This window comes from Natrinema pellirubrum DSM 15624 (assembly GCF_000230735.2).
Lineage (GTDB): Archaea > Halobacteriota > Halobacteria > Halobacteriales > Natrialbaceae > Natrinema > Natrinema pellirubrum.
The window spans coordinates 1174316-1403484 of record NC_019962.1 but is presented as its reverse complement, the minus strand read 5'-3'; the positions used below and the strand labels follow the sequence as shown (position 1 = coordinate 1403484).

Sequence of the window (229169 nt, the reverse complement as noted above, 5' to 3'; positions counted from 1 at the left end):
GGCGTGCCCTGGGTACCGCTGCTCGCGATCGGCTCGAACCTCGCGCTGCTAGCGAGCGTCGAACTGACGAGTTTGGCGCTGGGGACGCTGGCCGTCGTCGTCGGGATCGTCCTCTGGTTCGGCGTCATCGACTGACCGCGACGGCGTCGCACCGCGACCCCGACCGCGACGTCACGTGCCTTCCGTTCCCCCGAGCAACGTCGTGAAAGTGGGCCGACTCTTTAAGTACGACCTCGCCGTACCGTAAACCAATGAGCGAAGCTGATCGCGATGAGATGGACGTTCGTCGGGCGGTCGTGTTGGACTACCTCGCACACGGGCTGTCGGACGACGGCCGACCGCAGTACGCCAAGTCTCCGGCAGGGTACGCCGTCGGAATCGAGGACTTTCAGCTCTATCAGGTCGCCTTCGACGAGGACGAACGGCTCACGATCGGCAGCGAGGTCGTCGTCGAACCGGCCGCCGAGCGCGACATCGTCACCGAGTGTCACCGGGTCGAGTACGAGGACCTCTCCTCGGGCGCGCAGTCGGAACTCGAGTACGTCGTCCAGGATCTGGTCGAGGAGAACGAACAGCGGTTCGTCGACTTCTACAACGACGCCCAGCCGATCACGCTGCGACTCCACCAGCTGAACCTGCTGCCGGGGATCGGGAAGAAACTCCGCAACGGCATCTTGGACGAGCGAAAGCGCAAACCCTTCGAGAGCTTCGAGGAACTGTCCGAGCGCGTCTCGGGGCTGCACGATCCCGACGAGATCCTCGTCGAGCGTATCCTCGAGGAACTGCGTGACGACGATCTCAAATACCAGACGTTCGTGGGACGACGCGAACAGGAGCAAAACCAGTAAGCCGGTAGCGTTGGTTCTGTGGATCGTCACCGCCTCGAGCAGCCGCGAGCGGACAAGCGACCTCGCTTCTGCAACCGACTGTGACTGCGAGCAACGGCGTCCATAACAGTGATCCGACCGCGGGGCACTCGTAGGAGTATGGACGACGACCACGACAGTCGGATCGAGACTAGATCCATCCACGCCGGTCAGGAGCCCGATTCCGAGACGGGCGCACTGATGACGCCGATTCACGCGAACTCCACGTACAAGCAGGACGCCCCGGGGGATCACCGCGGCTACGAGTACTCCCGTACCGGGAACCCCACGCGTACCGATCTCGAGGAAAACCTCGCGAGCCTCGAGAACGCCGAATACGGCCGGGCCTTCGCCAGCGGGATGGCCGCGATCAACACCGTCCTGAACCTGCTCGAGGCCGGCGACCACGTCGTCACCGGCAACGACGTCTACGGCGGCACCCACCGCATCTTCACGCAGGTCTACGAGGACTACGACCTCGAGTTTTCCTTCGTCGATATGACCGACCTCGACGAGATCGAGGCGGCGTTCCGAGAGGAGACGGCACTGCTCTGGCTCGAGACGCCGACGAACCCGCTCATGTCGATCGTCGACATCGAGGGGGCGGCCGAGATCGCCCACGATCACGACGCGCTGTGTGCGATCGACAACACGTTCGCGACGCCGTACCTCCAGCGGCCGCTCGATCTCGGTGCCGACATCGTCTCCCACTCCCTGACGAAGTACCTCGGCGGCCACTCCGACGTCGTCGGCGGAGCCCTCCTGACCAACGACGGGGCACTCGACGAGCGACTCGGCTTCTACCAGAACTCCGTCGGCGCGACGCCCGGCCCCTTCGAGTCCTTTCTCGTCCTCCGGGGCACCAAGACCCTGCCCGTCCGGATGGATCGACACTGCGAAAACGCCCGCGCGATCGCCGAGTGGCTCGCCGACCACCCCGACGTCGAGCGGGTCTACTATCCCGGCCTCGAGTCCCACCCCGGCCACGAGATCGCCGCCGAGCAGATGGACGACTTCGGCGGCATGCTGAGCTTCGAACTCGACGCGAGTCTCGAGCAAGCGAGCGAGGTCGTCTCGAACACCGAGATCTTCACGCTCGCGGAGAGCCTCGGCGGCGTCGAGAGCCTGATCGAACAGCCAGCGCCGATGACCCACGCCGCCATTCCACGGGAGGAGCGGCTCGCGGCCGGCCTCTCGGACAGCCTGATCCGCGTCTCCGTGGGAATCGAACACGTCGATGACCTGATCGCCGACCTCGAGCAGGCAATCGACGCCGCACTCGCTTGAGTAGCTACTCCCCGGTCCGGGCCCGTCGTGCGAGTTGCGAGCGGAAGATCGGTTCGAACCCCTCGAGATAGGCGCGTACGTCGAACGATTCGCCGTCGCCGCAGGCGTCGATTGCGGTTTCGAACTCGCGCTCCCACCGTTCGACGAAGGTGGTCTCGATGCCGGACTCGCGGATCCGCTCGATCACGTCCGCGACGGCCACGTCGGTCGGTTCGTTCCGGAGCGCCCGAAGCTCCGCGGGTGAGACGAGTCCGGACTCGAGGGCCCGAACGGCGACGCCGGAGCTGTAATCACCCTCGACGAGTTCCCGCTCCCAGGTGGCGAGCCAGTTGCCGATTCGTGCCATCCGCTGGCCGTGATCGACGACGGTCCGGAGCGTCGAGAGGTCGCGCGGATCGAACGCGCTCGCGTTCGCGATGTCGATATCGGCGAACGGAAAGAGCATCATGTTGTAGACGTCGTAGGTCAGGAGTTCGCGCTCGCTCGCGAGGCCGGGTTGGCGGGCCAGCAGCGCCGAGTAGTCGACCGACTGGAGCGCCTGTCGAACGTCGAACCGAAACAGAGCCTCGAACTCGGCGGCGCGCGGACCCGCCCGAAACTGCTCGCAGAGCGCGTCCCAGAGCTCCCGCTGGAACCGGACGTACTCGCCGTCGACGCCCGCTCGCGTCGGATCGGCCGCGCGGGCGTCGAACGGTACGATGCGGAGTTCCTCGAGGGTCGCGCGGTCGCCGTGGCGTTCGGCGATGTCGTCGATGACCGTGATGAACATCGTCGCGAGGACCTTCGCATCGTGGACGCGCTGTTCGGCCCCATCGTCGACACAGGACAGTCGGAACGCCGGTTCGACCGCGTCGAACCACAGCCACGTCGACCGGTCACGGTCGCCGATCCGCTCGTCGTAAGCGTCGGCCAGCGGCTGTACCGTCTCCGAAAGGGTCCGCTGTGATGCGTTCGAGAACGGGTCCGATTCGACCTCGAGGGGCGAACCTCTCGATTCGAGTGCCATTATCGATAGTTTTGTCTCCCGAGAAAAAGTATTTTATTGCAAATCATTATAGTATCTTTTTGAGTGACGGACGCCGTGGCGGTCAGAGGCGAACGATCTTTCGTGGTCGGCGTCGACGGCTCGAGCATGGCGACTGATGAACGCGACGCGGGCGTCCACGTGCTGCCGCTGACGGTGGAGTACGGCGGTCGAGAGATAACCATCACGCCGACGCTCGTCGAGACCGAGCGCGGCCCGATCCTGATCGACGCCGGCCCGGAGGGGGCCCGCGAGGGGATTCGAACGCACCTGCGGTCGCTCGGCTACGAACTGACGGACGTGTGGCTGATTCTGATTACGCACCACGACGGCGATCACGCCGGCGGCCTCGCGGCCTTGCTCGAAGACGTCGATGCAGTCGTCGCGACCCATCGGGCGGAAGCGCCGTACGTGCGCGGCGAGCGCGAACCGATCAAGGGCGACGGCGACCGGTATCCGCCGGCTGCTGTCGACATCGAACTAGCAGCTGGCGTTCGGTTCCCGACGCTGGCCGGGCCGATGGAGGTCGTGGCGACACCGGGACACGCACCTGGCCACGTCTCGCTATACCTCCCCGAGGGGAACCTGCTGATCGCCGGCGACGCGCTCGTCGCGGACGGTGACGAGCCGCTATCCGGGCCAAAACCCCACTTCACGCCGGAGATGGAGCAGGCGACCGAATCGGTCGGGCGACTGGCCGATCGCGAGATCGATCACGTGGTGTGCTTTCACGGCGGTTACGTGGATCGGGGGTCCGAGCGGATTCGAGAGATCCACGAGGAGCTGCGAGCGTAAGGCGACCGCGCCGGACCCGAATCGGGTCGTTACACGGGGCTCGAGGGACCGAAGCGGAATTCTCATCGGTGTCGGTCGCGTAGGGACGGCCAATGCGACTCGAACTCCGCGTCTGCCAGCACTGTCTCGACGGCGATCACGGCAACGAGAAGCGGACGGCCCTGCTCAACGATATGGTAAACTGCGCCGAACAGATCAAGAAACACAAGGAGGTCATCGACCTCGACGAAGTCCACATCCGCAGAGTCAAAGACGACGAACCGGGCAAACCCGCGGCGCTGCCGGTCGTCTCGGCGACGCTCCAGAACGATCAGGTCGTGTTGAACGACACGCAACTCGTCGCGGAGGGCCAAGACGGGAACATGCTGCTCTATGCGAACCCCGACGACGTGTTGACCGTCCTCGCGGGGAACCTAGACGAGATCAGCAAGGCCGTCACCGAGGACGTGACCGTCGACCTCTCGCCGATCGGCGCGGAGATCGTCTCGGAGGCCGATCTCGGTGCGAACCGCGAGCAGGAGCAGTAAGCGGTCGAACCCGGCACTGCCGCTCCGCTGTCATCCGTTTTCACGCCGTTTTCGCCGACGTCGGCTCGAGCGTTGCCGGTCCCCGTCTCGGACGGAGCAATCGACGGTGCCGTGGCTCACGACTGACAAAAACAGCCGAAAATCGGCCAGTGACTGGTTATATTCGGCCGACGTTTTCGACTTCGACGCTTTCGACGCCGTCGACGTCGCCGAAGTTCTCCTCGACGGTCTCCGTGCCGCCCGAACCGTCAGGGACGATCACGGTGGGGTAGAGCGCGACGAGCCCGAACGCGACATCGTCGCGTTCGACGCCGTTGATCTTCGCACCCTCGGGGAGGGCACTCTCGAGGCGCTCCTGAAGCGCGTCCAGATCGATTTCGGGGCTGTCCGGCATGACCTTGATTTTGGCGGCTACCTTACCCATTGTTACGGACCCATGAACCCGCAGTCGGGGCACTCGTAGAGGTTGCTCTGCTTGCGACACTTGGCACAGCGGTAGATCTGCTCGCCGCAGTCGGGGCATTTGAACGCGGCGGCGTTCGTGCCCGCGATGTTGAGCCCACAGGAGACGCAGGAACGCGTCTCTCGGTCGTCGGTCGTACTCATATCCATTCTTTCCCGCCCGCCGTTTTTAACGGTTGTCTTTCCACGTTCCCCAATGACTGGCAATCGGTACCATTACCCACAAATCGGGTTGGAACGGCGTCCGACCCCCGCCGTAGCGTTTTCCGATCCTGAAAATACGCTGGCGGCTATTTTATGTCCCCGTGTGATGGTTGGGATGAGGTTCGGTTACTCGACGCCCGACCGAACCTCTGCCTCTGACATTCTGTTCGGACTCGCCTCCGAGAGCGTGCCGACCGCCGGCCCGAACGACGAACATTCAAACCCGTGCCGGCCCTACGTCGACTGAATGCGCCTCGACGACTACATCGAGGAGTTAGAGCCCGACGAGGAGGCCGAGCGTCGCCGCCTCGCGAAGGAGAAATCCTACGCGATCACGGACCACTTGGAGGAGTTCGAACGGCAGTTCGACGACGCCTTGAGCGGCGATACGCTCGTCGGCTCGACCGCGCCCTCGATCTTCGTCGGGCGGTCGAACTACCCCGATATCCCCGTCGGGCTGCTCTCGCCCGTCGGCAACGAAAGCGACGCCGAAGAGTACGTCACCGATGGCGACTGGTATCGACAGGGGTACGCGATCGACGACGTCCTCCAGCGCCGGACCGGCCTCCTGAACTCCAACAAACGGGCCAACGTCGACTCGCCGTCGATCGCGAGCCGGCTGACCCCCTCGGTCCACGACACGTGGGACGGCTTCGTCGGCGTCCAGCGCGAGGTCGCCATCGCCGATCGCCCGGTCGACTTAGAGATCGGGCTGGACGACACGCCCGACCTCGGACTGGACGCGGGAACGGACGTTGCGACGCCCCGGGGCCCTCGAGCCAACGCCCGGAACGCGGACCTCACCGAGAACCCCCACGTCCCGCGGCCGGTCAAGAAGACCTTAGAGGACGACGACTGGCAGGCCGAGGGCGCGATGACCTATCTCTATCGCCGTGGCTTCGACGTCTACGAGATCAATTCGATCCTCTCCGCGGGTGCGCTCGGACAGACGAAACAGCGCCGGCTCGTCCCGACGCGGTGGTCGATCACGGCCGTCGACGACACCGTCGGGAAGTTCCTGCGCGGGTCCATTCGGAACGCGCCCAGCATCGACGAGGTGCAGGTCTGGGCCAACGAATACGTCGGTAACCGCTACTGGATCGTCCTGGCGCCGGGCAACTGGGAGTTCGAACTCGTCGAAATGAAAGCGCCGGGCAGCATCTGGAACCCAAACCCCGAAGACGACCTCTGGATGGCCAGCGCCTCGGAGGGCTATGAGGGCCGCTCGAGCTACGTCGAGGAGACCGCCGGTGCCTACTACGCGGCCCGGCTGGGCGTGTTGGAGTATCTCGAGTCGATCGGCCGGCAGGCGAAGTGTCTCGTCCTGCGGGAGGTAAGCGATGACTACTGGGCTCCCGTCGGCGTCTGGCAGGTCCGCGAGAGCGTCCGCAACGCCTTCGAGGGCCAGTACGGCGAGGCCGAAACCTTCCACGACGCGGTCTCGGAGGTCGCGACGCAGTTGCCGGTGCCGCTCGCCCGACTGCGCCGCAAGTCCGAACTCGCGGCCGGACTGCAGGCGAACCTGAGCGCCTTCTCGAGTCGAACCTGAGCGCCGACCGGCCGGTTTTCGACCGGCGGTCGATCACGGGACGGTTTTCGGATCAGTGTGAGCGAACGCACACGATTCCATCGTTCGATCCGCCGCCCCAAAAGTGACTGTGAGCGCGATATATAGCCGCTGCTGAATGTGGTCGCTGGTACCACTGTGCATGCTCTGTAGTAATGAATCGTTCAGCTTTTATGCCCCAAATGCATAACTCGGCCGATGACATTCGACTTCACACCGACGACGATCGACGACATAGCGCCCGAACGGCGGCCGTCGTTCGCGCTCGCGCTCGTTCCGGTCTTCGCAGTCGTCGCCTTCCTCGGGGTCGGATCGGCCGTCCTCGGGCTCGATCCGCACGTCCCGCTGCTGTGGAGTATCGTCTTCGTCGGCGCGTTCGGCATCTATCTCGGCTACGACTGGCCCGAACTCTCCGACGGCGTCGCAAACGGCCTCCTGATGGGGATCCAGGCGCTTTTGATCATCTTTACGATCTACGCGCTGATCGCCACCTGGGTCGAGGCGGGAACGATCCCGGCGATGATGTACTACGGCCTCGAACTGCTCACGCCATCGGTCTTCCTGCCCGTCGCGGCGATACTGGCAGCTGTCGTGGCGTTCTCGATCGGCTCCTCGTGGACCACGGTCGGGACGCTCGGGGTCGCGTTCGTGGGAATCGGCGCGGGGCTGGGCGTTCCCGCACCGATGACCGTCGGCGCGGTCATTTCGGGTGCCTACGCCGGCGACAAGCAGTCGCCGCTGTCGGACACGACCAACCTCGCGGCCGGCGTGACGAACACGCCGCTGTACGACCACATCCGTCGCATGCGAACGGGAACGGCCGTCGCCTTTGGCCTCTCCGTGGCCGGGTTCGCCGTTCTCGGACTGCAGGCCGCCGGCGAGATTCCGACCGACCGCGTCGTCGAGATCCAGACCGCGATCGCGGGCGCGTACGACCTCTCGGTCCTCGTCTTCCTGCCGCTCGTGGTCACCTTCGGACTGGCCCTCTATGGCTACCCCGCGCTCCCGACGCTCGTCGCCGGCGTCTTCGCCGGCGTCATCACCTCGATCGCGGTGCAGGGCACTGGCTTCGTCGCCGCCTGGGAAGTCTTCATGAGCGGAACCGCTCCCGAAACCGGGACCGACCTCGTGAACGACCTCCTCGCGACCGGCGGGCTCACCGGCTCGGCCTGGACGATCACCGTCGTCGTCGCCGCGCTCTCGCTCGGCGGCCTCCTCGAGCGGACCGGCGTCCTGGCGGTGCTGGCCCATCGCCTCTCGCAGGGCGTCCGCAGTTCCGGGAGCCTGATCGCCGGCACCGGCGCGTCGGCGATCCTCGTCAACGTGCTGACCGCACAACAGTACATGAGCATCGTCCTGCCGGGGCTGACGCTGCGGAACCTCTACGAAGAGTTCGACCTCGACAGCGAGGAACTCTCGCGGGCCGTCGAGGCCGCCGGGACGCCGACCGGTGCCTTGCTCCCCTGGCACGCCGGCGGCGTCTTCATGGCCTCCGCGACCGGCGTCCCCACCCTCGAGTACGCGCCGTTTTACCTGTTCGGGCTGTTGTCGCCGCTCGTGCTGTTCGTGATGGCGTTTTCCGGTCTGGGCGTGCCGACGACGAGTCGGCGCGAGCAGCCCAACTACGCCGACTGAGCGCGTTTATCGCTCCGTCTCGACGATCGGGGAGTCCCGTTCGATCTCGGTTCCCGACTCGGTCGAGACCGGCTCGAGACGGCGGTTCGCGACCCGCAACGCGGCGACGAACGCCCCGAGGATCACCGGGCCGGCGAACAGGCCGACGATGCCAAAGAGCGAAACCCCGCCGATGACGCCGAGCAAGGCCAGGGCCGGATGGAGCCCGGACCGGCGATCGACGAGGATCGATCGGAGGTAGTAGTCGGCGACGGCCAGCACGACGAGCCCATAGCCGAGCAGGACGGCCCCGCTCGCCGGCCCGTCCGCGGTCGCGTGGGCGATCGTAACCGGTCCCCAGACGAGCCAGACACCGACCGTCGGCAGGAACGACGCGAACAACAGGACCACCGCCAAGACGGTCGCGGAGGGCACGCCGAGCAGAGCCAATCCGATCCCGCCGAGCGTTCCCTGCACCACCGCCACGAGAACGTGACTGCGAAGCACTGCCCACGTGACCGTGTGGACCTCAGCGAACAACTCGTCGAGGACGGCCGCCTCGAGCGGGACCGTCCGGCGCAGCCAGGCGAGCAATGCGGGCCCGTCGACGAGCAGATAGTACAGCAAAAACACGAACGCGACCGTTCCGATCGCGACGTCGACGGCCGTCGAGAGGAGCCAGACCGACTGTTCGAGCGTAACGTCTACGACATTAGACCCCATCTCCTGGACCCGTGCCTGCAGTGCCGATTCGACGACTGCCACCGACTCCGCTTCGATACCGAGTTCGGTACGTGCCACCTCGCTCCCGTACGCGGTGATCCCCTCGATCGAGACGTTCTCGAGCGTCGAGGCAGTCGTTCGAACGACGATGAGCGAGACGAGCGCGAGCGGCACGAGGCCGGCGACGATCACGAAGGCGGTCAGTGCGAGCGCGGCGAGACGCTCGCCGAGCCGCGGTGCTAGCCGTTCGTACGCGGGTCGGAGGACGACCGCGAGCAGGCAGGCACCGAGGACGTACTCGAGCAGCGGGCGGACCAACAGGGCGGCGACGCCGGCGAGGACGGAGACGAGGAGGGCGAAAAACGACGTCCGGGCGTCCATACGCAATCCTCACGGCTGGCGGCCATAAGTGTTGGTATTCTATACTGTTAGCCGCGGCGAAAGGATCGTTAGATCGGGAGCGGGAGTGCCTCGAGGACGTGCAGGACCGGGGCCGGATCGAACAGCGGCTCGTGAATCACCAACCAGTCCAGTAAGACGAGCCCGCCGCCGTGGGCGACCACGGAGGGGAGAATCGAGTCTGAGGTGTAGTCGACGGCACCGAACAGGACGTCGGTCGGCCCCGACAGCAGGAACTCGATCGGCGGCTTCGACGTGTGGTGAAGCATGTAGACGACGGGGCTGATAAACACCGCGCCGAAGCCCAGTTCCCTGACCCCGACACACAACAGCCCCCGATAGTAGGTCTCGGCGGCCAGTGCGAGGACGAACAGCTTGATCGCGTGGGGGACGAACGCGGCCGGCGCGGCCGACGTCTCCCAGATCGGGTAGTACGCGCGGATCGTCGGCAACGTCGAGCCGACGAGATAGAACGGCAACACGAACAGTCCGAGCAGGGCCGCGTTCCTGACCGCTGTCCGGTCGACCCGCCACCCGACGTGTCGTCCGTGGGACAGCCCCAGTGCGAGCGGCCCGCCGATCAGGAGGATGCCGTCCACGAGGAGTCGATCGTCCAGCCTGTCGGGGACGAACCGCATCCACAGGGCCGTCAGGAGCGCTCCGAGCAGTAACGACTTCTGTACCCAGGAGAGGCTCAACCGCTGGCGAAGCCAGCGCACAGCGCGTCGATCCGACTCGGATCCCACGGTGTTACTCGTCGGCGGTCGGAATCGGGCCGGTCCCGATCACGTCCCGGACGTGGCCCTCGAACTCCCGTTTGCGCTGGAAGTACGTTTCGTCGACCGACTCGAGGATCGTCGATAGCTCGCGGGGACCGTCCGGCGTCCGAAGGACCGACTCGCCCTCCATTCGCTCCACCTCGCTTTTCTCCTTGGGCCAGGTCAGCCGCGAACTCACGCGGGCAAGCGGTGCGCCCTCGACGGGCGTGTGTGATCCGAGTTCGACGGCTGGCTCCGCGTCCTCGTCGTCGTCGCTCATGGCCAGTCGTTTGCGAGCGCAGTGATTCAAGCTTTCGCTTCCACGGATCACGGGAGCGGGTACACGGCCGTAATGGGTGGTCGACAGAACGCGGTGCGATCGGGATGGCCACCTGGCGACCCGGCTGGATACCCACCCCGTACAATACCCGCCGATCCGTCGACGACCCTCGATCCCTCTATGATCCGAAAGGTGTCTGACGTATCGTTTTGTGGGAGGACATCGAACGGGCTCGTATGACTAGCCTGACGGAGGTCTACGACGGGACCGCATCGGGGGTGACGAGTCGCCGGCTGTACGCCGGCACGACGCTCGTGATCCTCGGTGCGATCCTGGCCGTCGTGGCCGTCCTTGCGGCCACGACCGACCTCGTCGGCGGATACGCGGCTGCTCTCTCGAGCGGGATGGCGGCCCAGTACGCGACCGTCCGCGCCGCGGGGGTGTTGGCCGGCCTCGCCGTCCCGACGGCCCTCGTCGGCGTCTTCATCGTATTGCCGGCCAGCCGTCGCGTCCAGGCCGCGGCCGCGATCAGCGTGAGCCTCTGCCTGCTCGGGGTCGCGCTCTTCTGGTACGCCTACCCCCACCACTGGCGCAACTACGGCCAGCAACTGACCTTCGAGGTCTCGGTGGTCTACCTGCTCGGACTCCTCCCCGCGATCTGGTGTCTGTTCGCCGCCGTCGCTACGTTCAAACGGCGCAACGATCCCGGCGGGAACCTCGAGATGAACGTCACCCGCCACAACAGGACCGTCCTCGAGGTCGAGGAGAGCAACGATGACGGCGGTCTGGGCGGGATCGGCTTCCTCGGCGGGACCCCCGACGGTGACGTCGAGACACAGACCAACGCGGATGCCGACGCGGACGGCACGTCGCTGTCCTACGAGGAGGCCCCGGCCGATGGCCGGACCACGACCCGATCGGCGACTGCATCGCGATCGACCGGCGCCACCGGGCGAACCGTCGGCGCTGCGACCAGCGACGGCGGCTCGGCGGCTTCGGACATCTCCTCGCCGCTCGAGGGCGGCGACGCCGAGATCGTCGAATCCGAGTCCGCGGGCCCGACCGAGCCGACGGACCGCTACTGCGGGAACTGCGAACACTTCGAGTACGTCCGCTCCTCGGAGGGGATGGTCCCCTACTGTGCCCGCCACGAGACGGCCATGGACGACATGGACGCCTGCGAGGAGTGGACGCCGAACCGGTAGCTCGCTCCCGGCCGCATCGCTCGAGAACGGAAGCTATACTCGCCGCGGATCGATACCATCGATGGCATGTCGTGGCCCCTCCTGTTCGTCGCCGGTTGTTTCGAGATCGCGTGGGCGATCGGACTCGCGTACTCCGACGGCCTCTCGCGGCCAGTGCCCACGCTCGTGACCGGGGTCGCGATGCTCGTCAGCGTCGTCTTCCTCGCGCGGGCCGTCGAAGAGCTTCCAGTCGGGACGGCCTATGCGGTCTGGACGGGTATCGGGGCCGTCGGGACCGCATCGCTCGGAATCGTCCTCTTCGACGAGCCCGCGACGCTCGCCAGAATCGGGTTCATCGGCCTGATCGTCGTCGGGATCGTCGGGCTCCATCTCGTCAGCGGCGGGCCGTGACAGTGGGATAGCGAACCCGTTACAGCCCGAGCCCCTGCCGACCCAGCTCGAATCCCCACTGTGGAACCCGAAAGACGACCAGCGCGACCAGTGCGAGTTCGGCGACGGTGACGATCACCATCATGAGGTCGGCGCGCTTGCTGCTGACTGCGACCCCGATGGGCAGCCCGAACTCCTTCTTCCAGAGCGGATAAAACAACGCGATCCCGCGCTTGCTCCCCGCTACGTCGAGGACGTAATGGGTCAGGACGCCGACCCAGACGTACTCGAGGTTCCCGAAGACGTACGGAAAGGCCAGAAAGCCAAGGAGGATCGGCAGGTTGTGCAGCGTCTTCCGGTGTTTGCCGAAGGCGGTGTCGACGTCCGGAAAGAGCGCCCCCAGCGTCACCGGCACGCCGATCATCGCGATGGTTCTGAACGTCTCCAGACTCCCCGATGGCTCGAGCAGATACCCCAGCCCGATGCTCAACAGCACGGCGTTCAACACGTGTCCCTTCTTGTTCATTCACCCGACTCTGGGGAACCGACCCGGGAATAGCTTTCTCTCGAGACTGTCAGGTTTGCGAACCGATCTCGCGTCGGCGCGGGGCCGTCGGAGGCGACTCGCGGGCCGATCACCGCGCCTCGAGTTCGGCGAGCAGGTCCTCGAGGGCTTGATCGACGGTCTTCGCGCGGATTTCGGCCCGGTCGCCGTCGAAGACGTACCGGGAGACGGTGGTGTAGGAGTCCCCGCTGTCCCACGGGGCGGCGTGGGCGACGCCGATGTAGACGGTGCCGACCGGGTTCGCCTCGGTCCCGCCGGTGGGACCGGCGACGCCGGTCGTCGCGACGCCCCAGGTGACATCGGTCACGTCCCGGATCCCCTGTGCCATCTCGCGGGCGACGGGTTCCGAGACCGCGCCGTGGTCGTCGAGCGACTCGCGACTGACGCCGAGATGGCGGCGCTTGGCGTCGTAGGCGTAGGTCGTCAACCCCGAATCGAAGTAGTCGCTCGCGCCCGGCACGGCCGTGATCGCGGCGCCGATCAGCCCGCCGGTACAGGACTCGGCGACTGCGAGCAGCTCCTCGCGGTCGCGAAGCGCGTCGCCGACGGCCATCGGCAGCTCGCGGTCGATGTCGTCGTTCATATGCGGGTCGACGGACGCGGTCGTTGTCAAAGCGAGGGTCCGGGTCGTCACCTCGCGAGTACCGCCGGAAACGGAAAGACAAACGGTGGCCGTCGCCCCAGTGGGCCGCATGGACTACGAAACGCCGCTTTTCTTCCACGTGATGGAGTACGCGGACGCGGCGGACCGCGACGTGGTCGACATGGTCAGCGGCAACCCCGACTGGGAGCCCCCGGAGGCGCTCCGGGACGGCCTGCGCGAGTACGCCGACTTCGATCCCGACCGGTTCCAGTATCCAGCCAGCGAGGGGCTGTCCGAACTGCGCGAGGAGATCGCCGCCCGGCGCGGCGTCGACGCCGCCCAGATCGTCGTCACCAACGGCGCGGGCGAGGCCAACTACCTCGCGATGGCGCGGGCCCTCGAGCGCGACGCCGGGGACGAAATCCTGCTGACCGATCCCGTCTACTCCTACTATCCGGGCAAGACGACGATGCTCGGGGGCACCCAGCGGTACGTCGCGGCCGGCGCGGAGGGACAACTCGATCCCGCGGCAGTCCGCGCGGCCGCGAGCGACGAGACGGCCGCGATCGTCGTAAACACGCCGAACAATCCCACCGGCGCGGTCTACCCCGCCGAGACGATGCGGGAACTCGTCGCCGTCGCCGAGGACCACGACGCCGTTCTCATCAGCGACGAGGTCTACGACCACTACGACCTCTCCGGCCAGTTCGCGAGCGCGCTCGAGACGGAATCGACTCACCGGATCGTCACGAACGCCGTCTCGAAATCGATGGCCGTCACCGGTCTGCGGGTCGGCTACGTGATCTTCCCGCCGGAACTGGTCGCGGACGCCAAGAGCCGCCACATGCTGGTCAACGTCGCCACGACCCGCCCCGGCCAGTACGCGGCCCTGAAGGCCTTCCGCGAGACGGGCCCCGACTACTACGAGCGCAATCGTGAATTGCTCCGCGAGCGCGTCGACACCTTCACCGACGCGCTCGAGGCCGCCGGTGCCGAGTATACGACGCCACAGGGCTCGTTTTACGTGATGGCACGCTTCGACGGCTACCCCGGGACGCTCGCAAACGTCGAGCGCCTGATCGACGAGGCCGGCGTCGCGGGGATGCCCGGCGAGGCGTTCGGGGACTCCCGATCCGAGTGGCTGCGCTTTGCCCTCGTGACCCCGCGCGTCGAGGAGGCAGCCCGGCGGTTGGCGGCGTACTTCGACTGACCGTGCCGACCGTTCGGCGGCGACGATAGTCCGGCCGAAATACCAATACGTCGGGCGGCCAACCGACCACGTAATGCTGCTCGAGGCCGTCGTCGCCGTGTTCGTCCTGACTCAGGTGGCCTACTTCGTCGGCAACTGTGCGCTGGTGACGCTGCTCGTTCGCCGCTCCGACGCCCTGATCGACGACGGCACCGTAGAGCGGGTCGTCGCCGAGGCGGCCGAACGCGACCGTGAGCGGCCGCTGGCACGGCCCGATGGCGGACGGAACGCGGGGGTCGACGTCCCGTCGACGGACGAAGAGCGCCCCTCGAGCGGACCGCCGACCGCAGCCAGTTCGGGCTGTCGGCTCCCCCAGTCGGCGGTCCGTCAGCTCCGCGTTCTCGTCCCGATCTACCGCGAGTCGCCGGCCGTTCTCACGGAGACGCTGGATAACATCGCCACCCAGCGGTATCCGACCGCGGCCGTCTCCGTCTACGTCATCCACGAGCCCGACGATCCGACCGTCTCGGCGGTCCGCGAGGCGGTCACGGCTCGCGAGGACGACCTCGCCGTCGAGTTCGTCGCCGTCGACCGGGCGGCGCTCGCGGCCGACCGCGCGCCCGGCGACTGGACGTTCAGCGGGACCGGCGTCCCACGGACGAAAGCGGCCGCCCTGACCTACGCCTTCACGACGCTGTCGTTTTCGGCCGACGACGTCGTGACGGTCTTCGACTCGGACACGCAGGTGCCCCTCGATACGTTCGAACTCGCCGCCGCCGGCCTCACCGAGTGCGATATCGTGCAGGCAAAACAGACCGCGCGAAACGTCGACGACGGCTTCCTCCCGCTGCTCGAGTCGATGGGGATCGCAGCGTGGTCGGACCTCATCTACGCGAACTCGGCCGACGGCCCCTACCAGCTGCTGGGGAAGGCCTACTTCGTCCCGGCCGGCGTCCTCTACGACCTCGATCGATGGCAACTCGACGCAGTGACCGAGGACATGGCGCTTGGCGTCGCCGCCCACGAACGGGGCTGTACGCTCGGGATCATCGATCGCTACGTGCAGGACCTCTGTCCGGCCGACCTCGAGGCCTGGATCCGGCAGAAACGCCGCTGGGTCCGCGGCCCGTATCGGCACCTGCTGACGCCGGGCTGGTCCGGGCTCGAGCGCGCCCGGTTCTGGGCGGGTACCGTGTTGACCCAGCTGCTGGCGGTGACGAACGTCCTTGGCCTGCCGGTCGGGCTCGCTGTCCTCTGGCTGACCCTCACCGGCTCGGCCGGCGTCGTCCCCGGGTCGCTGCTCCCGCTCGTCGCGTTCAACGGCGTCGTCTGGTGTTACTACAGCTGGCGGTCCTACCGCGCGGCCTGGGAGGCGATCGCCTTCGACAGCCGGTGGGAACAGGTCCGGTACTCGCTGGTCTCGAACCCGATCACGCAGGCGCTGTACGCGACGCTGTGGGCCGTCCCGATCTGTCTGGCGCTCGCCGACGCCGTCCGTGGCGTCGTCCCGACGTTCGACGTGACGCCCAAGGACTGATCGAGGGCGGCACGATCGTCCGCGGGAGACCGACGAATACTCCTGTCGGGACCGGGAACGGCGGCGTATGAGCGGCATCGACGTCGAACCGGTCGACGAGGAGGAGCGGGGGAAAAGCGACGACGGCGACCACACTATCGAGGTAACGCCGACCGACTCCGTCGGCGACGAGGAGCCAGCCGAGCGCGAGACCGTCGACGTCGAGCCGTCCGACGAGCCGATCGACGGCCCCGACTACGTCCTCTACGGCGGGAAAGGCGGCGTCGGGAAGACGACCATGGCGGCCGCGACGGCGCTGGACAGCGCCCGCGGCGGCACGTCGACGCTGGTCGTCTCGACGGACCCGGCCCACTCGCTGTCCGACACGTTCGAGACAGAGATTCCGGCCGAGCCCGGCCGAATCCGGGACGATATCCCACTCTACGCGGCCGAGATCGATCCCGAAACCGCCCTCGAGGAGGGAGAGACGCCCTTCAGCACGGGCGAGGGTTCGGACGAGACGGACCCCTTCGCTGGCGGCGAGGCGGGCGGCTCGCCCTTCCCCGGCGGCGAGGGGGACGCGGGCGGGCCGCTCGGTGGCCTCGGCGACATGCTCGGCGGCGAGTCGCCGATGGATGCCCTCTTCGGCGGCGCGATGCCCGGTGCCGACGAGGCCGCCGCCATGCAGCTCCTGCTCGAGTACATGGACGACCCGCGGTTCGAGCGCGTGGTGGTCGATACGGCACCGACCGGCCACACCCTCCGGCTCCTGCAGCTCCCCGAGATCATGGACACGATGATGGGCCGCATCATGAAACTCCGCCAGCGCCTCGGCGGGATGCTCGAGGGCGTCAAGGGGATGTTCGGCGGCGACGCGCCCGACGACGGCGACGACCTCGAGGACCTCGAAGTCCTGCGAGAGCGCATCGAGCGCCTGCGGGCGGCCCTGCGCGACCCCACGCGGACGGACTTCCGGATCGTCATGGTCCCCGAGGAGATGAGCGTCTTCGAGTCCAAGCGCCTGCGGGCGCAACTCGAGGAGTTCGGGATTCCGGTCGGTACCGTCGTCGTCAACCGCGTGATGGAACCCCTGTCGAACGTCACCGACGACGTCCACGGCGAGTTCCTCCAGCCGAACCTCGAGGACTGTGAGTTCTGTCAACGGCGCTGGGACGTCCAGCAGAGTGCCCTCGCGGAGGCACAGGAACTGTTCCGCGGCACCGACGTTCGACGCGTGCCGCTGTTCGCCGATGAGGTCCGGGGCGAGGGCATGCTCGAGGTCGTCGCCGCCTGTCTGCGGTAGTCGCCAGCCCCCGCCGAACCGGTACCCGATCGGCCGCCTGTTCGCGACCGCTACTCCGCGTCCTCGTTCCCGCCGTCCCATTCGCCGCCGACCCGGTCGACGCCCATCATGGACTCGCCGGGGTGTTCGGTGAAGACGACCTTCATGTTCGACTCGGGAACGTCGAACGTCTCGCCGACGTACGCCATCGTCTCGAGCCCGAACGCGCGCTTTCGCTCGAACGACCGACCGCGACGGATCTCGGCGTCGAGAAAGAGCAGCGGGCCGTCGACGGCGCGCCCGAGGTGGAGGTCGGCCGCCCCGCGCTCGCGGATCGAGACGGCGACGTGCCCCGCCGTCGTCGCCATCTCGTCGGTGTACAGCTCCGTCACCCGGTCGGCGAGAGCGGTCTTTTCCTCGTCCGAGAGCGACAGTGCCGTGTCGAACTGCAACAGCGGCATACCTCGAGTCGACCGGCCACGGGCTTGGGCGTTCCGGCGGGGAGCCGAACGGCATCGGTATTCTATGGCGTCATCCTGCTGTTCAGCGGTGGGTGGGCTCCCGATCGCGTGGGGGATCGAGATCCGAACGCTCCCGACGGAGTTCGCGGACGCGTTTCAGGGAGCGGTACAGGAGGACACCGATTACGACCGCGAGCGCCGGCGGCGCGAGCGGGCCGACGACTGACCCGGAAGCCGCGCATCGCGCGGCTGGAGGGGAAAGAAGAGTGCTTTTCATCAAAGTTTTGCCGAGGGCGCGCCTCCGGCGCGCCCGCAGCGCAAAAGTTTGTTAGTCGTCCGCGGCCAGCTGCTGGCCGCCGATGTCGGGCCGGCTGACGTCGCGGTCGGTCTCCTCGCCCTCGATGTCGTAGGGGTACTCGCCGGTCACACAGCCTAGACAGAGGTCGATGCGCTCTTTCCCGAGGACGTCGGCGACGGCGTCGGTCGAGAGGTAGGCAAGACTGTCGGCGGCGATCTCGTCGCGGATCTCGCCGACGGACTTGTCCGCGGCGATGAGTTCCTCGCGGGTGGCCATGTCGATCCCCATGTAACAGGGGGCGACGATCGCGGGCGCGCCGATCCGGACGTGGACCGCCTCGGCCCCGCAGTCCTTGAGGAGTTGAACGAGCTGGGTCGAGGTCGTCCCGCGGACGATCGAGTCGTCAATGACCGTGACGGTCTTGCCCTCGATCGTCGACTTGATCGGGTTGAGCTTGAGCCGCACCGCACGCTCGCGCTCGTCCTGGGTCGGCATAATGAACGTCCGGCCGACGTAACGGTTCTTCATCAGTCCCTCGGCGAACTCGACGCCGTCGTCGTCGGCGTCGCGGGCCTCGCCGTCGGCGGTCGTCTCGCCTGCCGCGTCCGCGTAGCCGGAGGCGAACGCGCGCCCGGAGTCGGGGACCGGCATCACGACGTCGGTCTCGACGCCGCTTTCCTCCCAGAGCTTGCGCCCGAGGTTCCGGCGGGCCTCGTAGACCAGCGTGTCGTCGATGACGCTGTCGGGACGGGCGAAGTAAACGTGTTCGAAGAAACAGTGGGCGGTGTTCTCGTTCTCGACGAGCTGGTAGGAGTCGAAGCCTTCGCCGTCCTCCTGGAGAACGACCAGCTCGCCCGGCCGAACGTCGCGGACGAGTTCCCCGTCGAGTGTGTCGATCGCTGCCGACTCCGAGGCGAGGATGTAGCCGTCCTCGAGTTTCCCGATACAGAGCGGGCGATTGCCCTGCGGGTCGCGTACGCCCAGCACGGTATCGTCGTGGGTGATCGTCAGTGAGTACGAGCCGTGGATCCGGCCCATCGTGTGCTTGACCGCGCGGACGAGGTCCTCCTCGAGCAGGTTGCGCGCGAGGTCGTGGGCGATGACCTCGGTGTCGCCGTCGCTGGTGAAGGCATGACCCGCGGCGGCGAGTTCGTCGCGGATCTCGTCGGCGTTGACGAGGTTGCCGTTGTGTGAGAGGCCGAGCGAGCCGCTCTTGAACGAGACGGAGAACGGTTGGGCACACGAGGAGTCGACCGAGCCGGCCGTCGGATACCGGACGTGGCCGATCCCCGCAGCGCCGGTCAGTTCGTCGAGATCGCCCTCGCCGAAGGCGTCACCCACGAGCCCCATTTCGACGTGGCTGTGCTGCTGGAACCCGTCGTGGGTGACGATACCGGCGGACTCCTGACCGCGGTGCTGGAGCGCGTACAGCGCGTAGTACAACGGTCGTGCCGCGTCCCGACCGTCGAGTGAGACGCCGACGACGCCGCACTTTTCGGTCATTCCTGTTCGCCGGGGAGTCTCGCCCCGCCCATCAGTCATGGGTGTTCGTAGGGCACCGAGACGATAAAAATCCCCGTGTTTGTGGTGCTTCGGCTCCCCATCGACCAGAATTATATGCGCGTTTGTGTATATCTCGTCGAAGACTGCGTGACGGCCTGTCACGTCACGGCGGGAACGGTCGACTGACCTCGGGTCCCGCGCTCGGTGATGACGTGCCGGATTGCCTGCCCAGTCGGGAGGGTCTCGTGGCGGGTCGAACCCCAAGTGCGTGCGTACCCGGTATCGGAGCCGCCCGGATCCGGCCGTTGGGGGTCTGTCGTGTCCGGCACATAACAGTTCGCCGACGGCAACGGCCGGTGGTCCGAACGCTTTATCGTTGAGAAACGTGTGACGGATCAACCAACGTGTTCAGTTGAGGATGACTGCAAGCTCTAATACGACGTTCGACGGCGGGGCCGAAACCGGTGACCGGCGGGCCGAGTACGATTTCGTCTCCGACGACGTCGCGCAACCGGCGCTGGTCGACGAGATCCGCGACCGCGTCGCGGGGGACGTTCGCTTCGACACCTACACGCGACAGTTGTACGCCACCGACGCGAGCGCGTACGAGCTAACGCCGATCGGTGTCGTCTATCCGAAATCGACCGACGACGTCGCCGCGACCGTCGCCTACTGTGCCGAGCGGGGGATTCCCGTCCTTCCACGGGGCGGCGGGACGAGCCTCGCGGGACAGGCCGTCAACGAAGCCGTCGTCCTCGATTTCACCCGCCACATGGACGGCGTGGTCTCGATCGATCCCGAGGACCGCCGGGCGCGCGTCGAGGCAGGGACGGTCCTGGGCGAACTCAACGACGTGCTGGCCCCCCACGGCCTGAAGTTCGCACCCGACCCCGCGGCCGGCGACCGCAGCGCGATCGGCGGCGCGATCGGCAACAACTCGACGGGCGCACACTCGCTTGTCTACGGCAAGACAGACGCCTACGTCGAGGAGTGTGAGGCGGTGCTTGCCGACGGCACGGTCGCCACGCTCGGCGAGGTCGCCGTCGATGACCTTCGTGAGTCCGCCGATCCCGACGGTTCCGTCCTCGAGCGGATTCACGCCGAAGTCGTCCGGATCATCGACGAGGAAGGCGAGGCGGTCCGGGAGCGGTTCCCCGACCTGAAACGCAACGTCTCGGGGTACAACCTCGATGTCCTCGTCGAGGAGGCCGAGACGGGGACTGTCAACCTCGCGCGGCTGCTGGCCGGCAGCGAGGGGACGCTGGCGGTCGTCACCGAGGCCGAGGTCGCACTCGAGCCGGTGCCCGAGACCAAGGCCGTCTCCCTGCTGTTCTACGAGAGCGTCCTCGATGCGGTCACCGACGTCCAGCACGTCCTCGACCACGAGCCCGCGGCGGTCGAACTCATCGACGACGTGTTGCTGGGGCTGGCCCGCGACACGACGGAGTTCGAGGACGCGGCGTCGCTGGTCCCCGACGCGGCGAACGCGGCGTTGCTGGTCGAGTTCTACGCCGAGGACGACGACCACGGCCGCGAGCAGACGGCCGGCTTGCTCGCCGACAGAGTGCCCGGCAGCGACACCGAGGCAACTCCGCCCGAGGACCGGCCGGCGATCGACGAGACGATCGCGTTCGACGGCCTCGAGGCCCACGACGAGGGCGAACGCGAGACCTTCTGGACGCTGCGCAAGGCCGGCCTGCCGATCCTGCTCTCGCGAACCTCCGACGAGAAACACATCAGCTTCATCGAGGACTGTGCGATCCCGCCGGAACACCTGCCCGAGTTCGTCGAACGGTTCCAGTCGCTGCTGACCGAGAAGGGGCGGGACAACGATGCGGCCTTCTACGCCCACGCCGGCCCGGGCGTCCTCCACGTCCGGCCGCTGGTCGATACGAAGGCCGACCGCGACTGCGAGGAGATGGTCGCGATCGCCGACGCGGTCACCGATATGGTCGTCGAGTTCGGCGGCAGCGTCTCCGGCGAACACGGCGACGGCCGCGCGCGCACCCAGTGGAACCACAAGCTCTACGGCGACGACCTCTGGCAGGCCTTCCGCGACCTGAAGACCGCGTTCGACCCCGACTGGCTGCTCAACCCCGGCAACGTCTGTGGCGACCACGACATGACCGACCACCTCCGGTACGACGACGACTACGAGTACGACGCCGGGCTCGAGCCGTCGCTGCACTGGGACAACGAGAACGGGATGCAGGGGATGGTCGAACTCTGTCACGGCTGTGGGGGCTGTCGCGGGAGCCAGGAGACGACCGGCGGCGTGATGTGTCCGACCTACCGGGCCGCCGACGAGGAGATCACGGCCACTCGCGGCCGGGCGAACCTCCTCCGGCAGGCGATGAGCGGCGACCTGCCGGACGACCCGACCGACGACGAGTTCGCCGAGGAGGTACTCGACCTCTGTATCGGCTGTAAGGGCTGCAAACGGGACTGTCCGAGCGGCGTCGACATGGCCAAACTCAAGACGGAGGTCATGCACGAGCGCCACCAGGAGGAGGGCTCGAGCCTCCGCGACAAGCTGTTCGCTAACTTCGATTCGCTCGCGGCCGTCGGCAGCGCGCTCGCGCCGGTGTCGAACCTCGTGCAGTCCCTGCCTGGCTCGGGCACGATCGCCGAGAAGACGGTCGGGATCGCGAGCGAGCGCTCGCTGCCCGAGTTCCAGCGGGAGACGTTACAGGACTGGTTCGAGAAGCGAGGCGGCGCAGCCGCCTCGAAAAAGCGAGCGGCAGCGGCGCGAGCAAAGCGAGGCGGGGCGCGCGTTTCCGAAGCCGATGCCGAGCGCAAAGCGGTCCTGTTCGCCGACACCTACACGAACTACAGCCACCCCGAGGTCGGCAAGGCGGCGGTCCGCGTCCTCGAGGCCGCAGGCGTCCACGTCGACGTGGCCGACCGGACAGACAGCGGTCGACCGGCGCTGTCGAAGGGCTTTATCGATATCGCTCGCGATGCGATCGAGGCGAACGTGGCCGCACTCGAGCCCCGGATCCGCGAGGGGTGGGACGTCGTCGTCGCCGAGCCCTCCGACGCGGTCATGTTCCAGTCCGACGCGCTGGACCTGCGCTCGGGGACGGCCGTCGAGCGGTTCGCCGCCAACTCCTACGGCCTCTGTGAGTACCTCGACACCTTCCGGCTCGACGAGAACGTCGACTGGGCCGCGCCCGACGAGTCGATCGTCTACCACGGCCACTGTCACCAGAAAGCCGAGAAGAAAGACCACCACGCGGTGGGGGTCCTCCGGCGGGCCGGCTACGCGGTCGACCCGCTCGACTCGGGCTGTTGTGGCATGGCCGGGACGTTTGGCTACGAGGCCGAACACTACTCGCTGAGCCAGTCGATCGGCGACATCCTCGTCGGCCAGATAGAGGACAGCGGTGCCGACGTCGTCGCCGCGCCGGGCACCTCCTGTCGGACCCAACTCGGCGACAGCGAGGTCGAGCCGGTCCCGGCCGACAGCTCGCTCGCCGGCGGCTCGCTGGACGGTGAGTCGCCGCCGACGCCGATCGAACTGCTCGCACACGCCGCGTCGCGGTAACGCGGGCTCGGCGCTCCCCGCGCCGACGCGTTCGTCCCGGTTCTACGGCGGGCTCGAGTCCGCGAGGCGCAGTGTTCAAGACGGTCGCCCCGAGTCACCACCGTATGCGACTCGAGGAGTACTGGGGCGTCGGCCCGAAGACGCGCGAGCGGTTGGTCGACGAACTAGGGAACGAAGCGGCGGTTCGGGCGATCGAGAACGGCGACGTTCGGGCGCTCGCCGACGCCGGGCTCGCCCGCGGTCGGGCGACGCGGATCCTCCGGCGGGCGACCGGCGGCGCCGGCATGGACATCCTATCGACCAGCGACGCGCGGTCGGCCTACAAGGAACTGCTGGATCTCGCGGTCGACCACGCCGTCACGCAGCGGGCCGCGGACCGCATCCGGGTACTGACCCCGCTCGCCACCCGCGAGGCGATGGACTCTCGCCTCGACGACGTGATCGCGGCTCGCGACGCGTGGGCCGCCCTCGAGGAGGAAGAGCGTGAGGCGGTCCTGGCGGCCTACGAGCGCTACGACGAGCGCGAGGGCAGCGAGTACGCCGCCGTCGAGGCCGCGCTGGCGCTGCTCGAGGCCGGCGTCGATTCGGGCCCCTTCGCCGCGATCGCCGACCTCGAACGCGACCGGCTCGCCGACGCCGCCGACGCGCTGGCGGCGCTCGACGGGAGTCGGGTCCGCGAGGGGGCCGACGACGAACTCGATCGGCTCCGGGAGACGCTAGGGGCGATCGAGGACATGGACGCGAACGCCCTCGAGCTGATCGAGGAGTTGCGCTCGGAGGGCGTCCGCGACGTGGAGGGCTTTCGCCAGTCCTTCGAGGACCACCTGCTGACCGAGACCGGCGTGACGATCGACCGCGTTCGGGCGGCGATGGCGACCGACGCCACCGACGCGACGGACTTCGTCGGTACCACGTTGCGAACCCTTCGAACCGATCTGACCGAAGCGGTCGACGAGCGCGAACAGGCCGTCGCGAGCGACCTCGAGGACACCCTCGACAACGCCCGCGAGGCCGTCGACCGGGCCGTCGACGCGGTCGACGACATCGCCTTGCACCTGTCGCTGGCCCGCTTCGCGCTCGAGTACGACTGTACGCGTCCCGTCTTCGTAGAGAACGAATCGGCTGCCGTCTCCGTCGTCAACGCGCGCAACCTCACGCTCGCGGCGCGGGACGACGAGTCGGTCCAGCCGGTGACCTACGGGCTCGGTGATCACGGCGTCTCGAGCGTCCCCGAGGGCGTCGGTTCGGTCCCCGGCCAGCAGCGGGTCGCGGTCCTCACCGGGGCCAACAGCGGCGGGAAGACCACGCTGCTCGAGACACTGTGTCAGATCGTCCTGCTGGCGACGATGGGATTGCCCGTCCCGGCCGACCGGGCCGAGGTGACGCCCGTCGACTCGCTGGTCTTTCACCGCCGCCACGCGAGTTTCAACGCCGGCGTCCTCGAGTCGACGCTCAAGTCGATCGTCCCGCCGCTCTCGACGGGCGGGCGCACGCTGATGCTGGTCGACGAGTTCGAGGCGATTACCGAACCGGGCAGCGCGGCGGACCTGCTACACGGGCTGGTCACGCTCTCGGTCGACCGCGAGGCGCTGGGCGTCTTCGTCACCCACCTCGCGGACGATCTGGAGCCGCTACCGACCGAGGCCCGCGTCGACGGCATCTTCGCGGAGGGGCTGAACCCCGACCTCGAGTTGCTCGTCGACTACCAGCCCCGCTTCGATACGGTGGGTCGGTCGACGCCGGAGTTCATCGTCTCGCGGCTGGTCGCCAACGCGGACGACCGCGGCGAGCGGGCCGGCTTCGAGACGCTCGCGGAAGCGGTCGGCAACGATGTCGTCCAGCGGACGCTCGCGGACGCCCGCTGGACGACCGGCGAGTGAATCGGTTCAAACCCGTTCTCAGTCTCCGTCTCCGCTCCCCTCGTCTTCCCGTCCGTTCCCCTTACCGTCCCATCTGTTCCCCTCGTCACGCTCGTTCTCGCCGGTTCTGACCCCGTCAGCGCCGCGATTCCCGTCGGCTTCCTCGGGCCCGTCCGCGCCGCCGAGCCACCGGTCGAGGGGCGGATCGTAGCCACCAGCCGGCTCGTCGGCCGGCGCGTCGCCGTAGGTGTAGCACCGGCCGGCCCACTCCTCGTGGACACGGGCCTCGAGGTAGGTCTGTGCGGCCCGCCGGGAGAGGACGCCCATCTCGATGACGTCGGCCAGCGCGGTCTTGGTCGCGCGAAACCAGACCCTGACCGCGCGGTCGTCGGCCGGCTCCGTCGCGACGATCGCGCCCCGCCCGCCGTCGCGGCCGTCGCCCCACTCGAGCCAGCAGACCCGGTAGGGATCGACCGCGTAGCCGGCGTCGGGATCGACCAGATACAGCGCCTCGTGGACGCGCGGGTCGAGGTGATCGGTCAGGATCCGGTCGCGGCTGATCGAGTCCGCGAGCAACGCGCCGTCGATCGCGCCGTCGGCAAGCGGCGTCCGCGGGGTGATCGCTTCGGCGAGGGCGAGGTCCTCGCCGCCCCAGTGGCTGTATCGCAGTCCGTAGAGCCGGTCCGGCCGCCGGTAGGCGACCAGCGCTCTATGTCCCATGTGCGTGCCTCGCTGGTGGACTCGGGGCGGTTCGCTCACGGCTCGTACGACATCGGGTAGAGCGGGTCACGGCGACCCTCGCCGCTTGTCCGTACTTGAACCCTCGCCGAGCCACCCTCGAGTCACGTGGAGACGCTGTTCGTCCCGGCGTCCACTCGCCGCGGCGCGTTACCGCCGACTTCCGCCGGCTGGACCACCGCACCGACGACGAACTGCCGGTCGGGCCGACACACGGGATCGAATCGCTCGCGTCGCTCTCGGCGGTTCTAGGCGGCGATCCGCCGCTCCGCCCGCGTCGCGATCGCTTCGTTCATCGCGACGAAGGCCCGTTCGAGACGTGCCTCGTCGAACGCCAGACCGGCGAGCGCGCCCCGGACCGTCTCCCGCTGGAGCAGCCGGGTTCGCCGGCCGTTTTCGATCGGCTCGAGGTGGAACTCGTGGTAGCGATCGAACGCGAACGGCACGACGAGCCGGTCGTGCCAGGCGAGCCGTCGCGGCGGCTCGGCGGCGACGACCGTCGGCCCGATGGGCCGAGGGCGGTACGCGAACGCGTCGCTCCGTTCGGAACCGCCCGTCGCGTCGACGGCGACGCCCTCGATCGTTCGCGTGAGCGGGTCCCACTCCGGGTAGGTGTCGAACGCTATGAGCGCATCCCAGACGACATCGGGTGGCGCGTCGATCTCGACGAACGCCTCGATCTGGTTCATGGGAACGAATACCACTCGAAGACGGATGGCACTGCCGGTCATCGCGGGCGCGCCGCGATGGGGATGGGCCGAGGTCCGGGGCCCGCGAGCGCTCGAGGTCGGACTCGGGGTCGACGCCGTGGTCGCCGGCGCGTCCCGGCTACGCGCTGTCGTTGAACCGGCGGTTCGTCGAGAGCGGTGCATCGCCGGGCTCGCCCCGGACGAAGTGGCCCGCCGGATTGATCTCGCCGTCCCGTTCCATCGAGAGGAGTTCGACGAACCAGGCCTCGTGTTCGATCTCCTCTTGCAGGATGCGCGAGGCCATGTCGTAGGTCCGGGGATCTTTCCCGTGGGTCATGTCACAGACCTCCGACCACGTCCGGATCGCACAGCGTTCCGCCTCGAGCAGTACCTCGAGGATGCTCTCGGCGTCGAGTGACTCGGTGTCGAAGCTCCCGTCGCCAGCCATCGGTGTCGGAACCTCGGCGTCGGGACAGGACGCTCGATCGGCGAAGTCCCGAATGTCGTTCGGCAGTGCGCCGCCGAGTTCGTACACCCGCGGCGCGACCAGTTCGAAGTGGGCCCGGTCCTCGAGGCGGGCGTCCTCGGTGATCTCCTTGTAGTCCTCGTGACCGGCGAGATGCATTCGCAGATTGGTGTAGTAGTAATAGGTCGTGAACTCAGCACCGATCGCATCGATCAGTTTCTCGCGCAGTTCCTCGGGCTCGAGTCCGCGTTCGCGAAGCACTGCCATCCCGACGCGCTCACTCGTGTCACCCGCGTCGACGTCGCCTGCCGCGTGTGGTTTCTCGTCCGACATCCACCGGTCCACTCCCATAACTCGGTGCATGAAACTTTGCTTGCAATTGCCGAGAACCGTCTATTGCTCCCTCGGTGGTTCAACGGTCGGACCACAATATCCTTAGTCGTCAGCACCCCAGAGTCGTGTATGGACAGGTCGGACCGCGGACTCCCGCGTCGCGAGTTCGTCAAACGCGCCGTCGCCGTCGGCGGTGCCGCTGGGCTTGCCGCGTGCCTCCAGCGCGAGGAGCCCGAAGACGTCCCACAGGCCGCCCTCGCACCCGAGGAACTCCCGAGCCGCCAGCACGCCTGGAACGAGTTCCTCTCGACGGACGACCACGGCAACGACGTGCCGCCCCGCCACCACCTCCTGTTGGCCCTCGAGTACGTCGGCGACGGCCCCGCAGACGCCGCCGACGAGCGCGACCAGCTCGAGGCCGCGTTCCAAACGCTCGAGCGGGCCTACAAACGGGGCAACGAGGGGCTCGCCTTTACCGTCGGCTACGGGCCCGCGTACTTCGATCGGTTCGAGAGCGATCTCGAGGGGGTCGAACTGCCCGATCCTGAGCCCCTGACCGCGCTGGAAGACCCCGCCCTCGACGAGTACGACGCGCTGGTACATCTGGCCAGCGACTACGGCCACGTCACCTTGAGCGCCGAAGAGGCGCTGAAGGGCGAACTCGAGGACCTGAACGGCCTCGCGGTCGAGGGCACGCTTGAGGGTGTCTTCGAGGGCGCCGAGCGCCGGACGGGGTTCATCGGCCGTGGGCTCCCGGCCGAGAAACAGTCGGGCGTCGCCGGCATCCCCGACGGCGAACCGGTCCCCGAGGACGCGCCGATGTTCATGGGCTTCAAGTCCGGCTTCCGGCGCACGCAGGCCAGCGAGGATCGCGTAACGATCGACGAGGGGCCGTTCGCCGGCGGGACCACGATCCACCTCTCGAAGCTCAACCTGCACCTAAACCAGTGGTACGAGCAAGACAGCCGCGAGCAACGCGTCGCCAAGATGTTCTCGCCGACTCACGCAGAGGAAGGGCTCGTGGAGGGAGCCGGCCACAATCTCGGCGACTCGAGTCGGGTGACCGAGGTCGCCGACGCGGCCGACGAGGCTGCCCGGCGGAAGGGGACCGTCGGCCACGCACAGAAGACCGCTCGCGCCCGCGAAGGCGGCGAACCGATCGTCCTCCGGCGGGACTTCGACTCGACCGACGACGATCGGGCTGGCCTTCACTTCCTCTCGTTGCAGCGCTCGATCGACGACTTCGTGACGACCCGGACGGCCATGACAGGTGGCGACCTCACCGATGGCTCGGTCGGCCAGCGAACGAACAACGGCATCCTCCAGTACATCACCGTCGCGAACCGGGCGAACTACCTCGTGCCGCCTCGAGAGCAGCGGGCCTTGCCCGAGCCCGCGCCGACACGCGACTGAGCGTCCGCGAACGCGGCTAGCCGCGGACGGTCGCCGCTATCTCGCTCGCCGTGATTGTCCGCGCAGCTTCGATTTCAGCAGCGATGGCTATTCGACCGGGATACACCACCGGGTCGGGCTTTATCCGCACCCTCGGTGTCCGATTGCTATGGCGTCATCACGACGACGATTCCTCGAACTGGGGGCAGCGGCATCGATCGGCGGGCTGGCCAGCGCGTCCGGCGTCGGCGCGACCCAATCCGACGGCGACGGCGACGAGGGCGACGACCCCGAAGTGACCGTTACCGCCAGACAGGAGTCGGGCGACGCCGTCTACTGGGTGTTGCCCGGCGAACGGCGACTGAGTCCGTCGGTGTTCGGGACTGCGGAAAACCCCCGACGCGGGACCGACCTCCTCGAGGCGCGGATCGAACAGGCGCGACAGCTTCCCGACCCGCTCGGCGAGGCAGTGCCGGGGCTGCTCGAGGACCTCCCCTTCCTCGTCGCCGCACCCGACGAGGCCCGCGAACCGATCGAAGACGACGACTCGATCGCCCAGCAGCGACTGACCGAGCCGACGCTGTACAGCGACGAGGCCGAGGTGACCGACGGCTCGTTCGAGATCACCTACGAAGATCACCAGCCGTACGACCTCCCCGGCGCGCCGGGCGAGACGACGGACACGGTCGCCCTCGAGGCGCAGTTCACCGATCCGGGGGGCAACGAGTACAGGATCGACCACGATCACGTCATCCAGCCGCCGATCCCCGGCTACGAGACCGGCGGCGGCGTGTTGACCGACGGGTCGCTGCACGGCATCACGGGGACCGGCTCGCCGCTGTTCCCGCAGGTCTACACCTACGGCGCGTCCTGGGGCGTCGGCCACCTCGAGGTCAACGGCGAGCGGGCCACCGAGGAGGGGATGCGCGTCGTCCACTTCATGACGACCGCGACGGTGCGTGACGAACGGTATCGGATGGTCCTCGACGAGGAGATGCCGCTCGCGCCCGCGGAGACGATCGCCGGACAGATCCACCACACTCACGGCGTCGTCTTGCCGATCAGGCCGACACCCGACGGCCCCGTCTATGATCCGGTCCCGACCGCGTTCGAACTCCCGAACGGCGAGACTCAGCCGTTCATTCACGCGATGTGGGAACAAGACGAGATCCTCGAGGGGCCGTTCGCGGACTGGGAGTTCCCCGGCGACGGCGGCGAGGCGCCGGCAGATGGGGACGACGGCACCGATACACAGACCGACATCCGCCTCGTCGGTGAGACGTCCGGCTGGCAGGGAGCCGCACCCGACACCATCGCGGGGACCGAAAACCCGACCCTGTCGCTCGAGGCGGGGACCGAGTACACCCTCGTCTGGGAGAACGGCGACGGTCTCCAGCACAATTTCGCGATCGAAGACGAGTCGGGGGCGGACGTACTCGAGACGGACCTGCTCGGGGAAGAAGGGGCGACTCAGTCGGTTACATTCACCGCCAGCGACGAGATGGCCGAGTACTACTGTCAGGTCCACCCGAGTTCCATGCGGGGGGCGCTTGAGGTGCAGTAGCGGACGGTTGCGAGCGTCGGAGCGACGCTCGCCGTTCGATTCAGGTGTTCGGAACGTGCGTCCGGCCCGCGCTAGCCGCCAGTTCATCGAACAGCGCCGCGGCGTCGCCGGCCATCGGATATGCGTCGTGGTAGGGATCGATCTCCCGGTCGGTTCCCGAGACGACCTGCACGGCGTCCGCGAGTCGTTCGTAGTTATCGCCGACGATGTCTCGAACCAGCACCGGCATCCCCGCCCGCTCGCAGAGTTCGGTTGCGGCCGCACGGCCCGCCCAGACGGTCTCGGCCTCGCAATCCGCGAAAAAGAGCGCGAACGGAGGCTCGCCGAATTGAGCCTCGAGAAAGGCCTGTGCGACCGGCTCCGACCACGCGACGACGCCGACGGACTCGAGCTGCCGCACGGCGGTCGAGGCGGCCGAACAGAACGGACAGTCGCCGTCGTAGAGCAGGACGCCGGTGAACTGCGGCTGGGCCATATCGGCCCCTTCGTCGCAGGGGCCGAAAACGTTCGGCGGGCAGTCGCCGGGTCGGTCGGATCCGGACGGACCGCCGTCGCCCCTCGGTTAGCCGAGTTTCGATCGTCCCGGCGGCCTGTCGTGGTCGGCCCGATGGCGAAGCAATTCGTCATACTGTTCGACCACGATGACGCAGTCGGCGCGGGGCTGGGCCACGCAAGTCAACACGAAGTTCTCGGCTTCGTCCTCGGGATAGTACCGCTTCGCGTCGCTATGGTCGACTTCGCCCTCGAGCAGTCGCGCGCCACAGGTGATACACCACCCCTGCTGGCAGTCCGCGGAGAGCCACAGTCCCGCCCGGCGGGCCGCCGCGAGGATCGCCTCGTCTTCGCGGACCGCGATGGTCCGGGACTCGCCGGCGGCCTCGAGGTCGGCGTCGTCGGGCACGCGGAGTTCGACCTCCCACGTCGTGGACGCTGTCACGGGTACACCTACGGCCGGCAGCGAAAAAGGGCTGGGTCGGCGGTCCCAAGCCCGCCGATCCGCGCTCGACGTGGGGTTCCGCCTTCCCTAGGGTCTTTGTCCTCGGGATCGATCCGAAACTCGATGCGAGCCGCAGCTTTCACCGACCTGAGCGGACCCGAGGGAGTGAGGACGATCGAGCGCGACGAGCCCGAGCCCGGCCCGGGCGAAGCCACCGTCGACGTCGCGGCCTGCGCGATCAATCGCCACGACCTCTGGATCCTCGAGGGGGACTCGGCGATGGTCGATGCCGACGATCTGCCCTTCGTCACGGGGCTGGACGTCGCGGGCGTCGTCAGCGAGGTCGGCGACGGCGTTCGAGGTGTCGAGCCCGGCGACCGAGTCGTTCTCTGTCCGAACGAGACCTGCGGCGAGTGTCGGTTCTGCCGCGAGGGGCCGGAAAACACCTGCGAGCGGTTCTCGCTCTATCACGGCGGGCTGGCCGAGACGGCGTGCGTCGAGGGCGACCGGCTTATCCCACTGCCCGACGGCGTGGACGCGGCGACCGCCGCCGCGATCCCGACGGCCTACATGACCGCCTTCCACATGCTCCGCCGGGCCGAGGTCGGCCCCGGCGACCTCGTGTTCGTCCCCGGCGCGACCGGCGGCGTCGGCGTCGCGGCGGTCCAGCTGTCGGCCGTGTTCGGTGCCGAAACCATCGGCACGTCGACGTCGGCGTCGAAGCTCGAGCGAGTCCGTGAACTCGGTCTCGATCACGGCATCGAATCGGCCGAGATCGACGAGATCCGCGAGGCGGTCGCGGAAATCGGCGAGCCCGACGCGGTGATTAACCACCTCGGCGGCGAGTTCACGCGGCTCGGCCAGTCGGTCATGCGACGCGGCGGGACGATGGCGATCTGTGGCCGCACGGCGGGCGGCGAGTCGACGATCGATATCGCGAGCCTCTTTCTGGGTCACAAACGCATCGTCGGCTCCACGATGGGGACCCAGGACGACCTCCGGCGGCTCGTCGAGCTGACTGCCGACGGAGATCTCGAGCCCGAGATCGACGAGACGTACGCGCTCGAGGACACCGACGCGGCCTTCGCGGCGATGCAAGACCGCGAGAGCGTCGGCAAGATCGTCGTCGAGCCGTAATTCGCGACCCCGACGACCGCCGCGTTTCTGCCGCCCTACTTGTCCACCGCCCGGGCGGGAATGAAAGGGGCTCGCGCTCTGGACGAACCCGGGCGACGCAAGCACCGCAGGGAGTGAGCGAAGCGAACGACCGAGGCGCACAGCGAGTCCTGAGAGTCCAGAGCGCGAGGGGCTTTCAGGATCGTCGCGTCGGTGCATATCAAATAGAACCACCGGTCGCAGGCGCACACAACGAGGCAAGAAGACGCCGGCCCGACCTATTTTGCGCCGGTCACCGTCGCTTCCGTATGACGAACATCGCCATCACCGGCGCGGCGGGCAACGTCGGCCGGGAGGCAATCGCCGCGTTCTCCGACGGCGATCACGACCTCGCGTTGTTTACCCACAGCGAGACCGACGACCTCGAGTCCGAACCGATCGAGATCGCCGATTACGACGCGTTCAGCGACGCGCTCGCGGGTCAGGACGTCCTGATTCACCTCGCGGCCAACCCCTCCCCGCGGGCCGAGTGGGACGAGGTACGCGAACCGAACGTCGACGGCGTCTACAACGCCTTCGAGGCCGCGGCGGAGAACGATCTCGAGCGAGTGGTCTTCGCGAGTTCGAACCACGCGGTCAACATGCGAAACGTCGTCTCGGCGGTCCGCCCGGAGTCGACGGTCGGAAAGCCCGAGATCGTCCGGCCGTCGGATCCGACCGATCCCGACACCTACTACGGCGTCACGAAGGTCTTCGGCGAGGCGATGGGGTCGTACTACGCGACGCGCCACGGGTTCGACGTAGTGAACCTCCGGATCGGCTGGCTGCTCACCCGCGAGGAACTCCGCGCGGAGTGCCGTGACCGCGACGGGGCCGGCGAGCGCTACGCCCGCGCGATGTGGCTCAGCCCCGGCGACTGTCGACGGCTGCTCACTGCGGCTGCGACGGCGACGCTCGAGGGGGCTCCCCTGATCGCCCACGGCATCTCCGACAACTCCGAGCGGTTCCTCTCGCTGTCCGAGACCATGCAGGCGCTGTCGTACCGACCGCAGGACGACGCCGAGGTGGTGCTGACCGGCGACTAGCACAGCCACGGCAACGAACCCGACGAATCGAAAGACCGAACACCGGTACGTTCGTACGAACCCATATGTCAGTCAAGGTGTCCGAGTCGACGGGATACGGACCCAACACCCAGATGTCCCTGTTCGGCTATATCATGGCCGCGGTACTCGTGATCGTCTTGCTTCCACTGATCCCGGTCCTGGTCCCGGTCTGGATCCTCTGGAAAGTGTTCGTCGCCGAGGAGGAGTTCGGCCACAGCTTCGAGGACTGGCGGCGCGACACCGGCCGTACCCCAGATGACCGTGCGGCCGCCGCCGAGGCGGAACTCGCGGCGGCCGAAACGGAAGCCACCGAGGCCGACGATGCCGAGTCCGAGGACGAAACCGAACAGGCGGCTGCGGAGTCCTGACGCCGCGACATCGTTCTTCTGCTTGAGGACGACCTAGTCGTCGGCGCTGGCGGCCGCAACCAGATCCGACGGCGGACCGCCGGGAAGTTCGTCGCGGTCGTGGGGTTTCTCGAAGTCCAGATCGGGTCCGCGGGCGACGATCCGGTGGGGGTTGACGTCCGGGTGGGTCGTGTAGTAGTGTTCTTTGATGTGGTCCATGTTCACCGTCTCGCCGACCCCCGGCGTCTGGTAGAGATCCCGGAGATAGGGCCAGAGGTTGTCGTACTCGCGGATGTACTGGACGTTACACATGAAGTGCGTGTGATAGACGTTGTCGAACCGGACGAGCGTCGTGAACATCGCGATATCGGCCTCGGTCAGCCGGTCGCCCGCGAGGTACCGCTGCTCCTCCAGCACCTCGTCCCAGTGATCGAGCGCCGCGAACAGGTCGTCGACCGCCTCGTCGTAGGGCCCCTGCTTGGTCGCGAAGCCGGCCCGGTAGACGCCGTTGTTGATCGGCTCGTAGATCTCGTCGATGATCCGGTCGACCTCGTCGCGGTAGCCTTCGGGGTAGAGGTCTACGTCCCGCCGAGCGTAGTCGTCGAACTCGGTGTCGAGCATCCGCATGATTTCTTCGGACTCGTTGTTGACGATGGTCCCCTCTTCGGTGTCCCAGAGGACCGGCACCGTCACGCGACAGGTCGCGTCCGGATCCGCTTTCACGTATAGCTCGCGCAGGTAGTCGGCGTCGTGGACGTGATCGCGCGTACACCCCTCCTTCTCGGGGGTGAACTGCCAGCCGTCCTCGCCCCGATAGGGATCGACGACCGACACCGAGATCGCGTCCTCGAGGCCCTTCAGCGCCCGCGTCACGAGCGTCCGGTGGGCCCACGGGCAGGCGGCGGAAACGTAGAGGTGATACCGGCCGGCCGCCGGCTGGAATCGGGCGTCGGGGTCGTCGCGGATTTCGTCGCGGAACGGCGTCGTCTGGCGCTCGAACGAGCCGTCGTCGTCAGTCGACTCGTACGCGTCGGTTCGCCACTCGCCGTCGACGAGCATGTTCATACACACGTTCAGGGCTGCGACCCACATATATACTCGCTAACACTCGTGTCACCCGGTTCCGGTCTCGTCGATCGGCGACGCCGCGGCCTCAGAGAATGGCGCTACCGACCCAGTAGGCCGTTCCGAACGCGACGAGCGCGGCTCCCTCGAGGCGAGTCAGCTGCCGACCCGTCGCGAGGACGACCGTTGCGAACGCGGTCACGGCGGCGAGCCATCCGAGCGCGAGAAAGACCGCCGGATCGACGGCCAGCGGGCGAGCCGCGGCGGCCAGCCCCAGTACACCGAGGACGTTGAAGACGCTCGAGCCGACGACGTTGCCCGCGGCGATTCCGGTATCACCCTGGCGGGCGGCGACGACGGATGTCACCAGCTCCGGCAGCGACGTACCGGCCGCGACGATCGTCGCGCCGACGACCCACTCGGAGATCCCCACCGAGAGAGCCAGCCCGACCGCGGCGTCGACCAGGACGCGCCCACCGACGATCACGATCGCGAGTCCCGCCACGGTACGGCCGGCCTCGAGCCCGAGCCGGACGTCCCGCCCAGTGCCATCGGCCGCGGCGGGTGCCGTCCCGCCGTCGGTCGCCTCGCTCGAGTCCCCCGTCGGTTCGGCCGCCTCGTCCCCGTTCTTGATCGCGATCACGAGCGCCGCCAGATAGCCCGCCAGCAGCGCGAGGAGGACCGCTCCCTCGAGCCGCGAGACGAGGGTGTTCGCCAAGACGGCGACCGCGACGACCGTCGAGGCGGCCATCGCCAGTACGTCCCGGCGAAGCAGCGGCTCGGAAACGCGAAACGGTGCGATGACGGCGACGAGCCCGAGGATCACGCCCAGATTGAACACGTTCGAGCCGACGACGTTGCCGACCGCGACGTCGCCCCGGCCCTCGAGGGCGGCCCCCGTCGAGACGACGATCTCCGGGGCTGACGTGCCGAAGGCGACCACCGTGAGTCCAACGACGAGCGCCGAGATCCCGGCTGCGCCGGCGATCCGCGAGGCACCGGTCACGAGGAAGCGAGCGCCGAACCAGAGAGCGAGAACGCCGACTATCAGCGAAGCGACGTCTCCGACGGGGAGCATCGTATCGGACGCTTTTGGAGGGGGCAAGCAAAAACGGCAGGGACGACCGGGACGCTCGAGCGGGCGGAGCGCGAAAGGAGTATTTAAACGGGTCGCGTGACCACTCGAGGTATGGCAGACGACGGGGGCCGGCACCGCCAGAGCCGGCTGTTCACTGACGACGACGGCGGGTTCGACGCCGAGCGCGCACGCGAGGAGTCACTGCCCGTCGAGGACGGCGAGGTGATCGATACCGACGAGTTGGCCGATCACCAGACCTACCTCGAGGGCCGCGGGATCTACGACGAGCGCAACCGGGTCAACGACCTCACCGGCAAGGAGTGGAAGTACGCCACCAAGTCGGTGATCGCCGAGGGCTATCCGCCGGCCCTCCAGCACGACCTGCGGGGCGAACACGGCGGCCAGAAGCCCCCGCGGCTCTGTGCGGAGTTGATCGGCCGGTTCAGCAAGGCCGGCGACACCGTCCTCGATCCCTTCGCCGGCGTCGGCGGCACCTTACTGGGCGCAAGCGTCTGCGAACACGAGGGGACCGGCCTGCGGGAGGCCATCGGCTTCGAGCGCACGCGCCGATGGGTCGAGATCTACGAGACGGCCCTCGTCCGGGAAAACGAGGAGCGACGCGAGCGCGGCGACCCGCCGCTGGCCGAGCAGGACATGCGCCACGGCGACTGTGCGGACCTGATCGAGGAGGTCCCCGACGACTCGATCGACCTCCTGTTGACCGACGTCCCCTACTGGCACATGGACGAACTCGAGCAGACGCGCAACGAGCGCCGGACCCGTGAGAGCAGTCTGGGTTCGTTCGGCGGTCGGGACGCCGACGGTGTGGACGACGAGAGCGACGACGAGCCGGGCGCCGAGTCCCGCCGAGAGTGGGAGACGGACGGCGAGTGGGAGACGAAAGCCGACTGGCTTGACGATATGGCCACGAAGTTCGACCGCTTTACTGACGCGGTCGCACCGGACGGCCACGTCGTCGTCTTCATCGGCGACATGTACCGCGACCAGTCCTACGAGTTCCTCTCCGCCGAACTCGCGCAGGCGATCGAAGCCGCCGCACCGCTGACGCTGGCGGCGACCCTGATCTGGTACGATCCGACGAAGGACCTCCACGTCTATGGCTACCCGTTCTCGTTCGTCCCGTCGATGGTCCACCAGAACGTCCTCGTCTTCCGACCCGCCGACGATTCGGACGCCAACTGACCGTCGTCAGTCGATCGTCTGACGCAGTTTTATTGGGTTCGAAGCCGTCGGAACGAACAGGCGCGCTGGCGGCCTCCCCACCCCTCCCCCATCCGTCCGTCCGCGCGCCTGCTACCGTTCCTCTCCCCCCCCCTTTCGATCCGATCGCTACCGCGAGGTTCAGGCACCGGCAGGCAACAGCGATGACCGAACGTCGGCCGCGTGGTCGGTCTCGGTGATGACCGCGACCTCGTCGCCGACCGCGAGTTCCGTCCCGGGCAACGGGATGGTCAGCGATTCGCGGGCGCGCCCATGGGCGTAGATCCGCGCGGACTCGGGCAGATCGAGTTCGCTCATTCGCTTGCCGACCGCGGGCGATCCCTCTCGGATCTCGAGAACGGTCAGTTGGAGGTTCGCCGCGAGGTCGGCGACGACGTTGAAGTCGCCGCCCAAAAGCGCCGTCTTCGCACCCGCCGCACCCAGCCGCTCGGGGTAGATGATCTCGTCGACCTCCTCGGCGTACTTCTCGTAGATGTCCTCACGGTAGTCCTCGTCGATCCGCAGGATAGTCCGACAGCCGTGGTGGGTCCCGACCATACAGGCCGCGAAGTTGGCGTTGAGATCGGGCGTGAACGCACCGATCGCATCGGCGGTCCCGATATCGGCGTCGACGAGGACGTCCTCGTCGGCACCGTCGCCGTGGACCGTCTCGAGCCCGTCGTCGCTGGCGCGCTCGATCCGGTCCATGTCGTTGTCGACGACGACGACGTCGTGGCCTTCCTCCGCGAGGATGCGCGCGGTCCGGGAGCCGACTCGGCCGTACCCCACGATGACAAACCTCATGTGAACGGGATACACGCTCCGGGGTGAAATACGTTCGTCCGACATCGCTGCCCAAGGCGGCGCGATGCCGCGGCGCTCGCGGCGGCCGTGGGCCGGCGGGTTCGAGTGACTATGCACGAACGTGGCCACATTCCGCGTCGATCCGGACAAGAACGCTTAACTAACCCCTGTTGTTATGCTCGAGCATCCAATATGGGGGCACTCGACTCGCTCGCAGCGTACTTCCGATTCGGCGACCACGAGACCGACCTCGAGACGGAATCGATCGCGGGGCTGACGACGTTCCTGGCGATGTCGTACATCATCGTCGTCAACCCGGTCATCCTCGGCGAGGCGATCTCGCTCGAGGGCTACAGTTCGGGCGAGGTCACGCAGATGATCACCGTCGCGACGATCCTTTCGTCGGTGGTCGCCATGCTAGTGATGGCGTTCTGGGCGAACCGGCCGTTCGGCCTCGCGCCCGGGATGGGACTGAACGCCTTCTTCGCGTACACGGTCGTCCTCGGGCTCGGCGTCCCGTGGCAGGTCGCGCTCGCGGCCGTCTTCGTCGAGGGGATCGTCTTCATCCTCCTGACCGCGGTCGGCGCGCGCCGCTATATCATCGAGCTGTTCCCCGAACCGGTCAAGTTCGCCGTCGGGGCCGGGATCGGCGTCTACCTGCTCTTTCTCGGCCTGCAGGAGATGCAACTCGTCGTCGACAACCCGGACACGCTCGTTTCGTTGGGGAACGTCGCGACCAGCGCCGTCGCGGCACTGTCGGTCGCCGGGCTCGCGCTGATGCTCGTCTTACACGCTCGCGGTATCAGAGGGTCGATCGTCATCGGGATCATCGCCACGGCCGTCGCCGGCTGGCTACTGACGGCCGTCGACGTCGTCTCGCCGGGGACGCTGACGCCGCCCGGGAGTTACGAACGAATGACGAACGAGGGGCTGCTGAGCCTGATCGCGAACGTCCAGTACGACTTCACGCCGCTGGTCGCCGGCTTCATCGACGGGCTCGGCATGATCTCCGACGATCCGCTCGTCTTCGTGATCGTCGTGTTTACGTTCTTCTTCGTCGATTTCTTCGACACGGCCGGGACGCTCATCGGCGTCTCCCAGATCGGCGGCTTCCTCGACGAGAACGGCGATCTCCCCGAAATCGAGCGGCCGCTGATGGCCGACGCGATCGGGACCACGGTCGGTGCGATGATCGGGACCTCGACGGTGACGACCTACATCGAGTCCTCGACCGGTGTCGAAGAGGGTGGCCGGACCGGCTTCACCGCGCTCGTGGTTGGGGGCCTGTTTTTCCTGTCGCTGCTGCTCGTGCCGCTGATCAGCGCGATCCCACAGTACGCCTCCTATCTGGCGCTGGTCGTCGTCGGGATCATCATGCTGCAAGGCGTCACCGACATCGACTGGCAACATCCCGCGTGGGCGATCTCGGGCGGACTGACGATCACGGTCATGCCCATGACCGCGTCGATCTCGAACGGGCTCGCTGCCGGGATCATGAGCTACCCGCTCGTCAAAGGCGCGATGGGCGAGGCCGACGACGTCTCGACCGGGCAGTGGGTACTCGCGATCGCCTTCGTCGCCTACTTCGCCGTCTACTTCGCCGTCGACGCCGAGATGCTCTCGTTCTGACGGTCCCGTCCCCGTTTGCCATCCGTGTTTCGCCCGCGAGCCGCCGTTTCGCCGCTCCGAGGTTCCGGCAACCGCTCGGTCGACCGGTGGGCTGATACGGCCTCCGGGCCACTAGTCGACCATGGCAGACATCACGATGTACGAACTCCCCGGCTGTCCGTACTGCGCGAAGGTCCGCTCGAAACTCGACGAACTCGACCTCGAGTACGACACCATCGAAGTGCCCCGCTCCCACGGCGAGCGAACGGAAGTCGAGAAGGTCAGCGGCCAGACCGGCGTCCCGGTCATCGTCGACGAGGCCAACGGGATCGACGGGATGAACGAAAGCGACGACATCGTCGAGTACCTCGAAGAGACCTACGGCAGCGGCGCGGCCTGAAACCAACGGGAGCCGATTTTCTCGAGTTCCGGTCGTCTCTCCCCCTCCGACAGCCGGTTGTTCGTCGACGTAGCTACTGCGTTCAGAACTGCCGTACAGACACTAACTGACGGAAAACAGCGGTCGAGAGGGGGAGGCGGCCGACTCAGGCCGCTTCCTCGTAGTCGGCACGTTCCCGGATGACGTCGCGGAGTTCGTCGGCGTCCCGGAGGTCGTCGAGTTCGTCGCGTTCGACCAAAGCGGTGCCGTCGACGTTGTCCTGTTTCGCCCGGTCGACGACGTAGACCGAGCGGGTGCGGGTCACGTGACCGATCGAACTCATGATTCGGGCGCGTTTCTCCGCGGCCTTGGTGAACTCGGAGTGGCCGGTCAGGACGACGTCGCTGTCGTCTTCGTCCTCGCTGACCGCGGTAAACGGCGAGCGGGCGGTCGGGTGGACGCTGTAGCCGGCCCGGGTGAAGACGGCGACGACCTGTTCGTCGTCCGGATCCGCCTCGGGGTCGTCCGGGGTCGCTTCACTCTCGTGGACGTCGTCGGCCCCCTCGAGGACGTCGACGGGGCTGGTCAGCGGCGCGTCGAAGAGGTCCTGGAGTTCCAGCGCGACCTCGACGGAGGCGTTCATGCCGTCCTCGTACTTCGAGACGGTCCGTCGGGAGACGCCGAGTTCGCTGGCGAGTTGTCCGAGGCTCCAGTCGCGGTCCTCGCGTTCGTCGGCCAACAGGTCACCGTCGATGTTGACGTAGAGGCCGCCCGGGGCGGCGTAGATCAGCGGCGGTACTTCCTCGATGAAGAGGTTGTACGCCGTGTCGGGGCTGAGGACCGGGACGCCGTGTCGGAAGTAGGTGACGTCGGGTTTCAGGTCCTCGTCGCGACTCCGCAGGCCGATAACCAGCGGCGTCGCACGGAGGTAGGTCCCCAGCCGCCGCATCTCGTGGCCGGTCGCTTCGTTGAACGCGTCGATGTTCGCGAGGATCTTGACCAACAGCAGATCCTCGCCGCGGCGCGCGGCGATATCGAAGCTCTTCGGCCGGATCGCACACCGGTCGCTTACCACGAATCCCGCGTCCTCTAACATCGCGGTCACGTTGCCGACCATTGCGGAGCGGGACATAGGGGGTTGTAAGCGATTCCTCCTATAAGACGTTTTCCCCGATATGTCCGTGTGCCGTGTCGCGATTCGGACCCGTACCGGGAATATACTTATATAGTTGGTTCGACCCACGGCCGGTGCCGATCCCCGACGACAACGCCGTCCCGAAAGGGGTTACCCGCTGCCCGGCCAAGGGCCGCCGATGACCGTCGTCGGGATCGACGATACCGACTCGCGCGAGCGCGGGATGTGTACGACCTACCTCGCCGCGACGATCGCGGATCGACTGCAACGGGACCACGGAGCGGCGCTTGCCCGCATCCTCCTCGTCCGGCTCAACCCCGCCGTCGAGTACAAGACGCGGGGCAACGCCGCACTGGCGATCCACACCGACTGCGATCCCGACACGGCGGCCGCCGTCGCCCGCGACCGCCTCGAGGCGCTGTCCGAAACCGCCGACGAACGCACGAATCCCGGCCTGGTCGTCGCGGATCACGACCCCGGCGACGTGGCCGACACGGTGAGCCGATTCTCGCGGGCTGCGATCCGCGATCACCTCGCGATCGACGACGCCGTAGCGCTCGTCGACGACTGCGGCTATCGGTCGTGGCACGCCGGCGACGGCCGGGGCCGGATCGGCGCGCTGGCCGCCGTCGGCGCGTGGGCGGCCCTCGAGGAGTGGACCTACGAGTACATCACCTACCGCGAGCCGGATCGCTGGGGAACGCCCCGCGACGTCGATCACGACAGCGTCTTCGCGGCGGCCGACTGGGGCTATCCCGCTGTCTGGGACACCGTCGATCGCGGCGAGGACGAGACCGTCTGCGTCCCGCATACGCCGGGCCCGATCCTGCACGGGATCCGCGGGGACGATCCGGACGCGGTCCGGGCGGTCGCCGACCGCATCGCGGCCGAACCGGCGGCCTCGAGCCAACTGTTCGTGACCAATCAGGGGACCGACGTCCACCTCCGGGACGGTTCGATCCCCGAAGTGCGGGACGGGCGGGCCTACCGGCTCCCGGGCCGGGTCGCCAGCGAGCCCGAAACTCGCCGCGGCGGCCACGTCTTCGTCGACCTCGAGCCGCCCGAGGTCGGCGAGAGCGCAGCGACCGAGCGGCTGACCTGTGCCGCCTTCGAACCGACGAAGCGGTTCCGCGATCGCGTCCGGGCGCTCCGGGTCGGCGATCGCATCACGGCCTGCGGCGAAGTGGCGGACGGGACGCTCAAACTCGAGAAGCTGGCGGTCCGCGACCTCGTCCGCACCGAGCGGGTGACGCCGACCTGCCCCGACTGCGACCGGCGGATGAAAAGCGCCGGCCGGAATCAGGGGTACCGCTGCCGGGACTGCGGGACGAGCCGGGACGAGAAGGCGACTCGACGCCTCGAGCGGGACCTCGAGCGCGGCTGGTACGAGGTGCCGCCGTGTGCGCGTCGCCACGTCGCGAAACCGCTGGTTCGGGGCGGGTTCGACGCGCCGACGCACCCGGAGCGATAAGAGAGATCAGCGGACGCTGATGCCGCGGCGGGTGAGAAACTCGTGGACGTCTCGGATCTCGACGGGACTGCCGATGATCCGACGGCGCTCTTCGCCGGCCGGCGCGATCGTGACGGTGAACGCCTCGTCGAGCTGCGGCTCGAGGGACTCGAGGGTCTCCGCGGGAAGCACGATCTGGGTGCTGTCACGCAGCTGCGACGCGTTCGACATACTCGAGGATCGCCCGCAGTTCGTTTAGGTGTACCGGAATTTCGTTGTGAATGGTAATTGTACTGGGTAGTAGTAGCGGGGATTATCGGCCGATGCGGACCCCGGCCGGCGACGGCGATTCGGGACGCTCAGATACCGCGACGGCGAGATCGCGCTCCGTTCCGATCGTGTCTCAGTCAGTCCCGTAGACCGTTACCGTCCGCGTGTCGCTCGTGTGGGGCGATCGCACCGACACCGGGAACGTATCGTCGTTCGCGACCGGGTATGTGTCGTACCCCAGTCGGACCCTCGCGATCGAGCCGGGCGTGAGTCCGACGCTTCTGGAATCGACCACTTCCGGCGAATGGCCGACCACGAGTTCGACGTCGCCCGACCCCGCGGCCCCGCCGACGTTTTCGACGGTCGCGGTCACCGCGAGGAACTCGCCGCCCGTGACCGGCGCGTTCGTTCCGGTAATCGACACGGCGAACTGCGCCGCGTCGCCGCCGTCGCCCCCGTCGCGCCCGTAGACGAGGACCGACTGCGAAGCGCTGTCGTCGCCCGTCCGCACGCGGACGGGGAACTCGTCGTCGTTCGCGACGGGGTAGGTGTCGTAGCCCATCGTGACCGTCGTCGTCTCACCAGCCCCGACGGCGACCGATCGGCTATCGACGGTCGTCGGATCGTGTCCCACCACGAGTTCGACCTCGCGACTCGCCGGCCCCTCGCCCGTGTTCGCGAGCGTGGCCGTCACCTCGAGGAACTCGCCGCCGGTCACCGGCGCGTTCGTCTCGAGGCCGGTCACCGCGAGGTGGCCGTGTTCGGCCGCGTCATCGGTCCCGATGACGGTGACGTCGGTCTCCGCGGCGGCGTGGCGCGTCTCGACGCGGGCCGGGAACGTCTGGGTGTTGCGGACCGTCGCAGTGGTGAACTCGAGGGAAACGGGCTCGGACTCGCCCGCGAACACCTCGACGGTCTCGCTGTCGACGTGGGTCGGATCGTGACCGACGATCAGATCGACGGTCGCCTCGACGAACCCGTGATAGGTCGAGTGCCCCTCGACCGCGACCTCGGCGTCCACGACGAGGTCCTCGCCGGCGTGAACCGGCGTGTTCGTCCCGGTGATCGAGACATCACGCAGCGCCTCGACCGACGGGCCGTCGGTCTGGGCTGCCCGCGTCCGGCCGTCGCGACAGATGGCCCACGCGGCCATCGGATAGCCGCCGATGAACCAGATCGCATCGCCCCCGGTCGTAGCGTAGGTGGCCGTCGCCGTCGACCCCGACAGATCGGCCCGCTCGAGATAGGTTGCGTTGCGCCCTTCCTGCCAGACGAGCCAGTGGAGAACGCCGTGGTCGTCGGCGGCCGTCGCGGTGACCTCGATCGACTCGTTCGGCGTAATGGTCGTGTCGGGTCCCGGTTCGCAGGTCAGTTCGACGGTCGGTGCCGACGGTGCGTCGTCGGTGACGGTAACCTGCCACGCGAGGCTCGCCCCGTCGACGGTCACCGACACCTCGTAGACGCCGGGCTCCTCGAATCGGCCGTGAGCCGCCGGATGCCCCGTCCGATACGTGTAACTCCAGAAGGGGGCCGCTCCCGCGAGGTCGGCCGCTCCCGGCCCCTCGACCGTCCACTCGGCCGTCGCCGGATCGTCGCCCGGCGTTGCCGCCGCTTCGAACACGACGTCTTCGCCGGGCCGGACGCTCGTTGCGTCGTCGACTGGACACCCCCGCTCGAGTGCCCGCTGTGCCCGCCCGGTCCCGAGCGTCGCGAGCGCTCCCACGGTTCCCACCGCCGTGACGTACTCCCGCCTGTGCATACGCTGACATACCGCTCGGGGAACGGTATAGCTAATCGAAGCTCTCGGGAACGAACCGGCGCGAGGAAACGAACGTCCGGGTTTCCGGCTCGTTTCGGGCGGGAGTCGAACGCGGAGTCTCGAAAGGGTTTTTCGGCCCGACCGGCTGTGTACGACCAAATGGGGCTCGAGGACGAGATCGAGGAGATCGAAGAAGAAATCGCCAACACGCCCTACAACAAGTCCACGGAGGCCCACATCGGCCGGTTGAAGTCCAAGCTCGCCGAGAAAAAGGAGAAACTCGAGAACCAGCAGTCCGGCAGCGGCGGTGGCGGCGGCTACTCCGTCGAGAAACACGGCGACGCGACCGTCGCGCTGGTCGGCTTCCCGAGCGTCGGCAAGTCCTCGCTGCTGAACTCGATGACCAACGCCGAGAGCGAGACCGGCTCCTACGAGTTCACGACGCTGGACGTCAACCCCGGGATGCTCAGCCACCGCGGCGCGAACATCCAGATGCTGGACGTGCCCGGACTGATCGAGGGCGCGGCCGCGGGCAAGGGCGACGGCCAGCAGGTACTCGCGGTCGTGCGCAACGCCGACCTGATCGTCTTCATGCTCTCGGTGTTCGAGATCGAACAGTACGACCGCCTCCAGAAGGAACTCCACGACATCAACATCCGCGTCGACCAGCAGCCCCCGCGGGTCACGGTCCGTCCGAAGATCAAAGACGGCATCAAGATCACCTCGAGTACCGACCAGGACCTAGACGAGGAGACGATCAAACACGTCCTCCGCGAACACGGCTACGTCAACGCCGACGTCAACCTGCAAGAGAACGTCACCATCGACCGGCTGGTCGACGGCCTGATGGAAAATCGCGAGTACATCCCCTCGATCACCTGCGTCAACAAGGTCGACCTCATCGACCCCGACTACAAGGAAACCGTCGACGAGCAGTTGCGCGAGCGCGGCCTCGACCCCGAGGAGGTAACCTTCATCAGCGCCGAAGAGGAGAAAGGCCTCGAGGCGCTCAAGGACCGCCTCTGGGAGAACCTCGGGCTCATTCGGGTTTATATGGACAAACCCGGCCGCGGGATCGACTGGGAGGAGCCGCTGGTCGTCGAGGAGGGCGCGACCGTCGGCGAGGCCGTCGCGAAACTCGGCGGCGAAATGGAAGAGCGGTTCCGCTTTGCGCGGGTGACCGGTCCCAGCGCGGCCCACGACCAACAGCAGGTCGGGACGGACCACGTCCTCGAGGACGAGGACGTACTGAAACTGATTCTGCGACGGTAGCGCGTAGACGGGTTCGGCCGAGCGGACGACACCCTGCCGGAGACTATCAGTACGTCGCTTCCGAATCGCACGACTGCGTTTCGATTCGTGTGTGAATCGTTTCAGTGCGTACTATCGTCGGCTATACTGCCGTTTACTAGCCCGCCTCAGTGAGTTTCGGATGGTCTCGGGTTTCTGACCTGAACGGGTTCGAAACGGAACGCTCAAAAATATCCGGCAGCCCCACTAGTAGGTAGATATGGTTGCTATAGAGTGGCTCTCACAGTTGATCGATTCGGGGATACTCTCGCTCGTCCCGCCGCTACTGGCGATCGCCCTTGCGATCGCGACCCGCCGACCGATGCTGGCGTTGTTTCTGGGAATCTGGTCGGGTGCGATCATCCATACCGGCGGCCACGGCATCGCACAGACCTTCGACTGGATCGTGGCCGCGATCATCGTCGACGACGGCTTCCACGTCCAGATTCTGGTCTTCACGCTGCTGCTGGGCTCCGGCGTCGCTCTCATCTGGCGACTCGGTGGCGCGATCGCCGTCCGAAACTGGGCCACGAACCGCCTCGAGACCCAACAGACCGTCGGACTGACCACGTGGGGGCTTGGCATCGCCATGTTCTTCGACGACTACGCCAACACCGCCATCGTCGGCAGTACCATGCGGGAAATCTCCGATCAGTTGCGGATCTCCCGCGAAAAGCTCGCCTACATCGTCGACTCGACGGCCGCGCCCGTCGCAACGCTTGGCATCTCGAGCTGGGTCGCGTTCCAGTTGTCGCTGATCGGCAGTGCCTACGAGGAGATGGGTGTCGCGGGTGAGGCCCCGACGGCGTTCGCGACCTTCGTACGCTCGATTCCGTACAACACCTACGCACTGTTGGCGATCGTCATGGTCGGGATCGTCGTTTACACCGGCCGGGACTACGGCGAGATGCTCGACGCCGAACACCGCGCCCGGACGACGGGAGCCGTCAACCGCGAGGACGCACAACCGCTCCAGAAGGTCGAGGAAGACCTCGGCGAGCCGATCGACGAGCGGCCGATGTTGCGGACCTTCTTCGCGCCCGTCGTCGTCCTGGTCGCGGTCACGCTCGCGGGCGCGTTCTGGACGGGATATCAGTCCTGGCAGTCGAGTCAAGCCGAGGCGGGAGCGCCGACTGCGTTCGGTGCAGCCGTCAACGACGCGGGATTCACGCAGGTACTGATCGACGTCGTCGGGGCGGGCAGCTTCGCGACGGCGCTGATATGGGGTTCCTTCGCCATGGTCGTGACCGCGATCGCGATCGGCCTCGCCTACGGCCTGTTCGACATCGGCGAGGGCGTCGAGACCGTCATCGACGGGTTCGGAATCATGCTGACGGCGGTGACCATCCTCGTCCTCGCGTGGACGATCAGCAGCGTCGCGGAGACGCTCGGGACGGGAGAGTACGTGGCGACCGCCGCCGAACCGTACCTCTCGGAAGCGTTGCTCCCCGTCCTCATCCTCTTCGTCGCCGCGTTCGTCGCGTTTACCATGGGGTCGTCGTGGGCGACGATGGGACTCGTCACCCCGATCGCGGTCCGGGTCGCCTACGAGTTCGGAAGCGGGTTCGAACTCGTGCCGGTCGCCGTCGGTGCCGTCTTCTCCGGTGCGATCTTCGGTGATCACGCCTCGCCGATCTCAGACACCACGGTCCTCTCGGCGACGTTTAGCGGTGCGGACCTGATCGATCACGTTCGCACGCAACTACCCTACGCCCTGACCGTCTTCCTCGTGGTCGTCGGCTGCTACCTGCTCAACGGCTATCTCGGCGTCCCGCCGATCGTCTTCCTCCCGCTCGGCGTCGTCGCCCTCGTCGGTCTCGTCATCGGCCTCTCGGAACTCGACGCCGGCCGGAAGGGGCTCGAGCCGGTCGCGACGGAGCCGGTCGTCTCCGGGCCCGAGCCAGAGGGAGAAATCGACGCGGACTCGACGGGTGGAGACGAGTAGCCCGCCGCCTCCGCCACGTTTTTGCCGTCTGCTGGCCTGTCTTCGCGTATGGACGGAACGCTCGATCACACGATGATTCGCGTCGCCGATCTGGAGGCGTCTCTCGACTGGTACCAGTCTCACCTCGACTATGAGGAGAAAGACCGCTACGAGGGCGACGGCTTCACCATCGTCTACCTCGGGCCCGAAGACATGCACGAGGACGGCGCGATGCTCGAGATCACTCACAACGAGGGCGAGGAGCCCGACGTGGGCGACGCCTGGGGGCACATCGCGGTCCGCGTTCCCGAGGGTGAACTCGAGGACTACTACCAGCAGCTCATGGACGAGGGCGTCGCGGACTATCGGGACCCCGAGTCCTGTGGCGGGCGCTACGCGTTCGTGAAAGACCCCGACGGTCATGAGATCGAGATCGTCCAGCGCGAGACCGGCGCGCTGTGGTCGCTCGACCACACCATGATCCGCGTCGAGGACGCCGATGAGGCGCTTGGCTTCTGGACCCGGAAGTTCGGCTACGACGAGGTCGGCCGCTGGGAGGCCGACACCTTCGCGAACTACTTCGTCGAGCCCGAAAACGCCGCCGACGAGGCGATGTCCGTCGAACTCACCTACAACTACGACGGCCGCACGTACGACATGGGCGACGCCTGGGGCCACCTCTGTGTCCGCCTCGACGACCTTCACGACGACTGGGACCAGCTCATGACCCGGGAGGCAACAGATTACCGCGATCCCGAGAGCTGCGACGACATGTACGCGTTCACGAAAGACCAGGACGGCCACGAGATCGAACTCATCGAGCGGGATCTCGAGGCCGACTCGCTGTTCCCGTTCTGAGATCGCGCCGCGTCGGCCGACCGGCCGATCGTGGCTCCAGTCATCAACCGGACTGGAACCGTTCCCGACCGATATATGTTTAGTAACATACTTTTGTGGCGTTGATGTATCGGGCAGTGACATGTGTCCCCACTCCCGCAGAGCCCTCCTCGGAATCGGTACTACACTGGTCGTATCGGCGGCCGGCTGTCTCTCTGACACCGGTAGCGAAGACGACGAACCACCCGCCGATTCCACCGACGACGGCCCGCTTTCGTCGCTGTTCGCCACCGTCCCCGGCGATGCGGTCGACGAGTCGATGTCGCTGTCGGCAATCGACGACTCCCGGCTCCGCGAGGTCGGTGCGATGGAACTCGTCGGTCCGTTCGACCTCGCCAGAGGAACCCTGCTCGAGGACGTGTTCGCCGACGGGATGTCCGTTACCCGTCGCGTCACCGCCCTTCACTTCGAGCAGGAATCGTTCGTCATGGCGTTCAGACTCGAGGACGTCTCGTTCGATCCGGAACAGGATCTCGCAGTCACACTCGAGGACGGCATCACGACGCGTCGGCGCGACGACGGGCCGGACTACGAACTCGTCACCCTCGAATCGGGTGCCGTAATCGGGGTGGCGGACGAGATCGGCGTCGTCGCCGACGCGGAGTCGACGGTCGAGGCCGCCTTCGACGCCCGAAACGGCGACGCGCCGGGCGTTCGAGAGGCGGTGTCCAGCTTCGACGACGCGCTCGCGGTGTTTCCCGACGCCGACGTCCGGACCGTCGTCACGGACGCCGACGAGTGGTCGCGGACCTACGAGGAGCTGGCGGCCGAGGACGGCGAGTACCTCCTGCTCACCGCGAGGGTACGCGATCCCGACACGCTCGAGATCGGTCACGCGCTATCCGTGACCGACGAGTCGGTGATCACAGACGCCTTGATCGAGCAGTTCGAGCAGAGCATCGTCGATGCGGACGAGACCGTTGACACCGCAGTCGAGGGATCGCTCCTGAAAGCGACCGAAACGATCGACCTCGAGAGCAGGCGACGCGCCGCGGCACACGAAAGCCCGGGCGGCCTGCGGCCGGACGAGTTAGCGGCCGGCGAGGAGTTCGTCGAGATCGAGGTCACGACCGGCGATCCGACGCCGGTCTCGGAACTCGTACTCGAGGTCGACGGGGAACCCTACGACGAGGCGATCTGGGCCGACGGGGACGAGGAGATTGCGGCCGGCGATACGATACGCATCCGGACCGCGGACGCCGAACCGAACGTCTCGATCGCGCTTCGCCACGAGACCGAGTACGGCACTACTGCCGAGACGAAGCTGTACAGCGAGTTCGCGTTCGCGTTCGACTACGATCTCGACGCGAGGACGGTGACGGTCCGGTACGAGGACGAGTACCCGCTCGACGGCGACGGCGTCGTCGTCGCCGTTCGCGAGAACGACGATCTACTGTCGGGCGACACCGACCCCCTCAAGCGGACCCGCCCGTGGACCGGCACCGAACCGTCGACCGGTGCCACGGCGACCCTCGAGGGGGTCGACCCCGGAACCGTCGCACTGGTCGGCTGGGAGGGCGATACGTTCCGCGAGGCGCTGGCGTGGGAACGGATCCGACCGCCGGGAGAAGCCACCGTCGACTACGACTACGAGACGCGAACGGCGACCGTCGAACTCGCCCTCGAGGACGGGCGGACGTGGCCGGCATCGGAGTATCGACTGCTCGTCGATGGCGAGCCGGCGGCTACCCAGTGGACCGACGCGGGGGAGACGGTGTCCGACGGTGACCGGCTCGAACTCGAGGACGTGTCGGTCGGTACGTCGATCGAGGTCGTCTGGGGCGAGGACGCGCTGCGGATCGGCAGTGCCACCGCGCGGCCGGACGTCTCGTTCGATCTCGCGGTCGAGGAACGGACGGTGACGCTGGTCCACGACGGCGGCCCCGCGCTCCCGGCCTCCGAACTCGTCGCGACGGTCCACGTCGACGACGAGGAAACGGACGTCGCACTTGGCGAGCGGGTCGACGGCGCGTTCGCGCCGGGGGATACCGTGGCACTGCTCGACCTCGAGCGGGACGATCCGCCGCTGAAAGTCCGAGTGCAGTACGACGGGCACCACATCGAAGACGCCTACGACGGCGAACTCTAGAGGACAGGGATCGGGACGACGACGACCGGCCGGTCCGCGTCCGCAAGCAGCCCCCGCGCGGTCGAACCGAGGTCGCGCGTCGCTTCGGGATCGCCGCTGTGGGCCCCGACGACGAGTTCGTCGGCCGCCGAGGCTGTAGCCGCGTCGCGGAGTTCCGCGACTGGGTCTCCGGTCCGGACCTCGGTCTCGACCTCACCCACCGTCGCGAGCCGAACAGGGGCGACGTTCAACGCCTCCTCGCAGTCCCGGCGCGCCGTCGGGTCGTCGGCTGGCGCGACGGCGACCACGGTGACGGCGTCGTCGCCGCTTGCCCGTTCCTCGAGGTAGTCACAGATCGCTGCGGTAGTGTGGATCGAGTCGGTCCCGACGAGATACTGCATAGCCGACAGTAAGGCAGCAGCCGACACAAACCTATGGAATCGGGACCGTCGAACGCGTCGGTCGGTCGGATTTTCCGACTCGGAAAACGCTCTCGGATCACTAATAGGAACGGGGCAGTAGCGGGAAACGGGGGACGTGATAGGCAATCCCCGCACGCCTGCGTGGTCCCCCGCTTCCCCGCATCCGATCATCCCACGGCCGCGACGCCTGCCCCACACGTCCCCGCGATTCCCCCCTCGCGCGGGGACGTGCGGCGTCGGCCGTTCCCCTGAGCGATGGTCCCTGCCGCTTCGGCCCGATCGATCCGCCCGAATCCTCAGTGTCGCCCGTACAGCGAATACGTGATCGCGACCAGTCCGAGCAGTCGGCTCACGTTCTCGAGCAACGCGATGACGACCTGATCGGGATCGACCAGCGTCGTCACGAAGACGTTGAGCAGGAACGGAAACACCGTCAACAGCGAGAGACCGATGGACAGATAGAGCATCGACTGTGCGTCGTTGCGCCGGTACCCCCGGTAGGCCTGATACGCGATGACCGCGCCAAACAGCGCGACGAGGAAGAGACTCGCGACGGTCAACAGCTCGAACAGCGTCGCCTCATCGATCCGGACGACGTTCCGACTCATCGCATCCCCTCCCACATCCGGGTGAACTTGTCGGCGACGTCTTCCTCGCGATACGTCAACTCGAGTTCGAACGATCCCTCCTCCAAGGACAGTTCGAGGTGGTCGAGGTTCGCACTATAGACGCTGTAGTGGTTGCCGTCGGATGCGAGTTCGGTCTCCTCGGTGACGAGGCGACACTCCTCGAGGCGATCGAGTCGTCGATAGATCGTCGGGAGGGAGGCATCACACCGTTCGCTCAGGGTACTAGCAGACATGGGTTCGACGCTCGTGTGGGTGAGGATTTCCCGTGCGTACTCGTCGTCGAGAACCGAAAGCAGGGTCGACAGGTCAGTTTCCTCACTCACTGGTATGGCAGTTCCTTCCGCCATGGCTATCAAAAGCGGTCCGGTTTTTCTGGCTGAGAAAACACCCCGCCGTGGAGACGTCAGAGGGTTCGGAGAACGAAACGTGGGTGAGTAACATGGCTGTAGCGTGATGAGCATTGATAAGCGATGCGGCGTTCCCGTTCGAGGATGTCAGTCGTTTTCTATATCGCCACCAATATTTTTCCAAGCTAGAGAATTTTTTAATAGATCGGAGCCGTATCTTCTATTGAGATAGAAGAATGAGTATGCTAAATTATATAACTATAACATTTTTGTTATACATGAGTACTCTCCCAGCACTATACAGCGCCTATACGGTGTACGACAAGCGGCGGAAACCGGCAATCCAATGGTTTATTCTCTTCATGGTTCTGGCGGCCGCCTGGGCATTTCTTTACGCGACGATGAATCTAGTCCCAGCCGCTGGCCTTACGTATGCGATCGCGAACGTCTTCTGGACAGTCGTTACTGCAACAGGTGGCGCGTTCTTCCTGTTCGCGTATGAGTTTGCCTACAAACAACCGCTATCGAACAGAGTTGCCGTCCTCTTTTTTCTGCCCGCGATCGTATTCTTCACCCTTAGTTGGACCAATCCGGGTGATATCGTCTACACTGCCGAGTACACTGTTGGTACCGACGGCGTGCTTCAAGTCGGGTTCCCACAAGGAATCCTGTTCGTCAGTATCGTTCAGGGATACGGCTATCTGATGACGATCGCCAGTACTGCGCTTTTCTTCGCAGAAGCCATCCACTCGGACGGAAAGCATCGCAGACGAGCGGTGACACTCGCGATATTCTTCATCGGCGTACTGGTCGCCACGACACTCACAATCGTCGATTATCTTCCCCCATACTACGATGGAACCGCGCTACTGTACGGGTTCGCGGGAATCTACTTCGCTCACTCCGTGAACCGGCATGGGTTTCTGGAGTTCTCACCCGTCGCTCGAAACCAAGCGTTCAATGCCATCAACGAAGCGGTTTTCATTCTTAACGCCGAAGACGAAATCATCGACGGGAACAGTACCGCTGCTGAAACGTTCGATGTGAACTTGGACTCCCGGGAACGTATCGAGGACGTCTTGCCGACCCGTTCTTCGACAGGCGAAATCGAAGGGACGTTCTCTCGGACGGAGCGTGGCGAACTCAAGTACTATACGACGCAGACGCAACCGTTTGCGTACGGCCGTGGGTTAGCCGGGAAATTAATCGTCGTCGGAGAGATAACGAAACTCAAACAGCGGGAGAAGGAACTCGAGCGGATAAAAGACGTTCTAATCAGGTTCTTTCGACACGATATCCGGACGTCGATGCAGATTATTCTCGGCCAATCGGAAAGTCTCCAAAAGGACCTTCCCGATGGGGGCGACGATAATTTGACAGATATTGTGGATACCTCGGAAGACATCGTGAATAAAGCCCACAAAATTAGGCTTATCGATAGTGTGATCGGTGAGGACCGGAACGTGGTTGCTAGCCTCCCGGAAATGGTCGAAGACGGTATAACGAAGGCCGAAATTCCCTCGGATACCGTTCTCGAGGTGTCAATTCACGATGTCGACGTACAGTGTCATTCGAAATTCGCTTTCGCCGTTCAGGAACTAATCGAGAACGCGGTCGAACACCGTGGCCAGCCCGATCAAGCTACCGTGGTGCTTCGGAGCGAAATAGAGGACGACGCTGTAACGTTATTCGTCGAAGACGACGGCCAGGGCATCCCCGAAACCGAACTCGAGGTACTGAGAGAGGAAGGAGAGACCCAAATGAGTCATCTTAGCGGGATCGGACTCTGGATCGTGAAGTATCTGACCGAAAAGGCGGGCGGTGTCTTCGAGTGTAGAAATCGGCACAGCGGCGGTGCACAGATCCGTATTACGCTTCCCGTTCCTGCGGAGTCCGAGGACGAGCCAGCCCGGACCGTTTCGGATAGGTAAGTGTTCACATGTTCTTCGAACGGAGCCATTCGACGGCGTTTTGATTCCATTCCCTCAGGAAATTTTAACTCAGCATGGTGCCTCGGTACGAGTACTGTGGATACACGGACCGTTCATACCCCCTTCCTGTTGAATCTCTGGCTTTGCATCGGCGCTGTGCTTATGGTATGCATAACCGCAATCACGCTCGATATCCCACTTTCAGCAATCGGTGTTGGGATACTCCTCCCTGCACTGGGTGTATACGTCATTTACGTCGAGGACCGGCGCAACATCAGTCCGGAAGACCGCATCAATAACGCGTACAGGACGGCGCTCGTCGAACGCTTCGATACGCCACTGCTCTATACGAGCCTCGCCAGTATCGTCATCTATCAGGCCATCACGCTCTTCTTTGCGATCGGCCTCGCATCGACGTCACGGACAGGACTCGCACTACTCATCGCACAATTACCGCTTGTATTCATCTATACGTACGACGACTCGAAGCGCTATCCCGTCATTGATTCTGCATACGTCGCAGTGGTCTGGGCAGTGCTGATTTTCCTCCCGATATTTCTCAGTACGACACTGCGTGTTACGATGCCAACGGTGGCGGTGTTCATGGCCTGGTTCGCCATCATCTTTGCAGGTGTCGAGTCACGGAACGTAAACGACATCACCGGAGACGACGAAGTGAACCGCGCGACTGTCGCCGCTATTCTCGGCCCGCGCCGGACGAAATACCTCGTGGTGTCATTGAAAACAGCCGGACTCGGTACGATCTACGGGCTGGGCGGAGTGCTTCCGGCACTCCTCACGGTAGTATACCTGCTCTATCTCTCTCTCTGTTCCGTGAACTGACACGGAACATCACCCCGCCACCGGAGTACCGAACCGGAGAGCCGTCGAACGGGATGTAGTGCGTACTACGTCGGATAGAAACCGCGTTCTCAACTACGCAGGTAGGCTTGGCTGCCGGCTATATCTAGAACTGCATGAGAGATGCAGTGAGAAACTCGGGCCAAACATCGTCGACAACACTCGAGGATCAACTCGAGTCAGGTCTGTCCACCGGGTAGACGTCCCGATAGATACTCCGAGTCGGAAGGCATGTCCGGCCCCAAGGCGGTGACGGATCCGGGTCCTGGTTGCGTTCGCCGCTTGCTGTACTCGCTTCGGCGTGTCGCGGGTTGTCGGTCGCCGAGTCGACGCACACGAACGCACACGAATTGTGTATAGCAATATCTAATTTATCCACTACACAGCGGATCAGCACCGCCTGCTCTCGCCGCCGGCCCACTCGAGCCAGTCGAACAATCGCTTCCGCAATCGGTCCTCGGCCACCCGCGAGAAGCGATGGCCTTCGCCGGCGAACCGCTCGAGGAGGACGTCGGTCTCGAGTCGCCGAGCGGCCGCGAAACTGTCGGCGGGATCGACGACGTCGTCGGCACCGCCGTGGAAGATCGCGACCGGGACCGAGAGCGATTCGACGACATCGTCGAAGGGGTAGCGATCCAGCGCCTCGAGGAACCGACGGTCGATCCGTTCGCCGGTCTCGAACTGTACCCCCCCCCGTCGCGGTCGATGGTCGACCGATACTCGTCGAACGTATCGGTAGTCGTCACGGGCGCACGCGTCGCGACCGCCCGCACCCGGTCGTCCGTTGCGGCGGCGTGGAAAGCCATTTTCCCGCCGAAACTCGAGCCAAAGAGGACGTACGAATCGGGGTCGAAGTACTCGGTCACGGCACGGAGATCGGCCAGTCGAGCCTCGAGGGTGGCGTCGACGAACGTACCGTCGGACTCGCCACAGCCCCGGCAGTCGAACCGGACGGCGTTGTACCCCTCCCTGACGGCCCGCCGACACCGGCCCTCGTAGCTGCCGGACTTGTCGCTGCGGAGGCCGTGACAGAACACGATCCAGTCGTCCGAGTCGGTTTCGTGATGCACCGCGGCGACCTCGGGGGCCGACCCCGTCGCGGCCGCCGTTTCGATCGGGATCCTGTGTGATTCCGGCATCGTCCCGGACGACGGGCGGCAGCGTCTTGATCCCGGCGCTCCCCGAGAAAGAGCGGGTGCCGACTCGAGCGCTCGAACCCCGGCCGGCGAATCGTTTATCGCTCCCGACGTGGTTGGTCCGACTATGACCCGCACGACCTACCGGTGTCCGTGTGGTGCCCGCCTCGAGTTCAAGCAGGACCTGCGGAAGGAACGTGGAACACCGACGCCCGAGTGGAAGTGCAAGGACTGTGGAACGCCGGTACCGGGGATGACGGCCGAGAAGATCCGCCACCAGCATCCGTCCTGACTCGTTGGGTCGATCAGGTGACGGTAAATCATATGCCACGATATCGAACACCAGTAGTCCTCCGAGTACACCGACGACTCGCGAGGACAGGACGGTGTCTAGAGGGTGCCGTCGGGAAGTGAAACGGGTGCCGCGGCCTGTTTGACGGACTCGTAGCGCTGTTCGGCCCAGGAGAGCGCGGCATGAAGACGACGATATCCTCGTCGAAAACCTCGTTCTCGGCGATACGGTCACGGCCGACGCACTGGAGACGCTGGAAGCCAGTGACGACTGGACCCAAGCCCTCGAGAACGGGAACGTCGCGACGGTCGATACGGCCGATGCGGCCGCCCATCGCGACCTCGAGTCGGGAGTCACCAGGGTGTTCGTCTCCGCAACGCTGGAGAACGGTACCGATACCCTCCTCATCGCCGAAATCGACGGGACCGAGCTGGAATCCGTCTACAGTCTGGACGCACAGTCCGACGGGTTCACCACGCAGGGATCGGGGATCGACTGCTGGGTGAACTGTATCACGTGGGGCTCCTTCTGTGCGACCCCGTGTCAGGTGTGTGTCGCCGATCCGACTCGAATCAGCTGTGCCCCGTGTGCGGTCTGTATCGGTGGCACCGCGGCCGGCTGTGCGGCGAAGTGTGGTATCGAAGAGTTCTGGTAACCGTCCAACCGGGACGACGAACCCGCCAGACTCGGCAGCGAGACGCCGATCTATTTTTCGCGCGACTGCACAACGACCGGTCGTTCAGTTGCATCGTCGGTCGCGGGGCTCGAGACCGTGACTCACGGAATCGTATACTCCTCGAACGCCCTCACCGCCCGCCGGTAGGAAACCGCCGAGACCGCGATCGCGAGTGCGACCGTTCCGACGAGCGACAGCAGGCGAACGGTCGGTATCGAAACCCCGAGTCCCGTCGCCAGCGGCTCGTTCACAGGCGAGAGATACCCCGTAAGCGCCGGAAGGCAGACGAGCCCGACGAGTGTCATCACGACAGCAAGCTTGAGAAACGACCGTCGACCGGTCTCCGAGTAGACGGTCGTATCGACGAACGGGATCGGGACCGGGCGAAAGTCGCGATAGGACGCGTCCATACCGATCGCTGCGGCGACGGTGACGCCACAGAGACAGAGGGGAACGCTCGCGAGGGCGGTCAGGATCGCCTCGAGGGGACCGAGAGGGCTTCCCACCCCGGCAACGGCGGTTATCGCTACCGTCACCGGTGCGCCGACCGCGGTTCCCGCAAGGACGGTCCCGCGGACGAACTGGCGGCTCGAGGCGGCGGTAAGCGTCAGCGGGAGCGCGGGATACTCGACGCTGAGGAGTTCGATTCCGAACGCGAGGCCAGTCCCGACGGCGAGGACGAACGCGAGGAGCATCGGTGTAGCCGCCAGTATCTCACCGGCGGCGAGAAGCGGGAGGTAGACGATCGGAAGGACCAGCAGCATGTATCCCGCGGTCAACAGGCCCCGGGGGACGCGCCGTTCCTGAAGCCATCGCTTTCGGGCGACGGTGAGGACGGGCCGAGAAACCCGGCCGCCGAACAGCCACCTCGCGCGTCCGGGTCCGAGCAGGGACCGCGAGCGGTGGATCGTTCCGGATCCGACCGGATCGGTATGCCAGACCCGGTCGGCGAGCCTGATCGCTGCGACTGTACAGAGCGGGAGGCTGACGCCGAACAGACAGATCGCGCCGACGGGACGAGGGCCGATCGGCTCGGCCCTCGTCAGTCCGAGCAGGCCGAGATCAGCGATCCAGGTGATCGGAACGACCGGAAGCCACGAGGCGAGGCGGTCCCAGCCGACGGCATCGCTGGCCAGTAGGAACCACGCGATCACGAGGGCCGCGAATCCCGTCGCGTACAGGAGCGTTCTGTACCGGCGGAGTCGGGGCGACCGGAGGGCGGCGAGTTCCCGTCCGAGGCTCAGCGTTACACCGATCAGTGCCGCGAGCGCGACGCCGCCGGAAACGGCGAGCAAGACGGTAAACGGCCCCGACAGGGATTGGTGTCCGAACGCGAGTCCGACCGCGAAGCAGACGGCGGGTAGAGACAGCGGAACGGCAATCCCGCCGACGATCGTGGCGACGACACCGAGCGCGACCGTCCGGGGCGGAACGCTCGTGAGAAGCAACTCGGGTTCGATGCGTTCCATTACCGTCGACGTTCGTCGAGCGAACACCCAGACCAACGTGAGAAACCCCGAGACGGTGGCGATATATATCGTCTCGAGGGGGAGAGCGGCGGTTCCGCGCCGCAACGATCGGCCGACCTCGTACGCACCGGCACCGAGGAGCGTGGAAACCAAGACGAACGTGACGGCGAGGACCGTTCGCCACGCCGGCGATCGACCGAGTCGTCGCCGGGTACGCCGTCGCTCGACTCGCGCGATTCGGAGAGGCTGACGGATCCGTGCGGTGATGGGGCGGGTCATTCACTTCCGGATAGTGGAAAATTATGGCACGCGACACTTAATTCTGCATGTCGAGTCGTTCGTCTCGGCCGTACGAGTACGTGGAAATCGGGACCCCGACGGCTACGGACGGGAAAGAACGGCGAGTCACGGATCGGACGCGTCGTCAGTGATCACGGGCGAAGTGACACTTCGAGCGGCCCGCCTCGAGTTGGTGCTGCTCAGGGTCGGTAGCCGCACATTTCGGCTCGGCCATCGGACAGCGGGTCCGGAAGACACACCCGCTCGGTGGATCGGTCGGGTTCGGCGGCGCGTCCGCGATCGAGGCCCCCATGGAACCGCCGGGTTCGAGCGACGGAATCGCTTCGAGCAGTGCCGTCGTGTACGGATGTGTCGGCCGATCGAACACCCTGTCGGCGGGGCCGACCTCCATCAGTTCCCCGAGATACATCACTGCCACGCGGTCCGCGACGTGTTCGACGACGGTCAGGTCGTGAGAGATGAACAGATAGGCGAGACCGAGATCGGCTTGAAGGTCCGCGAGGACGTTGAGGAGGCGGGCTTGAACGGAGGCGTCGAGCGCGGAGACCGGCTCGTCGAGGACGACGAGCGAGGGATCGAGTGCGATCGCACGCGCGATCGCGACGCGCTGGATCTGTCCGCCCGAGAGTTCGTGCGGGTAGCTCGTCGCCTGGTGTTCCGAGAGCCCGACGCGATCGAGCAACTCGCGGACGCGGTCCTTGCGACGAGGTCGGTCCCAGCCGACACTCCGTAGCGGTTCACCGATCGTTTGCTCGACCGTCAGTCGGGGGTTGAGACTCGAGTGCGGGTCCTGAAAGACGACGCCGACGTCGGTGAGGGTATCGGCATCGCGGTCGGCGACGCTGCCGACTGGCGTCCCGTCGATTCGGACCGTCCCGGCCGTCGGCCTCTCGAGGCCGGTAATCAGCGATGCAAGCGTGGACTTGCCACAGCCGCTCTCGCCGACGAGTGCGAGCGTTTCTCCGGCCCGGATCTCGAGGTCGACCCCGTCGACGGCCCGGAGCGTGTCGTCGGCTCCGAGGAGGCGTTCGATCAGCCCGCTCGCGAGCGAGTAGTGTCTGGAAACACCCTCGAGTTCGACGATCGGGGACGGTCGGTCCGAGTCGCCCGGGGCCGATTCGGCGGCCGCGGTCGATTCGGACCTGGCATCGGGAGCGCCCCTGCTCGAGGACGGGGTATCCGACTCGGACCAGTTCGACTCGACGCAGGTGACGCTTCCGCGGCCGTCAGCGAGAGCAACGGTCGGGACCTCCCCGTCCCGACAGGCGGCAGTCGCGTACTCACACCGGGGGGCAAACGGACAGCCTGCCCGATCGGCGGTCGGTTCGGGAACCGATCCGTCGATCGCCGGGAGTCGGCTCTCCCGGTCGACGCGCTGGGGGAGACACTCGAGCAGCGCCTTCGTGTACGGGTGGCGAGGGTCCTCGAGGATGCGTTCGGTCGGGCCGGTTTCCATCACCTCGCCGGCGTACATCACGACGACGCGGTCGCAGATTTCGGCGACGACGCCCAGATCGTGCGTGATCAGCAGGATCGCCGTCCCGCGCTCGGCGTTGTACTGACGGAATCGCTCGAGGAGTTGTGCCTGCGTGGTCGCATCGAGCGCGGTCGTCGGTTCGTCGGCGATCACCAGGTCCGGGTCGGATGCGAGCGCGATCGCGACGCCGGCCCGCTGGCGTTGTCCGCCGGAGAGTTCGTGGGGGTATGCGTCAACCCGGTCGGCCGGGCTGGCGATTCCGACCTGTTCCATGAGGTCGATCGCCCGTTCGCGGTACTCGCGCCACTCCGACCGGCTGCTAAACGGCGGGAGATGGAGGTACTCGAGCAGGCGCTGGGGACCGGGTTCCTCGTGGACCTTGATCGATTCGGCGATCTGCTCGCCGACGTCGAAAACGGGGTTCAGCGTCTCAGTCGGGTCCTGAAACACCATCGAGACGGTGTCTCCCCGGAGCCGGCGGAGCTGTCGGTCGGTCGCATCGGTCACTGCCACGTCGTCGAGGTGGATCGATCCCCGGACGATCTCGCCCGGGTCCTGGAGGCCGACGATCGAGCGTGCGGTCACGGATTTGCCGCTCCCGCTCTCGCCGACGAGGCCGACGATTTCGCCCTGGTCGACGGTCATCGAGACGCCCTCAACTGCGCGGACGAGGCCATTGCGGGTCTGAAACTGCGTGTGGAGGTTATCGATCGAAAGCAACGTGGAATCCGTCGATTGTCCAGTCATGTCGTGATCACGTCGGTTTCTCGAGGGGTGTATCGTGGTTCGGATCGAGGACGTCACGGAGCCCGTCACCGAGCAGGTTGAATCCAAGGACGGTGAGCATGATCGCCGCGCCCGGAGCGTTCGCGAGCCACCACGCCCCCCGGAGGTGGTGGCGGCCGGTCGAAAGCATCGTTCCCCATTCGGGCGTCGGTGGCTGTGCGCCGAGGCCGATAAACGAAAGACCGGCCGTTCCCAGTATCACCGTTCCGAGGTTCATTGTCGCGAGAACGATGATCGGGCCGATGGTGTTCGGGAGGAGATGGCGGATGGCGATGCGATGCCGGGAGACGCCCATCAGCCGGGCCGCCTGGACGAACTCGCGTTCTTTCGTCGAGAGGACACTGCTGCGGACGAGACGGGCGTAGGATGCCCAGCCGACGACCGCGAGTGCGAGCATCACGTTTCGGAGGCTGGGGCCGAGAATGCCGGCGACCACGAGTGCGAGTACCAGCCCCGGGAACGCGAGTTGGACGTCGACGAGTCGCATCAGGAGTTCGTCGATCAGGCCGCCGGCATAGCCCGCGAGCAGGCCGATCGCCGTCCCGAGGACGAGCCTTATCGCGGTGACGGCGACGGCGATACCGAGCGAGAGCCGGGCACCGTATAGGAGTCGCGAGAAGACGTCCCGTCCGAGTTGATCGGTCCCCATCGGATGGGCCAGTGTCGGTGGCTGTAATCGATTCGCGAGTTCCTGACTCGACGGGTCGGTGGGTGCGACGACGGGACCGAACACGGCGGCGATCGTCAGGGTGGCGACGATCACCAGCCCGACAACGTTGAGCGGGTTCGCGAAAAACGCCGCGGTCGCCCGGGACGTCCGAACCGCACGGTACCGTCGTCGAAGGCCCGCCACGAGGGCCTCGAAACAGCCGATCACGCCGTCTCACCCCCGAGCCGGACGCGGGGATCGAGATAGCGGTACGTGAGATCGACGACCAGGTTCGTTACGACGAAGACGACCGCGGTAACGAGGGTGACCCCCTGTACGACCGGGTAGTTGCGTTCGAACACCGCATCGACGAGCAACGTACCAAGCCCCGGCCGCTGGAAGATTATCTCGACGACGACTGCGCCGTTCAGCAATGTCCCCAACTGGAGGCCGAGAACCGTTACGACCGGGACGAGCGCGTTTCGCAGCGCGTGTTTGTAGACGACGATCCGCTCACGGAGTCCCGTCGAGCGGGCGGTATCGACGTACGCTTCGTCGAGGACCTCGAGCATGGAACTTCGGACGAGTCGCGTGACGACGGCAGCCATGCCGGTACCCAGTGTGATCGCTGGCAACACGAGGTGGCCGACGCTGCCGGCACCGGCGACCGGGAAGACGCCGAGCGTCAGCGGGAACAGCAGGATCAGCAGGTACGCGAGCCAGAAGTTCGGCATCGAAACGCCGAGTAGCGCGCCCAGTTGGCTTGCATAGTCGATCGAGGAGCCTTGGTGGACGGCGCTGGCGACGCCAGCGGGGATCGAAATCGCGAGCGCGACGACCATTGCGGCAAGGGCCAACTCGAGTGTCACCGGTAGCGCCTCCACGATCAGCGTCGAGACCGGCGTGTCGCTGTAGTACGACGTGCCGAGATCGCCCCGGCAGACGTCCAGCAGCCAGTTCAGGTACTGGACCGGGACCGGCTCGTTCAGGCCGTTTTCCGCCCGAAACGCCTCGATTTCGGCCGCAGAGGGCTGGCGGCCGAGCTGCTGGGAGAGAATGATCTCGGCCGGCTCGCCGGGCGTGAGAAATATCAGCCCGTACGTGACAAGCGAGACACCGACCGTAACGGCAAGCGACGTCGTGAGTCGGGACGCGAGGTAATCGTAGGTAGTCATCGTGAGGTCGTTCGCGTCAGGTCGCTCCACTCGGCGAACTTCTCGATCGGATGGAGTTCGAGACCGTCGAGCGCGGCGTCGGCGGCGACGACGTACTCCTGGTAGAACAGCGGGACGACGACGGCCGCCGCCATGATTTTCCGCTGTGCCTCGATGTAGGCGTCGCGTTTCGCGGCCGGGTCACGCGCCTGATAGCCGGTCTCGATGAGGTCATCGACCTTGCCGCCGAGGTTGTACAGCCCGGTCCCGTCGGCCTCGTAGCGGTTCTTGTTGTCGACACCCATCGTGTGGAAGTTCTCCCACATGAGATAGTCCGCGCCGGGGCTGTTCGATCCCGTACTCCCGACCAGAAGGTGGAACTCGCCGCGGTCCGTCAGGTCGTTTATTGCTGCGCGCTCGCGGACTTCGAGACTGACATCGACGCCGATTTCCTTGAACGACGACTGGAGAACTTGTCCGATCGTCCTCCCGTCGTCCATATCGGTGTCCACGAGACAGGTCAGTTCCGAGCCGTCGTAGGCCGACTGATCGACGAGGTCACGCGCGGTGTCCCGATCGCGTTCGTAGGTCGGCAGTTCGTCCTCGTCGACCCAGTCGATGACCGTCGATATCGGGCCGCGGGCCGGCTCGCCGACCCCCTCGAGTACCGTCTCGACGAGTTCCGTCTGGGAGACCGCGTAGTTGAGCGCGCGCCGCAGGGCCAGGTCGTCGGTCGGGTCGCGATAGATGTTGAGCCAGACCGAAACCGCCCCCGCGGACTGCTGGGATTCGACGCGAACGTCGTCGCGATCGCGAAACGATGAGAGGCGACTTTTGGCCGGCATATAGATCAGATCGACCTCGCCGCTCTCGAGGAGATCGGTCCGCGTCGTCTCGTCTTCGGCCGCCCGGAACGTGAGTTCCGTCGGGGCCGGTTTGCCGCCCCAGTAGTCCGCGAACCGTTCGACGCGGACGTACTGCCCGCGCCGGATTTCCTCGAGGGTAAACGGTCCGGTACCGATGATCTCGCCCGCCTGCCGATCGGCTGCGGGCGGCTGGATGTCGATCATGTTGTGGGCGATCGTGCCGGGGAAGCCGGGGAACGGGTCCGTCGTCTCGAACGCGACGGTGTATTCGTCGCGTTTCGTGACGCTGCCCGGTTCGAGGTGGAGCCACCCGTAGACGAAGTCGCCGCGCTCGGAGAGGATGTTCTCCTCGAAGGTGTAGACGACGTCGTCGGCAGTCAGTTCCGCACCGTTGTGAAAGCGGACGCCCTTGCGGAGTTCGAACTCCCAGGTGGTGTCGTCGGTGGCGGTCCAGTCGGTCGCGAGCCACGGTTTCGGTTGCATATCGTCAGTGCCCCAGACCAGCGGCTCGATGACGCGTGTCCAATAGGGAGCCATGCCGCCCCAGTTGTCGTATCGACTGGTGTCGGTCGGATCCGCCGCCAGCCCGATCGTAAATGCGGTCTCGTCGGCCGTGTCGCCGGTTGCACACCCGGCAAGAGAGGCGAGTCCCCCACCGGCGATGCCGGCGAGTACCCGTCGACGTGACTCGTCCATCAGTGTCCCCTCACCGAACCTCGGGTTCGGGAGTTGTCGTTCGGGCGACGCCGTCGACACCGCCTCCCGCCGCGGAACGACCGGGCCGTCGCCGGTGTCGATACGTCACGGCCACCGTGGCCATCACTCCGCATCGATGTTTCGTTTCCAACCATTGTGAAACCTGAATTTCAGTACTGAAACTATACTTGTAAATATTCTGCTTCGATTTCGGTCCGACCGCCGAGCGAACCGAGACCTCGAGTGCGTCGCTACACCGCAGCGAGCGCCGCTCGAGAGACGCGGTGCTGACCATACTGTCCTGGGCCCGTGTCGACCAGTAGCAACGCTCGCGAGACCAGAACGGTGCTAGACGTCGGGGAGTGAAACGGGTTCTGCGACCTGTTTGACGGACTCGTAGCGCTGTTCGGCCCAAGTGAGGGCGGCGGGCGTGTCGGTACCGATGGGCAGCCGAAACGAGCGCCACGCCGACGATCGACCGAGCCGTCGTCGGGCGCGCCGCCGCTCAATTCGTACGATTCGGAGTGACTGACGCATTCGTACGGTGATCGACCGCGTCATTCAGTATCGACTATCGAAAAATTGTCAGCCGGTATACTCGGTTCTGAATGTCGAGCCGGCCGCCAAGAACGAGCGGGTAGGTCCCCGACGGTTTCGGATGGGCCGGATTCCGTCGCCGGCCCTCGCTCGCGTGTGATCGCAGTTTTTTCGACCAGTGTGGATTCGAAACACAGATTTAGGGCCGTGGAACAGGAACACACGAACCGATGACCACTGGCGTCACCCTCGAGAGTCGTGCCGACCGGCAGGATCGGACTGGGCGACGGCGATCCGGGGCGACAGACGCGGGCGTCGGGCGGGTGATCGCGCCGTGACCGGCGTCGCGATCACCGATGCGGTCGACACCTACATCCAGCGCAAGGCGGTGGGCGATCCCGATGGCTCCGGCGCGGGTGCTTACGCCTCCAACGCCGAGTCGATCCTGCGGCGGTGGGCCGAGTGGCTCGAGACCGACCACGGGATCCGATCGATCGACGCCCTTGCAGTCGATCACATGCGCGCCTACGCCGCGGAGCTTCGCCGCCGGACGGAACGGGGCCAGTACACCGCCTCGACCGCCGGCACCTACTACGCCGTGGTTCGGGCGTTCCTCTCGTGGTGCGTTCGTGGCGGCATCCTCGAGACCAATCCCGCCGCGACCGACCGGGCCGAGGCAGCGCTGCCGACCGCCGACGCCCGGCCCACAAGCGACTCGTGGACGGCCGACCAGCGTCGCGAACTCGAGCGCCACGTCCGCGAGCGAGCGCTCGAGTCGGGGACCCGGTCGACGAGCGAGCGCCGAACCCGCCTGCGCGAGTACGCGATGGTGGCGGTCCTCGCCCACTCGACGGTCCGGGGCTCGGAGCTGTTCCGGGTCCCCGACGACGACCGCCGTGTTGGCGCGACGTGGGACGACGTGGACTTCTACACGGGGACGATCCGCGTGTTGGGCAAGTCCCAGCGCCTCGAGGACGTCCCGCTCCCGGCCCGAGCGCGGACGCCGCTGCGTCGGTATCGGATCGTACTGGACCCGCCCGCGAACGACTGGCCGCTGTTTCCGACCGGCCACGCCCCGTCGATCGCCCGCCGCGTGCGGACGGTCCTCGCCGAGCGTGGCCACGACGAAGCAGAGATCGAGTCGCTGCTCGAGACCTCGACGGCCCGGGAACTCGCCCGCGAGCGTGCGATCGCGCCGCCGGCGATCACCACCGAGGGGGCGCGGTCGGTTCTACGCCGGCTCTGTGAGGCGGCTGGGCTCGAGGTCGACGGCGACTACTTGACGCCACGCGGGGTCCGCGGGGACCGGATCGACGACGACTACCGACAGGAGGCGACGGCCTCGAAGCCGACGCTACGGGCCTCGGTGTTAGAGCAATCGATCGCCGTCCCACCGGAGGAGCCGCTGGTCGTCGATGCCGAGCCGGTCGAGGGCGAGGAGTCTAGCGATTCCGGCTGAGAAAGCGGTCGTCGAACGATCAGACGACGAGCAGCCAGAGGACCACCGTCAGGACGAGCGTCAGTAGGAGGACGGTCGTTCCGATGCTCGTTCGGAGGTGGATCGTCGACGGCCGGCCGCCGTCCGTCGGCTGCCGTTCCTCGACGTCGACCAGCGGGAGCCGCCGTGCGGCCGCGTTGACCGCGAGGACGGGATTGTTTCCGATCCAGTAGCAGCGCTTGACGCCGCCGACGACGACTCGGTCGACGGCAGCGTAGATCTCGGTCACCGCGAGCATCGTCCATCGGCTGACGTGATAGGTTATGGGGTAGACGATCATCGCCGGATCCCCGAGGTCGAGTTTCGAGAGGGGCTTGCGGACGACGACGAACGTGATCGCGGCGACGGCAGTCAGAACGCCCGCCGTCTGGAGGTGGCTCGTGCTGTAGGGATGCATGTGGCCTTCGCCGTCGTTCGGATAGGCGAACGTGAACTCACCGCCGCCGTGGGCGTGCAGCGTCGGCGCGAGGTCGGCCAGCCCCTCCCACCAGACCCCGAAGAGGACGCAGGCTGCGCCGAGGCCGAGCATCGCGACGGTCTGGCCGGGCTTGGCGTCGGGAACCGAGACGTCGCTCTCTCCGTGGAAGAAGACGTAGTACCCGAGCTTGATAAAGGATAGTAGCGTGCCGATCGCACCGAGCCAGAGCAGCCAGTACAGCGGCTCGGAGGCCTCGATTCCGTAATAGTGGGGATCGGCTGCGTCGAAGAGCATCCCCTTGCTAACGTACCCGTTGAAGCCGGGAATCGCGGTGATCGAGAGCGCGCCGAGGCCGAACCCGATCGCGGTCAGGGGCATCTCACGCCAGAGCCCGCCCAGCTCGTACAGGTCCTCCTCGCCGGTCCGATAGATGACGACGCCGACGGCCATGAACAGCAAGCTCTTGAACAGGATATTATTGAAGAGGTGACTCATCGCGCCAGCGACGGCGATTTCGCTCTCGATCATCCAGGCACCCATGCCGATCCCGGCGACGATGTAGCCGAGTTGGGCTTGGATGTGATAGGAGAGCAGCGCCCGCATGTCGTGTTGGAGTAGCGCGAAGGTCGCGCCGTAGACGGACATCAGGCCACCCATGTACGCGATGTAGATACCGAGGTCGCTCTCGGCACCGATCGGGAACGCCCGGTAGAGGACGAACGCGCTGGTCTTGGTCGTGTAGACCGAGAGGAACACCGAGGCGGCGATATGGGGCCGCGGGTAGGTGTCGGGCAGCCACGTGTGAACGCCGATGAAGGCGACGTTGACGCCCATTCCGAGTACCGCGAGCAGGGCCGGGATTCCGTCCGCGATCCCGGTCCCGTCGTAGATGAAGGTGCCCGTCTGGACGTAGTGGGCGGCGACTGCCAACATCACGAGGACGCCGCCGGTGCCGTGGAAGAGGGCATACCGGAAGCCGGCCCGGACCGCGTCGCCGCCGTAGTGCCAGACCACGAGCGTGCTGGTCACGGCCATCAGTTCCCACATGAACAACAAGACGAGCCAGTCGCCGGCGAAGGCCGCGCCGACCGACGAGGCCACGTAGACGAGCGCGAACGCGACCAGCGTCTTACTGGCCTCGCTCGAGTAGGCATAGATGACGCTACAGACCCCGAGGAAGCCCAGCCCGAGCCCGACCATTCGGGAGAAGTCGTCGATGTAGTAAGGGACGACCTCGAACCCGAGGAAGGTCCCGGCCAGGTGTTGGCCTTCCGGCGCGATCAGCGAGATCGCGAGGACGGCTGCCAGACTGAGCGCGCCGACGGTGAAGCCGGCGATCCGGGGCAGGACGAGGACGAGCAGTGCCGCCGCGAAGATCAACAGCGGCGGGTACGCAAGCGACAGGAGTTCGAGTTCCATCAGTTGTTCACCTCCGTCATGAGTTCGTCAAAGGGGACGGTCCCCAGTTCCTCGAAGGGCATTCCGAAGACCTCCTCGACGATCCGCGTCGCCAGCTCGAGGAAGACCGCGTAGTCGGGACCGACTCCGAGGACGATCGCGCCCGTCGCGATGACAGCGATGGGCGCGAGCATGAGCCACGTGCTTTCGGTAAACGGCGAGCGGCGCTGCCAGACGTCGGCCGGCGGCCCGCCGGTGAGGTGGTCGTCGTGGTTGCCGTGGTGGTCGACGGCACTGACTTGCCCGCCCACGGGGACGTCGGCATCGCTCGGGTACTCGTCGACGGCGTACTCGTAGTCGCCGTCGTCGGCTGCGGCGGCGTGTTCCGTCTCGGTCGCGTCCGCGTCGCCGGCAGGCGCATCGGCCTCGCCGTCGGTCGGCCGACCGCCGTCGGCGGCGACGTCGTCCCCCTCGGTGCGGTAGGACTGAACCAGCCCGCCGGCCGGGAACTCGAGCAGCGGCTTGGCGTCGTGGCTGTCCTCGCTCTCGAAGAAGGCGGTGTAGACGACCGGCCAGAAGTAGCCGACGTTAAGCACCGCCGAGAGCAACAGTGCGCCGGCAAAGAGCCAGTAGCTCCCGCCGACGTCCGCGCTGCCGATCAACATGTAGAACTTGCTGACGAAGCCGGCGACCGGCGGGAGCCCGGCCATGCCGGCCGCGCCGATCGTGAACGCCGCCATCGTCAGCGGCATCCGTTTGCCGATCCCTGCCATTTCACTGATGTAGTCCGTGTGGGTCTCGACGTGGATCGCCCCAGCACAGAAGAACAGCGTCAGCTTCGCGAACGCGTGGGCGGGAATATGGAACAGGGCCCCAACCACGGTATAGGGGTGCAGCAAGGAGAGTCCGAGGACGATATACGAGAGTTGGGCCGTCGTCGAGTAGGCCAGCCGGCGCTTGAGGTGGTCCTTCCGCATCGCGATGATGCTGGCCGCAGTCAGCGTGAACGCGGCGACGATGGCGACGGGGATGTTGAGCCCGATTTCGCCGATTCCCGGGACATCGAGCGGGAGATCGTAAATGAGTCCCGGCCCGTAGACCTCGAGGATGACTCGAGCGATGCCGAACGCGCCGGACTTGACGACCGCGACGGCGTGGAGCAGCCCGGAGACGGGCGTCGGCGCGACCATCGCATCCGCGAGCCAGGAGTGAAGCGGCATCAGCGCAGCCTTAACGCCGAAGCCGGCGATCAGGAGGAAGAAAGCGGCCTGTGCGTAGACCGGCTCAGCCTGTGCCGCCGCAGCCAGCGCCTCCATCCCGCCGGCCTCGAAGGCCAGCGTCGGCTCGCCGACGAGACTCGTCAGCCAGTAGATCATGACGGTGCCGGCGAGCAGGAAGACCCCGCCACCGAAGAACGTGTAGGTGAGGTACTTCCGGCCGGCGATGCGGGCCTCGCTGTCCTCGTTGTGGGCGACCAGCGGGTAGGTCACCAGCGACAGGAGTTCGTAAAAGACGAAGATCGTCACCAGGTTCGCGGCGAAGGCGATCCCGACCGCTGCCGAGAGGCTGGCGGCGAAGGAAGCGAAAAAGCGCGTCTGGGAGTGTTCGTCGAGCCCGCGCATGTAGCCCGCCGCGTAAAAGGAGGTAAAGATCCAGAGGAAACTCGCCAGTAGGGCGAAGAAGATCCCCAGCGGGTCGGCTCGCAGGGCGAAGTCCAGCCCTGCGAGGAACTCGACACCAGTCGAGTCGGCGAGGCTCCACCGGAAGACGGTCCCGTCCATGACCGCGGGGAGCATGCTCGCGACGATGGCGAACTTCGCGAGGGCGGCTAGGACGGACCACCCTTCGCGGAGGTTCGGCCGGCGATGCGACGCAACGATCAGGACGATCGCGACCACCGAGACGAGGACGGCCGCAAGCGGGCGGATGTCTGCGACCATCAGTTGAACACCTCCGTGAGGAACGGCTCGAGCAGGTCGGCGATCGTGCCGCCGGCGAAGCCGAGCGCGACGGCGACGACGGCGGCGATCACGACGACGGCGACCATGCCGATCGAGACGGGATCAGCCGCCCCCGCGCCGCGGATCGCGGCCGCGGCGTCGGTGTCGGCCGTTCCGCCGTCGGTCGCGGCCGCGGCGTCGGTGTCGGCCGTTCCGCCGTCGGTCGCGGCCGCGGCGTCGGTGTCGGCCGTTCCGCCGTCGGTCGCGGCCGGCCCCGGACGACTCGCGTCGGCGGGTGCCGACGGCGTGAAGTACATCTTCTCGAGCAGGCGAGCGGCGTAGGCGAGGGTGAGCATGGTGCTGAGGAAGATCACGGCTGCGACTGGCCAGAGCTGTGATTCGACGGCGCCCAAGGCGATGTACCACTTGCCGACGAAGCCGACGCCCGGCGGGACGCCGACTAGCGCCAGCAGGAGGACGGCCATGGAGCCGGCGACGAACGGCCGGCGTTTAGCGAGGCCGGCGTATTCGTCGACAGTGCGTGCGCCGTAGCTCGTCGCGACGAGTGCGGCAGCAAGGAAGAGGCCGGCTTTCAACACGCCGTGTCCGACGAGGTGGATGGCGGCACCGATCAGCGCGGTTTCGGACTCGCCGGCGATGACGACGCCGTAGGCGGCGAGTACCAGTCCGAACTGCGAGACCGACGAGTAGGCGAGCATCCGCTTGACCTCGGTCTGGATCACCGCCAGCACGGTGCCGGCGAGGACGCTCACGCAACCGATCGTCAGGACGATCGGAGCCACGTTCGGCGTGCCCGCGAGGTACTCGACCCCGAGGACGGTGACGATGATGCGGCCGAACGCGTACGCGGAGGCCGTCGAGACGAGCGCCGCGATCAGCGGCGTCACGCCGTCGGGGGCCCGCTGGTAGGCGCTTGGCTGCCACGTGTGCAGCGGCCACTGGGCGACCTTGACGGCGAAGCCGACGATCATGAACGCGATCCCGGCCCGGATCAGGGTGGTGTTGGCCTCGGGGATGGCGCCGGCGAGTTCGACCATGTTGAGCGTCCCCGTTGCCATGAAGACGAACGCAACCCCGATCAGGTACATCGAGGCGGCGACGGTCCCCAGGATCAGGTACTTCAGGGCCGCGACCGCCGCCTCGGGGCCGTCACCGCTGGCGACCAGGGCGTAGGTCGCGATGCTCGTGATCTCGAGGAAGACGAACAGGTTGAACACGTCGCCAGTCAGCGAGATGCCGAGCAGGCCGGCGGTCAACAGCAGGTAGGCGGTGTAAAACGTGTTCCCGCGCGGGCCGCCCCGGCGCGTGTACGCGAGGACGCCGGTCGCGACCGCAGTCACGAGCAGGACGATCAGCATCGAGAACTCGTCGGCGACGAGTTCGATCCCGTAGGTACGGGGGTAGCCGCCGAGCCGGTGGCTCACGTCTCCGTTGGTGTAGACGGCGTTCGCGAGGACGACGGCCCCGACGAACAGGCCGCTGGTCGTTGCTGCGGCGACCGACCAGCCGGTCCGGTCGAACCACAGCCCGAGCGCGATCGGCAGCGTCGCCGCCAGAATGGGAGCGGCGATCAGCAGCGGCGGCAGCAGGTCGATGCTACTCATCGGCACGCACCTCCCGGAGGGTGTCCTCGCGGAGCGTCCCGTACTCCGAATAGATGCGGATGATCAGCGCCAGCCCGACGGCGGTCAGCGCGATGCCGACGACGATGGCGGTCAGGACGATGACCTGCGGTAGCGGGCTCGCGACCATGACCTCGCCCGGCGTGCCCTCGTGGGGGACGATCGGTGCCGAGGCCCCGTCGACATCGATGTAGGCCATCGCGACGAAAAACAGGAAGATGGCCGTCTGAAACAGGTTCACCCCGATCAGCTTCTTCACGAGGTTCTCGCTGGCGATCACCATGTAGATCCCCAGTCCGAGCAGGACGAACGTCAGGACGTAGAGGTAGTGACTCGTCAGCAGCTCAATCATCGTCGCTCACCTCCGGCTCGGCCGCGTCCGGCGCGTCGTCGACGTCGACGCCGCTGACGCCACCGGTGCCGCTGGGCCGGTCGGGCGTAAAGCCCGCGGCCATCGTGAAGAAGAGGCTGATGATGACCCCCGAGACGATCAGCGAGATGCCGCCGATCTCGACGGCCTCGAGCCCCCACTTGGGCTTGATATGGAAGACCTCCTTGAGCTTGTAGAACTCGAGGAACTCCCCGCCGAGCGCGATCATCCCCAGCCCGATCGCGCCGAAGATGACGACGCCGCCGGTGACGAGACCCGTAATGAAGGAATTTCTGAGCCACTGCCGGGTCGGTTCGATCCCGAAGGCGAAAGCGAGCATGAGGACGGTGACGCCGACGACAGTCCCCCCTTGGAAGCCGCCGCCGGGGGCGTCGCCCCCGTGGAAGGTCATGAACAGCCCGTAGGTGAGCGTAAACGGTGCAATGATCTTGACGGCGGTCATGATCACCTGACTCTCGGTGTAGGTATCGTCGTAGTCGGACATTCAGGCGAACACCTCGCGTTTCAAGACGAGCAGCGTCGAGACGCCGGCGGCGAAGACGACGACCGCCTCGCCGAAGGTGTCGAACCCACGATACGCCGCGAGGACGGCGGTGACGGCGTTCTCGACGCCAGTCTGGTGGTACGTCTCCGTGATGTAGTGTTGGGTCACTTCGGGGTTCGACCAGACCGGCGTCTCCGTGCTGCCGACCGCGTACATCTCCGGCAGGACCGCGGTACACAGCAGGAGGACGAACGCGCCGACGACGACGACCGCCGGGACGTGGATCCGCTCTCTGAGCCGGTCGGTCGTGGGTCGGGTCGTGCGCGCGATCGTCAGTAAGAGCAACAGCGTCGTGACGCCGGCACCGATCGCGGCCTCGGTCATCGCCACGTCGGGGGCAAGCAGGAACGTATAGATGATCGCCATCCCGAGGCTGTAGGCCCCGAAGACGATAATCGTGGACAACACGTCGCGAAACAGCGCCGTCGCCACCGCCGTCGCGAGGACGAACGCGACGAGCGAGTAGACGAAGAGGCTCATCGATTCTCACCCTCCGTTTCGGCGGTCGCATCGTCCGTTTCGCCTTCCTCCGCGAGGATCGGTTCGACGCCGGTCTCGGCTGCCGATCGTGCGATCGCGTGGGCGGCCGTCGGGTTCGTGATGAACACGAAAAACAGCAACAAGACGGTATAGACCGCCGCGTGCTGCCAGCCGAAGGCCAGGGCGACGCCGGCCAGGGCAAAGCCCGCCCCGAGCGTGTCCGTCTGGGAGGCGGTGTGGGCCCGCGCGTAGATGTCCGGCAGTCGGAGGACGCCGATCGTCGAGACGAGCGTGAAGAACACGCCCAGTCCCAGCAGGACGACGATCGCCCAGAACCGGACCGTCTCGAGGGTTACCTGCAGCGGGGTCGGTTCGATCACAGCACACCACCCCGTTCGACGGTGAACTTCGAGATGGCGACCGACATCAGGAAGTTCAGCAGGGCGTAGATCAGCGCCACGTCGAGAAACCACCGCTGATCGAGTCCCGCCGCCAGCAGGGCGAGGATGACGACCGTGTTCGTCCCGAGGACGTTGACTGCAAGCAGTCGGTCCTGCGTGGTCGGCCCGACGACCGCCCGGTAGAACATCGCGATAGCCAACACGACGAACAGGCCGGCCGCGGCGAGGAAGACGTCCTCGAGCGGGACCGGCGTCACAACTCGTCACCTCCGACGATCTCGGCGTCGTCGCGTTCGCGCGGCGAGGGGATCGCGGCCGACTCGCGGCCGTAGAAGACGAATCTGATCCCTCGCTCCAGGCCGCCGTCGAAGAGATCCTCGCGGGCGGCGGGGATCAGCGTGTGGACCAGCAGCCGCTGGTCGGTGGCCCGGACGGTCAGCGTGCCCGGGGTGAGGGTGATGCTGTTGGCCAGCGCAGTCAGGGGTAGCCCGCTTCTGACTCGTGAGTCGACCTGCGTCAGCGTCGGCTCGATGGGCATCGACGGCCGGAGTATCACGGCCGAGACCGCGATGTTCGCCTTGACGATCTCCCAGAGCAGGTAAGGGATATAGAGGGCAAAGCGGACGACCCGGATCGGCGACTGGACACGGTCCAGCGGCACCGAAAACGTCACTCGCGCAAGGGAGATGGCGACGATGCCCGCGACCGCCGCGCCGGTAACCAGATCGAACCAGTAGGTGGGATCGCCCAGGACGAGATAGAAGCCATAGGAGACCATAAACGTCGCGAACAGTCGGTCGAAGTCCTCGCTTCCCGTGAGTCGGCCGCGGCGGGTCGAGCGCTCGACCGGTGCCTCGTCGTAGGCCAGTCCGATCCGGTCGAGTTCCCGCTCGAGGGGCTGGAGGATGCGGGCGGTGACGCCGGGCTCGTATTCGGGATCGAGGACGACTCGGTCGAGGTCGTTCTCGGCGGCGTAGGCGTCGAAGATCTCCGCGTAGTCGCGGGGACCGAAGAGGTACTCGTCGGCGCCCAGCGTCGCCGTCTCGATCGTCACGTCGGCCTCGCCGGCGTCTTCCTGAACCCAGTTGCGTGCCCGCGACAGCAGGTCGTCGGCGTCCTCGTGCTGGCGCGCGCTCTCGGGGACGTCGTCGTCGTAGGGAAGGGCAACGACCAGGTGACACTCGAGCGAGTCGGCACGCTCGAGGCCCGACTGGACGGCGTAACCGACCGTCTGTCGGACGGTCACCGTGTCCGACAGCGGGACGAGCAGGCGTTCAACCGCCACGGCCGTTCCCTCCGGGTGACCGTCGTTGGATATGCATGACTCTCGTTGGTCGAGTCAAGCGTCAGCCGTAGGAAAACGATTTCGTTATTCCCCAGCAGTCGCCCGATCCGTCGAATTCATTCGGATCGTTCGTGACGGTCTGAGTTCCGTTCCGTCGCACGGTCGACGGCGGAGAAATACGGTGCCGGCGGCGGACGATCGGTAGTTTTACAATCGGAGTTTCAGTAGGGAAAACTGACTTGCATGACGACGACCGACACCGTCCACGATCGTATCGGGACCGCACGTGACGACCTCACAACCGGACAACTGCTCGCCGTCTTCGCGTTCGTCGCGGCAGCGACGTTTGCCTTGCTGTTCCTGCAGGAGCCGCTGGCTCACGACGCGATGCACAACTTCCGGCACGCGGCCGGCGTCATCTGCCACTGATGCTCGTCGACTACCTCAAGCGGGGCGTCCTCGCCGGGGCGATCGCGGGGATCGCCTACGGAGCCTACGTGGCGCTAGTCGCGAATCCCCTCGTCGGCTATATGGAGACGCGCGCCGAGGGCGGCGACCACGCCCACGCCGGTGAACACGCACACGAGGCCGGCGAACACGCCCATGCCGCCGGCGAAGGCGCTCACGCGGTCAGCGAGGCGACGACCGCGGCCGTCAGCATCGGCAGCGGCGTCCTCTGGGGAATCCTGCTCGGCGGTGCCTTCGCGCTCGCCTTCTACTTCCTCGAGCCGGCGCTGCCCGGCCGCGGGCGGGTCAAGGCCTACGTGCTGGCCGCGGCCGGCTTCCTGACCGTCTCGGTCGCCCCGTGGCTGGTGTTGCCGCCAACGACGCCCGGGGCCGAACTGGCGTTCGACCCGACACTTCGCAGCGCGATCTACGCGGGAATGATGGCCGTCGGGGCCGTCGTCGCCGCGGCGTCGGTCTATGGCTACGGCCGTCTGTCGCCCGAGAACCGGCCGCTTGGGGTCGGTGTGGCCGCAGTCCCGATCGTCGTACTCGTCGTCGTTACGACGGTCGCGGCACCGACGATCGTCGAGACCGGTGCGCTGTCGGCCGACCTGGTGACCGCGTTCCGTGGACTGACCGTCCTGAGTCAGGCCGCGCTCTGGGCGCTGGTGGCCGCCTGCTTCGGCTGGCTCCAGACGCGGGCCGGCGCGCAGCCGGCAGCCGAGCGCCACGACGACCTGCTGACGAGCCCATGAACGACCGGACCGAGCAACACACCGAGCGGCTCGACGCCCACGTCTTCGTCTGTACGAACGACCGCGAGGGCGAACACGCGAGCTGTGGTGCGGTCGGTGCCGACGAGACCGCCGCAGCGGTCAAGGCGTGGCTGCGCGAGCGCGACGCCTTCTGGACCGCCGTCTCGGTCAGCGAGACCTCGTGTCTCGGCCTCTGTAGCGAGGACGGGACCGCGATCACGATCCAGCCGCGAAACCGCTGGTACTCCGACGTCTCCCCCGAGGACGTCCCCACGTTGCTCGAATCGGTCTTCGGGCCGGACGCCGAACGAGTCGGCGAGGCCTGAGCCGGTCCGCCAGCCGGATTTCGCGGAACGACGCGACTATCCTGCGGTAACACCGAAACTACGGCAGCCGCTCGAGTCGGGAACCGAAGACGGCCGGGCACGCAACCGTTTTATCCGTGGTTTGTGATGGCACGCCTAATGCTCACGTGGCCAGAAGAAACCATCTACGAGGGGATTGCGACGGTCGCGGCCGAGCGGCCGGAACAGCGGGCCGTCGTCTTCGAGGGCAAGACGTGGACGTACGACGACCTGCTTGCTGAGAGCCGTAGTCTCGCGGCTGGCCTCGCCGAACTGGGCGTCTCGGACGGCGATGTCGTCGCTGTCTGGCTCGGCAACCGCCCCGAATGGATCGCCTGCCAACTGGCGACCTCGATGCTCGGCGCGGCGACCGTCGCGGTCAACACCCGCTACCGGAGCCACGAACTCGAGTACATGCTCGCCGACTCGAGTGCGTCGGTGCTGGTCACCGAGGACGCCCTGCTCGGACGGGACTACCACGAGATGCTCGAAGCGACGGTTCCCGAGATCGCCGCGGGACCGCCCGAGGCGTTCGATCCCGATTCGTTTCCGGCCCTCGAGGCGGTCGTCAGCCTCGAGTCGTCGGCCGAACTGCCGGCGCTGCGTGACTACGACGACGTGGTGGCGACGGGACGAGCGCGGGGGAGCGACGACGTAGAGCCCGCATCCGATCCCGAAGCCCCGGCGGCGATCTTCTACACGAGCGGGACGACGAGCGATCCAAAGGGCTGTCTCCAGTCGAGCCGATCGCTGTTGAACCACTCCGCACACGTCGCGGATCACCTCGGCGTGGACGGGGACGACGTCGGCGTCGCGACGCTGCCGTTCTGCGGGATCTGGGGCTACAACACGCTGTTCAGCGTCCTCGCGACCGGCGGCATGCTCGTCGCACAGACGCACTTCGATCCCGACGAGACGATCCGGCTGGTCGACGAGTACGACGCCACCTACCTCACCGGGCTGGGCGTGATGTTCGAGCGCATGCTCGAGGCCGACGCCTTCGACGCCACGCGGGTCGAGACCATCGACAAGGGCGTCGTGGGGTTCATCAGCAAGGGATTCGACGAGGCCCTGTTCGAGCGGATCGAGTCGACGTTCGGCTTCCCGGTCGTCCAGCCCTACGGCCTCTCTGAGGCCAACAGCCAGCTCTTCGTCGGCGACCCGGCCGACCCCGCCGAGCGGCGCAAACGGGTCGGCGGCCCGCCGATCCATCCGGCGATCGACGCGGAAATCGTCGACCCCGAAACGCGCGCGGAACTGCCGGCCGGCGAGGAGGGCGAACTCGCGATCCGGGGCTACCCGCTGGCCGACGGCTACCTCGACAAGCCCGAGGCGACCGCCGAAGCCTTCGACGAGGAAGGGTGGTTCTACACCGGCGACCTCGCCGAGATCGACGCGGACGGCTACGTCTACTACCGCTCGAGACTCGACGACGCCCTGCGGGTCCGGGGCTTTCTCGTCGCGCCTCGCGAGATCGGGGCCGCCGTCGAGGACCACCCCGCCGTTCGCGCCTGCGAGGTCGTTGGCGCGCCCCATCCGCGCCACGGCGAGGTGCCGGTCGCGTTCGTCGTCTCCGCCGACGGCGACGTTCCCACCGACGACCTCGAGGCGTTCCTCGACGACCGCGTCGCCGACTACAAGGTGCCCGAGGCGGTCGAGGTCGTCGACGAGTTCCCGACGACCGAGGGACCGAACGGGGAGAAGGTCCAGAAGACCGTCCTCCGGGACCGGGTCCGCGACCGGTTCGAGGACTGACGTCGCGTTCTCACCGCCAGGGGCAGGGACGCCGCCTCGAGCGATCGGATCGCCGTCTCGAGCGATCGGATCGCCGTCCGAACCCCGACCCCGCTGTCGGAAAGCGGATCGACGCGTCGGTGAGGAATAGCTGCGGCCGTTACGGTCGGCGAATGTGCCTCCGAGCCACGGTATCACATAACGTTTTTCTTCCGACCGAGAGACCATCCCCCAATGGCCCGACTCCTCAGCGACGCGGTGGCACTGACGGAACGCCAGCAGTTGGTTCGGTCCAACATCCGGGAGATCTGCGCGGACTTCGACCGCGAGTACTGGCGTCGGCGGGCCGACGAGGGGGCATACCCCAAGGAGTTCGTCGACGCGCTGGCGGATCACGGGTGGATGGGAATCCTGCTCCCTGCGGAGTACGGGGGTGCCGGGATGGGCACTCGAGAGACGGTCGTCATGATGGAAGAAATCGCTGCCAACGGGGGCGGGTTCAGCGCCGCGCAGGCGGTCCACGGCGGCGTCTACAACTCCGTACCGATCGTCGAGTACGCCAGCGAGGAGATCAAAGACGATCTCCTCCCCGACGTCGCCGCCGGCGAGACGTCGATCCAGGCGTTCGGCCTCACCGAGCCCAACGCCGGCTCGGACTCGACGGCGATCGAGACGCGCGCACAAAAGGAGGGCGACGAGTACGTCATCAACGGCCAGAAGATCTGGACCTCCCGCGTCGACGTCTCCGACTACATCGTCCTCGTCGCGCGGACGACGCCCCGCGCTGACGTCGACAAGCGCACCCGCGGCATCTCGATGTTCCTCGTCGACCTCGCGGACGCCCACGAACAGGGCGCGCTCGAGATGGAGCCGATCCCCAAGTCCGCCAGCGACTTCGTCCACTCGTTCGAACTCTGGTTCGACGACCTGCGCGTTCCGGAGTCGAACCTGATCGGCGTCGAGGGCGACGGGTTCTATCAGGTGCTTGATGGCCTCAACGAGGAGCGGCTCGTCATCGCCGCCGAGTGCATCGGGCTGGGCCGGCTGGCGCTCGAGCGGGCCGTCGAGTACGCCACCGACCGGGAGGTCTTCGACCGCCCGATCGGGACGAATCAGGCGATCCAGCACCCGCTGGCGGAGGCCTACGCGCGCCTGCAGGCGGCCAAACAGCTGACCTACAACGCGGCCGACCGGGCGGCCTCGGACGAGGACGTGGACCTGGGCGCATACGCGAACGCGGCGAAGTTCCTCGCGGCCGACGCGGCCTACGAGGCGGCCGACGCGGCGGTCCAGACCCACGGCGGGTTCGGCATCGCGACGGAGTACGACGTCGAGCGCTACTTCCGCGAGGCCCGACTGACCCGGCTGGTGCCGATCACCCAGCAGCTCGCCCTGAACTACATCGGTGAGAACGTGCTGGGACTGTCGCGCTCGTACTGACCGACGATTGCTCTCCATCCAAGACAATGACCGACGACAGCGACACCGACGACGCGGACGAACAGACCGACAAACGCCTCGTCGAAGGCTGGCACGGCCGCTACTACGAGGACTTCGCAGTCGGCGACGTCTACAAGCACCCCTTCGGCCGGACCGTCACCGAGACGGACAACGTCTGGCTGACCAACGTGACGATGAATTGCAACCCGATGCACTTCAATGAGGCCTACGCCGCGGAGACGGAGTTCGGCGAGCGTCTCGTCAACGGACTCGTCGTCATTGCGACGGCCGTCGGGATGAGCGTCATCGATGTCTCGGTCAACGCCACCGCGAATCTGGGCTACGACGACGTTCGCCACCACAATCCCGTCTTTCACGGCGACACCATCTTCGCCGAGAGCGAGGTTCGATCGAAGCGCGAACTCGAGTCCCGCGACCACGTCGGCATCGTCGAGACCGAACTCCGGGCGTACAACCAGCACGACGACCTTGTCCTGAGCTTGGAGCGCACCCCGATGGTGCTGAAACGCGAGTACGCCGAGCCTTCCGCCGCGGAGCCGCCGGGCTGGCCCGAGGGGATCGGCACGCAGCCGGAGGACTGCTGATGCTCGCGCTCGAGGATATCACGGTCGTCAGTTTAGAGAGCGGGATCAGCGCGCCGCTGTGTACCCGGCTGCTGGGGGACTTCGGCGCGGAGGTGATCAAGGTCGAGCGCCCGGGCGTCGGCGACGTCAACCGCCACTGGGACACGGCCGTCTACGGCGACTCGTCGGCCCACGTCTGGGTCGACCGGAACAAGCTCAGTGTCGAGTTGAACCTGAAAGCCGACGCGGGCCGCGCGGTCTTCCGCGAGCTGGCCGCCGAGGCCGACGTGATCGTCCAGAACTACTCGCCAGGCGTGGTCGAGCGACTCGGCGTCGGCTACGAGGACGTGACCGAGTACAACGACGACGTGATCTATCTCAACATCTCGGGCTACGGCCGCGACGGCCCCTACGAGGACCGCAAGGCCTACGATATGGTCATGCAGGGCGAGACCGGCCTCATTCCGATGAACGGCTCGCCCGACGCTCCGGCCAAGATCCCGCTGAGCATCTGTGACATCAACGCCGCGACCTACGGCACCATCTCGACGCTGCTCGCGCTCTTTCACCGCGAGCGCACCGGCGAGGGCCAGGAACTCGACGTCACGATGTTCGGCGGCATCCTCTCATGGCTCGGCTACTTCCCCCACAAGTACTGGCACACCGACGAGATTCCCGAGCGGATCGGGATGCGCCACCACCTGCTGACCCCCTACGGTCCCCACGAGACGGCCGACGACCAGTCCGTCAATTTCGCCATCCTGAGCGAGGCCCACTGGGAACTGCTCTGTACGGACGTCCTCGAGCGCCCCGACCTGCTCGAGGACGAGCGCTTCGAAACGAACGAGAAGCGCGTCGAAAACCGCGGGATGCTCGAGCCGCTGATCGAGGACCTGATCGCCGACTACCCCCGCGATTACTGGGCCGAACGGCTGGCCGAGGCGGGCATCCCGTGGGGCGACGTCAACGAACTCGACGATGTCCTCGATCATCCACAGGCCGACCACCTCGATCTCGTCAAGGAGTTCGAGACCGAGGACGGCCCCGTCCCCTACGTCGACACCCCGATCGACTCGAGCGAACTCGAGTTCGCGGCCGAACCGATGCCCGACCTGGGCGAGGATACCGAGGACGTCCTCGCGGCGCTTGGCTACTCGAGCGCGGAGATCGAGGAGTTGCGCGACGCGGACGTGATCTGAAACCTACGCCTTTTCGACGAGTCCCTCGAGGCTCGCGGTCAGGACGACCTCGCCGTCCTCGTTTTCGCAGACGACCTCCCCCTCGAGGTCGTAGCGGTCGTCCCGTTCCGTGACGGCCGTGATCGTCAGCGTACAGGCGATCGTCTCGCCGGTGTAGACCGGCCGGACGAACTCGAAGGTCATCGTCCTGGCCAGCACCTCGAGGTCGCCGCCGATCTTGGTCGGTAGCGTCGCGGTCAGCAGGCCGTGGACCAGCAGTCGGCCGTCCGCGTCGGGCTCGGTGTGGCGGGGTTGGGTGTCCTGTGAGAGGTCGGCGAACCGGCGGACGTCGTCGGTCGTAAACGCCCGTTCGAAGGAATGGCGGTCGCCTTCGGTCGGCTCGTGCATACGACTGTCCCGTGTGGCCACGATACTAAAACTGCCTGTGGACGCGGCGGTGCGTGCGAGACTCCGTCGCGGCGTCGCGTCGGGCTGGCCTCGGGTCGGCGACCGGTCAAAAAGTCGACCGGCGGGGCCACGATTATGCCGCTGCCCGAGAGACGAACACGACATGACGGACGCAGACGCGGGCGGGGTCGCGACCGACCTCGCGACGTTCGTGAGTTCGCTCGCCGCCGCCGACGTTCCCGAGGACGCGCTTCGACTCACCGAACGGGCGATCCTCGACACCGTCGGCGTGACCCTCGCGGGCGCGGACGCCGAGGCCGGCAGTATCGCCGCGGTCACGGCAAGCGACGGCCACGGCGAGACGACGGTTCTCGGTCGCGACGACCGACTGCCGCTGTCCGACGCCGTCTTCGTGAACGCGACCGCCGGCCACGCGCTCGACTTCGACGACGTCGCGCTGGCCGCGATGGACGGCCACCCCAGCGTACCGATGGTCGCCCCGCTGCTAGCGGTCGGGGAGCGCGAGGGCGCGAGCGGCCGGGACCTGCTGACGGCCTTCGTCGCCGGCTTCGAGACCCAACACTCCCTCTCGAGCCCCATCAGTCCCGGCCACTACGAGGGCGGCTGGCACGCCACCTCGACGATCGGTCTCTTCGGCGCCGCCGCGGCGGTGGCGAACCTGCTCGACCTCTCGGCCGCGCGGACCGCACACGCGCTCTCGATCGCTGCCTCGATGCCGGCCGGCCTCAAGCGCAACTTCGGCTCGACGACCAAGCCGGTCCACGCGGGCCAGGCCGCTCGCTCCGGGACGACCGCTGCCCTGCTCGCCGCCGAGGGCGCGACCGCGGATTCGACGGCGATCGACGGCGAGCGCGGCTTCTTCGACCTCTATCGCGGCGACGGCGAGCCCGACCTCGGGGCCCTGCCCGCCCTCGGCGACCGCTGGTCGATCCTCGAGGACGGCATCGACGTCAAGAAGTATCCCTGCTGTTACTACACCCACGCCGCGATCGACGCCGCGATCGGGCTTGCCGACGAGTACGACCTCGAGCCCGACGCGATCGACGACGTGACCGTGACGGCCTCGCAGGGCGCGGCCGACGCGCTGGCCCACGACGATCCGGAGACGGGACTCGAGGCCAAGTTCTCGATGCCGTACCTGATCGGGCGCGCGATCGCCCGCCGGGATGTCGGACTCGCCGCCTTCGATCGGGACTCCATCGACGAACCCGCGGTCCAGACCGTCCGTGAGCGGGTCACGCTGACCGTCGGCGACGGGCTGGCCTACGACTCCAACGCCGCCCGGGTCGCGGTAACGACCCGCAGCGGCGAGACGTACGAACGCACCCGAGAGCGGCCGCCGGGCACCCACGACGACCCGCTCTCGATCGACGAACTGTGCGAGAAGTTCCGGATGTGTGCCGACCGCGCGCCGACTGCGGTCGCCACCGACGACGCGCTGGCAGCGCTGGACGATTTGCGATCCGTCGCGGACGTGAGCGAAGTCCTCGAGTCGCTCTGATTGCGGACGGCCCCTCGAGCGACCGGGCGCGCCGCTTCGGGACGTTTACCTGTTGGCCGCCCCCACGTCCCGGCAATGACGCTGTACTCGCGGGTCCGCCCCCTCGCGTTCAAACTGCCGGCCGAGACGGCCCACGACCTGGGCAAACGGACGCTCCGGGCGGCTCAGTCGACGCGACCGACGCGGGCGGCGCTCTCGTATGCGTATCGGTACGACGATCCAGCTCTCGAGGTCGACCGCTTCGATACCACGTTCCCGAACCCGGTCGGGGTCGCGGCCGGCTTCGACAAGAACGCCGAAGTGACCCACGCGCTCGAGGCGCTCGGCTTCGGCTTCGTCGAGATCGGCACCGTCACGCCCTACCCGCAGGCGGGCAACGATCGGCCCCGCCTCTTCCGGCTGCGCGAGGACGAGGGGATGATCAACCGGATGGGCTTCAACGGGCAGGGGATGGAACGGGTCAAGTCGCGGCTCGAGGCAGACGGCACGCCCGGGATTCCGCTCGGCGTGAACATCGGCAAAATGAACTCCTCGAGCGAAGCCGAAGCCATCGAGGACTATCGCCGGGTTTTCGACCGGCTCTCGCCCTTTGCCGACTACGTCGTCGTCAACGTCTCCTGTCCGAACACGCCCGAGGAGTTCGACGAGGGGTCGCCCGAGCATCTGCGGGCGATCTTCGAGACCCTCGAGGCCGAGAACGATCGCGACGTGCCGATACTGGTGAAGATCGGCCCCGACGACCCCGAAGAGTCGATCTTCGATCTCGTCGACATCGTTCAGGAGTTCGGCCTCGACGGCATCGTCGCGACCAACACCTCGACGAGCCGCGAGGGACTCACGTCGCCCGAGCAGGAGGAGTGGGGCGGGCTCAGCGGCAAGCCGATCGCGGACCGCTCGACGGCCGTCATTCGGTCGCTCGCCGAGTACACCGACGGCGACCTGCCGATCGTCGGCGTCGGCGGCGTCGATTCCGCCGAAAGCGCCTACGCGAAGATCCGGGCCGGTGCCTCGCTGGTCCAGTTGTATACCGGGTTCGTCTATCAGGGCCCCTCGACCGCAAAGCGGATCAACCGCGGACTGGCCGCGTTGCTCGAGCGTGATGGGTTCGCCTCGGTCGAGGACGCGGTCGGTGCGGACCTCGAGTAAGGTGAGTCAGTCGGCGGGTTCGGGGTCGTCGATCGCGTCGTCGAGCCCGTGGAGTTCGGCCGGTCCGACGGCTTCGTCGGCCCGCGCTTCGTCGATTTCTCGGCGGTCGGAGTCCTCCCGTTGTGTCTCGACGACCGGCTCGGCGTCGCCGTCGGTCACGGAGAGATACAGCGACCGGAGCTGTTCCGTCTTGTCCGTACCGTCCGTTTCGTCGCCTGCGTCCGTCTGAGAGTCTGAATCGGTCATCGCGGGGTCCCTGTCGGCATCGGAAGGCCGAAACGGGAATATAAACAGGTTGCTACTTTCAGGCACTGAGAATTGTCACGGGAAACGGCCAATTCGACTTCGACGATCGTCGAGGGACAGAGGACGCCGTCTCACTCAGGTATCGACGTCGACACGGGTGCCGTACCCCGACTCACCGACGACGTCGCCGTCCTCGGCGACGATCTCGCCGCGGACGACCGTCGCGACCGCTTTCCCGGTGAAGGACTCGCCGATAAACGGTGTGACGCAGTTTTTCGAGTGGAGTTCGTCGGCGTCCTCGAGCGTCCAGTCCCGGTCGGGATCGACGATCGTGAAGTCGGCGTCGGTGCCGACCTGCAGCGACCCCTTCTGTGGGTACATGCCCCAGATCTGAGCGGGCCGGGTCGAGTGGCGGCGGACCCACTCCTCCATCGTGAGCCGCCCCTGATCGACGAACGTGAGCATGACCGGTACCTCGGTCTCGAGGCCGACGAAGCCCGAGATCGCCTCCCATGTATTTCCGAACGGGTCGTCGACCTTCTTCTCCTCGGGGGTGTGGGGCGCGTGGTCGGTGGCGATGGAGTCGATCGCGCCGTCGTCGATCCCGACCTGCCAGAGTTTCTCGCGTTCCGCGGCGTTTCGGATCGGCGGTTGGATGCGGGCGGGGTTGCCCTTCTCGCGCATGACCTCCTCGGTGAACCAGAGGTAGTGCGGCGTCGTCTCGGCGGTGACGTCGACGCCGCGCTCTTTCCCGCGGGCGACGGCCTCGGCCGCCGAACCAGAGGAGACGTGGAACATGTGGATCTTCGCGCCGGTCTCCTCGGCGAAGGTGATCATGCGTTCGACGGCTTCCTGCTCGGCGATGACGGGACGGGAGTGGGAGTGATCGATGGGGTCGTTTCGCCCCTCCGACTTGAACCGCTCCGTGTAGTGGTCGATGATCTCGCCGTTCTCCTCGTGAAAGCCCAGTCGCTTGCCCGTTTCGCGGATCTTCTCCATGGCCTCTATGATCTCGCCGTCGTTCGGCGGCGGGACGTCACCCACCGTCGAGCCGAGGAAGATCTTGAACCCGAGCGGGCCGGTCTCGGCGATCTCCGGGATGAGATCGAGGTTCTCCGACGTGACGACGGCGTAGCTCTGGAAGTCGACGTGAGCCGACGCCTCGCCGCGTTCGAACTTCAACTCGAGGTGGTCCGGACGATCGATGACCGGGTCCGTGTTGGGCATGCCGACGACGGTCGTCACGCCGCCGGCGGCCGCGGCCCGCGTCGCGGACTCCCAGTCTTCCTTGTACTCGAGGCCGGGCTCGCGGTTGTGGATGTGGCCGTCGACGATACCCGGCACGAGGACGTTCCCCTCGCCGTCGAGGACGCGGTCGGCGCCGGGGAGCCGGTCGCTCCGCCCGACGGCGACGATCTCCCCGTCCTCGACGGCGACGCCCGCATCGGGCGTCCGCCCCGCGGGCGTGACGACGGTACAGTTGCGCACGACGAGATCGACGGTCATTGCCCGGCAGTTGCCGAGGGCGGCGCATATAGCTTCCCCAAACGGGTCACGACCCGACCGCGGCGACCGGCGTCCCGAGCGGCGTCGGAATCGCGGTCGGCGACTCAGTCGTCCGACTCGAGGTCAAGATACTCCCGATAGGTCGTTTCGACCGACCGCGGGACCCGATACTCCCGGCGTTCCGCGATCGCCGTCGCGACGAAGAGGACGGCGAGCAGTCCTGCCGCGATCGGTTTCGAATCGGTCGGATCGAGCCGGTCCCACGTGCGGTGCAGCCAGAAGATATCGGTAAGCGCCGATGTCTGGTGGAGTTCGCGGAGCCGCTCGGCTGCGATCGGGCTGATCCAGTGGAAGTCGGGGAGCATCGCCCATCCGCCACCGAACAGGACGATCGTTCGCGGATACCGGTCGGTCGGAACGAGAAAGGTGACGACCAGCGTCGTCATCGCCGCCCCGAACGCGAAGTGGCCGATGGCGATCGACATCGATCCGACGTGTTCGGCGACGAGACTTATAGCTTGCTGCGATGGTGCCGGGGCCGGCCGACCCGTCGACGAGGACGAGCGTAAGCACCGCCTACGCGCACGCAACCGCGAGATCAGCGGGGGTACGAGCGCGATACTAAACAGCGAGGATCCGGTGGCTTCAGTGGATGGACTCCCCAGCGATCCGCGACAGCACGGTACTCGTGACCGGCGGTGCCGGCTTCATCGGCAGCCACCTCGTCGACGCCCTGGTGCCACACAACGAGGTACGGGTCCTCGACGATTTCTCGACCGGCAATCCGGCCCACCTGCCCGACGACGCGACGGTGATCGTGGGCGACGTGGGGGATCCGATCGCCCTGCAGGAGGCCGCTCGCGGCGTCGACGTCATCTTCCATCACGCCGCGGTCGTCAGCGTCACCCAGAGCGTCGACAACCCTCGACAGAGCAATCAGACGAACCTCGAGGCCGGACTGTTGGTCCTCGAGCAGGCCCGTCAGGAAGACGCGCGAGTCGTCGTCGCCTCGAGCGCCGCGGTGTACGGTCACCCGGCGGAGCTGCCCGTCTCGGAGACGGCACCGACGGATCCGACCTCGCCCTACGGCGTCCAGAAACTCGCGCTCGACGAGTACGCCCGCCTCTACGCGGAGCTGTACGACCTCCCGACCGTCGCCCTGCGGTACTTCAACGTCTACGGACCCCGCCAGCAGGGCCCCTACAGCGGCGTCATTTCGACGTTCCTCGAGCAGGCCCGCGCAGACGAGCCGATTACGATCGAGGGCGACGGCCAGCAGAGCCGCGATTTCGTCCACGTCAGCGACGTCGTTCGTGCGAACCTGCGAGCGGCTGTAACCGACGCGGTCGGCGAGGCCTACAATATCGGCACGGGCGAGCGGACGACGATCCGGGAACTCGCCGAGACCGTTCGGGACGCCACCGGTTCGTCCTCGTCGATCGTCCACCGCGAGCCCCGTCCCGGCGACATCAGACACAGCGGTGCCGACACCACGAAAACAGCCCGCGAACTCGGGTTCGAGGCGCGAGTCGGCCTCGAGTCGGGGATCCGATCGCTGGTCGAACGCGATACGGGTGTCCCGACTCGCGGAGATACCGAGACGGCGGTCGAACTACCCGGCGAGTGACCCGGTGTTCGATAGTTCTCCCTGGCGATTCCATCGACGGGCCGCTCGCGGGAGACCGCGGCCGTCCGAACTGACCGATGTGGCGTCGTCTTGCCGGCGATCTCGAGTGACTACCGACCGTGTTCGTTCCACGGAGAGTCACGCCAGTATCGGATTACCGTCTGAATCCGGAGCGAATCCGGGCTAACCGATCGAAACGTCCGGGCCGGTTTATTCCTCCCGTCGAGCAACGAGTGGCCATATCATGACTAGGGAGTGTCAACCGAAACCCGGCACCGACAGGACTGACGCCCGCCAGCCACCGGGAGAAGCCGATCACCGATGAGACGTCCGACCGGAACCGGTCGAACGCACGGACCGTTCGGTCGGCATGAGAGACACCGACGCGACTAACAGCATATGGGTTATAAAAAACGACTTGTGAGACGGTCACGAGGGTATCGGACATGAACCATCGAACGACAGCATCTCAGGGGGCATGACTATCCGACGACGGGCGTCCGCGGTCGTCGATGCGTTCGAATCGTCGACCAACGGGGCGGTTGCGATGACGGTCGGGTTCGGGTTCCGACCCGAGGTTTCGCGAGCCGCTGAACCGCTCCAACTAGAGGGAAACGCACACCTTGCGGCTCTCGTCGGGATGGTTGCACTCGCACTGCTTGGTGGCGTACTCGTCGCTCGGAACCGATACGACGGTCCAGAGGCCGGTCACGAGACGGAGCCCGATCGAGAGGAGTTCGTCACCGACCGGGAGCGAGTCCGACAGTTGCTCCGGGACAATGGAGGTCGAATGAAGCAATCGAACATCGTCGACTCCGTCGACTGGTCGAAAGCGAAGGTCAGTCGGCTGCTCGCCGATCTCGAGGAGGACGGCCAGATCACGAAACTGCGCCTCGGTCGGGAGAACCTCGTTTGTCTTCCCGGACACGAACCGACCGCATCGAAATCGCCCGAACAGGCCGGCGATGACTAGCGCGGCCACCGTTCCTATCAGCAACCGTTGATTTCGGAAGCAGAACGAGAGACTGAATTCGCCACTGTTGGGCCGTAGTTTCCGATTTCTCAGCGTAATGGTTCTGCCGGTTTATCCGCCGAAGCCACGACGTGACGGATGCCATTACGGCAACCATGAACGCACGCAAACAGGTACTGGTCGTATTCACCGCGCTGATGGTAGTTTGTTCCGGCGGGGCGATGGTCACAGCAGCTTCGGGCTCTGGGGCCGTCGATTCGGGTGACACTGCCAGCGACGGCGAATACGACTCGGCGAACGAGACGAACGTCGACGAATCAACGACAGACGACACAGTTGCCGACGAAGACGACATGGCGGTCGATGACGACGATGGAGAGATGGCGGACAACGAAACCGGCCTCGAGGAAGACGCGGCCGGCCAACAGTCCGCGTACGTGACGTTCGAAGACCAGGAGACCGACGGGCAGACGGTCGTGGTCGAGAACGTCACGCTCGCGAGCGGCGGCTTCGTGACGATCCACGACAGCAGCCTGCTGGTCGGAAACGTCTTCGAGAGCGTTATCGGCACCTCCGCGTATCTCGAGGCGGGGACCCACGAACAGGTCGAAGTCACCCTCGACGAACCGCTCGAGGAGGACGAGACCCTGATCGCGATGCCGCATCGCGATACGAACGACAACGAGGAATACGATTTCGTCGAGAGTGAGGGTGCGGCCGACGGGCCGTACCTCACGGCCGCCGACGAGCCGGTGACCGACGACGCAGTGGTGTCGGTCGGTGCGGCCGACGAGGAACCCGTTGCGGAGGAGCCGGCCGAAGAGGACAACGAAACGATCGTTGACGAGGAACCGGTCGAGGAGGACAACGAAACAGTCGTTGACGAGGAACCGGCCGAAGAGGACAACGAAACGGTCGTTGACGAAGAACCGGCCGAAGAGGATAACGAAACAGTCGTTGACGAAGAACCGGCCGAAGAGGATAACGAAACAGTCGTTGACGAGGAACCAGTCGAAGAGGACAACGAAACGGTCGTTGACGAGGAACCGGCTGACGAAGACGAGGATGTCGTCGACGACGAACCGGCGATGGATGACGGGCTAACGATCAACGTCGTGATCGAACAGCTCACTGTCATCGTCAGCGAGAACGGTGACGACCTCGCGATGGACGGCGAGACGGACGCCGGATACGAAGACGAGCAGGCCGACGACGGGGCGACCGTCGACGGAAACGAGACGGCCACTGACGACGGCGCAGTCGACAGCGACGACGGGATGGCCGACGATGAAACTGAAACGGGCGACGAGACGATGGCGGACGCCGCCGGACTGCTCGGTAACGGCGATCTGTCCTTCGAGCAGGTGACGGTCACCGTCGACGTCGAGAACATCGAGATCCAGAGCGCTTCCGACGCCCCCTCGAACGATGACGGAACCGGCGAGGATCTCGACACCGAGACCAACGACACCGAAACCGACACCGACGACGCTGCAGATGGTGTCGATAACGGTGACGACGGGGCCGTCGAGGACGATGGTGACCAGATCCAGGTGACCATCGAAGAGGCCACCGTATACGTCAACCTCGAGGGCATGGACGAACAGCCCGTCGAGGACGAACCGGTTGAGGACGAGGAACCGGTCGAAGAGGAACCGACTGAAGACAACGAAACCGACGACGACCTCGAGCCGATCGAGGACGAACCGGTCGATAACGAAACCGAGGACAACGAAACTGACGACGGCCTCGAGCCGATCGAGGACGAGCCGACTGAGGACAACGAAACCGAGGACAACGAAACTGACGACGGCCTCGAGCCGATCGAAGACGAGCCGACTGAGGACAACGAAACCGAGGACAACGAAACCGACGACGGCCTCGAGCCGATCGAGGACGAGCCGACCGACAACGAAACCGAAGAGGAGCCGATAGACAACGAGACGGAATCGGCGGAGTCCTTCGAGGTCAGCAACCTCGATGCACCCACGAGCGCCGAAGTCGGTGAGACGATTACCGTGACGGCGACGATCGAGAACCCGAGCGACGAGGAACGCACCGAGACGGCACAGTTCCGTCTCGACGGTGACCTCGTCGACGAACAGAACGTCACGCTCGAGGGCGACGAGAGCGACGACGTCGAGTTCGAGGTCGACACGAGCGACGACGTCGAGTTCGAGGTCGACACGAGCGACCTCGCGGCCGGCGATTACATCCACATGATCCTGGCCGACCAGACCGGTGAAGTCGCGACCCTCGAACTGACCGAGGCGACCGACGACACCGAGACTGACGACACCGAACTCGAGGACGGCGACGACGGCCTCGAGAACGACACCGCCGACAACGAAACTGCGGACAACGGGACCGACGACGGTCTCGAGAACGACACCGACGAAGAACCCGCACTCGTCGGCGCGTAAGGAGAGTTCCCCAACGGACAGCGCGCTTTCTCATTTTGAACCGACGGCTCGAGTGACCGGCCGGTCAGGGCGGTCGCCTGTGACAGTTCTCGACCCGGAGAGCGGCGTCAATCGTCCTCAAGCAAGCAGTTGATAGAGACTGCTCGCGCCGACGACGAGCAACACTAGCACGCTCGAGAGGATCGGATCGAGGGCCGAAACCACCGGAAGGCCGAGCCCGACCAGCGCGATGATCGCGAGCCCGAGGAGACAACAGCCGAGGTGTAACTGCAGGACTCGAGAGTGGTCGTCGGCGTGACCGTCGACGTACTGCAGGACCTCGGCGAAGTGCCGGCCGGGCTGGATCGTCTTCGCGTCGGAGTCATACTCGATCACGTCGTCTTCCTCGAGTTGGGGGAGATGCGTCTGTTGGAGGGAGACGTAGACGCTCTTGTAGAGGTTGTTCGGGACCGGGGTCGTGTCGGATTCGGTCGCGGCGATTTCGGTCGCGACATCGGAGACATCGATCTGTCCGCCGTCCTCGGCGAGCAACTGGACGATCGCTCGTCGCCTGTCGTTGCCGAGGATGTGAAACACTTCGCTCTCCGCCAACGGGTCAGCTCGGTTCGTTTGAACTGACATCGATCAGGGAGAAGGGGAGCCGATTCTCGAGGGGCGATCCACCACCAGTGACCATATCCCGCTAGTTCTGACACCAGCGACTTTAACTTTTGCAGGTTACGGGGGTCGCCGGCCAGAGCCGCGAGCCGGCGAGGATCGGGAGCCGGGGTAGGGGGCGGGTACAGCAGCGGGTCGTCTCGGACGGCGCTGTCGGTCAGCGGGTCGTCTCGGAGAAGAGCAACCGCCCCTCGAAACGTTGTGAATCGATTCACGAACCGCTCGTCGCGACCGTCGAAGCGGCCGGTGGAGCGACGAATCGCGGCCACGTACCGTCGCAGCGGCGTCACCGTCGTCTCGACGCCCGACCGAGGTCAGTCGCCGGGGAGGTGGCCGCCGGACTGCATCTCGCGATAGGTGGTACAGGACGGACAGCCGTGGACGACGTCGCCGTTATCGCCGAAGACGCGAGCGAACTGCTGTGTGACGTGTGTCCCGCAGTTTCGACAGCGAGCGCCGGCTGTCGACGATTCCATGGGCTTCCAGTCGTGTTTGTGGGCGTTCATGGGTGGTGGGGGGTGTACTCGGACGGGCGTGGGACCGTCGTGCGGAACCGAGTTCGGGCCGTCCCGAGAGCAACGGTAACACCGCCGATGTCCAGCGATACCCGTCCGGGCATCGTCGTATCGAGGGGGGCAAACGAGAATAAAGGACGCCGACCGTTCACCGATGACGCGACCCCCGAACGCGGGAAATAGCCGATTGCTGCCCGACAAAACGGCTGTAGCGGCTCAAATTCGCCGTTCCGGAACGGTCCGACCGACCGATCTCAACCCGAATTCAGTCGTCTTGGCGCTGTGTCGGCTTTCAAACGAGAGATTGTGCCGGCCGGTCGCCGCTCGAAACAAGTCGTTTCCAGGCCGAAATACGATCTTACGTTGTCGAAGGACGTGCCAAACGCGCATAAGGTACATCGTTATAAAATACCACTATGGCTTACCGATCCTCGTGCCGGAATGTATCGGTGGACCCCCCGACAGTGGCTGCCCCCCTGTGACCTCTCTCGAATCGCCACCTCTCACGAAGAGCGAACGGACCAGATCCATCCCATTCGGTGACTCCCACTATGTCAACACAAGCAAGTGACACGCGAACGGAATCGACGACCAACCCTGCGACCCAGCTGGACGTCCTCGGGGACGACTGTGCCCGGACGATCCTCGTCGCGACCAGCGAGGGGCCGAAGACGGCCAAGGAACTGACCGAGCGGACCGACAGCTCGTCGGCGACCGTCTATCGCCGGATCAACAACCTCCTCGAGAGCGACCTCATCGCGGAGTGTGTGCGGTTCGAGGACGACGGCTCCCATACCACCGCCTACGAGGCGACCGTCGACAGCCTTCGGGTTCGGATCGACGCCGACGGGATCGAGGTCGCGGTTTCGGAACCGAACGAACCGGACCTGTCGGACCGAGAGTGACGCCGCGGCCGCGATCGGGACCGACCGACTCGAGCAAGCGTGGGTGCGAGCGGTCGGTCGAACACACTATTAGGAGCGTTTGATATTCAGATGACACTATCGTTTCTGCCGGTAATACGGGGTGAAATCGGAGAACGATGGCTGTATGATACGGATAACAAATATCCGTTCACTGGAACGGTCAGTGTGATTGAGCAATGCACGATCTGACCGGCTTCCAGCGCGACCTGCTGTACGTGATCGCAGGTGCCGACCGTCCGTCGGGCCAGACCGTCAAGGACGAAGTCGAGAAGTACTACAGTTCGGAGATCAATCACGGACGACTGTATCCGAACCTGGACACGCTCGTCAACAAAGAACTGGTCGAGAAGGGACAGCTCGACAGACGAACGAACTATTATGCGATCACCGATGCCGGTCGAGAGCAGATCCAAGAGCGTCGGGAGTGGGAATCGCAGTACGTCGATTTCTGAGCGGCCGCCAATCCGATCGTCGGTCCGCGGCCGTCGCCCGTCGTTCGTGGTGGCCGACCGCCGTGTACCTGACACCGACTGCACATGGACAGGTCGATCGCTCGAGGACGACCAGTAGCGGCCTCGAGCCGCGTTGTACGGCATACATTTTCTTCGATAATACGGTCATAACAAAGAACGACAGCGTATACCGATCGGAGGAGCATGGCATCCGGATCGTCCGAACGGAGACCGAACGCGCCGACAGCGGTGGACCGATGAGTCATCGAACGAGTACCTGGACGCGGTTCGGGTTCGTTCGCCGCTACCCGTTCGATCTCGCCGCCGTCTCGATCGGCGCGGTCGTCGCGTACCTGCTCGTAACGGGCGAAAGCGGGAACGGGGGCCTTCGACTACTGGCGACGCTGCCGCTCGCCCTGTTTCTGCCGGGCTACGGGCTGGGGTCGGTTCTGTTCCCGGCTGACAAGCGCGAGGACCGCGAGACGGCGGCGACGACCGCCGACGCCCGTCCCCGCGGGATCGATGCCATAGAACGGCTCGGGCTGGCGTTCGTCCTGTCGCTGACGATCGCGCCGCTTGTCGTGCTGGTGTTGGCGGTCACGTCGTGGGGGTTGACCACGACCTCCGTGGCGGCGGGACTGGCCGGCATCGCCGTCTGCCTGGCCCAACTCGGCGTGGTTCGACGGCTTCGGACGCCGGCACCACAGCGGTTTACCGTGTCGCCGCTGGCCGGCCTCAAGCGGCTCCGTCGGAACGGCCGGGCGGCGGCGACGGTGTCGACGGTGGTGTTGGTCGTGGCGATCGGAACGGCCGTCGGCGCGTTGCTCGTCGGTTTCCTGTTTCCCGTTTCGGGCGGCGGCTTCACCGAACTCGCGCTGTACAACGAAACTGCGGACGGGGAGATCGTAGCGGATCTCCCGAGCGAGGTCGAGGCGGGCGAGTCGGTCCCGGTCGTCGTCGAGATCGAGAACCGGGAAGGCGAGGACCGGACGTACACGGCGGTCGTCCAACAACAGGTCCTCGAGGACGGTGAGGTCGTCGAGCGGACGGAGCTACGACGGATCGAGACGACCGTCCCGGCGGGGGAGACGGAAAGCGGCGAGCGAGCGATCGCGCCGACGGCAGACGCCGGTGAGACGGTTCGGATCAGCGTGTTGCTCTACGAGGACGAACCGCCGTCGACGCCGACGAACGACAACGCGGCCGAGAGTACGCACTTCTGGGTGACGGTCACCGGCGGGTAACTCGGCCCTCGATCGAGCCCGTCTCAACCCACTGTTGCTACCGTGAGATCGGAGCTGAAGCCGTGCCCGGGGACGCGATCACTCACGACGGGCGGAACTGTTCGCGTCGGACGGCTCGTCGACCAAACCCGTCGCCACTGAATCACTGTCCACCCGATTACACGACGACATCGTGATCGGTGTGAATCGTGTCAGTGGCGACGGGAGCCGAGAGGAGTCTCCGGTGAGGAGCGATCGCGTTCGGGCTGCGACTGGAGACACGGCGGCCGAATTACCGGCCTGCCAACCCGAGCGAACGGCGGAGATCGGACCGGTGTGACACGTGCTGTGCCGCTGCGAGCGCGAGAACGACGAGACAGAGCCCCGCCGCGACGACCGGCGCGACGGCCGTCGTCAACGGGCCGACGGCGAGTGCCGACAGGACGATGCCGATCGCACCGACGGCCGTCACAGCCCCGTAGCAATACTGCCACGCCCGCTCGTCCTCGAGGTGGCGATCCAGATACGGGTCGAACCGCTCCTCGCTCGGCAGCAGTTCGATCCGGTGGCCGTCGGGATCCCAGTCGACGATACCGTGGTCCTCGAGCATGGGGAGGTGGGTCTGATACAGCGAGATGTAGACCCGGCGGCGCTGGGTCCGGGTGACGTCGTCGGGGTCGGTGTCGTTCTCCCAGGCGGCGACCTGTTCGACGAGCGGTGCGAGGTCGCAGGCGCCGCCGGTGCGTTTGAGATACTGGACTGCGTGTCGTCTGCGCGCGTTGCTGAAGACGTCGAACAGTTCGGCCTGCGTGAGGTTGCTCTCAGCCATGTGTGCCCTCGTCGTGTCCCAGTGGGTCCCGTTCCGATCCGACGGGTGTATTCGGATAGCTCACAGCCTCGAGTGACAGCGATTGACACTTTACTATCACCGGGCTACCCGTCCGAAAGCGAATTATACCAGTTAGCGTCCGTGACAGACGCTGATACCGACGTTTCGTCGATTCAGCGGAGGCCGGGCCCTCGATCACGGTCACGACGGCAGCCCCAGCGAGCGACGGAAGCGACCGACAGCGACGCTGTAGTTCCCGGCTACGGGCCGCTCAAGGCGGGGATAACAAAGCCTCGTTACCGGGTGTGTCAGCACGACTGCCCACGCGGGTATCGATTCACTATGGAACGACTACACGACCGACGACGAACGGCGGTTCGAACGCGGATCGCGCGTGACCGCGCTCGCACAAGCGAGCGCCGGCCCGCGCCTGACCGCACTCGAGGTGGACGATGAGCGAGACGGTACGCGAGGTCGTCCGCGGCGACGGCTGTACGATCGACGACGACGCGACGGTCGGCTACGGCGAGTTCGACGAGCCGACCCGGCTCGGCGACGACGCGACGATCAGGGCCGGCTCGATCGTCTACGGCGACGTGCGGATCGGCGACGGGTTCGCGACGGGCCACGACGTGCTGGTCCGCGAGGGGACGACGATCGGCGACGACGTCCTCGTCGGGACCAAGACGGTCATCGACGGCGAGACGACGATCGGCTCCCACGTCAGCCTCCAGACGAACGTCTACGTCCCGACCGAGACGACGATCGGCTCCAACGTCTTCGTCGGGCCGGGTGCCGTCCTCACGAACGACGAGTACCCGGTCCGGACCGACGACGGCCTCGAGGGGCCGACGATCGAGGACGGCGCGTCGGTCGGCGCGAACGCGACCGTCCTGCCCGGCGTGACGATCGGCGAGAACGCCTTCGTCGCGGCCGGGGCCGTCGTCACGGAGGACGTACCGGCCGGGCGACTAGCCGTCGGGTCGCCGGCGACGACGCAACCGCTGCCGGAGCCGCTCGAGGGGGAGAACCGGCTCGCATGACCGACACCGAAACGAACGCCGAGCCCGACGGGGGCGTCGAGGACGCGACCGGGTCGGACGAGACCGCGGCAACCGAGGTCGACCCCGGTGCCGGCCCCGTTCCGATCGCCGATCCGGAACTGAGTGAGGCGGCCCTCGAGCGGGTCGAGTCGCTCCTCGCGGACGGCCGCCTCGCCGACGGGCCGGAAGTCAGGGCCTTCGAGGACGAGTTCGCCGCCTACTGTGGAACCGATGCCGGAGTCGCGACCTCGAACGGCACGACCGCGCTGCACGCCGCCCTCGAGGCGATCGGGCTCGAAGACGGCGACGCGGTGATCACCTCGCCGTTTTCCTTCGTCGCGAGTGCAAACGCCGTCCGGCTGGCCGGCGGCAAACCGGTCTTCGCCGACATCGATCCCGAGACGTACACGCTGGATCCGGCCGACGTACGGCGTGTCCTCCGCGAGCGCGACGACGTCGTCGGCCTCCTGCCGGTCCACCTCTACGGGCTGCCCGCCGACATGGCGGCTCTCTGTGAGATCGCCGACGACCACGACCTGTTCGTCCTCGAGGACGCCTGTCAGGCCCACGGCGCGGCCGTCGACGGCACCCGGGTCGGCGGCTTCGGAGACGCCGCCTGCTTCTCGTTTTATCCCACCAAGAACATGACCACCGCCGAAGGCGGGATGATCGTCACCGACCGCGACGACGTCGCCGAGCGCGCCGCGAGCTACGTCAACCACGGGCGCGATGTCGGTGGGACTGGCGGCTACGACCACGTCGAACTGGGCCACAACTACCGGATGACCAGCCTCGAGGCGGCGATCGGCCGCGCGCAGCTCGACCGGCTCGCCGAACACAATCGAGCGCGCCGCGAGAACGCCGCCGTCTACGACGAAGCGCTGGCCGAGATGCCGGTCGAAACGCCGACGGAGCCGGCCGGCTACCGGCACGTCTACCATCAGTACACCGTCCGGACCGACGACCGGGACGCCCTTGCGGCGACCCTCGAGGAGCGCGACGTCGGAACGGGGATCTACTACGAGACGCCGATCCACCGCCAGCCGGCTTACGAGACGGTGAGTTCGGCCGCGGCCGAGTTCCCGGTGGCCGAGCGGGCGGCCGACGAGGTGCTGTCCCTGCCCGTCCATCCGACCCTCTCGGAGCGCGACAGGCGGATCGTCGTCGAAGCAGTCCGCGACCATTTCACGACCCAATGAGTACAGACGATCGAGCGAACGCGACGACCGAGGAACAGCTCCGCGCCGGCGTCGTCGGCGTCGGCTCCATGGGCGAGAACCACGCACGGGTCTACCGCGAACTCCCGGGCGTCGAACTGGTCGGCATCACCGATCACGACGACGAGGTCGCCCGCCGCGTCGCCGCCGAGTACGGAACGGAGGCGATCGACCTCGAGACGCTTTGCGAGCGCTGTGACGCCGTGACGGTGGCGGTGCCGACCCACGCGCATTACGAGACGGTTTCGACGTGTCTCGAGGCGGGGGTCGACGTCCTCGTCGAGAAGCCGATCGCCGAGACCGTCGAACAGGGCCAGCGCCTCGCCGAGCAGGCTCGCGAGGCCGGGCGGGTCCTCCAGGTGGGCCATATCGAGCGGTTCAACCCGGCGGTTCGGACGCTTTCGGACCTGATCGACGACCTCGACGTGATCAGCGTCGAGGCCGAGCGGCTCGGGCCGCCGATCGACCGGACGGCGACGGACAACGTCGTCTTCGATCTGATGGTCCACGACGTCGACATCGTCGGCGCGCTGCTTGGCGAACGGCCCCGATCGGTCGCCGCGATGGGGACCGAGAACGGCCGCTACGCCACCGCGACGCTCGAGTACGGCGACGCCATCGCCACCGTGACCGCGAGCCGCGTCACCCAGAAGAAAGTGCGGAAACTGACCGTCACCGCCCGCGAGTGTCTCGTCGAGGTCGACTACCTCGAGCAGTCGGTGTTGATCCATCGCGACTCCTACCCCGAGTACCTCGCCGACGACGGCCAGCCCCGCTATCGCCACGAGAGCGTCGTCGAACGCCCCCACGTCGACAACGGCGAGCCGCTCCGGTACGAACTCGAGTCCTTCCTCGACGCCGTCCGGACCGGCTCGGTGCCGGAAGTCACCGCCGACGACGGGATCGCGGCCCTCGAGACGGTCCAGTTGATCGACCGGCTCGCTGCGGGACCGTCCGACGAATCCGACGACGAACTCCCCCAGGACCGGGAGGTGGAAGCCTGATGGTCGCGGACTCGAGCGACGAACGCGACGAGGGTACCGGGGCGACCGTCGAGGGGCTCTACGGTTCGCAGCTGTCCCCGGACCGCCAGCGCGAACGGTTGACGGACGGCGAGGTTCCCGTCGCCGTCTACGGGCTGGGCAAAATGGGGCTGCCGCTGGCGGCGGTCTACGCCGAGACGACGGGAAACGTCACTGGCGTCGACGTCGATCCCGCCGTCGTCGAGACGGTCGCCGACGGCGAGAGCCACGTCGTCGGCGAGCCCGGCCTCGACGAGCTGGTGGCCGAGCAGGTCGCGGCAGGTCGGCTCGCGGCGACGACCGACGGCCCGGCGGCCGCCGCCGCGGCGCGGATCCACGTGATCATCGTGCCGACGCTGCTGGACGCGGAGAACGAGCCCGACCTGACGACCGTCGAGTCGGTCGCCGACGACATCGCGGCCGGACTGGCCCCCGGCGATCTCGTGATCGCCGAGTCGACGCTGCCGCCGGGGACCTGTCGCGACGTCCTCCGGCCCCATCTCGCGAACGAAAGCGGCCTCGAGCCCGACGAGTTCGGGCTGGCCTTCTGTCCGGAGCGGACGTCCTCGGGGACCGCCCTGCGGGACATCCGCGGCCAGTACCCGAAAGTCGTCGGCGGGGTCGATTCGGAGAGTACCCGGGCCGCGGCCGTCGTCTACGACGAACTCTCGGAGAACGCGGTTCACCCTGTCTCGGACGCCACCACCGCGGAGGCGGTCAAGGTCTTCGAGGGGATCTACCGCGACGTCAACATCGGGCTGGCCAACGAACTCGGCCGGCTCGCGGACGAACTCGAGATCTCGGTGCGCGAGGCGATCGATACCGCCAACGACCTGCCGATGTGCCAGCTCCACGACCCCGGCCCGGGCGTCGGCGGCCACTGCATCCCCTACTACCCGCATTTCCTGCTCGGCCGGACCGACGAGTCCATGGCCGTGACGGAGACGGCCCGCCGGGTCAACGACGGGATGCCCGCGACCGTCGTCGAGCGCCTCGAGCGGGAACTCGCCCGCGACGGCACCGACCTCGCGGACGCGTCGGTCGTCGTTCTCGGGATCACGTATCGGGCCGGTGTCGAGGAGACCCGCGCCTCGCCCGCGCTGGGAGTCATCGACGTGCTGGACGAGTTCGGGGCCGACGTTGCGGGCGTCGACCCGCTCGTCGATCCGGTCGACTACGGCGCGCGGCCCGTCGAGATCGACGACCTACGTGGCGAGGGGTTCGACGCCGCGGTGGTCGTCACGCCCCACGCAGCGTTCGACCGCATCGCGTGGGACGCCCTCGAGCCGATGGTCGTCGTCGACGGCCGGGACGCGGTCGACCTCTCGGGGACGCACCATCGGGAGTACGACCTCGCGGGCTCGAGCGACGGGCGGCCGCCTCGAGGTCGGCGACGTGAGGGCGGTGGAACGGACGGCGGCGACGCCGAGACGACGCCGGCGACGACCGACGGAGGCGCCGATGTATAAGGGCAAGCGGATCGGCGTCGTCGTCACGGCCTACGACGAGGCGGCCTTCGTCGGGCGAGTCATCGAAACCGTCCCCGACTTCGTCGATCGGATCTACGCCATCGACGACGCCTCGCCGGACGAGAGTTGGAGCGTGATTCAGCGGGTCGCCGAGCGGCTCAACGAGCGGGCGGCGAGTGAGGGTGCCGATCCGGCCGTCGCCGTGGCCGACGGGGGCGACGATCGCCGGGTCGTCCCGATCCGCCACGAGGCAAACCGCGGCTACGGGGCGGCCGTCAAGACCGGCTACCGGCGGGCCGCCGCGGACGGGATGGACGTCGTCGCCGTGATGAACGGCGACGGCCAGATGGACCCCGCGATCCTCGATCGGATCGTCGACCCGGTCGCCACGGGCGAGGCCGACTACGCGAAGGGCAACCGGCTGCGCAGCCCCGCGGACCGCGCGGAGATGTCGAGGTTCCGCCTGTTCGGCAACGCCGTCCTCACCGGCCTCTCGAAGTTCGCGTCGGGCTACTGGTCGATCGGCGACCCGCAGAACGGCTACACCGCCATCTCGCGGGAGACGATCGAGGAACTCGACCTCGAGGCGATCACCGACCGGTACGGGTTTCTCAACCACATCCTGACTCACCTCAACGTCGCCGATCGCCGAGTCGCGGACGTCCCCATGTCGGCCGTCTACGGCGACGAGGAGAGCAGCATCCGCTACGTGCCGTTCGTCCGGTTCGTCTCCCTGCTGTTGCTGCGTAGTTTCTGCTGGCGGCTGAAGACCAAGTACGTCGCCCGGTCGTTCAACCCGGCCGTCGTCCACTACGCCGTCGGCTCGCTGGGCCTGGCCGGCGGGCTGGTCGGACTGGCCGGATCGGCCGCCCGAGCGACTCGCGAGGGGGACGGGTTCACCGCCGGAATCGCGTCGTTCGTCGCCACCATGCTCGGCCTCGTCTCGCTCGGCTCCGCGATCAAACTCGACGCCGCGGCGAGCGAGGACCTCGAGCGCCCGTGTGCCGACCGCGAGGGCGATTCGGAGCCTGTCAGCCGCGAGAATCGAGCGCCGGCACGGCAGGACCCGTAGCGACGCGGCGCCGTGGGAGAAAGGGGGAGTGATAGGGATTCGAGAGCAACAGCAGCGGCTCGAGCGGCGTCGTCGACGCCGGGAGAGCAGGACTACTCGATGGAGTAGGTGACGATCTCCTGGCTCTCACAGGCGGGACAACGGCTCGTCTCGGCCGAGACGTTGGTTCCACAGTTTCGACACTCGTGGAGGACGGTGACCGACCCGTCTTCCCCGCTCTCCGTAGCGGGTTCGGGGGTGTCAGTCCCCGACTCCGCGTCGGAGAACAGGTCACCGAGGAGGGTGGAGAGGCTCATAGAACGGGGTGGTGATCGCTCCTATTCCAGAGCGAGTCATAAGTGTTTCGCGACTGTCGGTACGACATTATTATTGCTGAACGAGTGTCCGGGACCTCACAGGGAGTGCGACCGAGGGCGCAGCGCCCGCTTTGCCTCGCCCTCAAGCCGGGCGATCGAGCCCCGGGATTCCGCGACCGCAACCAGCAGGTCGGTCAGGTTCACCAGGCTGCCGACGTACTCCCGCCGCCGGCGCTCCCAGCGGTCGCTTGCCCCGTCGTCGGCGATGATCTCGAGCGAGCGGTCCCGGACCGCGTCGTAGGCGTCGAACTGTTCGGCTAGCCCGGCCCGCTCGAGTGCCCGGAACTCGCCGTACTCGTGGTCGTCAGTGCCCCGATACCGGAACGCCGGGGTCCCAAGCAGCGCGGCCTCGGTGGCCATCGTCCCGGTATCGGCCACCAGCAGCTCGGCCTCGGCCATCGCGTCGTGGATCAGTGCGGGGTGAAGATCGTACGGTCGCGCTGGGAGGTCCCGCAGGTCCAGGTCGTCGCCCTCGTCGGAGACGAAGACCGTCGCCGCCTCGCCCAGCCGCTCGATCAGCTCGCGGCGCTGTTCGGGCCTGAACCCCTCGAGGTCGGTGTCGTGGAGCGCGTCGAGCGCGTTGAACCGGACGATGACGTAGGGCTCGTCGGGGTCGACGTCGAGGTACTCCCGGACGTCGCCGGCCGGCTCGAACACCTCCGGGTGGAGATAGGCACATTCCTTGAAGCCGTCGAACGTGTAGTGAGCGTCGCCGAGGTCGCGGCGGGTCACGGCGGGCGAGATGATGCAGTCGGCAAAGGGCCGAGAGACGGTGTGGTTGAAGTCGCCGGGCTCGTCGTCGAGGACGAGGACGACCGGCGCTCGCGAGAACGTGCCAGCGTAGGCCGCGTAGGGCCCCCGGCCGAAGACCACGTCCGGGTCGAACCGCAGGGCTTCAGTTCCGATCGTCAGGAACTGTCCGCCCAGTTCGCGGACGAACCCGAGCCGCGAGTAGCCGTCCGTCTCGTGGCGGCCGTAGACCCGATAGGGAATCCCGAAGTAGTCGAGTAGGTCGGTCGTACAGGCGTACTCCCGGGTGAGGACGAGGACGTCGTGGCCCGCCCGCTCGAGGCGGTCGACCGCGTGTCGATACAGGTGAACGTGTGCCGGCGTGTTCGCCAGGACGAGGATCCGCATCGCCGGGGGCTAGGGGCCTTCGAGGCTTTGTAATCGCATTACTACAGCCGTCAGTGCGACGAAATTTCCCGCTGCAGCCGTCACGTCCCGTTGTACGTGAAGGAAAACGGCCTCGAGCGCCGCGGCTAACAAAGCGGCTCCGGGCCGTCGTCCCCCGCAGTCGAGATGGAGGTCCTCACGCTCACGACGTACGCCGACGCCCCGTTCATGACCCAGCAACAGGCCGCACTCGAGGAACGCGGCGTCTCCTTCACGACGCTGTCGGTGGCCGGGGAGGTCGCCGCCGACACCGATCGACGGCCCGTCGACTACGTTCGGACCGTTCCGCGGGTCGTCCGGGAGGCGGCGGCCGGCTACGACCTGATCCACGCCCACTACGGGCTGACGGCACCGCTGGCGCTCGCGGGACTTGGCACCCCGGTCGTCCTCTCGCTGTGGGGGTCGGACGTCCACGGCCCCGTCGCCCCCATCAGCAAGGCGGCCGCGCCGTTCTGTGACGCGGTCGTCGTCATGTCCGAGCGCATGCGCGAGGCGCTCGGACGGGAGTGTACGGTGATCCCCGACGGGGTCGACCTCGAGCGGTTCCGGCCCGAGCCACGGGAGCAGGCCAAACAACGGGTGGGGTGGGACGACGAGGGCCGCGACGTTCTCTTTCCGTACCCGCCCGCTCGCGGGGTCAAGAACCACCCGCGGGCCGAGCGGATCGTCTCCGTCGTGGACAACCTCCGCGAGGAGCCGGTGCGGCTCCGGACCGTCCACGGCGTCGACCACGACGCCGTCGCCGACTACATGAACACCGCCGACGCGCTGCTTTTGACCTCCGACAGCGAGGGCTCGCCCAACTCGGTCAAGGAGGCGCTGGCCTGTAACCTGCCCGTCGTCGCCACGGACGTCGGCGACGTCCCCGAACGGCTGGCCGGCGTTGACCCCTCCGTCGTCGCAACGAGCGACGAGGAACTCGTCGAGGGCCTGCTCGCGGTCCTCGAGCGCGACGAGCGATCGAACGGTCGCGCGGCCGCCCGCGAGGTCAGCATCGATCGAACCGCGGACCGGCTGCTCGCGGTCTACGAGCGGGTCGCGGGCACGGTGATCGATACCGAGACCGACGGCGAGCGGCGGCGCGTCGTGGGGACGGGCCGGCTCGAGTGACGGCGACGCCGCTTCTCGCTACGGAGTCGGGTGGTCGACCGAAGCTCCGAGAAACCGACGAGAAGGGTCCTTTTCAGCGGTCTCCGCGACCGGTCCGGCGACTACTGCACCGCCGCCCGATACCATTCCATGGCTTCGGGGACGTGGGCCTCGAGGGGCTGATACTCGTACCCTAACTCCTCGTTGGCCTTTCTTGAGGTGTAGAACAGCCGTTGGGTCGCCATCTCGGCCATGTCGCGATCGAAGGGGAACACCCGGCGGTCGGCGACGGCGTCGACGACCTCGGCGACGGGGCCGGCGGCGCGGATCGCGGTCGCGGGGACGCGGATCCGCGCGGGAGAGCCGTCGACGGTCTCGGCGATCCGGGAAACGGCGCGGTCGTAGGTGAGGTTCTCGCCGCCGAGGATGTAGTGGTCGCCGCTCTCGCCGCGCTCTACCGCTGCCAGCAGCCCGTCGACGACGTCGGCGACGCCGACGATACTCAGCCCGCCGGGGAGGTGGGCCGGCATCGTCGGCTCGACGCCCATCGCGAGCAACTGTGCCGTAAACGCCTCGTCGCCGGGACCGAAGATCGAGGTCGGATGGACGGTGACGGCGTCGCCGCCGTTGGCGGCGTAGTCGTCGACCAACTCCTCGGCGGCGGCCTTCGAAGCCTGGTAGGCCCCGACCGGCTCGGCCACGTCGGTCTCGTCGGCGAACGCGTCGTCGCCCGCAGGGCGGCGCGTGCCGGCCGTGCTGGTGAACACGACGCGACCCACGTCACCATCGCGACAGGCCGCGAGGAGCCGCTCGGTGCCGTCGCGGTTGACCGCCCAGATCGTCGCCGGGCCGGCGCTCCAGAGTCCGATCCCCGCGAGGTGAAAGACCACGTCCGCGCCGTCGACGAGTTCTCGCAGCGTTTCCCCGTCGGAGAGATCGCCGACGTGCCAGTCGACGCCTGCGAGGTCGCCCCGCTCCGACGTCGGCCGGCAGAGGCCACGAACGATCCAGCCATCCGCCAGCAGCTGCTCGCAGAGGTGCGAGCCGAGAAACCCCGTCGCGCCGGTGACCGCCGCAGTGGGGGCGTCGGCGGACACGGTTATCGACCCCCCTCGAGCTGTGGCGGGACGGCGTCGCCGGCTACTGCCGCGTAGAGTCGGTACGCGGTCGTGACGGCCGGGTGGGGGTCGTCCGACGGCGGGAGGGCACCGTCGCTGATCCGGCCTCGCAGGCGATCGACGTCGACGCCCGCCCCGTCGACGGTGACCGGGTCGTCGGTGCGACGGGTGGCCGAAAGCACCGGATCGGCCTCGAGCGAGCGGCCGAGCAAGGAGGTAGCAACGGCGTCGACGGCCGGTGCCGAGCCGGCAAACAGCGCGTTCGCGGCGATCGGGTCGCCGCCGTAGGCGATCGTCGCGTCGAGGACGGCGAGGGCCGGCTCGACCGACCGGGTGACCGCAACCGGTGCCCGGTCCGCACCCGCGTCGCAGTCGACCAGCGCGGCGAGGGTTCGCATCGCGCCCGCGACCGGTCCGTCGGCGGTCGGCCGCAGCGACGGGACGACGACGACCGCGTCCTCGGCGAGTCGGGTCGGGACCGAGAGCGCGACCGGTTCGTCCTCGACCCCGCTGAGGCCGCCGGTTCGGGGCTCGTCCGCGAGGTCGACGAGGGTCGCGTCGAACTGCTCGAGCAGGCCCGGATAGCCCAGGTACTCGGCGGTCCGATCGAAGTCGATCCGGTCGTCGGTCGCGCCCGCGACGGTGATCTCGGCGTCGGTCCGGTCCTCGAGACGGGCGACGATCGCGCCGACGACGGCGGGGTCAGTCACCATCCCCGAGGAGGGATGAAACGGGTAGTGGGCGTCGGGAACGATCGTGATCCGCTCGGCGTCGCTCAGTTCCTCGAGCGCGGGCCCGAGGACGTCCCGGACCGGCGACTCGAGGGCGGCCAGCCGGGCGTCGACATCGGGGCCCCAGCCGCCGCGGCGATCGGTGTCGTCGGTTTGGGCCACACGGACCGTCTCGGTTCTCATCGCGTCACCTCCGGAGTCCCGCGGTCGTCCGCGGGACCGCCCGTCTCGCTGTCCGCGTCGTCAGCCGTACCGTCCGTCTCGTCCGCTTCCGCGGCGAGTTCGTAGGCCCGTTCGGCCAGCGCGAGTGTTCGGCGGCCAACCTCGCCGTCGACGGGCGGGCGCTCCCCCTCGCGGATCGCCTCACAGAAGTCCGCCAGCGCATCGTAGTGGGCCTGCAGGTAGAACGTCGGCCCGAAGACGTCGGGTTCGTCGCTCGTGAATCGGCTCGCGACGTTCGAGAGCGCCGACTTGGCCGCGTCGGCGTAGAAGTTCGCCGGCAGGTAGTCGTCGTTGCTGATCGTCCCCGTCACGCCCTCGAGTCGCAGTCGGGTGTTGACCTCGGGGAGTTGCTCCCACTGGTAGGAGCCACAGTGGAGCGTGATCGTCGTCCCCGTCTCGGGAGCGGCCATGAGGACCGTCGCCGCGTCCTCGACGTCGGTCTCGAGGCTTCGTCCCATCGACGCGTCCCGCACCTCGAGGTCGCCGAACAGCCACTCGAGGACGTCGAAACAGTGGACGCCAAGTTCGAACAGCGAACCGCCGCCGGCCGCGTCGGCGTCGAGCGGCCAGGACGCGGGGGCGTCCTCGGCGGGCGGCCGGCCGAGCGGGCCGTCGTTGAGCCGGGTGATCGAGGCGTAGGGGACGTGACCGACGCTGCCCTCGTCGTAGGCCGCTTTGACCCCCTGCATGTCCGGCTGGTAGCGCAGCGTGTGGTCGACGCCGACGGCGATGTCGGCCTCGCGTGCCGTCTCGAGGAGCCGGTCCGCTTCGTCAGTCGAGCGGGCCAGCGGTTTCTCGACGAAGACGTCAACGCCGGCCTCGGCGGCCCGCTCGACGGCGTCGGCGTGGAGGAAAGGGGGGAGGGCGACGACCGCCGCATCGACGTCCTCGGCCGAGAGCAGCGTCGTATAGTCGTCGTAAGTCCGCGAGACGCCAGCCCGTTCCGCCCGCTCGCGGTTCCCCGGGACGGCGTCGGCGGCCGCGACGACCTCGACCGACGGCATCGCCGCCGCCGATTTCAGGTGTACCATGCCGATGTTGCCGACGCCGAGGATACCAAGCGAGAGCGCGCTCGAGTCCGTCCAGCGATTCAAAAGCGGTGGAGTCATCTGCCCGAACAGGGGGCCGCGGCGGGCTTTGTTATCGCCGTCGTACGTCTCGTCGAGCTTTCGTGTAGCGCTCCCTTTCAGCCGTCACTGCCAGCTCGCCGTTGCCCGTTCGCTAAACCCCGATTCGGGCGCGACCCGGCCGGCGACGTCGGCTATCGTCTCGACCCGGAGGTCCGTCGCGGCCCGCTGGCGGTCGAGATACGACAGGATCGCCCGCATGCGCCGGTCGTCGCGCTCGTCGGTCAGGTTGTTCGGGTGCAGCCACATGTGAAAGAGCCCGTCGGTGCGGGCGGCCTCGTCGATGCCGCGACGGGCCAGTTCGACCATCGGGTCAGCCCAGATCGATTCGGCGACGGTGCGGGCGGCCCCCTCGAACCCGAACAGGAACAGCGAGGCGGGAACGTTGACCAGCCCGTACTCGTCGACGACCGGTTCCACGAGCATCGATCGATCCCGGACCGTCGAGTCGAACAAGCCACGAACGCCGTCCCGGGTCGGGGACCGCCCGCGATAGGCCGTAATCCCCTGCTCGGCCAGGACGTCGCGGTGGCCGACGTCGTTGCGCGGATAAACCAGGGTGTCGATCGACCGGTTCCACTCGGCCGCGATCTCGCGACTGCGCTCGAGTTCGGCCACCGCGAGTTCCCGGTCGGTTTCGGGGCGACCGAACAACACGTGCGAAAAGGTGTGGCTCGCGAACTCGTGGTCGGCGTCGGCCGCGAGGACGTCGGCAACGAGGTCGGGGCCGTATCGCAGGTCCTCGCGGTCGGCCCACTCGTCCCGTTCGCGGGCGAACCACCCCTCCGGGGCCGGATGATCGTCGTGAACCCCGTCACAGTTATCCAGCATGAGATGGCCGACGACGGCCCAGGTCGCCGGCACTTCGAACTCCTCGAGTAACTCGAGCATGACCGACCAGCCGCGACGGCCGGCCTCGACCCGTTCGGCCGGCGGCGTCACGAGATCGTGAAACCCCCAGCCGAGTTCCGCATCGAGCGAGATTACGACGCTGCCCACGGATCCCACCACGGTTGGACGCGTTTCATATCTGGACGGTTCCGACGGGATGACTTTGTTATGGATCTCTTGCCGGCGACGGAACCGGGACCGGCGTCGTCGCCCGTCGACGAGCCCGCAACGGCGAGACGAGCCGCGGTCGCCACCGGGTTAACCGAACCGAACAGGGACCGGGTCGACGCGACACTGCCTGAACACGCTCTATAACAAAACGCTCATCGAGCGATTCCCGGGATAGCAGGCGTCGCAGACACTTCAAAACCCAATCATGAGCGGATCTATACCCCCTTCCGAGCGAGCGTTCGTACTCGGACTCGACGGCGTCCCGTGGCGACTCATCGAGCGATGGAGCGACGAGGGCGAACTCCCGAACTTCGCCCGGATGCGCGAGGAGGGCGCCGCCGGCCCACTCGAGAGTACCCAGCCGCCGACGACGCCGCTTGCGTGGCCGTCGATCGCGACCGGCGTCTGGCCGGACAAACACGGGATCTATGGTTTTCAGAACCTCTCGTCGGAGTACAGCCACGAAATGTACACGAGCCGGGACCTGGCACAGCCGGCCCTGTGGGACCAGCTCGGCCCGGCCCACGTCGGCAACGTCCCGATGACGTATCCGGCCCGCGAGATCGACGGCTCGATGGTGACCGGGATGATGACGCCCGCGACGGACCGGGAGTTTACACACCCGCCCGAACTGAGCGCGGAGATCGAGTCGCGGATCCCCGATTACGAGATCAGCCTCGATTACCCCGAGTACGCCAACCGCCCCGACGAGTTCGAGGTCGCCGTCGATGAGATGCTCTCGAACCGGCGCGAACTCCTCGAGTTACAACTCGAACGGGCCGGCGACGACTGGCAGCTGTTTTTCTTCGTCTTTACCGCACCGGACCGCTTCCAGCATCTCGTCTGGGAGATGGATCGGCTGCTGGCACACTACAAGCAGTTAGACGAAATTCTCGGGGAAATGATGGCCTACACCGACGATCACGACGCCGATCTCTACGTCGTCTCCGACCACGGCTTCGGCCCGATCGAGGAACTCGTCTACGCCAACCGGATCCTCGAGCAGGAGGGGTATCTGGCCAGGCGCGAGGACGACGGGACCCGCGGTGCGCTCGCCAGTCTCGGTATCTCACGAGACACCATCACGGGGGCGCTCAGCCGCGTCGGGATCACCGAGGAGACGCTGGTCCAGTCGCTGCCCCGGCGGCTGGTCGACTCCGTCGCCGAGCAGATCCCCGGCGATCACGCCCTCTACGACGTCGACTTCGATCGGACCGTCGCGTTCGTCCACGACACCGGCAACTGCTATATCAACGACACCGATCGCTTCGACGGCGGCGTCGTCTCGCCGGCGGAGGTCCCCGAGGTGAAAGCCGACGTCAGGGCCGCCCTCGAGTCGGTAACCGACGAGACGGGGGAGCCGCTGCTCGAGGTCCGTGACGGGGACGAACTGTTCCCGACCGACGACGACTCGCCGGATCTGGTGGTCGGTGGACGCGGCGTCTACGAGTCCCGCAGCGGGATGGCCGACGAGGTGCGGGGCGACACCGGGACCTACGACGCGAGTCACCGCAGCGAGGGGATCGTCCTCTGTCGGGGGCCGTCGATCGACCCCGGCGCAACCCTGCGCGGGGCTCGAGTCGTCGACGTCGCGCCGACCCTGCTACACGGGATCGGTGAGCCGGTCCCGAAGAACGCGGACGGGCGAGTCCTGTTCGACGCCTTCGCGGAGACGAGTACGCCGGCGACGAGCCGGGTCGAACGGACGGCGGTCACCGAGATCGATACTGGCGACGACGTCGACGAGGACTTCGACGACGTCGAAGACCGGCTGAAGGGATTGGGTTACATGGAGTAATTCCGGTCGCGAACCGCAGGCACGACTCGAGGAGACGGTCGGCCGTTATGAGTCCCGCGGCAGCGACACGGTGACCGTGTTTCCCCCCTCGGCGCGTTCGAAGGCGATGTGGCCGTCCGAGAGGTCGACGACCCAGTGAACGAGCCACAGCCCCAGCCCCGAGGTGTGATAGACGTCGTCCATCTTCCAGTCGCCGGTCAGGACGCGAAACTCCACCTCCGGAATCGGCGGGCAGTCGTCACGGATCACGATATCGACCCCGTCCGACCGGGTACGGACGGTCACCGACAGCTCCGTCGTTCCGTCGGAGCCGTGGCGAACGGCGTTCTCGAGCAGTTCCATCACTGCCAGTTCGACCTCGTGTAGAGCGCGGGCGGTCGCCGCGTCCGGCAGGTTCGTCTCGATCGTCGCGTCGGGGTACGAGTCGTGGATCCGGTCGACCGCGTCGGTGACGACCGGGACGAGGTCGATGGGTTCCGGGACCGACCGCTCGGTCAGCAACTCGATGATCTCGCGCTGTTTGTCCGCGCTCTCTAAGAGTTCCTGTCCCTGCGTTCGGATGATCTCCGCGCGCCCGCGGGAAGGTTCCGATGCCTCGCTGGCGATGCACTCGGCGTTGCCGAGGATGACGGACATGTCGTTGCGGAGGTTGTGTCGCAGGAGGTTGTCCATGACCGCGAGTTGACGTTCGCGCCGTCGTCGGTCGGTGATATCCCGGGAGAAGCCGACGATCCGCTCGACATCGCCGTCCTCGAGGATCGGCTCCGAGCGGACCCAGACCCAGCGGCCGTAGTCGGCCGCGGGGTTGACCCGGTACTCGATATCGACCGATTCGCCGCTCGCTGCCCGTTTCATAGCCTCCTTGACACAGGGAGCGTCGTCGGGGTGGACGACGTCGAGAAACGCCTGTGGGTCGGCCTCGAGGGTCGAGATCGGCTGACCGAAGACGGCCTCGTACGCGGGGTTGACGAACAGGACCTCTTCCCAGTCCCCGTCGAACATCCAGAGAACGTCGCCGACCGTCCCGGCGATCGTCCGCAAGCGGCTCTCCGCGTCGCGGCGTTCCTGCTCCGCAGCCACCTGCTCGGAGATGTCGCGCGAACTCACGACACAGCCCTCGAGCGCGTCGTCCGGGGGTTCGTGAACCGACTCTCGAGCCACACCCACCCGCCGTCCGCGGCCGCGTGTCGGTAGCGAACCGTCGCCGACGACCCCGTCGCTTCGATCACGGCCTCGAACTGCTCGAGAACGGTTGTTCTGTCGTCGGGATGAACGTACTCGATGGCACGCTCACCGACGAGTTGACTCGGCTCGTAGCCGACGATCTCGGTACTGGCTTCGTTGACGTAGACGTACGTGCCAGCCGCGTCGACGACCACGAGCTTTTCCCGGGCATGCTCGAGCAATACGGACGAGAAATCACCCATCTCCATACGACTGTTCTATACGGATTAGTGTTAGAACCCGAAAAGAGTATGGGCAGTGTTTGCACGCAGTCACTTCGAGGCCGATGACCGGATGAGACGGACACACGTCGTCGTCGGGACTCCAGCATCGAGACGCGAGCGGTAGCAGGATCCTATCGTCGGTACGTGAGCGCTACGGGGCAGTAGGGAGCCTCATCCGTGGGGAAACACATATATAATTAATAGTGTCGGCATCGGTGACCGTTGGTAGGCACGCACCCGTAGTCGGCCGTCGTCAGCGCAGTCGGCGGGTCGAACGCGTGTGTCTCGAGTGAGACGATGAGACGGCAGAAGCTACTGATCGCGATCGCAACGGCGGTGGTCGGCGCGATAACGTTCATCGGATCCGATCGATTCGCATCGATCGCTCGTCGGGCCGACGGATCGGAGCCGGCCGATACCGAGACGACTGTCCCACGAGACGCCTCGAGCGGGTCGGAACGTCGGTTCGGTCGGCGCGTGTCCGCCTCCCTCGAGCCCGTATTCCGGCAGCCGTGACGAGATCGGGGTTTCGGCTCCTGGCCGGCGGGTTTCGGTTCCGTCGGCCGCGTCCCATCATCGACCGGGACTCTCCGGTATGCGACTATTTACTAACACCGTGTCTGTGCTGAGACGTAATCGGTCAAACAGACAATGAATAGAGGTCAGACTCGGAGCGGCCCGCTCCCCGTCGGGACCCGCCGACGGCCCGCTGACGGACTCGAGACGCGCCCGCGAGCCGACGATCGCCCGTCCGCCGGCCGCGAGCGGACCGCGGAGGTGAACGGCGAATGAAGGTGGTGTCGGTCGTCGGTGCCAGACCGCAGTTCGTCAAGGCTGCGGCCGTCTCGCGACGGCTTCGGGACGCCCACGACGAACGCCTCGTCCACACCGGCCAGCACTACGATCCCGAACTCTCCGCGGTGTTTTTCGACGAACTCGCCCTTCCCGAACCGGCGTACCACCTCGGCGTCGGGTCGGCCCCCCACGCGACGCAGACCGCGGAGATGATGACGGCACTCGAGCAAGTCGTCGAGGACGAATCGCCCGACGTCGTCCTCGTCTACGGGGACACGAACTCGACGCTGGCGGGCGCGCTCGTGGCGGCCAAGTCGTCGGCGACGCTCGCACACGTCGAGGCTGGACTGCGCTCACATGACCGATCGATGCCCGAGGAGGTCAACCGACGACTGACCGACCACGCCGCCGACCTCCTGTTCGCGCCCGGCCCGGACGCAAAGCGGACCCTCGAGCGGGAGGGGATCACCGAGGGCGTCTCGGTTCCGGGGGACGTGATGTACGACACGCTGCTGGCGATCCGCGATCGCCTCGAGACGCTTGGCGGCGACGAGCCGTCGGTTCCCGACGAGTACGTCCTCGCGACGGTCCACCGGGCGAAAAACACCGACGACCCCGACCGGCTCGAATCGATCGTCGACGGGCTGGGGCGACTCGAGCGGCCGGTCGTCTTCCCGGCTCATCCCCGAACGGTCGACGCGCTCCACGACTTCGGCCTCTGGGAGCGACTGACCGCGGACGTCCGCGTCGTCGATCCCGTCGGCTACGCCCGGTTCATCGGGCTGGTCGAGGGCGCGACCTGCGTCGCGACCGACTCGGGCGGCGTCCAGAAGGAGGCGTTCTATCTGGACACGCCGTGTGTCACCCTCCGGGACCGGACGGAGTGGACGGCGACGGTCGACGCCGGCTGGAACGACCTCGTCGGGGCGAACGCCGACCGGATCGTCGACGCCGTCCGGGCCGCCGAGAACCCGCCCGCCAAGCCCGACCTCTACGGGAACGGCAACGCAGCGGCGCGAATCGTCACGACGCTCGAGCGACACGTCGACGATGGCTGAGACACCCACTCGAGGGCGGGCCGAGACGGAGGTAGCGACCGACGACCGCCCGTCGGACGCGACGGTCGACCGGGTCGCCGACCTCCCGCGGGCGCGGGTCGATCCCCCCGGCGACGCCTCGTTCGCCCTCTGTCTGACCCACGATGTCGACCGACCGTTCAAGGGGATCCGGTCGCTGTATTATGCCCTCCAGGAGCGACCGACACATCACCTCCGGACCGCCGTCGCCGGGGACAACCCCTACTGGCAGTTCGAGGAGATCATGGCCCTCGAGGACGAGTTAGGGGTACGCTCGGCGTTTTACTTCCTGAACGAACAGCACCTGCTTGCCGACCGGCCGGTCCGGGAGTGGTTCGCGCCGGCCAACTGGGTCCAACACCTCGGCCGCTACGACGTGACCGGCGACGGGATCGCCGGCGTCATCCGTGATCTCGATTCGGGCGGCTGGGAGGTCGGCCTCCATGGCTCCTATCACTCCGCGGACGAACCCAAGCGGCTGCGCGAGGAGAAAGCGACCCTCGAGGACGTTCTCGATGGTCCCATCGCCGGCGGTCGCCAGCACTACCTGCGGCTGTCGGTCCCCGAGACGTGGCGCTACCACCGGGCGATCGGCCTCGAGTACGACGCGAGCCTCGGCTCGAGTACCGAGTGTGGGTTTCACGCGGGTTACGACCCGATCCGGCCGTTCGGCGACGACTTCCTCGTCTTTCCGTTGACGATCATGGAGCAGGCGCTTCCGGATCCCGGCAGTCGACCCAGCGCGGCGCGTCAAACCTGCGAGCGGCTGTTGACGGAGGCGGCGGAAAACGGGGCTGTCATGACCGTTCTCTGGCATCCACGCTATTTCAGCGACCGGGAGTTTCCCGGCTACCGGACGCTGTATCGCTGGCTGATCGAGCGAGCGCGGGAGTTGGAGGCCTGGATCGGCCCACCGCGGGCGCTACAGGCGGCGCTCGAGGGCGACTCCGACGGATCGCATCGCGCCGAAACCGACCCCGCCGAATTTCAATTCACACAGGTAAAATCATGAGTTCTCGACTCCCGACAGGCGCTGCGGCGGTCGTCGTCACCGTGCTACTGCTCGTCGGCAGCGTCGGCGGCGTCGCCGGCCAGTCCGGCTCGCCGATCGCACAGGCGGACACGCAGCAGGCCGACGGCTACGTCGTCGAACAGGGCTCGTTCTGTCAGCCGATCGAGCCGCTGTCCTCTGGCGAATCGGTCGAATCGTTCTACGAGTATCGCAGCCACGAGACCCATCCGGAAGGAACTGACCGCTTCTACAGCTCCTACGGGACGACCCACCTCCAGCGGGACAACACGTCCGCCCTGTTCCTCCACGAGGGGCCGGAGGGGCTGAGTCTCGTGACCGTCCACGGCCGCCTCGACACCGAGACCCCTGGCGGGCTGGTCACCTACGAGATCGCCGGCCTGCCCGCCGAGAGCGAGTGGGTCGTCCGGGACGACAACTACACGGGCGACACGAGAATGGACGAGTTCGACCGCGGCGACGGCTGGACGTCCGCCTCCTGGATCTTCCGGGACGGACGCACCGACGGCGGCGCGATCCGGGGCGGCCTCGACGGCCAGTTCGCCGTGACTATCCGGCCGGGCTTCAACGAGGACTCGGCGTTCGCCGACCGGCGCAGCGAACTGTATGACCCCGACTTCGACGGCGACGGCGAGATCGAACAGTGGGACGTCCTCTCCGGCGCGGCCGGCGACGGCAACCGGCGGACGGAACTGCCCTCCCTCGAGGAGCCGGTGACGATCCGGACCGGCACCTGCGACGATCCGTCGGTCACGTACGAGCGAACCGACGGTGGAATCACTGCGAGGGTGACCGACGCCGCGCCCGAGGATCGCGTCTTCCTGCAGCCGACCCGCGGGACCGACGACGGCGTCCGGTTCGACGGCGTCGAGCTGACCGGACTCTCCGGCGAGGCGTCGATCGGCTTCGAGAGCCGGTTCTCCGAACTCTCCGGGAGCGGCCCCGACGGCGTCGAGGCGCTGTCGTATCTAACCATCACGAACGAGTCGGGCGCTGCCAACGCGTCGGGGACCGTCTCCTTCACGGTCCAGAAAGACCGACTCGAGGAGCTGGGTCTCGAGCCCGAAGAAGTCGTCCTCTACGAGCAGACGGGCGACGGCTGGACCGAGGCCGACACCGAGGTTCTCTCGGAATCCGACGGTGCGTATCGGCTCGAGGCGGACGTAACCGCACCTTCGGCTGTCGCGGTCGCGCCGGCACCCGGCAGTGGGTCGGATTCGCTCGGCCTGCTCGGACTCGGGGCGGGCCTCGCCGCGGGGGCAGTCATCGGCCTTGGCTGGCTGGCGACGACCAGACTGCGCGACCGATAGCGACGGCATCCACGGCCGCGAAAGACCGGTTTCCAAGACGGTGTACGCACTGCTCGCGATGTCGTCGCGCGATCAGGGGAGCATGACGTTCAGCGGCTATATCCTCTCGCTGGAGTCCTGCGTGCCACCGTCCGTCACGTCAGAAATCGAGCCGAAGGTTGTACTGCATACAGCGTACACCGCGGGAAGGGACACGTCATTCCAGAGTTAGCCGGGTCAGGGTGAATCAGCATAACAGTACCCTTTTGCCATCCCTTTTGCAAGTTCGACTAATGACGGAGCAGGGCTCGTCGGAGACTGAAGACCGAAAAGACGATCATATCCGGATCGTACAGGAGCGAGACGTCGAAACCACGGGAACGGGCTTCGAAGACGTACACCTCGTCCACGACGCGCTGCCGGAACTCGATTACGACGCGATTGACCCCGCCATCGAATTTCTGGGACACGAGTTGTCGGCCCCGATCTTCATCGAGAGCATGACTGGCGGGCACCGCAACACCACGGCCATCAATCGGGCACTGGCCCGTGCTGCCAGCGAGACGGGCATCGCTATGGGGCTTGGAAGCCAGCGGGCTGGCCTCGAACTCGACGACGACGGCGTCCTCGAGTCGTATACCGTCGTCCGCGACGTCGCGCCCGACGCGTTCATCTACGGGAATCTCGGTGCCGCACAGCTTCGCGAGTACGACATCGAAACCGTCGAGCGCGCAGTAGCGATGATCGAGGCGGACGCGCTCGCGGTCCACCTGAACTTCCTCCAAGAAGCCGTCCAACCCGAAGGCGACGTCGACGGGCGGGACTGTCTGGCTGCGATCGAACGCGTCGCCGCGGATCTCTCGGTTCCGATCATCGTCAAAGAGACCGGCAACGGGATTTCCGGGGAGACTGCCCGAAAGCTGTCCGCAGCAGGTGTACACGCGATCGATGTCGCCGGCAAAGGCGGCACGACGTGGTCCGGGATCGAAGCCTACCGTGCGGCTACCGCGAACGAACCACGCCAGCAACGGATCGGGACTCTGTTCCGTGACTGGGGCATCCCGACCGCTGCAAGTACGCTCGAGTGTGTCGCCGAACACGACTGCGTGATCGCGAGTGGCGGTGTGCGGACGGGGTTAGACGTGGCCAAAGCGATCGCGGTAGGTGCCCGTGCCGGCGGGTTGGCGAAACCGTTCCTGAAACCGGCCACGAACGGCCCGGACGCCGTTATCGAACGCATCGAGGACCTGATCGCCGAGTTACGGACGGCGATGTTCGTGACCGGTTCGGGGTCGATCGACGCGCTTCAACGAACGGAATACGTGTTACAGGGCGAAACGCGAGAATACGTCGAACAACGAACCAGTAGCGAGAAGCAATTGGATTCGTGACCACGAGCAAACGATGCAACGACCATCGATGAAATCCCGGGATACCGTATTGGCTCGGGAAACACCATGAGTATCGGAACGCTCCTGCTCGCACTGGTAGTCGGTAGTCTGGTCGGATACTACACCGCTTTGCACCGGATTCAGGAGATCGGTGATGCCATTATCTTCAGCGGTCTCGCCGTCTTGCTCGTTTCGATCGGGACACAACTCGGCGGTGACGAACAGATTCTACAGGATTTGAATACGATCGGCGGCTCCGCCCTCGTGCTGTGTCTGGGCAGTATCATCGGAAGTGTCGCCTGTGTCTACCTCCTCATCACGGCCACGTCGATCGGCGATCCGGAATCCGCCTCGGCCGATGGGACCGTCACTCGGCCGGACACACCGTCGGAACTAGACGCTGGTGGCTTCGATTGGAAGGTCACGGGCCTCATCGTCGTCTCGCTTACCGCCGGGCTCGGGCTCTCTGCCGTCGGGCTTCCGGAACACGTCATCACACGTATCGTCTCGATCTCCGATTACGCGCTACTGGCGCTGCTGTTCGGCGTCGGTATTACAGTTGGCGGCGATACCGAGGCCGTGAGTCATATCGTCCGGATTGGCTGGGGCGTCCTCCTGATTCCGGTGGCCGTGGCCGTCGGGAGCATTCTCGGTGGCGTGTTGCTCGGGGCGGTTATCGGCATGCCAGTCACCCACGCCGCAGCGGTCGCAGCAGGGTTCGGATGGTACAGTTACGCGGGTGTCGTCGTCTTCGATCTCGGCGGGGTCGAACTGGGGACGATCGCGTTTCTCGCGAATCTCTTTCGGGAGATCGTTACCTTCCTGGTGCTGCCAGCCGTCGCCAAGTATCTCGGTGGGGTAACGAGTATCGCACCAGGTGGCGCAACGACGATGGACGTCACGCTCCCGTTGATTCAGCGTGTTTCGGGTGAGCGGTTCGTGATTCCAGCGCTCATCAACGGGCTCGTCCTGTCGGTCGCTGCGACCGTTCTCGTCCCGACCATTCTGGGCATCTAGACGCCGTTACATCGAGGGTCAGTCGCTGCCGACGCCGACGGGTGCGTTCGGATCGTCGGTCGCCGGCTGGTCGAACTGGCGGACGGCATCGATGTCGTCGACGCGACCGCGGGCCGTCGCGACGTCGACGAGCAGGTCCGTGAGGTTGACCGTCTCGGCCAGGTAATCGTGGCGACGCCGTTGCCACGCCTCGTCGACGCCCTCGTCGCGAAGGACCGCCGTTGCCCGATCGCGGAGGGCGTCGAAACGGGCGACGTTGTGGATCAGCCCTCGGTTCTCGAGCGCGACGAAGTTGCCCATGTCGGCGTCGCCGACGAAGGAGTTCGATCGGACCGCCGGCGTACCGAGCAGGGCGGCCTCGGTGACCATCGTCTGGGTGTCGGCGACCAGCAGCGTCGCCTCGGCGAGCGCGTCGTGCATCAGGGCGGGATGGAGGTCGAACGACCGTGCCGGCAGGCCCGTAAGGTCGATGTCTTTCCCCTCGTCGGAGACCAGGACCGTCGCGTCGTCGCTCAGTCGCTCGACGAGGCGGCGACACTGCTCGCTCGAGATGCCGTCCTTGCCGACATCGTGCTGGGAGCCGAAGGCGTTGAGCCGGAGGAGGACGTACGGCTCCGTCTCGCCGACGCCGAGTCGGTCGCGGACCGAGGGGTTCGGTTCGTAGACCTCGGGATGGAGGTACGCACACTCCTTGAGCCCCGGGAACACGTAGTGATCTTCCCCGAGGTCCTTGCGGAAGGTGTTCGGCGTGAGGATCGCCCGTGCGAACGGCGTCGAGACAGTGTGGTCGAACGACGCCGGCTCGGAGTCGATGAGCAACACCGTCGGCGTCCGGAGCAGGGCCCCCGTGTGGGCCGCGTAGCCCCCCATCCCGAAGACGAGGTCGGGATCGAACCGTCTGGCGTGGCGGATCGCCCGGAGGTAATGGGCCGGCAGCCGACTCAGCAGCGACCCCTTCGACGTATCACAGTAGCCGTAGACCTCGTAGGGCAAGTCGTACCACTCGAGCAGGTCGAGTGTACAGGTGTAGTCGCGCGCGAGGACGAGGACGTTGTGGCCCTGCTCACGCAACGTCGCGACGGCGTGTTTGTACAGGTGTACGTGTGCTGGCGTATTCGTAAAGAACAGGTATCTCATGTCACGGACCACCCGGATCCATATCCGTACGTGGGACCGTCACTGCAATTGTTATCTCGCTCATACCAGTTTCACCGGGAGAGTTCACCGAACCGATCGATCGCCGGCACGGCCGATCGAAGGGGTAGCCGCCGTATAATAATGGCCTGCCGGCGGGAGGGCGGAGACAGATGCAGTCCGAGTACATTCCGCGGATCGGCGTCCGGCGACTCTCGAGTACCGTCTCCTCCCGGTCCGCCGACCCGGAGGGCGATTCGACGGGGGAAAACAGGTCGGGGACGGCCGCTCGAGCGCTCGAGCGATACGGGCCCGTCCTCGACTCGACGCTCGCGTACGCCCGGGAGCGGGACTACGTCGGACCCGATTACGGCGACGGGATGAGCAGCCAGCTCCTGCAGGCGCTGCCGGTCGAGAACAAGTGGCTCAATCTCGCCGTCCAGGAGACCGTCAAACGGACGCCGGTCGACGTCAGGCCGCTGTTTCGCGTCGAACTCCGACGCAATTTCAAGGGCGGCGGCCTGTTCGCGATGGCGAACCTGAATTATCACGACCTCGGAACCGAGTGGGACCCGGCGAGCGAGCCGGGGTTCGACCCGCTCGCGGAGGCCGAACGGCTCGCCGACTGGCTCGTCGCCGAACGGTGTGAGGGGTACAGCGGGTTCTGCGGGGGCCATCGCCACGAACTCCAACATCTTCACACGAAAGGCGAGCCGAGCGATCCCGACATCGTCTCGACCGCCTACGCGGTGAAGGCGCTGTTGCGCGCCGCCCAGCTCGACGAGCAGTATGCGGAGATCGCCCGGACCGCACGCGATTTCCTCGTCGAGGACCTGAACTACCGGGAGGTCCCCGAGGGCGCGAAGATCGACTACCACATGAACCACCCGGACGACTCCTACACTCTCAACTCTGCGGCGCTTGGCGCGGGCATGCTCGTCGACCTCTACGAGTACTTCGGCGACGAGGAGTACCGCGAGCGGGCAACGAAGATCCTCGATCACGTCGTCGCCAACCAGACCGACCGCGGCGGATGGCCCTACCGGCTGCCGGCCTCTGCCTCCCACCTCTCGATGGACAGCCACCACAACGGCTTCATCATCGAGTGTCTCCAGCGCTATCGCGACGTCATCGACGCGGACCGGTACGCCGACGCGCTGGAGACCGCCCTCGAGTTCTATCGGACCGAGCTGTTCGACGTAGACGGCGCGCCCAACTTCGACGAGGAGAACGCCTATCCCCGCGACATCCACGCCAGCACGCAGGGGATCCTGGTGTTCACCCGCGAGGGCGAACTGGACGTCGCCGAGCGGATCCTCCGGTGGGTCCTCGCGAACCTCCAGCCCGAACAGGGCCGGTTCTACTACCGAAAGTACCGCCATCACACGAAACGGGTGACGCTGATGCGCTGGTGTCAGGGGTGGATGTCCTACGCGCTCTCGGAGTTCCTGCTCGCGGCTCGTGACCAACCTGCTTCTCCGGCGGTGACCCGCTGACTGATTGTCGCCGACTCGTTCCGATTCCGCAGTCGCTACACCGCCGAGCGTATCGATAGGGTCGACCCACGCCGAGAACGTCAGCGACAACGACTCTCATCGAACAGGTACTGTGAGCATAACAAGGTCTGTTCTCCGAACACCGGGCAGGTATGGACGTCACGAGAATCGGACTCGAGGAGTGGCGGGCAGCGCTGCCGGCGGACGGCTACGAAGTGTTTCACGACCCGGACGCGCTCTCCGTCCTCGACGATCACACGGATGCGGAATTGCAACTGTACGGGGCCTACAAGGGCCAGCAGGCGGTCGGCTTGCTTCCGGTGTTCGTCGGGAGTCGGTCGATCGGCCGAACGGTCCTGTCACCGCCAGTCTCGTTCAGTGTGCCTCGACTCGGTCCGGTCGTCAACCCGAACAGCCCGAAACGTCGCAAGCGAGAACGGATCAACCGGACCCTTGCTGAGGAAGTAATCGAAACCCTCGATATTGACGCGCGAACGACGCTGTTCCGGATGAGTTGTCCCGTCGAATACGGGGATCCGCGACCGTACGAGTGGCGAGACTTCTCGCTGACACCGCGGTTCACGTACGTCCTCGACCTTGAGGCGAAATCCCTCGAGAACGTACTGAGCAGCTTCAGCAAGAGCCTCCGGCGGGAGATGCGCAAGCGCGACGACCTCGATCTCACGATCGAACGAGAGGGAATCGACGCGGCCCTCCGCGTCTACGAGGACGTCGTCGAACAGTATCGCGAACACGACGACCCAGCCCCCCTTTCACGGTCGTTTCTCCGGGATCTCCTCTCGGCACTCGACGGCGAGCGGTGGCGGGTCTACGTGGCCCGGACTCCCGACGGCGAGTACCAGAGTGGCGTTCTAGCGCTTTATTCCCCCGACTTAGCCTACTTCTGGCAAGGCGGGGTCACCGCCTCGTACGACGGGATCAGCGTCAACAGTTTGCTCCACCACGCCATCATCGAGGACGTCCTCACTGACCCGGAACTCGAGTCGGTGACCGGTTACGACCTGGTCGGTGCGAACACCGAACGCCTCTGTGAGTACAAGGCCAAGTTCAACGCCGACCTACGACAGTACTACGTCGTCGAGTCCGGAGGGCTGGAGATGTCGCTCGCGAAGTCGGCTTACCAGACGTTCGCAAGCATCAAGTGATGGCCCGATAACGGGCGTAGAATCATCCTTCGACGGCCGAAGCCTCTGGCTGATCGACGCGTCTGGTTCGGTCGCGGCCGCATTTAGTAGGTCTGTAACAAAGTCTATATTCCCGAAGCTACGGGTATGGCAAGCCGACCGGACGTGTTGTTCCTGGTACTCGACTCGCTTCGAACGGACCGCGTCTCCGCCTACGGCCACGAACGGGAGACGACCCCTGCGCTCTCGACGCTCTCGACGTACGCGACGAGATACCAAAACGCGTTCACGCAGGCACCCTGGACGCTTCCCTCGCACACGTCGATGTTTACGGGAGCGTTCCCGTCCGAACACGGCGTCACTAACGGCTTCTCCGATGGGATGAGTCGACTCCCTGAGTCGCGGACGACGCTCGCCGAACACCTCTCGGACGAGGGATATCGGACCGCCGGCTTCTCGAACAACCCGTGGGTCGGGCAGCTTTCGGGCCTCGATCGCGGCTTCGACGAGTTCGTCGAGTGGGACCTCGAGATCTCAGCGTCGGACGACCCCGGAGTTCACACGTCTCGCGAGGAGATTTATTCCAGGCTCCATCCGGCCCTGGGCAAAGCGGCCCGGCAACCGTTGTTCCTGCTGAAACGCCGCTTCTTCACCGACAGCCTCGTCGATCGGGCAAAGCGCTGGCTCGCCCGCCGGGCCAATTCCCCGGAGCCGACGTTTACTTTCCTGAACCTCATGGAAGCCCACAGCCCGTACTTCCCTCCCGAACGGGCCTTCGAAGCGCTCGACCTCGAGTCGCCGTCGGCCCTCGAGCCCCGTGTTCTCAACACGAAACTGCTCACGTACGTGATGGGGAAGTCCGACCTCGCACCGGGGACCCGCGAGCGGGTCATGGAGTACTACGACGCGAGCGTGCGCTATCAGGATGAGAAAGTCGAAGCGCTTCTCGGGCAGTTGCAGGAGACAGATCTGTTAGACGACACGCTCGTGATCGTCTGTTCGGACCACGGAAAGACCCTTGGGGACTACCCGCGGGAGGAACGGCCACCCCACTACGTTCGCGACATCAACCTCAACGTCCCGCTGTGGATCAAACGCCCCGGCCAGCGCAAGGGCGAGACCGTCAACGACATGTTCGAACTCGCCTCGCTGTTCGATGTCGTCCGCGACGGTGACCCGCCGGTTGGGAGCTACACGACTGACGTCGCCGTCGCCGAGGATTTCGTACCCCACGCGGGTCGTAAGAAGCCCGACGAGATCACTCGCTGGCGGGTCGCCGCCGACGAGAGCCACAAGTACGTCCGAAACGACGCCGGCGAGGAGTACCTCTACGACCGGACCGCCGACAGCCGCCGGTCACGGCCCGACCAGGACCGCTGTGACGCGTACGCCGAGCGGCTGTCCGAGCGCGTCCGCGAGTTCGGATCGACAGCCGACGAGTCGCCGAGCGACCGCGAGATCGACTCGAGCGTCGAGGCCCAGCTGAAGGATCTGGGCTACATGTAACGTACCAGCGTCGGGCGACCAGTACGAAAACTCTCGAGACACGATCATCGGTGAGTGCCAGGCAGGGTAACTCGAGGGCTCGCCTCCGACCCCGCTCCCGGCCCTTCGCCACCGGAACCAGGATCGGAACGTAGTCACGACGGGACCGGTCCGGGTCGGCGGTTGGCTATCGCAACGTCCGGCCGTCCGCTCCGGCGAGTGTTCCGAGGATCCGTCGCCAGTCGTCGCGAGCGTTCGCGTACGAGAACTCCGCTCGCACGGCGGTCGCGTTCGCACCGAGCCGAGCCCGCAGCCGGTCATCGACGGAGAGCCGACGGAGGGAGTCGGCAAACGCCGAGGGGGTCCGGTCGGGAACGACGAGCGCGGTCTCACCGTGATCGGCGATGTCGGGCACGGAACCGACCGCGGGAACGACGCTCGGGATCCCAGTGGCCATCGCCTCAATTAGCGTCAGCGGGAGTGCATCTCGAGCAGAGGTCAACACGAAGATTTCGGACTCGTAGTAGTACCGGCGTGGATCGTCGACCCAACCGGGCCGATCGATCGCATCGTCCAGACCGTGCGACGCGATCGCCCGTTCGACCGCGTCGCGTTCGGCCCCCGAGCCGACCATCGCCGCACGGAACTCGACGCCCTTCGCCGACAGTTCCCCCAGCGCCTCGACGAACAGCAACGGATCTTTTTCCTCGCTGAACCGGCCGATCCAGAGGAAGTCGTAGGTCGGTTCGGCCGGGTCGGTCGGCGGAACGTACCGGTCCGTATCGATCGCGTTCGAGAGGACGGACACCCGTGCCTCGTCGACGCCGAACTCGAGGAGTGCCTTCCTATGGGCCGACCCGGGAACGGACACCGAGTCGAACCGCTTGATCGCGGCTCGAGGAACCGCTCCGTACCAGGCCGTCGCATGTATGTCGATATCGGCTCCAATGATTCCGAGGTGGGCTGGCGCGCCCGTGAACGGTCGCAACGCCAGCGCGAAGCAGCCATAGGGGAACAACGAGATCGAAACGACGGCGTCGTAGTCGTTGCGGACCCCCTCAAGGAACGCAACGAAGAACATGAGACAGATCCCGATAAGCCGGTGTCCGAACGTCGGGACGGTCCGATACCTGATCGAATCGGTCGACTCCGAGGGGGTGAGACAGACCATAGTCGTCCGCTCGGCGACATCGGCCAAGGGACCGTAATGGCGTTCGATCTTCGAGGGGTTCTGATGTTCGGAGACGATCAACACGGAGTCCATTACTGCCTCGGAACCGTTTCGGTCTGCGGGGGTCTTCGTTTCAGCCACGTTTCTTCAACCATCGGCCGGCAGCCGGTTTGTTAATACGAGTCTATAGACGGACGTGACAGTTCAGTTCGGCAGCGAATCGTCCGTAGACAGGATCAGTCCGTCGGGCTCGAGGGCGAACCGCAGGTAGCCACACGGCTGATACGTCTGCCCTCGGTCGCCGCGTTCGGCCGTTCTCTCGGTGGTCTCGTCCGAATCCTCGAGATCGAACTGACCGGCGATCCCATCGGTGGGTAGGTGCGGTATAACAATGGCCGGACGACGAGACCGATGGATCGAGCTATCGGTCTCAGGTGAGTGTTCAATGGCTACTAAGTTCCCGAAAACCGTCGTTATCGGACTGGACGCGCTGTCGTTCGACTATCTCGATCGGTTCGACCTCCCACACGTGCAGTCGCTTCGCTCGCGGGGCGTCGAGGCCGAACTCGACTCGACGTTCCCGCCGTGGACCGGGAGCGCTTGGCCGTCGATCTATACCGGCGTCGACCCGTCCCACCACGGGGTTTACTCGTTTTTCGACTTTCGTGGGACGTATCCCGACGACGCCGACGTCGTCTCCCACGACAGCGTTCGCTCGCCCGCGATCTGGGACTATCTCGCCGCTCGCGACGTCCCCGCTGCCGTGTTGAATGTCCCTGTCACGTATCCAGCCGGCAAGATCCGGGGATCGCTGGTGCCTGGTTATCTCGCTCCCGAGTCCGCCGACGGATCGCCGACGGGTATCCGAGACGACCTTTCGAGGGACCTCGGGGAACGGTACCGGATTTACGCGGAAAGCGAAGCGAGCGACCGAGCCGCGACCGTCGACGATTTCGTCTCCATGATCGATCACCGCCGTCGGGCGGCGCAAGCGTTCCTCGAGTCGACCGATTGGGAGTTCGCGTTCCTCCAGGTTCAGAAGACTGACACGGTGTTTCACGAGTTCGATCGAGAATCGGCGTTTCGACGGGTCTACGAGGCCGCCGACGAGTTCGTCGGGACCGTCCTCGAGGCGGTGCCGGATGGGACCAACGTGATCCTCTGTTCGGATCACGGGATCGGTCGAACGGACGGCTACAACGTCTATGTCAACGAGATCCTTCGTCGAAACGGGTTTGTCGAGACCTGTGCCGACGGGCGAACGCCGACCCTAGGCGAGAGCAAGGGGAAACTGAGTGAAACGGCCGAACCGGGTGCCGACGGGGAGTCGCTATCGACGCGGCTCGTATCGACCGCCGAGTCGACGCTTCACGCCGTCGGTCTGACGCCGGGCGACGCCTACCGACTCGCCCAGCGGACCGGTGCTGACGGGCTCGTCAAGCGACTGCTACCTGATGGAACCCGGGAGATGCTCGGAGAAGACGTCGACTGGCGAGCCTCGAAAGCGTACTGCCGGAGCGGACCCGAACTCGGAGTCAGGATCAACCTCGAGGGGCGGGACGAGGACGGTGTGGTTCCTCCGGACGAGTACGAGGCGGTCCGGACTGAAGTGATCCAGACCCTCGAGTCGGTTCGGACGCCGGACGGGCAGCCTGCCTTTGAGTGGGTTGAGCCGCGTGAGACGGTCTATGACGGCCCCTACGCGGATGAAGCCTGTGACGTTCTCTTCATGCCACGGGAGATGAACAACCTCGTCGCGACGAGCCTCCTCGGTTCCGCGTTCGTCCCGATCGACAAGCACAACCACAAGCGAACGGGCGTGTTCGTCGCCGCGGGACCGGGGATCTCGGAACCGGCTCCTTCGGGGACCGGACCGCTTTCGGTGACCGACGTTGCCCCGATCGCGATGAGCCTGCTCGGTGAACCGGTTCCGGAGCGGATGCACGGCAAGGCCCCCCCGAACCTCGTCACGGACGAGCCGCGGGCCGCAGCGTACGACAGAATTCCGACCGTGGACGACCGATCCCCGACGGCCGTCGACCGGCCCGAAGACGACGCGGTCGTCGACCGCCTCGAGAACCTCGGCTACCGCTAATGGTCGACGAACACGACGTGTCGAAGCTCCTCTCGAGCGCGGTCCTCATCGGTGCTGGACAGGTGTTTTACTCGGTATCGCAACTCCTCGAGCGGATCGTCGTCGCACGGCTGTTGACGACTGACGCTTACGGGGAGGTCAGCATCGGACTGGCGATCCTGACCTTCGTGACGACGGTCGGGCTGCTCGGCATGCGAGGGGGGGTTCCCCGGTACATGTCCCGGTTCGACGACGAGGAGAACGAACGGGGCGTCTGGCTGACCGGCGTCGTCATCGCCGGTGTCGCGTCCCTCGTTCTGACCGCTGTGCTGCTCGGGAGTGCGGGGATCCTGTCGGACCTCCTGTTCGAGCGGGCCGGCTCGAACGGACTAGTCACCTTGTTCGTGGCGTGTATCCCCTTCACCGTCGGCCTCGAACTCGCAGTAGCGGGGATCCGCGGGCGGGAGAACACGCTCTACCGGACGTACGCACGGGACCTGCTCTACCCGACCAGTCGGCTGCTCTTCCTCGCCGGATTCCTGCTCGCGGGCCTTGGTGTTCATGCCGCCGCCATGGCTTACCTCCTCGGTGCGATCGTCTCGTGTGCGCTCGCGTGTTACCTCCTCGATCGACTCGTCCCCCTCGTCGGGTCGGCCCGATTGCGCCTCCGCGAGTTGCTGGTGTTTTCCGTGCCCCTAGTCTTCGCGACGGTACTCTCGAATATGCTCACCCGAACTGACACGCTGATGCTGGGGTACTTCCGGCCGTCACGCGAGGTCGGGCTCTACAGCGCTGCCTATCCCCTCGCCAGCGGGATGTTGCTCGTCCTCTCTTCGTTCGGATTTATGTACCTCCCGCTAGCGTCGCGGCTCGATTCGGAGAACGAACGCGCCGAGGTCGGCTCAATCTACGAGCTGACAACGAAGTGGGTCTACATCCTCACGTTCCCGCTCTTTCTCACGTTCGTTGTCTTTTCAAGCGACGTCCTGACGATCGTCTTCGGCCAGCGCTACGCCACGGCCGGGAACGCGCTGTCGATCCTCGCGATCGGGTTCTTCACGAGCGCAATGTTCGGACGCAATCGCGAGACGCTCTCGGCCCTCGGGTACACCACCGCTATCATGGGCGCGAACGGGCTCGCGTTCTTGATCAATGTCGCCCTGAACCTCGTTCTCATCCCGCGGTACGGTTACATGGGTGCCGCCATGACCTCGATGTTCTCGTTCGTCGTCCTCAACCTGACGGTCTACGCCATACTGAAGTTGAAATACGACATCACGCCGTTCTCGAAGTGGTCGAGGCGGACATTTGTCGTCCTCCCGGCGACCCTCTTTCCGGTCGCGTTCCTGCTCCGTGGCTCGGTCTCGCTGACGGCAGTGACGCTTCCGCTCTTCCTCGTCGGCACGGGCCTCTGCTCGATCGCGATCGTCTCTCTGGCCGGCTGTCTCCAGCCGGCGGACCGCATCCCCATCTCGCTGCTTGAGCAGCGACTGGACGTGACGGTCCCGTTCGTTCACCGGTATCTGCCGGAATCCAACTAACGCCGTGCGATGCGCAAAAACGGTCCGACTCGATCGCCCCGATCCGAGACTCGTTCGGACCGGTACCGGCGTAGTCGATCAGTCCCAGAGCCGACTCGGATCGACTTCGACGCCGTTGACCCGGACAGTCGGTCCGTCATCGATCTGGAGGTCCGTGAGTTCGCCGGAAAACCGGAAGCCATCGGCACCGCCGCGGACGAACCCAGTCACGGAGCCGTCGTCAATCTCGCCGCCGGTACCGTACGCCGAGTAGTACTCGCTGTGTTCGATCGCGCCGTCGACCGCGAACTGGTAGTCGACCCGTTCGGAACTGCCCTCGCCGTCGATCACGAGCGTGTTCACGAGTTCCTGACCGGCGTCCGAACTGACGATCTCCGCCGGTTCAACGACGGCCCCGTCGACGCGGACGATCGGCTCCCCGTCGACTTCGAGTTCGGTGAGTTCGCCCGAGAACTGGAAGCCGTCGGTACCGCCACGGACGAACCCGCTAACGGAGTTGCCATCGATGTCGCCGCCGGTACCGTACGCCGAGAGTTCCTCGCTGCGCTCGACCTCGCCGTCGACGGTGAACCGGTAAGTTACGCGCTCACTGCCGCCGTCACCGTCGATCGCGATCGTCCGCTCGAGGCCGCTGTCACCGTTTCCCGAATCTTCCTCGCCGATGTCATCGGGGTCGACTTCGATGCCGTTGACCCGGACAGTCGGTCCGTCATCGATCTGGAGGTTCGTGAGTTCGCCGGAAAACCGGAAGCCATCGGCACCGCCGCGGACGAACCCAGTCGCGGAGCCGCCGTCAATCTCGCCGCCGGTACCGTACGCCGAGTAGTACTCGCTGTGTTCGATCGCGCCGTCGACCGCGAACTGGTAGTCAGCCCGCTCGGAACCGCCCTCGCCGTCGATGACCAGCGTGTTCCCGAGCCGCGGTTCGTCGGTCCCGTTTCCGGTCGTCTCCGTTCCGCCCTCGAAATCGGGGTTCGGATAGTCGTGTGCCTGACTCCAGTCGAAACTGCAGTTGCGACTGCTGGCGTCGATCGCACCGTCGGAGAGATCGGAACTGACACAGACGTCTTCGACGGTCGGGTACTGGCCACCCTGCGAAGCGGCGGCCGCACCCGACCCGTTCTCGGTGTCGAACACGAGGTTCCGAAGGCGGGCCGAGCCGCTGTTGTTCCAGCCGACGCCGGGAACGTCCGACTGGTTGAGCAGGAACTGCGAGTCCTCGACTTCGACCCACTCGTTCTCCAGAAACCGGATCGCGCCCGTCGAGTTCGGGACGTTCTCAACGATGAACGAACAGTTTCGAACGTACCCCCCATTGGACGCTCGCTCGCGGTTGTCCGCGGTGATCCCACCGGTGTTCGAGACGCCGCGCTGCGGATGCGAGTGCGTCGTATCGTCCCGGGAGAGGTCGAGGTAGAACGTGCTGTTTTTCACGACCTCGTTGCTCCCACCGAGGCGGATACTACTGACGTTGTTGTTGGCGAACACGCAGTTGTCGACCTCGAGTGCGCCCGGCATCCGCGTGTAGATCCCGTTGTTCGGGAACCCCGAGACGACCGAGTTCCGAACGGTCAGCTTTCCGGATCGGGACGACCAGATCCCGACTCGGGAACTACCGCCATTGTACTGCGAGATGTTGCCGTTGTTGTAGGCGACGATACCGTCGAGCAGGACCTCCCCGCTCGAGGACTCCGCCCCGACGTTGAACATGTTAGTCTGCTTGGCGTTCCAGGTCCGCGGACCGTCGCTCGCGACCGTGATGTCGCGGAACTCCGCACGTTGGTCCACGATACAGCGGAAACCGATGGCCGGGCGGCCGTCGGAATCGAACGTAAGGTTTTCAACGAACACATTGTCGCCGGAGACATTCAACACGTAGCCGTTCTTGGTTCCCCGACCGCGGCTCGCGGGGACCGCGATTTCGACATCACCTTCGCCGCGGATACCCCAGTTCCGACGGGAGAACGACACTCGCCGGTTCCACTCGTAGGAACCAGATGGGACGACGAGCAACTCACCGTTGCTCGAGTCCGAAACGTATGACGACAGGTCCTCGCCGTCCGAGATCGACAACTGCCGTTCGGACATCTGTTCCGTGTCCGCCACCGCCGGTTCGGAGTCGGCTGCCGAGACGCCCGCAGCCGCTGCAGCCCCGGTCGCGAGCGTCGTCGCGGCGGCTCCCGTCAACTTCAGGTATGATCGCCGATCGATTAATCCACTATTACCCCCGTCTTCGGGAGCCTCAGACGTTCTTTCTCCTGAACCGCAGTCGTCCAGTACCGATGGGTCGCGTGCCATGCCTTCGGGTAATCCCAATATACCTGTATAAATCTTCTGTTAAGCTCCCCCAATATACGCCATTATTTAATTTTTTCTCACCCAATTACCACCCATGCATTTAATTCTTGAAGTCTTTAATGTCCAAACGTCATACTAACGTAGAGCGTACAAACCGGGCCTCACCGAAGTCGCTCGGAGGAGACGCCTCGGAGGCGAACGATACCGGTCGACGGACGACGAAACAGCTCATGAACCGGTTCCCGACCCGATCAGCGCCGTCAGGTCCAGAATTACAAAACCAGATGCGGTCGTTACGCGGAACTGGTACACGTTCGAATGAAACTCCAGACGATCCACGACGGACGGGTCATCGCGACAGCGGATCGGTCGGTACTCGTCGAATCCGTCGGCGAACCCGGAGTCAAGAGAGTCGGGAAGCTACCAGTACCGGAGCCGTGGGATCTCGGCTATCGAGCGAAGGCTACCGCACCGTTTCGGTCGGTTGTGACGACTCTGACCGGAGATTTCCCGGCCGTAAACATCTGGTCGATCGACGACGGGACCCTGATCGCGAGCGCCGACCGCTGGCTGTTCCGGTCGACCGACGGCGGCAGCCGATGGACCACCGTCAGATCGTTACCCGACTCCTCGGCACCGATGGGCGTCCTCCCGTCGGCGGTCTGTGTCGCCGACGGCACAGTCTATCTCGGCGAGTACCCCCTCGACGGGGAGACGACGCCCCGAATCCTCGCATCCGAGAATGGCGGCCGAACGTGGTTGACCGCCGCGTCCCTCGAGAGCGTTCGCCACGTCCATTCGGTCCAGACGGATCCCTACACCGGCGACATCTGGGTCACTACCGGGGACGCGGACATGGAGTGTCAGATCGGCCGGCTTCGAGACGGCACGGTCGAGGCCGTCGGCGGCGGCGACCAGTCGTGGCGTGCGGTCGAGTTGGCGTTTACGCCCGAAGCAGTCCTATGGGGGGTCGACAGCGTCTACACGGAACTAAAACCGATCAGAAAGCTCCCCCGAGAGCGATTCGATGACCCTGATCCTCGCCCGACGACCGTCCACGAGGTCTCGAGTTCGGTGTACTACGCCGAGACCGTCTCGGTCGGGGGAACGAAGTGGGTACTTTTTTCGACGGCCATGGAGGCCGGCGGAGACAGCACCGGTCCGGACGGTCAGACGGTTTACTCGGACCGGGCGGCCGTCATCGCCGCCTCGTCCACCACCGGGTTTACTGAGTGGAACGTGCTCGTCGCCTTCCGAAAGCGATCGGTCCCCACCGACCGGTGGAACCCAAGGGGAGTTCTGCCGAGGGCCAACGCGTACGTGTTTCTCGCAAGCCATCCGGACCGCGGCGTGTTCGTAAACCCCTACAATACGGACCGAGACAACGGGAATATACGGTTACTTTCGGATCGGTCGCTTGCCCGCCGTTCCTGAGCGGACGGGCCAGTTACGTTGTCTCAGTGTTCGCGGTCACGCGGTAGGTCTCGACTTCGCCGTTCGACTGGACGCGGTCGACGCGCGGATCGGATTCGATGGACTCGAAGTCGCTTTCGGAATAACGAAGTCCCCGATAGGCAATCACCTCCCGCTGGTAGTCGAGTTCCGAGACGACGAGGTACCGATCGCCGTCGTAGTAGTCGCTCGGCCCTTGTTCGAACGTCTCGGGCGTCACACTCGTGTGGGCCTTCGTTCGCGTTTCCCGGCCGTGGATCGCGTCCGCATAGCGGTTCGGTGTGCCGCGGAACCCGGCGAAGACAGCATCGTCCTCGGCGTTATCGAACGCGGTCTCGTACCCGTGGTACTGTTGTTCCGAGACCTGTTGGGATTGTCTGTAAACGTACGGGGAGGCGAACACGGAAGCGAGAGACAGTACCAGCAGGACGGCGATGCCACCAGCGACGACCGTCCGAACTGTGGCCGGCGACAGACGCTCGGAGAGCGACAGGATACCCTCGTGGACTGCGACGGAAGCGAGAACGACGGTAAACACCATCATTAATCCGAACACGCGGAAGTACATCTCGCTGGTCGTACTCGCGAAATAGACGACAAAGAGGCCCGCAAGTCCGATGAGACCGACGGCCACGTACGTCGTCACGGCCGGGACATCCGGGAAGCGGCTCGGTTGACCAGTACCGATCACGAGGAGAACGAGGATACCCGCGAGTACCGAGACGACGAGTGGGGCCAAAAAGAGTTTAAAAAATATTTCGGTCAAGCTCACTCCGATCGCAGTCAGAGATCCGCTCTGCTGCGAGATCGAAGTCCCCGCGCCACCACTTCCAGTAAGGAAGAAGCTGATCGCCGACGAGACGGCACGGCCAGCGAACGAAGCGAAGAAACCGTGATTCGCGGACCAGGCGAGGAAGACGCCGATCAGAAACAGCGTCTGTCCGTACAGCCGACGGTGGCCGGCGATCCGATTCGCCACCGCTGTTCCGGAGACAAACGGAACTCGAGGCGCGAGGAACTGGACGAGACAGATACTCAGACAGACGACGAGAATGTGGACGACATACTGGGGGTGGTAGACGACAGCTGCAGTCGTGACAATCGCAAAGAGGACACCCAGCCCGATCCGTCGCTGGTCGGTTGCCGTGAGACACTTCAGGAGTACGTAGACGAACAGTGCGAACAGCAAGATCGTCTGGGTCATCGCGTGTGGCTGCATGAACGTCGAGATGGTCGTGATCGGTAACAGGAGAAACGCCCCGAAGGTCGCGGTCGTCACGGCAAGCGAGTCCGGAGCGATTATCCCCACGCTGAGCGGGACGAACGCGACGAACGCGACCGTCGCAAGGAGTACCACCAGCATCAGTGCAGTCGGCAGCGGAATTCCGATAACGGAATGGATGAACACAGAGACCGTGTGAATACCGGGATAGAGCAGTTCGAACGGTGATATCGATCCGTTCGCGATCCCCCTCGCCCATCCCAGATGCGTCAGAGCATCCTGCTGGCCGAAGAAATGATAACCGCGAATGATCGGGAGGCCGGCAAACAGGGTCACTGCGAGCCCGCCGAGTACGAGCGCGGTCAAGCGGGTCAGATCGTTCTCGCGCGGAGGGCGGACGAACGCGACGGCCAGCGAAATGGCCAAGGCGACCAACAGCCCGACCCAGACCGATGAGGGCGTCATCGCGTAGATCGATAGCTCGTATCCCGTCGCCGGGGTACTACGCGCGGCGAGTGTAGCGCCGGCGACTGCGAGAAAGCCGAGTATCAGTATCAGCTTGCGGGCCAGTTCGGTGGAGACTGCTTTCGAAGACATGTGAAGCTGCTCCGATTGTTACCGACGTTCATCCCTTGTTATCCACTAGTTGGCGAATAGAAATTCGATAATACCGAGGCCGCGACGAAACCATCTCGAGGCGGGCCCGCCGCCAGCGTTCCGTTCTCGCCACCGAGAGAGATCCTCACGTATCCGCGGAGAACCCGTCCTCGGTCATATCCGTCCAGAAGTATCCCGACCGGTACGCGGTTTCAGTCGTTGGGTTCTCGGGGACGGTGTCCTCGTACAACAGCACGGTGATTCGAACGGTACCCTCGTCGGCCTCGGGCGAGACCGACAGTTCGTCGTACGCGGTCTCGTTGTCCGCGACCGTATACTCGATGCGCTGCAGTTCGTTCCGCTCACTCAGTTCACCGTCTTCGAACCGCTGCTCCTGAACGACGACTGTATACTGACGTTCTTCGCCCTCTTGGTTCTCGATGCCGATCACGACCGGCGTCGACTCCCCAGACTCGAGTTCCGAGGGGAATCCCGATGCGACGAGTTCACCATCCCCGTTTTCGGTGAGCAGTTGGAGGGTCGTGTACCGCTCGCCGTCCTGCGGAGAGACTAGTGCGTAGCCGACGGTCATCGTCGCGAGCAGGACACTGAGAACAAGCGCGACATTGACTGCGACACTGACTGCCGAGTTACTATCGAAGCCTGCCGCGAGTCGCCGTCCGATCCCGGATCGGTACCGATCGGCAGGTGGGACAGACAGCCGGCGGGCGGTCGCGAGACCGAGACCGACCAACGTGAACCACGCGACGACCACGACGACGGTCGAGCGGGTAAACGTCCAAGCCGAGAGACTGATACTGAGCCCGAGGAAGGGGAGAACCGCGAGACTGAGGCCGAACGAGAGCGCTGCCCGCTCGAGTTCCGTGACGACGTCGTTGGGTCGGGCCACCAGCTGCTCAAGGGCCGTTTCTCCCTGTCTCGACGGCGCTCGGGGAAAAAGGGCAGAAACGATCGCGTATCCGGGAGCGAAGAACAACAGCGGGAATCCGACCGCCGCCCGGACGAGCAGCGACGACGTGGTGATGACCGTCAGGAGGCCGGTCGCGACGATAACAAAGCCAGTGACAACGAGCAGATCGGCCGGTAGCCAACCGACGAGACGTTTTCCCCGGCGTCGCACGACCGCGAAGGGTTGGATTGAGTTGTCTTTCATCGTAGTTGCCAGTTGCCGGTGACTCGACCAGGCTAAGCATTGTTACCCGTCGGCTACCGTTCGGATCGGCGTGTCCAGCCGCCACAACTGACACAGACTCGAAACCGTCTACGCGACCATTAGGACATAGTCCGATCGTTTCATCGGCGACCTAGTCTGTCACAATCAGTGGAGACGAAACGGCACCTCGGTGGCCGCTAGTCCCACGGCAGCGAGGGATGGGTGCAGGCCTTTGGGCCGCTTCGATGTCCGCGTCGCGTCGGGCGGTGACGTTCAGTGAGTTGCCTTTCCGGCTGCGTTCGTCCGGACGGTGCGCGTGGCGCGTCGTCGCCGTCCCGTAGCTGCCGGCTTCGCGTCTCAGTGTCCGATTGGTCCGTCGGTAGATACAAACAGATCAGCATCGACGACGGAAACAGGCTGCTTACAAAGTAGCTGTGCCGGGAGCCATCGCTCATGGAACGCCGAGCGACGACCGCCCCGATCGCACGCGAGGGATCGCGACCATGAGCATCGACGTCCGCGTCGCGACGGAGGACGATCTGGACCGGTGGAACGGATTCGTCGAGCGATCGCCCCAGGGACGGCTGTGTCACGAACTCGAGGCGCTGCGGGTACAGGCCGACCACGCGGACGCGACGCTGCACCCGCTGGTGGGGTTCAAGGGACAGGAGCCGGTGGGGATCTTCCCCGTCTTCGAGATCACCAAGCGGCTCGTGACGACGGCGTTTTCGCCGCCGCCGCGGCTCCGCGTCCCCTATCTCGGGCCGGCCTTTCTGAACATGGGGAAGCTGAAACAGCGCAAGCGCGAGCGCCGGCGACAGCGGTTCATGGACGGCTGCTTCGAGTGGATCGAGTCCGAACTGAACCCCAAATACGGCCACGTCCGCACCGCGACGACCTTCGCGGACGCGCGACCGTTCCAGTGGAACGAGTACGACGTGACGCCGTCGTATACCTACGCGGTCGACCTCGAGCGGGACGAAGACGACCTCCTCATGTCGTTCAGCAGCGACGCGCGGAGCAACGTCCGCAACGCCGACGACGACGCCTACGAGATCACCGTCGGCGGCCGCGAGGAGATCCGGCTGATCCACGAGCAGGTCCAACACCGGTACGAGTCCCAGGGAATCGACTTCGACGTGCCGCTCGCGTTCGTCCTCGATCTCGCCGACCGATCGCCCAACGGTCAGGTCCGCCCCTACACCCTCCGGGTCGACGGCGAGTTCGTCGGCGGCATTCTCGCGCTAGAGTACGGCGACACCGTCGGCCGCTGGCTCGGCGGCGTCCGTACCGACGCCGACATCGACATCCCGACCAACGACCTCCTCGACTGGGCGATCATGCGCGACGGCATCGAGTGCGGCCTCGAGACCTACGACCTCGTCGGTGCCGATACCCGCCGGATCAACCGCTACAAGGCGAAGTTCAACCCCGAATTGCGGACCTACTACAGCCTCGAGTACGGCTCCTGGGGAGTCCGACAGGTCGCGTCACTGTACGATTCGGTCAAATAACACCTTGCGGCCGCGGGGCGGCCGGTATGGAGTCGTTTCGACGGTTATTCGGAGTCGTTACCGGCGATCGATCGACATACAGAGGGGCCGCTCAGAGCCGAAAAACGAGTCGGTCCGTGATAATTTCGTCTATAACGAAGGGTAGAGAGGGGGGACGTCCCCTCGATGGACGACGGATCCTCCCTTCGAACGCTACTCGTCGGTATCGACGCGGCCTGCGATCGGGTCCTCGAGCCGCTGTTCGACGCCGACGAGGTACCGACCCTCCAGTCGCTCTACCGGGACGGGGCAAGCGGTCCGCTCGAGTCCCAGATCCCGCCGTGGACGGCCTCGGCGTGGCCGTCGCTGTACACCGGCATGAACCCGGGAAAACACGGCGTCTACGGCTTTCTCTCCTTCGGCGGCTACGACTGGGACGTGGTCAACGCGACCGACGTCCGCGAGCGGACGCTGTGGGAACTGCTCGACCGCCACGGGATGACGAGCGTCGTCGTCAACGTCCCCGTGACCCACCCGCCCCGCGAGTTCGACGGCGCGCTCATTCCGGGGTACACTGCGCCGGAAGACCCCGACTGTCACCCCGCGGGCCTGCTCGCGGACGTGCGAGAGTCGATCGGCGAGTACCGGGTCTACCCCGACGAGGACGCCGCCGACCTCGGGAGCGCCTACGCCGACTGCGTGCGGACCCGCGGCGAGGCGTTCCGGTATCTCGCCGACCGGTTCGATCCAGACTTCGGCTTCCTGGAGTTCCAGGCGACCGACTCGATCTTCCACGAGCGGCCCGACGACGAGGCGGCGATCCGGTCGATCTACCGCGAGGTCGACCGCCAGCTCGGCGAGACCCTTGCGGCCCACGATCCGGACACCGTGATCGTCGCCAGCGACCACGGGATGGGGCCCTACGACGGCTACGAGTTCCGCGTCAACGACTACCTCCGCGATCGCGGCGTCGTCGAGGCCGAACGCGGCGGCGAGGGAATGCCCACGTGGGCGACGGTTCGGGACGGCAATCTCAAGCAGGGCGACGAGGCCACGGAGTACGAGCCCGGCCTCGCCGAGCGCGCGATGGCGCGGGCCGCGGGCGTCGGACTCACGAGCCAGCGGATCGGTGCCGTCCTCGAGCGGCTCGGGATCGACGACTTCGTGGCCGACTACGCCCCCGCGGGGCTGGTCAATGCGGGCGCGACGCAGGTCGACTTCGCGGCCTCGACCGCCTCCGTCCGCTCGCGGATCGAACTCGGCGTCCGCATCAACCTCGAGGGGCGCGAGCCCGACGGCGTCGTTCCGCGGGCGGAGTACGAGACGGTCCGGTCGCGGCTCATCGGGGAGTTGCGGTCGGTCACGACGCCGGACGGCGAGCCGGTCTTCGAGACCGTCGCTCCCCGCGAGGAGTTCTTCCACGGTCCGGAGAGCGATCGTGCCGTCGACATCGTGATCGTGCCGGCTGACTTCGATCACTTCCTGTCGGCGACGTTGCGCGACGAGCAGTTCGGCCCGCCGAGCGAGCCCTGGAACCACAAGCTCGAGGGGACCGTCGCGGCCAGCGGCGACGCCGTCGATCCCGATGCGGGGGTTGGCCAGCCGCACCTCTTCGACATCGCGCCGACGGTCCTCGCGACGCTGGGCGTTCCGGCCGACGAGCGGATGGACGGCGAGGCGCTTCCCTGCGTCGAGTCGCTCGAGACCCGCTCGTATCCCCGGTTCGACGCGGACCCGTCGGTCGAGACCGCCGACGAGGGGGTCGAAAAGCGACTCGCGGATCTGGGGTATCTCGAGTGACTCGGACGGGCCCAGACGCTTACCGGTCGGAGCGAACGAGCCGAAGTCCGGCCTTCGCCGTCGTCCAGACCGGATAGGCCGCGTTGTAGACCGGCGCGGGGGCGTTCCGCGCGCCGGCACGGAGGAGTCGATCGGACAGTGGCGGCTCCGCGGTCGTGATCAGGTCGTCCAGTTCGACGCCGTCGAGCCACTCGAAGAAGGCCCGCTCGGCCGGCGACGCCGGCTCGGTCTCGCGTGCGCGCTCGCGTATGTCGGCCCACATGTGGCGCTCGTCCTGCCCGAGGACCCAGTCGCCGCGCTCGAGCGAGCGCCGGAGGCGGCGATAGTCGGCGTCGGTGAAGGGATAGCCGTGGTCGGTCGGCTCGAGGCCGGCCAGCCGGAGGCCGACCGCAGTGCGATAACACTTCTCGCACTCGCCGCAGTTGCCGTCCATGCGGTCGTTACAGGTCTGAAGCTGTAGCCCCGGGTTCTCGGTGCGGACGTAGTCGGCGATGACGTCGAGTCGCTCCTGGCGGGTGAGTTCGTAGGCGTCGTGGTGACATCGGGTGCCGGCCCACCGAACCCGCTCGTCGATATCGGGACGGGACCCCCACTCGAGATCGATCCCGTCCCAGTGGGTCGCAGCGACGGAGAGATCCGCCATGCCGCGGGCGTACGCGAGGGGGGCACAGAGCCCGAGCAGTCCCAGCCCGTGGCCGACGGAGCTGTACCAGCCGCCGTCGACGTGGCGCTTGTAGTGGGCCAACAGCATGGGGTGATCGAGGAAAGAGAGCATGTTCGACTCGACGAACGCGGCGTCACAGTCGCGGTCGTCGGCGAATCCCGACACGCGCTCACGGAGCGCCGCCCACTTGTCGTCGTCGGCCGCGTCGGGGGTGATCGTCCAACCGCGGATCCCGATCAGCGTCGGCGACTCGTCGCGATGGCGGACGTACGAACACGTCGAGTCGACTCCACCGGTAAAGAGCAGTCCGCGTTCCCCGTCCGGTTCAGGATCCGGCTCGACGGTCCGGCGGGCGTAGAGGTCCCCGCCCTCGAGGAAGTCGTACATCGAACACAGCGACGCCTCGACGTCCTCGAGGGCGCGGGCGAACGTCGCGTCGACCTCGTCGACGTAGACGTCGGCCCCGTTGGCCCACGCGACCGGACAGACGTGGGCCAGAACTGGGATCGCGAGGATTCCGTCGGGAACGTCCGCGATCGGGACGTCGTAGCTGGCTTGGAAGGGCTCGTCGGTGAAAAACCGCTCGAGGTCGCTCGAGGTCCGGACGGAACACTCGAACGTGCGTTCGTCGACGGATAGGTCGTCGATGAGAATGGATGACATTCGGAATCGCCTCTCGTCCCGGTCGGACCACGACCGTCTACAAAAGGGACCGGAACCGTTGATCAATTCGGGATCGAGAAATCGTTCCGTAGCCGACCGTTCGGAACGGCAGGGTTGCCATACAGGAGGGGTGTCGCCACGCGGTCACGACTCGAGCCGGCTCCGAGCGGTCTCGAACGGTGATATCGACGATATCAGCATCGGCAGCGGTCGAACGTTCGTGGACGGGATCGATTCACACACCTGTTTTCGGCCGTAAGAGACGGATAACAAACGTGGCCAGTGCCGACGACTGACCAATACATGCGTGTCGAGAGCCCGCCGAACGGGCGCGGTGAGAACGCGTGAACCGCTCGCGACTCGACGTGACGCTCGCGGTCGGCTACCTCGCGGTCGCCGCGGGGCTACTCGTCGCGAGAGCCAACCCCGCAACCGCGTACGAGTCCTCGGTGTACACCGGCTCGCCGACGGGAGTTTGGGTTGGGTTCGCGCTCGCGCTCGCGATCGCGGTCGGGACGGCGCTTACCTGTCGCGGCCGGCGGCAGGGGCTCGGCATCGCGCTCGGCGCGATGACGGTCACGGCCATCGCGAGCCTCCCCGTGATCCGGAACTACCGGTTCCTCGGGATGGGTGACCCGATGACTCATCTGGGGTGGACGCGGGACATCGTCGCGGGCGGGACCGCGCCCCACGAACTGTTCTATCCGGGTCTCCACGCGATCGCGTCGGTCTTTCACCTCGTCGGCGGCGTCTCGATCGAACGCGCGCTCCTGTTCGGCATGGTCGTCCTGTTCGTCCCCTTCCTGCTTTTCGTCCCCCTGACCGTCCGGGAGATGGCCGACAGCGGGCTCGCGGTCGGGCTCGCCGCGATCGTCTCCTGGATGGTCCTGCCGGTCAACAACATCGCGACTCACATGGCCGTCCACACCAACTCGAACGCGCTGTTTCTCGTCCCCCCGGTCGTCTTTGCGGTCGTCGCCTATCTCCGCCGCCGGGCGACCATCGAGCGGCTCCCGCTCGGACTCTCGCCGTTCAGTGTCCTCCTCGCTCTCACCGCGATCGCGCTCTTGCTGGTCCACCCCCAGCAGATGTTCAACGTCGTCGTCCTCATCGGCGCGATCACCGGCGTTCAGTACCTCGCCCGCTGGCGGTTCGACGACCACCCGATGCTCGAGCATCCGACCCTGGCCGCACAGACGCTGCTTCTCGGCGGGCTGTTCGGGCTCTGGGCGCTCGGCAACGAACGGTTCCGGTCGTCGGCGATCGCGCTCGTTTCCGGGCTGCTCACGGACGACACCGGAGCCGGCAACACGGTAAACCAGCGCGGGACGTCGCTGACGGAGATCGGCGGCAGCCTACCCGAGTTGTTCGTGAAGCTGTTCCTCGATGCGGCGATCGTCGGCCTCATCGTGGGCCTGTTCGTGCTGGTCGTCTGGGTCCGCCGGTCGAGTCTCGCAGACGAGCCCCGCGCGTTCGTCAACTACGTCTCGCTCGCGCTCGTCCCGCTCGGCGGCCTCTTCGGGGCCTACTTCCTGGGCACGCCGACGATGGCGTTCCGACAGGTCGGCTTCATCTACGTGTTGCTGACGATCCTCGCCGGGATCGCGCTGGCACAGCTGGTCGGCGGGCTTTCGAAGTGGATCACGCGGCCGGGTGCGAACGCCGTCGCGGCGCTCGTCCTCGGGGGCTGTCTCGTCCTCGGGCTGCTCACGATGTTCGCCTCGCCGTTGATCTACAATCCCGGCCAGCACGTGACCCCCGAGATGATGAGCGGCTACGAGGACGGGCTCGAACACGGCGCCAACGGGACGCCGCACGTCGGGATGGGGTACGATCCCTACCGGTACGACCACGGGATCAACGGCCTCGCGGGGAACGACACGCTCAGCAGCGCCTCGGCCGCCACCGGCACGGCCAACGCGACCGTCTTCTCGAGGGGGAACTACAGCGGGGCCTATCCGACCGACGAGTACTACTTCGTCTACACGGAGTGGGACCGCACGAAGGAGATCGATATCTACGACCAGCTCAACTACCGGCGCGAGGCCCTCGAGGGGATGGATCGATATCGCGGCGCGAACAAGGTCATCTCGAACGACGAATTCGAGATGTACGCCGTCCGAGACGCGTAACCGACCGTCGTCGGTCTCGGATCGTCGCTCCGGTGGGTCGCTGCGAGTCGTTGAATCGAATCGTCATCCGTGCGTGCGAGCGGCCACGCCGGACCGTCGGGTCGTGAGCGGTTCGCCATCGCCCGTCGTGCCTACCGGCGTCGCCTCGAGGCCGTCCCGTCCGCTTTCCCGACGGGCAATCCGACCGTCGATCACCGTTGAAGCGCCAGTAATACGCTATTACGGCCGAAAACGCGACCGTGTGTCGTCGAAACGGTGGCGTCCGTTCCAGACGGAGACACACAGTTTGATCGGAGAGATCTAGCTCGAGCCGGCCAGTGGCCGCTGTATTCCCGTCTTTCCTGCCGAAAAGCGTTGCTTACTGACCGCCGATTCCTCACGATTACGTTCGTAATTTCGTGAGCGTACAGCGGTATATTGTTCGCGATTCCACAGTGTTAGAAATATAGTCTGTAAATTTAAGCCATATCTCCAAGGAAAAGTTTATGGGTGTAAGTCGGAGTTACGCAAGTGTATGGCGCAGAACCCCCGTACGTCCGAAACGGAATCTATGCCGACGACAGGCCGTAACAGCGGATTAACCCGCCGAAACTACGTGCGCTCGCTCGCCGCGGTGGCGACCGCGACGACTGCACTCGGCGGCGTCGGTGCGGCCGCGGCCGAGGACGACTACGAGGTCATCGAAGCCCAGGGACAGACGATCTCCCTCGAGGAGGGCGAGACCTGGGAGAACAAACTCATCGACATGACGACCGGCCAGGACATCGTCGTCACCGCCCACAGCAGCGACTGGACGATCCGGAACGTCGGCTTCAAAGGCGAGAACACCTCCGGTACCGGCTCTGCCACGTTCGGGATTTCCGATACGGGCAACGGCACCAGTACCGTCGAGAACGTCTACCTCGGTGACGGCGCGAGTACGGGCAACACCAACCCGAACGGCCACGGCCAGACGGCCTTCTGGGTCGCCCCGGACCACAACGGTCACATCGACTTCGAGAACGTCAACATCCAGAACTTCTCGGACAACGCGATCTACGGCTCCGCGCCTGGCAACAAGGGCGGCGGCACGATCCACATCGACAGCAGTTTCGCCGCCAACTGTTACGTCTCGCATTTCCGGCTCGGGACGGAGGGCAGCAAGGTCACCAACTCGAGCGTCTACGTCGACACCAACGAGGGCTACGTCGGCCGCGGGATCTGGGCGTGGGCACCCGGCACGGTCGAGGTCGAGGACTGCCAGATCGAGATGAACGGACAGAACACCGCCATCGACGCGGGTGCAAACGGCAACCCGACCGAAGTCGTCGTGACGGACTCCGAGTACGACGACGGAGCCGGCATCGCCGAACACGCCGGCTCGACGGTCAAACTCGGTGACAACGTGGGGACTGATCCCGAGCCTGTCATTCCCAGCGGCGTTCCGACCTCGCCCGAGGAAGCCGCGTCGGGCGGTTCGGACTGAGCCGCCGACGCCTCTCGTCACTACATCCCGGCCCGCTGACGGTTTCCGACCCTCCCCATTACCGCCCCGCTGGCGCTTTCTCTCCAACCCCCACCTCCACCATCGTCCCCGCTGTTTCTCCCACACCGCATTCGGTCCTCCCACCCACGTTCCGCCGCTGCAACTCGAGTAATCCGCTATTACTGACCGAGACCGTTCTCGAGCGGGCCCGGAATCGGCTGCCCGTCTCGGTAATAGCTACTTACCGAACCCGTACATCGAATTTCGAACTTCGTAAAGTACGACACGGAACATCACCGAATCTTCTACGAATCGTGCTGTATGTAGTTACAGTCTGTTAATTTTACGCTAGTAAATAGGGAAAGTTTATACAGGTAGTCTCGTATTACCCGATTGCATGGCACGCGACCCTTCGGTATCGGACGGCGAGTCGTCCCCTTCCCCGGACGGGGAGGCGAGCGACGACGGCGGTAAGGACGGATTACTACACCGGCGATCGTACATGAAGCTGGCCGGTGCGACGACGGCGGCGGCGACGCTGACGGGAGCGGCGGCCGCCGCCGGCGACGAGTACGAGACCATCGAGGCCCGCGGACAGACGATCAGGATCGGCCGCGGTGAAACCTTCGAGAACAAACTGATCGACCTGACCACCGGCGAGGGCTTCCTGCTCTACGTCGAGGGCGCGAACGCGACGATCCGAAACGTCGGGTTCGAGGGACTGTACCGGGGCGACTCCTTCATGATCTCGATCAAGGCCGGTGTCGGCGACATTCTCGTCGAGAACGTCTATCTCGGCGACGGCGCGACCAAGGAGGGCTCGAGTTTCGTTCACGGCCCCGGTGGCGTCTTCATGCATCCGGAAAACGACGCCGACGTGACGTTCCGGCACTGCAACGTTCAGGGGTTCCCGAATAACGGCTTTTACTGTTCGAATACGCCCTACGGCGGCAGCGTCCGCTTCGAGCGCTGTTTCGGCAAGAACAACGGCGTCACCACGTTCCGGTGTGGCAGCGCCGACGACGAGATCGTCGACTGCGTCGCGTACAACGACGACACCGACTACGGCCCCGGTTACGGCGGCTACGGCGAAACCAGCGGCCGCCCCGTCTGGGTCTGGAACGGCGGGACCGTAACGATCCGCGATTCCCACTTCGCGGCCGGCCCCTACCCCTACGCGCTCGTGGCCGGTGCGAACGGGTCGCCCGGCAGCGTCGACTTCCAAAGCGGCGGCGTCCGCGGCGAGATTCAACGCGCCAGCGGCTCAACCGTCGACGTCGCCAGCGCCGTCTCGAGCGATCCCGACCTCTCGGTCCCCGACGGCGTCCCGACGACGCCCGAGGAAGCCGCGACGGGCGATAGCGATGGCTCGAGTGGTCCGACCGCCGGTTCGGCCAGCGAGACGGACAGCGACGGGCTACCGAACCTCCTGCTGGTCGACGGCAGTCCGGCGGACGCGACGCGCTACGAGTTCACCGTCGACGGCGACGTCGAGCGCTCGACCGCCGAGGGCGCGTCGATCGACGACGAGGACCGAATCGACGGCTCGACGGTCCAGGGCAGCGTCGCCGACTGGAAGGACGCCTTCCGTTTTGCCGGCGATCTCACCGAACTGACCGTCGACGGTCCCGGCTCCGTGCTGGTCAACAGTGAAGCAGTCGACCCCGACGACTACGGCTCGGATCTTCCCCACGTTCTCGAGGTCAGCGGCGACGGGACGGCGACGAGCTACGAGATCACCGTCGATGGGACGATCGAACTCGTCGCCGACGACGAGCCGGCCGCGGAGGCCACGACCGTCTCGGGTTCGACCGTCCAGAGTTCGATCACGGACGGCACCCAGACGTTCCGGTTCTCGGGTGCGGTAACCGACGTGACGTTCTCGGACGGGGCTGCGACGATCACGGTCGACGGCGAACCGATCGACCCCAGCGAGTACGGCGATCACGAGATGCTTCCCCACGCGCTGGTCATCGACGGCACCGACGCCGACGGGCCGACGACCTACGCGTTCGAGGTCGACGGCGCGGTCGTCAGATCGGACTATCGCGACGCCTCGATCGACGACGAGGACGTCGTCGAGAACGGAACCGTCCGCGGCGCGGTCGGCAACTGGCTCGACGCCTACTGGTTCGACGGCGATATCGACGATTTCCGACTGCGCGGCGACGCAGCGGTCGACCTGCAGTACAACGCACGCGACCAATAATTCCGAGTGTTTTCTCACTGGTCGCGAGCGCGCGATCCGCCACAGAACGCGGCGACGGCGGACGCGAGCGGTGGCCGGCCCCGTCTCTCGGGACGGCGTGAGAACTGTACGGATCGTCGTCGTATCGAGAAGGCTCCCGCGCCTGGAACAGCTGCTGGCACGCGACTGCTCCGGTACTGGATGACGGTCGTCGGGAGCCAGCCGTGGCTACGGGACCCGGTACCAAAAAGCTTCTCAGCGGTCGGCGACGATCGGTCGACGGCGCGGCGATCGGACCGCGACGGAGCGCTCGCGGATCGGAACCGGCCGCGGGAGCGAGGACCCACCGCTCGGTGGGCGAAAGCGGTCGGAAAACGTCCGCAGTGACCGGCGGCGAAACTGACGAACCGAGACCGGCGGATCGAGGATCACTCGATCCGGGAGAGTTTGCCGTCGACGTTGCGCTCCTGATGGCGGTTCCGGACGAGGTGGGCACCGGAGAGACAACAGAACGCGGCGACGACGACGGCGGCGAGCGCGGTCATCGGGACAGCAGCAAGCACGGGAAGGCCGAGAGACGCCGCAGCGAGGACGGCGACACCGACCACGCTGAGGGCGGCGTACCACCGGTCCCAGCGGTCCTGTCGATGGGTCTCGGTATCGAGATACATCATCAGCAGGTCGGCATTGTCCGACAGCGAGATCAACCCGCGGTCCTGATCGTACTCGACGATGCCAGCGTCGTCCATCTTCGGCAGGTGGGTCTGATAGAGGGCGACGTAGACCCGTTTTCGCTGATCGGAACTGAGCGCGTTGATATCGGTGTCGTTCTCCCAGGCCGCGATCTGCTCGGCGAGTTCGCCGAGGGTGACCGTTTCGTCGGCTTCCAGCAAGTACGTGAGGACTTCCCGCCGTCTGCGGTTCTTTAATAGTTCGAAAATGACGTCCTTCGAGAGGCGTTCGCCCTCGTCGTCGGCGACCGATGCGATCTCGTCGGGCAACGACGTATCGATCGAGGACATCACCGACTCCCCCCAGTCGTATCGGCCCCATTCGAGCTTGCAGCCCCCTGACTCCGGAACGCCGGATCACCGGCGTATCGACTCGACGACGACCGCTGTACGTTCGAACGGCGGGTCGAAATCACGTTTGACACACCAGGTTGAACACCAACAGAGATACTCTTAAACACGACTACGTTTCGCACCGTCTGCAAAGGAGGTACGGATCGACTTCTCGACCGACCGATAGCGGCGGCTCCTCGAGGGCGAGACGAGCAATGACGACGGCTGTCGAGTCCGGACCGTATCCGGCGATTGCGTGCATATATCGACGACGTACGGGCGAGTAAGGGGTGGAAGGAACGACGACCGTGCAGTGATGGGGTAGTGCGGGACACGGCACTGGTACCGAACGTCCGCTGGGACCGATATAAAATCGAGCGACAGTTCACACACGAAAGAGCAGTTTACGGAATGAAGGGGTGATTTACGTCGGCGACTCGCCGAAACGATCGGGGCGTTTCTTGTTGCATGTGATCATTGGTCATTGCGGGTCGAAACGACCGACTGTCGGTCGTTTCGCCCGGACACGACCGATGGGACACGGTTTCGACTCGACCATCGGGGCTGTTCGCTCGCGGACAGTCGATGGTCGAGTCCTTTCTCTTTGCTTTCCGCTTCGAACCGCCGGGCGGGAACGGTAAGTCGGTGTTTCCGTCGAAACCATGTGAACCCCTTACAGTGCCGGCACGGTTTCGATCGACTACTGATGACGCGGTCTATCATCGATCACGCCAGCGACGAATCGCAGTCCGAGCAGGTCGAGGCTGGTCTGTGTCCCGACTGTGAGACCGACACGATCGTACACGACCCCGATCGGGGAGAGCGTGTCTGTGAGGAATGTGGGCTCGTCCTGAACGCAGATCCCATCGATTACGGGCCCGAATGGCGGGCGTTCAACGCACAGGAACACGACGAACTCTCCCGGGTCGGCGCACCCTTGACCCAGTCGATGCACGATCGGGGGCTGACGACGACCATCGACTGGCGAAACAAGGACGCCAACGGGCACTCGATGTCCGCGGACAAACACGGCCAGCTCCATCGACTGCGGGTCTGGCAGGAACGGATCCGAACGAAAAACGCCGGGGAGCGCAACCTCAAGTACGCCCTCTCGGAGATCGATCGGATGGTCAGCGCGCTGGGCGTCCCCAAGCCGGTCAAGGAGACGGCGAGCGTCATCTACCGGCAGGCGCTCGAGCAGGACCTCATCCGTGGGCGCTCGATCGAGGGCGTCGCGACCGCCTCGCTGTACACCGCCTGTCGGAAGGAGGACATCCCCCGGAGCCTCGAGGAGGTAACCGCCGTGTCACGCGTCGAGCAACGGGAGATCGGTCGGACCTACCGGTACATCGCGGACGAACTGGGCATCAACTTGGAGCCGACGAACCCTCGCCAGTTCGTCCCGCGGTTCTGTTCGGAACTCGACGTCGGCACGGACGTCGAGACCAAGGCCGTCGAGATCATCGACCGGACGACCGAGCAGGGCCTGCACTCGGGCAAGTCGCCGACCGGGTTCGCGGCCGCGGCCATCTACGCCGCCGGCCTGCTCTGTGACGAGACCATTCCACAGCGGGCCGTCGCCGACACCGCCCAGACGACGGTCGTCACGGTCCGGAACCGGTACCGGGAGCAACTCGAGGCGATCGATCAGCAACCGGCTACATGACCGAGCGGTCGTCCTCGCCGTAGAACGCCTCGTCGACCAGCGCGTGCAGGTTGTCGTAGGGAACGAACGCGATGAACTGCTCGTCGTCGTTGTAGAGTTCGACGCCCGTCTCCGTGCGGTCGTACCGGTCGCACTCGATCTGTCCCTCAGGGAGGATCGCGCGGTACATACCGCTACTCGACACCGCCCAGTCTCATATAGCTATCCGGGCTCGCGACCGGGTTCCGAGGGACGGAACCGATGGACTCGAGCGGCCGGCACCGGCGAACGAAATCGGTTTACCCGCACCGCCGTTAGACTGGCCAGTGACTGACGAACGTTCTGCGACGCCCTCCGACGAGCAGCGAAGCGACCCCGAGGCGGCGTCGGTCGTCGACGACGAACCGTCCGCCGTCGACGCGGAGAGCGACGGCGACCCGTTCACCATCGCCGACTTCCACGATGCCAGCCAGCGCGAAGGCCGTCCGGTCCTCACGGCGGCGGCCGTCGCCCGTGCGCTCGAGATCCCCCACGAGGACGCCAGCGACCGGCTCGCGGCGCTGGCCGAGGACGGCGACCTCGAGCGGCTCTCGGTGTCGACCGACCCCGTGGTCTGGTATCCGACGGAACTCGAGGACCTCACGGACCGCGAACGCGTGGTCGTCTTTCCGAAGCGCCGGGAGATCGTCGTCGACCGGCCGGACCAGTTCACGCGCGCACAATTGGCCCAGTTCGCCCACCTGGCCGACGCCAACGGCGAACAGGGATACCGCTACGTCGTCCGGCCCGAGGACGTCTGGAGTACCCCTCACGACTCGTTCGAGGACCTCGCCCGAACGATGCGACAGGCGCTCGGCCAGCGCGCCGAGGACTTAGAGGACTGGGTCCACAGCCAGTGGGATCGGGCCCACCAGTTCCGGCTGACCACCCACGAGGACGGCTACACCGTCCTCGAGGCCCAGACCCCCGAGATCATGGGCAACGTCGCCCGCCAGAAACTGGACGAGGAACACGTCCACGCGCCGATCTCCGAGACGGAGGACTGGGTCCGCGAGGGCGCGGAAGCGGCGATCAAACGGATCCTCTACGAGGCCGGCTACCCGGTGCAAGACCACCGCGACCTCGAGGCCGGCGAGGAGCTAGCGATCGAGCTGACGGTGTCGCTGCGGGACTACCAGCGGACGTGGGTCGACCGCTTCGCCGAGGCCGGCGAAGGCGTCTTCGTCGGCCCGCCCGGCAGCGGGAAGACCGTCGCCGCGATGGGCGCGATGGCCCACGTCGAGGGCGAGACCCTCGTCCTCGTCCCGAGCCGCGACCTCGCCCAACAGTGGGCCGACACGATCGTCGAGTACACCTCGCTCGAGCCCCATCAGATCGGCCAGTACCACGGCGGGCAGAAGAACGTCCGCCCGGTGACGATCGCGACCTACCAGATCGCGGGGATGGACCGCCATCGGTCGCTGTTCGACGACCGCGAGTGGGGACTGGTGATCTTCGACGAGTGCCAGCACGTTCCCTCGGACGTCTATCGGCGGAGTACGCACCTGCAGTCCAAACACCGGCTGGGCCTGTCGGCGTCGCCGATTCGGGAGGACGACCGCCAGACCGAGATCTTCACCCTCGTTGGCCCGCCGATCGGCACCGACTGGGAGGCACTGTTCGACGCCGGCTTCGTGGCCGAGCCCGAACTCGAGATCCGCTACGTGCCGTGGGGCGACGACGAACAGCAAAACGCCTACGCGTCGGCCGAGGGCCAGGAGAAGTACCGCATCGCCGCCCGCAATCGGGGCAAGATCGACGAGGTGCGGTACCTGCTGTCGGCCCATCCCGAGGCGAAGGCGATCGTCTTCGTCGATTACCTCGAGCAGGGCCGGGAACTCTCGGAAGCGCTCGACGTGCCCTTCCTCAGCGGGGAGACGCCCCACCACGAGCGCCGGCGACTGCTCGAGGAGTTCCGACGCGACGAGCGCGATCTGTTGCTGATCTCGCGGGTCGGCGACGAGGGGATCGACCTGCCGACGGCCGATCTTGCCATCGTTGCCTCGGGGCTGGGCGGCTCGCGCCGGCAGGGAACCCAGCGGGCCGGCCGGACGATGCGGCCCGCCGGCGGCGCGCTCGTTTACGTCCTCGCGACGCGGGGCAGCCGTGAGGAGGACTTCGCCCGGAAACAGCTCCAGCACCTAGGTCGGAAGGGGATCACGGTCCGCGAGCAGCGGGTCGACGACGGCGCGGGCGAGGACGAGGACTGACTGCGGCACCGCCGCAGTCTCGCGGCTCGAGCCGAGGCCAATCTTCAAGGTGCCGTGTTCGAACCGTACTGATATGACTGACTCGCGCGTGGCCGGGGTGGGTCGTCGGTGAGCGACGACACCCAGCAGCGCCAGATCCGCGTCGGCGAGACGGCCGATGGAGCGCCGCTCAAACTGCCCGTGATCGAGGTCCTCACCGGCCGCGGGTTCGCGACCGGGAAGAGCGGCTCCGGGAAGTCAAACACCGCATCGGTCATCGCCGAGGAGTTGCTCGAGGCCGGCTACCCGCTCCTGATCGTCGACACCGACGGCGAGTACTACGGCCTGAAAGAGGAGTACGAGATGCTGCATGCCGGAGCCGACGAGGAGTGTGACATCCAGATCGGGCCGGAACACGCCGAGCAGATGGCGACGATCGCGCTCGAGGAGAACGTCCCCGTCATCCTCGACGTCTCGGGCTATCTCGACTCGGACGTGGCCGACGAGTTGCTCCGGGAGGTCGCCCGACAGCTGTTCGTCAAGGAGAAGAAGCTGAAAAAGCCGTTCCTGCTGGTCGTCGAGGAGGTCCACGAGTACATCCCCGAGGGCGGCGGTGTCGGCGAGACGGGCAACCTGCTGATCAAGATCAGCAAGCGCGGCCGGAAACACGGACTCGGCATTCTGGGGATCAGCCAGCGGCCCGCCGATGTGAAGAAGGACTTCATCACGCAGGCCAACTGGCTCGTCTGGCACCGCCTGACCTGGGACAACGACACCAAGGTCGTCGGCCGGATCATCGATACCGAGTACTCGGATCTCGTCTCCGAACTCGACGACGGCCAGGCGTTCGTCCAGACCGACTGGACCGAGACCGATGTCCGGAGGGTCCAGTTCCGGCGCAAGCGGACCTTCGACGCCGGCGCGACCCCCGGACTCGAGGACGTCGAACGGCCCGAACTCAAGTCCGTCTCCGACGCGCTGGTCGGGGACCTCCAGCAGATCTCCGAGCGCAAGGACCGCGAACAGGACCGGATTCAGGAACTCGAGACCGAACTCGAAAAGAAGGAAACACGGATCGAGACCTTAGAGGACGAACTCTCGTCGGCCCGTGACGTCTCGAGTGCGGCCAGACAGATGGCCGATGCCCTACAGAACACCGAGACGGTCCAATCTCAGCTGCCGGAGGGCGGCGGGGACCTGCGCCGGCTCCACGAGGAGATCGCCGACCTCGAGGACGAGCGCGACGAGTTACGCGAGCAACTCGCGGACCGCGACGAGCGCGTCGAGGCGCTCGAGGTCGACCTCGAGGAGCGGACAGCGGAACTCGAGCGGCTCCGCGGGGAGAACGCGCAGTTACGGGAGGTCGTCCGCGAGCGCGCGGCGAGACGCGAGGGGGACTCGGGTGACGACGGGCGCGGAGCCGAAAACGCCGGGGCGGAGTCGGCCGGCGGGGACGAATCCGAAATCGTCCAAGCCGGCGGCGACGCCGTCGAGTTCGGATACATGTCCGCCGACGATGCGAGGGAGAGAGACTCGAGCGGCGGAACCGATACCGCTTCGTCCGGGTCGGACGAGGGAGTCGTCATCGCGGACGAGGACCGTCGCATCGGAGAGATACTCGAGACGGACCTCGAGGATCGACTCGCCCGCGCCTGCGAGGGGTCGCAGTGTTCGGTCGAGACGGCCGAAGCGATCGTCGAACTGTTCGCGCGGGCGGGGCCGCTCCGGACCGAGACCGTCGCCGCCCGAGTCGATCGGTCGCGGGTCGCGGTCCAGAGCCTCGTCTCGGAGCTACGAACCGAGGGCGTCCTCGAGCGGGCGGGCGAGCGGACCTACGCGCTACACGAGGACGTCCGGGCTGAGTTGCGGACTGCGACCCTCAGCGAGTGATCGGCCACCGACCCGCTTTCTCACCGCCGTCGGAACGTCACCGTCGCCCCCGGAGTCGTTCGCCGACGGTTTCGATCGCGCTCGGCTCGATTCCCTGGTGGACCGGCAGGGCGACGACCGACTCGGCGTAGCGGTTCGCCGTCTCGTAGGCGTCGTCGCCCCGTACCGACTCCCGGAGGATCGGCCAGCCGTGGGCACCGGCGACGCCAGCATCCTCGAGATCGGCGAGAAACGACGACGAGTCGTCCGCCAGCACGGGATATTCGTAGGGGCTGATGCCGGTCGGTAGCTCCTCGTACAGCGGGGCGAGGTCGTCGCGGTCGGCCAGCACGCGGCCCCACGCGCGGAAGTTCTCGCGGCGGGCGGCCCGGATCGCGTCCGGGTCGGCGGCGTCGGTGACGGCCGCCGAGAGCTTCGACATCGGTGCCTTCGCGGCCTCGTATCTGGCGATCGGATCGACGCTCGAGACATCGTCGTCGTCGAGGAACGACTCGATCGATCGGTAGAGCGGGTCGAGCGCGGTTTCGGCGACCGACGTGGCGAGGTAGCGACAGTCATCGGCGCCGAACCGGTCCGCCCTGCCGGCCAGCGACGACGGCTCGAAGGCCGCCTCCACCTCGTCGCTGGCCCGGTAGAGGACGGCACCGTCGGGGACCGGCAGCAGCTTCCGCAGCGTCGTGATCCCGAGGTCGCCGTGGGTCCCCAGCAGCCGGCCGTCGGCGACGCTGATCGGCCCGTGGGCGTTGTCGTCGACGTGATAGCAGCCGTACTCGTCGGTCAGGTCCGCGAGCCGCTCGAGGCCGGGCTGAGGGAACCCGAAGTAGTTGACCGAGGTGACGGCGACGGTGTCCTCGTCTAGGCGGGACTCGAGGTCGGCGAAATCCGGGTCTAGGGACGGCTCGAGAGCGTAGAACCGGGGCTCGAGACCGAGTTCGCGGAACGGTTCGACGACGGCCGGCGAGAGGTAGGCGGGAACGAGGACGTTGCCGCCGGGTTCGACGAGGCCGTCGAGGCCGTCCCGAAGCGCGACCTTGCCGGCACCGTAGTAGGAGTAGCCGACGCCGGGAGCGTGGCGCTCGACGTAGGCGTCGATCCCCTCGCCGTCCGACTGCGAGAGCGAGGCGTCGAACACGGACGGGGTCGCACTGATCATGCCTGCGGTCGCGGGCGGTCAGTAGGAGAGAGGGTCATCAGCGAGAGACGGTTCGTCCGTGCCCTTAGTGATGCGGACGGTACAGGGGTAGCGCCAGTGAGAAACCGGGACTTACAGCCGCGCTGTCGGTCGCGCAGTTCGCTCGCGTTCCGGGACGATCGCTGCCAGCATCGGCTTACAGCGTACCAGTACTTGCATAACAAAGCCCGGCCGCCGGCACAACGCCACCATGGCAGGTTCGACGGATGGAGACGATCTTCGGCTGCTCGTCGTCGGGCTCGACGCCGGCTGTCTGCCGATACTCGAGCCGCTGTTCGAGTCGGGCGAGCTGCCGACGCTACGGGGGTTGTTCGCGGAGGGGACGGCGGGACCGCTCGAGTCGCAGATCCCGCCGTGGACCGCGAGCGCCTGGCCGTCGCTGTACACCGGCAAGAACCCGGGCAAACACGGCGTCTACGACTTCCTTACCTTCGACGGCTACGACTGGGACGTTGTCAACGCGACCCACGTTCGGGCGCGACCGATCTGGGAACTGCTGAGCGATCACGGCCGCTCGAGCGTCGTCGTCAACGTCCCCGTGACCCATCCGGCACGGGAGTTCGACGGCGCACTGATACCGGGGCTGACTGCCCCCGAGGAACCGGCCTGTCACCCCGAGGGGATCCTCGAGGACGTCAAGCTCGCATGCGGGGGCGAGTACTGGATCTACCCCCAGAGCGGGCCGGTGCCGGACCGATCGATCGAGGGCTACGAGCGAACGATCGAACTCCGGGGGACGGCGTTTCGATACCTCGCCCGGCGGTTCGACCCCGACTTCGGCTTTTTGCAGTTCCAGCAGACGGACTCGGTGTTTCACGAACGGCCGGGCGACAAGCGGGCGATCGAGGCCGTCTACCGGGAGGTAGATCGACAGGTGGCCGAAACCATCGAACGGACCGAGCCGGCAAACGTCCTGGTCGTCAGCGACCACGGGATGGGGAAAGTGACCGGCGACGAGTTCCGACTCAACGAATACCTCCGTGACGAGGGCTACGTCAGCGCCCGCAGCGGCGGCGAGGGGATGCCCGACTGGTCGAAGACGTGGGAGAACGACCTGCTCTACGGTTCCGAAGCCGGCGACCGGGAGCCAAGTGCCATCGAACGGGCGCTCAACGCCGCCGCGACGGTCGGACTCACGACCCAGCGGATCGCGAGCGCGCTCGATCGGGTCGGCCTGAAGGAACCGATCGGCAAGCGGGTCCCGAACGACGCCATCCGGGCGGCCAGCGAGCAGGTCGACTTCCCCGACTCGAGGGCGTACGTCCGCTCGAAGAGCGAACTCGGCGTCCGCATCAACCTCGAGGGCCGGGAGCCCGACGGCACGGTGCCGCCCGAGGAGTACGAGACCGTCCGAGAGGACCTCATCGCGTCGCTATCGGCCGTCCGAACGCCCGACGGCGAGCCGATGTTCGAGGCGGTCGAACCCCGCGAGACCTACTTCGAGGGGCCACACGTCGAGCGGGCCCCGGACGTAATGACGATCCCCGCGGCGTTCGACAACGCCATTTCCGCCGATCTCGGCAGGGAGCGGTTCGGCGAGCCGATGGAGCCGTGGAACCACAAGCGGACTGGCGTCGTCGCGGCCGCCGGCCCGGCGTTCGACGCGGCCGCCGACCTCGAGGGGGCGACGATCTTCGATATCGCGCCGACGATCTGTTCGCTGTTCGACGTGCCGGTCGACGACGACATGGACGGCGGGCCGCTGTCGGCCGTCGACGGCGGTCGTCGGCGAGCGTATCCGGCCTACGATCCGGACCCGATCACCGCGACCGACGACGGAACCGTCGAAGACCGACTCTCGGACCTCGGATATCTATGAGCATCGAGATACGGCAGTTCGATCCGCGAACCGACGCCGACGAGTGGAACCGCTACGTCGAGCGATCCGACGGGACGAACCCGTTCTTCCGGGCGGAAGCACTGGCGTTGCAAGGCGAGGAAACCGACACGACGCCCCATCTCCTCGCCGGGTTCAAGGGACAGGAACCCGTCGGGGTCTTTCCCGTCTTCGAGTACGCGAAGGGGCCGATCACCGGTGTATTCTCGCCGGCCCCGCACTCGTGGACGTCCTACCTGGGGCCCGCCCTGTTGAACGTCGCGAAACTCAAACGGCGCAAGGCCGATCGGCGGATCAAGCGCTTTCTCGAGGGCTGTCTCGAGTGGATCGAGGGGACGATCTCGCCGCTGTACAGCAAGTTCGTCACCGGTGCCGCGTTCGACGACATCCGGCCGTTCCGCTGGAACGAGTACGACGTTGTCCCCGGTCACACCTATATCGTCGACCTCGAGGGGAGCGAGGAGGAGCTGTTGAAGCGGTTCAGCAGTGACGCTCGCAGCAACGTCCGCAACGCCGACGACGATAGCTACGTCATCGAAGAGGGCGACGGCGACGACGTCGAACGCATCGTCGAGAAGGTGCGACAGCGCTACGAGAGCCAGGATCAGCCGTTCCGGCTGCGGCCCGGCTTCGCGCGGTCGCTGTACGAGACGCTGCCCGAGGGCGCGATCCGGCCCTACGCCTGTCGGGTCGACGGCGAGTTCCTCGGCGGCATCCTCGTCGTCGAGTCCGATCGCACCCGCTACCGGTGGCAAGGCGGCGTCAAGCCCGACGTCGACGTCGACATCGCGATCAACGACCTCCTGGACTGGCACGTCATGCGCGACGGGCTCCGCGAGGGGATCGACGAATACGACCTCGTCGGGGCCGGCGTCCCCAGCATCAACCGCTACAAGGCCAAGTTCAACCCCCGCCTCGAGACCCACTACGAGATCACGCGGGGCGTGTTCGGGATCGATCTCCTCGTCGATCAGTATCAGAAACACCGGTAACGCCGAGGTGAGACTCCGCTGCGATCACAGCGCAACCGTTCGTCGCACTGAGCGACGCGTCGCAGTCAGTCCGCCCGCTCGCTCGGTTGCGGTCGGCTTTCGGAGACGGACCGGCGGGCGACGACGACGAGCGCCAGCAGCGTCAGCACCGCCGCGACCGACAACGGTCCCGTTCCCGCCGAGAGTCCGACGAGCGCCGTGACGTCGGCGTAGAACGTAAAGAGGAGAAACGCCGGGAAGATGGTCCCGATCGCGTATCGCCACGGGACCACCAGCGGGCGTGAGAACCGTCCCGCTCCCGCGAGAAACTCCTCGATCGCGGCCGGGCCGAGAACCCAGGCGGTGTAGGTCATGAACCCGGTCAAGCCGAGTATCAGGAGGAGGTTGACGAGCTGGTCCGCAAACAGCGTAAACACCGTGGGGCTGAACGCGTTGACGCCGCCGGTAACCGCGACCAGCGCGAACAGCCCCCGTGTCGCCGTCGACCGCTCGAGGTCGAACTCGTCGACCAGAAACGAGACCGGAATCTCGAGCATGCTGATCAGACTCGTCAGGGCTGCGAGGAGAACGACGAGGAAGAAGACCGCGCCGAGGAGCCGCCCGGCGGGCAGGCTCGCGAACGCGCCGGCGATCCCGATGAACAGGGCACCGGGGCCGCCAGCAGTCGGTCCCGGCGCGAACGAGAACAACAACGGGAACACCACGAGTCCGGCCAGGATGCCGATACCGAGATTGAACACGGCGATAGCCGAGGCGTCGAGTGGGAGCGAGCGGTCGTCGTTGATGTAGGAGGCGTAGGTGATCATCGTCCCGCTGCCGATCGAGAGGGTAAACAGCGCCTGGCCGGCGGCTGCGCCCAGTACCGAGAGGAAGTTCTCTGCGAGGTATGCCCCGTCGAACGCGAGGTAGAACTCGTATCCCTGCGCAGCGCCGGGTTGGCGGGCCGCCCAGACCGCGAGTCCAACGAGCAACACGACGACGCCGGGGATCATCACCCTCGTCGACGCCTCGATGCCGCGTCTGATCCCCGCGGCGACGATCAGCGACGTGGCCGCGAGGACCGCGAGTTGGTAGCCGAACGCTTCGGCACCGTAGCTGATCGCCGCGAAGTGGGTTTCGGGAGCCGCGAAATAGGCACCCGTCGCGCTCTCGAGGAAGTACCGGAGGATCCACCCGCCGACGACGCTGTAGAACGACATCAGCATGATCGAGGTGACGACACAGAGGACGCCCAACACCGTCCAGAAGCGAGATCCGGAGAGCGATTTGAACGCCCCCACTGGGTTCCGGTTCGACCGTCGGCCGATCACGAACGCGGCCAGTAATCCCGGTACCCCGACGAGGAGAACGATGAGCAGATACAACAACAGAAAGGCACTCCCGCCGTTCTCCGCGGTCATCCAGGGAAATCGCCAGATGTTCCCCAGTCCGATCGCGCTTCCGACCGCGGCCAAAATGAATCCGGCCCGGCTCGTCCAACTCTCACGTACCATTCTGTCTCAGGAAATCGACTCGGCGAGCATAAGAATTGTTTATCAGTGCCATACCCCCATTCGCAGTGACATGGGAGCGGGGACTCCGAGACGACGCGTACCCGGGTCAGTTCTCGCCCGTCAGTACCGACTTGCAGTGGCTACGATGGGAACGCGACAGCGCCGGCGAAACGGGGGCACCGAGACTACTCGCGGATCCGGTAGGTCGACTGGCGTGCGTCCTCGAGACAGACGCGACTGGCGACCAGTTCTTGGTCCTCGAGTTTCCCGAGGGCGTAGCGAACGGTCCGGGGACAGAGCCGCGACTCGGCTGCGATGCCCTCCTGTGTGAGCGGTTCCTCGTACTCGAGGACCTTGTAGACGAGTTTCGCACTGGGCGGGAGGTCGTCGAGCGAGACGTCGGTCCCGGGATCGTCACCGTGGGTGTCGGACTCGGTCGCACTCATACGGTTCGACTCGATTGGACGGCCGCTGGCTGTGTCGGTCCCATGCTGTTCGATCCTACCCGCGTCGGTCATATATACGGCCCAGACAGTTCAGCCAGACAGGCGGATGCTAACCGGTCGTATCGACGTGACAGACGACCGGACACGGACGGCCGACGACCACTCCACGACCCCCGTCGAAAACGGCGATCTTAGCCGGTGTTACCCCGCTCGTCGGCTGATTAATCCACACATAGTAAGGCACTCGCCCCACTCAGAGAATCGTATGTTTGGAACGAGCGGTATTCGTGGCCGGGTCGGTGACGAGGTGACGGCGGCGACCGCCCTCGAGGTCGGTCGCGCGGTCGCGTCCGAGGGGTACGATCGCGTCGTCGTCGGACGGGACGTCCGCGAGAGCGGGGCGATGCTCGTCGACGCCGTCGCGGCGGGGCTGTGTGAGTGTGGCGCCGACGTCGTGACGGTAGGCGTCGAGGCGACGCCGACGGTCGCCCGCGCGATCGATCATCTCGAGGCCGACGCTGGCGTCGTGATCACGGCGTCGCACAACCCGGCGACGGACAACGGGATCAAGCTCTGGACGCCGTCGGGGAAGGCCTTCGGTCCCGACCAGCGCGATGCGATCGAGCGGCGGGTCCGCGAAGACGACTACGAGCTGGCCGACTGGGAGGGAATCGGCGACCGGACCCATCGCGCGGGCGTTCGTGACCACCACGCCGACGCACTCAGCGAGGCGATCGACCTCGAGCGGACGCCAAGCGTTGTCGTCGATATCGGCAACGGTACCGGCGGGGTGACGGCATCGGTCCTCGACGAACTGGGCTGTCAGGTGCGGACGCTCAACGGACAGCGGGACGGTTCGTTTCCCGGCCGACCGAGCGAGCCGACCGCCGAGACCCTCGAGACGCTGTCGACGCTGGTCGCGGAGACGGACGCGGAGATCGGACTGGCCCACGACGGCGACGCGGATCGGATGCTGGCGGTCGACGAAACCGGGGCGTTCGTTCCGAAAGACGTCCTCCTTGCACTGTTCGCCCGGGACGCGGCCGGCGAGGGCGAGCGCGTCGCCGCACCGGTCGATACCAGTCTCGCGGTCGACGACGCGCTCGCGGCGGTCGGCGCGTCGGTGACCCGGACGCGGGTCGGGGACGTCTACGTCGCCGAGCGGACGACCGAGCCGGACGTGGTCTTCGGCGGCGAACCGAGCGGCGCGTGGATCTGGCCGACCGAAACGCGGTGTCCCGACGGCCCGCTCGCCGCCTGTAAACTGGTCGAACTGGTCGCAGATCAGGGATCGCTATCGGACCTCGTCGGAGAAATCGAACGGTATCCGATCCGGCGAACGTCGGTCGAAGTCGAAGACAAGCGGGCCGCGATGGCCGCCGTTCGACGGCGGGTCGACGAGCGATACGACGAGGTCGATACGCTCGACGGCGTCAGAGTCGAGACCGAGGCGGGCTGGTTCCTGCTTCGTGCGAGCGGGACCCAGCCGCTGATCCGGGTCACCGCGGAGGCACGATCGCCGGCCGACGCCGACGATCTGTTCGACACCGCCCAGTCGCTGCTCGCCGAGGCCATCCCTTCGTCGGCGTAGGCGGCGACAGTACGACGGGAGAACGGTGTGACTCGAGGTGTGAGCGGAACAACGGTGCGACGACGACTACGATTCGGTCGAAAACGTCGGTTATCTGGCTTCTTTCGGGATGAAATCGGACGTCTTCATCTCGCGGTAGGTCGCACAGTCCGGACAGGCGTGGACGACGTCGCGGTTGTCGCCGAACACGCGAGCGAACTGGCGGGTCACCTGATTCCCACAGTTGACACATCGGGGGGCTGTCGTTTGCTGGCCGGCCGTCATGGGCGTCCAGTTGGCGGATGGGTCCGTCGACATCAACAGTCCGTAGCGACAGAACGGTATTTACTATAGACCGCATAATGCCGGTCGCAGCAGGGGATTGCAACGCGATCCCGGAACGGCTCGAGTCGGAAGACTGTTCGAGGATCGGGAGTGTGAGCCACGGAGACGCGGGAAATACGATATTAAACACGAGTAACAACGTCTTTATCGCCACCCAAGTCCGTCTGAACCCGCACGAACACAACCGGTAGACGGGTCTCGACAGGAAGGTGTGAACCGTCGTCAGGAGACCGACGCCCAGCCCGTCACGACCCGGCGGATCGCGACCGACGAAGCGACGGCCGTAGCTATCAGGTGTGCCATTTATACGAGCGGCAAACACCTAGGCTAACCGGAGGGTATCGATCGATACCCAGGTTCCGGTGGCCGCCACCGGCGACCTCGATCGCCAGCGTGACCCTCCACGTTCGATTCCGATGTCGTTCGAGTACGGGTCGCGATCGACGACGCCGTGTGGACCGGGCTACGGGGGTGGCCTCGTGTCCTGCGGCCTCGGTGACCCCTGCTCGAAACCGACCGATCGGGCTTTTCGTCGCGAGGTGACAGAAACCCGTCCAGAGCGGCAGCGGGAGGGTCGAAAACGAGAGTATGACAGCAGTGGGAACGCGGACCCGACAGGAATCGGGTCGCCGGGGACCGCTTACTCGACGGTGACGCTTTTCGCCAGGTTCCGCGGTTTGTCGATGGGACGGCCGAGGAGATCGGCGGCGTGATACGACACAAGTTGGAGCTGAACGTTCGCGAGCAGGCCCGCCAGATCGGGCTCGGTGTCGGGGATCGGGAGGTGGTCGTCGGCGACCTCAACGGCCGGGTGGTCGTCGGGACAGACCGCGATCACCGGCGCGCCGCGGGTCTGTGCCTCCTCGGCGTTTTTCAGCGTCTTCTCGTCTTCCTGTCCGGTGAAGATCGCGAACACCGGCGTCTCCGGTGTCACCAGCGCCAGCGGCCCGTGTTTGAGTTCGCCCGAGGCGAAGCCCTCGGCGTGTTCGTAGGTGATCTCCTTGAACTTCAGCGCCCCCTCGAGCGCGACGGGGTAGCCGAGCCCGCGACCGATGAAGAAGTACGCCTCGCTGTCGCTGTAGCGTCTGGCGACGGTCTTTGCGGCCGACCCGGCGAGAACGTCGTCGATTGCCGCCGGCATCGATTCCAGTTCCGGCAGGAGCGCCTCGAGGTCGGCCGGCGGCTCGCCCCGCAGGTCGGCGGCGATCCGCTGGGCCAGCAACGTGAGCATGACCGCCTGCGAGGAGAAGGTCTTCGTCGCGGCGACCCCGATCTCCGGGCCGGCCCGGATAAACAGCGCGTCGTCGGCCTCGCGGGCGGCCGTCGATCCGACGACGTTCGTCAGGGTGAGCGTCGCGGCACCCTCGCTGGCGGCCCGCCGAAGCGCGGTGAGAGTATCGGCCGTCTCCCCGCTCTGGGTGACCGCGATCACCAGCGTGTCGTCGTCGATCGGCGGGGCCGAGACGCTGTACTCGTTGGCCAGCAGGGCGGTCGACTGGACGCCCGCCTGATTCAGCGCCAGCGAGCCGTAGAGCGCAGCGTGATACGAGGTCCCACAGGCGACGAACTGGACGCTGTCGACGTCGGCGAAGGTTCCGGGTTCGAAGTCGGCCAGCGCGATCCGGCCACCGGCCGGATCGATCCGGCCCTCGATCGCCTGTGACAGCGACGTGGGCTGTTCGTGGATCTCCTTGAGCATGAAGTGGTCGTACGTGCCCTTACCGGCCTGTTCGGGGTCCCACTCGACTGTTTCGGGTTCGCGCACGACCGGATCCCCCTCGAGGTCGGTGAACTCGACGCCGTCCTCGTCGACGACGACGACGTCGCCGTCCTCGAGGTAGATGACGCTGTCCGTGTACTCGAGGAAGGCGGGGACGTCGCTGGCGAGGAAGTACTCGCCGTCTTCCATGCCGACGACCAGCGGCGACCCGCTGCGGGCCGCGTAGAGGACGTGTTCGCCCGAGACCATCGCGGTGACGGCGTAGCTGCCCTCGAGTTCGTCGATGGCCTGTCGGAAGGCCGGCTCGCTGTCGTAGCCGGCGTCGAGGTAGTACTGGACCAGATGTGGGATGACTTCGGTGTCGGTGTCGCTGGTGAACTTGTAGCCGTTGGCCGCGAGCCGCTCTCTGAGTTCGGTGTAGTTCTCGATGATACCGTTGTGGACGACGGCGACGTCCTCGCTCTCGTCGGTATGCGGGTGGGCGTTGGCGTCGGTCGGGGGCCCGTGCGTACTCCAGCGGGTGTGACCGATCCCGACCTCCCCCTGGAGCGGCTCGCCGATCGACGATTTCAGTTCCTCGACCTTCCCGGAGCGTTTCTCAACGTTGATGCCGGAACCGTTCTGGACGGCGACGCCCGCGGAATCGTAGCCGCGATACTCGAGGTTTTCCAGGCCCGTCAGCAGCGGTTCGAGAGCGTTGCCGTCGCCGACGCGGCCGATGATGCCACACATCGGTGGCTCACCCCCCGTCGGGCCGGTGGTGACGGTCGTGTGGCCCGCTCACGGTAGTTGCGTGTGCAGCGACGGCCCGGCTCGCCCCCGACGGCGAGGGCCGACGCGATCTGACAGCACAGTGATCCGAATCGAGTGTTCGAGATGACAACCGGTACGCGACCATGAGCCAAGGCAACCCTCCCGAACCCATTACTATAGACGGACTACTGAACGCCGTAGTCTCCGGGTACTCGAGGCCTGAGTCGCGGTTCGGCCGTTTCGAATGCGGGGGACGGGTCGCCGTATCGAGTCGCTATCACGACCGAACCGTCGGTCCCGGCCGCGCTCTCGAGCGGTTTTGCCGAAGGCGTCGACCGGCGGTGAAAAGTACGGCAAACGAACAGGGGATCGCCGCTCTGGTACGGACGGCAAAACGATCGGTAGGGGACGGACACGGGACCGGTCGACTCGGTTTCGAAGGGTTGCAGCCACGTTGACAGAAAGGGGCAAAAACCGGCACACCTTTTGCAGTGGCGGCGAACGTGTACGTATGGGTTTTGGTAGCTACGACGAATCCGAACAAAAAGAGCAGACTGCCGACGACGACGAGGACGTCGAAGCCGTCAACGTCCACGAAAACGACCATCATGGCGAGATGTCGTTCGAATCCGACGTATCGACGGACGAGCTGGTCGACCAGCTCGGCGCGATGAAAGACGACGAAGACGACGAGTAACGCGTCGGTAGGCGACCGGAGCGCCCGGAATCGATTGCGACGGTCCGCAGGGTGTCGAACTGCTTACATCTCGGTTTTCTCGTGCGGACGGACGACTGTCATCGCTCGATCGGAGAGCGTCGGGACGAACTCGGCGAGACATCGCTGGAGGAATGGGCGCCCCTGCGGCTCGGTCAGAGCGTCTGTGCGCAGAGTTCGCCGATCGCCCGTCGCAGTCGCTGGGAGACGGCCGACTTCGAGACGTCGAGTCGTTGTGCGAGTTCGTCCTGGGAGATGCCGCGAGGGACCTCGAAATAACCTTCCTCGTAGGCGACGGCGAGCAACTCCTGTTGTTTGTCGGTCAGGGCGACGACGCCGTCGTCTTCCTCGTCGGACACCCGGAGGTGATCGACGGTGACCGACACGTCGCGCTCGCGGCAGTAGTCGTTGAACGCGACGAGTCGGTCCCGGTCGGGGAACCGTAACTGGAGCTGCCAGCCGGCCCGGCAGCTCGAGCAATCGAGGAGCCGACCGCCGACGGCGGCGGTCGCGGCGGTGAACGTGACCGCGCGGTCGGTAAGGGTCACCCGGTAGACTCGCCTGTCCGGATAGCGGTCGACGAGGACGGGATCGGCGACGGTAGGATCGGTCTCGAGCCCGGCCTCGAACGCCTCGAGGTCGGTTCCGTGGGCCGTGACGAACACGACGGTCCGGCCGGGTTCGGGCTCGGTCCAGTAGTCGGGCTCGAGGGCGATCTCGGGGGCCCGCCGGAGCGAGGGGGCCAGAAACAGCCGCGAGTGATCGAGCCGGAGCTGGGCGACGATACCGCCGTCGGCCGTCGATCGAACGCCGCTCGCGCCGACGTCGGTTCCGTCAGCGCCGGTTCCGTCGGCGTCGGCTCCCGGCTCCGGTCGGTCCTCGGCGTCGGCGATCTCGATGCTCACAGGACCATCCCCCGCCCGCCCGGGCGGCCGCTGTAATCAGTTCTTACCTCGAACGCACTCATTGAATGGCTCATTAGGAGCCGAGTACATGGTCGTAGACGCTATACACGGAACCGAACAGGGGACCGACATCAATACGTATTCATCCGTCAGCTCGCTATCCAGTTTGGACCGAGCGGGAAAGAGTGTGTTACCCGACGGATCGGCTCAGTAAAACCGGAATACGCCCGGCCCGGCATCGATGCTGGCCGGAGTTGGCCGGCCATCACGACCGACGCTGGCTGAGTTTCCCGTCGCCGCTGGCTGGGACGGTTCGATCGGCGGCACGCGATCACTCCCCGTCGGCGTCGTCGAACAGCAACGCGAACAGCTTCCGCTGGGCCAACCGGAGATGTCGGCTGAACGTCGGCTGAGAGATGCCGAGCGAGTCCGCGATCTCCTCGCCGGTGTGATCGCGGGGCCATTCGAAGAACCCGCCATGGTAGGCCGCCTCGAGCGTCCGCCGCTGTCGTTCCGAGAGGCGCTCGGCGAGGTCGTCGATCGCTCCCGCTGCCCGGGGCGGTCGCTCCCGCGTTCGGCGAGCGATCAGCTCCGTCCCCGGATGCCGCCGCTCGAGAGCGCGGACGAACGCGCGGACCTCGACGGGCTCGCCGAGTTCGATCGTGAGCCGCGTCCGGTCGTCGACCGGCTCGAGCGAGCGGAGGACGCCACCGTGGGCCGCGATCGTCCCGGCAACGGTGGGCGCGGCAAAGACGATCTCGAGGGCCGTCCGGTCGTCGCCGTCGCCGACGACCGTAACCGATTCGACGGCCGTCGCGGTCGCGACTCGGTCCCGGATCGCGTCCGAATCGCCGTCCGAGATCGAACAGTACACCGTCGAACCGTCCGTCGACCGCGGGATCACGGCCCGGACGTCGATCCGCCGCTCGAGTCGGCCGGCGAGCGACGACAGCGGCTCGGTCTCGTCCCGACAGACGACCTCGAGTTCGGTTACCCGGTCCGCAAGCAGCGCCGCTTTCGTCTCGAGCGCGCCGATCGCAGCGCCCGCGATCGTTCCGAGATGGGCACAGGCCCGGCGGGTCCGCTCGTCGAAGGCCCCCGGCTCCGTCGCGTACGCAGTCAGCGTCCCGAAGCGGAACTCGTCGGCGGTGAGGGGGACGCTCAGCGCCGATCGGAATCCGCGATCGCGCAGCCGTCGCCGCCACGAGTCCTCGCCGGCGCGGTCGGTCGTCTCGGCACCCATCGCGTCGCCGGTCGCGAGATCGTCGACCACGACCGCCTCGCGGGTCGTCGCCGCGGCGCGAGCCGGCGTCTCCTCGCTCCCGTTCAGCGCCACGGTCGCCGACTCGAGGAACGCGGCGTCACGGCCGGCCCACGCCGTCGGGACGAGCCGTTCGCGGCCGTCGTCCGCGCGGCCGACCCAGGCGAGCCCGACGCCGTCGGCCGCGGCCGGCAGCGAAAGCGAGACCAGTCCTTCACAGAGCCGTTCCTCGACCGCCTCGCGGGTCTCCGCCTCCAGTAGCGACCGACCGAGGTCCCACAGTCGCTCGTCCCGGTCGACGACCGTCTCGAGCCGAGCGCGCTCGTGGCGGCAGGTCCGAAGGGCAGCGGCGCGATCGCGGTCCTCGTGTGCGATCGCCGTGGCCGCCGACAGCGCCTCGAGTCCGTCGACGTCGATGCCATCGAACGCCGTCGGCTCCGTGCTGGTCGCGAGGACGATCCCGTCGCTCCCGACCGGCACTGCGAGTACCCGCTCGGCTCGGAGCCCGGTACGGGCGAGGACGTCCGTGAACGCCTCGCGGTCGTCGACCGTCGGCTCGCCCGACTCGATGATCGGCTCGAGCCGCGTCCCACGGGGGTCGATCGCTGGCGGTTCGATCGACGCGTCGTCGCTGCCAGTATGGTCGGCCGTCACGGTGGCCGTCGGCCGAAGGTCGTCGTCGGTTCCACGGTACCAGACGGTGACGTCGGCCCCCATCCACTCGCCGACGGCGTCGACGACCGCATGCCGAACGGCTGAGGGGGCTTCCGCACTGGCGAGTGCAGCGGTCGTCCGACGGAGCATCGACGCCGCATCGTCACCGGACTCGCGCCCGTCGCGCACGACACAGAGCGTCCGATCCGCCGCCGGCGTATCGCGGTCGGCGTCGAAGTCGGGAGACAACGGTGCGACGGAAACGTCGACCGGCCGCGGCGGCTCGGTCGCGAGCGTCCCCGAGACGGATTCGAGCCACCTGACGACCGGCGAGTCGGCCCGCTCCAGCACCGATGCCGCGAGGTCGTCGTCGAACACCGATTCGAGGTCCCGACCGACCAGCGATGCCGCGTCGGCCAGCTCCAGCAGCGCCGGATTCGCCAGCCGGATCGTCGACCCCTCGAGGACGGCGATTCCGACGTCGACGGTGTCGATGACCGACTCGAGCAGCGCGAGCCGATCCCGATCCGTCTCCACGGCCTCGGCGGGCCGGTTCCGGACGTGGATCGTCGCGCCGTCGTCGCCGGGATGAACAGCGACAGCGATCGGGTCCTCGAGCGAAGGAACGGTCGTCTCGAAGGCGGTGACCGAGCCGGTCCGCTCGGCCTCCCGGACGCGCTCGGAGAGGGACCGACCGAGGGCGTCCGGGAGCCGGTCCCAGAGGACGGCACCCGTCGGCAGCGGCTCGTCGGTCGTCGTCGAATCAAACCGTCGGACGAATCGGGTCGCCGCCGCGTTGGCGTACCGTACGTCGTCGTCCGCACCGAGGACGAAAAGCGGGTCCGTGAGCCGGTCGAGCCCCGTTCGGACGGCGTCGGCCCCGCCGGCATCGACGGTCGGTTCAGCGTCCGTCCGCGTCACGACGACCCCCTCGAGAGCCGGATCCGCGAGCCGATTGGTACAGGTAAGCGTCGCGACCCGCCAGGTGCCGTCGGCGTGGCCGAGGCGAGGCCGGACCCGCTCGGTCGTTCCAGTCGGTCCCGCGACGGCGGTGGCGACGGCGTCGCGAACACCCTCACGATCGTCGGGGTGGACGAGCCGCGTCAGCGCCGTTCGCTCGAGTTCGGCGGGTGTATACCCCAGCCGCGATTCGACGGCCGGCGTCACGTACTTGACGGTCCCCTCGTCGTCGACGACCCAGACGACCGCGTCGGCGGACTCGAGGATCGCTCGGTGCCGCGGGGCGGCTGCGGACGCGGCGCGGCGATACCGCTCGCGATCGGCGGCGTTCCGAACGCGGGTTCGCAGGACGGTCGCCGACCGGGCGCTCGCGACGTCGCTGGCTCCCGCCTCGAGCGCGCGGTCGGCGTCGTCCCCGTCGGCGAGCGCGACGATCGGCGCGTCGGTTCGGTCCGCCAGTCCCTCGAGGAGCGAGGGGGAGTCCGAGCGCTCGTCGGGGTCGAAGGGGCAGACCAGACAGTGGATCTCGCGCTCGGCCAGTCGCTCGCGGGCAGCCACGGCCGTTCGCGCCCGCAGTAGCGACTGCTCCGCGAACGCCCCAGCGAGGGCGTCCATCGCGTCGTCGGCCGAGCTGGACTCACCGACGATCAGGATGCACGGGGAGTCGCCGACGACCGTGGCAGCAGCGTCGCTCACCCGGCGCTCACCCCCAGTTGGATCGCGGCCGTGTAGCGAGCCGACTGCCACCGAACGTGCCCGACTCGAGCGGTCACGATAGCGGTCGCGACGGCACCGGACGGGTTAAGTATCGATCTCGTACCGGCGGGTAGCACCGGATTAGGTTCGGCGACCGCCGTCGAGAGGTCAGGGGTCATCGTGGCGGCCGGCGTCAGCTGGCGAGTCGGGGACACCGCGCTGGCGCGGTTAGGGCTGCTCGCGGACCGTCAGCACCGGCACCGGCGCGTTCCGGACGATCTCCTCGGCGACACTACCCGAAATCAAGTGATCGAGCCCTGATCGACCGGCCGTCCCGACCATGACCATATCGACCTGATTCACCTCCGCGTAGTCGACGATCTGCTCTTGGGGTACGCCGTGGCGGATGTCCGTCGTCGCCTCGACACCGTCGTGTTCGGCCGCCGCTCGAGCGCGTTCGGCGGCCCCTGCGGCCTCGTCTTCCGGATCGGAGCGAAGCCGATCCTGTTTCTCCGTCGCCTGCGGTCCGTCCTCGGAGACCGAGAGGACGTGCAGCGTTGCGTCGAGTCGGTCCGCGAGTTCGATCCCGTGGTCGGTCGCCCGCTGTGCGGCGTCGCTCCCGTCGGTCGCGACCAGCAGATCCTGATACATGTCCCCCGATTCGGGTGACGGCGGGATAGGTTCCGGACCTGCCGTTGCCTGCCGAGGGCGGCTCGAGCGAGGTACGAAAAAGCGGTTCGAAACGGCCGGTCGGAACGCAGCCGGGGCGAGGCGCCGACGATCAGGACACCAGCGCGGCGAGGTCGATCGCGTCGAGGACGACGATCGCGAGGTACAGCTGGCCGATTCCGGCGACGATCATGACGACGCCCGCGATCCGTTTGAGCAGGCCAGTGTAGGCCGCGAGCCGGCCCGCGCCCGCGACCAGCCCCATGCCGGTCGCGACGGTCAGCGACACCATCAACACGACGAAGCTCCCGACGTAGGTCCCCAGCAGGATCGCCGCCGAGGTCGTCGGCAGCGACAGCGCGCGGGTGACCACACCGAAAAACACCGGTGCGACACAGCCGGCCGCAGCCAGCGCGTAGCCGACCCCGAAGATCCCGAACCCGAGGACGCTCGAGCGCCGTTTGGGAAGCGCGATCGACGGCGACGGGGCGCGATCGAAGACGATCAGGAGGCCGAACGCGATCAGGACGACGCCGGCGAACACCTCGAACCAGGTGACAGCAGACAGCGTCGAGTGACCAACCCAGAACGTCGCGCCGAGCAAGACGCCGAAAGTGACCAACACGCCGAGGCCGGCGATCAACCCCCGGCTGAGTGCGCCGCCGAGCGACGCGTGGTCGCCGTCGGTCTGGCTGACGTAGAAGCCGACGTAGCCGGGTAGGAGCGGGTAGGAACACGGCGAAAAGAACGTCGCGATCCCGGAAGTCAGCCCGAACACGATCGAGGTTGCGAGTGTGGTATCGACCATGTTAGTTTTCGATCGCTCGTTCGATACCGTCGACGAACTCGTCGGCGGATTTCTGCCCCTTGTCCGTCCACTGAACGCGTCCATCTGCGTCGATCGCGACGGCGTAGGGCAGACCCTCGATCGAGTACTGGGCGCTCAGGTCCCGGATCGGGTCGATTCCGAGCGTCCAGTTGCCGTCGTGTTCTTCCCACCAGTCGACGACCTCTTCTTTCGTGACCGAGCCACCGACGTTCTCGTTCGTAACCGACATGAACAACACGTCGTCGCCGACTCGCTCGTGGGCCTCGATGAGATCGGGCATCTGCTTGGAACAGGGCGGACACCACGTCGCGAAGAAGTCGATGAACGTCGGCTGATCGGATGCAGGCACGCGTACCTCGCCGGCCTCGCTGCCCGGCGCAGCGATCGTTTCCACCGTCTGTGGCTCGACGGGGTCGGCGTCTTCGGTACCCCCGAACGAGGGGACGCCGCCGATAGCGACCGCACTCGCGCCACCGACGATACCGAGGCTACCGATTCCGGCGATTAGCTCGCGCCTGCGCATCTAGCCGTTCACCACCGTTTCGAAATCGTCGATCAGGCGAGAGACCTCGACCGAATTGCCCTTGCGATACATACGTTCGACGATCCCCGCTTCGTTGACGAGGAATATATAGGGGAGATGCGGGAAGGTGTACTCGACGTTCTCGTACTCGTGATCGTAGTTCTTTTTCAGTGACTCCTCGGGGAGCCCGTAGGTCTCACCGATGATCGATTGGGCTTTCTCGTAGCGCTCGGGCCGCAAGAAATGCCAGTTGTCCGCCTCGTAATCGACGCTACGTCGGTCGGCGAACGTCCGTAGTTGCTCCGCGGTATCCCGTTCGGGATCGAACGTCATCGCGAGGAACGCCGCCTCGTCCTCGTAGCCGTTTTCGACTGCAGCCTGCTGTGCGCGCTGCAGTCGTAACGTCAGTGCGGGACACATCCCGTCCGGACAGTTCGTATAAATGAACGTCATCAAGACAGTCCGGTCCCCCTCGAACTGCTCGACGGAAATCGTCTCGCCGGAAAGCGGGTCAGGCAGCGTGACCGACGGGTATTCGTCCCCGTAGCTCGGGTGTGTCGCCGCGCTGAGGTCCGTTTCCGGCGGCCCGAGAACGGCATCGGGATGGCCTGCATCGCCTGCATCCCCACTCTCGTTTCCCCCCAGCGCCTCACCGAGACAGCCGGCAATACTGGTAAGTCCCGTTATCCCGGCCGTACCGAGGTATGTTCGCCGGTCCATAATCGACTCGAAGGGTGGGCCGATCAAAGGTTCATTGGTTCGGTTCCCGAAGAGCAGGCGATCCTCCGTCCACGGGACACGGATCCGACCACTGATACGTCCGGTGGACGAGAGGTCCCTTCGACCCGCGAACCAACAGGCGTTTCATCACCGGTTTCCAACCGTGAGTCAATGAACCGTCGGCGTTATCTCCGCGGCGTTGCCGGGGTTGGAGCGGTCGGAGCCGCCGGCCTCGCCGGCTGTCTCGAGCGGCTGGGCTTCGAAGAGGAATCGGCGTGGGCGAACCCGCCGCTGGTCGAGGACCGCCCGGACGCTGTCTACCTGCCGGCGTCACGCGAGGAGATGGCCATGTACGGCACGGCGACCGACGGCGACTACGCGGTCGCGCTCTCGTATACGTTCCCGCATCGGTTCTGGACCGTCGAGGCGACCACCGAGGGCAAACGGCTCGTCGAGGTCGACACCGACGACAGCCTCCATCTCATGTTGACCGTCTGGGACCGGGAGACGGACACCGTCCTTCCGGTGGATCCAGTCATCGAGGTGCTGGAGGACGGGTCGCCCGTCGACGCCGGCATCTCGTCGCCGTGGCCGATGATCTCCCAGCGGATGGGGTTTCACTACGGCGACAACATCCGCCTCCCCGGCGAAGGCGAGTACACGGCTCGAGTCCGTGCCGGTCCCGTCTCGCTCGAGCGAACCGGTGCGTTCGAGGGGCGACTCGAGTCGGCCGCGACGCTCGAGGTCGACTTCGAGTACAGCCGCTCGGCGATCAACGGTCTCTCGTTCCAGACGATCGACGAGGAGCGGCGAGGGAACCGCGGAGCGTTGCCCCTCATGTCGCATGGTGATGGCGGGGACAGCGACGGGGCCGGAGACGGAAGCGGCGGTATGCCACCGATGGGGCAAGGGCCGCCGATCGACGACCTCCCCGGCGAGTCGCTGGGGACCGAACGCAGCGGCGACGCGGCGATCACCGCGATCAGGACCGGCGCCGAGCGGTTTGTCGGCAGCGACAGTAGCGAATACCTGGCGGTCGCTCTCAGGACCCCGTATCACGGTATCAGCCTCCCGCTGACGTCACTGTCGGCGACCCTCGAGCGAGACGGCTCGGTCCGCCTGGAAGAGCGATTGACCGAGACGTTAGACGGCGAGTTCGGGCACCACTACGGGCTCGCGGTCGACGACCTCGCGGCCGGGGACCGACTGAGAGTCACCGTCGATTCCCCGCCGCAAGTGTCCCGTCACGACGGCTACGAAACGGCGTTTTTCGAGTTCGAAGACGTAGCGTATACCGTCTGAGTCCGGACGGGGTTCGCGTCCGCTGAATCGACACTGCGGGTCAGCCGCCGGCGTCTCCGTCCGTGCTGTCGGAAACAGCTTCTTTCAGGAGTCCGGCCCGAGCCGCTGCTATTTCCACGGCAAAACGACGCGGTCCACGTCCGGTCGGACGACTACCGAGTGTCGAAGGGAATCGTTTTCCAGGTAAATCCGATCGTAGCGGGCGAAATCGTTCCGAAACGAACCGCAATAGTTCGGTACGGCTCCGATAACTATCGGGGAGTATCGAATACGACCAAGGCATGTCTCTGTCAACCAATTCGGATATGGATATCGGCTGCCCAGCGTGCGACGCGACGGTTGTCGCGTCCGTGCCGCCGGGGCCGGGAATCCACGCGGAGAGCGATTCGAATCGGCTCCTGGGGAAGGAAACCCGGTGTCGGAACTGCGGTCACGAACTCGAACTCTACTACTATTGAACGGGGCGTACGGAATCGGTCGACCGAACTGGTCGCCGTCGGATCGGAACCTGAACATCCGTGATCGTGACGACGAGCGAGAGGGCTGCAGTCGTGTGCCACTGGTCCGGACTCGAGGGGCCGACTACTGGCTCGAGCGGACGTGTCACACACCGGGTTTCCGGTAAAATTCGAGAGGGACGCTGGTACTGGCTCGACATGACCATGTGGAAACACACCAGATTTCCGGTGAATAGGACCGAATTTCCGGTGAGCAGGTCCGAGTTGCCGGTGGACAGGACTGAGATGGAGGAGAGAATCAGTGCAAGAGACGACTCGGTTCGGCACCGATACGGCCGCGACTCGTTCTGATTCATAGTGAGTCGGACCGACGACAGCCGTGGGGCCGAATCGGCAGTAACCACGGGTTCGAACACCGGGTTTCCGGTGAATCAGCGGAACGTTCCCGAATCCTCGTTCTGCGGCGGTGCTGTTCTAACGGTACTGTTCTATCACCGATTCGGTGACGTGAGAACTACCGACTCGAGGGGTTCGGCTGGTTCCCGCTCGAGTTCGATCACTCATCGCTCGATGAGGGCCGCTCGATGAGCCCCGGCAGTTCGACCGGTCGCGCGGTCACACCGTGTTTCCGGTGAAACGGGGTGGCGGCCGCCGCTCGAGAGCGGAGTGGTGAGACACACCGTGTTTCCGGTGAAGCAGTCCGAGACTCATCGACTGATACCGATCCGGTGAACCCGCAAAGCCACCGTAGTCTCCATGGAGGGTAATCGACCGACTCCGTGCCTAAGGGAGACTTCTGGATAGAATCTGAGTAGAGACTGAATAGAGACTGGGTAGAGGCTGGGTAGAAAGCGGAGAATATCTCGAGGCCAATTGACAGCCCTTGATATCCCTTGACAGTTGACTGCCCTCGTGAGTGGTGATTGATATTCTGTCGTGATTATGGCCACATATAAGTAATAGATATGAGTATAGCCCATTGAGTGAATCGAAAGTATTCTCGAGAGAGATCGAGAATGGATGCAGTCGAATCGGTGGATCGCGCCAGCGGCGTTTCCGAGGGTTGAACCGCTCGTTCCACCCGGCTCGAGCGGGTGCGTACGTCCGGAACGACCGTATTTCGAGCCGCCCCCACACCGTGTTTCCGGTGAAACGTACCCCGACTTCGACTCCACACCAACCCCCCAGTTGCCCCGTTTCACTGGAAACACGGTGTGTGTGTGTCCACGACCGATCACCGATCGCAACCGAGGGTCCGGTCTCGAGTCACTTGGCGAGGACGTCCCGATCTGATCGTCAGTTCGGTCCGTAACCGCCCGCTCGGTGCCGAACACACTCTGTGCGATCGATCCCCAACCCGCCGGGGCGGAACGGAAGTGCTATTTCACCGGAAACACGGTGTCCGACTATGTCGAGTTCCGGCGACGACCTGTTCACCCGCGACGACCCGATCTTCGAGAACAAGGAGCTACTCGAGATCAACCACCTGCCCGAGGAGGGGCGGATCGTCGGCCGGGACGACGAGATCGCCGAACTCGCGAACGCGGTCAATCCGGCGATCTTCGGCCAGAGCCCGAGCAACCTCCTCATTTACGGGAAGACCGGGACGGGCAAGTCCCTCTGTGCGAAGTACATCTCCGAACGGCTCGTCCGGGTCGCCGAAGACGAGGGGATCACGTCGGCCTTCGCCTACGTTGACTGCGCACAGGACAACACGGAGACGCAGGCGGTCCAGACGATCGCACACACGTTGAACGAGCCGGCGGTCACCGACGTCAGGATTCCGGACAAGGGACTGAGTACGTCGACCTACTACAAGCGCCTCTGGACGGTGCTGGACGCCCAGTACGACGTCGCCTTGGTCATTCTCGACGAAGTGGACAAACTCGACGACGACGACATCCTCATGCAACTCTCGCGCGCGGGCGAGGCCGGCAAGCTCGAGTCGTGCAAGATCGGGGTCATCGGAATCAGCAACAAGATCAAGTACAAAGACCGGCTCGACGAGCGGGTCAAGTCCAGCCTCTGTGAACGGGAGTTCGTTTTCCCGCCCTACGACGCGACCCAGCTCCGGGACATCATGGAGGCCCGCAGCGACGCGTTCAAGGACGGCGTCCTCGAGCCGTCGGTCATCCCGCGGGCTGCCGCACTCGCGGCCCGGGAACACGGCGACGCGCGGAAGGCGATCGACATCCTGCGCTACGCCGGGGAGATCGCCCAATCGGAGGGCCACGAGACGGTTCGCGAGGAGTACGTCGTTCAGGCGCGCGAGCGGGCCGAAACCGACCGGTTCCGGGAACTCATCCGCGGCTCGACGCCCCACTCGCGCTACGTATTACAGGCCCTCGCAGTCCTTTCGCTCAATACGCCCGACGAGGACGGGTTCCGAACGACGCGGATCTACGACGTCTACGAGGAGATCTGCCGGCAGGAGGGGTCCGATCCACTCTCCCTACGCCGCGTCCGCGATCTCCTGAAGGAACACGCCTTCCTCGACATCCTCGAGCAGACCCGTCGCAGCGGTGGGAGCGCGGAGGGCAGCTATACTGAGCATCAGTTGCTCGAGGACCCGGAGGTCGTCCGGACCGTCCTCGTCGAAACCGACGAGCCGTAACTGATCGGGAAACACTGTGACTACATCCGGCCGACATTTCACCGGAAACCCGGTGTCCCGGCTACAGGAGCCGATCGACCGGCACCGAACTCCCCCACGGCCTCACTGCCCCGTTGCCCAGCCCCGCGGGGTGTCGTTCAGCTGTTCGGCTCCGTCCTCGGTCACGGCGACGAGGTCCTCGATTCGGACGCCGAACTCCCCCTCGAGGTAGATCCCCGGTTCGATGCTGAACACCATGCCTGGCTCGAGTTCGCGGTCGTTGCCCGCGGCGATGTAGGGCGGCTCGTGGACCTCGAGGCCGACGCCGTGGCCCGTCCGGTGGATGAAGGCGTCGCCGTAGCCGGCATCCTCGATGACCGACCACGCTGCGCGGTCGACCGCCCCTGCCGTCACGCCCGGCTCGACCGCCTCGACGGCGGCGTTCTGGGCTTCTCTGACGGTCTCGTGGACGCGTTCGTACGCCGCGGGCGGCTCGTCGCCGACCACGATCGTTCGGGTTTGATCGCCCGGATACCGCCCTATAGCAGTCGCCGCACTTCCCTCGAGGTCGGCCGCGACGAAGGCCCCGAAATCCAGAACGACGGAGTCACCGTTCTGGATCTCCCGCGAGCCGCTGTGGTGGTGCGGTTGCGCGCCGTTCGGCCCCGCGGCGACGATGGTTTCGAACGCCGGTTCCTCCCCGCCTTCCGCCGCGAGCAAGCGATCGATCTCGGTCGCCAGTTCCGCTTCGGTGGTCCCGATCAGGTCCGTCCCCCGCTCACGGATTTCGAGCGCGACCCGATCCGCGACCGCGCCGGCTCGCCGCAGCGTCTCGAGTTCGACCGCGTCTTTCCGGATCCGGAGCGGCTCGAGGACGGTCCCCGCCAGTCCGAACGCGGCCTCGGGACACAGGTCCCGCAGATCCTGGGTGAACGTCGCCCACATGCGGTCGTCGACGAGGACGGTCGGCGGCTCCTCGATCTCTCCCGCGAGCGAATACCCATCGATAACGGTCTCGATGGCCTCGAGCGGGTCGTCCGCGTCGGTCCAGAACCGCCGCTCGAGGTCCGGAATCGGAAGCTCGGACAGTTGCGCCTCGTACATCGCCGGTGCGACGATCGCGGGGTCGCCGTCTCGAGGGACGAACAGCAGCAGGTGTCGCTCCGAGGGCGACTCCTCGAAGCCAGTCAGATAGGTCAGGTTCGGACTCGGGAAACAGACGACGAGGTCGGCACCTTCCGCCGTGAGCCGGCGCTTGCAGGCTTCGATGCGGCGCTCGAACGGTGATTCCATGAACGGGTGTTCGCTCGAGCGGTGAATCAACGTTTGGTTAGTCGGGTGTGAAGGCGGCTCCCGTCGTGAACAGCGGCTCCTGTCGTGAACATCGGCTCAGCGATATCGACCGTCCTGCTATCGTGGCAACACGGAGTGGCCACGCCCTCCCCAGCCGATTCGCTCGCTGCTCACGGCTCCCGTTGGTCACCGTTCGCTCTCGAGACCTCCCTCCGGTCGGCCTCGCACCGCTCGCTCATCCCTCGCGCGGTGTCGTCGGCCGTCCTCGTTGGCACTCGTCCGGCCGACAGCACACGCCACCGCCAGTCGTTTTCCGAGTCCGACGACTCGACCCCATCGCCGACCGCACCAGTTTCCCGACGTGACCGTCGCCGCGGGTGGACGCTCACTCGAGGGCGAACGCCGTCGGAAACGTATTAACCCCCCAGCGACCGCAGGCCGCGAAGCAACCCGTCGGGACGCTGTGTCATTACAGCGAATGCGAGTTCCCGAGCGGTTGTCGTCGACGGCTGTACGGAATCGACAGTGCCGGGCCGACGGTCGAGGCCGAACGGACGACGAGTCCGCGACCGGCGGGCCGAGCTGTCCCGGTTCGCTGATCGTCGTCTCGAACCGGCAACCGTATCGTCACGAGTACGACGACGCGGGGCCGCCGACTGAGACTGACGGCGGTGCCCGCTCGAGCGCTACTGCCCAGACCCGGTCGATCACGGTCGACGAGCCGACCGGCGGGCTGACAGCCGGGCTCGATCCAGTCGTCAAGCGGACCGACGGAACGTGGATCGCCTGGGGCGACGGCGAGGCGGACTTCGACGTGACCGACGACCGGAACTGCGTCGCCGTCCCGCCCGGGGAGGAGGACTACACCCTCCGCCGGCTCGATCTCTCCGAGGAAGCCGTCGACTCCTACTACTACGGGTTCAGCAATCGCGTCCTCTGGCCGCTCTGTCACGGCTTTCCCGACCTGATCGAGGACCGATCGAACGACTTCGAGTGGTACCGGACGGTCAACGAGCGGTTCGCCGACGCGGTCGCCGACCACGCGACGGCCGACGCCGTGATCTGGCTGCAGGACTACCATCTCGCGCTCGCGCCGCGGATGATCCGGGAGTCCGTGCCGGCCGGCACGACCGTCGCCCACTTCTGGCACATTCCGTGGCCGTCGCCGCCGACGTTCCGGCAGTGTCCCGCCGGCGGCCGCGTCCTCGAGGGACTGCTCGGCAACGACCTGCTTGGCTTTCACGTCGAGCAGTACGCGGATCGGTTCCTCGAGTGCGTCGACCGGTTCCTGCCGACCGCGACCGTCGACCACGAGCGCCGAACGGTCCGATACGACGGGGGGCGAACTCGCGTCGTCGCGACGCCGATGGGGGTCGACGCCGCGGCCTACGACCGGGACGCTCGGTCGGTCGACCCCGACCGCCTCGCCGACCTGCTCGCGGAGTACGACATCGCCCCCGACACGACGCTCGGGTTGGGCCTCGACCGGCTCGACTACACCAAAGGGATTCCCGAACGGCTGGCGGCCATCGAGCGGTTCTTCGAGCGAAACCCCGGCTGGCGCGGCGAGTTCACCTTCCTCCAGAAGGCGACCCCCTCCCGGACCGACATCGAGACCTACCAGCGCCACGGCGACCTCGTCCGCAGCGAGGTCCAGCGGATCAACCGCCGCTTCGAGACCGCAGACTGGCGGCCGATCGCCTACACCGAGGACTACCTCTCGACCGACGACATCTGTACGCTCTATCGGCGCGCGGACGCCATGGTCGTCAGCCCGCTGGTCGACGGGATGAACCTGGTCGCCCAGGAGTACGTCGCGGCCAGCGTCGACGGCGACGACACGCTGGTGTTGAGCGACCGGACCGGCGCACACGAACGGCTCGGCTCCCACGCACTGACGATCGACCCGATCGACACCGACGGGTTCGCGGCCCAACTCGAGGCGGCGCTCTCGATGCCGGCCCACGAGCGCCGGCGGCGGATGAACACGCTGCGCCAGCGCGTGTTCACCGGCGACCTCGAGTCGTGGATGGCTACGCAGTTCGACTGGTTCCGGCGGCTCCGCGACGAGCGGGGTCGGACCGACGCGGGCTCGGACAGCGATTCCGATTCGCGGGAACCCACGCCGCCGGTCTAACGGATGACAAGCTCCGAATCCGGAACCGCCGCTGCCGAGTCGTCGCCCCGGCCGCTCGAAGACGGATTCCCGGCCGTTCGGGAGACACTCGCGGACGCTGAGCAACTGCTCGTCTGTCTCGATTTCGACGGGACGCTCGCGCCGATCGTCGACGATCCCGACGCGGCCCGACCGACCGAGGACAACCGCCACGCCGTCGCGAGGCTGGCCGCCCACCCGGACGTGACGACGGCGGTCGTCAGCGGCCGGGCGCTGCGGGACGTCCGCGGTCGCATCGACGGCCCGGCGATCTACGCCGGCAACCACGGCCTCGAACTCGAGCGGCGGGGATCGATCGCCGTCCATCCCGTCGCGCGGAAACGGGCCGCTCGGATCGACCGCCTCTGTACGGTTCTCGAGACGACGCTCGCGTCGATCCCGAACGTACGGATCGAGAACAAGCGCCTGTCCGGGACGGTTCATTTCCGGTCCGTGCCGCCGGCCGCCCGACCGGTCGCCCGTCGGCTCACGACCGCCGTCTTCGAGACGTTCAGCGACGGCGCGCTCGAACTCTCCCGCGGGAAGCGGATCCTCGAGATCGGGCCGTCGATCCCGTGGGGGAAGGGGAACGCCGTCGAGTTGATCGCGGCCGACGAGCCGCCGGGGACGGCCGCCGTCTACGTCGGGGACGACGTCACCGACGAGTCGGCGTTTCGTGCCGTCGAACCGGACGGGATCGGGGTCCAGGTCGGCGGCGACGGCCCGTCGGCTGCCTCCCGTCGGGTCGAGTCGCCGGCGGGCGTTGCGTCGTTGCTCACCCGACTCGCGGATGGCATGTCGTCCGGTCCCGATCGACGGCCCTGAGCCGGGCCCGAATCGCCGGGGGCCGTGCAGATGTCCCGTCGTCGGCAAGGGGGCGCCGGTTTCGACACCCGAATAGACCGTTCGAAACCTCCGAAAACAACACAAATAAGAAATTTGTTGTCCGGGGCCGAAAGTATTAGTTACCACTGGAAACACAATGGGGACGAGTGTGAACGTGTGTGAAACTCCGACAGCCAACTGATTTCCTGATCCTCGAGGCGCTCGAGGACGAGGGGCGAAACGTCGCGACGAACCTCGCGGCGCATACGGGAAAGAGTCGAAAGAACATCAACACCAGACTCCCGGTCCTCGAGGACTACGGGCTGGTCCGGAAGATCGGCCCCGCGGAACGCTCGGGACTCTACGAGATCACGTCGGCGGGGAAGGCGGCACTGGTGTATCGCGATCAGTACGACGAGGTCGACGACTTCGAGGCGCTGATCGAGGGGCCGAACGCCGGCACTGATGGGGAGGGAGAGCGGGCGAGTTTCGTCCGAGGGGGCGACGACGCCGACGACGGGGAGTAACGTTCGTTCTCCGCGCACCCGCTCTGTACCGACCGGACAACCCAGGGTTCCGTAGCCTGCGGACCGGAAGCCTGCGAACCGAGTCGTTGCCAACTCGAGCGTCGGTCAGTCGGCGGCTCGGTGACGGGTCTCCGATCGGTTCCCGTCCCGTCCGCCGACAGCGAGTTCGCGCCGGGCACACGCGGAAAAGGCGAAATCGAGGAGTCGCTCGCGGCCCCCCGTCGACGGAATCGCGCCCCCACACTGCGTCGGAGCGGGGTCGAAGTCCGGATCCCAGGCGTAGGAACTCAGCATCGGCGTCGTGACGATCGCATCGCCCGATCGAACGGCGACGCCGTGGCGGTGGGCCAGTCCGAGCGCGTGCCCGACTTCGTGAAGCAGTACGTGCATCGTCCGCGCTGCCGTCGTGACCGGGACGATCCAGTCGTTACCGAGCAGGTCGTCGACCGACTCGAGCCGTCCGATGTGTCGCGCCCCGCCGACCGACGCGACGTGGGGGGCCCCGTAGCCGGTCGGAGCGTCCCGCATTCCGCCGTCGGTCACCAACAGGTTGACGCCCGAGACGGGGTCGATGTCACGGCGTCCGAGCCGCCCCGACGCGAGCGCCAGCGGCCATTCACCGCGACTGGTGAGACGTGCGGCGTCCTCGGTCGACACCGAAACCGTGCCCCCCACGGTCGGCTCGACGCGCCGCCGCTCGAGCGCGAGCGTCCGTGCGAGGAACGCGCGGACGCGGTCAGCTACCCCGTCGTAGCGACCGGCCTGCTCGGAGAGCCAGATCCGGACCGCGAGGGCGTCATCGTCGGCCCGCGTCGTATACGCCAGCGTGCCGAGCGACGCCATCGAGCCGACGGCCCCCAGAAACACGCGGCGCTTCACGGCGATGACTTTCGCCGCCGCCGTTCAGATTCTGCGGGTGAACATAGACGCGCATTAGGGTCGATCAGTGACACCGCGTCCGCCCGGCGGCCGTCGGGTATCGACCACGCGGGCGCGGCGACCGGTGACTCTGATCTCGAGTCCGGCCGGCAGTGCGGTCGGCTCGACCGGACGGAGCATGAGCAAGGCGTCCTCGGGGGTTTCGACCAGCCGTCTGTCCGGCTCTCGCTGGCGCAGACAGAGCGCCCACTCGCCGGATCGGAGCCGTGTTCGGACCTGCCAGTCGGTGTAGTACCGACCGTTCGACCCCCTGAGGACGGTTTCATACGGCGACGTCACCACGGAACGCCCACCCTCACTCGGCCCGCGAGCTGCCGCTCGGAAACGGATCTCGGCATTCTCGTCCGAGCCGACCGGGGCCAGCCCCGTCGCCGCTTGGCTTCATATACGCGACTGTTAAGCGATCATGAGTGTCGTGCAAACGAGAACACGGGATACCGAGATCACGGAGTCTAGTAGCCGCTCCCGATCATGTCTGTGAATATCATTATCAGGATCGAGTGACTGCGTTCGACCGGCGTCAGTCGGGGTCGCCGCGCGATTGTGACACCATTCGAAACACCACCACCACCTACCGCGTCGGGATGCGGCGTCGCGCGGTTCCGCTGGCGTCCCGGGACCGAGCGGGTCGAAGACCGGCCCGTCAGTGCCCGGCCCCGTCTCCCGACGCCGCGGTTCCGTGTTCCGCCCGAGTGAGATCCCCCACTCGAGCGGCGGCTCGCCGCTCACTCGGTGCTGCTACCGCCCTCGAAGAACTCGCTGAGGATCGATTTGAGCCCCTTTCGCAGGTGCTGGTGCATCGTCGGCGGCGAGATATCCATCGCTTCGGCGATGTCCTCGCCGGTACTCTCCCGGGGCCAGTCGAAGAAGCCGCCGTAGTAGGCGAGTCGCAAGGTGGTGAGCTGTCGGTCCGTGAGTTCGTCGAGGATCCGATCGCGGCGCTCCGCTGCCGTCCGTACCGGTCGGTCGACCTCTCGCCTCGCGACGAGTTCGGTGTTCTCGTAGACGACGGTCAGCGCGTCCGCGATCTCCCGGATGTCGGCGTCCTGTGAGACTTCGACTAGACAGCGTCCCACGCCGTTCTCGACGACGACATCACAGATCGTCGCACCGTGGTTCACGAGCGTCCGAACACCCGATTTCGCGAGTCGGATCTCGACCGTACACTGGTCCTCGCCGTCGTGGATGAGCCGACACTCCTCGACCGAATCGTGGGCGTCGGCCTCGTCGCGGACCGTCTCGCCGTCGAGGCCCTCGATCGTGACGTACTGGAACGTTCGCCCGCCAGCGGTCGTCCCCGCCCACTCGAGCGAACAGGTACAACCGTACTCCTCGGAGAGATCGAAGGAAAACGTGTCGCCGCCGTCGATGCGGAACTCGAGTTCGACGACGGTGTCGGCAAAGAGCAGTTGGCGGTTCTTGACGGCCATGATCGTAAAGCCGATCGTCTCGCCGAGCAGGCGGAACCCAGCCCGTTCGCGTTCGCTGAAGGCGTCGTCCCGACTGGCAAGTACCGTCAACACCCCGTAGGTCGCGTCCTCGTGGGTGATCGGGACGGCGATCGCCGACCGGACGTCGTCCGTGCGGGCCGCCTCCCGAAGCGGCTCGGGCGTCGTTTCGTCGTCGAGGATGTGGTTCGTCGTCTGAATCTCGCCCGTTCGGGCGGCTCTGGCGACCGGTCGCTCCCGATCGGTGGCGTACTCGATGCCGTCGCTGACCCGATCGAGGTAGGCATCGGCCTCGCCCGTCCCCGTTCGATAGGTGAGTCTGCCCTCGCCGGTTCGTTCGGCGATCCACGAGCCACAGTACAGTTCCGAGTCGACGAGCTGTGTACAGACCTCGCGCTCGATGGCGTCGCGGGCGGGTGCCTCGACTAGCGTCTCGATCACCTGCCGAACCACCGCGTTGATCCGGTTTAACGTCTCGAGTTGGTCCTGTCGCGATCGGAGCCGCCGTTCGCGTTCGACCCGCTCGGTGATGTCTCGGGCCAACCAGACGACGGCGCGTCGCCCCCGTATCCGCTCGTCGATCGGAACGACGCGGGCTTCGAACCGTCGGCGGCCATCGGTCGTCTCGGCGTCGTACTCGACCGACTGGACCTCGTCCGTTCGGAGGGCCCGATCGAGACAGTCCTGTAACTCCGCAGCGACCTCGTCCGGAAAGGCGTCGTCGAGTCGGCTGCCGCGCAGTTCGTCGACACTGGTCCGGTACAGTTCTGCCGACTCCGAGCGTACTTTCGCTTCCAGATAGGTGCCGTCCTCGCCGATGACGAAGGCCTCGTCGGGCAGTTCGTTCGCGAGGATACGGTGCGGCCGCTCGTCCGTCGTCGCACGGTCCCGCGACCCGATCGTCGAGACGATCCGATCGATCGGGTCTTCATCGCGCTCGCTCGGGACGTAATCGGTCGCCCCGGCACGGAGTGCCACCGTAGCGAGTCGCTCGCTGCCGTCCTGTGGGGCGACGATCGTCGGTACGTCCGGCGTCTCGGCGTGGACCCGTTGTAACAGCGTCTGGATTTCGCCGGGACAGTCCAGTTCGAGGACCACCGCACCCGGTGGCGATACCCCCGCTTCGTCTGCGGACGTCAGAGCCGTTCGCTCCGTCGCGGTCGACTCGTCGTCAGTCGCGGGACCCGAGTCGTTCCCCCCGTCCGTTTCGGGCTCATCGGCCGACGACTCGAGGATCGACCCGATGTCGTCGGCCGTCGACACCGCTCGAACGGCGCGGTCGGTCGCCTGTTCGAGTCGGGGTCGAAGGCGACTCCGTTCGCTTCGAGCGTCGATCACGACGACGATCGGTCGTTGACAGTCTCCAGTGGTCATCCGTATCTCTCCCGTCGCGTCCGCCGACACCGCTACCGCCTCGCTCCTTTCTGTCACATCGTGACTGTGAAATAAAAGCTTGCTGGTCAGACGGGGTCGATCGGCGCGCACTCGACCGGGCGTGGATGCGCCACAGTCGACGCCGGACGACTCCCTCGAGCGGAGGCCTGCCGAGGGAGCTACGACGAAACCCGACCCCCCTATCCCGGCGTCCCGCGGCCGATTAGAGTTCGCCTCGTTCCCGCAGCGCATCGATCAGATCGTCCACGAGGGGGTCGACGCCCTCGTAGGGGAAGTCACCGCCGTCGGTCTTGGTGTACAACTCCATCGCGGTCATCGAGAATTCCCCGGTCTCGAACCGCGTACTCGGGCCGTCAGGGAGCGCCGGGATCAGCGTCATGGGGTCCGAAACGGGATAGTCAGCGCCCTCGAACGCGTCGACCAGCTGTTCTCGGAGGTCTGCTTCGACTGTCATGTTAGGTCGTGATTATCCCGCGGGCGCATTAACTTCCGGGTGCGATCGCACCCGTCAGGACGGTCGTTCGGTTGATGTCGGTCTCGTCGAGCGCCATCCCGAACACCAGCACCGCGAGATGGATCAGCGGGGCCGCGAGCTACCATGGGAGGGAACTGAGGAGAACGCCGGGATTTTCGAGCTTCGATCCGCAGACGGGAACCGATCCCGTGGCTCGAGGGTCGCCTTCACTTGCGACCGAAATAGTAGATCCCCAAACAGATAGTCGAAACAGTGATTAATCAGCGGGGACGAGTGTTCCCCCATGGCGAAGGATACCGTCAGGTACCCCGACGACGTAGTCGAGGAAATCGACGCGCTCGTCGACGACGGTATGTTCGAGAGCAAATCCGAGTTCTATCGCTTCTCCGCGGAATACGTCCTAACCCTGATCAACGACGACCACGACGTCAAGACGTTCAACTTCGACGAGATCAAGGGCGAACTCGATATCAGCGACCGCGACCACGCCGAAGCGCTCGGGGCCGACGGCGGGACCTTCTTCCTCGATGCCGTGATCAACGTCCGCAAACACGGACTCCGGGGCAACTACGAGGCCGCGGAACGCTTCATCGACACCCACTACGACGAGACCGACCAGGAGTGTATCATCCTCGAGGAACTGCTCGGCACCTACCGCGACGAGTCGGCCTGATTCTCACTCGGCGAACGGCTCGCCCAGTGCCGCCAGATCGACGTTCTCGGCGACGAGCCGCGCCGCCCGGTCGTACGGCGTCGCGCCGGCCCCCTCGTGGTCCGACGGAGCATCCGCGTCGTTGGCAATCGACCGATCAACGCCGGCCGTCTCGGCGACGTGATCGAGAAACGCTGCCCGGACCGACTCGTTGTCGAACAGGCCGTGCAGGTAGGTCCCCAGCACGCGCCCGCGGGCCGCGCTCGAGTCCCCGAGCGGCCGCGTCACGTCGCCGACCACCTCCGTCCGTCCCGCGTGGATCTCGTATCCCGTCGCGGGGCCGTCCGCGCCGGCCAGCAGCGCCGACGCCGACCCGTCGACGGGCACCGCGGTCTGCTCGAGGCGTTTCTCCCCCTCGAAGTGGGTTTCGACCGGCAACAGGCCCAGTCCCTCGACGATGTCGTCCGCGCCGGTTCCCTCGAGGGCGGCGTTGGTGATGCGCTCGCCCAGCAGCTGATAGCCGCCACAGAGGCCGACGATCGGGCCGTTGAAGGCCGCGAGCGCGTCGGCGTAGCCGGCGGCCCGCAGCGCCAGCAGGTCGTCGACCGTGTTCTTCGTCCCCGGAAGGACGACTGCGTCGGCGTCGACGCCCGCGAGCGGATCGGTCCCGTCCGGCCGCCCATCACCGCCGCGCTCGTCGACTGGGAGATAGACGACTGAGACGCCGGGTACCGCCGCCAGTGCCTCGAGGTCGGTCGCGTTCGAGATCCGGGGGAGCCGCGGGACGGCGATCCGGAGCCGCCGGTCGGCCGGTACCCCGTCGTCATCGCCGACGACGCCGCGTTCCTCGCTGCCGGGGAGGCCGACGCTGTCTTCCTCGGGGAGCCCGGGGTCGTCGTAGGGGAGTACGCCCAGAATCGGGACGCCGGTTCGGGATTCGATCTCCTCGATGCCGGACTTGAGCAAGGACGGGTCCCCGCGGAACTTGGTGATGACCGCGCCGACGATCCGGTCCCGGAGGTCGTCGGGCACGAGTTCGATCGTCCCGTAGAGACTGGCGAAGGCCCCGCCGCGCTCGATATCGACCAGCAGGAGGATCTCGGCGTCGGCGAAGTCGGCCGTTTCGACGTTCGCGAGATCGCGGTCGTGGAGGTTGATCTCGCCGATGCTGCCCGCGCCCTCGGCGATGATCACGTCGTTATCGGCCGCCAGGCTGCGGTATGACTCCGCGGCGGCCTCGCGCGCGCGAGTCCAGTACTCCTCGTAGTAGGTGCCGGCCGGCACGTGGTCGTGGGCCTCCCCCTGCAGCACCAACTGGCTCTCGCCGTCGCCACGGGGTTTGAGCAGGACCGGGTTGCAGTCGGTAGTCGGGGTCGTTCGGGCGGCTCGAGCCTGGACGAACTGGGAGACGCCGATCTCGCCCCAGCGGTCGGTGTCGGCGTCCCCGTCCTCGAGTCCGTCGGACGCCGCGGTCTCGGGTCGGACGACCACGCGAGCGTTGTTGCTCATGTTCTGGCCCTTGAAGGGGGCGACGTCGACCCCGCGGTCAGCGAGCAGGCGACAGAGCCCGGCCGCAACCGTCGACTTGCCGACGTGGCTCGCGGTCCCGGCGACGAGAAGCGTTCGTGTCATCCGCGTTGACGGGAGTGGGGAAGCCGGGGGTATCGTCTTATCGGTTCGCGTTCGGCGCCTGGTGCCGTCCGACTCGCCGCCGTTTGCAGCCGTTCGCAGGACCCCTCGTCACGGTAGCTCCGATGTACACTCGCGCAAATCGTCCTCCGTCTCCCAGACGCAGAGGCGATCCTCGTCCGCGAGCATCTCGAAGATCGCCGTTTGCATCCCGCTGTAGGGGTTTTCGGGGTCGGCCTCCGTCTCGATATCCGCCGGTGTCAGGTCGTCGTACGTCCGTTTGAGGATGTAGGTCTTCTCGAAGTACTGCTCGAGCGCGGTGAAGTAGCCCTGTTCGACGAGAAACCCGCCGCTATCGTGTTCGGACACGCCGACGATGTAATCGGCGTAGTCGGCGATGAGACGGAACTTGAGGTAGGTGTTCGTCCACTCGTTACGGATGTCGACCATCAGGAACGCATAGCTGTCCGTCCGTCGGTTGAGCCGGTCTTTGACGAGTTGCAGGCGGTGGATCTCCGGTCGACCGTAGCTGCCGAGAACGAAATACGACCGCCCGGTCGTGAGAAGCGGAGCCAACTCCGTGACGCTGTGTTTGAGCGCTTCGTACTCCGCCGGCGTCAGCGACGACTCGTGGAGATACGACTCGGCCTTCGCCGCAAGTTCGTCGACCGTCACCGGCCCCTCGCTCATCGCCCGGTTGCACGCCCCTTCGAAACTTCAATTTATCGACCGAACGGCCAACTGAATCGTACATAACCGATTCGTATTTGAGCGAAACGCTTTTGCACGTACCGGACGAATCCGTAGGTATGAGTACTCCGGATCGGCCGTCGGCCGACCTCCAGCGCGTCCGCGAGCGACTGAACGTCGTGACACAGGAAACGCGGTTCGCCCTCGTGCAGGACCTCCTGGGTCACCCCAAGGGGCTGCCGACGCTGAAAGAGCTGGATTACGTGAACCCCAGCAAGAGCCGAACGACGATCCGACAGCACCTCCAGCAACTCGTCGAGGCGGACATCGTCGAGGAAGTGACGCTCCCGGACGACCGTCGACGGAACGATCTCCCCTACAAGTTCTACGGGATCAGCGACGAGGGGCGGGCGTTCCTCGAGGCACACGACCTCCTGCGGGCCGAGGAGACGTTGCGGTCCGTCTACGAACGGATCGAGAAGACCGACGAAATCGAGCGATACGAAGCCGCACCGCGACCGGAGCGATAGGCTCGGTCGGCGTCTCCCGTCAGCTACTCCGTTCTGTATCGCGCGTCCCAGCGCGGCCCAGCGCGACTCGAGAGGACGATCCCGACCGCACCCATCACGAGCCCGCCAAGGACGAGGACCGCGGCCAACTCGAGCGACGGCGGAACGACGACGAAGCCGGCCACGAGCGTCGGGACGAGCGCGACGGCGACGCCGACCGTGAACGTCGCGAAGCGGACGGCGTCGAAGAGGAACTCATTGGGATCGAAGCCGGCGATGAAGACGGTGAGTCCGTAGTAGTACAGCGCATAGCCAGCGAGCAGGATCGCGCCGACGACGGCGTCGAGCGGCGTCGCGTCGAACCAGACGACGGCCGCGAGATACGGAAGTGCAGCCGTCGGCGCGCCGACGAGGACGAACGCCGTCCGCTTGGCCCGAAAGACATCAGCGATCGAGACGGGGTAAGCGAGGTAGGCCTCGAGCGAGTCGAACTGGGTGAGCCAGTTGTAGGTGGTAAACGCCGAGAGCCCGAGGACGCCGCCGAAGAAGATCCCCGGGGCGGGCGCGACGCCGGTGATCGAGTCAACGACGCCGACCAGCGCGGCCACGAGCGCAAGCAGGATCGTCGACGAGACGAACGGCTTCCAGACCCCGCCCGAGGAGCGGGCGAGATCGAGCAGCGATTTCGTCACGAGGGGCGAATCGGCGACGGGCAGGGCCGCACTGAGCCGGGCGAACCGGTCGGTCGCGGTCCGCGAGGGCCGGCCGTAGGTCGGGTCGTACAGCAGGAGCGAGCCCGCCGCGACGACGAGGGTCGCGGCGGCCAGTCCGCCCGCCGAAAGTGCGCTCCCCGCGATCGGGACGACGACGCTCCGAAGCGCCGCGCCGGCCTCGAGCGCCCAGCCAGCGACCGCAGTCAGGCCGACCGCCAGCCCGATGGTCCACGGCGGCACGCCCCGCGTCCGGACCGCGATCAGCGCGACGGTCGTCGCCATGCCGACGGCAAAGACCAGAAACAGCGACGCCCAGAACGCGACGAGCGAGAGCGGCGTCGTCGCGGAGAGGCCCTCGGCGACCGCGCCCCCCAGCGCCATCGGCAACACGAACGCGACGCCGTAGAACAGCGCGTCCTTCAGGAGAAAGACCCCGAGCAGCCGCCGGCGCGAGAGCGGCAGCGTCGTCGACGAGGACAGCAACAGCGAGAGCCGGCCGAAAACGTTCTCGAGCATGTCCGAGCCGGCAAAGCCCGCGGTGCCGCTGTAGAGTCCGAAACCGGCCGCGAGGACGTGGAGACCGACGACGACCGTCCCCGGGGCGGTACCGGTCTCGACGAGCGCAACCGAACCGCCGACCGCGAGGGCGGCGATCACGAACGGAAAGAGCGCGAACCGCCAGCCCCCGAACAGCTCGGTGTGCATGCGCCACTCCTCGCGAAAGAGGATCGCGAGCAGCCGACGGGTCGACAGGCCCGAACCGGAACGGCCCGTCCCCGTCGGGCCAGCCGGGTCCGTCGTCTCGCCGGTCATGTGTCCAACTGCTCGAGCGTCGGCGTGTCTCGTGCGTCCTCGCCCTCGACGCGGTCGAGGAAGACCTCAAGCAGCGACTCGTCGGCCCCATCGTCGGCGACGGACCGCTCCGTGACGAGTTGGCCGTCGGCCACGATGCCGACGCGGGTACAGATCTCCTCGGCGACGTCGATGTTGTGCGTGGAGACGAAGACGGCGTTGTCGCCGGCCGCGTAGGAGACGAGGAACTGCTTGACCTGCTCCTGGACGAGTGGGTCGAGGTTCGCCAGCGGTTCGTCGATGAAGACCACGTCGGGCTCGTGGAGGAACGCCTGCGCGATCATCACCTTCTGTTGTTGGCCCCGGGAGAGATCGGTGTGTAACGTGTCGAGCTTGCTCTCAAAGCCGAGCCGCTCGGCCCAGCGGTCGGTCCGCTCGGCGACCCGCTCCGCCTCGAGGTTTCGCACCTCACCGACGAACTCGAGGTACTCGCGTGGCGTGAGAAAGCTCGGCGGCGACTCCTGTTCCGGAAGGATCCCGACCCGCCGGCGCGTCTCGATCGGCTCCGTCGTCGGATCGGTCTCGAGAACGTTGACCTCGCCCGAATCGGGCTCGATCTGGCCGGTCAACACCCGGATGGTCGTGGTCTTGCCCGCACCGTTCGGCCCGAGAAACCCGTACAGCTCCCCTCGCTCGACGGTGAACTCCATGCCGTCCACGGCGTCGACGGCGCCGTAGGACTTCGTGAGTCCGGCTACGTGAATCGCACCCATTGAACGCGAAACCGTTTGGATGATTTGATAATAACTGTGTTGGTAGGGGTATAGTAACAGTAGCAGGTAGTGTGGATTCTTTATTCAGAATTGTATCTGAACTGAACAAGGCCCGTTCGGTAACTGCGTGTGCGTATTGTTCGTCGCCGTCATTCTCCTAATGGACTAATCTAGCATTGACCGAGGAGGGCTGCGGTTAATCAATACTACAGTTCGATCGGCGCTTCGAGTGTGGGGTCAGCATCAAGGATCGTAGTCAGGGTCGGCTGAACCTGCTCGAACTGCTCGGTCGGTTCCACAAGCTGTCGGTCCGGATCATGGGTGATGAGTCCTTCCGAAGCCAACTTTGGGAGATGGACGTGACAGAGCGAGAGGCGAATCTCTGCTAGCCTGTCCTCAGAGACCTCTGTAAGTGGAGTGTGGTGATTATACTTGAGAACGGTCTTCGTGAGATCATTCAGTGTCAACGACCGCTGTTCTGCTGCGAGAATCGCAAGTACGATCCGGCGATGCTGGTGTTGACACAAGTCCAGTACCGAGTCGAAGGCGATAGAATCCCCACTCATTATCTCTAGTGCAGACGAGCGACGGGAATCACGCTGGCTTTTTCGTGTACAAACCCTTTTTCCGTAGCCGGTCAGGGCTGGGATTCGATGGCGGAAAGCGTACTCCCAAGGACATGCCTAATCCCACCCCGGAGGCGGGAGCCGACGGCCTGCTGGGAGATGCCGAGTTCCTCGCCGAGTTCTTCCAGCGTGACCTCGCGGGGAGACTCGAAGTAGCCACGCTCGTAGGCGAGCATCAGCGCCTCTTGCTGAGTGTCGGTGAGGGCGGCTTCGGTTCCAGTTTCGACCGGTGTGAGCGCGTGCAACGCCGTCAGCGTGATCGGGATGTCCAGCTCTCGACAGCGGCGTTGAAAGGCTGCGATGTCGGTTCGATCATCACCGCGTATCTCGAACGTCCACTGCTGGTTCGTCCCAGTGGCATTGATGACCGGCACCTCCGCCTCCGCCAATATGGTGAGTACATCGTCGTAGTCCAGCGCCCACTCAACGCGTAACAGATACTCGTCTTCAACGGTGTCAACGAGTCGAATCTCCTTCACGCTCGGGTGCTCGGAAAACGCGCCCTCAATGTCATCGACTTCGGTACCCCGGACCCAAAAATACGGGATCACCACGTCCCTTGCTGGGATAATCCGCTCGAGTTCGACCGTCACGTTCGGCAGTTGCTCGAACACCGTCCCTAGGGGGAACTGGTCAGATGGAACCGTGAACGTCGCCTCGGTAGCCATGGCCTGTACCATCGGCTTCCAGCGGGAAAGGTCTACGACTCAGCAGACCGTGTTCCTGACGCCGCTGTTCCCAAACGCCTGATCGCCCGAACCCAGAATCGGTACTCGGTTCGTCTGGACCTAAACGTGGATCACTGATGCAGTCCCCCGAGGTCGTTCTCTGCTTCCTCTGTACTGAACAAGAGTTTCACGGACGCGTGTGGATACAAGAACAACTACGGGTAACGAAGCGACAGTCTCAGAACTCGGTGCCCTGTCGCGCTCGCTGGCCGTCGTCGATCGGGTGTTTCACTTTCCGGACGTTCGTGATCAGGTCCGCGCTGTCGGCGAGGTACGCGGGCTCGGTGTGGCTCCCCGAGAGGACGAGTTCGAGGTCGTCGGGCTTGGCCTCGATCAGCCCCAACACGTCGTCCTGAGAGAGTAACTCCCGGTCGGCGGCGTAGAGGACCTCGTCGAGGATGAGCATGTGCATCCCGGCCTCCGGCTCGGCTGCGAGATCGATCGGTGCGCCGAGGTCGGCGTCGTCGGCGGCCTCGAGCAGTTCGTGGGCACGCTCGAGGCCGGCCTGCGCTTCGGCCTCGTGGTCGGCCTCGTCGCTGCCGTCGGCCATCCCGTGCCAGCCGTAGTGGCCGAGGTTCTCGTAGCTGATCCCCGGCAGGGCGGCGATGGCGTTGTACTCGCCCCGGACCGCGTCGACGCTCGAGGCCCCGCCTTTCATGAACTGGAGCATGTGGACGCGGTAGCCGTGGCCGGCGGCGCGCATCCCCATCCCCAGCGTCGCCGTCGTCTTCCCTTTCCCGTCGCCCCACCAGACCTGCACGCGCCCGAACTCCTCGGGCGCGGCGGGTTCGATCCGCTCGGCTTCGGGCGTTCGACCCTGCCCGGGCGTGTTCTCGATCGCGGACTCGACTTCCTCCTCGTCGCTCATACGCGGGCGGTCGGGCCGCGCCCACATGTACGTTGCTCCATCGCAGGCGGGATTCTGTGACATACGTAACCAAACGTGTCTTCCGTGTTCGCTCCTAACCCGCGGTCACCGATGTCCCTCGAGTTCTCCCCGTCCGACGAGACGCCCGATTTCGAGTGCGTGATCGCCGCGCTCGACGACTGCGCCTGTCGGGAAATCATCGCGATTCTCGAGGAGCCGATGACCGTCGAGGCGATCGCCGAGGCGACGGAGCGCCCGCTCTCGACGACCTACCGCAAACTCGATTGCCTGACCGAGGCCGGGCTCGCCGAAGAGGCCGTCGGCGTCCGGGAGGGCCGCCACCGGAAAGCCCGGTACGTGGCCAACCTCGAGCGGATCTCGATCGGACTCGACGAAGACAACGAGTTGCGCGTCGACGTCGATTACGCTTCGGGGGCCAGCATCTGGTCCGAACTGCAGGGTGGCCACTGACCGATGGTTCTCACCTCGCGTTAGCTTCCGACGAGATCCGCGTCCGTCGGTCCCTGTCCGTCGAACTCCCGGACGAACTCGTCGAGCCGGTCGGGATCGGACGCCGCCGGCAGCCGCTCGTCCCCGGTGGAACAGTCCGCGTCGACCTCGAGTCGCTCGCAGACGAGGTCCGCGGTCGCCTCGGCCATCCGCCGATAGGTCGTCAGCTTCCCACCGACGATGCTACAGCAGTTCTCGACGCCCGCCTCGGCGTGATCGAGCAGGTGGAAGCCACGCGAGATGCCGCGCCCACCCCGCGTGGCTTCGTCGGGTTCGTACAGCGGGCGGACCCCCCACCACGTCCGGACGTGGTCGGCATCGGCCACCGGCGGGAGCATCGCCGCACACTCCCGGACCGTCGCTGTGATCTCCCAGTCGGCCCGCTCGTAGTCGTCCGGATCGTCGACCGCCACGCTCGTCGTCCCGAGGACGACCTCGCCGTCGTGAGGGACGACGATATCCCCGTCGGCCGGCTCGCGACACCGGTTGAGAACCGGCTCGAGGCCCGGATATTCGACCGAGACCATGACGCCGCGAGTCGGTCGCATCTCGACGGCAGCGCCGGCCATCGCCGCGACCCGACCGGCGTGGGGCCCGGTTGCGTTCACGACGTATTCCGGACTGAGCGTCGCGTCGGCGTCGCCGCCGAGCGTGACGGACCTGATTCGGCCGTCCTCGGTCGTCATCGACGTGACCGGTGTGTGCGGGCGGATTCGCGCGCCGTGGTCGCGGGCATCGGCCGCGTTCGCCGCGACCAGTCTGGACGGGACGACGACCCCGTCCGGGACCTCCATTGCGCGTTCGACGTCGGTCGCCAGTCCCGGGACCGCTTCGCGGGCGGCCGCGCCGTCGACGACGTCGGTCGGGATACCGACGTTCTCACAGGCCGCTCGCTTCGCCTCGAAGTACGCCGGATCATCGGCCGCGAGTTCCACGAAGAGTCCGCCGGTGTCCCGAACGCACTCGCCCGCGATCCGGCGGACGATCCGGTTCTCCTCGAGACACGCCTGGGCCTCCGGCCCGTCGGCCTCTGCGTAGCGTGCGCCGCTGTGCAACAGACCGTGCGACCGGCCCGAGGTACCCGACGCGAGCCCGTCGCGCTCGACGAGCGTGACGTCGACGCCCCTGCGTGCGAGGTCTCTTGCGATTCCCGCCCCGGTCGCGCCGCCGCCGATCACGAGGACTTCGGTTCGCTCCATACCCGATCGAGGGCGTCCACACTGACGTAGCTTTCACCGATCGAGCGAGACGAAGAGCGAACGGGTCGTGATTCGCTGTGGTCTCTCGGCTCGAGGACACCCTACACCCGATCTTCGAGGATCGACGCCAGTTCTTCGACCCACTCGCGCGTGGGTTCGTTGACCGGGGCGCGGTCCCGTCGTCGCTGACAGAGCGTCTCGGCGTAGGCTTCGAGCCAGTCCGTCGCGGCGACACCGCGGTCGTCCAGCGCCGACCACCAGCGCCGCCAGAACTCGTCGAAGGTCGTCACGCTCACGGTCACGCCGAACTCGCTTTCAAGGGCCGCGAGCCGGTCCTCGATGGCGTCGTCCCGGACCGGCTCCGAACTGGTCACGAACGCGACCGACTCGGTCTCCGGGTGCGCCTCGAGTTTGCCCCGGATCTCCTGGAGTTCGTTCAGCAGGTACGCCTTGCCGTACTTCGCGTCGTAGGCCTCCCGAACCCTGAACTCGTCGTCGGGGTCGACGACCTCGATGTCCGCGATGTTACCGTGTTTCTTGTCAGCCGAGCGCATCTGCGTGAGCGGCTTCAGGCGGCCGTCGAGCAGCCCCTCGTCCTCGAGGACCTGTGCCAGCGCGTGCATGGCGACCTCGTAGATGCGGGCCCCGTGCTGAGACTGCGCCAGGTGAATGTCGATGACCTGCTTGACCGTTTCGGGGGACGGCTCACCGGCGACGAACCGATCGACCAACTCCAGAGCGTCCTCGTAGACCTCCTCGGCGCGCTCGCCGCGGTTCGAGAGGCTGACGATCATGTACTCGAGCGCCTCCAGCGCATCGACCGGGTCGTCGTCCTCGAGGGCCTCGACCAGGTCGCCCCACTGTCGTTGGGCTCCCCGAATGTTCGCCTTGTACTGTTTCGAGTAGGGGTAGTTCTCCGCGAGCGAGCGGGTCATCATCACGCCGTCGGCGTTGACCCGCAACAGGTCCCTGTCCCGGAGCGCCGGCGCGACGTAATTGCTGTCGATCGTCCGCATCGATAGCCCCTCCCGCCACGAGAAGTGCGCGCTGTTCCGGCTCCCCTTGTGGAGTCGAATGCTCTGTGCGGGCTCGAGGGACTTGATCACCAACTGAGTAACGGTCAGCCCGGCGATCGCACGCCCTCGCTCGCTGGTGATCGACTCGACGATCTCGTCGATGAGGGTCCGGATCTCCCCGTCCAGCGCGATCTCGTTCTCGGTTCCGGGATCGGTGACCCGGTCGAGGACGTCCTCGAACCAGCCGTCCTCGAGGTCGTCTTTGATTCGGTTGTACCGTTCTCTCGCGGCCTCCGACTGCTTCCCTTCCCGATACTCGGTGGTGGTCCCGTCCTCGTCGACGAACACGACGCGGTCGGCGTAGTACCGCACGTGCGGCTCGACCCCGTCGTTCGCGTTCGATGTACTGTCAGCCATCTCTATGTGTCTGCTATGTTCCCCAATACAACTTAAACGTAATGTCCACTGTGAATTCCCAGGTTAGTATATAAGTGTATAGTAGTACAATAATCGCGCCTACTGATTACGACGCAGTGTCGTCGGCGAACGGCCCCGGTTGCTATCGACCGACCAGAGGTCGTCGCGACAGCCTCCACGTGGCACGAGACTTCGTGGCTCAGAGTCGTGAGAGACGGATTCGAGGGCGAGATCGACGGCTCGACCGAGCATGGCAAGGCGACGCTGGCTCCGTCGGATTCGATCGGTCCTCGAGGTGCGAAACCACAAGCACTACACTCTTTCAACGCCGGAAACCTATCAACGATGACGCTGCTACCGGGTGGTGGAGATGAGTGACCGGATTCGTGTTGCCAGTCTGTTTACCGGCGCCGGCGGTCTCGATATTGGCTTTAGCACGCTTTCGGAGTTCGACGTCCGCTTTCATACCGACATCGACGATATCGCTATCGACACGCTTCGGACGAACGCCGAGCGGGGCTCTTACATCGACGACGACGCGATCATCGAACGGACGGACATCACGGAGTACGACGGCGGCGACCTCGAGCCCGATGAAGTCGATCTCGTCATCGGCGGCCCGCCGTGCCAGCCGTTCTCTGCGGCGGCCCGCCGTTCCGGCGGCTTCGCCGGTGCCGACAGCGAGGACGGACAGCTGTTTCGCGCGTACGTGAAACTGCTCGAGCGATGGCAGCCGCGGGCCTTCCTCTTCGAGAACGTCTACGGGATCACCTCCGACGAGGAGGACTGGCAGATGATCGTCGACGCCTTCGAGAACGAGGCTGGCGATCCCGGGTATCGCCTGACGGCTCGGACGCTCGACGCCGCGGACTACGGCGTCCCACAGCACCGTGCCCGAACGTTCATCGTCGGCGTCCGGAAGGACGTAGACGAGGAGTTTCGCTTCCCGCGACCGACCCACGGTCCCGACTCGCCCGCCGACCGCGACCTCGTGACGGCCGGCGAGGCCCTCGCGGACCTGGAGACGGCGGGCGCAGCCGAGGATCCGACCTACGAGATCACGTCGAAACACGCCCATCTGCTGGCCGATATCCCGCCGGGACTCAACTACAGTTTCTACACGGAGAAGCTCGGCCACCCGGAGCCGGTCTTTGGCTGGCGCTCTCGCTTCTCGGACTACCTCTACAAGGCCGACCCCGAACGACCCGTTCGGACGCTGAAGGCCCAGCCCGGCGCGGCGTCGGGCCCTTTCCACTGGGAGAACCGGAAGTTCACCGAAGCGGAACTCAAACGCCTGCAGGCGTTCCCCGACGACTACGTCCTCGAGGGTTCGTACGGGCAGGTCGTCAAACAGATCGGCAATTCGGTCCCCCCGCGGATCGCCGAGGTGCTGGCGAAAGCGATCGCCGAGGAACTGTTCGGAGCCGAGGGGGACGACGACGTGGTGCCGATGCCCGACGGGTACGACCTGAACTTCCGCTCGCGAAAGCGGACGAGTACGGAGGAATACCGCCGGAAGGCCCGCGAACGGCTCGAGGAACTCGGGCTCTGGGACCCTCGCAACGAACGAAGCGGCCAGCAACGCGGGTTAGAGGAGTACGGCGACTCGAGCGACGACGAGACGGAGCCGGAAGCGACCCGCCGACGGGCCACGCTGCACTACCGCGACCACTTCGAGCGCGAGCGGTTGAGCTACGGCACCGACGTCGAACCGGACGGTGCGGGCCGGACCTTCGATACGGAAAGCGACGTGGAAGGGGGCACTCTCCGCGTGGACATCGAGCGACAACACGGCGGCGAGGGGACGATCGAGATCGTCCTCGAACCGGACGACGGCATCTGGAACGGGATCGGCTCCCTCGAGGTGACCGCGATTGGGGTCGATCTCGACGATATCTTCTACGTCTGGGATATCGCCGCGACGGACGTAATCGAGCGAACGCGCTACGAGAAGTTCATCGACGTCGTCGGCCACTACTCGACCACCCGGCTGGACTACTCGTCGTCGCTCGAGTTGACGGGCGTCGACGCGGGGCTGGTCCCGCGGACGCTCCAGTTTTTCAGCCAAGCGAGCAACTGCAACACGGAGTTTACCCTGGACGAACTCGGCCGCCAGTTGGACGCGACCCACGAGGAACTCGTGGATGCGCTCCGGCAACTTCGCGGGTGGCGCTACGAACTCCGGACGCCGGCGACTCACGAAACGATGCCCGAGGGGAAGGTCCTCTGTACGTACCCGTTCCCTGATATGAACGAACGGTCCCATTTCGATTCCGAGATCGAACTCGACGCGCTCGAAACGCGAACGAACTAACCCCCGACTGCGGGAACGACTCGAGTCCCTGCCACTGGCTGTTCGCGGGTCCATCCAACTACCGGCTAATATTACAACGACGAACACCACGTCTGGCCCCCGCTAAACTGGGTCCGGATCGCGGTTCGTCCGACAGTGGCGTGGCGCAGCTCCCGCGTTCAATATCGTTGCAGCGAGCGATCGTGATGACACGACGATCGACCCGGACGATGGAGTCGCCGTCGCTGTAACCGGTTACTCCCCCTGAAAACTGCCATCGTCTTTCGACAGAGATAGCGGCAGTAGTTTCCGAAACGCCCGAGTCGAGGTATCGCTTGCTCGGGAACCCGTCTTTATCCGTCCGACCGCGTAACCCGAACCCATGACAGCAGACGCGACGAAAAAACGGGGCTCCCGAACCGCGGCCACATCCGCTTTGCAAACCGGACCGGCCGCAATCACGTCGAGCCCGCGGTCGGAGGTGCCCGCGGAATGAGCGACAGTGCCGAGTCCGGCGGTTCGGACGAGGAGTCCGATCGAGACGACGGCCACCTCGAGGACGTCGACGTCGGTGCGGGGTGTACCGAGATCTGGGAACACCTCGCCGAGGAACGCGAGGACTGAGCGCGCCCGTTCACGATCGATCGTCCCCCGAACCGCCCCGCGACCGAGCGGTCTCGCTATTGGTTCGGCGCGACGTTCTCCTCGAACTTCTCGCGGACCTTCTCGACTTTCGGGGCCGCGTGCATCTGGCAGTAGGCGTCGGTGGGATTCTTCTCGAAGTAGTCCTGATGTTTCTCCTCGGCGCGGTAGAACGTCTCGAGGGGCTCGAGTTCGGTCACGACATCGTCGTCGTACTCGGAATCGAGGGCCTCGATGTAGGCCTCGGCCTGCCGGTGTTGCTCGTCATCGTGAGCGAGGACGATCGAGCGGTACTGCGTGCCCACGTCGGGGCCCTGTCGGTTGAGCTGTGTCGGATCGTGCGTGGCGAAAAAGACCTCGAGCAGTTCGTCGTACGCGATCACGTCGGGGTCGTACTCGACCTGGACGACTTCGGCGTGGCCGGTGTTGCCGGAACAGACCTCCCGATAGGAGGGGTCCTCGACGTGGCCGCCGGCGTAGCCCGAGGTGACGGCGTCGACGCCTTCGAGTTCCTTCATCGCCGCTTCGGTACACCAGAAACAGCCGCCGCCGAACGTGGCTCGTTCCATACCCCAGAGTAGGGCGCGACCGAGGAAAGATGTGACGGGTGGGTTCGTTCGGGCCCCGCGACCCGACCGCTGCCTGCCTCGCGATCCGAACCGCGTGCCAAGGGATTTGCCGGTGGCCGACGAACGCCGGGGTATGTCTTGGGACACAGTCTCCCTCGAGTACGACGACGATGTCGCAACGCTGACCGTCGACCGACCGGACGCCCTGAACGCCCTGAACGTCGAGACGCTCGAGGCGATGGGGGAGGCGATCGAAACGGCCGCCGACGAGGGCGCACGCGCGCTCGTCCTGACCGGGGCCGGCGACGCGTTCATCGCCGGCGCGGACATCAAATACATGCAGGATCTCGGTCCCGAGGCGGCCCAGAAGTGGGGCGAACTCGGCCACGATGTCGCCGACGCGCTCGAGGCGTTCCCCGCGCCGACGATCGCCGCGGTCAACGGCTACGCGTTCGGCGGCGGCTGTGAGATGGCGCTGGCCTGTGACCTCCGCGTGGCCGGCGAATCGGCGCTGATCGGCAACACCGAGATCGATCTGGGAATCATCCCCGGCTGGGGGGCCACTCAGCGGCTGCCGCGACTGGTCGGCGACGAGACCGCCCGCCGGATGATCTTCCTCGGCGAACGCCTCGACGCCGAGTCGGCCGCGGAGGCGGGGCTGTTCGGCGAGGTCGTAGCGGACGACGAACTCGAGGGGGTCGCCGCGGAACTGGCCGATCGGCTCGCCGCGAAGCCGGCGTTCGCGATGCGGACGGCCAAGCAGGCGATCAATCAAGGCTACGAGGGGTCACAGGAGAGCGGGCTCAGCTACGAGAAACGCGCCTTCGCGAGCCTCTTCGGCACGCCGGATCAGCGCGAGGGGATGGCCGCGTTCGTCGAGGATCGGGAACCGGACTTCGAGTAACCCGCGCTACCGGTCCGCGACCCGCCACGTGAGCAGGACACCCTCGTCGAGCCGGTCGACGGCCTCGAGCGCGAGTTCGGGGAAGTCGGCGACGAACCCCTCGCCGTCGGCCAGCGTCGGGGCGTCACGGCCGCCGATAATCGTCGGGCCGACGAACGTCCTGAGTTCGTCGACCAGTCCGGCCTCGAACAGCGAGAAGATCAGTTCGCCGCCGCCCTCGACCATGACCCGCTCGAGGCCCGCCTCCTGCAGCACCGCGAACGCCCGCAGGAGATCGACCCGCTCCTCGCCCGCGGTGATCAGTTCGGCGGCGTCGGCGAGTGCCGCGCGTCGGTCGACGGACGCAGCCTCGCTCAGACAGCAGTAGGTCGTCGCCGCGTCGTCGAGGACCGCGGCGTCGGTCGGGGTCCGCCCGCTCGAGTCGACCACGACTCGGGCGGGGTTTGCCGGCTCGCCCCGCTCGCGCCGGCGCTCCCGCAGCCGCTCGTCCTTGACCGTCAGGTGCGGATCGTCCGCGAGGACGGTCCCGACGCCGACGACGATGGCGTCGCTTTCGGCCCGGACTCGATCGACGCGGGCGAAGTCCTCGTCGCCGCTGATCGCGAGTTGCTCCCGGCGTCGCGAGGAGAGTTTGCCGTCGGCGCTCACGGCGGCGTTGACCACGACGTGCATACCGCTGCTGCGGGGGGACGGCTAAAGAAATCCCCGCTCGCGGGCCGCCGGCGTCGCGTCGGGTGTCCGCCGACGGGGGTCGGACCGTTTCTCGTGTCGGCTATACGCCACTATATAGCATCGCGTACCCAACATATAAACGACTTATCCGGTTTCGCTGGACGGGTCGGACACGACGCGTGACGACCGCCACCACCCCAGCAGACGACGCGGTATCGTTCGACCACCGCCACATCGCCCTCGAGAACCGCGACGACGTCTACGTCATCGGCGACGTTCACGGCTGTCCGGACGCGCTCGATGCGCTGCTCGAGCGACTGGACCTCGGCGGCAACGACCTCGCCGTGTTCGTCGGCGACCTGGTCCGAAAGGGGCCCGACAGCAAGGCCGTCCTCGACCGGGTGCGCCGGTCGCCACGCCTGCTCTCCGTTCGGGGCAACAACGAGCGAAAGCTCATCGAGGGGGCGGCCTCGCTGTCGGCGCTGGAGTCGGCCGACTACCAGTACGTAGAGTCGCTGCCGACCGCGATCTCGTGGGACGGCGGCCTCGTCGTCCATGGCGGGGTCGACCCGGCCCGCTCGCTGTCGGCGCAGTCCCGCGAGGACGTGTTGACGATGCGGTCGCCGGAGGGGGACGGCTACGACGGCCCCTTCTGGTTCGACGCCTACGAGGGGCCGCCGCGGGTCTTTTTCGGCCACACCGTCCTCGAGACGCCGATCGAACGGGAGTGGGCGGTGGGGCTCGATACGGGGTGTGTCTACGGCGGCAGTCTCACCGCGTACGACGTCGGGAACGAGCGGTTCGTCAGCGTCGACGGCCCCGACCACGTCGAGCGGTCGTCCGAGAAGATCGTCACGCCAGACAGCAGTTGATGGGACTTTCGGCATGAACGAACGAGATTCGACAGCCGACGACGAGCAGGGTGGGACGACCCCGGGGGAACAGGCAGACGATCGATCGACCGTCGACGGCTCCGAGTTCGCGTTTCGATCGCTGCTCGACGACGAAGGTGTGACCGCCTCGAGTCCGGCCGAGCGGACCGACGGCGGCGCCGAATCGGAGACTACTGATCGCGCCGGTGACCAGGAGTCCACAGCGGACACCGTGATCGAGGCCGAGTCGGACGCGGGAGCGGGCGCGACCGGCTCGCGGACCGACGGTGCCGCGGAGACCGACGACGGCAACGCCGAGACGCTGCCTCTCCCTGAGCCGATCGGCGATACTTCGGCCGACGGCGACGGGACCGATCCAGTCGAAGGGAACGGCCCGTCGTCCGGCATCGCCGACGTCGACCTCTCGAGCCCGGAGTACTACCTGAATCGCGAACTCAGCGAACTGGCCTTCCAGCGGCGGGTCCTCCACGAGGTCCTCGATTCGGACAACCCGCTGTTGGAGCGCGTGAAGTTCTGCTCGATCGTCACGCGGAACCTAGACGAGTTCTTCCGCAAGCGCGTCGGCGGCCTGAAACAGGGCATCGCGGCCGGCGTCACCGAGGAGACGCCCGACGGCCGCACGCCCCGCGAGCAGTGGGATGCCGTCCTCGAGGCGGCCCGGCCGCTGCTCGAGCGGCAGGCCGAGTGTTACTGCGAGGAGATCCGTCCGGCGCTGGCCGACGAAGGCATCGCCATCGTCGATTACGACGAGCTGAGCGCGGCCGAGCGGACGACGCTTCGCGAGTACTTCGAGAGTTCGGTGTTGCCGACGCTGACCCCGCTGACGTTCGATCCGGCCCATCCCTTCCCGTTCATCTCGAATCAGAGCCTCTCGCTGGCGGTGCTGACGCGGGAACGACCCGACGCGGAACTGACCTTCTCGCGGGTGAAGATCCCGCGCAATCAGCTCCGATTCGTCCAGCTCGGCGACGACCGGCGGTACGTCCTCCTCGAGGACGTCGTCCGGGCGAACCTCGACCTGCTCTTTCCGGACGTCGAGGTGGTCGACACTGCCCTGTTCCGCGTGACCCGCAACGCCGAGGTCCGGCGCAACGAGGAGGTCGCCGAGGACCTGATCGAGACCATCGAGGAGGTCATCGAGGAGCGGCGATTCGCGGCCGCCGTTCGCCTCGAGATCGAACCCGACGCCCCGAAGCAAGTGCGCGAGATCCTCACGCGGGAACTCGAACTCGACGATCGGGAGGTGTTCGAACTCGCCGGCCCGCTCGATTACCGGGACTTCGCGGACCTGACCGAACTCGACCGTCCCGATCTGAAGCTTCCCGAGTGGTCGCCACAGCCCCATCCGCGGCTGGGTCGGTGCGACGACGGTACGACCGTCTTCGACGTCATCAGCGACCGCGACGTCCTCGTTCATCACCCCTACCACTCCTTCGAGGGGACCGTCCAGCGGTTCCTCGAGGCCGCGGCCAACGACCCCGACGTACTGGCGATCAAGGCGGCGATCTACCGGACCGCCAGCGACTCGCGGGTCATCGAGAGCCTGATCGAGGCCGCCCACAACGGCAAGCAGGTCGCGGTCATGGTCGAGTTGAAGGCCCGCTTCGACGAGGAGAACAACCTCGAGTGGGCGAAGAAACTCGAGGAGGAGGGGATCCACGTCGCCTATGGGACGATCGGATACAAGACCCACACCAAGACCTCGCTGGTCGTCCGCGAGGAGGCAGAGGGGGTCCGGCTCTACTCCCACGTCGGGACCGGCAACTACCACTCCGAGACGGCCAAGAGCTACGAGGACCTTGGCCTCCTGACCGCCGATCGTGACATCGGACAGGACCTCGTCAGGCTGTTCAACTACTTCACCGGCCACTCGATGTATCGGGACTACCGGGAGCTGTTGATCGCGCCGGGGAACATGCGCGATCGGTTCGTCGAACTGATCCGGGCCGAGGCCGAGCGGGCCCGCAACGGCGAGGACGCCCGGATCGTCGCCAAGATGAACCGGTTGGAAGACCCCGAACTGGTCCGGGAACTCTACGAAGCCTCGATGGCCGGCGTCGACATCGATCTGATCGTCCGCGATATCTGTCGGCTCCGGCCCGGCCTCGAGGGCATCAGCGAGACGATCGACGTCTACAGCGTCGTCGGCCGCTTTCTCGAACACTCGCGGATCTTCTACTTCCGGGCCGGCGGCGAGGACCGATACTACATCGGGTCGGCCGACTGGATGACCCGCAACCTCGACAACCGGGTCGAGGCGGTGACGCCGATCGAGGATCCGCGGCTCCGGGAGCGACTCGAGACGATCCTCGAGACGCTGCTCGAGGACGATCGGAACAGGTGGGTAATGCGGTCGGACGGGAGCTACGATCGCTGCCGATCGACGGACGGCTCGTCGACCGACGTTCACGAGACGTTCATGCGGTCGGCGTTACGCCCCGCGGGTCGGGGGCGGATCGATCTCGGCGACTGAACGGTAGGCGATCGCCGACTGCTGATTGCCAGTTTCAGACTACCAATCGCCGACCACCGATCACCGACGGTTCTCTTTTCCATTTCCGAAACGAGTGCCACCAGCGGCGCGGCCCACCCCTGCCGATACCGAGTCGTTCGAGGCCGTACGGATCCCTCAATAGCACAACTAGCAGCGGCTTTGTACGTTCCGTCGGTCGCCTTCGATACGCGCTCTCCCCCGACCATGAACGGATCAACCGGCGGCTACGGCGATCGTTCGACGCGGCAACGGCTCTCGACGGCGACGCAGTACGCGACCGAGACGGCCACCCTCGAGTCGATCGTCGTCCGATACGAGGACCGGCCGGATCGATGTACGATCACGCCACGCGAGTGTCCCGCCGACGATCGGTTGACCACGTGGCTGTCGGCCGACGCCGGGGCGTTCGTCGATCTCGAGGACGCGCGCTGACGCCGACCGGCCCAGCGAATCGATCACGATTCGCACCGACTGTACCCCTTCTTCGTCGGAGTGAGTCCACTCTATATGTATCTCTGCATCTCTATATAGCTCTATGTTTGGTAACTATTGTCGATGGATTCGTACTGATGGATAGTTAGCCGAGACAGACCAAATCGTCCGGTAGTGGCGCTATCTCTCCGTCCAACTCTCTCTATATACTAGTGGATTTATATTGTTGTAATCAAAAGCGGCCTGTATGGAGACGCGAAAGGTCCAGGTGACCGGTGGGTCGACGTATACCGTTTCGCTGCCGAAGACGTGGGCGACCGACAACGGTGTCAGCAGCGGTACGACCGTCGAATTCTATCCCGAAGACGACGAACTGCTTCTCACGCCGGAACGCGAGACGCGCCGGCAGGAGGGAACCCTCGACGTCTCCGGCCTCGAGGGCGAACAGCTCACGCGGGCCGTAATGACGATGTACGTCAGCGGCTTCGACGTGATCTCGCTCGAGGCCGGCCGGATCACGACCGAGCAACGAAGCGCGATCAGGAGTGCGACCCAGCGACTCGTCGGCGTCGAGGTCCTGGAGGAAACCAGCGATAGCGTCGTCATTCAGGACTTGCTCGACTCATCGGAGCTGTCGATCGTCAACGCCGTCACCCGGATGCGGCTGATCGCTCAGTCGATGCTCGAGGACGCGGTGACGGCGCTGATCGAGAACGACGACGCGATCGCCGAGGACGTGATCGAGCGCGACGACGACGTCGACCGGCTCTGGCTGGTCGTCTCGCGGATCTTCCGCGCAACGTTGCGCTCGCCACGCGCCGTCGAGGAACTCGGCGTCTCCCGGGAGGATTGCTTCGACTTTCACTCGACCGCCCGGCAACTCGAGCGGATCGCCGACCACGCCGTCAAGATCAGCGACATCGCGCTCAAACTCGACGACCTGTCGGCCGACGTCGCCGATGCCGTCCACGGGCTCCACGCCGAGGCCGCGTCGGTCCTCGAACAGTCGACCGACGCCCTGTTCGCCGACGAATCCGACGAGGCCACCCGCCTCGGCCACGCGGCGCTCGAGGCCGTCGTCGAGATCGACGAACACACCCGCAAGATCGACGACATGCTACGGGATCTCGAGCCCGCACAGGCCCAATCGCTGGGGCTGATCGTCGACTCGCTCTCGCGGAGCGCCGACTACGGCGGTAACATCGCCGAAACTGCGCTGCAGAAGGCCGCCCCACGGCCCTGACGACCCGCGGGCGATCGATTATCGGGAGACGGTACGCTCGTGGTGTAAACCGTAGAGCCGCGGCTGGCCGCGCTGGCACAACGGAAGAGTCAGCGAGCGTTACTCGAGAAGAACGGCGTTGACCTGACCGGTCTGGCCGGGTCGGGACGTAACGCGGGCCTGCCCTTCGCTCGTTTCGATGACGGCACCCTTCGTGATGATGTTTCGGCGGACGTAGTTCGGGTTGGCGTCGTTCTCGACGACGTCCTCGATGTCGGCCGAAACCGTCTCGTCGCCCTTGTTGACGCTTGCGACGTTGGTCGCCAGCGCGCGGGTCTTCGTCTCGTTCCCGCGGGCGTCGACGGCGCGGAACCGCGGTTCGCCGACCTGCGTCTCGGTGGGCAGCCGACCGAGTTCGTTCTTCCGGCGCTTTCGAACGTTCTTCAGTCGACCGCCGGTTCGCTTGCGCGTAGAGCGTCCCTGATCCTGCATACACGTACCCAGCCCCGGCGCATATTTATATGCAACGAGATACACCCCGGCTGCAGGCCACCGGCGCAGTCGCCGGCCGGTCACTCGTCGGCGACAAGACAGTACGCGCGGCCGGGCTCCTCGAGGATCGTCTCCTCGTCGGCGTAGTAGTTCGAGAAGACGCCACGCTCGGCGTAGTAGATCCGGCCGTCACGGGGGATCGCGCCGCTCGTGACGTGACCGCGGTTCTTCACTCGCCAGCGTCGGTCGCCGGTCTCGCGACCGAGCGCGTACAGGTGCGTATCGTAGGAGCCGACGAGGATCGTCTCGGCGGTGGCCGTGATCGAACCGATGACGTGTCCGTCCACGTCGGCCGACCACAACTCCTCGCCGGTATCGGTCTCGAGCGCGTGGACGTGGTGGTCGTCGCCCCCGACGTAGACGATCCCTGCCTCGGGATCGATCGCCGGGTTCGACATGACGACGTCACCGGTGTCGAACGACCACTCCTCGCTGCCGTCCGCGAGATCGAGGCGGTAGAACCGGCCGTCCCAGGAGCCGACGAACGCCGCGCCGTCGTAGACCGGGATCGTCCCCTTGATCTGTGCGCCGAGGTTGAACCGACCGCCCGCCATCGACTTCCCGTCGGGGCCGCCCTTGCCGCCCGCCTGAAACGACCACGCGAACTCGAGCGAGGGGAACTCCCAACAGTAGACGACGCCGTCGTTCGACCCCGTGACGAGCCGGCCGGCCTCGCAGTCGATCGCCGGCGAGGGGTGGGGCATTCCCCAGAGGCGGTCGTCGCTCCAGACCGGCGTACCGGTGGCGGCGTCGACCGCCCAGAGCGTCCCGCTGGCCGGGTCGCTGTACTCGGCGAGCAGGTAGAGCGTCCCGTCGACGTAGGCGGGGCTCGAGCCGATCGCGATCGCGCCGCCGAACTCGCGGGCGGTGGTTCGCCACTGCAGATCGCCCGACGCGATATCGACGGCGTAGAGCGCGCCGTCGTAGCCGCCGACGTAGGCCGTTCCGTCGACGATCGCCGGCGTGCCGTGAAAGCCCAGGCTCCGGCCGGCACCGGTCTCGAGGTGCCAGCGCTGCTCGCCGGTCGGCGTGACGGCGTCGATCCGGCCGGTGTCGCTGGCCACGAGGACCGTCTCGCCGTCCGGCGTCGGTCGCGGCGTCGACTTGGCCGCAGTGTGGCCGATCCGGTTGGTCGGGAACGACCAGTCGACCCGCACCGCGTCCGGGACGGTCTCCTCGGGGTAGTAGCCGTACCGGCGCAGGCCCCGACGGAACATCGAGGTACCGTCGTCGGCCGGCAGCGGAACGTAGCCGTCCGCGTCGCTCGCGGCGGCGGAGATCGCCGCGCAGTCCGCCCGCAAGCGGTACTGGCGGTCGGCACAGCCGGCCAGTCCGACGAGACCCGCCGTGCCGGCGGTCCCGAGCAGTTGCCGTCTGGTGACGCGCGCAGCCGCGGCTGTCTCGCCGTCGCGATCGGCGTCGGCTCGAGGGTCCGCGGCGCGCTCGCTCACGCGGTTACTCCTGTTGGGCGTCGACGACCGCCACGCCCGCGAGGTTCACGATGTCCTTGACCTCGTCGCCCCGCTGGAGGACGTGGACCGGCTTGTCCATCCCGACCAGCATCGGCCCGATGGCGTCGGCCCCGCCCAGTCGCTGGAGGAGTTTGTAGCCGATGTTGCCCGACTCGAGGTTCGGGAAGACAAGCACGTTCGCGGGCTCCTCGAGTTCGGAGAAGCCGTACGTACCCTCGAGGATGTCCTCGACGACGGCGGTGTCGGCCTGCATCTCGCCGTCGACCGTGAAGTCGACTTCGGGGTCGTCCTGCAACATCTGTGCCGCCTTGCGCGGTTTGCGGGTCCCCTCGTTGTCGACGCTCCCGAAGTTCGAGTACGAGAGTAGTGCCGCGCGGGGTTCGATGTTGAACCGCCGTGCCAACTTGCCGGTCTGTTTGGTGACCTCCGCGAGGACCTCCTCGTTGGGGTCCTGGTTGACCGTCGCGTCGGCGACGAAGATCACGCGGTTCTTGAACGTCAGCATGTAGACCCCGGCGGCGTAGTCGACGTCGTCGTCGGTGCCGACCACCTGTAGCGGCGGCCGCAGCGCCGAGGGGTAGTGATGGGAGAGGCCGGTCAGTAGGGCGTCGGCGTCGCCCTGTTCGACCATCACGCTGCCGAAGTAGTTCGAGTCACGTTCGACGAGTTCGCCGGCCTCGCTGCGCGTGATCCCCTTGCGGGCCCGCAGTTCGTGGAGCCGGTCGGCGTACTCCTCGTAGTCGCCGACGGAGGGGTCGGCGACGGTCGGATCGAAGTCCAGTCCGAGGTTGGCCGAGGTCTGTCTGATCTCGTCCTCGTCGCCGATCAGGATCGGCAGGGCGATCCCCTGCTCCTGGATCTGGTAGGCCGCGCGGATCATTTTCTCGTTTTCGCCCTCCGCCAGAGCGACGGTCTTGGGGTCGCTCTTTGCCTTGTTCAGCACGACCCGCATCATCTCGCGGGACTTGCCCAGTCGGGCCTCGAGTTCTTCCTCGTAGGCCTCGAGGTCGATCTCGGTACGGGCCGCACCGGACTCCATCGCGGCCTCGGCGATCGCCGGCGCGACGCGGAAGAGGACGCGCGGGTCGACGGGCTTGGGAATGATGTAATCCGGGCCGTACTGGATCGGGTCGTCGCCGTAGGCCTTGACGACCGCGTCGGGAACGTCTTGGCGGGCGAGTTCGGCCAGCGCCTCGGCACAGGCGACTTTCATCTCCTCGTTGATCTCGGTCGCGCGCACGTCGAGGGCTCCACGGAAGATGAAGGGGAACCCGAGGACGTTGTTGACCTGATTCGGATAATCCGAGCGGCCGGTGGCCATGATGACGGTGTCGTCGCGGGCCGCTTTGGCCTCCTCGTAGCCGATCTCCGGATCCGGATTTGCCATCGCGAAGACGATCGGGTCCGACGCCATCGACTGGATCATCTCCTGGGAGACGATGCCGCCGATCGAGAGCCCGACGAAGACGTCGGCCCCATCCATCGCGTCGGCCAGCCCGCCCTCGGGCACGTCGCGGGCGAACTGCTGTTTGTACTCGTTGACGTCGCCGTCCGCGGCGCGGTCCTCGGTGATGATTCCCGAGGAGTCACACATCGTGATGTTCTCCTTCCGGACGCCCAGCGAGACGTAAAAGCGCGCCGTCGCGATGGCACTCGCCCCGGCTCCGGAGAAGACGACCTCGAGTTCCTCGAGGCTCTTGCCGGCGATGTCGGCGGCGTTGAGCAGCGCGGCCCCGGAGATGATCGCGGTCCCGTGCTGGTCGTCGTGGAAGACCGGAATGTCGATCTCCTCGCGCAGCCGTTCCTCGACGGTGAAACAGCCGGGCGCTTTGATGTCCTCTAAGTTGATCCCGCCGAAGGTCGGCTCCATCATCTTGATGGCCTCGACGAGCTTGTCGGGGTCCGAATCGTCGAGTTCGATGTCGAACACGTCGATGTCGGCAAAACGCTTGAACAGCACGCCTTTGCCCTCCATGACGGGTTTTGAAGCCTGTGCGCCGATGTCACCCAATCCGAGAACCGCCGAGCCGTTCGAGACGACGCCGACGAGGTTACCCTTGGCCGTGTACTGGTAGGCGTCGGTTTCGTCCTCGTCGATCTCGAGACACGGGGCGGCGACGCCCGGCGAGTACGCCAGCGAGAGGTCACGCTGGGTGTTCGTCGGCTTGGTCGTCGAAATCTCGATCTTGCCCGGTGGATCCGTTCGATGGTACTCGAGTGCGTCCTCGTCTAATCCCATATCGGGGACACTGTGGGCGACTACAAAAAACAATGCGAAGGGGAGTTTCGACGGCTGTCGAAATAAACCGTTCTGCGGCCGCAGTTCGCCCGAGCAAAAGACGGGGATTCGACCGTTTTATACACTCCGCGGAAGTGTGGTGGGGTATGGACGTCGCGCTTGGTGGGACCTTCGACCCCGTTCATGACGGCCATCGGCGGCTGTTCGAACGGGCGTTCGAACTCGGGGACGTGACTGTCGGCTTGACCAGCGACGACCTCGCCCCGAAGACACGAGACGTCGACCGGCGGGTTCGGTCGTTCGACGAACGGAAACGAAACCTCGAGTCGGAACTCGAATCGATCGCGGCCGATCACGACCGCACGTTCGAGGTCCGACTGCTCGAGTCGCCCACGGGGATCGCAACGGAACCGCAGTACGACTATCTCGTCGTCTCGCCGGAGACCCGTGAGGGCGGCACGCGGATCAACGAGATCCGCCGCGAACGCGGCCACGACCCACTCGAGGTCGTCGTCGTCCCCCACGTACTGGCCGACGACGGCGACATCATCTCGAGTACCCGGATCGTCCACGGCGAAATCGACGAACACGGAAACGTCGTCGACGGGGAGTAAGCGTCGTCGCCGAGACCAACCCGTCGGCGACCAGCGTCAAGCCAACGGCCGATTGCCGTCGGACAGTACCGGCCGATACGGCTTCGTATCGTACAATTACGCCGGGACAGCCCGCTTCTGACTCGTGGAACGGTCGCGCTACGAACCGATTACCAGCGCGGCGGCTCGAGGCCCGCCGCCTCGAGCAACTCCTTCCAGCGCGATTGGATCGAGAGCCGGGAGACGTCGGCGGCGTCGGCGACCGCGCCCTGGGTGCGACCGTCGCCGGCGACGAGCGAGCCGGCATAGAGGCTGGCGGCCAGGACCGCCCGCTTCGATCGATCCGACTCGGGAACGTCGGTCAGAAAGAGGTCGACCGCACACGAGCGAGCCTCCGTCGATAGCTCGAGGCGGTCGGCGATCGTCTCGAGTTCCGCGAGCCACGGCTCGTACTCGACCCGGTCCCGGGCACTGTGCATACCTCCGCGTACCTGCTGAGCCGATATAAACGTGCGGTCACGGCGAGCCGTTCGACGAGCGGCCGATCGGCTCGCCGTCCCAACGAGAGACTACCGACACAACGGTCGGCTACGATTCATGGAGTGTGTGGACCGTTCGCGGCGGATTCGACTAGGAGCCGACTACTAAACCGCGTGTCGCCCCAACGGTCCGTCGACGTGCGGCGTGTCGAGTCCACCTCATGACAGAGCCAACCTGCAAACTCGTCTGTACCGGCTGCGGGCTCGAGTTGGCCTACCGGGAGCGCTCGCTGGCCGAACGGGCCGCGGAGTTACACCAGCTCCGGGATTCGGAACACGTGACGTTTATCGTCCCGCCGGACTGGTCGCCCGAGGAGCCGGTGACCCATTGTTGAGCGTCGCTTGGCGCGGACCGACAGGTACTTACTCGATTCGTGAAAACTCGAGAGCGAGCGCGGGTAGCCAAGCTAGGCCAACGGCGCAGCGCTTAGGACGCTGTCCCGTAGGGGTCCGCCGGTTCGAATCCGGTCCCGCGCATTACTGTCGCGAGCAAACCCGCGAGCGACAGCAATCGCCGACCGGTTCGAACGAGAGAAGACGGACGAAGCGATGCGAGTCCGTCTTCCCGTTGTTCGAATCCGGTCCCGCGCACTATACTCGAGCGGTCCCGACACTCCCTCGAGCCGTGCTGCTATCGCGACCGAATCCGTGAGCGATACGACCGGTGACCGAGCCACTGCTGGAGGGCCAACGGCTGCGCCGATCGTTTCGGCCGGCTACTGTCGAGAGAAACGACGGACAAGCGTCAGACGCTCCATAACGCTTATTCGGGCAGAAACAGGTTGTATGGTCAATGGCCGGGTTAGACGACGCCTTCGGGGACCTCTTTGCGAGTGTCGATGCGGTCGTACTCTTCTCACCCAGCGGCTCCTACTACGAGCAGTTCGTGGACATCGAGGACCTCGACGTGATCGTCGTCGGGACCGAAAACGCCGTCGGCGCGGAGACGTTCGTCGAACTCCCCCTCGAGTTCGAGAACATCTCCGAACGGATCCGATACGGCCTCGAGGGGGCCTTAGAGCAGGGCGTGATCGAGGACGGCGACGAGTTGGCCTGTGCGACCAGCGTCTTCAGCGATGGAATCGATACCGTCTCGCGGGTGCGGGCCGACGCGGAGACCCGGACGGGGATCTACGACCTGTTCGTCAAGTCCCGGGCCGACCCGGAAGTGGTCAAGTCGGTGCTGGAAGTGGCGATCGAACTGGGCAAGAAGGGCCAGAAGGGCAAGCCGGTCGGCGCGCTGTTCGTCGTCGGCGACGCGGGCAAGGTGATGAACAAGTCCCGCCCGCTTTCCTACAACCCCTTCGAGAAGTCCCACGTTCATGTCGGCGATCCGATCGTCAACGTGATGCTCAAGGAGTTCTCGCGGCTGGACGGCGCTTTCATCATCTCCGACGCGGGCAAGATCGTCTCGGCGTATCGCTACCTCGAGCCCTCGGCGGAGGGGGTCGACATCCCGAAGGGGTTGGGCGCGCGCCACATGGCCGGCGGCGCGATCACGCGCGATACCAATGCGATCGCGATCGTCCTCTCGGAGAGTGACGGCCTCGTCCGGGCGTTCAAGGCCGGAGAACTCATCCTGGAGGTCGATCCGGAGGCGTACTGATATGGTAGAGTGGCAGCCGCTCCTCAACGAACCGGCCGTCATAGCCGCGGCGGTACTGGCGCTCGGCCTCGTCGTCGGCTATCTGGTCGGTCGGCTCAACGAGGAACTGCTCTCGGCGTCGGGCGTCCCGGAGGCCGTCGAGGGAACCCCCTTCGAGCGGACCGCCCAGTCGATCGGTACCTCGACGGTCGAGATCGTCGCCCGCCTGAGTTCGTGGTTCATCTACGGCATCGCGGTGTTGACCGCGATCCACATCGCCCAACTGCTCGACACCGACGCCTTCTGGCTGCGAGTCACCGAGTTCGTCCCGCAGCTGTTTATCGCCGTCCTCGTCCTCATTCTGGGGTTTATCGTCGCGGACAAGACGGAACTGATCGTCAGCGAGTACCTCCGTGGCGTCAAGCTCCCCGAAGTATCGGTCATCCCGAAAGTGGTCAAGTACTCCGTCCTCTATGTCACGTTCATCATCGCGCTCGGGCAAGTCGGCGTCCACGTCCTCGCGCTCTTGATCCTGCTGACCGTCTACGCCGTCGGCATCGTCATCGTCGGTACTGTCGCGTTCAAGGACTTCCTCGTCTCGAGCGCCGCCGGAATCTATCTGCTGCTGAACCAGCCCTACGGGATCGGCGACGAGATCCGGATCGGCGACCAGACCGGCATCGTTCAGGAGGTCGATCTGTTCGTCACCAAGATCGAGGACGACTCCGAGGAGTACATCGTCCCCAATCGGAAGGTCTTCGAGGACGGGATCGTCCGGATGCGGGACTGACTGGGCCGAGACGGGAACCGACTACTCGAGCGAGAGGCCGGCGTGCCAGCGGTCGGCACCCGCCTCGCGTTTGACGGCGTCCATCTTCGCCAGCAAGTGGGTCGCGAGCGTCGCGGTCTCGGCGGCCCGGGACTCGCCTTCAGTCCGGAATTCGCCCGTTTCGCGGTTGGCGTAGACGGTACAGACCGCGCCGGCCCGGAGCCCGTAGAGGTTCGCGAGCGTCAGGATGGCGCTGGCTTCCATCTCGATGTTTTTCACGTTCGCCGCTTTGAGTTCGTCGACGAGGGCATCCGAACCCGCAGCCTCGAAACCCTCGAACCCGGGCCGGCCCTGGCCCGCGTAGAACGAGTCGGAACTCATCGTCACACCGGTGTGGTAGTCGTAACCTAGTCGTTCGGCGGCGGCGACCAGCGCCGAGACGACCTCGCCGTCGGCGGCGGCCGGGTAGTCCTCGCGGACGTACTCGTCGCTGGTCCCCTCCTGACGGACCGCGCCGGTGGTGATCACCAGATCGCCGACCGCCATGTCGGGCTGGATCGCGCCGCAGGAGCCGACCCGGAGGAACGTGTCGACACCGATCCGCGCCAGTTCCTCGACGGCGATCGCGGCCGACGGACTGCCGATCCCCGTCGAGGTGACCGAGACCGGCGTCCCCTCGTAGCTCCCGGTCGCAGTGCGGTACTCGCGGTGGTGGCCGCGGATCTCGTGGTCGTCCCAGAACGCCACGATCTTCTCGAGGCGTTCGGGGTTGCCCGGCAACAACACGGTGTCGGCCACGTCGTCGGGGCCGACCTCGAGGTGGTACTGTTCGTCGGCGTTCGGGTCTTCGCTGTCTCGAGTCATCGAATAGCGGCGGTTCGGGGCGACGCTGTATATAAACCCGGGGCGGCCGTACCGACGGTATGGCATGCGGGACGCTCACGGACACCTACGTCGCGGCGATCCAGCACGGTTTGGTCGATCTGCCCGCCGACGCGACCCGGATCGGCGTCGTCCGCCAGCCGACCTCGTGGTTCCACGCGGCCGTCGACGAGAACCTGCCCGAACTCGGGCCCCCGGAACCGCTCCTCGAGTCGGTGCGCGACGCCGAGGAGGACATGAAAATGCAGGGGCTCTGCGAGGAGGGTGCCCACAACGCCGCGTGGGACCGGGTCGGGTTCGGCGATGCGTATCGTGACCACCTCGAGAGCGACGACAGCGCGCGGGCGGCGGTCGAAACGCTCTCCGAGCGGTTGGCAGCGGGCGAGTCGCTAGCGCTGGTCTGTTACGAAAACACCGAGAAAAAGCGGTGTCACCGGACGATCCTCCGGGAGTACCTCGAGCAGTGACGAGGCCGTCTCAGTGCCGGCATCGATCGACCGGCCGCTGCGCCGCGATAGTGGGTTCGACGGCAGTGGTCTATCCCGTCACTCGAGCGTCTCCTCGCTGATCGTGTTCGGCAGCAGTTCACCCAGCGTGTACTCGGTCACGTCGTCGCCGCCCTCGTCACAGATCACGGCGAGGTCGTCGTCGCAGAACTCCGCCAGCGTCTGGCGGCACATCCCACAGGGGGTGACGCCGTCGCGCCGATCGGAACTGACCGCGAGCCGCGAGAACTCGCGGTGGCCGTTCTTGACCGCCTCGGCGACCGCGACCTCCTCGGCGTGGAGGCTGTTACTGTAGTTGGCGTTCTCGAGGTTACAGCCGGTAAAGACCGCGCCATCGGTAGTCTCGAGGGCGGCACCGACGCGGTACTCGGAGTAGGGGACGTGGGCCCGGTCCTGTGCGTCGCGGGCGGCCGCGATCAAGTCGTTCATGGAGACCGATTCGACCGGCGGGGACCAAAGGATGTCGGCTCCGATGCCGGTCGTCGACGACCGCTACCGGACGTCCTCGATTGCCGCTTCGATGACCCCGCCTGCCTCGTCGACGAGGTCGTCGACCGACTCGCTCTCCGCGTAGAGGCGCACGTAGGGTTCGGTGCCGCTCGGGCGGACCAGCAGCCACGAGGCGTCGTCGAACTCGAGGCGGACGCCGTAGTCGGTGTCGACGGCGGCCTCGGGGAACGCGTCGGGCAGGTCGCTCTCGAGGGCAGACATGGCGTCGACCTTGGCCGCATCGGGACAGTCGAGACTGACCTTTCGGTAGGGGCGTTCGGTGACCGGCTCTCGGAGCCGGTCGGTGTCGCCGGCCGCGGCGACGAGCGCGGCGACGACCGCCGCGCTTGCGACGCCATCGATCCAGCCGCCGAAGGCGGTGTGGATGTGTTTCCAGGGTTCGGCGGCGAAGGCGATTTCGGTGTCGACCGAGCCGCGCTCGCGCTCCCGCGCGATCCCCTCGTGGAGTGCCCCGAGTCGGACGCGCTCGACCCGGCCACCGGCCGCCCGAACCCGCTCGTCGATGCGGGCGGAGGCGTTGGGCGTGGTGACGACGACGGGGTTGTCGGCGTCGCTGTCGGCCGTGTAGCGTGCCGCAACCACTGCGAGGATCGTGTCCTCGTGGATCACCTCGCCGTCGGGGCCGAGGACGACTAGCCGGTCGGCGTCGCCGTCGTGAGCGAGTCCGAGGTCGAACTCGCCGTCCGCGACGAACGCCGAGAACTCCGTGAGCGTCTCCGGAGTCGGTTTGCTCCCCCGACCGGGAAAGTGGCCGTCAACGGAGGCGTTGACCGCGACGACCGTCGCGCCGAGTCGCTCGAGGACCTGTGGCGTCGCAAGCGCGCCGACGCCGTTCCCGCAGTCGACGGCGATCCGCAGTCCCTCGAGCGGGTCCGGCGGGGTCGCGGCGTCGCCGTCCGTACCGGTGTCGGCGAACCGTGTCCGGACGTAGTCGGTGACCGCGTCGCGGTACTCCGAGAGGACGGCGAGGCGTTCGCCGTCGCCCCACTCGTCCCAGTTAGCGAGGCCGTCGTCGGCCGCAACGGCCTCGTCGACGGCCCGTTCGGCGTCGCTGTCGTACTCGACGCCGTCGTCGAAGAGCTTGATGCCGTTGTCCGCTGGCGGGTTGTGGCTGGCGGTGAGCATCACGCCCCGCCGGCCGCGCGAGGCGTAGGCCAGCGCGGGCGTCGGCACCTGTCCAACACGGCGAACGTCGGCCCCGGCGCTCTCGAGGCCGGCTTCCATCGCCGCCACGAGCGCTGGGCCGGTCTCCCGGCCGTCGCGGCCGACGACGAACGTCGCCCCGGGTTCGCCGGCGGCTTGGCCGACGGCGAGCGCGAGCGACGGCGTTACCTCATCGACGGGACCGCGAATCCCCGCGGTTCCGAACAGCGTCATATGCGCTCGTTCCGCGAGCAGCCACTTAGCAACGTTGCAACTCGTCGCGGACGATAAGCGGGTTCGACGCCGGACAAAAGGGGTTACTCCGCCGGCAGGTCGTCGATCAATACGACGGCCTCGCCGTCGATCACGGTCGCGTCATCGTCCTCGTTGCGGACGACCGTCTCGAGGCGGTACTGGTCGTTGCCGAGGGCCTCGACGACCTCGACGCGGGCCGAGACCCGGTCGCCGATGCCGACGGGACCGCTGAACTCGAGGTCCTGTGAGAGATAGATCGTGAGTCCCGGGAGGCGAGCGAGGGCGGCGCTGATGAGGCCGGAGACGAGCGTGCCGTGGACGATACGTTCGCCGAAGCGGGTGTCCTCGGCGAACTCCTCGTCCAAGTGGAGCCGGTTCGTGTCGCCGCTGACCGCGGCGAAGGCCCGGACGTCCTCGTCGGTCAGCGCCTTCTCGAACGTGACGGTGTCGCCGACGCTGATGCCGTCGGGGTCATCGACCGTGCGATCGAACTGCCAGTCGAGGTCGGAGTACTCGATGGAGGGGATCGGCGGTACGATCCTGTCGCCCTCGGAATCGCGGTCGCCGTTGGCGGCGGGAACCATCGCGGAGACGGCCGCTCGGTTGGCCGCGGTCGCGGTTCGGAGGAACCCCCGCGTCATCGCCGACCAAGCGTCGGTCATAGCGGCGAAGTTCTCACCCCCAGTGTTCTCGTGTGACATCTACGAGCGGCTAAGCGAGGGACGTATATGACTTCTTTGGCTGCATTCCGGCCGATCCAAGCCCGTGTTACTGGCCACAAATCGCCGTAAAACTCGATTACGTCCCGGTCGTATTCGCCGGTCATTCCGTCGTCGAGACGGCCGTGACGATGAACGGTTCGCCACTCATGCGGCCCGCTCGAGACGGGGCGACCCTCCGAACGGGTCGGCGACGCGATCCGGCAGCGACCCGCCCCACCCCCATGAAACCATTCAATGGTAGCAGATGGTATCTAGTGGAAAGCCTTATACTGTCTGCGATCTAAGATGCTGTTGATGACGGACGACTCCGACCGATCGCCCTGGTTCCCGCCTGCTATGTTTACCGAGCAGATGCAGGAAGCGGGCGAGCAGGTTGCCCAGTCCCAGCAGGAGATGATGAAACAGTTGCTCCAGGCCAGTTCGGCGAATCCGCTCGAGGATACGTCGGCCTTTGGCCCGATGAACATGGGCACGGCGACGTTCAAGGCCCGCGTCCAAAGCGGCGGTCGGATCAGCATTCCCGAACCCGAACGGGACGCCCTCGACATCGAGGAGGGCGATATCGTCCAGACGATCGTCGTCCCCGTCAAACGCAACCGAGAGGACCAATCATGACTCAGAACCCATTCACCGCAGTCTTCGACGCACAGCGCACCGCACTCGAACAAAGCCAGTCGTTCGCCCACGAGGCTCTCGAGGCCCAGCAGACCTCGATCAGCGCCATCGCCGACGTCGTCGAGACGTCGGGATCGCTGGCCGAGTCCAACGCCGAACTGACCAAGGGCGCGATCCACGCCTATTTCGACGCCCTCGAAGCGTCGATGCCCGAAGAGGCCGCCGAGTTCGACGACCTCCGGGAACTCGTCGACGAGGGCTTCGACTCCGCGACTGAGGCCCAGTCGCAGTCGCTCGAGGCCGTCCTCGAGGCCCTCGAGGAGTCCGAACTCGCCTACGAGGAGTTCGCCGCGAACTACTCCGAGGTCGTCGACTCGTCGTTCGACGCCGCCCTCGAGGCCCACAAGCAGGTCGAGGAGAACGTCGAAGCGGTCGCCGAAGACGTCGAGACCGCCGCCGACGAGTTCGACGCGTCGGCCTGAATTAGGCCCACCCGTTTTTCACCCACCATCCCCAATTTCCGTATATGTCAGACCAACACCAGCCCCAGGCAGGAGACTGGAGCGCGTTCGCCGAACAGTGGAACGAGCAGTTCCTCGACGCACTCGAGGACAACATGGAAGCCCAAGCCCAGTTCGTCGAGCGCTGGTCCGAAAGCGTCGGCGAACTGAGCGAGGACGAGGAACTCTCCGACGGCGTCGAGGGGTATGCCCGTGCCTACGAGACGTGGATGAACGCCTCCCAGCAGATGGTCGATCGGATGAACGACCAACTCGAGGGCGAGGACGTCGACATCGAGGAGTTCCGTGACATCTGGCTCAACACGGCCAACGAGGCGTTCAAGGACGTGATGTCGACGACCGCGTTCGCCAAGATGACCGGCGAGACCGTCGGCGACGTCCTCGAACTGCAACAGCAGGCCGACGAGGCGGCTCAGGAGACGCTGCACACGCTCGGCTTCGCGACCGAGGACGACATCGTCGAGGTCGGGGATCGGCTCGTCGAACTCGAGCGCCGCCAGCACGCCGTCGAGCAGAAACTCGACCGCGTTCTCGACCACCTAGAGGAGCAATGAAGAACCCCTTCGCAACCGCCCTGAACATGCAACGGCAGGCCTGGGAGGCGACCGCCGACCTGGCCGAGAAAAGCAGTGTCGCACCCGACCGGACCGAAACCGTCGAGAACGTCGGGGTTGGGCAAACGCCCAGCGAGGTCGTCTACGAGGAGAACAAGCTCAAGCTCCTCCACTACGAGCCGATGACGGAGGAGCAACACGACATCCCCATCCTCATCGTCTACGCGCTGATCAACAAGCCCTACATCCTCGATCTCCAGCCCGATCGGTCCGTGGTCCAGACGTTGCTCGAGGCCGGCTTCGACGTCTACCTGATCGACTGGGGCGAACCCTCCAAGCTGGATCGGACGCTCGGTCTCGACGACTACGTCAACCGGTATATCGACAACTGCGTCGACGTGGTCCGTGAACGATCGGGACGGGAGTCGATCAACATCCTCGGTTACTGCATGGGCGGGACGATGTCGGCCATGTACGCCTCCTTGTATCCCGAGAAAGTCGAGAACTTGGCGCTGATGGCCGCCGGGCTCTGCTTCGACGGCGACGGCGGCGTCCTCGAGCTGTGGGGCAGCGAGGACTACTACGACCCCGAGACGGTCACGGCGACGTTCGACAACGTTCCCGCCGAGTTCTTGGACGTCGGCTTCGCCCTGATGGATCCGGTCCAGAACAACGTGACCAAGTACGTCACGTTTTACGACAACATGGAAGACGAGGACTTCGTCGAGAACTTCGCCCGGATGGAGCGCTGGCTGGCGGAGGGGATCGACGTGGCCGGCGAGGCCTACGAGGAGTTCATCCGCGACATCTATCAGGAGAACAAGCTCTACGCAAACGAACTCCGGTTGGGCGGCGAACACGTCGATCTGGGCAACATCGACATGCCCGTCCTCCAGATCGTCGCGGAGTACGACCACCTCATCCCGCCGGCGGCCTCCAAACCGTTCAACGACGAGATCGCCTCGGACGACACCGAGATCCTCGAGTTCGCGACGGGCCACATCGGCATGTCCGTCTCCTCGCGAAGCCACGCGGAACTCTGGCCGGAGGTCTGTGACTGGTTCGAGGCGCGCTCGAACGGGACGGATGAAGAGTCACCCACCTCGGACCGGTCGACCGACCCCGATGACGCGGACGCGGCGCTGGCCGAGGACGTCGCCGGCAACGAATCGGGTGCCAGCGACCTCGCCGACGGCGGCATCGACATCGAGTCGGGGACGGATATCGACGCCGAGACGAGCGAGTTCCACGGTCAGGATCGCTCGGATGCGGAGATCGCCGATCGCGGCGAGGGATCGGTTCAGGCGGAACCGGCCGAACCGGGCGAGATGACCGTCGACGAGGACGTCGTCGAGGAGGTCGCTGGCGAGGACGTGGCCTCGGAGATCGCGTCCGAACCCGACGATCTCACCGATCTCCGTGGCATCGGCGACGCCTACGCAGCGGCGCTCGCCGAGGCCGGGATCGAGACGTTCGCGGAGTTGGCCAACGCCGATGTCGCCGACCTCGCCGCCGAAACCGGGATCTCGCCGACTCGAGTCGAAGACTGGATCGACCAGGCTCGAGAGCGCTGAGGCCGGTGTCGACGGTGGGGCGATCCGATCGCCCCGGTCGCCCTCCGGTCGTTTGCACCCTCACTGTATTGATAGCTAACAGGTCGTTATTTACCATCGGACGTTGAATGTGTGAGTCATGTCCATGGATGGTCGTACCTGCGTTATTACGGGCTCGGCGAAGGGGATCGGTCGCGGCATCGCCGAGTACCTCGGCGAGGAGGGAGCGAACGTCGTCATCAACTACCGGTCGTCGGAGGGTGAGGCCTACGAGGCAGTCGACGCCATCGAGTCGGCCGGCGGCTCGGCGGTCGCGGCTCAGGCCGACGTCTCCGACCGTGCGGCGGTCGAGAACATGGTCGAGGTCTGCCACGAGGCGTTCGGCCCGGCGGACGTCCTCGTGAACAACGCCGGCATCACGGCCGACAAACAGTTCACCGAGATGTCCCCCGAGGAGTGGAACCGCGTGATGGACGTCAATCTGGGCGGCATGTTCAACTGTACGCAACTGTTCTACGACGACCTCTGGAACGCCGAGGAGGGTCGATTGATCAACATCTCGAGCGTCGTCGGCAAACAGGGCAACTACGGCCAGGCAAACTACGCGGCCGCGAAAAGCGGGATGTTCGGCTTCACGCGGACGATCGCCCTCGAACTCGCGAAAGGTGGGTCGACGGCCAACTGCGTCGCGCCGGGCTTTACCGCCACCGATATGCTCGAGAGCGTCCCGGACAAGGTGTTAGACCGGATCATCGCGGGGATCCCCCTCGAGCGACTGGCGGAGGTCGAAGACATCGCCGCAGTAGTTCGATTCCTCGCGAGCAAGGACTCCTCGTACGTGACCGGCGAAGTGATCGACGTCAACGGCGGGATGGATCTGTAGGCCGGCGGTTCACCCCACCGGATCGCCGCCGCTACTGTCGTCGTCGATAGCCGATACCGGCGATCGCGGCGACGCAGACGAGCGTAGCACCGACGCCACCGAGCAGGAGCTGCCCCCAACTGCCGGGGAGAAACGCCGCCCGATCGCTGCCGACACCGATCTCGGAGTCGGTCGCAGTCGGACCGGCGAGATCGACGGTTCGATCGATGCCTTCCGTGCGATCGTCGGCCCTGTACGTCGCTTCGATTTCGGCGGTTCCCGTCGGCGCGTCGCTGACCGGAATCGTCACCGTCTCCGCCGACGCGGCGTCGACGGTCGCGATCGTCGCACCCGGCAACTGCTCGTCGTTCACTCGGCCGGAGAGGGTCACGTCGTCTATCGGGGCGTTCCCTCGGTTGGTAACCCGGTACTGCAGCACCGTCGATTCGTTTCGCTCGAGGATCGACGCGTGTAGATCGACATCCTCTCGCAACGGTTCGACCTGGATCGACCGGACGGTTTCGACACGGCTGTCGTCGCCGTACTCCAGGGTGGCCGTGAGCTCCGTCTCACCCGCTTCGTCGGGCCGTACCCGGAAATCGAACGTCGTCATGTTCCCGGCTCCGAGCGTCGGTCGGATCCGGGTCTGCTCCTCGACGATCCCCTCGCCGTCGAGTCGCAGGACCAGATCGGTCAGTTCCTCGTCGTCACCGTTAGAGACGGTAACGCCGACCGGAACGTCGGTGCCGGCGACCGCCCGATCGGTGTCGATCTGGAGCCGCGGCTCCGTCGGTGAATCACGGGACGGCTCGGACGCGCTGACGTATACCGGGCGCTCGATGACCCCGATTCGCTGCAGGTTTCCGTCCGCGTCCTCTTTGAGCCCGCGTACTTTGACGACGAGGCGTTTCTCTCCCGCCGTTTCGACCGTCGTCTGCAGGGGGACGTCGATCGTTTCACCGGCCCCGATCGAACCGAGATCGCTCGCTTCGTCGACCTTGCCTCGATCGGGTGCCGTCAACACGACTTGCGTGACTTGGAACCCACCGTCCTGTTCGCTCGAGTGGCGGATCGTCGGTGTGACGGTAACGGTATCGCCGGTCGTCGGTTCGTCGTCCGAGACCTCGACGTCGGAGACGGTGACGTAGACGTCCGACGGGGAACCAGTGACGAGGCCGACCCCGGCGAACAGGGACAGACAGAGCATTCCGATGACGAACACCGCCCGTAACTGCGTCCAATCGCATCGTTTCGTTTTCGACATACAGTTTTAGGCTTGCCTAAACAATTTTATCACTTACGGTTTAGGCCAGCCTAAACAACTCGGAACGCGAGTGCGGGTAGTGCCCGCTCGAGTACTAGTCAAGCACGATACCACGGTATTCTGAACTCGCCAGAGGGCTGCCAGCCGCCGCAAAGCAGCGTGAACTCGAGGTTTCACACCGGCGATCGGTATCCGGGCTGCTCCCTCGATCGGTTTCGATTCACACGGTCACAGTGCGACCGTCTACGACTGAAATCGTGGAGAACTCAGATCCGATCTTTCTCCTTCGAGACGACTCGCACGTTCTCGATCCCGGTCTCGGGATACTGGCCCGCGTCGTTCTTCTCGACGGCCTTGACCATGTCCCAGACGACGTTCAGGCCGGTCGTCACGCCCTCGAGGGCCTCCATCTCGCAGCCGGTCTTGCCAGTGGTCTCGACGGTGACTCGGAGTTCGATTCGGTCCTCGTCGAGGGCGAACTCGGTATCGACGTTCGTGATCGGGATCTGGTGACACATCGGGATCGTCTCCCAGGTGTGTTTGACGGCCTGGATCGCACCGATGCGGGCGGTCGCGAGGACGTCGCCCTTGCCGACCTCGTCGGCCCGGATCGCCTCGATCGTCGAGGACTGGAGCCGGATCTCGCCGGCCGCGACGGCGCGACGCTCGCTGTCGGGCTTGTCGCCGACGTCGACCATCTGGACGTCCCCGTCCTCGGTGGTGTGCGTGAGATCGTCGGCGTCGCCCGCACTGCCGTCCGATGCGTCCTCACTCATCGCCGTCACCCCAGAGGACCGCCGGGAGTTCCCCGACCAGTTCCGACGCGAGGAGGCCGTAATCGTCGCGCTCGGCGAGGCGTTCGCCCGCGAGCCCGTTGACGTGCGCGCCCGCTGCGGCGGCCTCGAGCGGGTCGGCATGCTCGAGCAACGCCGCGACGATCCCGGCGAGCGTGTCCCCGGTGCCGCCGACTTTCATGCCGACGGTACCCGAGCGGCTGATCCGCGTCCGCTCGCCGTCGGTGATCACGTCGTTTGCACCCTTCGCGAGGACGACGTGTCCCAGATCGGCCGCGAAGGCCTCGATCTCGTCGGCCGCGGCCGCCAGATCGTCGGTGTCCGGGCCGCCCATCCGTGCCAGTTCGCCCCGGTTGGGCGTACAGACCAGCGTCGCGTCGGTCTCGATTTCGGGGACGACCGCGAGCGCGTCGGCGTCGACGACCGCCCGGCCCGTGTAGCCCGAGAGGAACTGGCGGGTCGCCTCGAGGGTCTCGTCGGCGGCCCCGAGGCCGGGGCCGATGACGACGACGTTGTCGTAGCGCTCGGCCGTCTCGAGCAGGTCGTCGGCCACGTCGGGCGTCAGCACCTCGCTGTCGTAGGGCTGGACGATCAGATCCTCGCTGTAGCCCTGGATCTCGCCGGCGACGGAATCGGGGGCAGCGACGAAGGACAGTTCCGCGCTGGCCCGCAGGGCGGCCTGTGCGGCCAGCGCCGGCGCGCCGGTGTAGGGACCGCCGCCGATGACGTTGGGTCGACCCTCGCGACCGTCCGGCCGCGCGAGGGCCACGTCACCGGGGCCGACGAATCGTTCTGCGGCTGCCGGGATGCCGATATCCGCGACCGTGACCGCCGCGTCGAGATCGTCGAGCCCCGGCTTCGTCTCGTGGAAGGTGACGACCCGATCGGCGTCGACGCCGTTGTCGGCGTGGTCGCCGCCGTCGGCGTCGAACCCGGAGGGGACATCGACCGAGACGACCGTCGCGTCGGCGGCGTTGATCGCCGCGGCCGCGGTGGCGGCCGGTTCCCGCAACTCGCCGCTGATTCCCGTCCCGAGCATCGCATCGACGATCACGTCCGCCTCGGGGAGGTCGACCGCGCTCGAGTCCGTGACCTCGTGTGTCTCGTAGTCGGCCCGCTGGAGGGCCGCCCAGTTCTCGCGAGCGATCTCCGTGCCGATCCGGTCGGCCCGGCCCAGCAACAGCGTCGTTACGTCGTACTCATCGAGAAACCGGGCCGCGACGAAGGCGTCCCCGCCGTTGTTCCCGCGGCCGGCGACGACGGCGACGCTCGCGCCCGGGTCCGCCGCTTCGCGGACCGCGCGAGCGACGGCGCCCCCGCTCGATTCCATCAACTGCTTTCGCGGGACGCCGAGCGCCGCGGCGTTCTCGTCGACGGCGGCCATCCGCTCGCCTGTAATCATGGCTGCTGGTTCGACCGGCCGACTGGTGAAGATTGCGGACGACCGGCAGCCTCAAACCGACGCGGTCCCCAGCCTCACCGTGAACGTCTTCTGGCTCGACGAGGATCCCCGTCTCGCGGCGCGGTATCACTGCGACCAGCACGTCAACAAGCTGCTGCTCGAGGCCGCCCAGGTCCTGTGTACTGCCGCCCGCGAGAACGGCTACGAGGCCGAGTTCCTCTATGGCTCGACTCACGTCGATCACCCCGTCACGCGGTGGGCCACCGAATCCCGGGCCAACTGGCTCCGGCTGCGCGACCACGCCGAGGCGCTCAACGCGGAGTTCGTCGAGCGCTACGACAAGGACGAGGCCCACGCGAGCTGGTCGGTCATCGAGCGCATCGCAGTCGACGCGATCGCGTTCCCGTCAGACGAGCCGACGCCGCGCCCGCAGGCGATGCCCGAGGAGTACAAACGACCCGGCGATCCGGTCGCGGCCTGTCGCGCCTACTACGCCGGCGAGAAGGCCGACTGGGCCGAGTGGGCGTATACCGAGAAACCGCCGTGGCTCGCGGCCCATTTGTCCGACGCCGAGTGAACCCACGGCGTCTCGAGCGGTCTACTCACCCAGCGGTCCGTGATACATGCCCTCGCGGCCCGCGGGACCCGGACTCGATAACGATTATTCGACTTAATTTCGTCTCGATAACTCTGAACGCATAAGTACTCCCGACCCGTATCGCACACATGAACACGCTCGAAGCAACCGAGCCGATCGACAGCGCCGACGACGAATTTCACGACCCCCCGCTCGCACAACCGGACCCCGATATCCATCTGCCCGGAACGCCGACCGTGTCGTTCATCGAGTACGTCGCGGTCGCTATCCGGACGCTGCGTCGCTGAATCGGCACCGATGTGGCCGACGTGGCCGCGAAAACGGGGTACCGCTCGACCGAGCGTTCCGAGTGACGATTCAGTACCGGATCTCGAACCCGTCCTCGTCTCGAGGCTCCTCGTATTCGACCGTGACGTCGTCGACTTCGGCGGCGGGACTGCCCGTGTGACACCACTCGACCATCGCTTCGACGGCGTCATCGGGGCCCTCGAAGACCGCCTCGACGCGACCGTCCTCGAGGTTTTTCACCCAGCCGTCGACGTCGTTCTCTTGGGCCGTATCACGGGTGTTCGCGCGGTAGTAGACGCCCTGTACCGTTCCGGAGACGAAAACGTGTGCGCGGGTTCGGTCGGTCATGTTCGTGGCCTCGAGCGCGACGGGCAAAAATCCGCGGCCGATCGATCGGCGAGTGACATGACGACGCGTCGGAACGGCCCTGCCTACGTCTATTGTGACTCTTCGTAGCGGCGAGCGCCGACGATCATCCGAGCGGCAAGCCCGACGACGCCGACGACGAAGCCGATCCAGACCACGTCCGAACCGCCGAACGAATCCGTGTACTCCACGCCGGCGACGAGGAAAACGAGCGCCGCCACGTACAGCGTATTGGTTCCGATGAAGTCCGCCAGGCCTTCCTCGTCGGCCACCCGGTCCGGATCGTAGCCCGCGATCAGCCGGACCGCACCGAAGTACTTGATCAGGAACCCGAGTGCCCCGACGAACCCACCAGTTACGAGGAGAACGATGGCCGAGTCGGTAGCCATACCGAACAATTGACAGTGATCTCACAAAACGCTTCCGAGCGTCGGTTGCGCCGATGAAGTTACTCGTCAGGTCGGCGGGCCGGTCCGTCAGTCGCCGGTTCGTAAGTGATGGAAAATGTACGTCTGGGCGTACCCCGCATACTCCCCACCGAGTCGTTCCCGGATCGCTCGAGAAGTATCAGCGTACGACCCTCGATCGCAGTCGGGGTAGTACTCCTCTATCGCCGACCTGATCCACGTATCGAGCGGGACAGCCTCGTCGAAGCCCAGCGAGAACAGCAGGACGCAGTCGGCGACCTTGTCACCGACACCGACGAACTGCGTCAGGTACGCCCGGGCGGCCTCGTACTCGAGGTCCCGTGCCGCGGCCGGATGCGCTTCTCCGTCGGCGACCATCTCGGCGGTCCGGACGACATAAGGGGCGCGATACCCTAATCCGAGATCGCGGAGTTCGGCCTCGGTCGCGGCCGCCAGCTGCTCGGGCGTCGGGAACGCGTGGTAGGTCTCGCCGTCGAAGGCGATCGGACTGCCGTACTCCCGAGCCAGCGCCCTGACCATCCCATGGATCCGACTCACCCGCATCTGTGCCGAGCAGATGAACGCGATCAGACAGCCGAAGGGCGGATCCTGAACCAGACGCAGCCCGCGGTGGGCCTCATAGGCCTCCCGGAGTAGGGGATCGTCCGGTCCGGCCGCGACGATCGCCTCGAGGTCGTCGTCCAGACACAGAAGTCGACGGACGGTCGGCTCGGCGTCGGTCGTCGATGCCCACTCGAGGCGATCGTCGCGAGACCGAACACGGATCACGTCGCCGTCGACGACCGTCGAGTACCACGCGCCGGGCGCGGGGTCCCCGTGATACATCTCGCCGTCCTCGCGTCGCCAGAGGTAGCTCTGTCCGCTCTCGAGGGTCCGATACAGATCGAGTCCACCGGCGAGTTCCGCGAGTTCGATCGTGCCCGTCGCCATTCGTTGGGGCCTTCGCGGGGGCAGGCTTTTGCCTTTCGAACCGACCGGGCCGACCCGGCACAACAACGCGTTTCCGCCGCTTCCCGGTCGGGCGAACCTTCTTACTGTAGGCCACACAATGTCTAGGTATGAATTGCAGGGTTGTCGTCGAAGCTGCCGTGCCGGTATTCGACGTCGAAACACCGGACGAGGCGATCCGTATCGCCATCTCGAAGACGGGCGAGATGTTGAACCCTGACCTGAACTACGTCGAGATCAACATGGGCGAGCGTACCTCTCCGTCCGGAGAGGAACTGCCCCCCGCGTTCATCGCGGCCGACGAGGCACTCGTCGCGCTCGAACTGGAGATGACCGTCTTCAACGTCGAGCGCGAGGAACACGCCTCCCGAATCGCGCGCAAGGAGATCGGCCAACGCCTCGAGAACATCCCGCTCGAGGTCACGCAAATCGAGATCATCGAAGACGAAGACGCCGAGGACGAAACGGACGACGAATCGGCCGGAACCGGGTCGGCCGACGACGAAGCCGTCGAGTCGCCGACCGACATCGACGAGGACGAGAGTGACGACGAGGAAATCCTCCCTGAGTTCGAGGATCTCGTCGAGTAGTCGTTTTCGGGGTCACGGACGGCGAATAGTCCGATAGTCGTCCGTCTCGAGTCGGGTATCGGAGAACGTCGAACCGAGAGAGATGAGACTCCGCAGCGGTTGTGACGATCGGAGGATGCGACGAGTGACTCAGTCGGCAGTAGCGGCGACTGCTTCCTGCTCCCCTTCCTCACGCATGTTCTTCGTGATTCCCCCGGCGAGTGCAAAAACAGCGGCCTTGTGGTCGGTCTTCGATTTATGGATGGATGTCGGTCGGATCCCTTTCGCTTCGTATTTCTCGAGATCGATCTGACAGTTGTCCCACTCGGCGCACTGGTTCGATACCTCCGCGAGAAGGCCGTGAAGGTGAATGAGCTCCTGCTTCTTCATAACCATCCACTCCTACCCACTGCAGGGTTATATTATTATCTTGAGTTGCGTTAACACGCGCCCCGTGGCGATCGAACGGCCTGTCATCGTCCGGTACGGTTCGAACGGATCACCTACAACGGCGTAATCACAGGCCGGGATCGAGGTAGAGGTTTATTTCTCGTCGTAATAATTCGTTTCTCCCCAAGTTCCGAGATGCTGGCTCCGGAGAGTTAAACGGTGACTACTCGGAGAACGACGGCGGGAGAAACCGTACTGCTAGCCGAGCTGTTTCAGCGTCTGGAGGTCACGATCCGTCCGCATGAACTCGGCGGTCCGGTGGGAGGCATGGCAGTTCGGGCAGTGGAACATCTCCGCAGCTGCGGGGAGTTCGTCCGGGGAGACCTGCCAGTCTTTGGTACATTCGGGACACAGTAACTGGACGGTCGTCGTATCCATGTGACTCCCTTTCACTGGGGGATAGAAAAACGTTGCCGCAGTTTCGGACGGTCGAGAATACCACCCGCTCCGAGCCGACCTGACAGATGACGGTCGGAAGCTTACGCAGGTGCGGCCGTATCGGAGGCCTCGAGCAGTTCTTTGTAGCGGTTGCGGATGGTGACCTCGGAGATACTGGCGACGTCGCTGACCTCGTTCTGGGTGACCTTCTCGTTGGTCAAGAGGGCGGCGGCATAGACCGAGGCGGCCGCGAGGCCGACCGGGGACTTGCCACTGTGGACGCCCTCCTGTCGCGCGGACTCGAGCAGTTCACGCGCCATGCGCTCGGTTTCGTCCGAGAGGTCGAGGTCGCTGACGAAACGGGGCACGTAGTGTTCGGGGTCGGCCGGCTTGACCTCGAGGCCGAGTTCCCGAATGATGTAGCGGTACGTGCGGGTCAGTTCCATCTTCTCGACGCGGCTGACCGCCGAAATCTCGTCGAGACTGCGGGGGGTGCCGGCCTGTCGGGCGGCGGCGTACAGCGACGCGGTCGCGACGCCCTCGATCGAGCGGCCCGGCAGCAGGTCCTCCTCGAGGGCGCGCCGGTAGATGACGCTTGCCGTCTCGCGGACGTTCTCGGGGAGACCAAGG

General features: G+C 66.2%; 210 protein-coding genes, 1 tRNA gene and 1 pseudogene (2 of these 212 running past the window's edge). 107 read left to right on the top strand and 105 right to left on the bottom strand.

From position 1 onward, the window contains the following. From NATPE_RS06815 to NATPE_RS06805, 3 genes are all read left to right on the top strand, one after another. Positions 1-135, top strand: partial view of an APC family permease gene (locus NATPE_RS06815; RefSeq protein ID WP_006179485.1) — the 3' end only. Its footprint begins 1326 nt before the window's first position; the window shows 135 of its 1461 coding nt (coding positions 1327-1461); the start codon falls outside the window, past its left edge; its stop codon occupies positions 133-135. 116 nt (positions 136-251) lie between these two features. Beyond that, positions 252-848 (top strand): DUF655 domain-containing protein, encoded by a 597-nt coding sequence (locus NATPE_RS06810; protein ID WP_006179486.1) that lies wholly within the window; start codon positions 252-254, stop codon positions 846-848. Between the two features lie 138 nt (positions 849-986). After that, a complete protein-coding gene (locus tag NATPE_RS06805; RefSeq protein WP_006179487.1) occupies positions 987-2153 on the top strand; it encodes a cystathionine gamma-synthase in 1167 nt (388 codons plus the stop codon). Between the two features lie 4 nt (positions 2154-2157). Here the strand turns inward: NATPE_RS06805 and NATPE_RS06800 are convergent, their stop codons facing one another. Continuing rightward, positions 2158-3159 carry a hypothetical protein gene (locus tag NATPE_RS06800; RefSeq protein ID WP_006179488.1) on the bottom strand — a complete coding sequence of 334 codons (1002 nt, stop codon included), beginning with the start codon at positions 3157-3159 and terminating at the stop codon, positions 2158-2160. Positions 3160-3285: 126 nt separating this feature from the next. Here NATPE_RS06800 and NATPE_RS06795 point away from each other — a divergent pair, with 126 nt between their 5' ends. Both NATPE_RS06795 and NATPE_RS06790 read left to right on the top strand, forming a co-directional pair. Beyond that, complete coding sequence (locus tag NATPE_RS06795; protein ID WP_015298855.1) at positions 3286-3972, top strand: MBL fold metallo-hydrolase; 687 nt, start codon at positions 3286-3288, stop codon at positions 3970-3972. Between the two features lie 92 nt (positions 3973-4064). Next, on the top strand, positions 4065-4499 hold the full coding sequence (locus NATPE_RS06790) for a hypothetical protein (protein ID WP_006179490.1): 435 nt from the start codon (positions 4065-4067) through the stop codon (positions 4497-4499). Positions 4500-4656: 157 nt separating this feature from the next. Here the strand turns inward: NATPE_RS06790 and NATPE_RS06785 are convergent, their stop codons facing one another. Then, the gene (locus tag NATPE_RS06785; RefSeq protein WP_006179491.1) at positions 4657-4923 is read right to left on the bottom strand and encodes an elongation factor 1-beta; all 267 of its coding nucleotides are present in this window, start codon (positions 4921-4923) and stop codon (positions 4657-4659) included. 2 nt (positions 4924-4925) lie between these two features. After that, a complete protein-coding gene (locus NATPE_RS06780; RefSeq protein ID WP_006179492.1) occupies positions 4926-5105 on the bottom strand; it encodes an HVO_2753 family zinc finger protein in 180 nt (59 codons plus the stop codon). A 307-nt stretch (positions 5106-5412) separates the two neighbouring features. Between NATPE_RS06780 and nreA the strand changes: the two genes are divergently transcribed. Both nreA and arcD read left to right on the top strand, forming a co-directional pair. Next, the gene (gene nreA / locus NATPE_RS06775; RefSeq protein ID WP_006179493.1) at positions 5413-6714 is read left to right on the top strand and encodes a DNA repair protein NreA; all 1302 of its coding nucleotides are present in this window, start codon (positions 5413-5415) and stop codon (positions 6712-6714) included. Between the two features lie 216 nt (positions 6715-6930). Beyond that, positions 6931-8367, top strand: a complete 1437-nt coding sequence (arcD, locus tag NATPE_RS06770) for an arginine/ornithine antiporter ArcD (RefSeq protein WP_006179494.1) — start codon at positions 6931-6933, stop codon at positions 8365-8367. Between the two features lie 6 nt (positions 8368-8373). On the opposite strand, the gene NATPE_RS06765 is transcribed toward arcD, so the two are convergent. The 3 genes from NATPE_RS06765 to NATPE_RS06755 all read right to left on the bottom strand — a co-directional run bounded on the left by NATPE_RS06765 (position 8374) and on the right by NATPE_RS06755 (position 10506). Beyond that, positions 8374-9450, bottom strand: coding sequence for an AI-2E family transporter (locus NATPE_RS06765; protein ID WP_006179495.1), 1077 nt, complete (start codon positions 9448-9450; stop codon positions 8374-8376). A 68-nt stretch (positions 9451-9518) separates the two neighbouring features. Beyond that, on the bottom strand, positions 9519-10214 hold the full coding sequence (locus NATPE_RS06760) for a CPBP family glutamic-type intramembrane protease (protein WP_049804828.1): 696 nt from the start codon (positions 10212-10214) through the stop codon (positions 9519-9521). A 4-nt stretch (positions 10215-10218) separates the two neighbouring features. Further along, positions 10219-10506 carry a DUF5789 family protein gene (locus tag NATPE_RS06755; RefSeq protein WP_006179497.1) on the bottom strand — a complete coding sequence of 96 codons (288 nt, stop codon included), beginning with the start codon at positions 10504-10506 and terminating at the stop codon, positions 10219-10221. A 236-nt stretch (positions 10507-10742) separates the two neighbouring features. Between NATPE_RS06755 and NATPE_RS06750 the strand changes: the two genes are divergently transcribed. Then, on the top strand, positions 10743-11711 hold the full coding sequence (locus tag NATPE_RS06750; RefSeq protein ID WP_006179498.1) for a DUF7139 domain-containing protein: 969 nt from the start codon (positions 10743-10745) through the stop codon (positions 11709-11711). Between the two features lie 66 nt (positions 11712-11777). Further along, a complete protein-coding gene (locus tag NATPE_RS06745) occupies positions 11778-12101 on the top strand; it encodes a DMT family transporter (RefSeq protein ID WP_006179499.1) in 324 nt (107 codons plus the stop codon). 19 nt (positions 12102-12120) lie between these two features. On the opposite strand, the gene NATPE_RS06740 is transcribed toward NATPE_RS06745, so the two are convergent. After that, positions 12121-12606: a metal-dependent hydrolase gene (locus NATPE_RS06740; RefSeq protein ID WP_006179500.1), complete on the bottom strand. Its 486-nt coding sequence runs from the start codon at positions 12604-12606 to the stop codon at positions 12121-12123. 109 nt (positions 12607-12715) lie between these two features. Beyond that, positions 12716-13228 (bottom strand): CinA family protein, encoded by a 513-nt coding sequence (locus NATPE_RS06735; RefSeq protein WP_006179501.1) that lies wholly within the window; start codon positions 13226-13228, stop codon positions 12716-12718. A gap of 109 nt (positions 13229-13337) precedes the next feature. Here NATPE_RS06735 and NATPE_RS06730 point away from each other — a divergent pair, with 109 nt between their 5' ends. The 3 genes from NATPE_RS06730 (at position 13338) to NATPE_RS06720 (ending at position 17236) form a co-directional block, all read left to right on the top strand. Next, complete coding sequence (locus NATPE_RS06730) at positions 13338-14438, top strand: pyridoxal phosphate-dependent aminotransferase (RefSeq protein WP_006179502.1); 1101 nt, start codon at positions 13338-13340, stop codon at positions 14436-14438. A 73-nt stretch (positions 14439-14511) separates the two neighbouring features. Next, positions 14512-15954, top strand: coding sequence for a glycosyltransferase family 2 protein (locus NATPE_RS06725; protein WP_006179503.1), 1443 nt, complete (start codon positions 14512-14514; stop codon positions 15952-15954). A 67-nt stretch (positions 15955-16021) separates the two neighbouring features. Next, positions 16022-17236 carry an ArsA family ATPase gene (locus NATPE_RS06720; protein WP_006179504.1) on the top strand — a complete coding sequence of 405 codons (1215 nt, stop codon included), beginning with the start codon at positions 16022-16024 and terminating at the stop codon, positions 17234-17236. A 50-nt stretch (positions 17237-17286) separates the two neighbouring features. On the opposite strand, the gene NATPE_RS06715 is transcribed toward NATPE_RS06720, so the two are convergent. Beyond that, entirely contained in the window at positions 17287-17676 is a 390-nt protein-coding gene (locus NATPE_RS06715; RefSeq protein WP_006179505.1) for a hypothetical protein, read from the bottom strand. An 88-nt stretch (positions 17677-17764) separates the two neighbouring features. Between NATPE_RS06715 and NATPE_RS22130 the strand changes: the two genes are divergently transcribed. Further along, a complete protein-coding gene (locus tag NATPE_RS22130; protein WP_157557350.1) occupies positions 17765-17902 on the top strand; it encodes a hypothetical protein in 138 nt (45 codons plus the stop codon). Positions 17903-18004: 102 nt separating this feature from the next. On the opposite strand, the gene purF is transcribed toward NATPE_RS22130, so the two are convergent. Next, positions 18005-19477 carry an amidophosphoribosyltransferase gene (gene purF / locus NATPE_RS06710; protein ID WP_006179506.1) on the bottom strand — a complete coding sequence of 491 codons (1473 nt, stop codon included), beginning with the start codon at positions 19475-19477 and terminating at the stop codon, positions 18005-18007. Positions 19478-19895: 418 nt separating this feature from the next. Between purF and NATPE_RS06705 the strand changes: the two genes are divergently transcribed. Then, entirely contained in the window at positions 19896-23024 is a 3129-nt protein-coding gene (locus NATPE_RS06705) for an FAD-binding and (Fe-S)-binding domain-containing protein (protein WP_006179507.1), read from the top strand. A gap of 104 nt (positions 23025-23128) precedes the next feature. Continuing rightward, entirely contained in the window at positions 23129-24904 is a 1776-nt protein-coding gene (locus tag NATPE_RS06700; protein ID WP_006179508.1) for a MutS-related protein, read from the top strand. Between the two features lie 18 nt (positions 24905-24922). Here the strand turns inward: NATPE_RS06700 and NATPE_RS06695 are convergent, their stop codons facing one another. The 3 genes from NATPE_RS06695 to dps form a co-directional block, all read right to left on the bottom strand. Further along, complete coding sequence (locus NATPE_RS06695) at positions 24923-25603, bottom strand: DUF6735 family protein (RefSeq protein ID WP_006179509.1); 681 nt, start codon at positions 25601-25603, stop codon at positions 24923-24925. Positions 25604-25869: 266 nt separating this feature from the next. Further along, positions 25870-26310, bottom strand: coding sequence for an SRPBCC domain-containing protein (locus NATPE_RS06690; protein WP_006179510.1), 441 nt, complete (start codon positions 26308-26310; stop codon positions 25870-25872). Positions 26311-26449: 139 nt separating this feature from the next. Further along, the gene (gene dps / locus NATPE_RS06685) at positions 26450-27109 is read right to left on the bottom strand and encodes a DNA protection during starvation protein (protein ID WP_006179511.1); all 660 of its coding nucleotides are present in this window, start codon (positions 27107-27109) and stop codon (positions 26450-26452) included. Positions 27110-27238: 129 nt separating this feature from the next. Here dps and NATPE_RS06680 point away from each other — a divergent pair, with 129 nt between their 5' ends. Together NATPE_RS06680 and NATPE_RS06675 are read left to right on the top strand one after the other, a co-directional pair. Further along, complete coding sequence (locus NATPE_RS06680) at positions 27239-28522, top strand: DUF7405 family protein (RefSeq protein WP_006179512.1); 1284 nt, start codon at positions 27239-27241, stop codon at positions 28520-28522. A 148-nt stretch (positions 28523-28670) separates the two neighbouring features. Continuing rightward, positions 28671-30065, top strand: coding sequence for a cupredoxin domain-containing protein (locus NATPE_RS06675; RefSeq protein WP_006179513.1), 1395 nt, complete (start codon positions 28671-28673; stop codon positions 30063-30065). A gap of 40 nt (positions 30066-30105) precedes the next feature. Here the strand turns inward: NATPE_RS06675 and NATPE_RS06670 are convergent, their stop codons facing one another. Together NATPE_RS06670 and NATPE_RS06665 are read right to left on the bottom strand one after the other, a co-directional pair. Further along, positions 30106-30540, bottom strand: coding sequence for a thiol-disulfide oxidoreductase DCC family protein (locus NATPE_RS06670; protein ID WP_006179514.1), 435 nt, complete (start codon positions 30538-30540; stop codon positions 30106-30108). Between the two features lie 87 nt (positions 30541-30627). Then, positions 30628-31002, bottom strand: a complete 375-nt coding sequence (locus NATPE_RS06665) for a 2Fe-2S iron-sulfur cluster-binding protein (protein ID WP_006179515.1) — start codon at positions 31000-31002, stop codon at positions 30628-30630. A 123-nt stretch (positions 31003-31125) separates the two neighbouring features. Here NATPE_RS06665 and NATPE_RS06660 point away from each other — a divergent pair, with 123 nt between their 5' ends. From NATPE_RS06660 to NATPE_RS06650, 3 genes are all read left to right on the top strand, one after another. Continuing rightward, entirely contained in the window at positions 31126-32139 is a 1014-nt protein-coding gene (locus tag NATPE_RS06660) for an alcohol dehydrogenase catalytic domain-containing protein (RefSeq protein WP_006179516.1), read from the top strand. A 287-nt stretch (positions 32140-32426) separates the two neighbouring features. Beyond that, positions 32427-33203: an NAD-dependent epimerase/dehydratase family protein gene (locus tag NATPE_RS06655; RefSeq protein WP_006179517.1), complete on the top strand. Its 777-nt coding sequence runs from the start codon at positions 32427-32429 to the stop codon at positions 33201-33203. Positions 33204-33268: 65 nt separating this feature from the next. Continuing rightward, a complete protein-coding gene (locus tag NATPE_RS06650) occupies positions 33269-33592 on the top strand; it encodes a DUF7535 family protein (RefSeq protein WP_006179518.1) in 324 nt (107 codons plus the stop codon). A gap of 33 nt (positions 33593-33625) precedes the next feature. Here NATPE_RS06650 and NATPE_RS06645 read toward each other — a convergent pair whose 3' ends face one another. Beyond that, complete coding sequence (locus tag NATPE_RS06645; RefSeq protein ID WP_049804831.1) at positions 33626-34636, bottom strand: glutathione S-transferase family protein; 1011 nt, start codon at positions 34634-34636, stop codon at positions 33626-33628. Between the two features lie 88 nt (positions 34637-34724). Next, the gene (locus NATPE_RS06640; RefSeq protein WP_006179520.1) at positions 34725-35714 is read right to left on the bottom strand and encodes a calcium/sodium antiporter; all 990 of its coding nucleotides are present in this window, start codon (positions 35712-35714) and stop codon (positions 34725-34727) included. Positions 35715-35825: 111 nt separating this feature from the next. Between NATPE_RS06640 and NATPE_RS06635 the strand changes: the two genes are divergently transcribed. Further along, complete coding sequence (locus NATPE_RS06635; RefSeq protein WP_006179521.1) at positions 35826-36917, top strand: DNA methyltransferase; 1092 nt, start codon at positions 35826-35828, stop codon at positions 36915-36917. A gap of 159 nt (positions 36918-37076) precedes the next feature. Here the strand turns inward: NATPE_RS06635 and NATPE_RS06630 are convergent, their stop codons facing one another. Next, on the bottom strand, positions 37077-37739 hold the full coding sequence (locus NATPE_RS06630; protein ID WP_006179522.1) for a potassium channel family protein: 663 nt from the start codon (positions 37737-37739) through the stop codon (positions 37077-37079). A gap of 192 nt (positions 37740-37931) precedes the next feature. Between NATPE_RS06630 and NATPE_RS06625 the strand changes: the two genes are divergently transcribed. Then, entirely contained in the window at positions 37932-39368 is a 1437-nt protein-coding gene (locus tag NATPE_RS06625) for an NCS2 family permease (RefSeq protein WP_006179523.1), read from the top strand. Positions 39369-39489: 121 nt separating this feature from the next. Next, positions 39490-39747 (top strand): glutaredoxin family protein, encoded by a 258-nt coding sequence (locus NATPE_RS06620; RefSeq protein WP_006179524.1) that lies wholly within the window; start codon positions 39490-39492, stop codon positions 39745-39747. A 145-nt stretch (positions 39748-39892) separates the two neighbouring features. Here NATPE_RS06620 and NATPE_RS06615 read toward each other — a convergent pair whose 3' ends face one another. After that, a complete protein-coding gene (locus NATPE_RS06615) occupies positions 39893-40858 on the bottom strand; it encodes a transcriptional regulator (protein ID WP_006179525.1) in 966 nt (321 codons plus the stop codon). Positions 40859-41039: 181 nt separating this feature from the next. On the opposite strand from NATPE_RS06615, the gene NATPE_RS06610 reads away from it, so the two are divergent. Then, positions 41040-42332: a tRNA(Ile)(2)-agmatinylcytidine synthase gene (locus tag NATPE_RS06610; protein ID WP_006179526.1), complete on the top strand. Its 1293-nt coding sequence runs from the start codon at positions 41040-41042 to the stop codon at positions 42330-42332. A 6-nt stretch (positions 42333-42338) separates the two neighbouring features. Here the strand turns inward: NATPE_RS06610 and NATPE_RS06605 are convergent, their stop codons facing one another. Further along, positions 42339-42542: a VNG_1110C family protein gene (locus tag NATPE_RS06605; protein ID WP_006179527.1), complete on the bottom strand. Its 204-nt coding sequence runs from the start codon at positions 42540-42542 to the stop codon at positions 42339-42341. A 172-nt stretch (positions 42543-42714) separates the two neighbouring features. Further along, positions 42715-44340, bottom strand: coding sequence for a hypothetical protein (locus NATPE_RS06600; RefSeq protein WP_006179528.1), 1626 nt, complete (start codon positions 44338-44340; stop codon positions 42715-42717). Positions 44341-44499: 159 nt separating this feature from the next. Here NATPE_RS06600 and NATPE_RS06595 point away from each other — a divergent pair, with 159 nt between their 5' ends. The 4 genes from NATPE_RS06595 (at position 44500) to NATPE_RS06580 (ending at position 50540) form a co-directional block, all read left to right on the top strand. Further along, positions 44500-45612, top strand: a complete 1113-nt coding sequence (locus tag NATPE_RS06595; protein WP_006179529.1) for an OBG GTPase family GTP-binding protein — start codon at positions 44500-44502, stop codon at positions 45610-45612. A 238-nt stretch (positions 45613-45850) separates the two neighbouring features. Continuing rightward, positions 45851-47575, top strand: coding sequence for a Na+/H+ antiporter NhaC family protein (locus NATPE_RS06590; RefSeq protein WP_006179530.1), 1725 nt, complete (start codon positions 45851-45853; stop codon positions 47573-47575). Between the two features lie 48 nt (positions 47576-47623). Beyond that, positions 47624-48412 carry a VOC family protein gene (locus NATPE_RS06585; protein ID WP_006179531.1) on the top strand — a complete coding sequence of 263 codons (789 nt, stop codon included), beginning with the start codon at positions 47624-47626 and terminating at the stop codon, positions 48410-48412. 121 nt (positions 48413-48533) lie between these two features. Beyond that, positions 48534-50540, top strand: a complete 2007-nt coding sequence (locus NATPE_RS06580; protein ID WP_006179532.1) for a hypothetical protein — start codon at positions 48534-48536, stop codon at positions 50538-50540. Here NATPE_RS06580 and NATPE_RS06575 read toward each other — a convergent pair. The 3 genes from NATPE_RS06575 to NATPE_RS06565 form a co-directional block, all read right to left on the bottom strand. Continuing rightward, on the bottom strand, positions 50537-50920 hold the full coding sequence (locus NATPE_RS06575) for a universal stress protein (RefSeq protein WP_006179533.1): 384 nt from the start codon (positions 50918-50920) through the stop codon (positions 50537-50539). The genes NATPE_RS06580 and NATPE_RS06575 overlap by 4 nt on opposite strands. A gap of 317 nt (positions 50921-51237) precedes the next feature. Continuing rightward, a complete protein-coding gene (locus NATPE_RS06570) occupies positions 51238-51549 on the bottom strand; it encodes a DUF7521 family protein (protein ID WP_006179534.1) in 312 nt (103 codons plus the stop codon). After that, positions 51546-51893 carry an ArsR/SmtB family transcription factor gene (locus tag NATPE_RS06565; RefSeq protein ID WP_006179535.1) on the bottom strand — a complete coding sequence of 116 codons (348 nt, stop codon included), beginning with the start codon at positions 51891-51893 and terminating at the stop codon, positions 51546-51548. The genes NATPE_RS06570 and NATPE_RS06565 overlap by 4 nt, the downstream gene beginning before the upstream one ends. A 302-nt stretch (positions 51894-52195) precedes the next feature. Here NATPE_RS06565 and NATPE_RS06560 point away from each other — a divergent pair, with 302 nt between their 5' ends. Both NATPE_RS06560 and NATPE_RS06555 read left to right on the top strand, forming a co-directional pair. Further along, a complete protein-coding gene (locus tag NATPE_RS06560) occupies positions 52196-53848 on the top strand; it encodes a sensor histidine kinase (RefSeq protein WP_241432715.1) in 1653 nt (550 codons plus the stop codon). Between the two features lie 96 nt (positions 53849-53944). Further along, positions 53945-54691 carry a UbiA prenyltransferase family protein gene (locus tag NATPE_RS06555; RefSeq protein ID WP_241432716.1) on the top strand — a complete coding sequence of 249 codons (747 nt, stop codon included), beginning with the start codon at positions 53945-53947 and terminating at the stop codon, positions 54689-54691. 389 nt (positions 54692-55080) lie between these two features. On the opposite strand, the gene NATPE_RS21040 is transcribed toward NATPE_RS06555, so the two are convergent. Then, entirely contained in the window at positions 55081-55848 is a 768-nt protein-coding gene (locus NATPE_RS21040; protein WP_006179538.1) for an alpha/beta hydrolase, read from the bottom strand. 124 nt (positions 55849-55972) lie between these two features. Here NATPE_RS21040 and NATPE_RS22615 point away from each other — a divergent pair, with 124 nt between their 5' ends. Both NATPE_RS22615 and NATPE_RS06545 read left to right on the top strand, forming a co-directional pair. Then, positions 55973-56137 carry a hypothetical protein gene (locus NATPE_RS22615; RefSeq protein ID WP_006179539.1) on the top strand — a complete coding sequence of 55 codons (165 nt, stop codon included), beginning with the start codon at positions 55973-55975 and terminating at the stop codon, positions 56135-56137. 361 nt (positions 56138-56498) lie between these two features. Then, positions 56499-56792: a hypothetical protein gene (locus NATPE_RS06545; protein WP_006179540.1), complete on the top strand. Its 294-nt coding sequence runs from the start codon at positions 56499-56501 to the stop codon at positions 56790-56792. Positions 56793-56914: 122 nt separating this feature from the next. On the opposite strand, the gene NATPE_RS06540 is transcribed toward NATPE_RS06545, so the two are convergent. The 5 genes from NATPE_RS06540 to NATPE_RS06520 form a co-directional block, all read right to left on the bottom strand. Next, positions 56915-58282, bottom strand: coding sequence for a hypothetical protein (locus tag NATPE_RS06540; protein ID WP_241432717.1), 1368 nt, complete (start codon positions 58280-58282; stop codon positions 56915-56917). Positions 58283-58706: 424 nt separating this feature from the next. Further along, positions 58707-60806, bottom strand: a complete 2100-nt coding sequence (locus NATPE_RS06535) for a dipeptide ABC transporter ATP-binding protein (RefSeq protein WP_006179542.1) — start codon at positions 60804-60806, stop codon at positions 58707-58709. 7 nt (positions 60807-60813) lie between these two features. Continuing rightward, entirely contained in the window at positions 60814-61722 is a 909-nt protein-coding gene (gene nikC, locus NATPE_RS06530; protein WP_006179543.1) for a nickel transporter permease, read from the bottom strand. Further along, positions 61719-62669: a nickel ABC transporter permease gene (gene nikB, locus NATPE_RS06525; RefSeq protein ID WP_015298846.1), complete on the bottom strand. Its 951-nt coding sequence runs from the start codon at positions 62667-62669 to the stop codon at positions 61719-61721. The genes nikC and nikB overlap by 4 nt, the downstream gene beginning before the upstream one ends. Next, positions 62666-64210: an ABC transporter substrate-binding protein gene (locus tag NATPE_RS06520; RefSeq protein WP_015298845.1), complete on the bottom strand. Its 1545-nt coding sequence runs from the start codon at positions 64208-64210 to the stop codon at positions 62666-62668. Before NATPE_RS06520 ends, nikB begins: the two co-directional genes overlap by 4 nt. Before the next feature lie 871 nt (positions 64211-65081). On the opposite strand from NATPE_RS06520, the gene NATPE_RS06510 reads away from it, so the two are divergent. Further along, entirely contained in the window at positions 65082-66206 is a 1125-nt protein-coding gene (locus NATPE_RS06510) for a tyrosine-type recombinase/integrase (RefSeq protein ID WP_006179547.1), read from the top strand. 19 nt (positions 66207-66225) lie between these two features. Here NATPE_RS06510 and NATPE_RS06505 read toward each other — a convergent pair whose 3' ends face one another. Genes NATPE_RS06505 through NATPE_RS06465 form a run of 9 tightly spaced genes read right to left on the bottom strand, consistent with a single transcriptional unit; the run spans position 66226 to position 74745 of the window. Further along, complete coding sequence (locus NATPE_RS06505; protein WP_006179548.1) at positions 66226-68082, bottom strand: Na(+)/H(+) antiporter subunit D; 1857 nt, start codon at positions 68080-68082, stop codon at positions 66226-66228. Then, complete coding sequence (locus NATPE_RS06500; RefSeq protein ID WP_006179549.1) at positions 68082-70001, bottom strand: proton-conducting transporter transmembrane domain-containing protein; 1920 nt, start codon at positions 69999-70001, stop codon at positions 68082-68084. Before NATPE_RS06500 ends, NATPE_RS06505 begins: the two co-directional genes overlap by 1 nt. After that, entirely contained in the window at positions 70001-71626 is a 1626-nt protein-coding gene (locus tag NATPE_RS06495) for a monovalent cation/H+ antiporter subunit D family protein (protein ID WP_015298844.1), read from the bottom strand. The genes NATPE_RS06500 and NATPE_RS06495 overlap by 1 nt, the downstream gene beginning before the upstream one ends. Then, positions 71619-71996, bottom strand: a complete 378-nt coding sequence (locus NATPE_RS06490; protein ID WP_006179552.1) for a cation:proton antiporter subunit C — start codon at positions 71994-71996, stop codon at positions 71619-71621. Before NATPE_RS06490 ends, NATPE_RS06495 begins: the two co-directional genes overlap by 8 nt. Continuing rightward, on the bottom strand, positions 71989-72519 hold the full coding sequence (locus NATPE_RS06485; RefSeq protein WP_006179553.1) for an MnhB domain-containing protein: 531 nt from the start codon (positions 72517-72519) through the stop codon (positions 71989-71991). Before NATPE_RS06485 ends, NATPE_RS06490 begins: the two co-directional genes overlap by 8 nt. Next, the gene (locus NATPE_RS06480) at positions 72520-73059 is read right to left on the bottom strand and encodes a DUF4040 domain-containing protein (RefSeq protein ID WP_006179554.1); all 540 of its coding nucleotides are present in this window, start codon (positions 73057-73059) and stop codon (positions 72520-72522) included. After that, on the bottom strand, positions 73056-73439 hold the full coding sequence (mnhG, locus tag NATPE_RS06475; protein ID WP_006179555.1) for a monovalent cation/H(+) antiporter subunit G: 384 nt from the start codon (positions 73437-73439) through the stop codon (positions 73056-73058). Before mnhG ends, NATPE_RS06480 begins: the two co-directional genes overlap by 4 nt. Next, complete coding sequence (locus tag NATPE_RS06470; protein ID WP_006179556.1) at positions 73436-73717, bottom strand: cation:proton antiporter; 282 nt, start codon at positions 73715-73717, stop codon at positions 73436-73438. The genes mnhG and NATPE_RS06470 overlap by 4 nt, the downstream gene beginning before the upstream one ends. Then, entirely contained in the window at positions 73714-74745 is a 1032-nt protein-coding gene (locus NATPE_RS06465; protein ID WP_006179557.1) for a monovalent cation/H+ antiporter subunit E, read from the bottom strand. The genes NATPE_RS06470 and NATPE_RS06465 overlap by 4 nt, the downstream gene beginning before the upstream one ends. Positions 74746-74988: 243 nt before the next feature. Between NATPE_RS06465 and NATPE_RS06460 the strand changes: the two genes are divergently transcribed. The 7 genes from NATPE_RS06460 to NATPE_RS06430 all read left to right on the top strand — a co-directional run bounded on the left by NATPE_RS06460 (position 74989) and on the right by NATPE_RS06430 (position 81248). After that, on the top strand, positions 74989-75174 hold the full coding sequence (locus tag NATPE_RS06460; protein WP_006179558.1) for a CbtB domain-containing protein: 186 nt from the start codon (positions 74989-74991) through the stop codon (positions 75172-75174). Next, the gene (locus NATPE_RS06455) at positions 75174-75947 is read left to right on the top strand and encodes a CbtA family protein (RefSeq protein WP_006179559.1); all 774 of its coding nucleotides are present in this window, start codon (positions 75174-75176) and stop codon (positions 75945-75947) included. Before NATPE_RS06460 ends, NATPE_RS06455 begins: the two co-directional genes overlap by 1 nt. Continuing rightward, the gene (locus NATPE_RS06450) at positions 75944-76273 is read left to right on the top strand and encodes a (2Fe-2S) ferredoxin domain-containing protein (protein ID WP_006179560.1); all 330 of its coding nucleotides are present in this window, start codon (positions 75944-75946) and stop codon (positions 76271-76273) included. The genes NATPE_RS06455 and NATPE_RS06450 overlap by 4 nt, the downstream gene beginning before the upstream one ends. Before the next feature lie 138 nt (positions 76274-76411). Beyond that, the gene (locus NATPE_RS06445) at positions 76412-78046 is read left to right on the top strand and encodes a class I adenylate-forming enzyme family protein (RefSeq protein ID WP_006179561.1); all 1635 of its coding nucleotides are present in this window, start codon (positions 76412-76414) and stop codon (positions 78044-78046) included. A 213-nt stretch (positions 78047-78259) separates the two neighbouring features. Next, positions 78260-79465 carry an acyl-CoA dehydrogenase family protein gene (locus NATPE_RS06440; RefSeq protein WP_006179562.1) on the top strand — a complete coding sequence of 402 codons (1206 nt, stop codon included), beginning with the start codon at positions 78260-78262 and terminating at the stop codon, positions 79463-79465. Positions 79466-79491: 26 nt separating this feature from the next. After that, entirely contained in the window at positions 79492-80070 is a 579-nt protein-coding gene (locus NATPE_RS06435; protein WP_006179563.1) for a MaoC family dehydratase, read from the top strand. Then, positions 80070-81248: a CaiB/BaiF CoA transferase family protein gene (locus NATPE_RS06430; RefSeq protein ID WP_006179564.1), complete on the top strand. Its 1179-nt coding sequence runs from the start codon at positions 80070-80072 to the stop codon at positions 81246-81248. Before NATPE_RS06435 ends, NATPE_RS06430 begins: the two co-directional genes overlap by 1 nt. Before the next feature lie 3 nt (positions 81249-81251). Here the strand turns inward: NATPE_RS06430 and NATPE_RS06425 are convergent, their stop codons facing one another. Beyond that, positions 81252-81635 carry a MaoC/PaaZ C-terminal domain-containing protein gene (locus NATPE_RS06425; RefSeq protein ID WP_006179565.1) on the bottom strand — a complete coding sequence of 128 codons (384 nt, stop codon included), beginning with the start codon at positions 81633-81635 and terminating at the stop codon, positions 81252-81254. A 163-nt stretch (positions 81636-81798) separates the two neighbouring features. On the opposite strand from NATPE_RS06425, the gene NATPE_RS06420 reads away from it, so the two are divergent. Continuing rightward, complete coding sequence (locus NATPE_RS06420) at positions 81799-83157, top strand: MmgE/PrpD family protein (protein ID WP_006179566.1); 1359 nt, start codon at positions 81799-81801, stop codon at positions 83155-83157. A 75-nt stretch (positions 83158-83232) separates the two neighbouring features. Continuing rightward, positions 83233-84303: a quinone-dependent dihydroorotate dehydrogenase gene (locus tag NATPE_RS06415; RefSeq protein WP_006179567.1), complete on the top strand. Its 1071-nt coding sequence runs from the start codon at positions 83233-83235 to the stop codon at positions 84301-84303. Between the two features lie 6 nt (positions 84304-84309). On the opposite strand, the gene NATPE_RS06410 is transcribed toward NATPE_RS06415, so the two are convergent. From NATPE_RS06410 to NATPE_RS06400, 3 genes are all read right to left on the bottom strand, one after another. Beyond that, complete coding sequence (locus NATPE_RS06410) at positions 84310-84549, bottom strand: hypothetical protein (protein WP_006179568.1); 240 nt, start codon at positions 84547-84549, stop codon at positions 84310-84312. Positions 84550-84684: 135 nt separating this feature from the next. Then, a complete protein-coding gene (locus tag NATPE_RS06405; protein WP_006179569.1) occupies positions 84685-86055 on the bottom strand; it encodes a dihydroorotase in 1371 nt (456 codons plus the stop codon). Positions 86056-86159: 104 nt separating this feature from the next. Continuing rightward, positions 86160-86540, bottom strand: a complete 381-nt coding sequence (locus tag NATPE_RS06400; RefSeq protein ID WP_006179570.1) for a hypothetical protein — start codon at positions 86538-86540, stop codon at positions 86160-86162. A gap of 167 nt (positions 86541-86707) precedes the next feature. On the opposite strand from NATPE_RS06400, the gene NATPE_RS06395 reads away from it, so the two are divergent. The 3 genes from NATPE_RS06395 (at position 86708) to NATPE_RS06385 (ending at position 91078) form a co-directional block, all read left to right on the top strand. Further along, entirely contained in the window at positions 86708-87682 is a 975-nt protein-coding gene (locus tag NATPE_RS06395) for an NAD-dependent epimerase/dehydratase family protein (protein WP_006179571.1), read from the top strand. A gap of 478 nt (positions 87683-88160) precedes the next feature. Continuing rightward, positions 88161-88655, top strand: coding sequence for a helix-turn-helix transcriptional regulator (locus NATPE_RS06390; RefSeq protein WP_006179572.1), 495 nt, complete (start codon positions 88161-88163; stop codon positions 88653-88655). Positions 88656-88810: 155 nt separating this feature from the next. Further along, the gene (locus tag NATPE_RS06385) at positions 88811-91078 is read left to right on the top strand and encodes a DUF7282 domain-containing protein (RefSeq protein WP_006179573.1); all 2268 of its coding nucleotides are present in this window, start codon (positions 88811-88813) and stop codon (positions 91076-91078) included. 117 nt (positions 91079-91195) lie between these two features. On the opposite strand, the gene NATPE_RS06380 is transcribed toward NATPE_RS06385, so the two are convergent. Next, complete coding sequence (locus NATPE_RS06380) at positions 91196-91699, bottom strand: DUF7344 domain-containing protein (RefSeq protein ID WP_015298843.1); 504 nt, start codon at positions 91697-91699, stop codon at positions 91196-91198. 350 nt (positions 91700-92049) lie between these two features. Further along, the gene (locus tag NATPE_RS22610) at positions 92050-92211 is read right to left on the bottom strand and encodes a DUF7563 family protein (protein WP_162834899.1); all 162 of its coding nucleotides are present in this window, start codon (positions 92209-92211) and stop codon (positions 92050-92052) included. A gap of 590 nt (positions 92212-92801) precedes the next feature. Between NATPE_RS22610 and NATPE_RS06370 the strand changes: the two genes are divergently transcribed. From NATPE_RS06370 to NATPE_RS06360, 3 genes are all read left to right on the top strand, one after another. Continuing rightward, positions 92802-93155: a winged helix-turn-helix domain-containing protein gene (locus NATPE_RS06370; protein WP_006179576.1), complete on the top strand. Its 354-nt coding sequence runs from the start codon at positions 92802-92804 to the stop codon at positions 93153-93155. Between the two features lie 197 nt (positions 93156-93352). Further along, on the top strand, positions 93353-93628 hold the full coding sequence (locus tag NATPE_RS06365) for a PadR family transcriptional regulator (RefSeq protein WP_006179577.1): 276 nt from the start codon (positions 93353-93355) through the stop codon (positions 93626-93628). 257 nt (positions 93629-93885) lie between these two features. After that, positions 93886-94872: a DUF1616 domain-containing protein gene (locus NATPE_RS06360; RefSeq protein ID WP_015298841.1), complete on the top strand. Its 987-nt coding sequence runs from the start codon at positions 93886-93888 to the stop codon at positions 94870-94872. A 271-nt stretch (positions 94873-95143) separates the two neighbouring features. Here NATPE_RS06360 and NATPE_RS06355 read toward each other — a convergent pair whose 3' ends face one another. Further along, positions 95144-95680 (bottom strand): DUF7344 domain-containing protein, encoded by a 537-nt coding sequence (locus NATPE_RS06355; RefSeq protein ID WP_006179579.1) that lies wholly within the window; start codon positions 95678-95680, stop codon positions 95144-95146. A gap of 452 nt (positions 95681-96132) precedes the next feature. Between NATPE_RS06355 and NATPE_RS06350 the strand changes: the two genes are divergently transcribed. The 5 genes from NATPE_RS06350 to NATPE_RS06330 are packed head-to-tail and all read left to right on the top strand — an operon-like array spanning position 96133 to position 101503. After that, on the top strand, positions 96133-96723 hold the full coding sequence (locus NATPE_RS06350) for an acyltransferase (protein WP_006179580.1): 591 nt from the start codon (positions 96133-96135) through the stop codon (positions 96721-96723). Beyond that, on the top strand, positions 96720-97922 hold the full coding sequence (locus NATPE_RS06345) for a DegT/DnrJ/EryC1/StrS family aminotransferase (RefSeq protein WP_006179581.1): 1203 nt from the start codon (positions 96720-96722) through the stop codon (positions 97920-97922). Before NATPE_RS06350 ends, NATPE_RS06345 begins: the two co-directional genes overlap by 4 nt. Continuing rightward, positions 97919-98944 (top strand): Gfo/Idh/MocA family protein, encoded by a 1026-nt coding sequence (locus tag NATPE_RS06340; RefSeq protein ID WP_006179582.1) that lies wholly within the window; start codon positions 97919-97921, stop codon positions 98942-98944. Before NATPE_RS06345 ends, NATPE_RS06340 begins: the two co-directional genes overlap by 4 nt. Further along, on the top strand, positions 98944-100431 hold the full coding sequence (locus NATPE_RS06335; RefSeq protein WP_006179583.1) for a nucleotide sugar dehydrogenase: 1488 nt from the start codon (positions 98944-98946) through the stop codon (positions 100429-100431). Before NATPE_RS06340 ends, NATPE_RS06335 begins: the two co-directional genes overlap by 1 nt. Beyond that, entirely contained in the window at positions 100424-101503 is a 1080-nt protein-coding gene (locus NATPE_RS06330) for a glycosyltransferase family 2 protein (RefSeq protein ID WP_015298840.1), read from the top strand. Before NATPE_RS06335 ends, NATPE_RS06330 begins: the two co-directional genes overlap by 8 nt. A gap of 92 nt (positions 101504-101595) precedes the next feature. On the opposite strand, the gene NATPE_RS06325 is transcribed toward NATPE_RS06330, so the two are convergent. Both NATPE_RS06325 and NATPE_RS06320 read right to left on the bottom strand, forming a co-directional pair. Further along, positions 101596-101799, bottom strand: a complete 204-nt coding sequence (locus NATPE_RS06325) for a hypothetical protein (protein ID WP_006179585.1) — start codon at positions 101797-101799, stop codon at positions 101596-101598. A 96-nt stretch (positions 101800-101895) separates the two neighbouring features. Continuing rightward, positions 101896-102996 (bottom strand): DUF354 domain-containing protein, encoded by a 1101-nt coding sequence (locus NATPE_RS06320; RefSeq protein WP_006179586.1) that lies wholly within the window; start codon positions 102994-102996, stop codon positions 101896-101898. A gap of 165 nt (positions 102997-103161) precedes the next feature. Here NATPE_RS06320 and NATPE_RS06315 point away from each other — a divergent pair, with 165 nt between their 5' ends. After that, complete coding sequence (locus NATPE_RS06315; RefSeq protein WP_006179587.1) at positions 103162-104145, top strand: glycosyltransferase; 984 nt, start codon at positions 103162-103164, stop codon at positions 104143-104145. A 101-nt stretch (positions 104146-104246) separates the two neighbouring features. On the opposite strand, the gene NATPE_RS06310 is transcribed toward NATPE_RS06315, so the two are convergent. The 4 genes from NATPE_RS06310 to NATPE_RS06295 all read right to left on the bottom strand — a co-directional run bounded on the left by NATPE_RS06310 (position 104247) and on the right by NATPE_RS06295 (position 108321). Then, positions 104247-105221, bottom strand: coding sequence for an NAD-dependent epimerase/dehydratase family protein (locus NATPE_RS06310; protein ID WP_006179588.1), 975 nt, complete (start codon positions 105219-105221; stop codon positions 104247-104249). Positions 105222-105223: 2 nt separating this feature from the next. Further along, on the bottom strand, positions 105224-106156 hold the full coding sequence (locus NATPE_RS06305) for a DUF362 domain-containing protein (RefSeq protein ID WP_006179589.1): 933 nt from the start codon (positions 106154-106156) through the stop codon (positions 105224-105226). Next, on the bottom strand, positions 106153-107304 hold the full coding sequence (locus tag NATPE_RS06300) for a Gfo/Idh/MocA family protein (protein WP_006179590.1): 1152 nt from the start codon (positions 107302-107304) through the stop codon (positions 106153-106155). The genes NATPE_RS06305 and NATPE_RS06300 overlap by 4 nt, the downstream gene beginning before the upstream one ends. An 84-nt stretch (positions 107305-107388) precedes the next feature. After that, complete coding sequence (locus tag NATPE_RS06295) at positions 107389-108321, bottom strand: polysaccharide deacetylase family protein (RefSeq protein WP_006179591.1); 933 nt, start codon at positions 108319-108321, stop codon at positions 107389-107391. A gap of 268 nt (positions 108322-108589) precedes the next feature. Here NATPE_RS06295 and NATPE_RS06290 point away from each other — a divergent pair, with 268 nt between their 5' ends. Then, on the top strand, positions 108590-110182 hold the full coding sequence (locus NATPE_RS06290; protein ID WP_006179592.1) for an alkaline phosphatase family protein: 1593 nt from the start codon (positions 108590-108592) through the stop codon (positions 110180-110182). Positions 110183-110227: 45 nt separating this feature from the next. Here the strand turns inward: NATPE_RS06290 and NATPE_RS06285 are convergent. Beyond that, positions 110228-111615, bottom strand: a pseudogene (locus NATPE_RS06285) (PAS domain-containing sensor histidine kinase). Between the two features lie 803 nt (positions 111616-112418). On the opposite strand from NATPE_RS06285, the gene wecB reads away from it, so the two are divergent. The 5 genes from wecB to NATPE_RS06255 all read left to right on the top strand — a co-directional run bounded on the left by wecB (position 112419) and on the right by NATPE_RS06255 (position 118228). Beyond that, positions 112419-113483 carry a non-hydrolyzing UDP-N-acetylglucosamine 2-epimerase gene (gene wecB / locus NATPE_RS06275; protein WP_006179596.1) on the top strand — a complete coding sequence of 355 codons (1065 nt, stop codon included), beginning with the start codon at positions 112419-112421 and terminating at the stop codon, positions 113481-113483. Further along, positions 113476-114513, top strand: coding sequence for a polysaccharide deacetylase family protein (locus tag NATPE_RS06270; protein WP_006179597.1), 1038 nt, complete (start codon positions 113476-113478; stop codon positions 114511-114513). The genes wecB and NATPE_RS06270 overlap by 8 nt, the downstream gene beginning before the upstream one ends. After that, entirely contained in the window at positions 114510-115841 is a 1332-nt protein-coding gene (locus tag NATPE_RS06265; RefSeq protein ID WP_015298837.1) for a PGF-pre-PGF domain-containing protein, read from the top strand. Before NATPE_RS06270 ends, NATPE_RS06265 begins: the two co-directional genes overlap by 4 nt. Positions 115842-116113: 272 nt before the next feature. Beyond that, positions 116114-117211 (top strand): type 2 isopentenyl-diphosphate Delta-isomerase, encoded by a 1098-nt coding sequence (gene fni / locus NATPE_RS06260; RefSeq protein WP_006179599.1) that lies wholly within the window; start codon positions 116114-116116, stop codon positions 117209-117211. Between the two features lie 66 nt (positions 117212-117277). Continuing rightward, positions 117278-118228: a lysine exporter LysO family protein gene (locus NATPE_RS06255; protein WP_006179600.1), complete on the top strand. Its 951-nt coding sequence runs from the start codon at positions 117278-117280 to the stop codon at positions 118226-118228. An 18-nt stretch (positions 118229-118246) separates the two neighbouring features. Here the strand turns inward: NATPE_RS06255 and NATPE_RS06250 are convergent, their stop codons facing one another. Next, a complete protein-coding gene (locus NATPE_RS06250) occupies positions 118247-119365 on the bottom strand; it encodes a DUF354 domain-containing protein (protein WP_006179601.1) in 1119 nt (372 codons plus the stop codon). Between the two features lie 170 nt (positions 119366-119535). Here NATPE_RS06250 and NATPE_RS06245 point away from each other — a divergent pair, with 170 nt between their 5' ends. The 3 genes from NATPE_RS06245 (at position 119536) to NATPE_RS06235 (ending at position 123509) form a co-directional block, all read left to right on the top strand. Continuing rightward, positions 119536-120858, top strand: a complete 1323-nt coding sequence (locus NATPE_RS06245; RefSeq protein ID WP_006179602.1) for a prenyltransferase/squalene oxidase repeat-containing protein — start codon at positions 119536-119538, stop codon at positions 120856-120858. A gap of 152 nt (positions 120859-121010) precedes the next feature. Further along, complete coding sequence (locus NATPE_RS06240) at positions 121011-122024, top strand: GNAT family N-acetyltransferase (RefSeq protein WP_006179603.1); 1014 nt, start codon at positions 121011-121013, stop codon at positions 122022-122024. Positions 122025-122150: 126 nt separating this feature from the next. Next, positions 122151-123509: a sulfatase gene (locus NATPE_RS06235; RefSeq protein WP_006179604.1), complete on the top strand. Its 1359-nt coding sequence runs from the start codon at positions 122151-122153 to the stop codon at positions 123507-123509. Positions 123510-123675: 166 nt separating this feature from the next. On the opposite strand, the gene NATPE_RS06230 is transcribed toward NATPE_RS06235, so the two are convergent. After that, on the bottom strand, positions 123676-124752 hold the full coding sequence (locus tag NATPE_RS06230) for a glycosyltransferase (protein WP_006179605.1): 1077 nt from the start codon (positions 124750-124752) through the stop codon (positions 123676-123678). A gap of 352 nt (positions 124753-125104) precedes the next feature. Here NATPE_RS06230 and NATPE_RS06225 point away from each other — a divergent pair, with 352 nt between their 5' ends. Next, on the top strand, positions 125105-126754 hold the full coding sequence (locus tag NATPE_RS06225) for an alkaline phosphatase family protein (protein WP_006179606.1): 1650 nt from the start codon (positions 125105-125107) through the stop codon (positions 126752-126754). Beyond that, positions 126754-128274, top strand: coding sequence for a flippase (locus NATPE_RS06220; RefSeq protein WP_006179607.1), 1521 nt, complete (start codon positions 126754-126756; stop codon positions 128272-128274). Before NATPE_RS06225 ends, NATPE_RS06220 begins: the two co-directional genes overlap by 1 nt. 78 nt (positions 128275-128352) lie before the next feature. Here NATPE_RS06220 and NATPE_RS06215 read toward each other — a convergent pair whose 3' ends face one another. Then, entirely contained in the window at positions 128353-130461 is a 2109-nt protein-coding gene (locus tag NATPE_RS06215) for a right-handed parallel beta-helix repeat-containing protein (RefSeq protein WP_006179608.1), read from the bottom strand. Positions 130462-130890: 429 nt separating this feature from the next. Here NATPE_RS06215 and NATPE_RS06210 point away from each other — a divergent pair, with 429 nt between their 5' ends. Continuing rightward, a complete protein-coding gene (locus NATPE_RS06210; protein WP_006179609.1) occupies positions 130891-132006 on the top strand; it encodes a WD40/YVTN/BNR-like repeat-containing protein in 1116 nt (371 codons plus the stop codon). Positions 132007-132019: 13 nt separating this feature from the next. Here the strand turns inward: NATPE_RS06210 and NATPE_RS06205 are convergent, their stop codons facing one another. Then, positions 132020-133843: a hypothetical protein gene (locus NATPE_RS06205; protein WP_006179610.1), complete on the bottom strand. Its 1824-nt coding sequence runs from the start codon at positions 133841-133843 to the stop codon at positions 132020-132022. Positions 133844-133988: 145 nt separating this feature from the next. After that, on the bottom strand, positions 133989-135017 hold the full coding sequence (locus tag NATPE_RS06200) for a DUF1616 domain-containing protein (protein ID WP_006179611.1): 1029 nt from the start codon (positions 135015-135017) through the stop codon (positions 133989-133991). A 503-nt stretch (positions 135018-135520) separates the two neighbouring features. Here NATPE_RS06200 and NATPE_RS06195 point away from each other — a divergent pair. Beyond that, positions 135521-136531 (top strand): lipid II:glycine glycyltransferase FemX, encoded by a 1011-nt coding sequence (locus NATPE_RS06195; RefSeq protein WP_006179612.1) that lies wholly within the window; start codon positions 135521-135523, stop codon positions 136529-136531. A 165-nt stretch (positions 136532-136696) separates the two neighbouring features. Beyond that, on the top strand, positions 136697-138310 hold the full coding sequence (locus NATPE_RS06190) for an alkaline phosphatase family protein (protein WP_006179613.1): 1614 nt from the start codon (positions 136697-136699) through the stop codon (positions 138308-138310). 19 nt (positions 138311-138329) lie between these two features. Here NATPE_RS06190 and NATPE_RS06185 read toward each other — a convergent pair whose 3' ends face one another. Further along, the gene (locus tag NATPE_RS06185; protein WP_006179614.1) at positions 138330-139637 is read right to left on the bottom strand and encodes a hypothetical protein; all 1308 of its coding nucleotides are present in this window, start codon (positions 139635-139637) and stop codon (positions 138330-138332) included. A gap of 344 nt (positions 139638-139981) precedes the next feature. Between NATPE_RS06185 and NATPE_RS06180 the strand changes: the two genes are divergently transcribed. From NATPE_RS06180 to NATPE_RS06170, 3 genes are all read left to right on the top strand, one after another. Further along, positions 139982-141769 (top strand): hypothetical protein, encoded by a 1788-nt coding sequence (locus tag NATPE_RS06180; protein ID WP_006179615.1) that lies wholly within the window; start codon positions 139982-139984, stop codon positions 141767-141769. Between the two features lie 514 nt (positions 141770-142283). Further along, positions 142284-143234 carry a hypothetical protein gene (locus tag NATPE_RS06175; RefSeq protein WP_015298834.1) on the top strand — a complete coding sequence of 317 codons (951 nt, stop codon included), beginning with the start codon at positions 142284-142286 and terminating at the stop codon, positions 143232-143234. A 397-nt stretch (positions 143235-143631) separates the two neighbouring features. Next, positions 143632-145443 carry a hypothetical protein gene (locus tag NATPE_RS06170; RefSeq protein WP_015298833.1) on the top strand — a complete coding sequence of 604 codons (1812 nt, stop codon included), beginning with the start codon at positions 143632-143634 and terminating at the stop codon, positions 145441-145443. A 407-nt stretch (positions 145444-145850) separates the two neighbouring features. On the opposite strand, the gene NATPE_RS06165 is transcribed toward NATPE_RS06170, so the two are convergent. Continuing rightward, entirely contained in the window at positions 145851-146444 is a 594-nt protein-coding gene (locus NATPE_RS06165) for a DUF7344 domain-containing protein (RefSeq protein ID WP_006179618.1), read from the bottom strand. Between the two features lie 748 nt (positions 146445-147192). Here NATPE_RS06165 and NATPE_RS06160 point away from each other — a divergent pair. Beyond that, positions 147193-148152: a transcription initiation factor IIB gene (locus tag NATPE_RS06160; RefSeq protein ID WP_006179619.1), complete on the top strand. Its 960-nt coding sequence runs from the start codon at positions 147193-147195 to the stop codon at positions 148150-148152. Here the strand turns inward: NATPE_RS06160 and NATPE_RS22605 are convergent. Then, entirely contained in the window at positions 148145-148321 is a 177-nt protein-coding gene (locus NATPE_RS22605; protein WP_006179620.1) for a hypothetical protein, read from the bottom strand. The two genes, NATPE_RS06160 and NATPE_RS22605, sit on opposite strands and share 8 nt — an antisense overlap. Positions 148322-148457: 136 nt before the next feature. Between NATPE_RS22605 and NATPE_RS06155 the strand changes: the two genes are divergently transcribed. Both NATPE_RS06155 and NATPE_RS06150 read left to right on the top strand, forming a co-directional pair. Beyond that, positions 148458-150380, top strand: coding sequence for a DEAD/DEAH box helicase (locus NATPE_RS06155; RefSeq protein WP_006179621.1), 1923 nt, complete (start codon positions 148458-148460; stop codon positions 150378-150380). Positions 150381-150488: 108 nt separating this feature from the next. Next, positions 150489-152249 (top strand): ATP-binding protein, encoded by a 1761-nt coding sequence (locus NATPE_RS06150; RefSeq protein WP_006179622.1) that lies wholly within the window; start codon positions 150489-150491, stop codon positions 152247-152249. A 37-nt stretch (positions 152250-152286) separates the two neighbouring features. Here NATPE_RS06150 and NATPE_RS06145 read toward each other — a convergent pair whose 3' ends face one another. After that, on the bottom strand, positions 152287-153402 hold the full coding sequence (locus NATPE_RS06145) for a DegT/DnrJ/EryC1/StrS family aminotransferase (RefSeq protein WP_006179623.1): 1116 nt from the start codon (positions 153400-153402) through the stop codon (positions 152287-152289). 229 nt (positions 153403-153631) lie between these two features. Between NATPE_RS06145 and NATPE_RS06140 the strand changes: the two genes are divergently transcribed. Both NATPE_RS06140 and NATPE_RS06135 read left to right on the top strand, forming a co-directional pair. Then, positions 153632-155260 carry an alkaline phosphatase family protein gene (locus tag NATPE_RS06140; protein WP_006179624.1) on the top strand — a complete coding sequence of 543 codons (1629 nt, stop codon included), beginning with the start codon at positions 153632-153634 and terminating at the stop codon, positions 155258-155260. Then, complete coding sequence (locus NATPE_RS06135; protein WP_006179625.1) at positions 155257-156270, top strand: lipid II:glycine glycyltransferase FemX; 1014 nt, start codon at positions 155257-155259, stop codon at positions 156268-156270. Before NATPE_RS06140 ends, NATPE_RS06135 begins: the two co-directional genes overlap by 4 nt. 65 nt (positions 156271-156335) lie before the next feature. Here the strand turns inward: NATPE_RS06135 and NATPE_RS06130 are convergent, their stop codons facing one another. Together NATPE_RS06130 and NATPE_RS06125 are read right to left on the bottom strand one after the other, a co-directional pair. Beyond that, positions 156336-157763 (bottom strand): sodium-dependent transporter, encoded by a 1428-nt coding sequence (locus tag NATPE_RS06130; RefSeq protein WP_015298832.1) that lies wholly within the window; start codon positions 157761-157763, stop codon positions 156336-156338. A gap of 185 nt (positions 157764-157948) precedes the next feature. Further along, positions 157949-158209 carry a MarR family transcriptional regulator gene (locus tag NATPE_RS06125; RefSeq protein ID WP_006179627.1) on the bottom strand — a complete coding sequence of 87 codons (261 nt, stop codon included), beginning with the start codon at positions 158207-158209 and terminating at the stop codon, positions 157949-157951. A 265-nt stretch (positions 158210-158474) separates the two neighbouring features. Between NATPE_RS06125 and glmM the strand changes: the two genes are divergently transcribed. Beyond that, positions 158475-159800 (top strand): phosphoglucosamine mutase, encoded by a 1326-nt coding sequence (gene glmM, locus NATPE_RS06120; protein ID WP_006179628.1) that lies wholly within the window; start codon positions 158475-158477, stop codon positions 159798-159800. A gap of 90 nt (positions 159801-159890) precedes the next feature. On the opposite strand, the gene NATPE_RS06115 is transcribed toward glmM, so the two are convergent. Together NATPE_RS06115 and glmS are read right to left on the bottom strand one after the other, a co-directional pair. Further along, a complete protein-coding gene (locus NATPE_RS06115; RefSeq protein WP_006179629.1) occupies positions 159891-160097 on the bottom strand; it encodes a DUF7563 family protein in 207 nt (68 codons plus the stop codon). 667 nt (positions 160098-160764) lie between these two features. Continuing rightward, positions 160765-162576, bottom strand: coding sequence for a glutamine--fructose-6-phosphate transaminase (isomerizing) (glmS, locus tag NATPE_RS06110; protein ID WP_006179630.1), 1812 nt, complete (start codon positions 162574-162576; stop codon positions 160765-160767). A gap of 532 nt (positions 162577-163108) precedes the next feature. On the opposite strand from glmS, the gene NATPE_RS06105 reads away from it, so the two are divergent. Next, the gene (locus tag NATPE_RS06105; protein ID WP_006179631.1) at positions 163109-163294 is read left to right on the top strand and encodes a DUF5786 family protein; all 186 of its coding nucleotides are present in this window, start codon (positions 163109-163111) and stop codon (positions 163292-163294) included. 173 nt (positions 163295-163467) lie between these two features. Here the strand turns inward: NATPE_RS06105 and NATPE_RS06100 are convergent, their stop codons facing one another. From NATPE_RS06100 to NATPE_RS06075, 6 genes are all read right to left on the bottom strand, one after another. Continuing rightward, positions 163468-164217 (bottom strand): helix-turn-helix domain-containing protein, encoded by a 750-nt coding sequence (locus NATPE_RS06100; protein WP_006179632.1) that lies wholly within the window; start codon positions 164215-164217, stop codon positions 163468-163470. A gap of 331 nt (positions 164218-164548) precedes the next feature. After that, entirely contained in the window at positions 164549-167788 is a 3240-nt protein-coding gene (locus NATPE_RS06095; protein ID WP_006179633.1) for a bacterio-opsin activator domain-containing protein, read from the bottom strand. A 228-nt stretch (positions 167789-168016) separates the two neighbouring features. Continuing rightward, positions 168017-168439: a universal stress protein gene (locus tag NATPE_RS06090; protein ID WP_006179634.1), complete on the bottom strand. Its 423-nt coding sequence runs from the start codon at positions 168437-168439 to the stop codon at positions 168017-168019. Positions 168440-168569: 130 nt separating this feature from the next. After that, on the bottom strand, positions 168570-169265 hold the full coding sequence (locus NATPE_RS06085) for a cytochrome c biogenesis CcdA family protein (protein WP_006179635.1): 696 nt from the start codon (positions 169263-169265) through the stop codon (positions 168570-168572). A 1-nt stretch (position 169266) separates the two neighbouring features. Beyond that, positions 169267-169809: a TlpA family protein disulfide reductase gene (locus tag NATPE_RS06080; RefSeq protein WP_006179636.1), complete on the bottom strand. Its 543-nt coding sequence runs from the start codon at positions 169807-169809 to the stop codon at positions 169267-169269. Further along, positions 169810-170529, bottom strand: coding sequence for an SCO family protein (locus NATPE_RS06075; RefSeq protein WP_006179637.1), 720 nt, complete (start codon positions 170527-170529; stop codon positions 169810-169812). It abuts the gene before it with no gap. Between the two features lie 171 nt (positions 170530-170700). On the opposite strand from NATPE_RS06075, the gene NATPE_RS06070 reads away from it, so the two are divergent. Further along, complete coding sequence (locus tag NATPE_RS06070; RefSeq protein ID WP_006179638.1) at positions 170701-171831, top strand: DUF7350 domain-containing protein; 1131 nt, start codon at positions 170701-170703, stop codon at positions 171829-171831. A gap of 1866 nt (positions 171832-173697) precedes the next feature. Next, the gene (locus NATPE_RS06065; RefSeq protein WP_006179640.1) at positions 173698-174903 is read left to right on the top strand and encodes a Cdc6/Cdc18 family protein; all 1206 of its coding nucleotides are present in this window, start codon (positions 173698-173700) and stop codon (positions 174901-174903) included. Between the two features lie 102 nt (positions 174904-175005). On the opposite strand, the gene NATPE_RS06060 is transcribed toward NATPE_RS06065, so the two are convergent. Continuing rightward, entirely contained in the window at positions 175006-176175 is a 1170-nt protein-coding gene (locus NATPE_RS06060; protein WP_006179641.1) for a M24 family metallopeptidase, read from the bottom strand. A gap of 478 nt (positions 176176-176653) precedes the next feature. Here NATPE_RS06060 and NATPE_RS06055 point away from each other — a divergent pair, with 478 nt between their 5' ends. From NATPE_RS06055 to NATPE_RS06045, 3 genes are all read left to right on the top strand, one after another. Continuing rightward, complete coding sequence (locus tag NATPE_RS06055) at positions 176654-178312, top strand: alpha,alpha-trehalose-phosphate synthase (UDP-forming) (RefSeq protein ID WP_006179642.1); 1659 nt, start codon at positions 176654-176656, stop codon at positions 178310-178312. A gap of 3 nt (positions 178313-178315) precedes the next feature. Next, positions 178316-179155: a trehalose-phosphatase gene (otsB, locus tag NATPE_RS06050; protein WP_006179643.1), complete on the top strand. Its 840-nt coding sequence runs from the start codon at positions 178316-178318 to the stop codon at positions 179153-179155. A 179-nt stretch (positions 179156-179334) separates the two neighbouring features. Further along, on the top strand, positions 179335-179682 hold the full coding sequence (locus tag NATPE_RS06045; protein WP_006179644.1) for a winged helix-turn-helix domain-containing protein: 348 nt from the start codon (positions 179335-179337) through the stop codon (positions 179680-179682). A 105-nt stretch (positions 179683-179787) separates the two neighbouring features. On the opposite strand, the gene NATPE_RS06040 is transcribed toward NATPE_RS06045, so the two are convergent. The 4 genes from NATPE_RS06040 to NATPE_RS06025 form a co-directional block, all read right to left on the bottom strand. Beyond that, positions 179788-180561, bottom strand: a complete 774-nt coding sequence (locus tag NATPE_RS06040) for a hypothetical protein (RefSeq protein WP_006179645.1) — start codon at positions 180559-180561, stop codon at positions 179788-179790. A gap of 54 nt (positions 180562-180615) precedes the next feature. After that, positions 180616-180903: a hypothetical protein gene (locus tag NATPE_RS06035; protein WP_006179646.1), complete on the bottom strand. Its 288-nt coding sequence runs from the start codon at positions 180901-180903 to the stop codon at positions 180616-180618. Between the two features lie 443 nt (positions 180904-181346). Beyond that, positions 181347-183443 carry a bacterio-opsin activator domain-containing protein gene (locus tag NATPE_RS06030; protein WP_006179647.1) on the bottom strand — a complete coding sequence of 699 codons (2097 nt, stop codon included), beginning with the start codon at positions 183441-183443 and terminating at the stop codon, positions 181347-181349. Positions 183444-183666: 223 nt separating this feature from the next. Further along, positions 183667-183918, bottom strand: a complete 252-nt coding sequence (locus tag NATPE_RS06025; RefSeq protein ID WP_006179648.1) for an MTH865 family protein — start codon at positions 183916-183918, stop codon at positions 183667-183669. A 304-nt stretch (positions 183919-184222) separates the two neighbouring features. On the opposite strand from NATPE_RS06025, the gene NATPE_RS06020 reads away from it, so the two are divergent. After that, positions 184223-184612 carry a ribbon-helix-helix domain-containing protein gene (locus tag NATPE_RS06020; protein WP_006179649.1) on the top strand — a complete coding sequence of 130 codons (390 nt, stop codon included), beginning with the start codon at positions 184223-184225 and terminating at the stop codon, positions 184610-184612. 3 nt (positions 184613-184615) lie between these two features. Here NATPE_RS06020 and NATPE_RS06015 read toward each other — a convergent pair whose 3' ends face one another. After that, positions 184616-186223, bottom strand: a complete 1608-nt coding sequence (locus tag NATPE_RS06015; RefSeq protein ID WP_006179650.1) for a cobyric acid synthase — start codon at positions 186221-186223, stop codon at positions 184616-184618. A gap of 108 nt (positions 186224-186331) precedes the next feature. Further along, a complete protein-coding gene (locus NATPE_RS06010; protein ID WP_006179651.1) occupies positions 186332-186910 on the bottom strand; it encodes a hypothetical protein in 579 nt (192 codons plus the stop codon). A gap of 119 nt (positions 186911-187029) precedes the next feature. Between NATPE_RS06010 and NATPE_RS06005 the strand changes: the two genes are divergently transcribed. Continuing rightward, complete coding sequence (locus tag NATPE_RS06005; RefSeq protein WP_006179652.1) at positions 187030-187440, top strand: helix-turn-helix domain-containing protein; 411 nt, start codon at positions 187030-187032, stop codon at positions 187438-187440. Positions 187441-187463: 23 nt separating this feature from the next. Here NATPE_RS06005 and NATPE_RS06000 read toward each other — a convergent pair whose 3' ends face one another. The 5 genes from NATPE_RS06000 to NATPE_RS05980 all read right to left on the bottom strand — a co-directional run bounded on the left by NATPE_RS06000 (position 187464) and on the right by NATPE_RS05980 (position 191919). Beyond that, positions 187464-188945 carry a hypothetical protein gene (locus NATPE_RS06000; protein WP_006179653.1) on the bottom strand — a complete coding sequence of 494 codons (1482 nt, stop codon included), beginning with the start codon at positions 188943-188945 and terminating at the stop codon, positions 187464-187466. Beyond that, the gene (locus tag NATPE_RS05995; protein WP_006179654.1) at positions 188942-189697 is read right to left on the bottom strand and encodes an ABC transporter ATP-binding protein; all 756 of its coding nucleotides are present in this window, start codon (positions 189695-189697) and stop codon (positions 188942-188944) included. Before NATPE_RS05995 ends, NATPE_RS06000 begins: the two co-directional genes overlap by 4 nt. Before the next feature lie 206 nt (positions 189698-189903). Next, positions 189904-190263 carry a DUF7344 domain-containing protein gene (locus tag NATPE_RS05990; protein WP_006179655.1) on the bottom strand — a complete coding sequence of 120 codons (360 nt, stop codon included), beginning with the start codon at positions 190261-190263 and terminating at the stop codon, positions 189904-189906. A gap of 71 nt (positions 190264-190334) precedes the next feature. After that, positions 190335-190991, bottom strand: coding sequence for a helix-turn-helix domain-containing protein (locus tag NATPE_RS05985; RefSeq protein WP_015298827.1), 657 nt, complete (start codon positions 190989-190991; stop codon positions 190335-190337). 238 nt (positions 190992-191229) lie between these two features. Then, positions 191230-191919, bottom strand: coding sequence for a cob(I)yrinic acid a,c-diamide adenosyltransferase (locus NATPE_RS05980; RefSeq protein ID WP_006179657.1), 690 nt, complete (start codon positions 191917-191919; stop codon positions 191230-191232). A 111-nt stretch (positions 191920-192030) separates the two neighbouring features. On the opposite strand from NATPE_RS05980, the gene NATPE_RS05975 reads away from it, so the two are divergent. After that, entirely contained in the window at positions 192031-192390 is a 360-nt protein-coding gene (locus NATPE_RS05975; protein WP_006179658.1) for a winged helix-turn-helix domain-containing protein, read from the top strand. 20 nt (positions 192391-192410) lie between these two features. Here NATPE_RS05975 and NATPE_RS05970 read toward each other — a convergent pair whose 3' ends face one another. Together NATPE_RS05970 and NATPE_RS05965 are read right to left on the bottom strand one after the other, a co-directional pair. Then, on the bottom strand, positions 192411-193628 hold the full coding sequence (locus NATPE_RS05970; RefSeq protein ID WP_006179659.1) for an FAD-dependent oxidoreductase: 1218 nt from the start codon (positions 193626-193628) through the stop codon (positions 192411-192413). A 101-nt stretch (positions 193629-193729) separates the two neighbouring features. Beyond that, positions 193730-195061, bottom strand: a complete 1332-nt coding sequence (locus NATPE_RS05965; protein WP_006179660.1) for a hypothetical protein — start codon at positions 195059-195061, stop codon at positions 193730-193732. A 370-nt stretch (positions 195062-195431) separates the two neighbouring features. On the opposite strand from NATPE_RS05965, the gene NATPE_RS05960 reads away from it, so the two are divergent. Further along, positions 195432-197375 (top strand): DNA cytosine methyltransferase, encoded by a 1944-nt coding sequence (locus NATPE_RS05960; protein ID WP_015298826.1) that lies wholly within the window; start codon positions 195432-195434, stop codon positions 197373-197375. Positions 197376-197846: 471 nt separating this feature from the next. Beyond that, positions 197847-197978: a hypothetical protein gene (locus tag NATPE_RS23210; RefSeq protein WP_006179663.1), complete on the top strand. Its 132-nt coding sequence runs from the start codon at positions 197847-197849 to the stop codon at positions 197976-197978. A gap of 56 nt (positions 197979-198034) precedes the next feature. Here the strand turns inward: NATPE_RS23210 and msrA are convergent, their stop codons facing one another. Next, positions 198035-198565 (bottom strand): peptide-methionine (S)-S-oxide reductase MsrA, encoded by a 531-nt coding sequence (gene msrA / locus NATPE_RS05955; RefSeq protein WP_006179664.1) that lies wholly within the window; start codon positions 198563-198565, stop codon positions 198035-198037. A 133-nt stretch (positions 198566-198698) separates the two neighbouring features. On the opposite strand from msrA, the gene NATPE_RS05950 reads away from it, so the two are divergent. Next, positions 198699-199469: an enoyl-CoA hydratase/isomerase family protein gene (locus tag NATPE_RS05950; protein ID WP_006179665.1), complete on the top strand. Its 771-nt coding sequence runs from the start codon at positions 198699-198701 to the stop codon at positions 199467-199469. 6 nt (positions 199470-199475) lie between these two features. Here the strand turns inward: NATPE_RS05950 and NATPE_RS05945 are convergent, their stop codons facing one another. Beyond that, positions 199476-200141 carry a 2,5-diamino-6-(ribosylamino)-4(3H)-pyrimidinone 5'-phosphate reductase gene (locus tag NATPE_RS05945; RefSeq protein WP_006179666.1) on the bottom strand — a complete coding sequence of 222 codons (666 nt, stop codon included), beginning with the start codon at positions 200139-200141 and terminating at the stop codon, positions 199476-199478. Positions 200142-200320: 179 nt separating this feature from the next. Here NATPE_RS05945 and NATPE_RS05940 point away from each other — a divergent pair, with 179 nt between their 5' ends. The 4 genes from NATPE_RS05940 (at position 200321) to NATPE_RS05925 (ending at position 205203) form a co-directional block, all read left to right on the top strand. After that, positions 200321-201013: a metallophosphoesterase family protein gene (locus NATPE_RS05940; protein WP_006179667.1), complete on the top strand. Its 693-nt coding sequence runs from the start codon at positions 200321-200323 to the stop codon at positions 201011-201013. Between the two features lie 13 nt (positions 201014-201026). Continuing rightward, complete coding sequence (gene ppk1 / locus NATPE_RS05935; protein ID WP_006179668.1) at positions 201027-203507, top strand: polyphosphate kinase 1; 2481 nt, start codon at positions 201027-201029, stop codon at positions 203505-203507. A 225-nt stretch (positions 203508-203732) separates the two neighbouring features. Next, positions 203733-203960, top strand: a complete 228-nt coding sequence (locus NATPE_RS05930; protein ID WP_006179669.1) for a DUF7511 domain-containing protein — start codon at positions 203733-203735, stop codon at positions 203958-203960. Positions 203961-204207: 247 nt separating this feature from the next. Next, positions 204208-205203, top strand: a complete 996-nt coding sequence (locus NATPE_RS05925) for a phosphate uptake regulator PhoU (protein WP_006179670.1) — start codon at positions 204208-204210, stop codon at positions 205201-205203. Positions 205204-205302: 99 nt separating this feature from the next. Here the strand turns inward: NATPE_RS05925 and NATPE_RS05920 are convergent, their stop codons facing one another. From NATPE_RS05920 to NATPE_RS05910, 3 genes are all read right to left on the bottom strand, one after another. Continuing rightward, positions 205303-205674 (bottom strand): 30S ribosomal protein S8e, encoded by a 372-nt coding sequence (locus NATPE_RS05920; RefSeq protein WP_006179671.1) that lies wholly within the window; start codon positions 205672-205674, stop codon positions 205303-205305. Positions 205675-205754: 80 nt separating this feature from the next. Beyond that, on the bottom strand, positions 205755-207185 hold the full coding sequence (locus NATPE_RS05915; protein ID WP_006179672.1) for an outer membrane protein assembly factor BamB family protein: 1431 nt from the start codon (positions 207183-207185) through the stop codon (positions 205755-205757). A 4-nt stretch (positions 207186-207189) separates the two neighbouring features. Then, positions 207190-209445, bottom strand: a complete 2256-nt coding sequence (locus NATPE_RS05910) for an NADP-dependent malic enzyme (protein WP_006179673.1) — start codon at positions 209443-209445, stop codon at positions 207190-207192. Between the two features lie 146 nt (positions 209446-209591). Between NATPE_RS05910 and NATPE_RS05905 the strand changes: the two genes are divergently transcribed. Then, on the top strand, positions 209592-210059 hold the full coding sequence (locus NATPE_RS05905; RefSeq protein ID WP_006179674.1) for a phosphopantetheine adenylyltransferase: 468 nt from the start codon (positions 209592-209594) through the stop codon (positions 210057-210059). A gap of 149 nt (positions 210060-210208) precedes the next feature. Here NATPE_RS05905 and NATPE_RS05900 read toward each other — a convergent pair whose 3' ends face one another. Beyond that, positions 210209-210517 (bottom strand): transcription initiation factor IIB family protein, encoded by a 309-nt coding sequence (locus NATPE_RS05900; protein WP_006179675.1) that lies wholly within the window; start codon positions 210515-210517, stop codon positions 210209-210211. Between the two features lie 221 nt (positions 210518-210738). On the opposite strand from NATPE_RS05900, the gene NATPE_RS22600 reads away from it, so the two are divergent. The 4 genes from NATPE_RS22600 to NATPE_RS05885 all read left to right on the top strand — a co-directional run bounded on the left by NATPE_RS22600 (position 210739) and on the right by NATPE_RS05885 (position 212952). Continuing rightward, positions 210739-210912, top strand: coding sequence for a hypothetical protein (locus tag NATPE_RS22600; RefSeq protein WP_006179676.1), 174 nt, complete (start codon positions 210739-210741; stop codon positions 210910-210912). Positions 210913-210969: 57 nt separating this feature from the next. After that, positions 210970-211054: transfer RNA gene (locus tag NATPE_RS05895), tRNA-Leu, on the top strand. 316 nt (positions 211055-211370) lie between these two features. Continuing rightward, positions 211371-212183 carry a diadenylate cyclase DacZ gene (dacZ, locus tag NATPE_RS05890; RefSeq protein ID WP_006179677.1) on the top strand — a complete coding sequence of 271 codons (813 nt, stop codon included), beginning with the start codon at positions 211371-211373 and terminating at the stop codon, positions 212181-212183. 1 nt (position 212184) lies between these two features. Next, entirely contained in the window at positions 212185-212952 is a 768-nt protein-coding gene (locus tag NATPE_RS05885) for a mechanosensitive ion channel family protein (protein WP_006179678.1), read from the top strand. A 21-nt stretch (positions 212953-212973) separates the two neighbouring features. On the opposite strand, the gene NATPE_RS05880 is transcribed toward NATPE_RS05885, so the two are convergent. After that, positions 212974-213795, bottom strand: a complete 822-nt coding sequence (locus NATPE_RS05880; protein WP_006179679.1) for a nucleoside phosphorylase — start codon at positions 213793-213795, stop codon at positions 212974-212976. Positions 213796-213854: 59 nt separating this feature from the next. Here NATPE_RS05880 and NATPE_RS05875 point away from each other — a divergent pair, with 59 nt between their 5' ends. Further along, the gene (locus NATPE_RS05875; RefSeq protein ID WP_006179680.1) at positions 213855-214280 is read left to right on the top strand and encodes a DUF488 domain-containing protein; all 426 of its coding nucleotides are present in this window, start codon (positions 213855-213857) and stop codon (positions 214278-214280) included. A gap of 78 nt (positions 214281-214358) precedes the next feature. On the opposite strand, the gene cdd is transcribed toward NATPE_RS05875, so the two are convergent. From cdd to NATPE_RS05860, 3 genes are all read right to left on the bottom strand, one after another. Continuing rightward, positions 214359-214748, bottom strand: a complete 390-nt coding sequence (gene cdd / locus NATPE_RS05870; protein WP_006179681.1) for a cytidine deaminase — start codon at positions 214746-214748, stop codon at positions 214359-214361. 63 nt (positions 214749-214811) lie between these two features. After that, positions 214812-216206, bottom strand: coding sequence for a phosphohexomutase domain-containing protein (locus NATPE_RS05865; RefSeq protein WP_006179682.1), 1395 nt, complete (start codon positions 216204-216206; stop codon positions 214812-214814). An 83-nt stretch (positions 216207-216289) separates the two neighbouring features. Continuing rightward, positions 216290-216928: a MaoC family dehydratase gene (locus NATPE_RS05860; protein WP_006179683.1), complete on the bottom strand. Its 639-nt coding sequence runs from the start codon at positions 216926-216928 to the stop codon at positions 216290-216292. A gap of 315 nt (positions 216929-217243) precedes the next feature. Between NATPE_RS05860 and NATPE_RS05855 the strand changes: the two genes are divergently transcribed. From NATPE_RS05855 to NATPE_RS05835, 5 genes are all read left to right on the top strand, one after another. Then, positions 217244-217564: an AbrB/MazE/SpoVT family DNA-binding domain-containing protein gene (locus NATPE_RS05855; protein ID WP_006649374.1), complete on the top strand. Its 321-nt coding sequence runs from the start codon at positions 217244-217246 to the stop codon at positions 217562-217564. Then, positions 217561-218046, top strand: a complete 486-nt coding sequence (locus NATPE_RS05850; RefSeq protein WP_006179685.1) for a hypothetical protein — start codon at positions 217561-217563, stop codon at positions 218044-218046. The genes NATPE_RS05855 and NATPE_RS05850 overlap by 4 nt, the downstream gene beginning before the upstream one ends. A gap of 44 nt (positions 218047-218090) precedes the next feature. After that, positions 218091-218639, top strand: a complete 549-nt coding sequence (locus NATPE_RS05845; protein WP_006179686.1) for a poly(R)-hydroxyalkanoic acid synthase subunit PhaE — start codon at positions 218091-218093, stop codon at positions 218637-218639. Further along, positions 218636-220213, top strand: a complete 1578-nt coding sequence (gene phaC / locus NATPE_RS05840; RefSeq protein ID WP_006179687.1) for a class III poly(R)-hydroxyalkanoic acid synthase subunit PhaC — start codon at positions 218636-218638, stop codon at positions 220211-220213. Before NATPE_RS05845 ends, phaC begins: the two co-directional genes overlap by 4 nt. A 118-nt stretch (positions 220214-220331) precedes the next feature. Continuing rightward, on the top strand, positions 220332-221075 hold the full coding sequence (locus NATPE_RS05835) for a beta-ketoacyl-ACP reductase (RefSeq protein WP_006179688.1): 744 nt from the start codon (positions 220332-220334) through the stop codon (positions 221073-221075). A gap of 31 nt (positions 221076-221106) precedes the next feature. On the opposite strand, the gene NATPE_RS05830 is transcribed toward NATPE_RS05835, so the two are convergent. From NATPE_RS05830 to NATPE_RS05820, 3 genes are all read right to left on the bottom strand, one after another. Further along, positions 221107-222318 carry a COG1361 family protein gene (locus tag NATPE_RS05830; RefSeq protein WP_015298825.1) on the bottom strand — a complete coding sequence of 404 codons (1212 nt, stop codon included), beginning with the start codon at positions 222316-222318 and terminating at the stop codon, positions 221107-221109. 266 nt (positions 222319-222584) lie between these two features. After that, entirely contained in the window at positions 222585-223094 is a 510-nt protein-coding gene (moaC, locus tag NATPE_RS05825; RefSeq protein WP_015298824.1) for a cyclic pyranopterin monophosphate synthase MoaC, read from the bottom strand. Continuing rightward, complete coding sequence (locus NATPE_RS05820) at positions 223087-224514, bottom strand: bifunctional ADP-dependent NAD(P)H-hydrate dehydratase/NAD(P)H-hydrate epimerase (protein WP_006179691.1); 1428 nt, start codon at positions 224512-224514, stop codon at positions 223087-223089. The genes moaC and NATPE_RS05820 overlap by 8 nt, the downstream gene beginning before the upstream one ends. A gap of 79 nt (positions 224515-224593) precedes the next feature. Here NATPE_RS05820 and NATPE_RS05815 point away from each other — a divergent pair, with 79 nt between their 5' ends. Together NATPE_RS05815 and NATPE_RS22125 are read left to right on the top strand one after the other, a co-directional pair. Beyond that, a complete protein-coding gene (locus NATPE_RS05815) occupies positions 224594-225091 on the top strand; it encodes a hypothetical protein (protein ID WP_049804834.1) in 498 nt (165 codons plus the stop codon). Positions 225092-225240: 149 nt separating this feature from the next. Further along, complete coding sequence (locus NATPE_RS22125) at positions 225241-225399, top strand: hypothetical protein (protein ID WP_015298822.1); 159 nt, start codon at positions 225241-225243, stop codon at positions 225397-225399. A 70-nt stretch (positions 225400-225469) separates the two neighbouring features. Here the strand turns inward: NATPE_RS22125 and NATPE_RS05810 are convergent, their stop codons facing one another. The 3 genes from NATPE_RS05810 to NATPE_RS05800 form a co-directional block, all read right to left on the bottom strand. Further along, positions 225470-225748, bottom strand: coding sequence for an acylphosphatase (locus tag NATPE_RS05810; protein WP_015298821.1), 279 nt, complete (start codon positions 225746-225748; stop codon positions 225470-225472). 89 nt (positions 225749-225837) lie between these two features. After that, the gene (locus NATPE_RS05805; protein WP_006179694.1) at positions 225838-226155 is read right to left on the bottom strand and encodes a DUF3784 domain-containing protein; all 318 of its coding nucleotides are present in this window, start codon (positions 226153-226155) and stop codon (positions 225838-225840) included. Positions 226156-226242: 87 nt separating this feature from the next. Further along, on the bottom strand, positions 226243-227124 hold the full coding sequence (locus NATPE_RS05800; RefSeq protein WP_006179695.1) for a DNA-3-methyladenine glycosylase family protein: 882 nt from the start codon (positions 227122-227124) through the stop codon (positions 226243-226245). Positions 227125-227252: 128 nt separating this feature from the next. Here NATPE_RS05800 and NATPE_RS05795 point away from each other — a divergent pair, with 128 nt between their 5' ends. Beyond that, positions 227253-227732 (top strand): DUF555 domain-containing protein, encoded by a 480-nt coding sequence (locus tag NATPE_RS05795; protein ID WP_006179696.1) that lies wholly within the window; start codon positions 227253-227255, stop codon positions 227730-227732. Between the two features lie 129 nt (positions 227733-227861). Here the strand turns inward: NATPE_RS05795 and NATPE_RS05790 are convergent, their stop codons facing one another. From NATPE_RS05790 to NATPE_RS05780, 3 genes are all read right to left on the bottom strand, one after another. Next, positions 227862-228101 carry a UPF0058 family protein gene (locus NATPE_RS05790; protein ID WP_006179697.1) on the bottom strand — a complete coding sequence of 80 codons (240 nt, stop codon included), beginning with the start codon at positions 228099-228101 and terminating at the stop codon, positions 227862-227864. Positions 228102-228359: 258 nt separating this feature from the next. Next, a complete protein-coding gene (locus tag NATPE_RS05785; RefSeq protein WP_006179698.1) occupies positions 228360-228539 on the bottom strand; it encodes a DUF7836 family putative zinc-binding protein in 180 nt (59 codons plus the stop codon). A 101-nt stretch (positions 228540-228640) separates the two neighbouring features. Beyond that, positions 228641-229169, bottom strand: the 3' portion of a protein-coding gene (locus tag NATPE_RS05780) for a transcription initiation factor IIB (RefSeq protein WP_015298819.1). 449 nt of this gene lie beyond the right edge of the window; 529 of the gene's 978 nt are visible here — the last part of the coding sequence; the start codon falls outside the window, past its right edge; the stop codon is at positions 228641-228643.

Coding starts and splice junctions, on each gene's coding strand:
- NATPE_RS06810 (WP_006179486.1), top strand. CDS start 252: ATGAGCGAAGCTGATCGCGATGAGATGGACGTTCGTCGGGCGGTCGTG.
- NATPE_RS06805 (WP_006179487.1), top strand. CDS start 987: ATGGACGACGACCACGACAGTCGGATCGAGACTAGATCCATCCACGCC.
- NATPE_RS06800 (WP_006179488.1), bottom strand. CDS start 3,159: ATGGCACTCGAATCGAGAGGTTCGCCCCTCGAGGTCGAATCGGACCCG.
- NATPE_RS06795 (WP_015298855.1), top strand. CDS start 3,286: ATGGCGACTGATGAACGCGACGCGGGCGTCCACGTGCTGCCGCTGACG.
- NATPE_RS06790 (WP_006179490.1), top strand. CDS start 4,065: ATGCGACTCGAACTCCGCGTCTGCCAGCACTGTCTCGACGGCGATCAC.
- NATPE_RS06785 (WP_006179491.1), bottom strand. CDS start 4,923: ATGGGTAAGGTAGCCGCCAAAATCAAGGTCATGCCGGACAGCCCCGAA.
- NATPE_RS06780 (WP_006179492.1), bottom strand. CDS start 5,105: ATGAGTACGACCGACGACCGAGAGACGCGTTCCTGCGTCTCCTGTGGG.
- nreA (WP_006179493.1), top strand. CDS start 5,413: ATGCGCCTCGACGACTACATCGAGGAGTTAGAGCCCGACGAGGAGGCC.
- arcD (WP_006179494.1), top strand. CDS start 6,931: ATGACATTCGACTTCACACCGACGACGATCGACGACATAGCGCCCGAA.
- NATPE_RS06765 (WP_006179495.1), bottom strand. CDS start 9,450: ATGGACGCCCGGACGTCGTTTTTCGCCCTCCTCGTCTCCGTCCTCGCC.
- NATPE_RS06755 (WP_006179497.1), bottom strand. CDS start 10,506: ATGAGCGACGACGACGAGGACGCGGAGCCAGCCGTCGAACTCGGATCA.
- NATPE_RS06750 (WP_006179498.1), top strand. CDS start 10,743: ATGACTAGCCTGACGGAGGTCTACGACGGGACCGCATCGGGGGTGACG.
- NATPE_RS06745 (WP_006179499.1), top strand. CDS start 11,778: ATGTCGTGGCCCCTCCTGTTCGTCGCCGGTTGTTTCGAGATCGCGTGG.
- NATPE_RS06740 (WP_006179500.1), bottom strand. CDS start 12,606: ATGAACAAGAAGGGACACGTGTTGAACGCCGTGCTGTTGAGCATCGGG.
- NATPE_RS06735 (WP_006179501.1), bottom strand. CDS start 13,228: ATGAACGACGACATCGACCGCGAGCTGCCGATGGCCGTCGGCGACGCG.
- NATPE_RS06730 (WP_006179502.1), top strand. CDS start 13,338: ATGGACTACGAAACGCCGCTTTTCTTCCACGTGATGGAGTACGCGGAC.
- NATPE_RS06725 (WP_006179503.1), top strand. CDS start 14,512: ATGCTGCTCGAGGCCGTCGTCGCCGTGTTCGTCCTGACTCAGGTGGCC.
- NATPE_RS06720 (WP_006179504.1), top strand. CDS start 16,022: ATGAGCGGCATCGACGTCGAACCGGTCGACGAGGAGGAGCGGGGGAAA.
- NATPE_RS06715 (WP_006179505.1), bottom strand. CDS start 17,676: ATGCCGCTGTTGCAGTTCGACACGGCACTGTCGCTCTCGGACGAGGAA.
- purF (WP_006179506.1), bottom strand. CDS start 19,477: ATGACCGAAAAGTGCGGCGTCGTCGGCGTCTCACTCGACGGTCGGGAC.
- NATPE_RS06705 (WP_006179507.1), top strand. CDS start 19,896: ATGACTGCAAGCTCTAATACGACGTTCGACGGCGGGGCCGAAACCGGT.
- NATPE_RS06700 (WP_006179508.1), top strand. CDS start 23,129: ATGCGACTCGAGGAGTACTGGGGCGTCGGCCCGAAGACGCGCGAGCGG.
- NATPE_RS06695 (WP_006179509.1), bottom strand. CDS start 25,603: ATGGGACATAGAGCGCTGGTCGCCTACCGGCGGCCGGACCGGCTCTAC.
- NATPE_RS06690 (WP_006179510.1), bottom strand. CDS start 26,310: ATGAACCAGATCGAGGCGTTCGTCGAGATCGACGCGCCACCCGATGTC.
- dps (WP_006179511.1), bottom strand. CDS start 27,109: ATGTCGGACGAGAAACCACACGCGGCAGGCGACGTCGACGCGGGTGAC.
- NATPE_RS06680 (WP_006179512.1), top strand. CDS start 27,239: ATGGACAGGTCGGACCGCGGACTCCCGCGTCGCGAGTTCGTCAAACGC.
- NATPE_RS06675 (WP_006179513.1), top strand. CDS start 28,671: ATGGCGTCATCACGACGACGATTCCTCGAACTGGGGGCAGCGGCATCG.
- NATPE_RS06670 (WP_006179514.1), bottom strand. CDS start 30,540: ATGGCCCAGCCGCAGTTCACCGGCGTCCTGCTCTACGACGGCGACTGT.
- NATPE_RS06660 (WP_006179516.1), top strand. CDS start 31,126: ATGCGAGCCGCAGCTTTCACCGACCTGAGCGGACCCGAGGGAGTGAGG.
- NATPE_RS06655 (WP_006179517.1), top strand. CDS start 32,427: ATGACGAACATCGCCATCACCGGCGCGGCGGGCAACGTCGGCCGGGAG.
- NATPE_RS06650 (WP_006179518.1), top strand. CDS start 33,269: ATGTCAGTCAAGGTGTCCGAGTCGACGGGATACGGACCCAACACCCAG.
- NATPE_RS06645 (WP_049804831.1), bottom strand. CDS start 34,636: ATGAACATGCTCGTCGACGGCGAGTGGCGAACCGACGCGTACGAGTCG.
- NATPE_RS06640 (WP_006179520.1), bottom strand. CDS start 35,714: ATGCTCCCCGTCGGAGACGTCGCTTCGCTGATAGTCGGCGTTCTCGCT.
- NATPE_RS06635 (WP_006179521.1), top strand. CDS start 35,826: ATGGCAGACGACGGGGGCCGGCACCGCCAGAGCCGGCTGTTCACTGAC.
- NATPE_RS06630 (WP_006179522.1), bottom strand. CDS start 37,739: ATGAGGTTTGTCATCGTGGGGTACGGCCGAGTCGGCTCCCGGACCGCG.
- NATPE_RS06625 (WP_006179523.1), top strand. CDS start 37,932: ATGGGGGCACTCGACTCGCTCGCAGCGTACTTCCGATTCGGCGACCAC.
- NATPE_RS06620 (WP_006179524.1), top strand. CDS start 39,490: ATGGCAGACATCACGATGTACGAACTCCCCGGCTGTCCGTACTGCGCG.
- NATPE_RS06615 (WP_006179525.1), bottom strand. CDS start 40,858: ATGTCCCGCTCCGCAATGGTCGGCAACGTGACCGCGATGTTAGAGGAC.
- NATPE_RS06610 (WP_006179526.1), top strand. CDS start 41,040: ATGACCGTCGTCGGGATCGACGATACCGACTCGCGCGAGCGCGGGATG.
- NATPE_RS06605 (WP_006179527.1), bottom strand. CDS start 42,542: ATGTCGAACGCGTCGCAGCTGCGTGACAGCACCCAGATCGTGCTTCCC.
- NATPE_RS06600 (WP_006179528.1), bottom strand. CDS start 44,340: ATGCACAGGCGGGAGTACGTCACGGCGGTGGGAACCGTGGGAGCGCTC.
- NATPE_RS06595 (WP_006179529.1), top strand. CDS start 44,500: ATGGGGCTCGAGGACGAGATCGAGGAGATCGAAGAAGAAATCGCCAAC.
- NATPE_RS06590 (WP_006179530.1), top strand. CDS start 45,851: ATGGTTGCTATAGAGTGGCTCTCACAGTTGATCGATTCGGGGATACTC.
- NATPE_RS06585 (WP_006179531.1), top strand. CDS start 47,624: ATGGACGGAACGCTCGATCACACGATGATTCGCGTCGCCGATCTGGAG.
- NATPE_RS06580 (WP_006179532.1), top strand. CDS start 48,534: ATGTGTCCCCACTCCCGCAGAGCCCTCCTCGGAATCGGTACTACACTG.
- NATPE_RS06575 (WP_006179533.1), bottom strand. CDS start 50,920: ATGCAGTATCTCGTCGGGACCGACTCGATCCACACTACCGCAGCGATC.
- NATPE_RS06570 (WP_006179534.1), bottom strand. CDS start 51,549: ATGAGTCGGAACGTCGTCCGGATCGATGAGGCGACGCTGTTCGAGCTG.
- NATPE_RS06560 (WP_241432715.1), top strand. CDS start 52,196: ATGAGTACTCTCCCAGCACTATACAGCGCCTATACGGTGTACGACAAG.
- NATPE_RS21040 (WP_006179538.1), bottom strand. CDS start 55,848: ATGCCGGAATCACACAGGATCCCGATCGAAACGGCGGCCGCGACGGGG.
- NATPE_RS22615 (WP_006179539.1), top strand. CDS start 55,973: ATGACCCGCACGACCTACCGGTGTCCGTGTGGTGCCCGCCTCGAGTTC.
- NATPE_RS06540 (WP_241432717.1), bottom strand. CDS start 58,282: ATGGAACGCATCGAACCCGAGTTGCTTCTCACGAGCGTTCCGCCCCGG.
- NATPE_RS06535 (WP_006179542.1), bottom strand. CDS start 60,806: ATGACTGGACAATCGACGGATTCCACGTTGCTTTCGATCGATAACCTC.
- nikB (WP_015298846.1), bottom strand. CDS start 62,669: ATGACTACCTACGATTACCTCGCGTCCCGACTCACGACGTCGCTTGCC.
- NATPE_RS06520 (WP_015298845.1), bottom strand. CDS start 64,210: ATGGACGAGTCACGTCGACGGGTACTCGCCGGCATCGCCGGTGGGGGA.
- NATPE_RS06505 (WP_006179548.1), bottom strand. CDS start 68,082: ATGGAACTCGAACTCCTGTCGCTTGCGTACCCGCCGCTGTTGATCTTC.
- NATPE_RS06500 (WP_006179549.1), bottom strand. CDS start 70,001: ATGGTCGCAGACATCCGCCCGCTTGCGGCCGTCCTCGTCTCGGTGGTC.
- NATPE_RS06495 (WP_015298844.1), bottom strand. CDS start 71,626: ATGAGTAGCATCGACCTGCTGCCGCCGCTGCTGATCGCCGCTCCCATT.
- NATPE_RS06490 (WP_006179552.1), bottom strand. CDS start 71,996: ATGATTGAGCTGCTGACGAGTCACTACCTCTACGTCCTGACGTTCGTC.
- NATPE_RS06485 (WP_006179553.1), bottom strand. CDS start 72,519: ATGTCCGACTACGACGATACCTACACCGAGAGTCAGGTGATCATGACC.
- NATPE_RS06480 (WP_006179554.1), bottom strand. CDS start 73,059: ATGAGCCTCTTCGTCTACTCGCTCGTCGCGTTCGTCCTCGCGACGGCG.
- NATPE_RS06460 (WP_006179558.1), top strand. CDS start 74,989: ATGACGACGACCGACACCGTCCACGATCGTATCGGGACCGCACGTGAC.
- NATPE_RS06455 (WP_006179559.1), top strand. CDS start 75,174: ATGCTCGTCGACTACCTCAAGCGGGGCGTCCTCGCCGGGGCGATCGCG.
- NATPE_RS06450 (WP_006179560.1), top strand. CDS start 75,944: ATGAACGACCGGACCGAGCAACACACCGAGCGGCTCGACGCCCACGTC.
- NATPE_RS06445 (WP_006179561.1), top strand. CDS start 76,412: ATGCTCACGTGGCCAGAAGAAACCATCTACGAGGGGATTGCGACGGTC.
- NATPE_RS06440 (WP_006179562.1), top strand. CDS start 78,260: ATGGCCCGACTCCTCAGCGACGCGGTGGCACTGACGGAACGCCAGCAG.
- NATPE_RS06435 (WP_006179563.1), top strand. CDS start 79,492: ATGACCGACGACAGCGACACCGACGACGCGGACGAACAGACCGACAAA.
- NATPE_RS06430 (WP_006179564.1), top strand. CDS start 80,070: ATGCTCGCGCTCGAGGATATCACGGTCGTCAGTTTAGAGAGCGGGATC.
- NATPE_RS06425 (WP_006179565.1), bottom strand. CDS start 81,635: ATGCACGAGCCGACCGAAGGCGACCGCCATTCCTTCGAACGGGCGTTT.
- NATPE_RS06420 (WP_006179566.1), top strand. CDS start 81,799: ATGACGGACGCAGACGCGGGCGGGGTCGCGACCGACCTCGCGACGTTC.
- NATPE_RS06415 (WP_006179567.1), top strand. CDS start 83,233: ATGACGCTGTACTCGCGGGTCCGCCCCCTCGCGTTCAAACTGCCGGCC.
- NATPE_RS06410 (WP_006179568.1), bottom strand. CDS start 84,549: ATGACCGATTCAGACTCTCAGACGGACGCAGGCGACGAAACGGACGGT.
- NATPE_RS06405 (WP_006179569.1), bottom strand. CDS start 86,055: ATGACCGTCGATCTCGTCGTGCGCAACTGTACCGTCGTCACGCCCGCG.
- NATPE_RS06400 (WP_006179570.1), bottom strand. CDS start 86,540: ATGTCGATCGCCATCGGCCACTTCGCGTTCGGGGCGGCGATGACGACG.
- NATPE_RS06395 (WP_006179571.1), top strand. CDS start 86,708: ATGGACTCCCCAGCGATCCGCGACAGCACGGTACTCGTGACCGGCGGT.
- NATPE_RS06390 (WP_006179572.1), top strand. CDS start 88,161: ATGACTATCCGACGACGGGCGTCCGCGGTCGTCGATGCGTTCGAATCG.
- NATPE_RS06385 (WP_006179573.1), top strand. CDS start 88,811: ATGAACGCACGCAAACAGGTACTGGTCGTATTCACCGCGCTGATGGTA.
- NATPE_RS06380 (WP_015298843.1), bottom strand. CDS start 91,699: ATGTCAGTTCAAACGAACCGAGCTGACCCGTTGGCGGAGAGCGAAGTG.
- NATPE_RS22610 (WP_162834899.1), bottom strand. CDS start 92,211: ATGGAATCGTCGACAGCCGGCGCTCGCTGTCGAAACTGCGGGACACAC.
- NATPE_RS06370 (WP_006179576.1), top strand. CDS start 92,802: ATGTCAACACAAGCAAGTGACACGCGAACGGAATCGACGACCAACCCT.
- NATPE_RS06365 (WP_006179577.1), top strand. CDS start 93,353: ATGCACGATCTGACCGGCTTCCAGCGCGACCTGCTGTACGTGATCGCA.
- NATPE_RS06360 (WP_015298841.1), top strand. CDS start 93,886: ATGAGTCATCGAACGAGTACCTGGACGCGGTTCGGGTTCGTTCGCCGC.
- NATPE_RS06355 (WP_006179579.1), bottom strand. CDS start 95,680: ATGGCTGAGAGCAACCTCACGCAGGCCGAACTGTTCGACGTCTTCAGC.
- NATPE_RS06350 (WP_006179580.1), top strand. CDS start 96,133: ATGAGCGAGACGGTACGCGAGGTCGTCCGCGGCGACGGCTGTACGATC.
- NATPE_RS06345 (WP_006179581.1), top strand. CDS start 96,720: ATGACCGACACCGAAACGAACGCCGAGCCCGACGGGGGCGTCGAGGAC.
- NATPE_RS06340 (WP_006179582.1), top strand. CDS start 97,919: ATGAGTACAGACGATCGAGCGAACGCGACGACCGAGGAACAGCTCCGC.
- NATPE_RS06335 (WP_006179583.1), top strand. CDS start 98,944: ATGGTCGCGGACTCGAGCGACGAACGCGACGAGGGTACCGGGGCGACC.
- NATPE_RS06330 (WP_015298840.1), top strand. CDS start 100,424: ATGTATAAGGGCAAGCGGATCGGCGTCGTCGTCACGGCCTACGACGAG.
- NATPE_RS06325 (WP_006179585.1), bottom strand. CDS start 101,799: ATGAGCCTCTCCACCCTCCTCGGTGACCTGTTCTCCGACGCGGAGTCG.
- NATPE_RS06320 (WP_006179586.1), bottom strand. CDS start 102,996: ATGCGGATCCTCGTCCTGGCGAACACGCCGGCACACGTTCACCTGTAT.
- NATPE_RS06315 (WP_006179587.1), top strand. CDS start 103,162: ATGGAGGTCCTCACGCTCACGACGTACGCCGACGCCCCGTTCATGACC.
- NATPE_RS06305 (WP_006179589.1), bottom strand. CDS start 106,156: ATGAGAACCGAGACGGTCCGTGTGGCCCAAACCGACGACACCGATCGC.
- NATPE_RS06300 (WP_006179590.1), bottom strand. CDS start 107,304: ATGACTCCACCGCTTTTGAATCGCTGGACGGACTCGAGCGCGCTCTCG.
- NATPE_RS06290 (WP_006179592.1), top strand. CDS start 108,590: ATGAGCGGATCTATACCCCCTTCCGAGCGAGCGTTCGTACTCGGACTC.
- wecB (WP_006179596.1), top strand. CDS start 112,419: ATGAAGGTGGTGTCGGTCGTCGGTGCCAGACCGCAGTTCGTCAAGGCT.
- NATPE_RS06270 (WP_006179597.1), top strand. CDS start 113,476: ATGGCTGAGACACCCACTCGAGGGCGGGCCGAGACGGAGGTAGCGACC.
- NATPE_RS06265 (WP_015298837.1), top strand. CDS start 114,510: ATGAGTTCTCGACTCCCGACAGGCGCTGCGGCGGTCGTCGTCACCGTG.
- fni (WP_006179599.1), top strand. CDS start 116,114: ATGACGGAGCAGGGCTCGTCGGAGACTGAAGACCGAAAAGACGATCAT.
- NATPE_RS06255 (WP_006179600.1), top strand. CDS start 117,278: ATGAGTATCGGAACGCTCCTGCTCGCACTGGTAGTCGGTAGTCTGGTC.
- NATPE_RS06250 (WP_006179601.1), bottom strand. CDS start 119,365: ATGAGATACCTGTTCTTTACGAATACGCCAGCACACGTACACCTGTAC.
- NATPE_RS06245 (WP_006179602.1), top strand. CDS start 119,536: ATGCAGTCCGAGTACATTCCGCGGATCGGCGTCCGGCGACTCTCGAGT.
- NATPE_RS06240 (WP_006179603.1), top strand. CDS start 121,011: ATGGACGTCACGAGAATCGGACTCGAGGAGTGGCGGGCAGCGCTGCCG.
- NATPE_RS06235 (WP_006179604.1), top strand. CDS start 122,151: ATGGCAAGCCGACCGGACGTGTTGTTCCTGGTACTCGACTCGCTTCGA.
- NATPE_RS06230 (WP_006179605.1), bottom strand. CDS start 124,752: ATGGACTCCGTGTTGATCGTCTCCGAACATCAGAACCCCTCGAAGATC.
- NATPE_RS06225 (WP_006179606.1), top strand. CDS start 125,105: ATGGCTACTAAGTTCCCGAAAACCGTCGTTATCGGACTGGACGCGCTG.
- NATPE_RS06220 (WP_006179607.1), top strand. CDS start 126,754: ATGGTCGACGAACACGACGTGTCGAAGCTCCTCTCGAGCGCGGTCCTC.
- NATPE_RS06210 (WP_006179609.1), top strand. CDS start 130,891: ATGAAACTCCAGACGATCCACGACGGACGGGTCATCGCGACAGCGGAT.
- NATPE_RS06205 (WP_006179610.1), bottom strand. CDS start 133,843: ATGTCTTCGAAAGCAGTCTCCACCGAACTGGCCCGCAAGCTGATACTG.
- NATPE_RS06200 (WP_006179611.1), bottom strand. CDS start 135,017: ATGAAAGACAACTCAATCCAACCCTTCGCGGTCGTGCGACGCCGGGGA.
- NATPE_RS06195 (WP_006179612.1), top strand. CDS start 135,521: ATGAGCATCGACGTCCGCGTCGCGACGGAGGACGATCTGGACCGGTGG.
- NATPE_RS06190 (WP_006179613.1), top strand. CDS start 136,697: ATGGACGACGGATCCTCCCTTCGAACGCTACTCGTCGGTATCGACGCG.
- NATPE_RS06185 (WP_006179614.1), bottom strand. CDS start 139,637: ATGTCATCCATTCTCATCGACGACCTATCCGTCGACGAACGCACGTTC.
- NATPE_RS06175 (WP_015298834.1), top strand. CDS start 142,284: ATGGCGCAGAACCCCCGTACGTCCGAAACGGAATCTATGCCGACGACA.
- NATPE_RS06170 (WP_015298833.1), top strand. CDS start 143,632: ATGGCACGCGACCCTTCGGTATCGGACGGCGAGTCGTCCCCTTCCCCG.
- NATPE_RS06165 (WP_006179618.1), bottom strand. CDS start 146,444: ATGTCCTCGATCGATACGTCGTTGCCCGACGAGATCGCATCGGTCGCC.
- NATPE_RS06160 (WP_006179619.1), top strand. CDS start 147,193: ATGACGCGGTCTATCATCGATCACGCCAGCGACGAATCGCAGTCCGAG.
- NATPE_RS22605 (WP_006179620.1), bottom strand. CDS start 148,321: ATGTACCGCGCGATCCTCCCTGAGGGACAGATCGAGTGCGACCGGTAC.
- NATPE_RS06145 (WP_006179623.1), bottom strand. CDS start 153,402: ATGATCAGTGCGACCCCGTCCGTGTTCGACGCCTCGCTCTCGCAGTCG.
- NATPE_RS06140 (WP_006179624.1), top strand. CDS start 153,632: ATGGCAGGTTCGACGGATGGAGACGATCTTCGGCTGCTCGTCGTCGGG.
- NATPE_RS06135 (WP_006179625.1), top strand. CDS start 155,257: ATGAGCATCGAGATACGGCAGTTCGATCCGCGAACCGACGCCGACGAG.
- NATPE_RS06130 (WP_015298832.1), bottom strand. CDS start 157,763: ATGGTACGTGAGAGTTGGACGAGCCGGGCCGGATTCATTTTGGCCGCG.
- NATPE_RS06125 (WP_006179627.1), bottom strand. CDS start 158,209: ATGAGTGCGACCGAGTCCGACACCCACGGTGACGATCCCGGGACCGAC.
- glmM (WP_006179628.1), top strand. CDS start 158,475: ATGTTTGGAACGAGCGGTATTCGTGGCCGGGTCGGTGACGAGGTGACG.
- NATPE_RS06115 (WP_006179629.1), bottom strand. CDS start 160,097: ATGTCGACGGACCCATCCGCCAACTGGACGCCCATGACGGCCGGCCAG.
- glmS (WP_006179630.1), bottom strand. CDS start 162,576: ATGTGTGGCATCATCGGCCGCGTCGGCGACGGCAACGCTCTCGAACCG.
- NATPE_RS06105 (WP_006179631.1), top strand. CDS start 163,109: ATGGGTTTTGGTAGCTACGACGAATCCGAACAAAAAGAGCAGACTGCC.
- NATPE_RS06090 (WP_006179634.1), bottom strand. CDS start 168,439: ATGTATCAGGATCTGCTGGTCGCGACCGACGGGAGCGACGCCGCACAG.
- NATPE_RS06085 (WP_006179635.1), bottom strand. CDS start 169,265: ATGGTCGATACCACACTCGCAACCTCGATCGTGTTCGGGCTGACTTCC.
- NATPE_RS06080 (WP_006179636.1), bottom strand. CDS start 169,809: ATGCGCAGGCGCGAGCTAATCGCCGGAATCGGTAGCCTCGGTATCGTC.
- NATPE_RS06075 (WP_006179637.1), bottom strand. CDS start 170,529: ATGGACCGGCGAACATACCTCGGTACGGCCGGGATAACGGGACTTACC.
- NATPE_RS06070 (WP_006179638.1), top strand. CDS start 170,701: ATGAACCGTCGGCGTTATCTCCGCGGCGTTGCCGGGGTTGGAGCGGTC.
- NATPE_RS06065 (WP_006179640.1), top strand. CDS start 173,698: ATGTCGAGTTCCGGCGACGACCTGTTCACCCGCGACGACCCGATCTTC.
- NATPE_RS06060 (WP_006179641.1), bottom strand. CDS start 176,175: ATGGAATCACCGTTCGAGCGCCGCATCGAAGCCTGCAAGCGCCGGCTC.
- NATPE_RS06055 (WP_006179642.1), top strand. CDS start 176,654: ATGCGAGTTCCCGAGCGGTTGTCGTCGACGGCTGTACGGAATCGACAG.
- otsB (WP_006179643.1), top strand. CDS start 178,316: ATGACAAGCTCCGAATCCGGAACCGCCGCTGCCGAGTCGTCGCCCCGG.
- NATPE_RS06030 (WP_006179647.1), bottom strand. CDS start 183,443: ATGACCACTGGAGACTGTCAACGACCGATCGTCGTCGTGATCGACGCT.
- NATPE_RS06025 (WP_006179648.1), bottom strand. CDS start 183,918: ATGACAGTCGAAGCAGACCTCCGAGAACAGCTGGTCGACGCGTTCGAG.
- NATPE_RS06020 (WP_006179649.1), top strand. CDS start 184,223: ATGGCGAAGGATACCGTCAGGTACCCCGACGACGTAGTCGAGGAAATC.
- NATPE_RS06015 (WP_006179650.1), bottom strand. CDS start 186,223: ATGACACGAACGCTTCTCGTCGCCGGGACCGCGAGCCACGTCGGCAAG.
- NATPE_RS06010 (WP_006179651.1), bottom strand. CDS start 186,910: ATGAGCGAGGGGCCGGTGACGGTCGACGAACTTGCGGCGAAGGCCGAG.
- NATPE_RS06005 (WP_006179652.1), top strand. CDS start 187,030: ATGAGTACTCCGGATCGGCCGTCGGCCGACCTCCAGCGCGTCCGCGAG.
- NATPE_RS06000 (WP_006179653.1), bottom strand. CDS start 188,945: ATGACCGGCGAGACGACGGACCCGGCTGGCCCGACGGGGACGGGCCGT.
- NATPE_RS05995 (WP_006179654.1), bottom strand. CDS start 189,697: ATGGGTGCGATTCACGTAGCCGGACTCACGAAGTCCTACGGCGCCGTC.
- NATPE_RS05990 (WP_006179655.1), bottom strand. CDS start 190,263: ATGAGTGGGGATTCTATCGCCTTCGACTCGGTACTGGACTTGTGTCAA.
- NATPE_RS05985 (WP_015298827.1), bottom strand. CDS start 190,991: ATGGCTACCGAGGCGACGTTCACGGTTCCATCTGACCAGTTCCCCCTA.
- NATPE_RS05980 (WP_006179657.1), bottom strand. CDS start 191,919: ATGAGCGACGAGGAGGAAGTCGAGTCCGCGATCGAGAACACGCCCGGG.
- NATPE_RS05975 (WP_006179658.1), top strand. CDS start 192,031: ATGTCCCTCGAGTTCTCCCCGTCCGACGAGACGCCCGATTTCGAGTGC.
- NATPE_RS05970 (WP_006179659.1), bottom strand. CDS start 193,628: ATGGAGCGAACCGAAGTCCTCGTGATCGGCGGCGGCGCGACCGGGGCG.
- NATPE_RS05965 (WP_006179660.1), bottom strand. CDS start 195,061: ATGGCTGACAGTACATCGAACGCGAACGACGGGGTCGAGCCGCACGTG.
- NATPE_RS05960 (WP_015298826.1), top strand. CDS start 195,432: ATGAGTGACCGGATTCGTGTTGCCAGTCTGTTTACCGGCGCCGGCGGT.
- NATPE_RS23210 (WP_006179663.1), top strand. CDS start 197,847: ATGAGCGACAGTGCCGAGTCCGGCGGTTCGGACGAGGAGTCCGATCGA.
- msrA (WP_006179664.1), bottom strand. CDS start 198,565: ATGGAACGAGCCACGTTCGGCGGCGGCTGTTTCTGGTGTACCGAAGCG.
- NATPE_RS05950 (WP_006179665.1), top strand. CDS start 198,699: ATGTCTTGGGACACAGTCTCCCTCGAGTACGACGACGATGTCGCAACG.
- NATPE_RS05945 (WP_006179666.1), bottom strand. CDS start 200,141: ATGCACGTCGTGGTCAACGCCGCCGTGAGCGCCGACGGCAAACTCTCC.
- ppk1 (WP_006179668.1), top strand. CDS start 201,027: ATGAACGAACGAGATTCGACAGCCGACGACGAGCAGGGTGGGACGACC.
- NATPE_RS05930 (WP_006179669.1), top strand. CDS start 203,733: ATGAACGGATCAACCGGCGGCTACGGCGATCGTTCGACGCGGCAACGG.
- NATPE_RS05925 (WP_006179670.1), top strand. CDS start 204,208: ATGGAGACGCGAAAGGTCCAGGTGACCGGTGGGTCGACGTATACCGTT.
- NATPE_RS05920 (WP_006179671.1), bottom strand. CDS start 205,674: ATGCAGGATCAGGGACGCTCTACGCGCAAGCGAACCGGCGGTCGACTG.
- NATPE_RS05910 (WP_006179673.1), bottom strand. CDS start 209,445: ATGGGATTAGACGAGGACGCACTCGAGTACCATCGAACGGATCCACCG.
- NATPE_RS05905 (WP_006179674.1), top strand. CDS start 209,592: ATGGACGTCGCGCTTGGTGGGACCTTCGACCCCGTTCATGACGGCCAT.
- NATPE_RS05900 (WP_006179675.1), bottom strand. CDS start 210,517: ATGCACAGTGCCCGGGACCGGGTCGAGTACGAGCCGTGGCTCGCGGAA.
- NATPE_RS22600 (WP_006179676.1), top strand. CDS start 210,739: ATGACAGAGCCAACCTGCAAACTCGTCTGTACCGGCTGCGGGCTCGAG.
- dacZ (WP_006179677.1), top strand. CDS start 211,371: ATGGCCGGGTTAGACGACGCCTTCGGGGACCTCTTTGCGAGTGTCGAT.
- NATPE_RS05885 (WP_006179678.1), top strand. CDS start 212,185: ATGGTAGAGTGGCAGCCGCTCCTCAACGAACCGGCCGTCATAGCCGCG.
- NATPE_RS05880 (WP_006179679.1), bottom strand. CDS start 213,795: ATGACTCGAGACAGCGAAGACCCGAACGCCGACGAACAGTACCACCTC.
- NATPE_RS05875 (WP_006179680.1), top strand. CDS start 213,855: ATGGCATGCGGGACGCTCACGGACACCTACGTCGCGGCGATCCAGCAC.
- cdd (WP_006179681.1), bottom strand. CDS start 214,748: ATGAACGACTTGATCGCGGCCGCCCGCGACGCACAGGACCGGGCCCAC.
- NATPE_RS05865 (WP_006179682.1), bottom strand. CDS start 216,206: ATGACGCTGTTCGGAACCGCGGGGATTCGCGGTCCCGTCGATGAGGTA.
- NATPE_RS05860 (WP_006179683.1), bottom strand. CDS start 216,928: ATGTCACACGAGAACACTGGGGGTGAGAACTTCGCCGCTATGACCGAC.
- NATPE_RS05855 (WP_006649374.1), top strand. CDS start 217,244: ATGACGGACGACTCCGACCGATCGCCCTGGTTCCCGCCTGCTATGTTT.
- NATPE_RS05850 (WP_006179685.1), top strand. CDS start 217,561: ATGACTCAGAACCCATTCACCGCAGTCTTCGACGCACAGCGCACCGCA.
- NATPE_RS05845 (WP_006179686.1), top strand. CDS start 218,091: ATGTCAGACCAACACCAGCCCCAGGCAGGAGACTGGAGCGCGTTCGCC.
- phaC (WP_006179687.1), top strand. CDS start 218,636: ATGAAGAACCCCTTCGCAACCGCCCTGAACATGCAACGGCAGGCCTGG.
- NATPE_RS05835 (WP_006179688.1), top strand. CDS start 220,332: ATGTCCATGGATGGTCGTACCTGCGTTATTACGGGCTCGGCGAAGGGG.
- NATPE_RS05830 (WP_015298825.1), bottom strand. CDS start 222,318: ATGTCGAAAACGAAACGATGCGATTGGACGCAGTTACGGGCGGTGTTC.
- moaC (WP_015298824.1), bottom strand. CDS start 223,094: ATGAGTGAGGACGCATCGGACGGCAGTGCGGGCGACGCCGACGATCTC.
- NATPE_RS05820 (WP_006179691.1), bottom strand. CDS start 224,514: ATGATTACAGGCGAGCGGATGGCCGCCGTCGACGAGAACGCCGCGGCG.
- NATPE_RS22125 (WP_015298822.1), top strand. CDS start 225,241: ATGAACACGCTCGAAGCAACCGAGCCGATCGACAGCGCCGACGACGAA.
- NATPE_RS05810 (WP_015298821.1), bottom strand. CDS start 225,748: ATGACCGACCGAACCCGCGCACACGTTTTCGTCTCCGGAACGGTACAG.
- NATPE_RS05805 (WP_006179694.1), bottom strand. CDS start 226,155: ATGGCTACCGACTCGGCCATCGTTCTCCTCGTAACTGGTGGGTTCGTC.
- NATPE_RS05800 (WP_006179695.1), bottom strand. CDS start 227,124: ATGGCGACGGGCACGATCGAACTCGCGGAACTCGCCGGTGGACTCGAT.
- NATPE_RS05795 (WP_006179696.1), top strand. CDS start 227,253: ATGAATTGCAGGGTTGTCGTCGAAGCTGCCGTGCCGGTATTCGACGTC.
- NATPE_RS05790 (WP_006179697.1), bottom strand. CDS start 228,101: ATGAAGAAGCAGGAGCTCATTCACCTTCACGGCCTTCTCGCGGAGGTA.
- NATPE_RS05785 (WP_006179698.1), bottom strand. CDS start 228,539: ATGGATACGACGACCGTCCAGTTACTGTGTCCCGAATGTACCAAAGAC.